The 212,329-nt window shown below is 36.4% G+C and carries 166 protein-coding genes, 2 tRNA genes and 11 pseudogenes (2 of these 179 only partly in view); 74 read left to right on the top strand and 105 right to left on the bottom strand.

The window, feature by feature from the left end; all coding sequences use genetic code 11:
• The 9 genes from rpoB to LEP1GSC049_RS212335 form a co-directional block, all read right to left on the bottom strand.
• Positions 1-1,089 carry the beginning of a DNA-directed RNA polymerase subunit beta gene (rpoB, locus tag LEP1GSC049_RS212295; RefSeq protein WP_004753398.1) on the bottom strand. Its footprint begins 2,592 nt before the window's first position, so 1,089 of the gene's 3,681 nt are visible here — the first part of the coding sequence; it begins with the start codon at positions 1,087-1,089; its stop codon lies beyond the left edge, outside the window.
• A 226-nt stretch (positions 1,090-1,315) separates the two neighbouring features.
• The gene (rplL, locus tag LEP1GSC049_RS212300) at positions 1,316-1,699 is read right to left on the bottom strand and encodes a 50S ribosomal protein L7/L12 (protein WP_004753282.1); all 384 of its coding nucleotides are present in this window, start codon (positions 1,697-1,699) and stop codon (positions 1,316-1,318) included.
• Positions 1,700-1,747: 48 nt separating this feature from the next.
• Complete coding sequence (rplJ, locus tag LEP1GSC049_RS212305) at positions 1,748-2,281, bottom strand: 50S ribosomal protein L10 (protein ID WP_004753165.1); 534 nt, start codon at positions 2,279-2,281, stop codon at positions 1,748-1,750.
• Positions 2,282-2,308: 27 nt separating this feature from the next.
• Positions 2,309-3,001, bottom strand: coding sequence for a 50S ribosomal protein L1 (rplA, locus tag LEP1GSC049_RS212310; RefSeq protein WP_004752945.1), 693 nt, complete (start codon positions 2,999-3,001; stop codon positions 2,309-2,311).
• Positions 3,002-3,007: 6 nt separating this feature from the next.
• Complete coding sequence (rplK, locus tag LEP1GSC049_RS212315; protein ID WP_002626022.1) at positions 3,008-3,436, bottom strand: 50S ribosomal protein L11; 429 nt, start codon at positions 3,434-3,436, stop codon at positions 3,008-3,010.
• Between the two features lie 26 nt (positions 3,437-3,462).
• Complete coding sequence (nusG, locus tag LEP1GSC049_RS212320; RefSeq protein WP_004752833.1) at positions 3,463-4,008, bottom strand: transcription termination/antitermination protein NusG; 546 nt, start codon at positions 4,006-4,008, stop codon at positions 3,463-3,465.
• 27 nt (positions 4,009-4,035) lie between these two features.
• Positions 4,036-4,224 (bottom strand): preprotein translocase subunit SecE, encoded by a 189-nt coding sequence (secE, locus tag LEP1GSC049_RS212325; protein ID WP_004756946.1) that lies wholly within the window; start codon positions 4,222-4,224, stop codon positions 4,036-4,038.
• A 52-nt stretch (positions 4,225-4,276) separates the two neighbouring features.
• A tRNA-Trp gene (locus LEP1GSC049_RS212330) sits at positions 4,277-4,347 on the bottom strand.
• An 11-nt stretch (positions 4,348-4,358) separates the two neighbouring features.
• A tRNA-Thr gene (locus tag LEP1GSC049_RS212335) sits at positions 4,359-4,430 on the bottom strand.
• A gap of 273 nt (positions 4,431-4,703) precedes the next feature.
• Between LEP1GSC049_RS212335 and LEP1GSC049_RS2000000228840 the strand changes: the two genes are divergently transcribed.
• The 3 genes and pseudogenes from LEP1GSC049_RS2000000228840 to LEP1GSC049_RS2000000226645 all read left to right on the top strand — a co-directional run bounded on the left by LEP1GSC049_RS2000000228840 (position 4,704) and on the right by LEP1GSC049_RS2000000226645 (position 6,012).
• On the top strand, positions 4,704-4,910 hold the full coding sequence (locus LEP1GSC049_RS2000000228840) for a hypothetical protein (RefSeq protein WP_004753051.1): 207 nt from the start codon (positions 4,704-4,706) through the stop codon (positions 4,908-4,910).
• Between the two features lie 531 nt (positions 4,911-5,441).
• A complete protein-coding gene (locus LEP1GSC049_RS2000000229135) occupies positions 5,442-5,642 on the top strand; it encodes a hypothetical protein (protein WP_004781597.1) in 201 nt (66 codons plus the stop codon).
• Positions 5,615-6,012: pseudogene (locus LEP1GSC049_RS2000000226645) on the top strand (RNA-binding protein). The gene LEP1GSC049_RS2000000229135 and the pseudogene LEP1GSC049_RS2000000226645 overlap by 28 nt, the downstream one beginning before the upstream one ends.
• A gap of 109 nt (positions 6,013-6,121) precedes the next feature.
• On the opposite strand, the gene LEP1GSC049_RS212345 reads toward LEP1GSC049_RS2000000226645, so the two are convergent.
• The 5 genes from LEP1GSC049_RS212345 to LEP1GSC049_RS212365 are packed head-to-tail and all read right to left on the bottom strand — an operon-like array spanning position 6,122 to position 11,992.
• Positions 6,122-7,717, bottom strand: a complete 1,596-nt coding sequence (locus LEP1GSC049_RS212345; protein ID WP_025186072.1) for a hypothetical protein — start codon at positions 7,715-7,717, stop codon at positions 6,122-6,124.
• Positions 7,718-7,760: 43 nt separating this feature from the next.
• A complete protein-coding gene (locus LEP1GSC049_RS212350) occupies positions 7,761-8,546 on the bottom strand; it encodes an LIC_10740 family protein (RefSeq protein WP_004768163.1) in 786 nt (261 codons plus the stop codon).
• Positions 8,527-9,618, bottom strand: a complete 1,092-nt coding sequence (locus LEP1GSC049_RS212355; RefSeq protein WP_004752866.1) for an N-acetylmuramoyl-L-alanine amidase family protein — start codon at positions 9,616-9,618, stop codon at positions 8,527-8,529. The genes LEP1GSC049_RS212350 and LEP1GSC049_RS212355 overlap by 20 nt, the downstream gene beginning before the upstream one ends.
• On the bottom strand, positions 9,585-11,192 hold the full coding sequence (locus LEP1GSC049_RS212360) for a DEAD/DEAH box helicase (protein WP_004753089.1): 1,608 nt from the start codon (positions 11,190-11,192) through the stop codon (positions 9,585-9,587). Before LEP1GSC049_RS212360 ends, LEP1GSC049_RS212355 begins: the two co-directional genes overlap by 34 nt.
• Positions 11,189-11,992 (bottom strand): class I SAM-dependent methyltransferase, encoded by an 804-nt coding sequence (locus LEP1GSC049_RS212365; protein WP_016560920.1) that lies wholly within the window; start codon positions 11,990-11,992, stop codon positions 11,189-11,191. Before LEP1GSC049_RS212365 ends, LEP1GSC049_RS212360 begins: the two co-directional genes overlap by 4 nt.
• Before the next feature lie 118 nt (positions 11,993-12,110).
• On the opposite strand from LEP1GSC049_RS212365, the gene LEP1GSC049_RS212370 reads away from it, so the two are divergent.
• Both LEP1GSC049_RS212370 and LEP1GSC049_RS212375 read left to right on the top strand, forming a co-directional pair.
• Positions 12,111-12,578: a RidA family protein gene (locus tag LEP1GSC049_RS212370; protein WP_004752984.1), complete on the top strand. Its 468-nt coding sequence runs from the start codon at positions 12,111-12,113 to the stop codon at positions 12,576-12,578.
• Entirely contained in the window at positions 12,568-13,074 is a 507-nt protein-coding gene (locus tag LEP1GSC049_RS212375; protein WP_004757070.1) for a hypothetical protein, read from the top strand. Before LEP1GSC049_RS212370 ends, LEP1GSC049_RS212375 begins: the two co-directional genes overlap by 11 nt.
• 731 nt (positions 13,075-13,805) lie before the next feature.
• Here the strand turns inward: LEP1GSC049_RS212375 and LEP1GSC049_RS212380 are convergent.
• From LEP1GSC049_RS212380 to LEP1GSC049_RS212395, 5 genes and pseudogenes are all read right to left on the bottom strand, one after another.
• The gene (locus LEP1GSC049_RS212380; protein WP_025175880.1) at positions 13,806-14,624 is read right to left on the bottom strand and encodes a DUF4846 domain-containing protein; all 819 of its coding nucleotides are present in this window, start codon (positions 14,622-14,624) and stop codon (positions 13,806-13,808) included.
• Between the two features lie 492 nt (positions 14,625-15,116).
• A complete protein-coding gene (locus tag LEP1GSC049_RS212385) occupies positions 15,117-16,604 on the bottom strand; it encodes a leucyl aminopeptidase family protein (RefSeq protein WP_004756898.1) in 1,488 nt (495 codons plus the stop codon).
• Positions 16,601-17,080 carry a thioredoxin-dependent thiol peroxidase gene (gene bcp, locus LEP1GSC049_RS212390; protein ID WP_004753241.1) on the bottom strand — a complete coding sequence of 160 codons (480 nt, stop codon included), beginning with the start codon at positions 17,078-17,080 and terminating at the stop codon, positions 16,601-16,603. Before bcp ends, LEP1GSC049_RS212385 begins: the two co-directional genes overlap by 4 nt.
• A gap of 357 nt (positions 17,081-17,437) precedes the next feature.
• Positions 17,438-17,625: pseudogene (locus LEP1GSC049_RS2000000229290) on the bottom strand (hypothetical protein).
• 766 nt (positions 17,626-18,391) lie between these two features.
• A complete protein-coding gene (locus LEP1GSC049_RS212395) occupies positions 18,392-19,603 on the bottom strand; it encodes a serine hydrolase domain-containing protein (protein WP_004753050.1) in 1,212 nt (403 codons plus the stop codon).
• A gap of 185 nt (positions 19,604-19,788) precedes the next feature.
• Here LEP1GSC049_RS212395 and LEP1GSC049_RS212400 point away from each other — a divergent pair, with 185 nt between their 5' ends.
• Entirely contained in the window at positions 19,789-20,268 is a 480-nt protein-coding gene (locus LEP1GSC049_RS212400) for an LIC_10730 family protein (protein WP_016560976.1), read from the top strand.
• Between the two features lie 53 nt (positions 20,269-20,321).
• On the opposite strand, the gene LEP1GSC049_RS212405 is transcribed toward LEP1GSC049_RS212400, so the two are convergent.
• Positions 20,322-20,948, bottom strand: a complete 627-nt coding sequence (locus tag LEP1GSC049_RS212405) for an LIC10729 family protein (protein WP_004753054.1) — start codon at positions 20,946-20,948, stop codon at positions 20,322-20,324.
• Between the two features lie 31 nt (positions 20,949-20,979).
• Between LEP1GSC049_RS212405 and LEP1GSC049_RS212410 the strand changes: the two genes are divergently transcribed.
• From LEP1GSC049_RS212410 to LEP1GSC049_RS2000000228830, 4 genes and pseudogenes are all read left to right on the top strand, one after another.
• On the top strand, positions 20,980-21,936 hold the full coding sequence (locus LEP1GSC049_RS212410) for a bifunctional riboflavin kinase/FAD synthetase (RefSeq protein WP_004753252.1): 957 nt from the start codon (positions 20,980-20,982) through the stop codon (positions 21,934-21,936).
• Positions 21,937-22,030: 94 nt separating this feature from the next.
• Positions 22,031-23,818, top strand: coding sequence for a SpoIIE family protein phosphatase (locus tag LEP1GSC049_RS212415; protein ID WP_004761234.1), 1,788 nt, complete (start codon positions 22,031-22,033; stop codon positions 23,816-23,818).
• 3 nt (positions 23,819-23,821) lie between these two features.
• Entirely contained in the window at positions 23,822-25,597 is a 1,776-nt protein-coding gene (locus tag LEP1GSC049_RS212420) for a SpoIIE family protein phosphatase (protein ID WP_004753187.1), read from the top strand.
• A 304-nt stretch (positions 25,598-25,901) separates the two neighbouring features.
• Positions 25,902-26,112, top strand: a pseudogene (locus LEP1GSC049_RS2000000228830) (hypothetical protein).
• Positions 26,113-26,378: 266 nt separating this feature from the next.
• Here the strand turns inward: LEP1GSC049_RS2000000228830 and LEP1GSC049_RS212425 are convergent.
• Positions 26,379-27,335 (bottom strand): hypothetical protein, encoded by a 957-nt coding sequence (locus LEP1GSC049_RS212425; protein ID WP_004753065.1) that lies wholly within the window; start codon positions 27,333-27,335, stop codon positions 26,379-26,381.
• A gap of 17 nt (positions 27,336-27,352) precedes the next feature.
• Complete coding sequence (gene fliD, locus LEP1GSC049_RS212430) at positions 27,353-29,272, bottom strand: flagellar filament capping protein FliD (protein ID WP_004752876.1); 1,920 nt, start codon at positions 29,270-29,272, stop codon at positions 27,353-27,355.
• Positions 29,273-29,840: 568 nt separating this feature from the next.
• Here fliD and LEP1GSC049_RS212435 point away from each other — a divergent pair.
• The 7 genes from LEP1GSC049_RS212435 (at position 29,841) to LEP1GSC049_RS2000000226625 (ending at position 40,042) form a co-directional block, all read left to right on the top strand.
• Positions 29,841-30,557 carry an MIP/aquaporin family protein gene (locus LEP1GSC049_RS212435; RefSeq protein ID WP_004752902.1) on the top strand — a complete coding sequence of 239 codons (717 nt, stop codon included), beginning with the start codon at positions 29,841-29,843 and terminating at the stop codon, positions 30,555-30,557.
• Positions 30,558-31,457: 900 nt separating this feature from the next.
• The gene (locus tag LEP1GSC049_RS212440; protein WP_004762389.1) at positions 31,458-32,657 is read left to right on the top strand and encodes a M23 family metallopeptidase; all 1,200 of its coding nucleotides are present in this window, start codon (positions 31,458-31,460) and stop codon (positions 32,655-32,657) included.
• Positions 32,658-33,633: 976 nt separating this feature from the next.
• Positions 33,634-35,772, top strand: coding sequence for a polyphosphate kinase 1 (gene ppk1, locus LEP1GSC049_RS212445; RefSeq protein WP_004770285.1), 2,139 nt, complete (start codon positions 33,634-33,636; stop codon positions 35,770-35,772).
• 10 nt (positions 35,773-35,782) lie between these two features.
• Positions 35,783-37,207: an FAD-binding oxidoreductase gene (locus LEP1GSC049_RS212450; protein WP_016560958.1), complete on the top strand. Its 1,425-nt coding sequence runs from the start codon at positions 35,783-35,785 to the stop codon at positions 37,205-37,207.
• Complete coding sequence (locus tag LEP1GSC049_RS212455) at positions 37,207-38,790, top strand: bifunctional GNAT family N-acetyltransferase/carbon-nitrogen hydrolase family protein (RefSeq protein WP_004753446.1); 1,584 nt, start codon at positions 37,207-37,209, stop codon at positions 38,788-38,790. Before LEP1GSC049_RS212450 ends, LEP1GSC049_RS212455 begins: the two co-directional genes overlap by 1 nt.
• Positions 38,772-39,119, top strand: a complete 348-nt coding sequence (locus LEP1GSC049_RS212460) for a transmembrane 220 family protein (RefSeq protein ID WP_016748473.1) — start codon at positions 38,772-38,774, stop codon at positions 39,117-39,119. Before LEP1GSC049_RS212455 ends, LEP1GSC049_RS212460 begins: the two co-directional genes overlap by 19 nt.
• Before the next feature lie 743 nt (positions 39,120-39,862).
• A complete protein-coding gene (locus LEP1GSC049_RS2000000226625; RefSeq protein ID WP_078131565.1) occupies positions 39,863-40,042 on the top strand; it encodes a hypothetical protein in 180 nt (59 codons plus the stop codon).
• A gap of 466 nt (positions 40,043-40,508) precedes the next feature.
• Here the strand turns inward: LEP1GSC049_RS2000000226625 and LEP1GSC049_RS212465 are convergent, their stop codons facing one another.
• Positions 40,509-42,914, bottom strand: a complete 2,406-nt coding sequence (locus LEP1GSC049_RS212465) for a M4 family metalopeptidase thermolysin (protein ID WP_016560915.1) — start codon at positions 42,912-42,914, stop codon at positions 40,509-40,511.
• A 1,872-nt stretch (positions 42,915-44,786) separates the two neighbouring features.
• Between LEP1GSC049_RS212465 and LEP1GSC049_RS212470 the strand changes: the two genes are divergently transcribed.
• The 4 genes from LEP1GSC049_RS212470 (at position 44,787) to LEP1GSC049_RS212485 (ending at position 51,767) form a co-directional block, all read left to right on the top strand.
• A complete protein-coding gene (locus LEP1GSC049_RS212470) occupies positions 44,787-47,252 on the top strand; it encodes a TonB-dependent receptor family protein (RefSeq protein WP_025183236.1) in 2,466 nt (821 codons plus the stop codon).
• Positions 47,253-47,688: 436 nt separating this feature from the next.
• A complete protein-coding gene (lruB, locus tag LEP1GSC049_RS212475; protein ID WP_016560999.1) occupies positions 47,689-49,008 on the top strand; it encodes an imelysin LruB in 1,320 nt (439 codons plus the stop codon).
• 60 nt (positions 49,009-49,068) lie between these two features.
• Entirely contained in the window at positions 49,069-50,553 is a 1,485-nt protein-coding gene (locus LEP1GSC049_RS212480) for a di-heme oxidoreductase family protein (protein WP_230848369.1), read from the top strand.
• Entirely contained in the window at positions 50,550-51,767 is a 1,218-nt protein-coding gene (locus LEP1GSC049_RS212485) for an imelysin family protein (protein WP_004752957.1), read from the top strand. The genes LEP1GSC049_RS212480 and LEP1GSC049_RS212485 overlap by 4 nt, the downstream gene beginning before the upstream one ends.
• 909 nt (positions 51,768-52,676) lie before the next feature.
• On the opposite strand, the gene LEP1GSC049_RS212490 is transcribed toward LEP1GSC049_RS212485, so the two are convergent.
• From LEP1GSC049_RS212490 to LEP1GSC049_RS212555, 14 genes are all read right to left on the bottom strand, one after another.
• The gene (locus LEP1GSC049_RS212490) at positions 52,677-53,039 is read right to left on the bottom strand and encodes a Zn-ribbon domain-containing OB-fold protein (protein WP_004753002.1); all 363 of its coding nucleotides are present in this window, start codon (positions 53,037-53,039) and stop codon (positions 52,677-52,679) included.
• A gap of 565 nt (positions 53,040-53,604) precedes the next feature.
• A complete protein-coding gene (locus tag LEP1GSC049_RS212495) occupies positions 53,605-54,237 on the bottom strand; it encodes a hypothetical protein (RefSeq protein ID WP_016560951.1) in 633 nt (210 codons plus the stop codon).
• Positions 54,237-54,962, bottom strand: a complete 726-nt coding sequence (locus tag LEP1GSC049_RS212500; protein ID WP_016748470.1) for an LA_1694 family PerA/PerB upregulated protein — start codon at positions 54,960-54,962, stop codon at positions 54,237-54,239. Before LEP1GSC049_RS212500 ends, LEP1GSC049_RS212495 begins: the two co-directional genes overlap by 1 nt.
• Positions 54,953-56,344 (bottom strand): LIC10707 family hydrolase, encoded by a 1,392-nt coding sequence (locus LEP1GSC049_RS212505; protein WP_016560933.1) that lies wholly within the window; start codon positions 56,342-56,344, stop codon positions 54,953-54,955. Before LEP1GSC049_RS212505 ends, LEP1GSC049_RS212500 begins: the two co-directional genes overlap by 10 nt.
• A gap of 50 nt (positions 56,345-56,394) precedes the next feature.
• On the bottom strand, positions 56,395-56,934 hold the full coding sequence (locus tag LEP1GSC049_RS212510) for an LIC_10705 family lipoprotein (protein WP_004753171.1): 540 nt from the start codon (positions 56,932-56,934) through the stop codon (positions 56,395-56,397).
• A gap of 16 nt (positions 56,935-56,950) precedes the next feature.
• On the bottom strand, positions 56,951-57,490 hold the full coding sequence (locus LEP1GSC049_RS212515; RefSeq protein WP_004756939.1) for an LIC_10705 family lipoprotein: 540 nt from the start codon (positions 57,488-57,490) through the stop codon (positions 56,951-56,953).
• Positions 57,491-57,545: 55 nt separating this feature from the next.
• Positions 57,546-58,214 carry a hypothetical protein gene (locus tag LEP1GSC049_RS212520; RefSeq protein ID WP_004752894.1) on the bottom strand — a complete coding sequence of 223 codons (669 nt, stop codon included), beginning with the start codon at positions 58,212-58,214 and terminating at the stop codon, positions 57,546-57,548.
• 11 nt (positions 58,215-58,225) lie between these two features.
• Positions 58,226-58,951, bottom strand: a complete 726-nt coding sequence (locus LEP1GSC049_RS212525; RefSeq protein ID WP_004762364.1) for a hypothetical protein — start codon at positions 58,949-58,951, stop codon at positions 58,226-58,228.
• On the bottom strand, positions 58,942-59,268 hold the full coding sequence (locus tag LEP1GSC049_RS212530; protein ID WP_004753421.1) for a hypothetical protein: 327 nt from the start codon (positions 59,266-59,268) through the stop codon (positions 58,942-58,944). The genes LEP1GSC049_RS212525 and LEP1GSC049_RS212530 overlap by 10 nt, the downstream gene beginning before the upstream one ends.
• Before the next feature lie 799 nt (positions 59,269-60,067).
• A complete protein-coding gene (locus LEP1GSC049_RS212535) occupies positions 60,068-60,877 on the bottom strand; it encodes a prohibitin family protein (RefSeq protein WP_004753011.1) in 810 nt (269 codons plus the stop codon).
• Positions 60,878-61,761: 884 nt separating this feature from the next.
• Positions 61,762-62,175, bottom strand: a complete 414-nt coding sequence (locus tag LEP1GSC049_RS212540) for an FxLYD domain-containing protein (protein ID WP_016748467.1) — start codon at positions 62,173-62,175, stop codon at positions 61,762-61,764.
• A gap of 658 nt (positions 62,176-62,833) precedes the next feature.
• Entirely contained in the window at positions 62,834-64,753 is a 1,920-nt protein-coding gene (locus LEP1GSC049_RS212545) for a DUF1561 domain-containing protein (RefSeq protein ID WP_025178513.1), read from the bottom strand.
• A gap of 861 nt (positions 64,754-65,614) precedes the next feature.
• Positions 65,615-66,289, bottom strand: a complete 675-nt coding sequence (locus LEP1GSC049_RS212550) for a hypothetical protein (protein ID WP_004752970.1) — start codon at positions 66,287-66,289, stop codon at positions 65,615-65,617.
• A complete protein-coding gene (locus LEP1GSC049_RS212555) occupies positions 66,286-66,993 on the bottom strand; it encodes an alpha/beta hydrolase (RefSeq protein WP_004753107.1) in 708 nt (235 codons plus the stop codon). Before LEP1GSC049_RS212555 ends, LEP1GSC049_RS212550 begins: the two co-directional genes overlap by 4 nt.
• 162 nt (positions 66,994-67,155) lie before the next feature.
• On the opposite strand from LEP1GSC049_RS212555, the gene LEP1GSC049_RS212560 reads away from it, so the two are divergent.
• The gene (locus tag LEP1GSC049_RS212560; RefSeq protein WP_004753174.1) at positions 67,156-67,923 is read left to right on the top strand and encodes a beta-ketoacyl-ACP reductase; all 768 of its coding nucleotides are present in this window, start codon (positions 67,156-67,158) and stop codon (positions 67,921-67,923) included.
• 659 nt (positions 67,924-68,582) lie between these two features.
• On the opposite strand, the gene LEP1GSC049_RS212565 is transcribed toward LEP1GSC049_RS212560, so the two are convergent.
• From LEP1GSC049_RS212565 to LEP1GSC049_RS212580, 4 genes are all read right to left on the bottom strand, one after another.
• Complete coding sequence (locus LEP1GSC049_RS212565) at positions 68,583-69,074, bottom strand: hypothetical protein (RefSeq protein ID WP_016560996.1); 492 nt, start codon at positions 69,072-69,074, stop codon at positions 68,583-68,585.
• Between the two features lie 773 nt (positions 69,075-69,847).
• Positions 69,848-72,070 (bottom strand): WGR domain-containing protein, encoded by a 2,223-nt coding sequence (locus LEP1GSC049_RS212570; RefSeq protein ID WP_004757097.1) that lies wholly within the window; start codon positions 72,068-72,070, stop codon positions 69,848-69,850.
• 141 nt (positions 72,071-72,211) lie between these two features.
• A complete protein-coding gene (locus LEP1GSC049_RS212575; RefSeq protein WP_004761290.1) occupies positions 72,212-72,928 on the bottom strand; it encodes a phosphate signaling complex PhoU family protein in 717 nt (238 codons plus the stop codon).
• 190 nt (positions 72,929-73,118) lie between these two features.
• Positions 73,119-73,541: an MAPEG family protein gene (locus LEP1GSC049_RS212580; RefSeq protein ID WP_004753269.1), complete on the bottom strand. Its 423-nt coding sequence runs from the start codon at positions 73,539-73,541 to the stop codon at positions 73,119-73,121.
• 628 nt (positions 73,542-74,169) lie between these two features.
• On the opposite strand from LEP1GSC049_RS212580, the gene LEP1GSC049_RS212585 reads away from it, so the two are divergent.
• Positions 74,170-75,255: a WD40/YVTN/BNR-like repeat-containing protein gene (locus LEP1GSC049_RS212585; protein WP_004763801.1), complete on the top strand. Its 1,086-nt coding sequence runs from the start codon at positions 74,170-74,172 to the stop codon at positions 75,253-75,255.
• Between the two features lie 647 nt (positions 75,256-75,902).
• Here LEP1GSC049_RS212585 and LEP1GSC049_RS212590 read toward each other — a convergent pair.
• The 11 genes from LEP1GSC049_RS212590 to LEP1GSC049_RS212640 all read right to left on the bottom strand — a co-directional run bounded on the left by LEP1GSC049_RS212590 (position 75,903) and on the right by LEP1GSC049_RS212640 (position 85,229).
• Complete coding sequence (locus LEP1GSC049_RS212590) at positions 75,903-77,615, bottom strand: methyl-accepting chemotaxis protein (RefSeq protein WP_016748465.1); 1,713 nt, start codon at positions 77,613-77,615, stop codon at positions 75,903-75,905.
• A 31-nt stretch (positions 77,616-77,646) separates the two neighbouring features.
• Positions 77,647-78,006, bottom strand: coding sequence for a c-type cytochrome (locus tag LEP1GSC049_RS212595; protein WP_000666509.1), 360 nt, complete (start codon positions 78,004-78,006; stop codon positions 77,647-77,649).
• Positions 78,006-78,323, bottom strand: coding sequence for a methylamine utilization protein (locus LEP1GSC049_RS212600; RefSeq protein WP_004757054.1), 318 nt, complete (start codon positions 78,321-78,323; stop codon positions 78,006-78,008). Before LEP1GSC049_RS212600 ends, LEP1GSC049_RS212595 begins: the two co-directional genes overlap by 1 nt.
• A gap of 32 nt (positions 78,324-78,355) precedes the next feature.
• A complete protein-coding gene (locus LEP1GSC049_RS212605) occupies positions 78,356-79,375 on the bottom strand; it encodes a cytochrome-c peroxidase (protein ID WP_004752904.1) in 1,020 nt (339 codons plus the stop codon).
• A 958-nt stretch (positions 79,376-80,333) separates the two neighbouring features.
• Positions 80,334-80,993: a phosphoribosylformylglycinamidine synthase subunit PurQ gene (gene purQ, locus LEP1GSC049_RS212610; protein WP_004753198.1), complete on the bottom strand. Its 660-nt coding sequence runs from the start codon at positions 80,991-80,993 to the stop codon at positions 80,334-80,336.
• The gene (gene purS / locus LEP1GSC049_RS212615; protein WP_004753302.1) at positions 80,990-81,238 is read right to left on the bottom strand and encodes a phosphoribosylformylglycinamidine synthase subunit PurS; all 249 of its coding nucleotides are present in this window, start codon (positions 81,236-81,238) and stop codon (positions 80,990-80,992) included. Before purS ends, purQ begins: the two co-directional genes overlap by 4 nt.
• Positions 81,214-82,071 carry a phosphoribosylaminoimidazolesuccinocarboxamide synthase gene (locus tag LEP1GSC049_RS212620; RefSeq protein ID WP_004753180.1) on the bottom strand — a complete coding sequence of 286 codons (858 nt, stop codon included), beginning with the start codon at positions 82,069-82,071 and terminating at the stop codon, positions 81,214-81,216. Before LEP1GSC049_RS212620 ends, purS begins: the two co-directional genes overlap by 25 nt.
• Complete coding sequence (locus tag LEP1GSC049_RS212625) at positions 82,068-83,201, bottom strand: PP2C family protein-serine/threonine phosphatase (protein ID WP_004753058.1); 1,134 nt, start codon at positions 83,199-83,201, stop codon at positions 82,068-82,070. Before LEP1GSC049_RS212625 ends, LEP1GSC049_RS212620 begins: the two co-directional genes overlap by 4 nt.
• A 6-nt stretch (positions 83,202-83,207) precedes the next feature.
• The gene (gene ccsA, locus LEP1GSC049_RS212630) at positions 83,208-83,900 is read right to left on the bottom strand and encodes a cytochrome c biogenesis protein CcsA (RefSeq protein ID WP_004753017.1); all 693 of its coding nucleotides are present in this window, start codon (positions 83,898-83,900) and stop codon (positions 83,208-83,210) included.
• 56 nt (positions 83,901-83,956) lie between these two features.
• Positions 83,957-84,628, bottom strand: coding sequence for a heme exporter protein CcmB (locus LEP1GSC049_RS212635; RefSeq protein WP_004761265.1), 672 nt, complete (start codon positions 84,626-84,628; stop codon positions 83,957-83,959).
• Positions 84,600-85,229 (bottom strand): ABC transporter ATP-binding protein, encoded by a 630-nt coding sequence (locus LEP1GSC049_RS212640; RefSeq protein ID WP_004752935.1) that lies wholly within the window; start codon positions 85,227-85,229, stop codon positions 84,600-84,602. Before LEP1GSC049_RS212640 ends, LEP1GSC049_RS212635 begins: the two co-directional genes overlap by 29 nt.
• Before the next feature lie 300 nt (positions 85,230-85,529).
• On the opposite strand from LEP1GSC049_RS212640, the gene LEP1GSC049_RS212645 reads away from it, so the two are divergent.
• Together LEP1GSC049_RS212645 and LEP1GSC049_RS212650 are read left to right on the top strand one after the other, a co-directional pair.
• Entirely contained in the window at positions 85,530-86,654 is a 1,125-nt protein-coding gene (locus LEP1GSC049_RS212645) for a tetratricopeptide repeat protein (protein WP_004752990.1), read from the top strand.
• A complete protein-coding gene (locus LEP1GSC049_RS212650) occupies positions 86,651-87,340 on the top strand; it encodes a hypothetical protein (protein WP_004753176.1) in 690 nt (229 codons plus the stop codon). Before LEP1GSC049_RS212645 ends, LEP1GSC049_RS212650 begins: the two co-directional genes overlap by 4 nt.
• Here the strand turns inward: LEP1GSC049_RS212650 and LEP1GSC049_RS212655 are convergent, their stop codons facing one another.
• Positions 87,341-88,105, bottom strand: coding sequence for an ABC transporter ATP-binding protein (locus tag LEP1GSC049_RS212655; protein WP_004753339.1), 765 nt, complete (start codon positions 88,103-88,105; stop codon positions 87,341-87,343).
• A gap of 197 nt (positions 88,106-88,302) precedes the next feature.
• Positions 88,303-89,115 carry a class I SAM-dependent methyltransferase gene (locus LEP1GSC049_RS212660; RefSeq protein WP_004763803.1) on the bottom strand — a complete coding sequence of 271 codons (813 nt, stop codon included), beginning with the start codon at positions 89,113-89,115 and terminating at the stop codon, positions 88,303-88,305.
• A 914-nt stretch (positions 89,116-90,029) separates the two neighbouring features.
• Between LEP1GSC049_RS212660 and LEP1GSC049_RS212665 the strand changes: the two genes are divergently transcribed.
• Complete coding sequence (locus LEP1GSC049_RS212665) at positions 90,030-90,605, top strand: DUF4256 domain-containing protein (protein ID WP_004756887.1); 576 nt, start codon at positions 90,030-90,032, stop codon at positions 90,603-90,605.
• A gap of 590 nt (positions 90,606-91,195) precedes the next feature.
• Here LEP1GSC049_RS212665 and LEP1GSC049_RS2000000229285 read toward each other — a convergent pair.
• The 3 genes and pseudogenes from LEP1GSC049_RS2000000229285 to LEP1GSC049_RS212675 form a co-directional block, all read right to left on the bottom strand.
• A pseudogene (locus LEP1GSC049_RS2000000229285) lies at positions 91,196-91,530 on the bottom strand (hypothetical protein); the annotation flags it as partial.
• 65 nt (positions 91,531-91,595) lie between these two features.
• A complete protein-coding gene (locus LEP1GSC049_RS212670; protein ID WP_016748462.1) occupies positions 91,596-92,501 on the bottom strand; it encodes a restriction endonuclease in 906 nt (301 codons plus the stop codon).
• Between the two features lie 124 nt (positions 92,502-92,625).
• Positions 92,626-93,042, bottom strand: a complete 417-nt coding sequence (locus LEP1GSC049_RS212675) for an acyl-CoA thioesterase (protein WP_004752980.1) — start codon at positions 93,040-93,042, stop codon at positions 92,626-92,628.
• Between the two features lie 1,167 nt (positions 93,043-94,209).
• Here LEP1GSC049_RS212675 and LEP1GSC049_RS212680 point away from each other — a divergent pair.
• The 9 genes and pseudogenes from LEP1GSC049_RS212680 to LEP1GSC049_RS212710 all read left to right on the top strand — a co-directional run bounded on the left by LEP1GSC049_RS212680 (position 94,210) and on the right by LEP1GSC049_RS212710 (position 100,258).
• Positions 94,210-94,581, top strand: coding sequence for an ArsR/SmtB family transcription factor (locus tag LEP1GSC049_RS212680; RefSeq protein ID WP_004753367.1), 372 nt, complete (start codon positions 94,210-94,212; stop codon positions 94,579-94,581).
• A complete protein-coding gene (locus LEP1GSC049_RS212685) occupies positions 94,578-94,970 on the top strand; it encodes a DoxX family protein (RefSeq protein WP_004753063.1) in 393 nt (130 codons plus the stop codon). Before LEP1GSC049_RS212680 ends, LEP1GSC049_RS212685 begins: the two co-directional genes overlap by 4 nt.
• Positions 94,971-95,061: 91 nt before the next feature.
• A complete protein-coding gene (locus LEP1GSC049_RS212690; protein WP_016560937.1) occupies positions 95,062-95,550 on the top strand; it encodes an SRPBCC family protein in 489 nt (162 codons plus the stop codon).
• A gap of 287 nt (positions 95,551-95,837) precedes the next feature.
• The gene (locus LEP1GSC049_RS212695) at positions 95,838-96,314 is read left to right on the top strand and encodes an SRPBCC family protein (RefSeq protein ID WP_004753104.1); all 477 of its coding nucleotides are present in this window, start codon (positions 95,838-95,840) and stop codon (positions 96,312-96,314) included.
• A gap of 21 nt (positions 96,315-96,335) precedes the next feature.
• Positions 96,336-96,884 carry an SRPBCC family protein gene (locus LEP1GSC049_RS212700; RefSeq protein WP_016560931.1) on the top strand — a complete coding sequence of 183 codons (549 nt, stop codon included), beginning with the start codon at positions 96,336-96,338 and terminating at the stop codon, positions 96,882-96,884.
• Between the two features lie 263 nt (positions 96,885-97,147).
• A complete protein-coding gene (locus LEP1GSC049_RS212705) occupies positions 97,148-97,612 on the top strand; it encodes an SRPBCC family protein (RefSeq protein WP_016748459.1) in 465 nt (154 codons plus the stop codon).
• Positions 97,613-98,212: 600 nt separating this feature from the next.
• Positions 98,213-98,414 (top strand): annotated as a pseudogene (locus tag LEP1GSC049_RS2000000228825) (hypothetical protein).
• Positions 98,383-98,720: pseudogene (locus LEP1GSC049_RS2000000229130) on the top strand (dihydrofolate reductase family protein); the annotation flags it as partial. The pseudogenes LEP1GSC049_RS2000000228825 and LEP1GSC049_RS2000000229130, both read left to right, overlap by 32 nt.
• Before the next feature lie 11 nt (positions 98,721-98,731).
• Complete coding sequence (locus tag LEP1GSC049_RS212710) at positions 98,732-100,258, top strand: MFS transporter (protein ID WP_016560993.1); 1,527 nt, start codon at positions 98,732-98,734, stop codon at positions 100,256-100,258.
• 354 nt (positions 100,259-100,612) lie between these two features.
• Here the strand turns inward: LEP1GSC049_RS212710 and sph are convergent, their stop codons facing one another.
• The 8 genes from sph to LEP1GSC049_RS212750 all read right to left on the bottom strand — a co-directional run bounded on the left by sph (position 100,613) and on the right by LEP1GSC049_RS212750 (position 110,979).
• A complete protein-coding gene (sph, locus tag LEP1GSC049_RS212715) occupies positions 100,613-102,277 on the bottom strand; it encodes a sphingomyelin phosphodiesterase (RefSeq protein WP_016560957.1) in 1,665 nt (554 codons plus the stop codon).
• A 1,175-nt stretch (positions 102,278-103,452) separates the two neighbouring features.
• Positions 103,453-103,902, bottom strand: coding sequence for a hypothetical protein (locus tag LEP1GSC049_RS212720; protein WP_004753391.1), 450 nt, complete (start codon positions 103,900-103,902; stop codon positions 103,453-103,455).
• Positions 103,903-104,184: 282 nt separating this feature from the next.
• Positions 104,185-104,571: a phage holin family protein gene (locus LEP1GSC049_RS212725; RefSeq protein WP_004753370.1), complete on the bottom strand. Its 387-nt coding sequence runs from the start codon at positions 104,569-104,571 to the stop codon at positions 104,185-104,187.
• A 6-nt stretch (positions 104,572-104,577) separates the two neighbouring features.
• A complete protein-coding gene (locus tag LEP1GSC049_RS212730) occupies positions 104,578-104,766 on the bottom strand; it encodes a hypothetical protein (protein ID WP_000121146.1) in 189 nt (62 codons plus the stop codon).
• 438 nt (positions 104,767-105,204) lie between these two features.
• Positions 105,205-105,897, bottom strand: coding sequence for a class I SAM-dependent methyltransferase (locus LEP1GSC049_RS212735; protein ID WP_004753144.1), 693 nt, complete (start codon positions 105,895-105,897; stop codon positions 105,205-105,207).
• 284 nt (positions 105,898-106,181) lie between these two features.
• Positions 106,182-107,162 (bottom strand): hypothetical protein, encoded by a 981-nt coding sequence (locus LEP1GSC049_RS212740; protein WP_016560916.1) that lies wholly within the window; start codon positions 107,160-107,162, stop codon positions 106,182-106,184.
• An 866-nt stretch (positions 107,163-108,028) separates the two neighbouring features.
• On the bottom strand, positions 108,029-109,972 hold the full coding sequence (mnmC1, locus tag LEP1GSC049_RS212745) for an FAD-dependent 5-carboxymethylaminomethyl-2-thiouridine(34) oxidoreductase MnmC1 (RefSeq protein ID WP_004753062.1): 1,944 nt from the start codon (positions 109,970-109,972) through the stop codon (positions 108,029-108,031).
• On the bottom strand, positions 109,972-110,979 hold the full coding sequence (locus LEP1GSC049_RS212750) for an LIC10647 family lipoprotein (protein ID WP_016748455.1): 1,008 nt from the start codon (positions 110,977-110,979) through the stop codon (positions 109,972-109,974). Before LEP1GSC049_RS212750 ends, mnmC1 begins: the two co-directional genes overlap by 1 nt.
• A 174-nt stretch (positions 110,980-111,153) precedes the next feature.
• On the opposite strand from LEP1GSC049_RS212750, the gene dusA reads away from it, so the two are divergent.
• The 6 genes from dusA to LEP1GSC049_RS212775 all read left to right on the top strand — a co-directional run bounded on the left by dusA (position 111,154) and on the right by LEP1GSC049_RS212775 (position 118,002).
• On the top strand, positions 111,154-112,197 hold the full coding sequence (gene dusA / locus LEP1GSC049_RS212755) for a tRNA dihydrouridine(20/20a) synthase DusA (protein ID WP_004753413.1): 1,044 nt from the start codon (positions 111,154-111,156) through the stop codon (positions 112,195-112,197).
• A 1,438-nt stretch (positions 112,198-113,635) separates the two neighbouring features.
• Entirely contained in the window at positions 113,636-114,922 is a 1,287-nt protein-coding gene (gene srpA / locus LEP1GSC049_RS212760) for a sigma factor sigX-regulated lipoprotein SrpA (protein ID WP_004763795.1), read from the top strand.
• Positions 114,923-114,948: 26 nt separating this feature from the next.
• Positions 114,949-115,134 carry a hypothetical protein gene (locus tag LEP1GSC049_RS2000000229125; protein WP_004753304.1) on the top strand — a complete coding sequence of 62 codons (186 nt, stop codon included), beginning with the start codon at positions 114,949-114,951 and terminating at the stop codon, positions 115,132-115,134.
• A 72-nt stretch (positions 115,135-115,206) separates the two neighbouring features.
• Positions 115,207-115,731, top strand: coding sequence for an RNA polymerase sigma factor (locus LEP1GSC049_RS212765; protein WP_004756927.1), 525 nt, complete (start codon positions 115,207-115,209; stop codon positions 115,729-115,731).
• A 2-nt stretch (positions 115,732-115,733) separates the two neighbouring features.
• Positions 115,734-117,035, top strand: a complete 1,302-nt coding sequence (locus LEP1GSC049_RS212770) for a FecR domain-containing protein (protein ID WP_004763785.1) — start codon at positions 115,734-115,736, stop codon at positions 117,033-117,035.
• A gap of 10 nt (positions 117,036-117,045) precedes the next feature.
• The gene (locus LEP1GSC049_RS212775) at positions 117,046-118,002 is read left to right on the top strand and encodes a hypothetical protein (protein ID WP_016560981.1); all 957 of its coding nucleotides are present in this window, start codon (positions 117,046-117,048) and stop codon (positions 118,000-118,002) included.
• A 676-nt stretch (positions 118,003-118,678) separates the two neighbouring features.
• Here the strand turns inward: LEP1GSC049_RS212775 and LEP1GSC049_RS212780 are convergent.
• Entirely contained in the window at positions 118,679-119,956 is a 1,278-nt protein-coding gene (locus LEP1GSC049_RS212780) for an EAL domain-containing protein (protein WP_016748453.1), read from the bottom strand.
• A gap of 155 nt (positions 119,957-120,111) precedes the next feature.
• On the opposite strand from LEP1GSC049_RS212780, the gene LEP1GSC049_RS212785 reads away from it, so the two are divergent.
• The 4 genes from LEP1GSC049_RS212785 to LEP1GSC049_RS212800 all read left to right on the top strand — a co-directional run bounded on the left by LEP1GSC049_RS212785 (position 120,112) and on the right by LEP1GSC049_RS212800 (position 126,201).
• The gene (locus LEP1GSC049_RS212785; protein ID WP_004753342.1) at positions 120,112-121,074 is read left to right on the top strand and encodes a hypothetical protein; all 963 of its coding nucleotides are present in this window, start codon (positions 120,112-120,114) and stop codon (positions 121,072-121,074) included.
• Between the two features lie 589 nt (positions 121,075-121,663).
• Positions 121,664-122,128 carry a hypothetical protein gene (locus LEP1GSC049_RS2000000228820; protein WP_244266182.1) on the top strand — a complete coding sequence of 155 codons (465 nt, stop codon included), beginning with the start codon at positions 121,664-121,666 and terminating at the stop codon, positions 122,126-122,128.
• Between the two features lie 237 nt (positions 122,129-122,365).
• On the top strand, positions 122,366-124,210 hold the full coding sequence (locus tag LEP1GSC049_RS212795; RefSeq protein ID WP_230848368.1) for a DUF1561 domain-containing protein: 1,845 nt from the start codon (positions 122,366-122,368) through the stop codon (positions 124,208-124,210).
• 1,445 nt (positions 124,211-125,655) lie between these two features.
• Complete coding sequence (locus tag LEP1GSC049_RS212800) at positions 125,656-126,201, top strand: DUF1697 domain-containing protein (RefSeq protein ID WP_004763814.1); 546 nt, start codon at positions 125,656-125,658, stop codon at positions 126,199-126,201.
• 441 nt (positions 126,202-126,642) lie between these two features.
• Here LEP1GSC049_RS212800 and LEP1GSC049_RS2000000228815 read toward each other — a convergent pair.
• The 7 genes and pseudogenes from LEP1GSC049_RS2000000228815 to sufC all read right to left on the bottom strand — a co-directional run.
• A pseudogene (locus tag LEP1GSC049_RS2000000228815) lies at positions 126,643-127,188 on the bottom strand (GNAT family N-acetyltransferase); the annotation flags it as partial.
• A gap of 17 nt (positions 127,189-127,205) precedes the next feature.
• On the bottom strand, positions 127,206-127,529 hold the full coding sequence (locus LEP1GSC049_RS212805) for a metal-sulfur cluster assembly factor (RefSeq protein WP_004753101.1): 324 nt from the start codon (positions 127,527-127,529) through the stop codon (positions 127,206-127,208).
• 320 nt (positions 127,530-127,849) lie between these two features.
• Positions 127,850-128,293: a Fe-S cluster assembly sulfur transfer protein SufU gene (gene sufU, locus LEP1GSC049_RS212810; RefSeq protein WP_016560917.1), complete on the bottom strand. Its 444-nt coding sequence runs from the start codon at positions 128,291-128,293 to the stop codon at positions 127,850-127,852.
• The gene (locus LEP1GSC049_RS212815) at positions 128,277-129,518 is read right to left on the bottom strand and encodes a cysteine desulfurase (RefSeq protein ID WP_004753140.1); all 1,242 of its coding nucleotides are present in this window, start codon (positions 129,516-129,518) and stop codon (positions 128,277-128,279) included. The genes sufU and LEP1GSC049_RS212815 overlap by 17 nt, the downstream gene beginning before the upstream one ends.
• A gap of 5 nt (positions 129,519-129,523) precedes the next feature.
• Positions 129,524-129,835: a non-heme iron oxygenase ferredoxin subunit gene (locus LEP1GSC049_RS212820; protein ID WP_004753307.1), complete on the bottom strand. Its 312-nt coding sequence runs from the start codon at positions 129,833-129,835 to the stop codon at positions 129,524-129,526.
• The gene (gene sufD, locus LEP1GSC049_RS212825) at positions 129,822-131,066 is read right to left on the bottom strand and encodes a Fe-S cluster assembly protein SufD (protein WP_004759127.1); all 1,245 of its coding nucleotides are present in this window, start codon (positions 131,064-131,066) and stop codon (positions 129,822-129,824) included. Before sufD ends, LEP1GSC049_RS212820 begins: the two co-directional genes overlap by 14 nt.
• Entirely contained in the window at positions 131,035-131,802 is a 768-nt protein-coding gene (gene sufC / locus LEP1GSC049_RS212830) for a Fe-S cluster assembly ATPase SufC (protein WP_004759182.1), read from the bottom strand. Before sufC ends, sufD begins: the two co-directional genes overlap by 32 nt.
• 691 nt (positions 131,803-132,493) lie before the next feature.
• Here sufC and LEP1GSC049_RS2000000226585 point away from each other — a divergent pair.
• From LEP1GSC049_RS2000000226585 to LEP1GSC049_RS212845, 5 genes and pseudogenes are all read left to right on the top strand, one after another.
• A pseudogene (locus tag LEP1GSC049_RS2000000226585) lies at positions 132,494-132,926 on the top strand (host attachment protein).
• Positions 132,927-133,298: 372 nt separating this feature from the next.
• Positions 133,299-134,846, top strand: a complete 1,548-nt coding sequence (locus LEP1GSC049_RS212835) for a glycerol kinase 5 (RefSeq protein WP_004759149.1) — start codon at positions 133,299-133,301, stop codon at positions 134,844-134,846.
• Positions 134,847-135,685: 839 nt separating this feature from the next.
• A complete protein-coding gene (locus tag LEP1GSC049_RS212840; RefSeq protein ID WP_004753086.1) occupies positions 135,686-136,105 on the top strand; it encodes a c-type cytochrome in 420 nt (139 codons plus the stop codon).
• Between the two features lie 90 nt (positions 136,106-136,195).
• Positions 136,196-136,411: a hypothetical protein gene (locus LEP1GSC049_RS0206525; protein WP_016748447.1), complete on the top strand. Its 216-nt coding sequence runs from the start codon at positions 136,196-136,198 to the stop codon at positions 136,409-136,411.
• Positions 136,412-136,459: 48 nt separating this feature from the next.
• On the top strand, positions 136,460-136,798 hold the full coding sequence (locus LEP1GSC049_RS212845) for an STAS domain-containing protein (RefSeq protein WP_004752850.1): 339 nt from the start codon (positions 136,460-136,462) through the stop codon (positions 136,796-136,798).
• 222 nt (positions 136,799-137,020) lie between these two features.
• On the opposite strand, the gene kdsB is transcribed toward LEP1GSC049_RS212845, so the two are convergent.
• Genes kdsB through LEP1GSC049_RS212875 form a run of 6 tightly spaced genes read right to left on the bottom strand, consistent with a single transcriptional unit; the run spans position 137,021 to position 141,289 of the window.
• Positions 137,021-137,764 carry a 3-deoxy-manno-octulosonate cytidylyltransferase gene (gene kdsB, locus LEP1GSC049_RS212850; protein ID WP_004753115.1) on the bottom strand — a complete coding sequence of 248 codons (744 nt, stop codon included), beginning with the start codon at positions 137,762-137,764 and terminating at the stop codon, positions 137,021-137,023.
• Positions 137,764-138,288, bottom strand: a complete 525-nt coding sequence (locus LEP1GSC049_RS212855; protein WP_004753412.1) for a flagellar basal body-associated FliL family protein — start codon at positions 138,286-138,288, stop codon at positions 137,764-137,766. The genes kdsB and LEP1GSC049_RS212855 overlap by 1 nt, the downstream gene beginning before the upstream one ends.
• 40 nt (positions 138,289-138,328) lie before the next feature.
• The gene (motB, locus tag LEP1GSC049_RS212860; RefSeq protein ID WP_001129912.1) at positions 138,329-139,156 is read right to left on the bottom strand and encodes a flagellar motor protein MotB; all 828 of its coding nucleotides are present in this window, start codon (positions 139,154-139,156) and stop codon (positions 138,329-138,331) included.
• Positions 139,157-139,171: 15 nt separating this feature from the next.
• Entirely contained in the window at positions 139,172-139,954 is a 783-nt protein-coding gene (locus tag LEP1GSC049_RS212865; protein WP_004753080.1) for a motility protein A, read from the bottom strand.
• 5 nt (positions 139,955-139,959) lie between these two features.
• The gene (locus LEP1GSC049_RS212870) at positions 139,960-140,184 is read right to left on the bottom strand and encodes a flagellar FlbD family protein (protein WP_000601827.1); all 225 of its coding nucleotides are present in this window, start codon (positions 140,182-140,184) and stop codon (positions 139,960-139,962) included.
• Positions 140,153-141,289 carry a glycosyltransferase gene (locus tag LEP1GSC049_RS212875; protein ID WP_004759132.1) on the bottom strand — a complete coding sequence of 379 codons (1,137 nt, stop codon included), beginning with the start codon at positions 141,287-141,289 and terminating at the stop codon, positions 140,153-140,155. Before LEP1GSC049_RS212875 ends, LEP1GSC049_RS212870 begins: the two co-directional genes overlap by 32 nt.
• A 1,381-nt stretch (positions 141,290-142,670) precedes the next feature.
• Between LEP1GSC049_RS212875 and ygiD the strand changes: the two genes are divergently transcribed.
• Complete coding sequence (ygiD, locus tag LEP1GSC049_RS212880; protein ID WP_004753163.1) at positions 142,671-143,444, top strand: 4,5-DOPA-extradiol-dioxygenase; 774 nt, start codon at positions 142,671-142,673, stop codon at positions 143,442-143,444.
• 206 nt (positions 143,445-143,650) lie between these two features.
• On the opposite strand, the gene LEP1GSC049_RS212885 is transcribed toward ygiD, so the two are convergent.
• The 4 genes from LEP1GSC049_RS212885 to LEP1GSC049_RS212900 form a co-directional block, all read right to left on the bottom strand.
• Positions 143,651-145,162, bottom strand: coding sequence for an HTTM domain-containing protein (locus tag LEP1GSC049_RS212885; protein ID WP_004753263.1), 1,512 nt, complete (start codon positions 145,160-145,162; stop codon positions 143,651-143,653).
• Positions 145,119-146,102, bottom strand: a complete 984-nt coding sequence (dprA, locus tag LEP1GSC049_RS212890) for a DNA-processing protein DprA (protein WP_004763838.1) — start codon at positions 146,100-146,102, stop codon at positions 145,119-145,121. Before dprA ends, LEP1GSC049_RS212885 begins: the two co-directional genes overlap by 44 nt.
• Positions 146,099-147,016 (bottom strand): tetratricopeptide repeat protein, encoded by a 918-nt coding sequence (locus LEP1GSC049_RS212895; RefSeq protein WP_004767269.1) that lies wholly within the window; start codon positions 147,014-147,016, stop codon positions 146,099-146,101. Before LEP1GSC049_RS212895 ends, dprA begins: the two co-directional genes overlap by 4 nt.
• A gap of 442 nt (positions 147,017-147,458) precedes the next feature.
• A complete protein-coding gene (locus LEP1GSC049_RS212900; protein ID WP_000719490.1) occupies positions 147,459-147,806 on the bottom strand; it encodes a DoxX family protein in 348 nt (115 codons plus the stop codon).
• Positions 147,807-147,943: 137 nt separating this feature from the next.
• Between LEP1GSC049_RS212900 and LEP1GSC049_RS212905 the strand changes: the two genes are divergently transcribed.
• Entirely contained in the window at positions 147,944-148,393 is a 450-nt protein-coding gene (locus tag LEP1GSC049_RS212905) for a GNAT family N-acetyltransferase (protein ID WP_004753202.1), read from the top strand.
• Positions 148,394-148,623: 230 nt separating this feature from the next.
• On the opposite strand, the gene ispF is transcribed toward LEP1GSC049_RS212905, so the two are convergent.
• Complete coding sequence (gene ispF / locus LEP1GSC049_RS212910) at positions 148,624-149,109, bottom strand: 2-C-methyl-D-erythritol 2,4-cyclodiphosphate synthase (RefSeq protein ID WP_004753405.1); 486 nt, start codon at positions 149,107-149,109, stop codon at positions 148,624-148,626.
• A 392-nt stretch (positions 149,110-149,501) separates the two neighbouring features.
• A complete protein-coding gene (locus LEP1GSC049_RS212915; protein ID WP_016560948.1) occupies positions 149,502-150,608 on the bottom strand; it encodes a tetratricopeptide repeat protein in 1,107 nt (368 codons plus the stop codon).
• Positions 150,609-151,064: 456 nt separating this feature from the next.
• Here LEP1GSC049_RS212915 and lon point away from each other — a divergent pair.
• The 3 genes and pseudogenes from lon to LEP1GSC049_RS212930 all read left to right on the top strand — a co-directional run bounded on the left by lon (position 151,065) and on the right by LEP1GSC049_RS212930 (position 155,744).
• A pseudogene (lon, locus tag LEP1GSC049_RS212920) lies at positions 151,065-153,583 on the top strand (endopeptidase La).
• 44 nt (positions 153,584-153,627) lie between these two features.
• Positions 153,628-154,752, top strand: coding sequence for a DegT/DnrJ/EryC1/StrS aminotransferase family protein (locus LEP1GSC049_RS212925; RefSeq protein ID WP_004752829.1), 1,125 nt, complete (start codon positions 153,628-153,630; stop codon positions 154,750-154,752).
• Positions 154,753-155,261: 509 nt separating this feature from the next.
• Positions 155,262-155,744: a Dps family protein gene (locus LEP1GSC049_RS212930; protein ID WP_002180236.1), complete on the top strand. Its 483-nt coding sequence runs from the start codon at positions 155,262-155,264 to the stop codon at positions 155,742-155,744.
• Positions 155,745-156,125: 381 nt separating this feature from the next.
• On the opposite strand, the gene LEP1GSC049_RS212935 is transcribed toward LEP1GSC049_RS212930, so the two are convergent.
• From LEP1GSC049_RS212935 to LEP1GSC049_RS212950, 5 genes are all read right to left on the bottom strand, one after another.
• Entirely contained in the window at positions 156,126-156,524 is a 399-nt protein-coding gene (locus tag LEP1GSC049_RS212935; RefSeq protein WP_004759124.1) for a DUF3052 family protein, read from the bottom strand.
• Positions 156,525-157,052: 528 nt separating this feature from the next.
• Positions 157,053-157,565 carry an LIC10604 family protein gene (locus LEP1GSC049_RS212940; RefSeq protein ID WP_004753261.1) on the bottom strand — a complete coding sequence of 171 codons (513 nt, stop codon included), beginning with the start codon at positions 157,563-157,565 and terminating at the stop codon, positions 157,053-157,055.
• 72 nt (positions 157,566-157,637) lie between these two features.
• Positions 157,638-157,862 (bottom strand): hypothetical protein, encoded by a 225-nt coding sequence (locus LEP1GSC049_RS0206505; RefSeq protein WP_016751769.1) that lies wholly within the window; start codon positions 157,860-157,862, stop codon positions 157,638-157,640.
• Between the two features lie 52 nt (positions 157,863-157,914).
• A complete protein-coding gene (locus LEP1GSC049_RS212945; protein WP_016560897.1) occupies positions 157,915-159,852 on the bottom strand; it encodes a DUF1561 domain-containing protein in 1,938 nt (645 codons plus the stop codon).
• Between the two features lie 983 nt (positions 159,853-160,835).
• Entirely contained in the window at positions 160,836-163,241 is a 2,406-nt protein-coding gene (locus LEP1GSC049_RS212950) for a sulfatase (RefSeq protein ID WP_208855965.1), read from the bottom strand.
• Between the two features lie 135 nt (positions 163,242-163,376).
• Between LEP1GSC049_RS212950 and LEP1GSC049_RS212955 the strand changes: the two genes are divergently transcribed.
• The 3 genes from LEP1GSC049_RS212955 (at position 163,377) to LEP1GSC049_RS212965 (ending at position 165,230) form a co-directional block, all read left to right on the top strand.
• Positions 163,377-164,243, top strand: a complete 867-nt coding sequence (locus LEP1GSC049_RS212955) for an alpha/beta hydrolase (RefSeq protein ID WP_004753383.1) — start codon at positions 163,377-163,379, stop codon at positions 164,241-164,243.
• 116 nt (positions 164,244-164,359) lie between these two features.
• On the top strand, positions 164,360-164,812 hold the full coding sequence (locus LEP1GSC049_RS212960) for an FAS1-like dehydratase domain-containing protein (RefSeq protein ID WP_016560954.1): 453 nt from the start codon (positions 164,360-164,362) through the stop codon (positions 164,810-164,812).
• Position 164,813: 1 nt separating this feature from the next.
• A complete protein-coding gene (locus LEP1GSC049_RS212965; RefSeq protein ID WP_004753114.1) occupies positions 164,814-165,230 on the top strand; it encodes a MaoC family dehydratase in 417 nt (138 codons plus the stop codon).
• A 156-nt stretch (positions 165,231-165,386) separates the two neighbouring features.
• On the opposite strand, the gene LEP1GSC049_RS212970 is transcribed toward LEP1GSC049_RS212965, so the two are convergent.
• Positions 165,387-167,486, bottom strand: a complete 2,100-nt coding sequence (locus LEP1GSC049_RS212970; RefSeq protein WP_016560938.1) for a SpoIIE family protein phosphatase — start codon at positions 167,484-167,486, stop codon at positions 165,387-165,389.
• On the opposite strand from LEP1GSC049_RS212970, the gene LEP1GSC049_RS2000000228810 reads away from it, so the two are divergent.
• Positions 167,441-167,635 (top strand): hypothetical protein, encoded by a 195-nt coding sequence (locus tag LEP1GSC049_RS2000000228810; RefSeq protein WP_004763775.1) that lies wholly within the window; start codon positions 167,441-167,443, stop codon positions 167,633-167,635. The two genes, LEP1GSC049_RS212970 and LEP1GSC049_RS2000000228810, sit on opposite strands and share 46 nt — an antisense overlap.
• 730 nt (positions 167,636-168,365) lie before the next feature.
• Positions 168,366-169,175, top strand: coding sequence for a tetratricopeptide repeat protein (locus LEP1GSC049_RS212975; protein WP_016560913.1), 810 nt, complete (start codon positions 168,366-168,368; stop codon positions 169,173-169,175).
• Between the two features lie 387 nt (positions 169,176-169,562).
• On the opposite strand, the gene LEP1GSC049_RS212980 is transcribed toward LEP1GSC049_RS212975, so the two are convergent.
• The 3 genes from LEP1GSC049_RS212980 to LEP1GSC049_RS212990 form a co-directional block, all read right to left on the bottom strand.
• Entirely contained in the window at positions 169,563-170,609 is a 1,047-nt protein-coding gene (locus LEP1GSC049_RS212980; RefSeq protein ID WP_004753070.1) for a 2-dehydropantoate 2-reductase, read from the bottom strand.
• A gap of 106 nt (positions 170,610-170,715) precedes the next feature.
• The gene (locus LEP1GSC049_RS212985) at positions 170,716-173,313 is read right to left on the bottom strand and encodes a SpoIIE family protein phosphatase (RefSeq protein WP_004771209.1); all 2,598 of its coding nucleotides are present in this window, start codon (positions 173,311-173,313) and stop codon (positions 170,716-170,718) included.
• Positions 173,314-173,520: 207 nt separating this feature from the next.
• Positions 173,521-174,894 carry an OmpA family protein gene (locus tag LEP1GSC049_RS212990; RefSeq protein WP_004753151.1) on the bottom strand — a complete coding sequence of 458 codons (1,374 nt, stop codon included), beginning with the start codon at positions 174,892-174,894 and terminating at the stop codon, positions 173,521-173,523.
• Between the two features lie 123 nt (positions 174,895-175,017).
• Here LEP1GSC049_RS212990 and cutA point away from each other — a divergent pair, with 123 nt between their 5' ends.
• Positions 175,018-175,338, top strand: coding sequence for a divalent-cation tolerance protein CutA (gene cutA, locus LEP1GSC049_RS212995; protein WP_004753326.1), 321 nt, complete (start codon positions 175,018-175,020; stop codon positions 175,336-175,338).
• A 24-nt stretch (positions 175,339-175,362) separates the two neighbouring features.
• On the top strand, positions 175,363-176,196 hold the full coding sequence (locus LEP1GSC049_RS213000) for a patatin-like phospholipase family protein (RefSeq protein ID WP_016560901.1): 834 nt from the start codon (positions 175,363-175,365) through the stop codon (positions 176,194-176,196).
• A gap of 1,032 nt (positions 176,197-177,228) precedes the next feature.
• Here LEP1GSC049_RS213000 and amt read toward each other — a convergent pair.
• Entirely contained in the window at positions 177,229-179,574 is a 2,346-nt protein-coding gene (gene amt / locus LEP1GSC049_RS213005; RefSeq protein ID WP_016560895.1) for an ammonium transporter, read from the bottom strand.
• A gap of 554 nt (positions 179,575-180,128) precedes the next feature.
• Positions 180,129-180,905, bottom strand: coding sequence for a class II glutamine amidotransferase (locus tag LEP1GSC049_RS213010; RefSeq protein WP_004753160.1), 777 nt, complete (start codon positions 180,903-180,905; stop codon positions 180,129-180,131).
• Positions 180,906-181,736: 831 nt separating this feature from the next.
• Here LEP1GSC049_RS213010 and LEP1GSC049_RS213015 point away from each other — a divergent pair.
• The 7 genes from LEP1GSC049_RS213015 to LEP1GSC049_RS213045 all read left to right on the top strand — a co-directional run bounded on the left by LEP1GSC049_RS213015 (position 181,737) and on the right by LEP1GSC049_RS213045 (position 192,401).
• Entirely contained in the window at positions 181,737-182,843 is a 1,107-nt protein-coding gene (locus LEP1GSC049_RS213015) for a glycosyltransferase (protein ID WP_004759148.1), read from the top strand.
• Positions 182,840-185,593: a DNA polymerase I gene (polA, locus tag LEP1GSC049_RS213020; RefSeq protein ID WP_004759136.1), complete on the top strand. Its 2,754-nt coding sequence runs from the start codon at positions 182,840-182,842 to the stop codon at positions 185,591-185,593. The genes LEP1GSC049_RS213015 and polA overlap by 4 nt, the downstream gene beginning before the upstream one ends.
• A gap of 1,253 nt (positions 185,594-186,846) precedes the next feature.
• Positions 186,847-188,010, top strand: coding sequence for an acyl-CoA dehydrogenase family protein (locus tag LEP1GSC049_RS213025; RefSeq protein WP_004752996.1), 1,164 nt, complete (start codon positions 186,847-186,849; stop codon positions 188,008-188,010).
• Between the two features lie 86 nt (positions 188,011-188,096).
• Positions 188,097-189,518 carry an anthranilate synthase component I gene (gene trpE / locus LEP1GSC049_RS213030; protein ID WP_025177965.1) on the top strand — a complete coding sequence of 474 codons (1,422 nt, stop codon included), beginning with the start codon at positions 188,097-188,099 and terminating at the stop codon, positions 189,516-189,518.
• Complete coding sequence (locus tag LEP1GSC049_RS213035) at positions 189,518-190,096, top strand: anthranilate synthase component II (protein WP_004752880.1); 579 nt, start codon at positions 189,518-189,520, stop codon at positions 190,094-190,096. The genes trpE and LEP1GSC049_RS213035 overlap by 1 nt, the downstream gene beginning before the upstream one ends.
• Complete coding sequence (locus LEP1GSC049_RS213040) at positions 190,093-191,991, top strand: ABC transporter ATP-binding protein (protein ID WP_004752998.1); 1,899 nt, start codon at positions 190,093-190,095, stop codon at positions 191,989-191,991. Before LEP1GSC049_RS213035 ends, LEP1GSC049_RS213040 begins: the two co-directional genes overlap by 4 nt.
• Entirely contained in the window at positions 191,988-192,401 is a 414-nt protein-coding gene (locus LEP1GSC049_RS213045; RefSeq protein WP_004753334.1) for a response regulator, read from the top strand. The genes LEP1GSC049_RS213040 and LEP1GSC049_RS213045 overlap by 4 nt, the downstream gene beginning before the upstream one ends.
• Here the strand turns inward: LEP1GSC049_RS213045 and LEP1GSC049_RS213050 are convergent.
• Positions 192,390-193,838: a HEAT repeat domain-containing protein gene (locus LEP1GSC049_RS213050; protein WP_004753048.1), complete on the bottom strand. Its 1,449-nt coding sequence runs from the start codon at positions 193,836-193,838 to the stop codon at positions 192,390-192,392. The two genes, LEP1GSC049_RS213045 and LEP1GSC049_RS213050, sit on opposite strands and share 12 nt — an antisense overlap.
• Positions 193,839-194,051: 213 nt before the next feature.
• Here LEP1GSC049_RS213050 and hflX point away from each other — a divergent pair, with 213 nt between their 5' ends.
• Entirely contained in the window at positions 194,052-195,761 is a 1,710-nt protein-coding gene (gene hflX / locus LEP1GSC049_RS213055; RefSeq protein ID WP_478219555.1) for a GTPase HflX, read from the top strand.
• Between the two features lie 295 nt (positions 195,762-196,056).
• Here hflX and LEP1GSC049_RS213060 read toward each other — a convergent pair whose 3' ends face one another.
• Positions 196,057-197,331, bottom strand: coding sequence for an amidohydrolase family protein (locus LEP1GSC049_RS213060; protein ID WP_004759140.1), 1,275 nt, complete (start codon positions 197,329-197,331; stop codon positions 196,057-196,059).
• Between the two features lie 1,478 nt (positions 197,332-198,809).
• Positions 198,810-199,421, bottom strand: coding sequence for an LIC_10572 family protein (locus LEP1GSC049_RS213065; RefSeq protein WP_004753428.1), 612 nt, complete (start codon positions 199,419-199,421; stop codon positions 198,810-198,812).
• A gap of 141 nt (positions 199,422-199,562) precedes the next feature.
• On the opposite strand from LEP1GSC049_RS213065, the gene LEP1GSC049_RS213070 reads away from it, so the two are divergent.
• The 3 genes from LEP1GSC049_RS213070 (at position 199,563) to LEP1GSC049_RS213080 (ending at position 202,623) form a co-directional block, all read left to right on the top strand.
• Positions 199,563-200,852 (top strand): homoserine dehydrogenase, encoded by a 1,290-nt coding sequence (locus LEP1GSC049_RS213070; RefSeq protein ID WP_004753359.1) that lies wholly within the window; start codon positions 199,563-199,565, stop codon positions 200,850-200,852.
• A 97-nt stretch (positions 200,853-200,949) separates the two neighbouring features.
• Complete coding sequence (locus tag LEP1GSC049_RS213075; RefSeq protein ID WP_000124812.1) at positions 200,950-201,324, top strand: STAS domain-containing protein; 375 nt, start codon at positions 200,950-200,952, stop codon at positions 201,322-201,324.
• 759 nt (positions 201,325-202,083) lie between these two features.
• Positions 202,084-202,623, top strand: coding sequence for a DUF1564 domain-containing protein (locus tag LEP1GSC049_RS213080; RefSeq protein ID WP_004752849.1), 540 nt, complete (start codon positions 202,084-202,086; stop codon positions 202,621-202,623).
• A 72-nt stretch (positions 202,624-202,695) separates the two neighbouring features.
• Here LEP1GSC049_RS213080 and LEP1GSC049_RS213085 read toward each other — a convergent pair.
• The 4 genes and pseudogenes from LEP1GSC049_RS213085 to LEP1GSC049_RS213100 all read right to left on the bottom strand — a co-directional run bounded on the left by LEP1GSC049_RS213085 (position 202,696) and on the right by LEP1GSC049_RS213100 (position 208,927).
• Positions 202,696-203,438, bottom strand: a pseudogene (locus LEP1GSC049_RS213085) (GNAT family protein).
• Positions 203,439-204,010: 572 nt separating this feature from the next.
• A complete protein-coding gene (locus tag LEP1GSC049_RS213090) occupies positions 204,011-207,127 on the bottom strand; it encodes an efflux RND transporter permease subunit (RefSeq protein WP_004753406.1) in 3,117 nt (1,038 codons plus the stop codon).
• Positions 207,093-208,463 carry a TolC family protein gene (locus LEP1GSC049_RS213095; protein WP_004763829.1) on the bottom strand — a complete coding sequence of 457 codons (1,371 nt, stop codon included), beginning with the start codon at positions 208,461-208,463 and terminating at the stop codon, positions 207,093-207,095. Before LEP1GSC049_RS213095 ends, LEP1GSC049_RS213090 begins: the two co-directional genes overlap by 35 nt.
• A 125-nt stretch (positions 208,464-208,588) precedes the next feature.
• Positions 208,589-208,927, bottom strand: coding sequence for a hypothetical protein (locus tag LEP1GSC049_RS213100; RefSeq protein WP_004753021.1), 339 nt, complete (start codon positions 208,925-208,927; stop codon positions 208,589-208,591).
• 443 nt (positions 208,928-209,370) lie between these two features.
• Between LEP1GSC049_RS213100 and LEP1GSC049_RS2000000226565 the strand changes: the two are divergent.
• Positions 209,371-209,635: pseudogene (locus LEP1GSC049_RS2000000226565) on the top strand (DUF1561 family protein); the annotation flags it as partial.
• Between the two features lie 291 nt (positions 209,636-209,926).
• Here LEP1GSC049_RS2000000226565 and LEP1GSC049_RS213105 read toward each other — a convergent pair.
• The gene (locus LEP1GSC049_RS213105) at positions 209,927-212,152 is read right to left on the bottom strand and encodes a carbonic anhydrase (protein ID WP_004752874.1); all 2,226 of its coding nucleotides are present in this window, start codon (positions 212,150-212,152) and stop codon (positions 209,927-209,929) included.
• Between the two features lie 41 nt (positions 212,153-212,193).
• Positions 212,194-212,329 carry the final stretch of a hypothetical protein gene (locus LEP1GSC049_RS213110; RefSeq protein WP_004753147.1) on the bottom strand. The gene runs 233 nt beyond the window's last position, so the window shows 136 of its 369 coding nt (coding positions 234-369); its start codon lies off the right edge, out of view — the gene reads right to left on this strand; its stop codon occupies positions 212,194-212,196.

Below are 212,329 nucleotides of genomic sequence, written 5' to 3'. Positions count from 1 at the left end.
GGATTTTTCACCGGAGAATTCTTTCGGGTTGTTGAACTCGAATTTAGAATTGATTTTATAACGACCCACTTCTCCGAGATCGAATGTTTTCGGAGAGAAGAAAAGACGGTTCAGTTCCACGGTCGCATTTTCGATCGTGGAAGGTTCGCCTTGACGCATGAGAGAATGGAATTTGAGAATCGCGTCTTCGTAGTCGTTCACTCCGTCTTTTTCAAGAGCATTGATGAGAATCGGATTGTCTTTACCTTTCGGGAATTCGATCAACTCTACTTCTTTCACCTTCATCTCTTTTAAGATGGAGATGTTGTCTTCGTTGACCTTGGAACCGGCTTCGAGCATAACCTCTCCGGTTTCCATGTTGATGATGTCGTTGATGGTTCTTCTTCCGAGGATTTTTTTAAGATCCTTGGAAGTAGCACCCGCGATTTTTTCCTTTTTAGAACTATAAAACAGTCGAAGAACTTCTTCATTGGTTCCATGTCCTAAGGATTTAACCAGAAGGGTGGCGGGAAATTTTTTCTTTCTATCTATCTTTGCGATTAGAATTCCCTTGTTGTCCATCTCAAATTCCAACCAAGAACCTCTGTAAGGAATTACTCTGGCGGAGAAGACGTCTCTTTCCATATCATAAGAAAAGAATATACCCGGAGAACGGTGAAGCTGAGAAACGACTACACGTTCTGCTCCGTTGATGATGAACGTTCCCTGCTCGGTCATTACGGGAAGATCTCCCATATAAACCGTTTGTTCGCGGATTTCTCCGGTTTCTTTGATGATCAATCGGATCACCGCTTTGAGCGGCATCGCAAAGGTAGCGTCCGTGTCTTTACATTCTTGAGGAGAACGTTTTGGTTCGCCTAGAATGTAATGACTGTATTCCATGATCATGTCGTTATTCGGGCTTTCAATGGGAAAGGTTTCCCGAAATACGGCTTCTAACCCTTGATGTCTTCTTTTGGTTTCGTCTTTGACATCGGCTTGAAGAAACCAGTCAAAAGAACGTTTTTGAATTTGAATCAAGTTGGGAAGGTAATCTAGATTCGTAATTTTTCCGAAGTTTACCCGTTTTCTCTCTACTTGACCGTACATTCTGTGCTCCCTATCGATAAATGAAAAACAATGACCTGTATGAAACGGTTAATATTCGATTTTGTCGAACGTTAAAACCGACACACTCCCAGCCTTTGGAAATGATACCAAATTTTTGAAAGGCTGTAAATACAATAGAGCAAGGGGGCCGCCAACCGGACTGCCACCTTGCTTTGAGTGAAAGGATTTTTTGAAAGCTAGCGCTAACAGAGTTCTAACGAAACAATCAACTCGCTTTGAGTTCGATCTGTGCGCCGGCACCCTCGAATTTCTTTTTGAGGTCATCAGCTTCCGCTTTAGAAACTCCTTCTTTAACGGCTTTTCCGCCAGCTTCAACGAGACTTTTTGCATCTCCTAATCCCAAACCTGTGATTTCTCTTACGAGTTTGATCACTTCGATCTTCTTAGCACTGTCAAATCCCTTTAGAATGACGTTAAAAGTAGAAGCTTCTTCAGCGGCTCCAGCACCAGCAGGCGCTGCTCCAACGGCTGCTACTGCAACCGGAGCTGCGGCAGAAATACCGAATTTATCTTCCATTTTTTTCACGAGGTCTGCAGCCTCAACCAGTGTAAGCTTTCCGATTTGCTCTAATAGCGCTTCAGTAGACATTATATGCTCCTTTGATTCCGTTTAGTCTTTTACTATATTAAAAATACATTATGCGTTATTCTTCTCTGCGGTCGCCTGGATCGCTCTGGCAAGAGACGCGATGATCTGATTGATACCAGATGCAATCGATCTTGCAGGACCGTTGATTCCACCCGCGATTTGAGCGAGAAGTTGCTCCCTGCTTGGAAGACCCGCGATTGCGTCCACTCCATTTGCATCGAGAACGGAACCGTCCATATAACCCGCTTTTACGATCAGGTTTTTGTTGTTCTTCGCGAAATCTTTGCAGACTTTTGCAACGGTCGGAAGGTTATCTTTTGCAAAGATCGCCGCGAGAGGTCCTTGGTATTCTGGACCGAAAGAAATATTCTTATCTTTGTGAGCACCAGATTCTTTCAAAGCTCTCAAGAAAAGATTGTTTTTGAGAACTTTCATCTCAGAACCTTCTTTTCTTAACTGAGCACGAAGACCTGTGATTTCTTCCACAGTCAAACCCGAATAACAAGCAAGAATGAAGTTGTTCTTCGTTTCCAGTTTACCTTTGAGTAAAGCGACTGCTTCTATTTTTTCCTGATTCGCCATTTTCTAATACTCCAAATCTTGTCCAGGTCAGATGGAAGTGTTGACCAGTTCTTTTACGTCTACTTTTACACCTACTCCCATCGTAGGAGAAATAGAGAAAGTTTTTAGATATTCGCCCTTTGCGTCGGAAGGTTTATCCCGCATCAGAGTTTGAACTACGGTGCGGATATTTTCTACAAGCTTTGCGCTGTCGAAAGAAACCTTTCCGACTCCAAGATGAACCACTCCACCTTTATCAGGGCGGTATTCAATTCGTCCTGCTTTGAGTTCGTTCACTGCTTTTGTAACGTCTGTGGTTACGGTTCCAGCCTTTGGTTTTGGCATAAGACCTTTTCTACCGAGAATCGGCCCCAACTTACCGACATCTTTCATCATATCGGGAGTAGCCACACAAGCGTCAAAATCGGTCCAACCACCCGCTACCTTTTCGATGAGATCCATATCTCCTACGAAATCGGCTCCGGCAGCTTTTGCATCGTTTTGTTTGTCCCCTTTGCAGAAGACAAGAACACGAATTTTTTTACCGGTTCCGTGTGGAAGTGAAATCGTTCCACGGATGTTTTGAAGAGATTTATAATTTACTTTTGTAGCAATTTCAAGAGTCCCATCAAATTTCGTATAAGAAGTGGACTTTGCCAATTCCACAGCCTTGTCGATAGAAAAGAATTTAGTACTATCTACTTTCTCTTTGAGAGCTCTGTATTTTTTTCCACGTTGCATTGAATTCTAAGCCTCTACAGTGACGCCCATGGAGCGACAGGTTCCCGCGATAATATTCACAGCGGCGTCTATGTCATTTGCATTGAGATCTTCCATTTTAGTTTTAGCGATCTCTTCCAGTTGTTTACGAGTGATCTTTCCCACCTTATGAGTGTGAGGAGTCGGAGATCCGGTTTCCAATCCGATTGCTTTCTTAACCAGAAGAGCAGCCGGAGGTGATTTAGTAATGAATGTAAAACTACGATCTGAAAAAACAGTGATCACTACCGGAAGTTTCAGTCCGATTTGTGCTTTGGATCTTTCATTGAATTGTTTACAGAACTCCATAATGTTCAGACCGGCCTGACCCAGAGCCGGCCCAACGGGAGGTGCCGGGTTTGCTTTTCCCGCTTCTACCTGAAGTTTGATCTGTTTTACTACTTTTTTTGCTGCCATGGATAGAACGTCCTTTGTTCTTTCTCTTAATTTTCAGTTTTTACCTGAAGATAATCCAGTTCCACAGGAGTTGATCTCCCGAAGATTTCTACTTTTACACGAAGTCTTCCTTTATCCGGAAAGATTTCGTCCACGAGCCCAGTGAAATTTGCAAAAGGCCCATCGATGATTTTTAAAGAATCCCCTACTTTAAAGAGAATCTTAGGTGCGACCGGTTCCTCGGATGCAACATCGCCAGATTCGGAGAATAAGTTTTTTACTTCTTCCAAAGACAAAGGCTCGGGGCCTCCATCTTTAGATCCTACAAATGTAGAAACGGAAGGAAGAGACTGAATCAAAAACCGAGTGTCATCATCCATTTCCATTTCAATCAGAACGTAACCAGGCATTAACTTTCGCTTGGTTACTTTCTTTTTACCGTTTTTCATTTCGGCAACGTCCATGGTTGGTATCTTTACTTGAAAAATTTTCTCTTCCAACTTCTTTTGTTGAACGAGTTTTTCTATATTCTTCTGAACCTTATTCTCATGTCCCGAGTAGGTCTGAAGAGCGTACCATTTTTTTGTTCCCATGGAGATAACTTTAAGATTCCTTTTGATCTAGCTAGCCAATTCCCAAAACCAGGTCAGCAGCTTTACAAATGCCGAATCCGCAAAAAACAGGAAAATGGAAAAGAAGAATACAGTAACTAATACTACTATTGTCGAATAGACAACTTCTTCGCGAGTAGGCCATTGGACCTTTTCCAATTCTGCCTTACATTCCTGTATAAAAGTAGTTACTTTCACGATTTCCTGCCAGATATTTTGTAAGCCGACGCAGAGAGAGAGAAGTATCTTTCAGGCCCGGAGAGAATCGAACTCCCACCAAGGACTTTGGAGATCCTAGTTCTACCACTAAACTACAGGCCTGTTCATTTTCTAGCCCTCTACCAGGCTTGAACTGGTGACCCCTTCCTTACCATGGAAGTGCTCTACCGCTGAGCTAAGAGGGCAATATTCCTTCCGGCTCTCTGCTAAAGATGCCTAGGAATTCACAGTATTTTTAAGGCAGGCTAGACGTCAATCAAATCCGGCACGGAAATTGCTAATTACCGTTTTTCGATCTGATTTAGAATAAAAACTCAGTTCGGATTTCAATAATTCTTAGTATTCAAATTCTTCAAAACTGCGCTGTCTAAGTTGAAAGTTTTTTTGGGAATCTTCTTTCTGAAAGTCAATTTTTCCGTAAAAAATAAAATGTAGGAACTCACACCATCATCGTTTGATTGAGAAATCTCATTTCTCACAACGCCTTCAGATTTCTTTCTGTAGGAACTACTACTCTATTTGAAAACCCCGGTTCTGGGAGCGAAAGCAGAGAGCAAAAATTTCACGGAGTTTGCAATGAAACCCCCAGTTCCGGGGCCGGTGGCCTTCACCTAAACCAAGGATGCCTGAGAGAAAATTTAGTACAAGGAAAATCTTGTTTTTGAAACTTAGATTTTGTATTTTTATAGAAACTTTTCAAACCAAAACCTTCGGTTTTTTAAATAACGAAAGTTCGATATAAGGAATCCGTCTTAATCCCGTCGAGCGAGCATAGAAGCAAGACGTTTTAGAAAGGTTCATTTTTAAACTGCGCATAAATTCCAAGATTTGAAGAACCAAATAAGTAATTTGAACATTGAAAACAAACTTACATTAATGTGAGTTCAACGTAAAAAAATTGGGGCGAATAATAAACTCAATGCTTTCGCATTTGTTATATCGAACTCACGTTACATTATTAACTAAAATTGAAAAACCTGTAAGAATTACTCCAATCATACAAATATAAATGCCTGATCTTTATAAAATTGAACGTCTTTAATTTTTATCGCAAAACTCTACCCTATAACAAAATATTATTATTCTGTTATATAGCTATGAATCAGAAAATAAATGTATAATAGAATTATTGAAAAATTTCATTGTGGAGTTTAGCAAGACTGCCTAAATTGCCCATTTCAATATAACGGAAACAGCTGGAGAATTCATTTTTTAGAACCCTATTATTTAAATATTTTCTAATATTAAAGAATTCGATTATAAAAACGAAATTTGCAAAAAATGCTTATAAAAATGATGAACTTTTTAAAATGGGAATTGTTAAAGGATCAATTCAATCGATCCAAAAAATCAGACAGGAACAATTATCGTGGCTAATTCAAAGAATCACAGAGTAGTTTTTTTTTACCAATTAAACCTGAATTCGCTCATAAAATTATCAATGGTGAAAAAAATATAGAATTTAGAAAAAAATTCTCCAACCAAAATGTAGAAACTATTGTAATTTATTCGTCTAGCTCAGAGCAAAAAATCATTGGCTTCGCTAAAATTGATTCCATAGTAATTGATACTCCAGATTCTCTTTGGAATCAATTTTCTCACCAAGGAGGAATTGATAAAAATCGCTTTTACACTTATTTTTATGGAAAAGTAATTAAAGAATTGATCCGTAATGCTAAGATCTCAACTTTTTTCAGAATCTGGTTCCCTACCGTTAAACTATTGATTGGGTTCTTTTATTACGTAGTTCCGAATATAATAATTTGATAAATTACTACGAACCAAATTTCATCCTTACATTTGCAAACTTTCTAGTAGTCCTTCCCCATTAAATATCTTCGTAATTTTCAGGTTTTGGGACAGGCTTTCTTTAGTATTACTGCGGAATTTTAGGTCCGAGTTCGATCACTAATTGTTCTTCTGGAACCGTAAGATCGATCTTATCCACTTTTTCTGGAACTCTACCGGATGAAACATCTTCGGTCAAATTTTTAATCTTAGTAAGTATAGTTTCGTCCGTACAATTAGAAATGGAAATTACGTTTGGAAGATTTCTTCCCCAAGAAAAACGAACTCCCGGACTATCCACAAAAAAAGATTCCGTAACTCCATCTCCTTCCTTATCGATCATCGTAAAAACCGTGGAATCTCCCGCAACTACTACGATTTTTTTTCCTTTTTTCCACTTATCCACTCTGACCCGGGTATTTGTCATTTCTCGATTCCAAAGATAATAGTATAATTTTCTAATTTGAGAATCGATCAACTTATCCCTTGCGAATTTATACAACTCTCCATATTTTTTTCCGACTTCTTCTTCTCCTTTCATCTGAGCGTCCAGCTCTCTGGGTGTAGTAGAATGTAGATAAAAATCAGGGACACCGTTGATGGTATTCGTATAAAAAGCCTGGTCTTTTCTATCACCCGGATATGGATTGGTGGAAGCTCCCGGATTTTTCAGAAAATTAATTAGTACGTTTCTTCTTTCGTTTACTTTTTTTCTGAGTTCTTCCACCCTAAAGCGGATTGTAGTCGTTTTTGGAGAATCTTTTCCGTAAAAACGTTCAGACCTTTCAAGTTCCCCGCTTATGGCTCTTTCGGAAGCATAGTTTTTCAATAGCTCTTCATCGTATTTTAAAAGAAGATCTAACTCCTTTGTCTTTTTTAAAGGTTCGCTGGAAACTGGAGCCGCCTCACTTGCGTTAGTCGATGAAGTTTGAACGTTTGTACTCGTTGATGAACTTAAACCCGACGTAGTATCAGGAGTTTTATTTACGGAAGTGGAAACTACGTCTTGAGATCGATTTGAATTTACGGTTCTTTCCGATTCGGGAAGCTTATAATATTCCGATTCTAACTCTCTCAGTCTTACATAATTGGAAATTTTGACCAGATATTCCTTTTCCTTTTCTCGAATTTGATTTGGATCGTCGTAACCATCCTTGAGTAACGTTAGTTGTCCTTTATAGATAATCAGCAGCGTCGCTTCGGAAGAATCCCGATTTGGATTAGTTTCGGACAAGGTTTTTCCTTCCTTATCCACAAGTTGAATAAAATGAAACGCTAAACGGTCTGTTCTAAAATCGGTGATATTTTGTATATCCGGTGATATTTGTAGATCGGAAGAAGGTGATAGACTCTCTCCTAGGATAAAAAAACAAATCAAAAACGATTTTTTTAAATTCCAGTTTTTTAATAAGAATCGAAACAGAGCCCGTCGAACGAAGAGGCTTTGAGTTTTGAAAGCGCCAATAGAAGCGAGAAATTGAATTATCCAATTGAATCTTTTTGATAAAGTAAAAAGAGACTCAAGTGTATCTCTATTTATGAATCGTTCGACAAATTTTTGAACACGCCGTAAGTTAATTCGTAATTTGACGCCGGATATTCTATATGCGATATTTATTATATTCTTGCAAAAATTCTTAAATTTACCGATCGATAACAAACGATCCAGAAATTTGGATTTCATCTTGTTTTTAGTATCGGCCAAAAAAATGGAAGAGAAAAGTGAATCAATTCCTTTTATGTGATAAATCGAGAGAATATTCCATTCCGGAGATATTTTCGGATAATCCGTCTAACCTATATTCCACACTCTGAACATCCTGAAAATTCTCGAAAACGGTTTTTTCTAAAGCTAAAAAAGTAGAATCCAAAAGTGCCATTTTTTTCCGAATGATTTCCTTTTGTTTTTCGTTGTCGTTCATCCTTTTAGCATAAGTATAATCGATTCTAAATTTCATCGCAGAAAGAATTTCCTGAAGAGTGGACTTTCTAAAATCTAAAATCAACGTTCCTCCGTTTTTCCAAATCGCTTTTACCGCGTATTGGATTTCGGGAAGACGCTTTAGGTTTTTATAATGTTCTCCTTTTCCTCCCTCTAAAGTTTTATCGAAATAAGAAGACTCGCTGATTTCTCCGATGAGCGTCATCGTTTTATGACGGAATTCTTCGTCCTCCAAAAGAACCTTTCTACGAACCGGAAACACCTGACGTTCTCCATCAGAAACGTAAATTGTTATTTCGGTCCTATGATCCCGATTACCTAACTCGTAAAGTGAAAATGGAACCAGAGTAATAAAAGGACTATTACCCGAAAGTATAAACGAAGTAAAAAATAAAACGACCCCGATCCAAGAATATGTGAGAAATAAGGTTTTACGAGAGACTCCGTCCTCACTCGCCGTACGGAAAAGCCAAAGGTATCCTTGATTGATTTTTTCTACCGCTTTTAAGACCGCTTCCCAAATTGTATTTTTAATCGTACTTGCAGATTCTTTAATGTTTTGCCAATTCATATCCACGGATTCCTTCTACGATACTTTTCGCTATTTTTACTTGTAAACTCTTGCTCTGCAAAAGTTTGGATTCTTTTTCATGAGAAAGATACCCCATCTCTACGAGAATCGCGGGCATCAAACTTCCTCTTAGGACCGAAAAATCCGCCTTTTTCACTCCCCTGGACAGGATTTGAGATTGGAGCTTTTTTTTCATCTCCGATTCCAAGGACCTCGCCAAGATTCTACTCCTTCTTTGAATCAAAGAAGACATCATTCCTGCTTGAATTTTTTTAACCACCGAACTTCCCTTCGCTTTGAGAATTCTGTTTTCCAGAAGTGCGGTTTCTCTTGCCGACTCGGTAGAAGGAGTTTGTGAAAGATAATAGATCTCGAACCCGTTCACTTCTTCGTTGATGGACGAATTACAATGAAGACTGATAAATAAAGCGCTTCCGTTTTTTTTAAGTTCCCGATTTGCAATTTCGGACCTACGTTCCAATTCTATAAAAGTGTCGTCGCTCCTCGTCAATACTACGTTGATAGTAGGATATACTTTTTCAAAAAATTTTTGTAGAATCTTTGCCACTTGTAAAGCGACCGTTTTTTCGTTGGTTCCGTCGTTCGATACGGTTCCTGGGTCCTTTCCTCCGTGCCCCGCATCTATAAGAATTGTCTTAACTTCCAATTTTTCGGCGCTGGGTAATACTTCCAACTCCAACACGTTTTCCTTATATTCATAGCGGACGTCCTCCGGCATGAGTTGCACAAAAAGGGCTTCTACAATTTCGGGGGGAATCAGAAAATCTTTTTCTTTATAAAGAACCGGAACGGAAATTTTTTCTATGGTCTGATTGAAAGTATAAAAGGAAGAACCAACTCTAAAACGAACCTCTCCGGAAGGATGTTGGATAGATCCTACAAAAGTTGCCGGATTAAACGTGGATTTAAGAGAAGGAAATTCTCTTTGAACATCCTCAAAGCGCACATAACGTTTAGAAGACTGTGTAGGAATGGAAACTTTGGCTTCCAAATTCCTTAGACTTAGTAAAAATAAAATCAGCCCCCAAAGATAGATTTGATTTTTTGCCAAATCGAAACCTTTTTCTTTTTAGTATCTTCTTTTACCGTATCGTTTATATCGAATAGATTCCGTTTGTTTTTATCGTATTGTTTACCGGACTGTTGATTTTTATTCTGATTTCGACTATTCTGCGCACCTCGTCCCGTTCGGCTCTGTTTGTCTTTACTCTGAAATCTATGTTGGTCTTTTCCGGATTTTTTTCCTTTGGGTTCTGAAGATAAAACGGAATCCGCCTTTTGTAAAAACCGTTCCGCTTCTTGAATTGCAGCCGCCGGTTTTTTCTTGTGGGAATCTTTAGGAGTATGCCGTTTGTCCTTTTTGTGATCTCGGTCGTGTTTGTGAGGGGCGCGATCGTTTCTGTCGTGAGGACGTCTTCCAGTTTGTTTAAAATGGGTTTCTTTTTCCCGATCGTAGGAATCCCCTCCGATAAAAGACTGAAAATCACCTGCAGGAAATTGAATATATTCTTCGTTGACTTCTAAAATTTCGATTTTTTGTTTTAGATATTTTTCTATCTTTTCCAGTTCCACGTAATCGGATTCGGAACAAAAACCGATCGCTTTTCCTTTTCTTCCCGCCCTTGCAGTTCTACCGATTCTATGTACGTAATTTTCGGTATCCTGAGGAAGGTCGTAGTTATAGACAATATCTATATTTTCTACGTCGATCCCTCTGGAAGCGACGTCGGTTGCGACCATATATCTGTACTTTCCGGATTTAAAATCCCGGAGAAGTCTAAGTCTTTTTTTCTGATCCAACTCGGAAGATATTCCGGTTACGGGAACCCCGTATTTACGGAGAGTATATACAATTTTTGGAATGTTTGCTTTATAATTTGTGAATATAATTCCCTGACCTTCTTCTTTTGAATTTACGATTAGGTTAGTCATGTAGGGAATCTTTTCTTCTCTTCCTAAATGTACGATTTTCTGGTCAATTCTTTCGGTGATGATCTTTTCAGGATTGATCTGAATTTCTACGGGTTCGTTTAAGAAACGATAGGCGAGCCTCATTACTTCCACGGACAAAGTTGCTGAATACAACAAAGTCTGCTTTCGATTCTTACACTTATGTAGAAGCCAACGGATGTCTTGGATAAATCCCATATCCAACATTCGATCCGCTTCATCGAGTACGAAAAATTCTACGTTCGATATATCGATAGAACCGGACTTAATCATATCGATCAATCTTCCGGGAGTAGCGACGATAATTCCGTTTAATCCTTCTAAATCCTTGTTCTGGGATTTGTAATCGGTTCCTCCTATAATCGGGACTGATCGGATTCCTTCGGAATGTTTGAGTAATTTTTTTGCCTCTTCCGCGATCTGCATCGTAAGTTCTCTTGTGGGAGCTAATACGAGCGCTGCAACTCCTTGTATTCCTTTGGTAAGAATGTTATGAATGACAGGAATTAAAAACGCGACGGTTTTTCCGGTTCCGGTTTGTGCAAGTCCGGTAATGTCCTTTCCTTCCAATCCATGTGGAATCGATTTCTCTTGGATCGGCGTAAGTTCCGTATATCCGATTTCTTGAATGGCAGCCAGTAATTTTGGATGAATAGATAGTTCTTCGAATTTCATGTGTGACGCTTCTGAGCGATTAAGTGGAATGTATCACCATAACAGGCGAGGTCTGAAAGACATGTAAAAAGACGATGATTCAGTGTTTTTCCTCTCCAACCCTTATCTCGGGACGGGTGGTAGGACATTGGTTTTCTATACTCAGTCTTAAAACCGTATCCTTTCAACATTTTTTTCAGAGACCCTGGGCTGTAATCCCAAAAATGGTCTGATGGGTGTGTGCGAAACCATTCTTCCGGATTCGTTTGAAACGTTGGGCCATAAAGTGAAGGCAAACCTAAGAATAAAAATCCTCCCGGTTTGATTAGATTTGTTAACTTTTTAAATACTAAGTCCGCATCCGGAAAGTGTTCTATTACAAAGAAAGCGGCTACTACGTCGAAGATACGACCTTGTAACACATTCTCCTCTAAAAAAGAAGCGCAGAAGACTTCTAATCCCAAAGTCTTTTGAGAATATTGAACCTCGGCAGGTGAAATTTCAAGACCAGCTACTTGATAACCTTCTTTTCGAGCTTCGTCTAAAAAAAATCCAGCGGCAGATCCAAGTTCGAACAAAGTCGCTCCCATCGGATTTTGAAACTTTCGTATAATTTTGAGCCGTCTTTGTGCCAATAAACGAAGAGAAGTTTCGTCCTCGTAATAGGTTTTTTGGTATTGGTTTTTATATTCTTCTAAAAAATAAGAATCTTTGTATTCCCTAGGTTTGGCAAGTTTATAGTAACAAACTCCTGTTCTTTTACAGATCTGATATTGTTCTGGATATTGTGGATGGGGAATAAGTTCGAGTTTTGGATACATTCTCTGGATCTAGAGAAATCGAATGGGAAAAGAAAGAAAATTCCTTTTTTCGAAACTGCTTGAAAAATCGAGGGATACTATCTTTCTGGAAGGATCTCCTACGATTCTTTAGAAATTAATGAATATCTCAAATAAAATCGAATCCCTTGGTTATAAACTTCCACCTCCTCCTCAAGCAATCGCTGCGTATATTCCAGCAAACCGATCTGGAAATTTAGTCTTCACTTCCGGTCAACTCCCTCTTAAGGAAGGACAGCTGATTCTTTCCGGTAAATTGGGTGAAGGTCTTTTCATTGAAGACGTAAAAGAAGCCACCATCCAAGCCAGCTTAAACGCAATTGCAGCCGCTTCGGCAGTTTGTGGTGGTCCGGATAAAATCGTAAAGGTGATAAAAGTCGGAGTTTTTGTAGCTTCTAGTCCGAATTTTTCGGAACACCATTTAGTTGCCAATCACAGCAGTAACTTTTTTCTTTCGGTGTTTGGAGAAATGGGACGTCATGCACGCTTTGCGGTAGGTGTTTCTTCTCTTCCTTTGAATGCCCCCGTAGAAGTGGAAGTGACCTTTCAGGTTGAAGATGTTTCGTAGTCTTTGGAAAGACATTCAATGGAGTTTTCGTTCGGTTCCTCTGATTTTGAAAGAATGGCTTACATTTTATCTTTCTTTTTCCGGAAGGTTTCAAGAATTCTGGAAGGAAAAATCCGTTTCTGAAAAAGGTCTTTTCATTGCGCTTACTTTTCAACTTTTATTCAGTCTTTCGACTTGGATCGAATATACGATCCATTTAGGCGGCGAAGAAACAGAAGGACTTAGGGTTTCGTCTAACTTTTATTTTATTTTCCTTTCCGCGGGCGTTTTTTTCTTCGGTTCGTTTTGGCGTTCTCATTGGTTGGATGTATTTCTTTTGAGCGTTCAATTTCTTCTCGGCTTAGGTGCGTTAGCCGGTATTTTTTTTCCGGAATCTTTTTTTGTGAACTTTCTAAACGCAGAAGACTACGTATTCAGTTGGAAATTTTACGCCTTCTTGGGCGCGTGGGGTTTTACTACTTTATTTTCTTTAAAACTTGTTTTTGAAAAAGATTGAATTTGTATCGACCTAGAAGTTCATTACGTTTTTTGAAAGTTTATCAGCATTCATGAAAACTTTTAGAAATTTAAAATAACGTGAGTTCTACGTAAAAAACTCATAATTTTGAAAGTTGGAATCTGAACTCTACAAATCGATTTTTTAAATATGGGAACTACCACAAAACTTAGATTTATCTGTAAAATGATGTGGGAACTCTTACAAATTACGATTTTAGGAATAAATTCTAAAATTGTAGAGACTCATACTTTTAGAAAATTTCCTTACGCCAAACTCACGTTAAAATAGGGATAAACCGCACACATTTTACTAAAAGCTTGTCCCAAAAGCATAATCCTTTAGAAGTTTCTAATAAAATGCTGGAGTTCCCACATTTCAAAACCTCAACGTAAAATTCTAAATTTGCAGTAGTTCCCACAGATTTAGTCTCATTGCGCTTTTTGAAAAACTTTCTGCATTTCAATCGTGGTGGTAGTTCCCACATTTCAGAGACGACGAACTTGTTATACTCGTTTTAAACAATAAAGTTGTTTAAAAATTCCAGAGCGAATATTAGCAATCGCCCATTTCAATACAACGGAAACAGATGAGGAATCAATTTTTTGACAACTCCGATCTACTGATAGTTATAAACAGAGCGTGCAACCTATACCTCAAAATGTATTTTTACTATATTAATAAATTATAATATTAAAAATACACATTCAATAAAAATACAAACTACATATTTAAAATCTTCTTAAAACAGAATTTCCATATGGATACGATTCTTTCAGATGAGAAAGAAAACCGGAATAGGTAAACCAACCTCGAGAACCAAATTTTTCAGGCGCTCTTTCAATATGCATTTCCTGAGCCGGCATAAAACTGAATCCAATCAAAAAAAATCTTTCTCCTTTTCGATTTTCCGTTAAATCTAAAATCATAGAAACATGCCCGATTCCCCCAGTCTCATTTTGAACAAAAAGATCTCCCGGTTTTAAATCCTTCTCCGAAATAATTTTCCCACCTTTTTTAAGAGAATACGAGTTGGAAGACGCAAACATTTTCCTCAAAAAAGAAGAATAAGAAAGTCCGCTTTTGGAAAAAAACTTTTGTTTTCCGTTATAATCAAAAAGATACAACTGGTTTAAACGATTCTTTTGTTTATGATATTCCGCCCATATACGCATTGTATAATCCGCGCATTGTTCTAAATCACTCTGAAACAAAAGCGGAAGGTCTAAAACCGCAATTGTATCATAACGTAGAATGATATTCTGTTTTTTATACGTCCAAAGAGTCCGATCCGATTTTAACGGAAGATTTTGTATAAAATCTGGAAAAGAATTTTTTTCAAACCGAATCCGTGTAGTTTCCAATGGAAGTACAATTTCATTCACTTTAGAAGGTATCGTATCTGCATCCACACAACTGAAAACAGGAATAAAAAAGCCAAATACAACCAAAACGATCGAAGCTAATTTTAGAATAAAAGATCTTAAAAATTGAATCGATGTCAAAATTCGTTTTTGGAATTGATTGACAAAAGTTAAAATAGATTTCATTACGATTCCTTTTTTAAAAAGGATAAAAACGATCAAGTGTTAAACCTATTCTTTTTCTCTATAAAAGTATGAGTTCCTACAATTTTAGGAATTATTTGTAAAATCGTGGTTTGCGGAAGTTCCCACATCTTTTTACAGACAAACTTAAGTTCTGTGGTAGTTCTCACAGTATCAAATGATTTATAGTTTTTTAACATTCTTTTGTTATTATAATCTCCGTATGAGTTCCCACATTTTTGTGGGACTCAACCTTACGGGTCGTTTGATAAGTTTTGAGACAGACCCTGAGTAACACATGAAAGATTTATAATGTTCTATTGACTTCCAGAGCCAACAATCGAAACGACGAATGATCAAAGGTTTATATTCCCTGATATGATCCAGACTTTTGGGTTTTACAAAAGAAGGCGTTTGATTTGTAAGTTAAAACTTTATGATCCTGCGGAATCGTTTGACAAAAGAAACATATAAATCTAATATACGAGCGGCCTTCTATTTCTTTTTACCGATCTTCTCAACAAGATCTACTAAAAGTCGAACTCCGTATCCGGTCGGTCCGTTACCAATCTGAGTTCCAGAAGTTTTCTTTCTCCAAGCAGTTCCTGCGATGTCAATATGTGCCCAAGCAATTCCCGGTTCCACAAATCTTTCCAAAAACTTTGCCGCCGACAAAGAACCCCCGGCTCTTCCAGCCACGTTTCGAATGTCTGCAATGTCACTTTTTAAGTCTTCTGAATATTCTTCCCAAAGAGGCATTTCCCAAATTCTTTCATCCGAAGAAACAGATGCTTCTTTTAATAGACTTGTAAGAACCTCAGAATTACTCATCACTCCGGCGGCCTCGTGCCCCAAAGAAATGATAATCGCTCCGGTTAAAGTCGCAAGATCCAACATATAATCCGGTTTGAATTTTTTTCCTACATAAGAAAGTACGTCTCCCAAAACTAAACGACCTTCCGCGTCCGTATTTTGAACTTCCACAGTGATTCCGTTATGTGCAGTATATACGTCTCCCGGTTTGATCGCTCCAGCGTCAGGCATGTTTTCCGCAACTCCAATTGCAGCGATTACAGAAACACCTAATCCTAGTTCGGCGATCGCTCCGATTGCATGAATTGCCGTAGCCGCTCCACACATATCGTATTTCATTTCGTGCATATCCTGAGCCGGTTTAATGCTGATTCCACCCGAATCAAAAGTGAGTCCTTTTCCGATGATCGCAAGTTTTTTCTTCGTAACCGGTTTTACAGGAGTATATTCTAAAAGAATCATCTTCGCTTTTTTATCCGAACCTTCACAAACAGAAAGAATTCCCCCCATTTTTTCTTTTTTTAATTGAGGTTCGTCAAAGACTGTGATTTTAAGTCCGTTGTCTTTTGCAATTTCTTTTGATCTGGAAACAAATTCTTCCGGAGTAAAATGGTTTGCTGGAAGATGAGCGATATGACGAACTTCGTTGATATAACGACTTACAATCTTTCCTCGTTTGAGTCCTTTTTCTGCTTCTTTCAACTTTGCTGCGTCTTGAAGTATAAAAGAAACGTTCCCCATTTTTTTGGAATTTTCTTTGTATTCTTTTGCCAAAACGTTGATCGCGTAAGCTCCTTGTTCCAAAGAGTTTACAATTTGATAAACTACTAAGTCCGCTGGAAGTGTGTTAGTTAAAATCTTTGGAAGATGAATTTCTAAACCCACACTTTCCCATTTTTTAAGTTTCTCTCCAAATTGAAAGAAGTGTTGCGCAACTCCTCTGGTTTTTACTTTGGAAGTTTCGCCTAACCCTAAATAGATGATTTTTTCGACTTCATCTGTAAAAATTTGTCCGTTTTCTCCCGTAAAAATTCCAGAAGTAGTTTGAAAAGAAAATTTCGTCTTTAAATTTTCCGGAAAATGATCTTTTAAAAGAAGTTGTAATTTATAAAACGTCTTAGAAGGATTTTTTCCGATCGAGATTTGGATTTTATTTTTATCCAGTTTCATTTTTTCTCCAATGTTTTGATGTCAGAAAGAATTTCATCTACATGTCCTTTCACGCTGACTTTAGGATATACTTTCAGAATTTTTCCGTCCACTCCGATCAGGAATGTTGTTCTTACGATTCCCATAAATTCCCTTCCCATGAACTTTTTCATTTGCCAAACTCCGTAGTCCTCGCAAATTTTTCCATCCTCGTCCGAGATGAGCGTGAAGTTTAGTTCCTGCTTTTCAATAAATTTCTGATGCGATTTCACGCTGTCTTTTGATACCCCTACCACGTTAAATCCTGTTTTTTTGATCCTTGAAAAGTTATCCCTAAAATCGCAGGCCTCGGTCGTACAACCTGGAGTTTGATCCTTTGGATAAAAATAAAGTACAGTTCCTTTTGGTCCGGACAAATCGGAAAGTTGAACCTTTTCACCTTTTTCGTTAAGCGCAGAAAAACCAGGCGCTTTGGCCCCCGTCTTGAGTTCACTCATGAAAATACCTCTTTAAATTATCTTAGAATTCTTTTTTTAGCGGTTAGTCTTGCAAGATAGTTCTAAAAAAATTCTCATTTTTCAAAGCGGTCGTAACTCTGACCTTACTAGCAAAATCCATTCTCGAGAAGTTGTTCCCAATCTCAAAAAAGTCACAATCCTAACGTGAGCAGGGCGTAAAAAATCCATGATTCATTTTTCTAAAAAAGTTGGAATCTGAACTTTTCAGATCAACTTCTAAAATGTGGGAACTCCTCCAATTTTGGAATTTTTTTACTTCCAATCGGTATGATCGCAGTAGTTCCCATAGAAATTGCTTAGTTCCGACTTTTGGTCGTCCAATTTCAGAGATTAGTCCTATTTTGAAATTAAGAATTGTTGCTTATTTAATGAGCTTGGATTCGATTTAAGGAATTGCTTATGAAGGTTCATTTTACCGTAAAATAACGTGAGTTCGACATAAGAAAACCAGGGCGAATCCGGCTTGCCATAGGCAGCCGGCCGGGCTCTTTAGCTCTGGTCAATAAATTGCATACAGGAAACATAATACAACAATCGTCTTTAGATTCAATTTAAAACGCGATCTGTCGAGCGCAAATAGAAGCGAGACGCTTTAGTTTGAGAGAGCGTTTTGCTTTAGTTACTTCGAACGCATCGATCCCTTTCGCGTTACGCCCTGCTCACGTTAAAATATAGATTTGTGAGAGTTCCCACAGATTAAGTCGCATTACAAATTTTCAAACATTCATTTTTTGTGATTTGAGTCTGGTAAGTTCCGATCTATTTCGCGTCATACAGAATTCACGTTTTTTAGGAGACTCTAGCAGACTTCCAAATGTGCGATTTTTGTAGGAACTCCAGCAATTTACTGATCCCTATAAAAATAAGTACCGTTAATTCTATCACAAAATGCTGATTCTATGTAAAATATTAGGTACTTTATTATATAGTTATGAGTAGTATGCAGAGTTACACAAATAGAATACTCCAAAATTCCACCTAACAATGATTTGTCTATAACGGGATTGTCAGAAGTCATAGAATCTCTAATGTTTTGTTTCGAGATAGTATTTTGGGATCAAAATTTAGTATTCGTAAAATTCTATTTGTTTGTTATCTTTCAAAATATTGGGAAAAATTCTTTATAAAAGTCGTTTATATTTTTCTTCAAAAACACAATAAAAGCAAACTTAATAGAGTTATTAAAAAATGAATTCTCCATCGGTTTCCGTTGTACGGAAACGATCGATTGAAACGTTTTGTTAAATTTTCACTATGGAATTTTTCAAAAACTCTAATATATTATAATATTTAATTTTTATGATGAACTAAATGGGGTTCATCTAAATCCTTCCAAAGAGCGGAGTTCCCGATCGTGAGAGACGCTTCGTGTATTTCCTCTAAAAACTGAGTTTCTTTTTCAGGAATTTTTTTCTTATCTTTTGAATCCAAAGACTCCTTTACATTCTCGAGAACTTTATCCAAAAGAAAATTGATGGGTTGATCCCAAATCGCGGAAGTGACTACAATTACCATTCTTCTATGAGGAATCACATACACGAACTGACTTCCCTTTCCATTGGCCATAAAAGTTTTTTTACCTTCAAACTGATGCGTCCAAAGTTGATAACCGTAATTTTGGGAAGCACCTGGTTTGATCGCTTGTCTGATCCAGTCCGGTTTGAGAATTTTTTTGCCTTTATAATTTCCGTTGTTCAGATATAAAATTCCTAGTTTCAACATATCCACAGGTCTTAATCTCAAACCAAAACCAGCGGTCTGTCTTCCCGAAGGAGAGGTATACCATTCGTAATCTTTAAAATCCAACCAAGAGAATAAGGTTTTTTCTGCAAATTGAAGTAGTGTAGATCCAGACTTATTTTCCAAAACCGCAGCTGCCAGTTGCGAATCTCCATTACTGTAATCAAACTTTGTTCCTGGTTTATCTTTCACTTCGGGTAACAAAGCAATTACGAGCGGATCTTCCGCCGTTCTTATATCTTCTCGTTCTGGAAATTCGGACCAACGCATTCCGGAAGCCATATGTAGAACATCTTTCAAACGAAGAGATTCTTTTCCTTCCAGTAAAGGAAAAGGTAAATTTCCCAAGGAACGAAGTGAGTCCATCACCGGTTCGTCTACGTTTTTTAGAACTCCTTCAAAATTCAAAATCCCAAGTAAAGTGGAAGTAACCGTTTTTGTGACCGAATAAACGCTATGATTGTGATTTCTAGTGACACCTCCCGCATAACGTTCCATGATCAACTTTCCATCTTTTAAAATCAAAAGAGAACGAACCTCTAATCCTTCTTCTCGAATGGATTTTGATAAGCGAAGTAAAGGAGCGGAATCTAAACCGACGTCTTCCGGTAAGGCGACCGAAAAACCTTCAAATGGAGTTCTGTTGAGTTGTTTCGGAGCAAAAGAACGAGAAACGGTTTTAAGCGCCACTTCCCCATCTCGCCCAGCGCTGGTGCAGGAAAGAAACCATCCCGCCCAGATCAGAAAAAACAAAATTCTCATATTAACACTCACCCTTTTTTATAAAAGATTGAAATCGATTCTTTTTCATTTGTATTCCGATTTTTGAAATTTATTTCCCATCGTTTTTTTAAACCGACGGACCTTTAAACAACTTTCAAACCAGGATTTAAGTAGATTTTTTTTAATCTTTTGCAAAGATTTATTCATTGAGATTGTAGTTTACGATGGATTCAAAATTCGTTGTTCGTTTTTTTCTGATCTGCTTTTTTGGCGCCTCCATTGTAATCACGGATTGTTTTGTCCGAGTCGACTGGGATTCCCCCAATCCTAAAAAAGGAAAAAATGCACCATCACAGGACGCCTTTCCCACCGCAGAAGAAGCCAATCTTACACAAGTGGAACGTGCAAAACTGATCCAAGAAAAAAAACGAATCGGACTTTCTCCGGAAGGTTTTACACTGGTTGGTCAAGAATCTAAATTCTCATACGAAAACGCCTGCACTCAGCTTCTCTCTAAATGTCAAGCAAACTGCATGGAAGAATGGTATCCTTTTACTTCTATTTTCTTACCAATTATAGGTTATAGAAGCGCAAAACAAAGACAATGTATGGATCGATGTAATCAATTCTGCAAACTACCTAGTAGAATTTTATCCGGAGAAACTAGTACGACTCCTTCTACTCCAGTTCCATTTCCTCAATAAGATCTTTTCAATAAACGTTGATTAGGCGATTATTGTTTTGCAACAAACATCGATTACTCCCCGCTATCTCCACGCTTACTATGGGCGCGAGATGTAAATAAAACATCCCAGATTCCCCAGAAACGACCAATTTCTCCCGCATTCGGAATCAATTTAAATTCCATTCTTCCTTGAATTAACTCTCCTGGGTCCACACGAAACCTCACAGGAAATTGAGAAGAATACATATCATTCCCCGGAAATCGAATCGTCTTCTTTAAAACTCCGTTCATATATACTTTCAATTCTCTAGGCTTAACTCCCTTCGGTCTTTCAGTATATGTAAACTGCGTTAGATCCATTTGAACATAAATCGGATCGTTACTGAATGGATCTGCGGTCAAATAAAAACTAAGTCCTTCTTCCGGAATCATTCTACAAAGTCCATCTTGAAGTATACCCGTTCCCGCACCGGGAGCCAAGTCAGGACGATCCCTTTCCAATTGCATTCCGTTATGAATCGCCCAAGTGGAAAGTTCGGAGTAAGTCCTAAAATCTTCCGTTCGAAGCGGCTCCCCATCCTCTCCTTGATGATCAAAGTTGATGAATTTTTTAAATTTCGGATTTTCTTTCGATTGTAAAAACCACGTATTGGTAAAAGTAAAACAGAATAAAACGAGTATGAATCGGTGCCAAACCATCTACTCTAGTATCGACAGGATCGGGAAGAATTTGATCACATTCCATACAATCGAACAAGCCGGAAAAACGATTCATTCCCCCTGTGTAGTCACTTTGGGAAATTTTGATGGAATCCATCTGGGGCACCAAGCGCTTTTAGATCAGGTTTTAAAAGTTTCCCAAACAACAGGGCTCTCCTCCTGCGTAGTTACCTACGATCCAAATCCAGCGATTGTTCTCGGGAAAAAGGCCGGAATGAAAATTCTGATGTCCCTTGAAGATAAAGAAGAATGGATCCGTCAAAAAGGAATTGATTTTTTAGTCGTTCTTCCATTTAACACCGAATTGGCGGAAATGAATGCGGAATCGTTTTTAGAGGAGATTTTACTTAAACAATTAAAAGCTAAAAATATCATCATCGGCTTTAACCATTGTTTTGGAAAACAGAGGAGAGGTAATTACGAACTTTTAAAAGAATATTCAGAAAAACTAAAATACTCGGTAGCAAAAGTGGATCCGGTATATTTAAATGATACTAAACTCTCCAGTTCGTATGTAAGAAGATTGATAACGGAAGGTAACGTAAAAGAAGCCTCCCATTGTTTAAATCGTAGTTATTCCTTATCCGGAATTGTAGTGGGCGGACACAAACGAGGGAGGGAAATCGGATTCCCAACTGCAAATGTTAAACCGAACACGGATATTTTACTTCCAGGTATTGGTGTCTACGCGGGCCTTACTCAGGTAGAAGGAATTGAATATCCTTCAATGATCAACATAGGTCGTAATCCTACATTTGGTATAAATTCGTTGACCTTAGAATCTCATATATTCGACTTTCAAAAAAACATCTACGACCAAACCGTGAGAATCTATTTTAAAGAAAAAGTCAGAGATGAAATTAAATTTTCAAGTGTTGAAACATTGATCTCTCAACTCAAACAAGACGAAATCATAGCAAGAGACATTCTAAAATCCACAATTGAAAAAAACTCGCCCCATTTTTAAGTGTAGTTTAAGTAGCTAGTAAATATTATAGTTTTAAATTTATAATCGCACCTTATATTGAAGCGAGTAAAAATTTTCAGATTCATTTTTTTGCATGAACTATTATCTTTTCCTTCCAATGGCTTCTTTTGTTGCGAACGCTATGTTTATAGCTTTCGTATATGCAAGACGTACCAAAAATCCTGTCATTCGTTCTTATTTACTTTATACGATCATTGTAGAAACCTGGTTGTTTACTCATATATTCTATTGGGCCTCTCCTTTTGAACCTTGGACGACTTGGGCTTTTAGGATTCTTTCTATCACTTGGCTTCCAGCCGGTTTGTTTTATTTGGAATTTGTTTGTATCTTTTCTCAAAATTTAAATCCAAAAAGTCGTTCTTCATTAGGATCTGATTTTAATTCTTCTCCCTTAGGAATTCTTCTTTGGCTCTTCAGAATCGGAATTCCAATCTTATATTTGATCACACTTTCCACAGACTGGATCATCCATGGAAGTATACACTATCACTGGGGAAATGAAAACGAACCCAGTCCTACGTATTATCTTGTAATTCTCATTTTTATATTACTTCCATCTTTTATAGGTTTGGGAATTTTAATTAAATCTTTTTTGGTTTCGGAAGGTGAACAGAAAAAACAAATTGGTCTAGTAGTATTCGGTTCCACATTTTCAATTTTAGTGAGTTTATACTACGAAGTCATACAAATAGACGACCAGGGTAGATTGTTATCTCCACCTCTCACTTCGATCGGAATTTTAGTTCAATCCTTTCTGATTTTTATCGCGATTACAAGATACGGTTTTTTAAAAATCAACGTAGAAGGATTGGCGACAGAATTATTTCGAGACATTCATGACGGAATGATTTTGATAGAGCAAGATCGATCCCTTTTTTTTATAAACGAATCGGCAATAAAAATATTAGGAATTTCTAATTTTCTTCCATCTCACTTTTTTCCTTCCGATTTTTTAGAGGACTATCAGGAAAACCTGGATCATTTTTCTAAAGAATACAAACCGGTTTTTAACGCCGATTGTAGAGGGATCGAACTTACTCGATCGAACATACTGCTAACCGGAAAAGGAAACGGTCATCTTTTTATTTTAAGAGACATCAGCGAAAAAATAGAATCCAGAGAAAAAATAGAAAGTATCTATTCTACATTTAATAAAGATTTAGAAATTGCGAAAATAGCTCAAACCTCAGCGATTTCTACCAAGTTTCCGGAAAGTCCTAAATTTAAATTTTACTCTCACTTTCAACCTTTCGAACTTGTAGGCGGAGATTTTTTGAAAGTCCTACAACGTTCCGACGGTAAGTTAGACGTCTTTTTTGCGGACGTTTCCGGTCACGGAATTTCTTCGGCTATGGTTACCGGAATGCTTTCTATTTCCTTTCAGTTGGCAGTGGAAACAAATCCAACCCCAAAGGAAGCGTTGGAAAAAATACAATCTTTACTTTTAAACGTAGTATTAAATCACCACGTTTCCGCGGTATATTTTTCTTTCGATCCGAACACAAAAATATTAGAATATTCTTATGCAGGACATCATCCGATTTTAGTTTTCAGAGAAGGCAAAATTATTCCCTTAGAAGGCGAGGGAAGAATTCTTTTGATTACATCAGAAACTGAATTAAACAATTATACCTTCCAGTTTAAAAAAGGAGATATTGTATTTCTCTATTCGGATTGTCTTTTCGAAGTTAGAAACGCATCGGGTGAAATATTCGGGTACGAAAACTTCATACAAAAAATGAACGAAATGCCGATTTATAGTCCATCCAGAATTCTCAAAACCGCAATCGATCTTGCCCTCAACTTTAATAACGGAAAACTTACGGACGACTTAACAATTTTGATTTTGGAGATTCTTTAAAAGATGAACCCGTATATTCTGATTCCTTTTTCAGCATTAATCATCAACGGGTCATTGTTCGCCTATGTAAGCGCACTCAAAGGAAAATCTGAGACGGTTACTCTCTACCAAAGATTTTCTTTTATACTTTTTATCTGGCACATTTCTCTCATTCTTTATTGGTCTTTCTTACCAGGTGATTGGCCTATAATCATTTTCAAAGTGTCTTCTTTTTCTTGGATTTTTATAGGTTGTCTATTCTTTGAATTTGCGGTTCGATTTTCAAATTCTTCATTTCGATTTTTAATATATCTATTTAGAGGTTTTTGTTTAGTTTCATTTCTCATAACGATTAGCACCGATTTGGTTATTAAAGGAACCATTCGCGCTTATTGGGGAGATATGCTTCAAGCCGGTCCTTTATATCTTTCCATTAGTATTTTAGTAACTGGAATTCCCATGTTAGCCGGTTCCTTGATTTTAATTTTTAACGGACTACACTCCCACAATTCACTTTTAAATAAACAATTTAGACTGGTCGCCTACGGAACGATTTTTTCGTATCTAATTAGTTTTGTTACGACACTCCTTCCTAGATATTGGAACTCTTCACTCACATTTCCCCCGTTAAGCGGAAGTTCGGCTCTCATCCAGTCGATCTGTATTTTTATAGCGATCAGTAAATACGGTTTTATGGATCTCAAATTGGAACATATCGCATTACAACTTTATGCAGAGATCAGAGAAGGAGTGATCCTTCTTTCCTCCAAAGGAAATCTTATCTTTAGTAATTTATCCGCAAAAAAAATGCTAGGAATTTCGGATAACGTATCGACAGGATCACATTTTGATCTAAACAATTATCTGGAAGGATTTCCTTCCGACTCCTTTTTTGAAAGAAAAGAATTTGTCAATCTCACCGTAAAAATCGAAAACCATTCGTCCGAGATTGTAGAAAATAAATATCTTGAAGTTTCTTCTTCTCCTATTCCTCTTTCTGGAAAAAACGACGGAAAGGTATATATACTCAGAGACATCACCGAAAAAAAAGATTCCCTCGAAAAAATTAGAAAGTTATTATATAGGTTGGAATTAGATCTGGATCTTGCAAGAGATATCCAACAAATGATTACCACTCGAAACTTTCCGGATTCTTCGGATTATAAAATTTATTCCCACTTTCAACCTTACGTAAAAGTAGGTGGAGATATTTTAAACGTAATCAAAGAAAAAGACGAAAGTCTTCACATACTTTTTGGAGACGTTTCCGGACACGGAATCTCTGCGGCCATGGTAGCCGCTATGACCTCGATTGCTTTTGGTGCGACGACCAAAAGAAGCGATTCCACAGACAAAAACCTCCTTTTTATACACGAACTTTTAAAAGATACGGTTACACTTCATTCTTTTTCCTCTGTATACATCAGATATATCCCATTCGAAAGAAAATTAGAATATACTTATGGAGGACATCATTGTGCGTTATTGATTCGTAATAAAACTTGTATTCCAATAGAAGGTTCGGGAGAAATTCTATTTACAACTCACGCTCCCGATCTCCGAAAATACGAACTCTATCTAAAAAAGGGAGACAGAATTCTTTTATATTCGGACGGTTTGTTCCAGATTAAAAACAGAGAAGGAAATCACCTAAGTCAAAATCAATTCCTCGAAGCAATCAGATCCTTGGTCGGAGAGGACACAAATTCTATGATCCGTTCGATTCTTTCATATTCCAGTTCCTACGGGAATGAAGAAATTTCAGACGACGTTACAATTTTTTGTTTAGAAGTTTTTTAATAAATATCATAATAATATTATATATTATTATTTCTTAATTCTCCAAGTCGTTTAATCAAAAAAACATTCCTCAATCCTTGAAAAGAACAGGACCTACGATTTTTCTTTTTCATAAAAAAATCCTCTCCAGTAATTCAGAAAGAAAGAACTCTATGTTGACCGTAAAACTTAGGCGACTTTTGAACTCAATCGACTTTTTTGTAGATTAATGTGAGTTAGGCTTAAGAAAGAATTTTCTAAAAGTAGAGTCCCTACAATTTTAAAACTTGTTCGTAAAATCGTAATTTGTGAGAGTTCCCACATCATTTTACAGACAAATCTAAGTCTTGCGGTAGTTCCCGCAGATTACGTCTCTTTTATCTTTTTTGCGATTTTAAATCATACTTTCCGAACGAAATTTTGCAGTAGTTCCCACATTTAAGAAATCGATCTATAAAGTTCAGGTCCCAACTTTTTTCAGAATCATGAGGTTCTTACGCCTGACTCACGTAAGATTAACATTCATTATTCATTAAACAAAAATGGTTAGCTTTTCTTTTAAATCTGAGCAGGTTTCAAGATTTTATAAATTTTTCTCCGGAAATTTGTTTAAACATTTTTCCGGAATGTTCCGCATCATAAAATCAAGTCAAAGAGTTATTAAAAAAATGGCCTCTATGATTATAAAAATGGAATATACTTTGGCTTTATAGATGCCTATAAGATTGAATACCGTGAGTAAATCATTACTACAAAATATTACTCAAAGCTGCATAATAAAGAACCCAATCCAATAAATGTTTTAAGAAATTTTTTCTCGGATCAATTTTAAAAACGGAAGTATTTCGTCTAACGTTCCAGGAAGTTCATACTCGATTGAATCTCCTGCGCGGATAATATCTTTCTCTTCCAGAGCAACCGCGATCGAAGCCAAAATCTCATTTAATTCTCCGGTTTTTTCTTCGAAACCGATTCCGTCAATTTCAATCTCTGAAAAATCCAGATCCGGCTTTTTCAATTTCAAAGTAATAAACGAAGTCAATAACACATTAATTTGCGAAATGGATTGAGTCAATAGTTCGATTGCTACTTCGTCCTTGCCGGATTGATAAGATTCGTTTACTTTTACAAAAGCCTCTTTGAGTCCCCCTATGTTCTCTATAAACGTATTCAAAATTTCTTTTAGAGTTGGCAGATCTAGATCTAGAACTTGAGTTCGAGCAATCAGATCCATGATAAAAAGTTTCAGGTCTCTTAGATGTTCTAAAAAGTTTTCTATAGTTTCCGTGTTATCTAAACTACCACAGTTAGACGAAATTTCGTTTAGGATTTGTGATACCGTATTTCCGGTTCCCATCGGTTTGATCTGATCTAGTTTGAGGTGTAATAAGTTAGAAGCAGAATCTAAAACGCTACCGATCCATTTGATTCCGTCCGATAATTCTCCGGATTCTTTTTCGGTCAAAGAATCTCTTCCAAATAAAGTAGAACCGACCTTATCCACGTATAAATCCAATTCGGTTAATGTGGAAACTAGAAAATCCATTTCTTCTCCCACAAAAAATTCCATCTTGGCGACCGATTCTATTTCTTGATCGTTCATGATAGAAGTTTGAAACTCTACTCCGTCTACGGTGCAGCTTAGAAGATATTTACCTTTTGATTCGACCCATTTGTTGACTTCACCAAAAACTTCGCCTAACTTCTTTTCGTTTTCAAGAGAACTATCTATGAGATGTTCGTTGATATAAATTTCCATTTCATTCTCCTACTCTATCACTCGTTTTTAGCACCTTTTAAATTGTTGTTTAAATAAGCGCCTACAGCCTTGTTCTTACCGACTCCTTGTTCCATATAAAGAAACTTGGATTTCAATTTTTTCTCGTAACTTACAAGATGATTTTCAAATTCCTTAATCTTTTTGTTGTTATCAGCGACCTGTTCTTCGAGCATTTTCACTTTTCCAGAAACAAGTCCTCCCGCATACTGGGTGTAAGGTTTAATATGTTCTAATAAATCCACTCCGACTCCGGTATCCATCCTCGCATCCGAATTTGTATCGATCGCAAAAAGATTTCTGACGGAATCAGGATTTTCTGCAAGTTTAGAACGTAATTTGTCTTCGTCCAAGATCAAAAAACCGTCTTGTATATCGGCCCATTTACTTCCCACCTTACCGGTGTTAATCCCTATGTCGCTTAACATTCTGACAGAATTTTCTCCGCTTACCGGATAGGACGAACTTGCAATCGTTTTCATTCCGGCGATCAATCGAATTACTGTATGTTCTCCGGATAAAAGTCCCGTTTTTGTTTTTCCTTCCCAAAAACTTTGTCCAATTTCTCCACCCTCTTCCTTTCCGTCCTGAACGGTAGCATTCTTATCCACGGCGGTAGATTCTTTAGAAAATTTTAATACAGTGTTATAAGCGGCTACGAACTCCTTAATCATCTCGATACCCTTATCGGAATCCGTTTTTATATCTATGTTTACGGGTCCTTCTGTTTTTTTATGAAGATTGAGCGAAACCCCATCTAAAACGTCTGTAAGTCCTTCGTTTTTAGGACGATTGACTTCGATCCCATCTACTAAAAAAACCGCGTCCTTGGCCTCGGCGATTTCTTTGGAAGGTTTAGCTCCTCTAAATTCTCCTGGAATTATTATATGAAAAGAATCTAATGTAATCGTTTTACCGCTTGAATTCGCTAAAAGTATTTTATGAACCTTTTGGCCCGAGGGAAAGTTTTTCAAATTGAGAATCACTTTTCCGTTTTCTTTGGAAGCGGTTTCAAAGATCATTTTTTCTTTATCGTTTTCTTTATAAAGAATTCCTAATTCTAATTTCTCTTCCGGTGCAAATTCGGTAGAAGTAGCAAGTTCAATTTTTGTATTCTTTTTAAACTCGGTAGTAGGAATTCCAAATTGAAATGAAGCAACGCTCGCAATTTCCATCCACCTCTTACCGTTTTCCTCTTTAAAAACGGGTTTAGAATCGGAAGGGATTCCGTATTTTTCAGGTTGAAAAACTTGGATCTGATCCGCCTCGGGAAGAAGATTCAGTTCTTTAGGAGGATCTGCGGGTTCGGTCGCGCCTACAAGATTGGCTGCTTGTAAAACTCCATTTGAATCTTCGAACTTCAGTTTACGATCTTTTCCGGAAAAAGTCGCCGTTAGAGTAAGAACGTAATTATCTCCGTCTACTTTGACAAGTCCGGTGTTTACAAGTCCTGCTGCAGAAACTTTGATCGAGGAAGCAAGATCTCGGATTGTTCCTCCTGAAAATTCTATTTCTTTTTCGGAATCTCCGGAAAAGATTTTAAATTTTCCGGCGGGAATCTGTTTATTTACGTCCGTCTTTTCTCCTGAGATTTGGTGGGAGGTTGCAAGTTCTTTAATTTCAATTCTACGTTTACCGGAACTTGCAGAACGAGAAGCGTCTCCACTAATAATTCCTTCTGGTTCGGAAACGATACTTTTCATCGCAAATGGAGCCGTAAAAGAAATGAGTGCTCTCGTTTTTTCTTGTAGATCAGTTGTTACTGTTTTGAGGTCGCTCCACGCTTTCGACTGAGCTTTGTTAAACGAATTTTGTTGTTCAAGTCTGCGGATTGGTTTTGCTTCCAATTCCACTAATTTTTTTACAATTAAATTCGTATCTTGTCCGGAGCTGAGTCCTGGAATTGTAAACGCGGGCATCTTGTCCTCCTACATTCTTAATCGGTCGATTCAGAAAAAAGATAAGGGAAATTGAAAAAATTCAATGTAGGAACTCGAGTACAATACTGCAAATTTTCGGATCGTTTATCAAAAGTTTGTCCCAATACTTCGAAAGGTATTTTTTAGAAGTTTCTAATAAAATGCAATAGTTCCCACATTTCAAAATTTCAACGTAAAATTTCAAATTTGCAGTAGTTCCCACGGATTTAGTCTCAACCATACTTTTTGAACAACTTTCTGTAGCAGGGAGTTCCCACAAAAACTGTTACATTCTGTGATTTACCGTTTTGAGCCGTTTTTTCATTGGTAAATTTTCGTATGAGTTCCTACAAATTATGTCTCTTTTTTAAGCAATTTTTGTTTTAGAAAAGCTTATTCGCGATGTATCAGTTCCTACATTGAAAGTTTTGAAGCAAAGTTCTCGGTCTCTCCAACCTCTTATAAAATCTTTTAGGTAGTCCATTTGGGTATTTTTGTTGAGTAAAAATAGAATTTCAGAACCTTGTCTGTGGTTTTAGTTTCGATAATTATGGTTTACGGAGGAATGATGGGATCGCCTATTTTAGGAGAATTTTTAGGAACTTTCGTATTGATCCTTTTAGGAAACGGAGTTGTGGCCGGGGTTTTACTTGAAAGAAGTAAATCCAAAGATGGAGGCTGGATCGTAATTACAGCAGGTTGGGCCTTTGCGGTGATGATCGGAGTTTTCGTTTCCAACGCATTTGGAAGTTTAGACGCACATCTCAATCCCGCCGTGACGCTTGCGTTTGCGATCCAATCCGGAGATTACACTAAATTGATATATTATATCCCTGCACAAATTGCGGGAGCGTTTTTAGGAGCCGTCTTCAATTATCTGCATTATCTACCACATTGGAAAGAGACCAAAGATCCAGGAAAAATACTAGCTGTATTCTCCACCGAACCAGCAATTTCGCATAACGTTTACAATTTTTTCAGCGAATTTTTAGGAACCTTCATACTCATCTTAGGAATCGTCTCCATTTTCTCCCCAAAAATACAAGGTTTAAGCGCTCACTTTGGAACTTTCTTAGTAGGGATTCTTGTTTGGAGTATCGGACTTTCTATGGGAGGAACGACCGGTTATGCTATCAATCCGGCAAGAGATTTAGGACCAAGACTTGCACATTTTATTTTACCCATAGTAGGGAAAGGAACTTCTAATTGGAAATATGCTTGGTTGCCAGTAATCGCTCCCTTAAGCGGGGCAGCTTTCGCGGGTATATTAATTCGATTTTTATAATATAATAAAGAATAATATTTTAATGTTTAGATACGGTTCCAAAACAATCTTTTTTGAAAACGAATATAATTTTTTCAGAATTATTAGATTTTTTCAACAACTCTAATTAACGTGAGCAGGCGTAAGGTGTTTATAAAAACCTGATTTTTCCATAAAAAATGAATGTTTAAAAATTTATTATGTGACTTAATCTGTGGGAACTATCACAAATCCATATTTTACAGTAAAACTTTGAGATGCGGGAATTACCACAAAACTTAGGTTTGTCTGTAAAATGATGTAGGAACTACTGCAAATCACGATTTTACAAACAAATTCTAAAATTGTAGGAGCTATTACTTTTAGAAAAATTTTCTTATGTTAATGAATGTCTTTCCTATTTATTAATAATTCCTAATATAGTTGTTGAAAAATGAATTCTCCATCTGTTTCTATTTCATGGAAACGAGCAATTGAAATAGTTTTGTTAAACGCCACTATGGAATTTTTCAACAACTCTATTATATAATTCTGAGTAATAGAAAATTATAGAATTTTCAATAACTCTAATGAAGAATAAAATCTTACAAATGCAAAAGTTGACTACTCAGACACATGAAAATGTGTATCCGAAACGAACCGTCAAATTCTACAAAAATACGGAAATTCTCAAAAATTGGGTCTAATTTGAAAATGTTGGCCGTTTTTAAAGTAGGTTGAATATTCTAACTTTTGAAACAAGCTCATGATAGAATTATTTTTATGCACCCGAATGGTAAAAATCAAATGAACTATGAATAGTAGTAAAAAACTTATTTTTTAATTTACAGCGCATCCCAAAATCTAATTCTCTTTATCAGAAAGATCAAGTTGCAGGTTTTGGGACAGGTTCTTATGTTTTTTAGAAAAAGATGAAACGAGATGCAAAACATCATTTTCATTTCTATTTTTATTTCATTCACTTCTTATAATCTATTTGCGGATATTCCGGATTTAAAAGGAGAATGCAAACCCAAAGAATGGATCTGTATTCTTACACGAAATGAAAATAATAAAATAGAATTCTACGTTCAAAACCGGACTCCTTCCGGAGAATATCCATTCTCAGTGAACTTCTACTTTACTAGTTTAGAAAATTTTGAATCCGACGTTACTCTTCCTTATCGTTTTATTTCCAGAGGTAGTTCGGAACCGAAAAAGATTCTTACGATTAGTCCAATCGACATTTATAAATCAAGTTCTTACAGTTCTCAAATTTACGTAAGAGCAGGAGACAACAACACCTCTAAAGAAAATATTGTTCCTTATCGTTTACCTTTCGAATCCACTTCCAGAGTCGGACAAGGTTACAAAGGGAAGTTTACCCATGCCGGAACAATTCCCTACGCACTCGATTTTGTTCTTCCGGAGGGAAGTTCTGTTCTAGCAGCAAGGGGTGGTCTTGTAATCGCCAAAGAAGATAAATATCAATCCGGCGGAATTCATCCATCCTTCAAAGATAAAGCGAACTTCATCCAAGTTCTTCATAAAGACGGAAGTATAGCAGAATATGCTCACTTAAAATATAAAGGTGTATTTGTTCAGATCGGACAAATCATTCAGACCGGGGACAAAATTGCTCTTTCCGGAAACACAGGTTTTAGCAGCGCCCCTCACTTGCACTTTCACGTTTTAAGGCCATCGATTGACTTTCAAACCTTAGAATCTTTTCCTACTTCCTTTGAGACCGACGAAGGAGTGTTAGGCGAACTAAAAACCGGAACCGTTTATTGGAATCCCTCTAAAGTTCTACCTGCTGGAAAAATTTTCTTTGAAGAAGATCTAAAGATTTGTTCTGATCTCGTTCAAAAAAAACTCTTGGACTGCGAAGAAAAGTTTAATCCTCAAAAACGACCGATTCTCGCGCTCGAAGTGAAAAAACCAGGAAAATATGATTTAAAGGTGGAAGTATGTAATCCGAATTTTGTTTGTAAAAGAATCGATTGGATTCTTCAACCCGAATGGAAATCTTCGATATTTTACCTCGACTGGAATTTATTCCCAGAACAGATGACCGGTAATTATAGAATTCAAGTGATCAACGATATTGAAATTCTTAAAACCTGGTTCGTTGAAAGATAACAAACAAGTAGAATTTTACGAATACTAAATTTTGATCCCAAAATACTATCGCGAAACAAAACATTAGAGATTCTATGACTTCTGACAATCCCGTAGAAACAAATTCTTGTTAGGTGGAATTTTGGAGTATTCTATTTGTGTAACTCTGCATACTACTCATAACTATATAATAAAGTACCTAATATTTTACATAGAATCAGCATTTTGTGATAGAATTAACGGTACTTATTTTTATAGGGATCAGTAAATTGCTGGAGTTCCTACAAAAATCGCACATTTGGAAGTCTGCTAGAGTCTCCTAAAAAACGTGAATTCTGTATGACGCGAAATAGATCGGAACTTACCAGACTCAAATCACAAAAAATGAATGTTTGAAAATTTGTAATGCGACTTAATCTGTGGGAACTCTCACAAATCTATATTTTAACGTGAGCAGGGCGTAACGCGAAAGGGATCGATGCGTTCGAAGTAACTAAAGCAAAACGCTCTCTCAAACTAAAGCGTCTCGCTTCTATTTGCGCTCGACAGATCGCGTTTTAAATTGAATCTAAAGACGATTGTTGTATTATGTTTCCTGTATGCAATTTATTGACCAGAGCTAAAGAGCCCGGCCGGCTGCCTATGGCAAGCCGGATTCGCCCTGGTTTTCTTATGTCGAACTCACGTTATTTTACGGTAAAATGAACCTTCATAAGCAATTCCTTAAATCGAATCCAAGCTCATGAAATAAGCAACTATTCTTAATTTCAAAATAGGACTAATCTCTGAAATTGGACGACCAAAAGTCGGAACTAAGCAATTTCTGTGGGAACTACCACAAATCCTAAATTCTATGTCTCTTTCCGTCTAATATAAAAGGAAGTTTATCGAAATGATTCTTAGTATTGACTCCCGATCAAGCGGGTTTAAACAGGAATAGAAATCTCCCGACAAAACTTGAAAAACTCCGGGATTTTTGAAAATTTTCAGGTATCGAATGTCAAAACCCAAAGCACAAGGTCAAACTCCGACAACAACAAATCAAAACGAATCCTCCAACGGGAACCAACCGGAAATTCATTTAAATAATCCGAATATATTTTTTGACCGGGAGCTTTCTTGGATCGATTTCAATCGGCGAGTATTGGAAGAAGCCCAGGATTCCGAAAATCCGCTTTTGGAAAGACTGAAATTCTTAAGTATAACCGAAACCAATTTAGACGAATTTTATATGGTTCGAGTCGCCGGACTTCGTAATCTAGTCAAGGAAGGAAACGACGAAAGAAGTTTAAACGGAGACAGCGCTTCTGAAATTTTATCCGACTTATCAGATAAAGTCAGAGCCTTCGTAAGGGAAGAATACGAAACCTTTTCTAAAACATTAGAAGAATTGAAAGTAGCAGGGATTCATCTAATACTCAATCCAGAAGAACTAACAATAGAAGAAATTAAACAAATTCAAAACTATTATCAGGAAGACGTATCTCCGATCCTTACTCCTCTTGCAATCGATACGGCCCACCCTTTCCCGCACATACTTAACAAATCCTTAAATCTCGCGATGGTATTAAGCACGGACGACGAAAAAACCGGAGGAAAAAAAGATTTATTCGCGGTAGTACAAGTGCCTTCCGTACTTCCTAGATTTTTGCAACTCAAAGGAAAAGGGGAGGAAAGAAGATTTTTTCCATTGGAAGAAATCATCAAACTGCACGTAGATGATCTTTTTTACGGAATGACCGTAAGAGAAATTTATCCGTTTAGAATCATAAGAGACGCAGACATATCCATCGACGAAGAAAAATCTGTCAAAGACCTACTCATTACAATGAAAGACGAACTTAGAAACCGAATCTGGGGAGACGCGGTTCGAATGGATATACACCAAGGCACCTCCCCTTTTATCAAAAACACCCTAAGAGAACTTTTAGAATTACAAGATAACGAAGTATTCGACGTTGCCTCCATCTTGAATATAAACGATGCAATGTTTTTTTACGGATTGGATCATACGTCCAAACTCAAATATCCATTTTTCCAACAAAAGACCACTCTCAAGTTCGAAACCCCAGAAAAAATTTTCGAAGCGATCAAAAAGAAAGATAGACTACTCCATCATCCATACCAATCCTTTTCTGCCATTGAAGATTTACTTCGAATCTCTTCCGAAGATCCTAAAGTTTTAGGAATCAAGATGACACTCTATCGTACAAGCGGGGATTCTCCTATCATACAATATTTAGGAGAAGCTGCTGAAAACGGAAAACAAGTAACCGTTCTTGTAGAACTCAAAGCTCGTTTTGATGAAGAAAGAAATATCAAGTGGGCTCAAAAACTCGAAGCGAGAGGAGTTCACGTGGTTTATGGAGTAGTCGGATTAAAAATTCATTGTAAAATGCTTATGATCGTTCGAAAGGAAGACGATCATCTTGTGCGTTATGTGCATCTTGGAACAGGCAATTATAATTCTACCACATCCAAATATTACACCGACCTCAGTTTTTTTACGGTAAATAAACAGATCACGGAAGACGTAGCCACAATTTTTAACACGATCACTAGTTACGCTAAGATGCCAACTCTGAACCTTTTATCTGCTTCTCCGCACAATCTAAAATCTACCTTCCTTTCTCTCATCGATAAAGAAAAAGAAAACGCACTTTCAGGAAAACCGGCAAGGATCATTTTTAAAATGAATTCACTCGTAGATCCACATATTATACTTTCCTTATATAAGGCAAGCCAAGCCGGAGTCAAAGTGGACCTGATCATCCGGGGAATCTGTTGTCTTAAACCGGGACTAAAAGGGATTTCTGAAAACATTACCGTGTTATCGATTGTCGGAAGATTTTTGGAACATACCAGGATTTATTATTTTCATTCCGGAGGTTTTGAATCTATTTTTCTTGCGTCCGCGGATTGTATGCCTAGAAATTTCGAAAGAAGAATCGAAGTTCTTTTTCCAATCGTAGAAAGTAAAAATAAGGAACGAATCAAAAAAATTTTAGACGTACAGTTACGAGACAACGTAAAGGCTAGATTTTTGCGTCCGGACGGACATTACATAAAGAAAATATTAGAAAAAGATGAAAAACCCGTGGATTCTCAAATCGAAAGAATGACATTTGCGGAATAAAACTTTAAAAATGAATATGACTACAAATTTTACAATTAACAAATCCGAACTTAAATCCCTTATCGGGCCCGGAAAAATATTCTTCAGAAACGACCCAGAATTTGACGAAACCGCCTTTCTTTCTTTTGGAACAGATAGAACCAAGGTTTATCAACCAGATTTCGACATTTTAGCCTTTCCTACAACAACGGAAGAAGTTGCAAAAATTATAAAGTACGCATACGAAAACGAAATTTCGATCGTTCCTTCAGGGGGAAGAACCGGATACGCAGGTGGAGCAATTGCCAAAAATAAGGAACTGGTACTTTCTCTTTCCAAAATGGACAAGGTTTTGGACTTCGATCCTTTTTTTGGAAGTATAAAAGTACAAGCGGGAATGATCACTAAAAATCTTCACAAAGAAGCGGAAGAAAGAAATTTCTATTTTCCGGTAGACTTTGCGTCTACCGGCTCTTCTCAAATCGGAGGAAACATAGCGACTAACGCAGGTGGTGTTAGGGTCGTTCACTACGGATTGATTCGTCAATGGGTTTTAGGGCTTACGGTAGTTACCGGAACCGGAGAAATTTTAGAATTTAACGGAGAAGTCCTTAAAAACAATACAGGATACGATCTCAAACAACTATTTATTGGCTCGGAGGGAACGTTAGGCGTAATTACAGAAGCTACTCTTAAATTGACCACAAAACCTTTGGATAGTCGAGTTTTACTCGTTGCAGTTTCTGATTTTGTATCCATTCTTTCCTTGTTTCAAGAAACCCATCTTGTCAAAATTCCACTACTCGCTTTTGAATTTTTTACGGAATACTGTCTCGGGAAAGTTAAGTCTCATCTTGGAGTTCCAGATCCATTTCAGTCCACAAGCCCATATTATGTTTTGATGGAATTTGAAATTGCGGATGAATCCGACGACGAAAAACTATTCGGCTTTTTGGAAACGATTACGGAAAAAGGACTGATCGTGGACGGAAGTTTAGCGCAGAATTCAAGACAATCCGAAACTTTTTGGAAATACAGAGAAGGAATCAGCGAAAGTATTTCTATCGAATATACCGTTCATAAAAACGACATCTCTCTTCCTTTGAGAAACATGGAGCCGTTTCTCATAGACATGAAATCGTTGTTAAACGGAAAGTATCCTGGATTCGAAATTGCTCTTTTCGGTCACGTGGGAGACGGAAATCTTCATCTAAACATCGTAAAACCAAAAGATCTTTCCAACGAAGATTTTTTAAAAAAATGTAAAGAAGTGGATCCGGATATGTTTCGTTTATTACAAAAATATCATGGATCGATCAGCGCCGAACACGGAATCGGTCTTTTAAAAAAAGACTTTCTTCATTTTTCGAGAACACAAGCCGAAATCATTTTGATGAAAGAAATCAAAAAGTCAATGGACCCTAAAAACATCATGAACCCAGGCAAAGTATTCTAATGATTTCCACTAACGGTTCCAGCGGCAAAAAACCGAGTAAACGAAAAAAAAAGATACAATCCGAACACAGAATTGTTATGCGAAGTCTCACTCTAGACGACTACGCAGATATAAAAGAAATCATGGATATCGTCTTTCCTGAGTTTGATGGTGCCTGGAAAAAAAATCAGTTCGTTTCTCAGATCACAAAGTTTCCCGAAGGACAAATTTGTATCGAAGACAACGGCAAAGTAGTAGGCGCAGCGATTAGTCAAATCGTCAAGTGGTCCGATTACGGAGACAATCACACTTACGAAGAAATTGTAGGCAAGGGAGATCTTAAAAACCACAACGAAAACGGAGATTCTCTTTACGGAGTAGATATATTCGTTCATCCGGAATACAGAGGTTTACGTCTCGGTAGAAGATTATACGACGCAAGAAAAGAACTCTGCGAAAAATTGAACTTAGAAAGAATCGTAGTCGGAGCGTGGATGCCCGGATACGAAAACTATGAAGATTCCATGACTCCAGCCCAATATATCGAAAAGGTAAGAGACAAAGAGATCTACGATCCGGTTCTTTCTTTTCAATTAGCAAACGGTTTCCACGTTCGCAAACTGAAACGGGGATATTTCGGAAATACAAAAGGATATAGTTCTTACGCGGTTCTATTAGAATGGTTGAATATATATTACGAAAAAGAAGAAACCGCTCTGATTGGGGGACAAAAAACCGTCGTTCGAGTGGGAGTGGTTCAAATGCAGATGCGTCCAGTTGCGGGGATCGAAGAGCTGATGCATCAGGTAGAATTTTTTGTAGATACCGTTGCCGGATATAACGTAGACTTCGTATTATTTCCTGAATTTTTTAATGCGTCTTTGCTTGCAAGATACAACGACAGAAGTCCCTCGGATGCAATGCGAGCTCTTTCCAGCCATACCGAAAACATCATCGAAAAAATGGTAGAGCTTGCAGTTTCATACAACGTGAATATCATTTCCGGTAGTATGCCTGAATACAGAGACAATACACTTCATAATGTTTCCTATCTCTGCAGAAGGGACGGTACCTACGAAGAACAATATAAACTTCATATTACACCGGACGAGGATTTTTATTGGGGAGTTAAAGGTGGATACAATCTCTCCGTGTTCAATACGGACGCTTGTAAAATAGGGATTCTCATCTGCTTTGACGTAGAGTTTCCGGAACTTCCTAGATTTTTAGCGGATCAAGGAATGGATATTCTTTTCGTTCCGTTTTATACGGATACTAAAAACGGCTACAATCGAGTCAGACATTGTGCAATGGCAAGAGCGATCGAAAACGAATGTTATGTGGTCATTTCCGGTTCAGTTGGTGGTCTTCCTCACGTAGAGAATATGGACATTCAGTATGCTCAGTCTGCAGTATTTACTCCTTCCGATTTTGCCTTTCCTCACGACTGTGTTGCCGCCGAATCCGTTCCCAACACAGAGATGACTTTAATCGCCGATTTAGATCTGGACCTTTTAAAAGAACTTCGTAAAAAAGGTTCCGTTCGCAATCTTTCCAATCGAAGAAAAGATCTTTACGAACTAAAATGGATTTACGAATCATGAAAGTTTTTTCAATCCTAACAATTTTAATCTGGCTTGTGTTTGCAGGACTTCAATATAACGATCCTGATCCTTGGCTTTGGATTCCGATTTATATGAGTATTGTTATTTTATATGCAGGTTTTATAATATATCCGACAAAAACGAAATTGTGGTTCCATCTTTCTTGGATTCTTTTTGTATTTTTTGGGGCGGGAGCTGTGTTTACCACAACGTTAATCCAAAATTTCTCTTTTGACGACGAAGTCACAAGAGAAACCGGAGGCCTAATTTTATCCGCGATTTGGTCCGGAATTTTAGGTTATCGGATTCGTAAAAAAAATTCAGGTTAGGCGCAATTTTTGAGAACTTCTACACCTTTGTAAGATTGATATTGATTTTTAGAACTATTTCTGTATGACCAAATAGCAAAACTAACGGTATGAATTAGAGTTGTTGAAAAATTCCATAATAGAAGTTTAATAAAACGGTTTCAGTTGCTCGTTTTTAATACAACGAAAACAATTAATTTTTAAACATATTTAATGTGGGAACTCTCACAAATCCATATTTTACGATAAAACTTTGTAACGCGGGGACTACCACCAGCAGTTATAATGATAAAGCAGCAATTTAAAAAAATAAATGCGAAACTTCCCGACTCAAATCACAAAAAGTGAATATTTAAAAATTTATTATACGAATTAATCTGTGGGAACTCTCACAATCATGGATTTACCAGTTAAGCTTTGAAATTTGTGGGAACTACTATAAAATACAAAAAAATCATCGTCCATTCGATTCCTGCGCAAAACCTCTGTTTTGTGGCCATCATCAAAATTTAAATCTTATTTTTACTCGGATGCATGAAAGGTGCCCGAAATGAATCATCTATTTTTACAAAAATGAGGAGGGAGTCCTCAAAAACTCGGAATTGTTGGCTGTTTTTTAAAAGAGGTTGTATATTCTAACTTTTGAAACAAGCTTTGGTAATATTGTTCGAGTAGTAACGTGAGTTCCTACAATTTTAGAATTTGTTCGTAAAATCGTGATTTGTAATAGTTCCCACATCATTTTACAGACAAACTTAAGTTTTGTGGTAGTTCCTACAGATTACGTCTCTTTTTATCTTTTTTGCGATTTTAAATCATACTTTTCTAAACGAAATTTTGTAATAGTTCCCACATTTAAAGAATCAATCTGTAAAGTTCATTTCAGAATCATGAATTCCTTACGCCAAACTCACGTTAAAAATAGGGATCAAACATTTTTATAAAATGAACGTTACTCATAACTATATAATAGAATTGTTGAAAAATTAATTCTTGATCTGTTTGTATTTGATTGAAATGGATAATTGAAACAATTTTACGAATCTTCACTATGGAATTTTTCAACAACTCTAATAAAGTACCTAATATTTTACATAGAATCAGTGTTTTATGATAGAATTAACGATACTCAATTTTATAGAGATCAGTAGGAACTTTTGATTTTAGAAAAGCTCTCCCACTTCGAACTCAAATTAATTTAAAATATTATAAAATAATTAAATATTAGAAAGCAATATAAAATGATTCAGAAAAGTAAAGCTACATTCAAAAACAAAATAAAAAAATCGGACCGATCGATAACTAATTTTGATTCGATCGGCCCTTCATAAAACTTATTGAAAACGATCTTTCTTCCAATTGAAATTAGATTACAAAGTATCTTTTCTAATCTGAGTACACAACCTATTCCTAAAGAGCAAACGAGCGAATCGTAACCGTATAGTCTTCTACTTCTCCTTGGATAAATTTTTCATCCGGACGAGGATACGTCTCACCACCGGTCGCTGCCTTCATCGAAACGCGCATTTTAGTATTTCCAGTCAAAGCATCCGCAGGAATTGTGAAAGTCTTTTGAATCACTCCCCCGTCGTAAGAAGAAATAGTTCCCTCAGCAATCAGCTCAGGGGAATTAATATAATTGTTAAAAACTCCGTCCCGATTGAAATCAATCCATACTCTCCACTTATGTGTTCTAGATGGCATATTGATAACCGAATCTCCCTGACTAGACAATCGAATCGTATATGTAAAACCCTTATATACAGTTTGATTTAGATAAGTACTGTCTTTATATCCACAGTCATTTCCGGAATTTCTTTCCATCTCCGACAGTTTTACCGAAGTAATATAATGATCCGGCTTCATTCCAGTACCTCCGCGTGAACTCGTATTTGCAGGCACTCCCACTGCATCCCAAGCGTCGATTGTACTTTTTACTTCTTGAGAAAACGATCCGTATAAATATTTCGATGCGAGGATACTCGCAGATCTCACATCAAAATACTCAGCAGTAGGCCAAAGATACATAGCAGCTGAATAGGCGATTTTTTCGGCCTTCTCAATACTGATACCGGAAGTATCGTATTCACACCAGATATCATTGATTCCTTGTTTTCCATTCGAAAGTATATAAAACCAATGACTCAAAACGTTACTGTTTCTGTGAACATCTATTTCACTAAAATCCCACAAACCACCTTTATAGGTATTCGGTCCCGGATATTTAACCGTGGTTGATTTTGGATTTGAAGCGGAACGTAAACCACCTGAGGGCCTAGTTTCATCACCAAACAACCAAATATTTTTATTCAACCCGTTAGTCTTGTTTACGAAATGATTTACACCTATATTCCAAATATCTGAAAATCCTTCGTTCAAAGCTCCCGGTTCATAACTATATTCTAATTCGGAAGTATATGCATTTACCCCATGTCCGAATTCGTGAGATACAAAATCAAGAGAAGTAAAATCGTCGTATTGCGGATCTATATCTCTAGGACTTGTATAAATTGTCGCACAAAAACTTTCCGGAGGACAATAATAATAATAAATCTCCTCGGTTATAGGATCCCAATGAGCATTATTAAACCCGAAACCAGAAAGAGTATGAACGTTATTAATTACTTTTGCACCGTCTCTATCATATCCGGAACGATTATGAACCGTCTTAAAATAGTCGTAGGTTTTTTCCGAGCCCCAGTGTGCATCCAATACTGCATCGTGATTATAATCGTCATGGTATTCGGCTGCAGACCAATAATTATCGGAATCGATCATAGGTATTTTCTGAAGTTGAACACCTAAAATACCTAAATCTACAAACTCCCAAGAATAAGTGAGAATTCCCTTACCTCTTGAATAATCCTTGAGCTCGTAATGATTTTCTTGTCCTGCCGTCCAGGTTGTGATTGTCTTGTATCCACTAAATCGAGTTTTAGCCGTTCCATTTTTGATACAAGGTGTTCTATCTGGAAAACAAATCCCCAAATCCGTGGGCAGTGGTGACGGCGTAGTACCTCCTCCACCATCACCAGGTTGAGATTCAAATCGTCTGGCATCTCTACTCGCAAGAATCTCTCCGGAACGGGCATCCACATAAACATATTTTGAACTCGGCGGCTCTAAAGAAGAAATTCCAAACTTATACGTTAAACGATATTCATTTTTAAGATTCGATTCAGCTCGATTGTATACGATCAATTCTCCTTTAGGAAAATAAGTCGCTTTCGGATCTACTTTGATAGAACGAAGTCTCTCCTCCCTTTCAGGAGATTCCCATAGATACTTCTTCGCACCAAAATGTATCAACGCTTTTGATAAGGCATCTTCTTTAGATAAGTTTGGGGTTACGTTTAAGTCTTGCTCGATCCCAGCAAAATCTCCACCCATAAACTCGATTCTATTATCCTTAGAGACTACGGTGTAAATTTTATTTTCGACCTTTAGACCTTTATAATATTGTTGAAAACGATCCAAAATATGTCCGTTAGATTCGTTTGAACGTGCAAGTTTAGGTGTATATTCTGCAGGAATTTGCAGATACGTTTTTAAAACTTCCGAAGCTTGACCTCTACTGTATGGCACAAGGTCCGAATTGAACCGAACAAAAGTGATAGCGCCGTTCGAAGAATAACCTCTTTCGGCCACGGCTTTTGGATCCATCTGAACCAAATTTAACATTCCCAGCCAATATTCTACACCAAACGTTTTCCCATCGTCCTCTTTACAACCTTGTAGAAAAAAATTTAAAAAAATCCCTAAATAAAGGAAAAAGATTTTCACTTTCCCAAATCTAAACTTTTGTTTATATCCCATTTGATACCCCTTCTGTGTTTTTAGAATTGGATTGACTCAGTTTTTACCCGGTTACAATACCATTCTAGAATATTTAAAATTAATAAATTATAACACTTTTATGTTTTTAATTTTGACTCAGTTTTTAGATCGAGAATAAAAATTTTTGAATTTGAAATTTTAAGGGCCTAACTTTCGGTTTTAAACCTATTTAGGATCCTTTTATGCGAATAGAATCCTTTGATTATTAAACTCATAATCTTGTCAGAATTGGTTCTATTACTTGATCCCTATAAATTTAAGTACCGTAAATTTTTACTGCAAAACCCTGTTTCAGTGCAAATATTCGTATTTTGCTATATAGTTTTGAATCATCTTTACTACTCGGACGTATGAAAATGGTACCGAAAATTAACGGGTAATTTTTTAAGATATAGAAGTCCTAGTGAAATTGCACAAAACCTAGAATTATTGGCTTTTTTAAAAGGATCTCAGTTTTGAAGAATCTTTAAATAATACTGATCTCTATAAAATTAAGTACCGTTAATTCTATTACAAAACGCTGATTCTATGTAAAGTATTAGGTACTTAATTATATAGTTATGAGTGAAACCTTAGATTTCAAACTAAATCCCTGAATTTAGACACTCTATTTTATAGTCTACGTAAAACTTAAAATATAGGAACCACTTTATAATAATTTACTGATATTTAAAGAAATTTTAACGTGAGTTTCAATACAAAATTTTTCTAAACAGAGACTCACATTTATATTACTTAAAACCATATAATAAAAAACCCAATACAATCGTTTACACTTCGATAATAGAGTGGTTGAAAAATGAATTCTCCATCTGTCTTTGTTTCATAGAAACGGTCGATTGAAGCAGTTTTGTCAATCGCTACTTTCAACAATTCGAATGTGAATTCAACGAAAGAAAATCAGGCGCTGCCAGACTGCAGGTTCCATTGCATGAAAGAAACGGAATACGATATTTCGTGTTTAACTACAATTTATTATAAAACGCGACCTGTCGAACGACCCATGGGGAGTCATAACCTTACCCACAAGTTGAATAGGATTTTAGAATCATAAGGCTCAAAAACGCACATTTTTCAAGTGTTCCGACAAGAATGAGTCTTTTTACTTGCAAAAAGCATGTTTTTCTGATAGAGAAAAGTCTTCCGAATTTCTCCACCTCCGCCCCCACCCAAAAATAAGGGTGGGAACTCAGTTTTACAGAGGATTTGTCGTAATTCCCACAGATTTAATATTGAAATCTAAATACTTGTGGGTAAGGTTATGATGGGGAGTGAGACGCTGAGTTACTTCGAACGACCTAAAACGCTTTCGTAAAAAGCGTTTTGCTGAGTTAACGCGATTCATAGAGCGTTCTGCTTTAGTTCCCTACGCTTCAATCGCTTTCGCATCGAACTTATTTGAAACTGCACTTTGGGGATAAAGTATCTAGATACTCAATTTTATAGAGAAAAATAGAAAAAGTTTTTATTAGAATGATCATCACAAAACGGCGATTTCATGTAGCAATTTAATTGTACAACCAAAGATCCCTTGAGTTCCTACTTTTCAGAACTGGTCTATAAAATCGCGACTTGTAATAGTTCCCACATTTTTACAGGAAATAAAACTCTATATTCAATATGCCGGATTAAAATGCAGTAGTTCCCACATCCAAATTTATTTTGCAGAAAAACAAACCTTCGCAAAATCAATCTGATTCGGCTCACATGAACAGAAAAGATCTACTTCTTTTCTCTAAATCCGATTTTTTAAAATTTTTCTCCCAAAAAGAAACGATTTTAGATCATTCTCCCTTGACTCTAAAGACCATCAACAAATATTGAGAATCATTTTTAAAATTGAAACTCAAAATGAAACATAGATCCTCTTTGCCTCTTTGTATTTTTCTATTTCTTCTTTTTTCGTGGGAAACTCCAGCACAACCAGAAGAAACCAATAAACCAATCCTTTCAGAATCTTCTTCTAACGGAGAAGAAATCGAAAAAGAAAAATGGAATCAAGGAACCATTTCAGTGATAGGAAAACGAAAGACAGATCTTAAAAGAATTCCAGGGTCTGCCACGGTCATTGAAAAGGAATTTTTGGAACAGACCAAACCTGTAGATTCAATGGAAGTTTTAAGAAGAATTCCAGGTGCCTCGATCCGTTACCAAGATACCGGTTTGATTTTAAACCTTGGGTTTAGAGGAGTGAATAACGACCTCGGAAGAAAAGTGCTCATTTTAGAAGACGGAGTTTTCACTTCCCTGAATCCATACTCCGCACCGGAACAATACTATACACCTAACATAGATCGTATGGAAAGAATCGAAGTAGTCAAAGGTTCAGGAGCAATTCTTTTCGGACCTTCCACAATCGGAGGAGTGGTAAATTTCATCACAAAACGTCCTCCCAAAGATCCTATACTTTCCATTTCTGCTCAAGGAGGATCTTACGGTTTTTTTTCTTCTCAAGTTTCTTACGGTGGAACTTTCGGAAATACCGGAATCGATATTTCAATTCTTAGAAAACAAGGAGACGGATTTAGAGAACATCAAAGTTTTCGAATTCACGAATTTTCATTTAAGTCAGTCACCGATCTAAACGAAAAACATACTCTTACTTCTAAATTTCTTGCAACCGCACAAGACGCAAATATGACTTATTTAGGTCTTACAACGGCTCAATTTTGGAACCACTCTTCTTCTAACTTTGCGGAACAGGATAACCGAAAACTAGAAAGATACTCGGGTGATATAGGTCACGAATGGAAACTCGCGGATCATTCTAAACTTGTAACCAAAGTTTACTCTGCTTATACAGAAAGAAACTGGGCAAGACAAAATTACCTTAGAAATACAGGCTCCAACTTCAGCACAATTCCGTCTAACGTAATCAAATCGTACGATACGGAACCTTTCGTAAATCGTCCGGGTGATACGGTTTATATGTTAGATAGTGTTGGTCATAGAAATCGTTCCTACCGTTTTGTAGGAGTGGAATCCCGCTATCAACAAGACTATCAATTTTTAGGGATTAAAAACCAATTAGACGCTGGTCTTCGTTATCACTACGAAACCGCAGACATCAAATATCTGGACGGGCCACCTACTCCCGATTATGCGATCTTTGGCAACGGTTTTAACAATTCACCTACGGGAATTGCTTCTTCCGAATATTCTCTTGCCAAGTCGGGAAACGTAAGAGACCACGAAGTCAATAACACCAAGTCTCTCGCAGGTTTTACTCAAAACAGTTTTAAATTCCAGAACGGATTTTCGGTAATTCCGGGAATTCGTTACGAAATGTTTACTCAAAATAGGACGATCCTCCGTCAACAAACCATCGATCCAGTGACCAATCAACCTGATCCAAATTCCCCCTCTCAAGAAGTGGACAAAGGAAGTAAACATACCTATCACGTAGTAATTCCAGGACTTGGCCTTACATACGATATTCGTAAAAACGCAAATTGGTTCAAAGACCTGACTTGGTTTGCGGGCGCTCACAAAGGTTTTTCTCCACCTAGATACCAAGACGCTTTGAATAATTCGGGAATCGTAAATCGGATCGACCCGGAATATTCCTATAATTACGAAACTGGTTTTAGAGGAGATATTACAAAATACTTAAATGCTCAGATTACCTACTTTAACCTAAACTATATAAATCAGATCATCATCACTTCTTCTACTTCCGGCAACGATTCCGCTTCTTCGGCTAAAAACGGTGGTAGAACTTATAGCAGAGGTGTGGAAACTAACGTTACTTTCGATCCGGCACAATTGTTCGACGCTTCTTTTAAACTTCCGATCGATCTGATTTATACAAGAGCGGACGCGAGAATGAACCAGTATTCCATAGACACTTCTAAAATTACAGCGGATCAATCTCTTCTCGATTTTGTAGTTACCCAAAAAGATAAAAACGGAAATTACGTTCCGTATGTTTCTAGAGATACTGCAACTTTAGCGATCGGTTTTATTCATTCAAAAGGTTTTTATGCAAGAATGGAATACCAATATTTTTCCTCCCAGTATCATGACGACTCAAATACCAGAACCGTTTATTGGGCGGATTCCATCACTGATCCTCTTGGTAAAAAAGTATTACAATATTTGAATATTACTTCCAATAGTTCCGGCGAAACCGGTGTAATCCCTGCATACGAACTGATCAATTGTTCCTTTGGATACAAGGATCCGATCAAACGCTGGAGCCTTTTTATCACGGGTAAGAACTTAGCGGACGTTCGTTACATTTCAGGCCGTCTTCCGGAAGGAATTCAAGTCGGCCCATTCCGTCAAATCAACGTAGGTGCTTCGTTTGAACTTTGATCTTTATTTAAATAGATCCGATCTTTTAAAATTTAGAAAATCAAACGGTTGACTCCATTTAACTTTTTATGCCTCAAATACGTTATGCGTCTTTTGATGATTTTAAACACGATTTTATAGTAAACGTTTCTGATAAAAGTTTTTTACTTTTGTTCTAGAGAACCTATATAAAAATGAATTTTAAATTTGAGGTGACCGCAAAACAACAATTTGATGCAGATTTTTTTTGTGAAAATCTGTAAGGAACTTATTCTGACTATAAAAAATTTTTGTATAAGTTCCCACAAATTCACACTGATGAATTATTTTAAGTTGACAAGAAATCTGATATTGAGAATTAGTATCAATATCATAACAACCAGTTCATCGAAAATTCCCCGGTTGCGGGCAACGGCCCTCTGCCGGGATCTTTTTTGAAAACTTTCAGGAAATTTGAATGAATCTAAAAAAAATCATCACACACTATTTTCTACTTTGGATCGTTATATCGTTTCTTTTTTCAAACTGTAAATCAGAGACAAATAACGATTCAGAGCGTTTAGGCTTATTGTTGACCTTATTCCAACCCACTGCGACAAGAACCCAAGTAGTTGATCGTTATCTTAAATTAGGCTACGAATCCTATGATCAGAGTTATAAAGACGCTGTCGCTTTTCAAACCGCAGTTACAGCCTTTGCCGCTAATAACAACCCGACCGCGACGGATCATACGAATCTTAAAAATTTATACATCATCGCAAGAGCTTCTTATTTAACTACGGAAGCATTTCGTTTTTCATCCGGACCGATAGACAACGTTGACATTTTAGGTTGTGGAAGTAATGCAGACGGTTCCGGTGATGAAGAATGCGAAGGGCTGATCAATGGATGGCCGTTAGACGAAAGCGCGATTGATAATTATTTAGCAAATGCAGGAAATGCAACAACCTACGCAGCCATCTTAGCTGCAAACGGAGATGCAAATGCAAATAACGCAGTTGATCAAGATGATGAAACTGCACTTACGGTCGGTTGGCACGCAATTGAATATATACTCTGGGGTCAGGATCTATTTAACGGAGGAGTCAATCAAATTTCAGGACAACGCACTGCGAACGATCTCTCGGGCGCCGCTGGCACAGCCGGAGGTAGAAGAAGAACCTATATGAAAGCGGTTACAGACGGACTCGTCCTTCAGTTAAAATTGATTCGAGATCAATTTGAAGACGGTGCTAGATATTCGGATGGACTTAAATCCAATCCTGACGCAGCGGTCACTTATATCTTTCAAGGGCTTGGTAAATTCATCGCTGGAGAATGGGGAGGAGAAAGACTTACCGGAACTTTTGGCGGACAACAAGAAGAAGAACATTCTTGTTTTAGCGATACTACCAAAGCCGACTTCTACTATAACGCACAAAGTGTGTTGAACATTTGGAACGGATCTTACGAGTTGAAAAAAGGAACCGTAACTTCCACAGGCCCCGGTCTAAAAAATCTTTTTGGCACTTTAAACGTTCCTGGGATCGGTTTTCAAGCTACTGCGGCCAGAGACGCATTTTGTATCAATCTTTCGGAACAAACCGCAGATCCAAATTATACCACCTCTTGTCCAGCCGGATCTCTAACCGGGAGATACGATCAAATTATCAGAAACACGGATAACGAATATCAAATTCTTTTCGACATACAAAAATTTATCGGAGACAAGATGAAAAAGACAATTACGGACGCCGCAAAGACTATCGGAATTTCCATCACGGACTTTTCAATTTAAGTTAAAAATAAAATATGAATATGAGGAAAAATGAAAATTAGAAGATCTTCAACGCGGGGGATGGCTTTCATTCCCCGCAAAATTTCAATATATTCTAAAATTCGAATAGGATTTCTAATCGGGATCCTATTCTGTTTATTCACTCAGTGTAACCTCAAAATTTTCGACCATAAAAAAGACAACAACCAAGAACTGACAATTATGTTGTTATTACTCGCCTATATGGATCCGGGAGAACAATACTCCGGAGGTTACACTACGACCTTTGATACTACGGTAAACGCTTTCGACCTCGCGGCTTCAAATCTGAGAGAAGGTGGAAACATAGAATTTCAAGGTGGAAATTCATTTTTCAATCGCACTTGGGTTCAAGGAGGCAATTCCGCTTCCGACGGGCTGGGGCCGGTTTTTAACAGCACTGCCTGCAACGGTTGTCACGTAAAAGACGGAAGAGGAACTCCTCCACCGGATGGAAGTAACGTTTTTTCTACCATGCTGATCCGAGTCAGCAAAGATGGAAAAGATCCGACTACGGGTGGACCGATTGGGCTCGACAATTACGGACTTCAGATCAATAACCGAGGCATCCCGGGAGTTCAAGCCGAGGCGACTACTACTGTAAACTTTGCAGAAGAACCTGGAAGTTTTCCGGATGGAGAAACTTATTCTTTAAGAAGACCTACATTCACAATTTCGAATTGGAACTTCGGAGCGCCTGCGCTTGTACATCAATCTCCCCGAACGTCTCCCATGATTCCGGGACTCGGGCTTTTAGAAGCGATTCCAGAATCTACGATCCTTTCTTTTGCCGATGAAAACGATTCAGACGGAGATGGAATATCAGGAAAACCGAATTTAGTTTGGGACGCAAAACTGCAAAAGAAAGTTTTAGGTAGATTTGGTTGGAAGGCAAACGAACCCACTCTATTCCAGCAAAACCAAGGTGCGTTTTTAGGAGATATAGGAATTACAAGTCCTCTGTTTCCTAATCAAAACTGTGTCGGTGCACAAGCCGCCTGTTTTGCTGCTCCCGCTGGTAATAACGGAAATCCGGAAGGAACCGAAATTTCCAATAGAACAGCTGAGTTAGTGACTTTTTACACCAAACTGTTAGGCGTTCCAGGTAGAAGAAACTGGACTCAACCAGACGTAGTTAGAGGGAAAGAAATTTTTTCCCAAATCGGTTGTAACTCTTGTCACAAACCTCATATTTTTACCGGATATTCGGAAGGGTTTCCCGAAATTTCGTTTCAACATATCAAACCGTATACAGATCTTCTACTACACGATATGGGACCTGACCTTGCAGACAATCGAGAAGATTTTGAAGCTTCGGGAACGGAATGGAGAACTCCTCCTCTCTGGGGAACGGGCCTTATACAAAAGGTCAACGGTCACAATCATCTTCTTCACGATGGACGCGCGCGAGGTCATAAAGAAGCGATTCTTTGGCACGGAGGCGAGGCTTTGACGTCCAGAAATAAATTCGTAAATCTTCCAAAAGAAGATAGAGATAAGTTGATTCTATTTCTGGAATCTTTATGAGAATTTTAGAATTTACGAATATGTCTTCCAACAAATTCAGGCTGCTCGCCAAGAGGATTACGTTTTTTTTCCTGAGTCTTACGGTTCTTCTACCGGGAATCCGTTGTCAAGACTTGGGAAAAATTACCGGATCCGAAATTTTACTGGTCGCATTATTTGCAAATGCAAGTACGGGAGAATTTTTGAATTACACCGCCAATCAAGTCGCGGTTCCTCAATTTAAACGTCTTCTAACTGCAACAGACGAATTAAAAACGAGCGCCTCTGCCTATCAAGCCAATCAGAATGATACCACTCTTGCGGATCTTCAATCCAAATGGTTGGTTGCTAGAAAACTTTTTAAACAATCAGAAATTTTTTATATCAACCGATCTTATTTTCCTTCCAATTACTTTCACCGATTGGACGGTTATATTTTAAATGAGAACAGTCGTCCTGTACCAAATGATTTAACCGTAGCCGCGGCCACAAATCCAAACACAAATACCGTGGATTCTTATCCTCTGACAAGAAAAGGTTTTGCCGCTTTGGAATATTTCATTTTCGACGACGGGAACGGAGTACATACGTTAGCCGCAATCAATGTGGCAAATGGAAACGCTGGAAGAAGGGCTTATATAGTTTCACTTGCAAACGTAATTCAGTTGGACGCACAAAGACTTTTAAATTCCTGGAGCCCTTCTTCCGGAAATTTTGCAGAAGAATTAGCCTTTGGCCAAGGTTCTTTCGGCGGCGTCAAGGATGCGGTCGATTCGTTTATCAACGGTTTGGTTCAATTGGAATATACAAATCAAGACGTTCGAGTAGGAGTTCCGGCAGGCCTCACGGTTTCAGGAACAACCCAATATCCTACTAAATTGGAATCCGTTTATAGCGATACGGCGTATCAAGATTTGTTATCTTCTTTGGAAGGTTTGGAGCTCGTTTATTTTGGCAATCCTGGAGATCGTGAAGCAAAATCACTCAGCTATTTAGTTCAGTTTCAAAATAACGCGTTAGACGCTCGTGTAAGAACTAAAATTTCCACTCTAAAATCACTCATTCAAGGAAGAATCGACGCGTCGGCAACTCTCAAATCCGATCTCGTTGCAAACCTTAGTTTTGTAAATACGGAAATTTATTCAAGATTTAGAGAACTTAGAATCATCTTTGCTACCGAAATCATCGGCATCTTAGGCGCCAATGCTCTTCCTTCCAATTCGGATGGTGATTAAAAGATCACATTTTAAAATCGTCCGAATTTTTATCGTTAGGTTATAGTTTTCTTAATACTCGGAAATAGATTTGGTTTAAAAGCTTTAGTGTTGTAATGTAAGGACTCACTTTTAAAAGTAAGAGCTCCTACATTTTAGTTTTTATGAAAAATTCGGTTTTTTATATCAAACTTATAACTGCAAGAAACCTCTATAAATGAATTTTAAATTTACTGCTCGGATGCATGAAAATAGTATCAAGTTATTAATGGCCGAATTTGCGAAAAAAATAACGGTATTTAAAAATAATGCAATTCGGGATCTACGGTATTTTAGAGCAGGATCCAAACATTCAAATTTTTGAAACAATCTAACCCTATTTATGCGTCCGAGTAATAAGAATAGATATAACGCGAGAGGGACTAAAGCAAAACGCTTTCCTAAAACTCAGCATCTCACTCCTCATCATAACCTTACCCACAAGTATTTGGATCTCAATATTAAATCTGTGGGAATTACGACAAATCCTCTGTAAAACTGAGTTCCCACCCTTATTTTTGGGTGGGGGCGGAGGTGGAGAAGTTCAGAAGACTTTTCTTTATCAGAAAAACATACTTTTTGCAAGTAAAAAGACTCATTCTTGTCGGAACACTTGAAAAATGTGCGTTTTTGAGCCTTCTGATTCTAAAATCCTATTCAACTTGTGGGTAAGGTTATGACTCTCCATGGGTCGCTCTGGAAACTCAGCGTCTCACTCTTCATGGGTCGTTCGACAGGTCGCGTTAACTCAGCAAAACGCTTTCCTAAGGGTCGCGTTTTATATTAAAACTTAAGACGAAATATCACATTATGTTTCCTGCATGTAACTTATTGACCAGAGGGGAGAAGTCCGGTCGGCTGGCCGTGACAGCCGGATTCGTCCTGATTTTCTTACACCCTGCTCACGTTAAATATAAATCCGGTTCCTGGTTCATCTCTTTGAAATCTCACTGGAAGATCAATTTTTACGGATTCAGTTACCGGAATTCCGGAAACTTCTCCTTCTAAAATTCCAATCGTTTTGATTCCCTCTTCCAATTCTATAACCGCTAAAACATAAGGCACCCTTTTAGATAGATGTCCAAAACCTACATAAACGACGGTGTAAGTGTAAATTTTTCCTTTTCCCGAAAATTGGATTTCAATGGTTTTAGAACTTCCGCAACGTGTGCAAGCTATGGTAGTTTCCACGGTTTGGAATCCACAGGAATCGCATTTTTTTCCTTTCAAAATTTCTAATATACTTTCGGACATGTTGAATCCCTTACAGGTGTTTTATGAGAAGGAATTTATATAAAATTCCAAAAAATAATTATTCAATCAAACTTTTTCATAAAATCATATTTTGCGACCATCATAAAAATTAAAAATCTATTTTATAAATTTTTTTTTACCAAGACGGGTGTAAAACTATTCCGCCATTTCCCTAAAAACATTAATCTTTTATATTTCTATTTTTCGCAATCGTAAAACGATCTTCGTATTTCCCAACTTGGTTTTTAGCGTTTTAAAACCGATACGAACAAAATCAAAAATACATTTGATTTTGAAGTCCGATTTAAATTTAAAAATAATATTTTAATTATCTAATTTATAAAATATTTTATTATGCGATAAATAGAGTTGTTAAAAATGAATCGCCACCAAGCCCCTGTTTTATGAAAACGGTAGACTGAAGCAGTTTTTATTGATCGTCACTATGGAATTTTTCAAAAACTCTTGTATATTAAAATACTAGAAGTATCTTTTTTGAATTTTTAATAAAGTACAGCACCCGAGATAACACGATCAACTTCTCAATGTGAGAACTACCACAAAATCAAAGACAATCAGAATAACGAACGCCGTTATTTCTAGCGTTCATTTCCACGGAAATAGACTTAGACTTTGCAATTTCGAGCAAGCCGGGAATTGTATTTTTTTCACAAATCCAAATCGCCGAACTACCTTGTATATTCAGATTTCCGCAACCTCCAATGAAATCCAAATTACGCCATACAAGAACGTCTAAATTTCGAAACGGAATTTCACGCGCGGCCCCGCCAATGGAAACGATACCGATCTTCAATAAACTCTCGCCTTTAAAAAGATAAGACCACTCGTATTCCGGTTCAATAACTTCCGAATTTTCATTAAGCGTGATTTTATTCGGAATACTTCCTAAAACTAACTCGAATACAACGTTAGTCGCGTTATCTTGTACGTTTCCAGAAATCAAATCCAGATAATCCAATCCCTCTCCTGGTTTGTTTAAAAGACCTGCGTTGACATCTCCTCGGGGATCCGTAAAATTCCAAGGATTTGTATAACTTTGAGAAGAACACGGAAAACTCGCTGTCGTTAAAAATAAATATCGAATATAATAATTTTCGCCGGATTCTTCGATCTTATCTCCAGAACAATACGACAAACAAAAAAGAAATAAAAATAAAATTAGATTTTTTGAATGCACTAAGGACTCCAAGGACAAATCGGAAAACCGGAACCACTCTGATATGCACAGGAAATTCCTTTTAGTAAAATTCCGCTTTTGATATTCTGTGTCAAAAAAATTAAGTCGGCGCTAAAGTTCAAATCGTTCATACAAGCCGCGTTAGTCGCGGGGATCAAAGCAAGCTCCGCCTCAACACCGTTCAATTGAGATAATTCCGTAGAATTTAGTAAACGGGAAAATCCTACCGTTACAAACGGAGCCGTCTCCAATTTTAAATCCTTACAACTGCTCTGATTGGTAAACTGAAATTGAGATTCCAAGTTAGCTCCATCGAACCCGAAAGAATCTTTCCATACCATAGAAGCTGGAGTTTGCAAGTTTGAATATTTTAGGAACAATGGTGCGGTTCCGGACGCGCAGTTCGGAAAGTTAATGCTAATAAACGTTAAATCATCCCTTCTGTTTTGCAAAATTGCTGGCGTTTTAATATTATTAAAAAAATCTAAATTACAAAATTCTCTTTCGATTTCGTAACAAGTAGTAATCATTCTACCCAAAACCAAAGTATTAACAAGGCAAGCCTTGATTTCCGGAATTTCGTATTTCGGCACAACCTGCATCTGAGACTGAACGAGCGCCAATTGTAGGCTAGGATTAGATTCATTTTCTTGAATGCAATAAATAAATAATATACTAAAGATACAAAAGTATAAAACCCTTATTTTTTGGAGAATTACCAACATTTTCCGGTAAAAATACAGACTAATATCCAGAAATCAATCGGCCATTCCTCCACTTCTACGTTTTGAGGTGGTTGTTCTTCCGGCAGAGCAACAACCACAGTATCATCTCCAGGAATGGAAACCGCTCCGTCGTAATGAGGAGGACCGTTTCTTAAAGAATTATGCCAATCTAGTTCGATCACCTTTGCGGACAAAGCCCCCGCCCACACTGTATATCCAATGTAATTTAAATGTCCTATCTGATCCTGGTACAACCAAGGATTTGCTACCCAACACTGACCAAACTCAAAACAATCTCTTTGGCGTATAAAAAGATGATACAAAGGTAGAAATTGCACTTTGCCGTATTTACCATTGACTTCTTGCGCCGCTTGTTCGATGGCCCCTTGAGAAAAATACATTCCTAAACTAGTTACCATGCTGGGATTGTTTTTCACTCTGTGCAACCAGAGCCAGTACCAATCGTCTTGCATGGTGGGCGAAGTACCCGCATTTTTGATCTGTGTGCGAAGCATATCCAATTCTTCAATTCCAGTTTGAATTTCTAGGTTTACTATAACTCGGTTGTAAGCCTCTTTGATATAAAGGATCGATTCTACAAACTCAGTATGCAAATGATCCAAATCGATCGGCATATAAAGTAAGGTGATCCATCCTGTCGGAGGTAATAAAGTTAAAATAGAGGCTTCTTCTTCCTCACGCATTGCGTTTTTTTGTTCTGACTGTAGCTGGCTCATATTATAACTAAAACCGCTATCCGGTTGGGTAGCCATCGGAGAAAAATATTGATTCATATTTCCTAATGTAGGACTGTAAGATAGATTTGGAAAATTTCCCATGACCAGAATGTCTTTATTCCGTCTTGGATTTCTCAATTGATACAAAATGGATTTAGTATTGAAAGCCACACGACCTACTACGGAACTAAACTTCCAAGGCATATAGGTCAAAAGAAGTGCATTGTGCCAAAAATCGTTTCCTCCGATTTCAAATGCTACGTTAGGCGCCGTTTTAAAATTGATACGCCTTTCATATCTATCTGCACAAGCTGCAATTAATTCATGTAAATTTTTTGTTGTATATCCTCCTATGGCTAGGTTCTGCACATTCCATTCTACACTAAAGTTCATCAAAGTTAGATATTGATCCCAACCAAAATATCCATAGGCAGGTTCATCTATAAAATCTCCCAAACTATCCCCATACATTGTAAGAAACGTTTTATTAGGTTCAAAAGATTCTGGATCATTATTGTTGAACTGTGTATTACAGTTGGTTTGAATAACGAAATGGTTATACGTGTGATTCGCATCCGGAAACCAAAACTTAAAACTATTTTTGTCTGCAAAAAGTTTTAGGTTTGTTGTTAGAAAAAGTAGCATAAATAAATAAAATTCAGTAATGTTAAATGTTCTCATAGTGATCCTCGTGATTAAAGCGGTGGATTGGCGATTGACGGTGTTGTAAAAGTAATAGTTCCTGAACCAGAAACGGCGGTTAATTTTGTAAAAAATAAAGATCTTTTTGTATCACTATAAGGTGGAATTCTTAAAAAGATATAAACTGACTCAATTTGTCCTGATAATCCGGAATCATTATAAGAACGACTTTCCAAAGGATCATTACCACAAACTGGACTTGTAAGTTTCACTTGTTGATTCACTGATTCTTGAAATGTGAAATTAAAACTTCTTTCAGAATCAGAGGTCCCTGGAACACCATTCAACCTAGCTCTATTATCAAAAATATACGTATCTCCCTCCGACATATATCTTGTATAAGTTCCGGGTTCCAAGATTGGAATTTCCTCTGTGGGCGGACAATATTGATTGAGATCAAGATTGGGAAGTATAAAGAAAATAGAATATTCTAACATAAACTCGTTATAAAAGTTGCCGTGCGAACTTTCTCGAGTCAGGCTACAATCAAAACTAAAGTAAGAAATAAAAATTAAACATAAGATTTTTTTCATTTTAAATTCCTTATTTTTATCTTGGTGGGTCTTGCACAGTGGGTGTGGTAAATGTAATAGTTCCTGAACCAGATACGGCTTTTAGTTTCGTGAAATATCCGTATCGATTCTGAGGTTTAGATTCAGGTATTCTTAAACTAATATATAATGTTTCTAAATGTCCAAAAGTTCCAGAATCCCCTTTAGCAGAATAGAAATCTGGACTTGTTCCGCACACTGGACTAATTAACTTAATCTCTTGCTCTGCATTCTCTTGAATGATAAAAGTAAAGTATTCTGAAGCATGTCCTTGATAAGGTGCATTCAACCTAGCTCTATTATCAAAAATATATGTATCCCCTTCCGACATATATCTTGTATAAGTTCCGGGTTCCAATATTGGAATTTCCTCTGTGGGTGGGCAATATTGATTGAGATCAAGATTGGGAAGAATAAAGAAAATAGAATATTCTAACATAAACTCGTTATGATAATCACTCGTTGAAGTCCCCTGCGAGTAATCGCAGTTAAGATTTAAGTAAGAGATAAAAACTAAATATAAGATTCGCTTTAACATAGGATTCTTTCCTGGAATATTCATTTTCTAAAATATGTTGAAATGATGCGGCCAATCATAAGGATTTAACGTCGCGTTTGATGAGTTCTAAGTTTACTTTTTGGCGGATTGCCACTGCCTTCTCACGGGCCATAATTAAAAAAGAAGTAGGAATTCCGTTAGGAGTATTTCCATAATCGATCATAAACCGAATCATAACTAAACTCAAGGTAAAGTTTTCTCGGACTTTGATCAGCTGAGGAACCGTCATATTGGGAAGATCAGCTTCCACCCTTCCGTAAAAAACGTCCGCGGCCTGACTTTCTTGAAGAAGAATTTGTTGTTCAGTGCCATATGTAGGAGTCGGATAAGATTCACCTTTCAATTCCGCTTCTACTTTTGCCTCTAATTCGGTATCGGATAACGGACGGTTAAAAAGCAATTCTCTGGAAGCCATAGAGGATTCTTTTACGAACTTCTGATCCAGTTGGCCGTTTTCGTTCATCAAACGAAACGCCTCTTCGATAGATTCTCGCTCCTTGTCTGAAATAGCGGGTAACGTCGATAAAGGGGAACCCGCCGCCGGAGTTTCTATGCCCAAATCGGCAGGAGTATATGGAGTGACGGAAGACAAGAACAAGGGTGGAAATTTACCGGAACCAGGCTTGATACATCCCACAATTCCTATCAAAATAATAATTGAATATTCTAAAATTTTAAAATATATAGAACAAATCTGTTTCATAATTCTTTTCCTCAAAAGTATAACGTAAATGCAAATTGAATATTTGGAGCACCTAATAGAGAAGTTTTAGGATCCGAGGTTTCACCAAATGACCTTAATTCTCTCCCTTGAATTTGTAGATCTTTGTAGTGATCATTTTTACCAAAACGGACGTAAGCTTTAACGGTGGTAAAAGTGAAAAAACCGATCGTAACTCCGCCTAAAATTTGGTATCGTGTATAAGAATTTTGGAATGCGTGTTTTTCCTTATCGTTAAAACCGGAATATGCATTTTTTAAAGAATGATTTTTTTCATCGGCATCAACATAAGCCGCCGCGGTCAATAGAAGCAGACTGATTTTAATCCAGAGGATAAAAAAGTCTTCCAACCTTCCATCGTTAGTAAAATTGTCCTGAGGAAATCCCCTCCATTGTTTGTCTGCGGAAGCGTTAAAAAAAACAAGAGACCCAAAGGCGCTTTTTAAAGCTGATGAATATATTATTTTATTATAATATTCTTCTGAAATAAAATCGACTACTTGATCTTTTGAAATTTTTTTACCAATTTTAGAGTTGCGGATAAAATAAAAATCCTGGAACTCTCCTACTTCTCCGGATAAAGCAGGTCCATTATTTAAAAGTAAAATACCTTTGCGATACTGGGTTTCACCAGAAGTCTGTTTTTCTGAAAACAAACTCGTTGTCGTAACACCTACGAGAAATAGTAAAAAGATTCGAACGAGTTTTTTCAAAACCATCGAACCGCTTCCGCATCAACTTTGGTTTCTTTTTGGCTATTTCCGATCTTCTCTTGAAAAAGGATCCATTTCCTGCCCTTTTCTTTTCGAGTAGTATAAGAAAGAAATCGGAGGCTTTTACCTTCTAAAAAGTCGGGGGGATGGGGAAGAATTCGAACGACTGAGAAGAATTCTTTCTTATTTTCCACTTCTTTGGGGCAGTCGGACTTTGCTGTAATCGATACTGGTTCCGGAGATTTTTTGAAAACAGGATAAACAAATAGTAAGTTACAGAAAGTGGAAATTCCAAATAAAACCAAAATGATTCGTTTTTGCATAATTAAGTCTAAAATATAAAATTTTAACACATTTTATTATATATGACCCATTATCAACAAATTAAGGACTAAATTATATTTATAAATAATTATCTGTGTTTTTTAAATTATATTAGCATTAAAATACATTATTATGGCGTTTTTTATGGATTTTTTAACCAATGAAAGGGAATAGAAAGATCATTTCTAAAACGTAATGCTTGAAAATTCTCTTGGGAAATTGTGGTAGTTCCCACAGTCTATTTTGTGCGGACAGATTCCGTTTTTTTAAATGGATCTCTGGACTTCATTCTCTGAAACGGAAAAGATCTAAAGTTTTGCGAGAGTTCCCGCAATTTTAGGAAATTGGAATATTTTGCATATCAAACTAATGTAGGAACTACTGCAAATTTGAAATTCTACTGTAGAACTTTTAAAATGTGGGAACTACCACGTTGAGTTGAGCATAACGCGAAAGGGATCGCGCCAACTCAAGCAGAACGCTTTTTACGAAAGAGTTTTAAACTGAAACTAAAGACGATATATCGTATTAAGTTTCTTTCATACACTTTATTGATTGGAGCTAAAGAGCACGGCCCGTAACAGCTGGATTCGCCCAAATTTTCTTACGCAGGATTCATAGAATTGATATGTAAACAATTAGAGTTGTTGAAGATGAATTCTTCAACTGTTTTTGTTTTCTGGAAACGGTCGATTGAAGTAGTTTTGTAAATCGTCACTTTCAATAACTCTATTGGATTGGGTATTTTATACTATAGATCCGAGTAGCTTGTCGAACAAGCCCGCATAACGCTGACACTTACTCTTTCGGATTTACAACGATCGGAAGATTATCTTTACCTTGTGGAACAAAGATCAGTTTAGAATTTGGACTTTCAAACGATTTATACTGAAGATACTTAGTGGTCAACTTATCGTTGATAATCGATTGAGACTTCGCTTGTGCCTCGGCTCGGATCAACTGAGCTTCCGCATCTGCCTTCGCTTTCTTTTTGGCGATTTCTATATTTTTTTCCGCGATTTCCAGTTCGTATTTTTGCTGTTCCAGTTCTTGTTGTTTCGTCAACTTCGCTTCGATTGCGTGCAACATATTGGGAGAATATTCCACGTCGTCCAATATTACATCGAACACTTCGATATGTTTTCCCTTCGTTCTTTCTATAACTGCGGACTTAATGTCCTTCGCTAAGACTGCGCTATTTTTAGAAATTTGGATCATCTGATGATGGGAAACTACGTTTCTAATAGAAGCCCTAAATTCCGGTTGTACAATACTTCTATAATATTCCGGACCAACTTCTATGTGAAGCTGATATACTTCATCTCGAATCGGTCTCATGATGACTACTGCTTGAACGTCTATTTTCAGATCGTCATTGGTAAGTACATCCACCTTTTCCTTATATGCGTTCCATTGTGTGGAATAAGTATAAATATCGTTCCAAGGATATAACCAATAGAATCCACTCAACACTGGTTCTTTGTGCAAACCTATATCAGAAAATCCGAAAGGTTTCCAAAAGAGACCTATTTCTCCGGCTTTTACGGTAGAACCACAATACAAAGTAGGCAACAATGTTAAAACGAACCAAATTTTTTTTCCATTCATGGTTTTTCCTTAGCCGTTTAGGCGAGCGAATTTATTGTGTTTCGATCGTTTTAAATGTACGGTTTTTATCAACCCACATTTAAAACCTAAAAATTATATTTTATCTAAAATCTGACTCTCTATTTTAAAACTTTCTTATATCAAATCATCATAAAAATTTTTCTATTTCGTTTTTTAGACTTTCTTATATTGATTCGTTTCTATTTTAACGTAAGTCAGTATCACCAATACAAAAACAGTTATGTTTTACTTGAGTTGGCGCGACCTGTCGAACAATCCGACACTGAATTTGAAAAAGCTATTTTACTGGATTCAAAAAAGCAACATAAAGTTAAGTTCCGAGGAAATTGGGACATTGAGTTTTTTTATTCTCCCAAGTTTTTTTACATCGAATTCACTTTATTTTAACGTGAGTTCGACATAAGAAAGCTGGGGCGAATCCGGCTTGCCACAGGCAGCCGGTCGGGCTCTCAGCTCTGGTCAATAAATTGCATACAGGAAACATAATACAGCAATCGTCTTTAGATTCAATTTATTGACCCCGCATCGATCCCTTTCGCGTTATGCTGAATTCGCTTTATTTTAGCATAAATCTCCTAATAAAAACATTCAATTTTTATAATTTTATTTTGAAATCATTTCTTAGAATTGACTACATAAAAGTTTCTGAAATTTATCTAGTTTAAAAATAGAGTTGTTGAAAAATGGATTCTCCATCTGTTTCTATTTCATGGAAATAGATCAATTGAAGCAGTTTTGTGAATTGAACTATGCGACTTTTCAACAACTCTGATCATCTAAAAAATTCAGAAAGTGTATTATAAAATTCTAAATGATTCGCGTTCAAACTCATCTAATCATTTCTTTAGAAACTTGTGAACAAATTAATTTTCTCCGTCAAATTCTATCGTAAAACGTTTGATCTGTTTTGGATCTACGTATTTCATACTCGCATAAAAATCCCTCTTGTGTCCCGATGGAAATCCTTGCACAGCAAATCGGCAGGTTTCCAAAAGAATATCTTCTTTATCATAAAAGTTCATCGTAAAAAAAGCTTCTACATGATCTTTTCCGGACAAATTTTCGATTTGTCCGTTAATTTCAAGATAGGTGAACTGATCCTGTAGTCCTACGTTATAATATTTATAATTTCCATCGACTGTTATCATTCCGTTCGATTTGCTCCAATTTGAAATCGGAATCAAAAGAAAGAAAAATAAAATAATCAAACGAAACTTAGAATACTGGAATTGTTTTAGGTTTAGACAAGAAAGTATCGCAAGAAAATTCAAGATCATAACTCCTTACGGGAGTCGAGGCAAGAACAGAGTCTGTCGAACGATCCTAGAAGGGAGAGGCTGAATGATTCAGTTTGATCTTTTTGATAAAAAACAATTCGGTTTTGGAATGTGCCGTAAGTTTTTTTGCCTTTGCAAAATAGGTTTTTAGATTTGTCAGTCATATTAGATTTAGAAGTGTATCATTGTATTCAAAAAACGGAAACCTTTTTCTTACTACTTAGATGAGTGAAAGTAGTATTAAAAATGAATGGTCGATTCTGCAAATATACAATAGTTCTCAAAAAATTTCATCTAATCTGGAATGATTGGCTTTTCGCTCAGAACTATATAATAAAGTATCTAGTTTTTTGCACTAAAACAGGGCAATTTACAGTATTTACTACTCGTTAATGTTGTAATCAAGCATCGATTAACGTGAACTTTGTATAATTCAATGCGAAAGCGATTAAGGCGTAGAGAAACTCAGCAGAACACTCTCTATGATCGCGTTCTATAATTAAATTGAAACTAAAAAAGAAATATTGTATTCAGTTTCTTGCATGCAATTTATTGACTGGAGCCGAAAGTGCGGTCCGGCAACGCCGGATTTGCCTAATCTTTATTACTCAAAATTTCACAGAATTGATGTGTAAACGATCGGATTATGATCACTGATTTAAAATGGTAATGCACATCTACCGCTTGGACACTGATTTACGGATGCACTTGTTGGATATTCTCCAGAACCTCTTCTGTCTTCCCCCTCTCCAGTACAATTTCTGTTAGAGACCATGGAATCAAACATATTTGTTGTGAGCATTCCCAGTGATTGTATGGTTGTAAATCTTGTCAGTGTATTTGATCCTTCCAGATTCGCGATGACTTGGGACGGATCTGTGGTGGGTGCTAAAAATCTTCTGAATGTTTCTAATGTCCACAAACGCACGTTAGTTGGAATTACCACTAATCCCTGAGAGATCCTAAGAATTGGAACTGCGTGTCCCCTTGTAGTTCCATCAGGATGTTGTCTCTCCATAACTCCGAACCAAATACTTCCAGCAGGGGAACTAATAAGTGAACTTATGTGGGAAAGAATCTCATCCCGATTAGTAAATTCGGTAGAAGCAGACCAAAAATACTGAGGCAGCATTGTATCAATGGATGCAAATGACAGAAAACTTTGTGTAGAATAGTGAGGATAAGGTGCATACTTTTTAGGTACATCTTCTAACAGTCTTTCCAAATGCGGATAACGTTGACTAAACGATATAAAAGGATCTGTATTAGGAGCTGTATCAAAAAAGTAACCACCACTCTGAAGAGGTTCTTGAGAATGACGGTCCTGAAGTTCCGCCAACATCTGAAAACTATGAAGAGCACAAGGACCACAGAATCCACTGACTCGAGTCTCGGATTCAGCGGAAACCGAAGTCGCTATATCATAAAGTCTTTGAATCCATTCCTCGGTTAATTGGAAGTTAGGTGGTAAATCTCTTTTGACTCTTTTATGTAGAATACTTTCGTGATTACCAGCCGGACAATATTGTCCTGTTTTACCAAGATTGCTCGCTGTATAACGTGTCCAATTCAGTAAATTTTTATCAACAATAAACAAAGAAGTTGGACTATTAGTAGTATCCTTTTCTAAATAAGAAGGTTTAGCTGCATAGGCAACTCCCCAATTGGATCCGTATCTAGTAACTCTCAGTGCATTCCCCTTATAATCCGTAATGATTCCTCCTTGATCAGTTTCAAAAGAGACGTTCCAAAAAGCCGGATTCATCTTACTAATCGCTGCGTCACTACACGATGCCCAAGTCACCCAATTCCAATTCGATTTACCCACGTTAGAATACATACAATAGAGAGAACTACTAACCGGATCATACTGAGCGAGATGTCCACTTTCAGGATTGTAGTAAAGAGGAGTTGTATTTTTATCTGAACCTCCCCGGCGAATAAAATAACGTTCATTTCCCTCGGTAGTTTGCAAATCCCAAGCGATAGAAGTTTGAACACTGATGTTTCCAGGAGTGGCTATGGTTTGAATCCATTCATCCATGGAAGAATCTAATGTATGGTTGTATCTATCTTTAGAATTTCTTGATATATAGCCGTACCAATTTGTATCCTTCAATCGATAACGTCCATCTGCAGTCCAAAACGAGTTGTCTTTTACAATCCATCTTTGATAAGGATCGTTGATTGTACAAGGCCTGAGATGTACATAGTCCCAGTTTTCTTCCCCTCTAATTACTTTTTCCGGTGCAGTGATGCATAACCACGTATTATTGACGTTATACGAAATTCTTTGGAACACATCGTATCTTGCATTCATAACGTGCATTTGCCAACACTGTTCAATTATGATATAACTTTCACCACCGCTAAAAGTAGGACCATAACAAAACTTTCCTCCATCATGAACAATGACCTTAATCGGTTTGTCTTTTGGTGGATCGGTAGGTTTTTGAACGATCGAGCTGGTGGCCTTTGAAGCAGCAGCATGTACAAATGTATGATCCATTTCATACGCCAAATAAATCATGATAGAGACTAACAAAACCACTATAAAAATTTTCTTCCAATTATACATTTTCAATTTACCTTCTTTTTCATAAAATTGAATTGCAGAACGATATTTTATATAAATAGTAATCAATTATATTCTAATACTTTAAATTATTTTCAGAAGACACCTTGAGTTGATTTCTAATAAATTGATTTAATATTAGAGTTGTTGAAAAATTAATTCTCCATCTGTTTTTGTTGCATTACTCATAACTATATAATAAAGCACATAATATTTTGCATAGGATCAGTGTTTTGTGATAAAATTAACAGCACTCAATTTTATAGAGATTAGTAAAATGGACAATTGAAGTAGTTTTGCAAATTTTTACTGTGGAATTTTTCAACAACTCTATTCTATAGTTTTAATATAAAAATATATTCTTCTATTATTTCTCCGGGATTAAGCTACTGTTGATCTTATATAAAAGTATCATGATTTTTTAGATAGATCCGTGTTCAGAAACAGAATTTTAGCGTTCTAATAATGGTTTTGAGTAGTAAACTCAACGTAAGACATTCTAATAAATCAAAATGATAATTTGTTTATTTTAGGCTTAAATTTGAATTATAATTAATGTGAATTCGTATTTTTTTAAGTTTTTCTACTCTAATTGTGAACTTTGAGATACATGTGGGAACTACTACGAAAATTTAACAACATTAGAACTGCTTGAAAGTTCGCAAATTGCCAAATACAACCTAATTTGTAGGAACTACTGCATTTTATTAAAAATTTCTAAAGAATTATTGTCTAAAATTCTTTGAGCTTTTGAGACAAACTCTAAATTGTGGGAACTACCTCAAACGATGATTTTGCGAACAAATTCTAAAATTGTAGAAACTATACAAAATCAATTTCGCCTAACGCAATTTTGCGAATCGATCAGTTATTTTCCGGAACCTCGTCCAGATAACTTTTTAATTCTTCCTTAAGTCCGGGCGGAAGTTGAAGTCCGGAACTTTCAATTCTTTCATTATATTTACTGAATGAAAATCTATGTCTGGAAGTTTTTAAATAATCTTCTAGAGCCTCTGAACCCCAGTCTAAAATTTCTTGGATGAATTCCTCATTCTCTTCTAATTTTTCGCAGTAAGGAATAAATAAAGGTCTGTTTACCGGTCTTCCGATGGTTCTATAAAACATAAGTCGTTTGAGAAGATCGCTGTCTTTCAAATTCTCTTTTTGTTCCATAGCTTTTTCTACCATTCTTAAATTGATACAATCCAAAAATTCCACTTGTAGATTTTCGTCGTTTAAACGTTTACGAAGAGAAGTTTTAATTTCTTCGGTTTCAAAAAGAAAATTGGGGCAGTATTCTGGACATTCTACATCTTTATGAAGATCGCAAAAATGAAGTAAAATACAATCTATGTCGGAAGCGGTTTCTACAATTCCAAAATTGATCGAACCTAAGATTTCTACTCCTGTATGAAATCCTTTTTCACCTAACTCCTTTAAGACGATTCGAAAGGCCTGCATCCTTTTCAGAGCTTCTTTGGTATCGTAGTTCCGATATTTGTTTTTTAAAGCGATGTATTTCTCTATGAGTTTTGTCATCCGGTAATGTCCCTGAGATACAGGTTCATTCCCTTAAGTACCACATCCGGAATTTCATGTCCACCCTGAAAAGCGATCATTTCTCCTTTCCATCCGGCTCCGATTAAAAGTTGTTCTAATTTTTTAGAAGCCGGATAACCTAACACCGGATCCATTCTCCCGTGACTTTGAAAAAAACGATAATCCTTCTTTTTTTCAGCGAGTCTCTTCCAATCCGTTTCACTGATCAGGGTTCCGGATAAAATCATAAGACCTGCTGGAGCTATTTCGGAATGAAGAGTAATATCGGTCGCAAGCATCGCGCCTTGACTAAAACCTCCCAAGATGATTTTGTTCATAGGAACTCCTAAAGTTCGAATCATCTCCATTGCCTTCTCTCTTGCGCTTTCCAAACCCGCTGGATAACGATCCGAAAAATCCCGATAACCTCCTGTCACCATCGCTCTTTGTAAAGCTTCCATGTCGATCGGAAACCAAGCTCTTCCGTTATAACCGGGCATTACCGGAACTTCTAAAATTCCATTTGGAAACAACCAATTGGTTCCATCTGGAAGATCTAAATACGCGCTGAGAGGAGAAAGATCATATGCGTTTGCTCCGTAACCGTGAAATAAAATTACAGTATATGTTTCTGGATTTCCAGGGATATAAACCGCTTCGATCGGTCCGATACTTTCCAAAGGTCGATTGTAAGAAGACTGCATGTTTTAATTCTCCAAAAACAAAATGAATGAATATTCATAGAAACGAATCTATATTTTCAATTTCAAAAGGTAAATGAAATTCAAAAGAAAGTTTTTAACTTGGCAATTCTATTTCTCTTACGGAAATGGAAAGCCAATTAGAATCTCGATTTGAGGGAAATCATGTCTAAACAGTTCGAAGGAAAAGTAGCACTCGTTACCGGAGCGGCGTCTCCTCGCGGTCTCGGAAGAGCGATCGCAAATACAATCGCTAAAGAAGGAGGCGACATAGTACTAGTCGACCTCAACAAAGAACAGATAGAACAAGCGGCGGCTGATGTAGCCAAAGAATTTGGAGTAAAAACTTTAGGACTTTCTTGTAACGTCACTAAACCGGAAGATTGTGATTCTGTCATCGCTGGAGTAAAAGAAAAATTTGGAAAACTAGACTTCCTAGTTAACAACGCCGGAGTTCTCAAGGATAATCTTTTTATACGTATGTCCGAACAAGAATTTGATTTTGTTTTAGACGTAAACTTAAAAGGCGTTTTTTTGATGACTAAGTATGCTTCTAAACTTCTTCTCAAAGCAGAGTCTGGAAGGATTGTAAACATCTCTTCCGTTTCTGGTCTTACTGGACAGCCGGGACAAGCGAATTATTCTTCTTCAAAAGCGGGAGTGATCGCATTGACAAAAGTAGCTGCAAGAGAATTTGCAGGAAGAAACGTTCTGGTCAACGCGGTTTGTCCAGGTTACGTTCAAACCGACATGACCGCGTCTTTGCCGGAAGAAGTTCAAAAGAAACTGACAGATCCTTCTTTCATTCCTCTTAGAAGACCAGGCACACAACAAGAGATTGCAAACGCAGTGAAGTTTTTCTTAAGTGATCAATCCAATTATATTACGGGAACTTATTTAAGAGTCGATGGCGGTGCCGCAATCGGTATGTAATTTAGAAAACGATTGTGGAGATGATAGAAAAAGATTCAAGTCTCCTCAATCATTCGAGTTGTTATTTTTAATTGTTTCTTTTATAATTTTAGAAAATCATTATATATTAAATTTATATATATGTTTGAGCCGTCAAGCGGCGATTTACTTAGAAGTTTATCAGGTTCGGCGATTACTCGGAACTATAGAATGAAATGTCCAGTGTTTTGTAATAAAATTAATGGCATTCAATTTTATAGAGATCATTAAAAACGATTAGAAAATTCTCAAATATGAAATTTCGGTAGGAACTTCAGCATTGCTACTCAGATCTATAGTAGAGTTATTGAAAGTGACGATTTACAAAACTACTTCAATCGACCGTTTCCAGAAAACAAAAACAGTTGAAGAATTCATCTTCAACAACTCTAATTGTTTACATATCAATTCTATGAATCCTGCGTAAGAAAGTTTGGGCGAATCCAGCTATTACGAGCCGTGCTCTTTAACTCCAGTCAATAAATTGTATGAAAGAAATGTAATACGATATATCGTCTTTAGTTTCAGTTTAAAACGCTTTCGTAAAAAGCGTTCTGTTTAAGTTTTATCGTATCAATCCCTTTCGCGTTATGCTCAGCCCAACGTGGTAGTTCCCACATTTTAAAATTAAAAAATTGAAATCAATATCTTTTGTTCAACTTGACACCCAACTTAAACAAAGACAAAATCCGTTTTTTAAAAACAAAACGGAAAGGTCTTTTTAAAATAGCAGAAAGAGAAAAATCCCAAATAGGTTTAGAATGAATTACTAAATGCCAAGTTTCGTTCGGCTTAAAAAAACTGAGTTGGATTATTTGTGAATTTATAATATGCGTCTTTTCCATATATAAAAATGAAACATAAGGGTCAAATATCATGTCCTTAACTTCTAAATCGTTATTTAGAAAATAATACCAATAATCCGTACCATCGTAATAATCATAAGAAGTAATCAACAAAAACCCATCGAAACATTTAAACTGAGCTTCTATTTGTTCTCCTTCTAATATTACACAGGTTTTACCACTCTCAAAAATCAGAGTTATAGTTTCATTAGAATATATTATTTTTTTAATATTTTTAATAAAAGAAAAATTAGATATACTTTCCAAAGTAAACCAACCGAAACACATTTATATTTGGTTTTAAATCATTAGAATTGTTGAAAAATTTCATAGTGAAAGATCAACAAAATTGCTTCAATTGTCTATTTCAATACAGCGGAAACAGATCAAGAATTAATTTTTCAAAACTCTATTTAAGTTTAAATTTATAGGTAATTTCAGCAAATAACTAAGTAGTTCCCACAAATCAAAATTTTATAGATAAATTCTGAAAATGTAGGGACTCATACCTTTAAAAATCCTTTATTTACTTTAAAGGCCGTTTTACAAACCGATAAACTTTTCAAAGAGACGTAATCTGTGGGAACTACCACATTTTATAACTGATCTATCAATTACCATGAGCTTTAAAACAAATCCAATAAGAAGCAAAACTCTATACATCCTTATTATTCTCTCTAAGTAGAAGCTAATTTATTCAGAGTTATAAAATAGAATACATAATATTTTGTCTAAAAATAGGGGTTGGTAATAAAAGCTTAAGATAACGTGAGTCGATTATATAGAAAAACTAGAAAAATTTTTCTTAAAATAAGAGTTCCTACATTCATCTATGGAAATAATTGATTTTAGTTTTTAAAAACTAAAACAGATGAGTTCCCAAATATTAAGGTTTTACCGTAAAAAATAAATTTGCGAGAGTTCCTACAAATCACGTCATAATGGTGGCTTATGGGCTTTCGAACGGTCTTCATTATTCTTAAACATTCCTAAGAATTTGAGATAGGCCTTTTATAAGTTTCATCTATAAAACAAAGACTCACACCAAAAACTTCTAAGTTTTAATGTAACGCAACCAAAGAATGAAATTCAGGATCATCTTTAAAGTTATCAAAGTCGCTGTCTTCAAAGTCTTTTTTAGGTTTTCCTAAACTCAGTGCCAATTTCGTATAACGCAGCAAGTTCGGTTTATTTTTTTCCAAAGAATTTAGACAAGCAAGATTGAACGCAAGTCTTGCATCTTGAATGTCGGCAGGCAAAAGATCTTCAAGTAAGTTCAGATATTGACTTCCACCGTATTTAGCTATAAATACGATAATGTCACCTGCAAAATATTCAGCGGTGTTATACGAATTTCCAGTTTCATTTCCCTTAAGAGTAGAATTTCGACTGATTCCCAAAGAACGATAAATGTCTTTATAACAATGAAGAACCCATTCTGCAACGTCTGGTTTATTTTCCCTTAAAAATCGATTGAGTGCCGCAGAACTCATTTGCATTCCAAGATTGACTAAAGTTGTTTTTTCTTCCTCTCCAACTTTGTCTTTGTATTCTAGAATTTTGTTAAATTCTCTTTGATAACGTTCTTTGTTTTCTTGAAAATTATCCGCAATACGATCGATACTTTTTTCGATCGTACTTTTCCAAACCCAAGGATAATCGTCCATTACGTCGCCTACAATATCATCAACGACTTCTTGTTCCTTTTCAGAAATTTCCTTTTCCTTCTTGGCGGCTTCATCTTTCGGAAAGTAATTTTTAAAAAATTCTTTTTTAATTCCTTGCGAAGAATGAAAGGCGACTTCGGCTTCTTCATCGTGATAGTGAGAGTATGCGATATAAATCCCCTCCTCATCTAAAGGAAGTTTCTTAAAATCCTCTCCATTTGCTACTGAGATAAAATTTTCAATCGAAAGATAAGCGAGAATATCACGAGTGATCGAGTAATCATCTTCTAAGATTTCCATAACTTCATCACCGCTCAATTCTTCTTCTCGATCTTTTCCCAACACCAATTTGTAAAACGAAGTAAAATTTAGAATGTATTCGATTTCGTTTGCTCCATCAGAAATAGCGTCTTCGTAATCGATCCCGGAATGCCAATCGAATCCTAAAAATATAATTTCACCAGCGTCATCCCAATACGAATCGAACACTAAAATGTTTTCTTTAACCAAACCTTTCTTCGAAATAGAGCGAACCCAATTTAGAATTTTCTTATGGATATAACGAGCTAAAGAACCCCAATTATACTCTAACAAACGTTTGGCGACTTCCGGTTGATTCTCCGAAATTTCAACTGCCTTTTTAGCCATAAATTCTTGAAAAGCTCTGGTAACAACGGGAGAACCGTCTAACGGAAGTTCATCGTCCGTATCCGAATGAATATCTCGGACCCAATTACAGATTTCTCGAAGTAAAACTCCTCCGAGCCCGTAACGAACTGTAGGAGATTCCAATTCACAACTTCCATGATCCACATTAGAAATTGCAGGTTCTCCGTATTTGTTCTTTATAAATGGATGATATACGAACCAATTTTGACATCCATCATAAGAGCCCAAAGATTGAACGTCTTCTAAACTTTTTTCCACAAGTTCCAAAGGTGTAATCCACCAACTGTCCCCTTCTTCTAAAATCCCATCTTCCCAACCATAATCATCTTCAACGTGTGCCGGTTTATCTGAATCCTCAGAACGTACACCTTGGATAACAAATGTAGGCATGTCGTCATCATGAAAGATTTCTATCCCATTAAAGATAGAAACAAAACGGGCCATAGAGCCAGGAACGGAAGAATGAATTTTACCTAGATAAGGAGGATTCCAACAAAGATGAACCGGAGTTTCGTCGTCATACGACCAAGGAAGTGTAATTACAAATCTATTTTCTTCATCTATTTTGACTTCCGTAATCTGATCTAAGATTTGCTCCCAAAGAGATTTACATTCTTCCGTTTCGATCAAAAATCGAAATTGGTCTCTCAATGCTTGTTTTTGATCGGAAGATTCTATGATTTTTTTCCACGTTTCTTTATAATCCGGGTTTCCAGTTAAAGGTTTTAGTAAAGGAACATAATCGGATTCTTGAAAACCTAACTTTAATCTTTCATTTACTAATTTTTGAAATTCCTTAAAACATTGTTCTCTATTTTCAAAATTGAGAATTTTACGTTTTCCAGAGAAGCCAGTTTTTCCAAAGGAAAGAATTAAAGAATAACCGGAGAGTTCGATTTGCCAAAAGGTTTCGGAACCGTTTTCCGAAAGAATGAAGTGTTTTTTCATACTTGAACCAAATTCTTTTTTGATGAGAGTGAGTTAAACAGCATAATTAATTTCGCTTTTGTTTGCCTATCAGTTTATATTTTGAATTGGATTAAATTATGTTTCCCGAATATTCTAAAAATTGAGATTGATACGAATAAATCAACTTGCAGTTTTTGCAATCGCCTGAACCGGATCAGAAACGTGTCTAATGTCCATTCCAGTATTTAAACGAACCAATTCTTCCGCAATGTTCACGGCATAGTCGGCGGTCCTTTCCAAACAAAGAATCAATCTGTATACATCCGCAAATTGGTTTTTATCCAGTCTAGAATCCATAACAAACTTTAAAAAAGCGGATTGACATAAATTATTGATCTCTTCTTCCACCGTATGAACACTTCCGTAAAATCTATTTTTCTCCTCTACCAAAGATTCAACGGCCATACCTACAATCGTGATCACCCTGGACAATAATCGATTAAGAATTTCTTCGTCACAGAAAAATCTTTTCGGAATTAGACCTCTTCGAAAACATTTTGCGCAGTTTACGATCTGATCTCCCATTCTTTCTAAGTTTCTAGTGATTCGAATCGCGGAGAGCGCAAATCGAAGAGGATCTCTTTTTAAAACCACTTCTCCGTCTACCAAATCCATTCCCATAGAATTACGATTGGCTACGGCTTCTAAAATAGCGTTCTGAGAAAGATTGTCGTTTTGTTTTTCGAGATTATCGATCAGGTCATCCCGGTCAATTAGCTTTCTTGCAAGTTCTCCGTCGTCCTGTTCCAAAGCATCGTCTAACAGAAGCACTTGTTCAAGACATAGTTCAGCCATGCTATATAAATTTTTACGAAGGAAGTCGAATTTGAAAAACATAAAGGATCAGACGGACAAAGGCTCGGGTAAATAAAGAATCCTTTTGAAAAAATGCGTTCGGTCAAGTAGATTTTCTTTTCAACCAACTTACCAACAAATCTAAAGAAGATTATCCTAAAGTCATCCTTTGAATCTTTGTTTCAAAAGAAAGAATCGGACAACTTCTGTCTCTTGAAACAACTTTCGATTCTTAGATGATTTGAGTACTATGCAGAATATGCCAAAGAAGATATAGAAAACATCCGTATTGAATCATAAAACCTGTAAAACGTGCATTCACCGCAAGCACGGAACCAGAACTTAGATGCGAAAGAGTCTGAAAAATTCTCGCTCCTAAAATGATCTGAGTCGCGAGTTCAAAACGATCGTCTAAAACTCCTGCAAAAACTCCGATCAAAACTAAAATTCCGAAAATGGGAAGATTCTCGATACAATTGATATGAGCCCGGTTGAGCCTCCAATAAAATTCGCTTCCGTGTTTAATTCCAGCGGGAAACTCGTTCGATTTGTTTGAACCGGTAAGCACCTTAAATGATCGAATACTTACCACACACAATCCGAGAAAAAGAGTCCAAAATATAAAACCTAATAACGCTACAATTGCAGGATTCATTCCGCCTCCGTAATTCTTTTTCGGAGAATAAAATCGACTACGATTCTGAAATCAAGTCCGATTTAAAAGATGTATAATATTTGAAATCAGATTTAAAAATAATTTACTGGGCGCCTTACTTCGTTTCGGTCACAAGTGACCGCGTCGCGAGCAACTCAACGAAACACTTTTCCAGCATTCTACTGAGTTCCTTAGCATCGATCCTTTCACGTTAAATTTAACAAACAAACAAACACAAATAACGTGTATAGTTAAAAACGACTTTATACTTAAATATATAAACTAAAATGAAGATAATAGAGTTGTTGAAAAATTCCATAGTTCAGTTTAACAAAACTATTTCAATTGCTCGTTTCCATGGAATAGAAACAGATGGAGAATTCATTTTTCAACAACTCTAATTAAGACAAACTATTGTAACAAAAAACATTGATGATTTAAAAATTGATCCTGTTTAAAATTTAATAAGCGAAATTTCAAATGTATCATTTTATAATGACTTTAAAGAAGAAAAGGATCTAACTTCGCAAATCGAATGAAATTTAAATACATTATCCCCCCTATTCTATTCATTCTATTTTTCTTTAGTTGCGAAAAAGAAAATAAAATAAGTTCAACGGATTACTTTATGATGGCTTGGTGTATGTCGCCAGCGGATGCTCCACCTAACCTAATCACTGCGAACGAAATAAAAATTTTTCCTTCTGGTTCTATTATAGCCATCTATCAAAGTCAGGAATTTTATGAATCGAGTTCTAAATCGGACGTAACTCTTGTATGGAGCGAAGACGGAAGAAGTTTTTCGAATCGAACTCCCACTTACGTCGTTTCTGGCCAATATAACTTCCATTATTTTATAAAATCGGAATCGGAAATTTATGCAGTAAATCATAATAGAGTAAATTATAAAACTTTAAACGGAGGACAAAATTGGACTCCGATGAAATACGAGTCAACTGCTCTTGGAATTTTTGATTTAGGGCCTCAGAATACAGGTAATTATCATTGGATTCGTTTTTTAAATAGTCAAAACGGAATTAGAATCGGCACAAAGGAAGATACAAACTTTAAAAATATTCCTTTTTTAGATCGTACTATAAACGGAGGAGAATCTTGGGAACGTTCTGCACTACCTCAAGACGTTAAAATTCTGGATTTGTTATATAACTCCATGCAAGAAATTTTATATATGAATTATGGACCAATTTATTCCAATTCAGTTATTTATTATTCCAACGATACGGGAAATTCTTTTCATTCTACCGGTCCTTCAGTTAGTTACAATAGTAGATTCCATTTTTTAGATTCACTCAACGGTTGGATAAATTCAAGTTCTCTTGTGCACACCGTAGACGGTGGAAACGTTTGGACTACCATTCCCAATAATTTAATTGGAGGAGCTTTTCAAAAGATAAAATTTTTAAATCCAACACTCGGATACGCGTTTTACGGACCTACCCAATCTTACAAACTTTATAAAACCGTGGACGGAGGAACCAATTGGGTTTTAGTTCCTTTGTCTTTTGCACCTGAAGGGATGGACGGGACTTTCGACGCTGGCGCAGGTAAGATCGTAATCGCCTATCAACAAAAGTTATATGAATCCACGGACGAATTTGTTACCTTCCACGTTATGGATCCGGGTCTTAAAAAAACAACAACTTCCTATTCGAACGCAGTCGGTAATCCTGCTTGTATATTGTATTCTTTTTAAAAATTTTTATTCAACCTTTCATTTTGTTCAAAGGTGAATTGCAACTAATGTTAGTTCAGCAGAACGCTCTCTCGAACTCAGCGTCTCGCTTCTATTGGCGCTCGACGGATCGCGTTCTAAATTGAATCTAAAGACGATTGTTGTATTATGTTTCCTGCATGCAATTTATTGACCAGAGCTAAAGAGCCCTACCGGCTGCCTATGGCATCGCCCCGGTTTTCTAACGCCCTGCTCACGTTAGTTAGGTAAAAAAATAGATAAGAATTTTCTAAAAGAATGAATTCCTACAATTTTAGGACTGATTCGTAAAACCGTGATTTGCGGTAGTTCCCACATCATTTTACAGACAAACCTAAGTTTTATAATAGTTCTCACACTTGAATACAATAGATTCAATTGTTATAAATTTCTATTTTTTAAATTGTGGTAGTTCCCACATTTAAGGAGATGGCTATAAAATTCAGATTCCAATTTTTTTCAGAATCATGAGTTCCTACACGAACTTACATTAGAGTTGTTGAGAAATTTCATAGTTCAATTAACAAAACCGATTCAATCGACCGTTTTCCATGAAATAGAAATAGATGGAGAATTTATTTTTCAACAATTCTATTAAAGAAATAAAAACATTTTATTAAAAACAAATTTTAAATCGAAAATTTCTCCATCAGACGTTTTACTTTACCGGATTGTTCATCGATCCGTTTTGCGCCAGAACTGATTTCTTGAGAACCGGAAGAAATTAAATTTGCTCCCTGAGAAAGATCCTGAATCGACTGTTTGATAGAACTGTATGCGCTTTTATTTTCTAAAGAAGAATGTTCCAAATCCGTAATATTCGAAGCGATTTCGTACATCTTACGAGAACAAACATTTAAACCAGCTTCTTGAGTCCTCATATCTTCCAATAAACGCATACTAAAACGGGCCATATTAGACGCGTTTTCTTGGATAATCGTAAAAAAATCGGAGAACTGATTCATTTCTCCGTCTCCGGATTCGATACTAGATCTTGTAAATTCGATCAGATCCGTAATCTCTCTAGTATTTTTCATTGTATGCTCAGCCAGTTGTGAAATTTCATCCGCAACAACCGAAAAACCTCTTCCATGATCTCCAGCTCTTGCCGCCTCGATCGCGGCGTTGAGAGCAAGCATATTTGTACGAGTGGAAATATCTCCAATCTTAACAAGAGATTCGTTGATCTTTTGAACGGTTCTTTTGACTTCCAAAAAAGATTTTTGAATCCCATCCACTTTCTCTTGTCCTTTTAACGCAGTATCGGAAGATTCCCTCGCTTGCAAAGCCAAAGAGTTCAAAGATTCCGTAACGTTGATCAACGAAGAAAGATTTTTTTGAATTTCCTTTTCCAAATTTCTAAGGTGTTCCGCAGAAGTAAGAATAACGGAAGTATTCGCTTCTACTAAAGTACTCAAATGATCTATATGATCGGCCACTTTTTGAGAATCATTTGCCTGAGTTTCCGAAGTGGAAATAAATTCTTTCGAAACTTTATAAAATTCTTTACTAGCTTTTTCAGAGTTTTCGACAGAAATCCTCGCTTCTACAATGATTTCACGAAGTGAAACTTCCATTTTCTTTAAGAATTCCAAAAGTTCTCCCATCTCATCCAAACGATCAATCTGAATCCGATTGTTCAAATTTCCATTTTGTATTTCGGACGCGAAATGAATCGCCTTTCTTAAAGGAAACATTACAGATCGTATGATGGATCTGGAAAATAAAATACCCGCCACCAAAGAAAGAAGGGAAAGAACGCATATCATATACAAAGAAAAGGTAAGTTGAGATTCTGCCGCGTCTTCGTTTTTACGGGAATTAGACGCTTCAAACTCGATTAAGGTTTTGACCGTCTTACGAAGAGAAGCACTCAGTGGATTCACTCCACGAACGTAAAGAATCTGAGCTTCTTGTCGTCTATTATCTTTACCTAATATATGAATCGTTTCCGCGTATTGAGCAAAATTTTTGATACCGTCTTCGAGAATTTTTAGATTTTCAAGCTCGTTCTCTTCCAAAGGAAATTCCCGAAATGTAACGTTACTCTTTTTTATCTCTTCTAAAAGAGTTTTAATCTTTTCGTATTCCTCTTCGGAAAGAAGAGAGTCAATCGTGGATACTTTGGACGAAATCGTCAATTCAGCAAGAATCAACTTTTCCAAAGTCAAATTCATTAGTTGGAACTTAGGTTGAGAATTTTCTATCATTGATCGAATCGTTTTACGATACACAAAAGTATTGTAGACGATCAGAGCCGAAGAAAGAATAAACACTCCTATAATAGCGCCGAAACTGAGACGTAATCTTGTTTTAATCCTGATATTAGCGAGTAAATTCACTGTCTAAAAATTGCGGAAACTTTTTTTCCGATCATTTCGATTTCGAAAGGAAATTGATATAGGAAATCACGTCCTTAATTTGTTCTTCTGACAATTCATCCTTCCAAGGAGGCATAAACGGAGAACGATTTACTCCACCCCCACCTTTTTTGATGATTTCCTCTTTTTGTGCGTCAGTCAATTTAGTAATCGTAAGATTTGCAGGAGGAGGAACTTTTCCAGTCGCAAGTCGTCCTTTTCCGTCAGCGGCCTCTCCGTGACAAAGAACACAATAAGTTCTAAACACGATACTTCCCCGAACCGCCGATTTTTCCATTGTATCCAGAGCCGTCAAAGAAAACAAAGACGCCGAAACAAGAAAAAGAATTATAAATTTAGAATATTCTTTCATTATTGTACGTCTATAGTCATTTTCATTTCTGGATGTATCGCACATTGCACCGTGATCTTACCCGATTTTTCGAACTTTACCTTTTGTGTTTTCCCTTGAGAATAGGAACCTAAATCAAAAATTTTCGCGGGCGACAAAGAATATACGTTATGATAGAAAGTATCGTAATTTGGAAAACTTACCACGTCTCCAACTTTGATCTTTAAAGATTCTACAGTAAAACCTTTATTCTTTTGACCAACTTCGTGTTCTGCAGCCGAAACATTTCCGCCCCAAAAAACCAAAGAAATAAAAACCGCTAAAAACCGAATAAACATTCAATACTCCTAATTTATAAATAAATAATATACTATCTTGGAAACACAGGAACCGCAATCAAAGCCCTTTTACCATTTAAGGATTTCATAAACTCTACAAGATCCGTTTTTTCTTGATCCGTAAGTTTAAGCGCGAGCATATTCGGATCCAAATTATTTTTTTCATCTCCACCTCGATCGTAATGTTCGATCACTTCCTCCAGTGTTGTATAACTTCCGTCGTGCATATACGGCCCCGTTAAGGCAACGTCTCGCAAGCCGGGAGTTTTAAAAGCGCCTTTCATGGATTTTACCGGCACGATTTTAAATCTTCCGACTTCTTTAACTGCATTTTTTAAACCTATGTTATGAAATCCATTATCTGAAAATTGTTCTCCTTGATGACAAGAAGAACAATTTGCTTTTCCGTTAAATAGGGTAAAACCTCTTTGTGCGGATTCTGAAATCGCGGTTTTATTTCCTTTTTTCCAACGATCAAAAGCCGACTCCGTAGCAAGGATCGTTCTTTCAAAACTGGCAATCGCCTTTCCAATCGTCGCCGCGCTAATTTCTTCGTTTGGATACGCCTTGGAAAATAGATTTTTATATTCTGGAATATTCTTTAATTCTAATATAAGTTCTTCCATATTCTGGTTCATTTCATCCGGAGAAGTGATCGGTCCCAAAGCCTGTTCTTCCAAACTATCCGCCCTTCCATCCCAGAACATTTTATTTCCATATGCGCCGTTAAGAATCGTAGGAGTATTTTTTCCTAAAACCTTCATATTATGTCCGACCGCCGTTTTAAGTCCGTCCGTCCAAGCAAGTCCGGGATTATGACAAGAGGCGCAACTGATCCAATTAGAGCCAGATACGATCGGATCGAAAAACAGCGTTTTTCCGAGTAGAATTCTCTCCGGAGTCGGAGAATTATCTGGAGGAAAAGGATAGGAGGCCGTTTCTACTTTTTTTATTGGATCTTCTTTACGAACGACTTCTTTTTTTTCGTCTTTGCAAGATAAAATCAAAAGTGAGCTGAGAATTAAAAACGTGACCAGAAAAATTCGATTCAAATTAACACCCTTTATAACGTTTCCGCTTTTTATCTTTTTAGAATATTTTAATAAGTCCTACCTATCCACTTAGTTTATAACTTAGAATATCGATTATTATAATCCCGAGAAACTTATCTCAAAATCTTAAAAAAGAATCAATCAACTCAAAGTTCAGTTTCAGAAGATTGGAAAGAATTTTCTTAAAGTATGAGTTCCCACAATTTAGAATTTGTTCGTAAAATCGTGATTTGTGTTAGTTCCCACATTTTAGAAATTAATCTGCAAAAGTTTAAATCCCTACTTTCTTCATAAAAATGAATCGTGACCGAACTTACGTTAGAATAGGGTCTTTTTGAAAATGTAGGAACTACTGTAAAATTTTAGTTTTAAAAATATGATTCAAAATCGTAAAACGAACCAAAAGAGACTTAATTTGTGGGAACTCACACAACGATCAATCAAGCCTAACTTGAAACTTAAGGTCGAAAATTGTGGGAACTACCTCATTTTTTATACATGGTCAAACACGTTATTCCAAAAGACAAAATCTGTAGGACTACCACTTCCCATTGTAAACTTATAATAGAATTGTAATCGATTTATTTTTGAGATTCTGGTCATGAGTTCCGACTCGGAGCCTGTTCTAAATCTTGTCGAAGACGGATATGTTTTAGTTTCACAATCATGTGGGAACTAACACAATTCTAGATTTTACAGCAAAACTTTGAAATGTGGGAACTACCGCAGAAATTTAAAGATGAAACGGTTTAAAAAAACAGAAACTTATAATAATCATGCGAGAACTAACACAATTCTATTGAGAATTCACAGATAATGATTCTAAGTTTTTGGGTAGACTTTTAGTAAATCTTCACCAAGCTACGTGAACGTCGTAATTCTTACTATCAAAGTTAACTTTCGAAAAAAAATCAGATCCATAAAAAGCTCAAGTAAAGAGTCTTTTCTAAAAACGACTTCAAGCCCCCAAGATCAAATCCAGAACTATTTTACCGTCCATTTCACCGGTAATTGGATTCATCGCTCTTTCCGGGTGAGGCATCATCCCTATAATTTTGAAATTTTTAGAAGTAATCCCAGCAATCGAATCCAGAGAACCGTTTGGATTCTCCCCAGAATAACGGAATAAAATTCTATCCTCATCCTCAAGCTGCTTAAGAACGTCTGAAGTAGCGTAATAACAACCATCCGCGTGAGCAATCGGAATTTTCAATTCCTTACGAACATCCATAGAAGCCGTCACAGAATTTCCGGCGGAACCTTTTTTTAAAATCACCGTTTTACAGATATATTTGAGAGTTTTATTTCTTATCAGTGCGCCCGGAAGATATTCCGCTTCGGTTAAAATCTGAAACCCGTTACAGATCCCGAAAAGTTTTCCGCCCTTATCCACGTGTTCCTTAACGGATTTCATCACCGGAGAAAAACCAGCCATCGCACCGGAACGAAGATAATCCCCGTAAGAAAAACCGCCAGGCAATATTACAAGTTCGTACTTTTTGTCGAGCCCATCTCTATGCCAAATCCGATCCACTTCGGCGTTATATTGATCTTTTAAAACTCGATAAATATCCGAATCACAATTAGAACCCGGAAAAGTGATTACCGCTACTTTCATATTTTTTGAATATTCGCAGAATATGTTTCTATAATATGATTGACTAAAATCTTATCACAAAGTCTTTCTACGTCCTTTCTAGCGGCTTCTTCGCTCGGAGCGTCTATTTTGAGTTCAATGTATTTACCAACTCTCACGTCCTGAACCGATTTTTCTCCGACTTCAGAAAGAACTTTTTTAACCGTACTTCCTTGCGGATCTAAAACGGATTCTTTGAGAACTACTTGGATTTTTGCGATGTACATGAAAGAACGAGGTCCTCTATCTTCTGGTATTTTTCTCTCAACTCTTGGATAAGTTCCGCCGGGAGATTAGGCGCGGGAGGCATCTTGTTCCAGCTCGTAGTTTCCAGATAATTTCTAAGAATCTGTTTATCCAAACTAGGAGGAGAAATTCCAACGGAATATGTATCCGTAGACCAATATCGGGAAGAATCCGGAGTCAAAAGCTCGTCGATCAGAATCACCCGACCGTCCAAAATTCCAAACTCAAATTTGGTATCACAAAGAATGATTCCCGCCTTATCTACCACTTCAGAAGCGCGTAAGAAAATGGAAATCGATTTTTCTTTCAGTATATCGAACAGTTCTTTACCGATTCGATTCTCCATCTCTTTTTCCGAAATATTCTCGTCGTGTCCCTGATCATTTTTAACTGCAGGAGTAAAAACAGGTTCTGGAAGTTTTTGAGATTCTTTAAGACCGGACGGAAGTTTGATTCCAGCAAGAGTTCCGGCATTTTTATATTCTTTCCAACCAGAACCCGCAATATAACCACGCACAACGCACTCGTAGTCGATTCGTTTACACTTCTTTACAAGAACCGATCTGTCTTCTAAATCAGGATGATTTTGAAACGGAATCGGAAAATATTTCACGTCCGTTTCTAAAATATGATTAGGAACGTCTTTAAAAAATTCAAACCAAGAAACAGAAATCCGGTTTAAAACTTTTCCTTTGTCCGGAACCAGTTGCGGAAACACAACGTCAAACGCTGAAATACGATCCGAAGAAGAAAGAATCAATTTATCTCCTAGATCGTAAATATCCCTGACCTTCCCTCTGTAAGAAGGATTCATAATTTCAACACCATCATAGCAATATCGTCGTCGTTTGTACCTCTGTCCGAATGTGCAAGAATCGATTCCATCATAGAAACCAAAATATCTCCACCCGTAGAAACGGATTCTTGAAATATTTTCTTTAGTTTATCTTCTCCGAGAATGTTCATACTCTTATCGCTAATTTCAGTCGCACCGTCCGTGTAAAGAAGCATATAAGAGCCTTTCTCAAGTTGAACGAATTTAAATTCTTCCTTAACGTTGATTTCAATCGGAATGATCAAAGGACCCATTCCGGGAAGAATCGAAACCTCTCCGTTTTGGTAGAGCATAGGAGAAGGATGACCACCGTTCGAATATTCGAAACTCAAATCTTTATGTAAAATTCCATAAAAGAACGTAATTGAAAATTCATCCGGAAGAATTTTTTCTAAATTATGACGAAGAGTCCGAACCTTTTCTTGCAAACTTTGATCCGGAGAAAGACTAGAAACCTGCATCTTAAGCATCGCAGCAAGTAAGGCCGCAGAAGGACCATGGCCGGAACAATCCGCAATAAAAATATGAAGAGAATCATCTTCGATCCAAGCGTCCGTATAATCTCCACCGATCTGCATCAAAGGTTGAAAGATCGTACTCAAACTAACTCCGTTCCATTCCAGTTCTTTTTCAGGAAGAAGTTCCTGTTGAACCTTTCTGGCCATGATCAATTCTCTTTCGTAATTTTTTTTCTGTTCTAAAAGTTCGTCCTGAAGAATTTTAATCCGAATAAAAGCCCGTATCTTTGCGATCAATTCTTTAGGTTGAAACGGTTTCTGAATGAAATCGTCACCTCCGTGAGAAATCGCTTCGTCAAAACCAACTTCGCGATTAATTCCTGTAATAAACAGAATAGGAAGAAGTTTAAATCTTTCTATTTCTCTCAGTTCTCTACAAAACGAAAAACCGTCTTGATCAGGCATACTTACGTCCAACAAAAGAACGTCTACACGATTGGTAAGAAGAACGTTACGCGCGTCTGCAGCGGACTCCGCGGTAAAAATCTGAAAACCAAAAGGTTGGAGTGTATGAACGATCAACTTCAAATTGATTTCGGAATCGTCCACCGCTAAGACCGTATGACTACTGTAATTCGGAGTTGAGGACAAGATTTTTTACGCTTCCCTTTCCGGCAGATTTTCTCTCAGATCTTCGATCTTACACAAACGATAAACAAAACGAAATAAAACTAAAAACAGAACGTGATAGGCAAGAACCCCCAGCCAAAAACTCAGACGAATGTCGGAATCCATTCCACCCTTGCCCATAATCGATTCTGGATGATTTCCAGGATTGTCTATCCAACGAATCGCCCCCCAGGTAATTACCGCGTTCACCGCGCATAAAATACTTAAAAAAGCCGAAAAAACCTTTTTTTTGGAAGCGTCCGTGATTAATATTCTAAAAACAAAATATGCAATTAAACTAATAAATAAAACCGTAAAGGACTGAAGACGAGCGTCCGTTTTGTCCCAAGGAACTCCCCAGGCACTTGCGGCCCAAATCCTACCCGAAAAAATAACTCCTACGGCAAATAAAAGAGCGATTTGGTTTGCAGAAAGAGAAAGTAGATCCCATTTAGATTCCTTACGAATCAGATAAAGAACCGCAAAAATCAGTGAAAAGATAGGACCATAAAGAGCGACCCATGCGACCGGAACGTGAAAGTAAAAGATCCGGTGAGCGGTTCCTTGTTGTAAAATCACATTCGGATAATTCAGCGAGAATAAAACTACGATCGGAAAACCGATTAAAAAAACTCCGGATAAAACCCAATCCCAAAAAGGATGGGCGATTCTGATTTTCATACGAAATAAAGTATTTGTAGGAATGTCGGTGGAATCAAGAAAGATTCTTGGATCGTTCAGGATTCGTCTCCGGAAAGTTCCAAAAGTAGAATTCCGATTCCTGCGTAAAAAACACAAAACGAAAGTAAGATGGAAAGGCCTGGAACCGGATCAAAAACAGGAAGTCTTTCTAATTTTCTTTCCGCTTCCATTCCAAAAAGTAAAATCGGAATCGTAAATGGAATCATCAAAAGAGGAAGTAGAATTTCCTTCAATCGGGAAGAATCACTGATATGACTGAGTGCAACTCCCAAAAAAGAAATACAGAGAGTTCCAGGTAATAAAAAAATCAAGTTTACACATAAATCTTTCCAATCTAGGGGGAAGGCCTGAAAAAAAACGGATAATAAAATCATTAAGTAGATCGCCGCAATGGAAAGCCCGACAAATACAACCAGAGACTTAGAAAGAAAACGCATCCAAACGGGAAGAAAAAGAGAACTGATTCTACCTCCTCCACTTTCTCTTTCCTCCCAAGCAGATTGACCAATAAAGACGTATGATGTAAGAAACAAAACCGACCATTTGATTCCGATCAAGGTTTGGCGGTCCAATCTGCCAGTCTGTTCCAACGCATAATTAAAAATGAATACGATTGAAGTGATCAAAACTAAGACGGAAAGAATTCCGTTGATCGCTTTTCCTAATAACAGAAATTCCTTATGAAGAAGAGAGAATAGAAGTTTCAAGATTTCCCTCCTTTAAAGTGAAAGAAATAGTACGTCGTCCGAAAGAAATTCCGGGGTCATGAGTTACCATAAGAACCGCGGAATTTTGAGAATATTCGTTTAAAAGACGAATCGCGGTTTCTAATCCGGATCGATCCAGAGCTGTAAAAGGTTCATCCAAAAGAATTAAATCTCCTCCGGTTAAAAGTGTACGAACTAAAGCCGCTTTTTGTTTCATTCCTCTTGAGAAAGTAAAAATCGGATCCAATCTTCTCGTCCAAAGTTGAAAGGCTCTCAGAAGTATTTCTACTTTTTCTTTCGAATATTGGATTTTAGCAATGGAAAGAAAATAACGAAGATTCTCCTCAAGGTTAAGGGAAGTATAAAGCCCAAGTTCATGTCCTAGATAAGAGATTTTAGAATTTAGATCGGAAAATAGAATACAATCTTTATGACGATCATGATTGAGAATTGCTCGAAGAAGAGTGGTTTTACCAACTCCATTATCCCCTCTCAGAAGAACGATTTCTCCACGGAAAATAGAAAATGATACCTGTTTGAGAATTCTTTTTTTTCCGATAGAATAAGATAGATCTTTGCAAACAAAAAGCGCGGGAGGCATCTGAATGATGTCAAGGTCTCTTTGGAATTGGAATTTACAAATCGTTTTTTAGTGTGTGAATTCTCCGAATCGTTTTGAAAGGAAACTTTGAATTACATTTTACGATCTTAAAAATTGAATTTTGTGGTAGTTCCCACAATAAAAAGGAGAAATTTTCTCTAAGAGCGGAACCGTCCACATTCCCCGATCCTTTTATGGGAGTTCCCACATTTTAGAATGATCTTAAAATTACATGAGAGTTCTCAAGTTTTACAAAACCGAAAGTCCAGAAAGTTTTGGCTTAAAGTTACGAACCATTTTTTGTATTTGAACCCAGTTCGTTTACGATTCTATAAACTGAGTTGTTCAAACCTGATTCTAAATTGCATTTTAAACGATTTAAAAAAAATCAATTTTTCTTTCTTTCAATTTGTTTTTCATTCCTACTTTCAGAAGATCCTTTTTTATTTCTTATTCGTTTTTGCTTTTACTGATCAGACAATCGAAGCACAAATACAAATCGGGGGACAATACTACTCAGGATTACTCTGGGGAGAAAACGAAATACTTTCACCCGAGTATTACAACGACGGTTCCTTTTTAAGAACGGAACAGGATTTTATACTCACCGCGGGAAGAAATTGGAAAGGAGATCCACCTCCTTCTCAAGGAAGTTTTCAATTTGAAGGAAAGGAAATTCTAAACTCAGGTCTTTTTAACAACGAAGCGGTATTATTATTAGAAAAAGGAAAAACCGAAGATAGACTCAAAGCAATCACTATGTTTGAAGAAGGAATTCGATTCGATCCAAAATTTTTTCCGTTTCGATACAATTTAGGAAGGGCATATCATTTGGAAAAAAAATATCAGAAATCCATTATCCAATTTGAATATGCAAGCGCTGAGATTCCTGAATATTACAGAACCTTTATTCATTTAGGAACGTTATATGAAATCGTAAGAGAACCGATCAACGCGACCATTTTATGGAAAAAGGCGGTCAGTTTGAACAAATTTCATACCGAAGCACTATTACTATTGGCGGATCACTACATTCGAACCGATCTCAGAAATCGTGCATTGATCTATATTAAAGAAGCTGCAAAAATAGACGAACAAAGCCCAGACGCAAGATTGGGAAGAGCCAGAATCGAACTACTTTCCTCTAAAGATTTATACGCCTACAGAATATTTAAGAATACCGAACTTGTAGACGATTTAGGACAAAAAAAACAGTATAATAAAAAGTTTCATTTCTACTACGCCGAAACCGCCAGCAAAGTAGGAGATTATGTCACGGCTGCAGATCAATATGAGCAACTTTTGAAATATCCGAACGATCCATTCTTTTCCGAATTTTCATATAAGGTGATCGAAAGAAGAAGAGATCTCGCACAACGTTTCGCCGAAATCAAATCCTTGGAAGAAGAAAACAAAAACGAATGAAAAAGGTTTGCTTTTTTCAATTTTCTTCCTTTATCTTGAGCCTGGAGGAATTTATGAAAAAAATCACCTGGCTCACAATCTTGTTTATCCTCCTTAACGTTCCTGCATTTGCGCAGAATAAAGAGAAAGGACAAGCAGACCTGAGTCGTGCCGATGTATTTTCTGAACAAGGAAGTTCTTACACGAAATCCCTTCAGAAAATAGTCAGAGATCTGGAAGCCACGATCAACGAAAGGCTTACGGATTTGGAGAAGAAACATTCTCTTCTCGTAATTCTGAGACCGGAACTGGAAAAGGTGCAAACAATCGTCACGGAAGACATTCCTTTTACTTTCGACGAAGGTTACGAGAGTAACTTACTCAAGTATGTTCGTTTCAAGTTTGAGGCCGGCAAAATCAAGGAAGTTGAACTTGCCTCGGAGAAAAAAAGAATTCAATACGAATTCGCTTTTGAAAACAAAAGACTGATTTTCTCTCCTCCGGATGTATTGGCATCTCAGGTCAGACTCGAAAGATTCGACAAAATAGAGAACACAAAAGTGGCTGATATTTCTTTGGAAAATCAGATCAAAGCGCTTAGGCTTTTAGAGTCCAGCCTCAGATCTTCGATCTACCGAATCGATATTATGATCGCACTTTACAAAGACAAAAAAGACAGAAAAAATCTCTATCAGATCGACATCTGATCAAACGCGGAGGGAACTCAAATCGATCGCACGAATGAGTTCCCCCGTAAAAGAACTTTTATAATTCGTAAAAACTTCTTCCGTTGCCCCAAAATCCAGTAATTTACCTTTTTCTAATATTCCAATTTGATTGCAAAATTTTTGAGCCGTTCTCAAACTATGAGTAATTAATAAAATCGTAATTTTCCTTTCTCCAGAAATTCTTTTTAAAAATTGTAACACCTCGTTCAAAAGGATTGGATCCAAGGCGCCTAACGCTTCGTCCAAAAAAAGAATTTTAGGTTCCGTGAGAAGCGCACGAAGAATCGCCGCCCTTTGTAGTTCACCTCCGGAAAAAGAAAGAACATTTCGATTGAGATCTTTATTTGCCAACCGAAAAGATTCGAGTAAATACGGAAAAAAAGCCTCTCCCCTATTTGCGACTTCTCCTCCTAAAATTCGGAGTGGTTCTTTCAAAGCTTTTTCCAAAGACCAGGTAGGATTGAAACTTCCGACAGGATCTTGAAAAACTGGTTGTAAGTGATGGATCGGAATTTCCTTTCGGTCCTTCCCGAAAAAATAAATCGATCCGCTTTGTTCTAGATTGGTAGTTGTAGGAACTCCTAAAATCGCTCGGAAAAGAGAAGTTTTACCCGAACCGGAGCGTCCTAAAATTCCGAGTATCGTTCCAGAATTCACTTCGAACGAAATCGTATCTAAGATCGTCCTCTGACCCAACCGGAGATTTAATTTTTGAATTTCTATGGCTTTATCGGAACTAGGCATTTCTTACAAAGTAGAATGCTCCTCTTTTTTAAACAAGAATTCTTAAAAATGTGGGAACTATTACATCGTAAAAGATATTCGCTCTGATGTTTGTAGGAACTATTACGTTACGAAAAAAGTTTTTTTGAAAAAGTAAAACGATTCTGTTGTAGTTCCTGGTTGAATCTGAAATAGATAGAACTAAAAATAAAAGGATACTAAGATTTTTTAGCGATCGTAATGAACGCTTCCGAAGAAAGTGAAATTGGAAGTAGAGCAAGTTGTTCCGAAAGATAATCAAACATAATTTTTTCTTTTTCTTTCCAAACGGATTCTTCCAGTTTACTTTTCATCAGTTGTATAGGTGCACTTCCTTCAATCATCATATTCAAAAATCCTTGAATATTTTCGACTTTGATCGAATTAGAAAAAGAAACGATTTCGATTTCTTTAAAACCAGAAGAACAAAAATGATCCCGAATAAAATCCGGATTTTCAAAACTTTCTACGTTTGTTTGGGGAGAGGGTATTTCAGGATTTGCTTTTCGAAGAGCACCAAAAAGACATTGCATTAAAGTAGAATTAGAAATCGGAGCCCAACTAGAAACCGCAATCTTACCTTTTGGTTTTAATACTCTATGAATTTCTTTTAGACCCAACAACTTATCAGGAAAAAACATTAGACCGAACATGGAAAAAGCTGCATCAAAACGATCACTCTCAAATTCCAACTTCTGCCCATCCATAACGTAAGTGAAAACGTTTTGAACATTTGCTTCCTTTATTCCATTTTTTAGTTGTTCGAGCATAGGAATCGAAAAATCGATCGCATAAACTTCCTTTACGTTTTTTGCAAGTGGAATAGAAAGGGTCCCCGGACCTGCTGCTACGTCTAAAACTACACAGTCCGATTTCAAGCCCATCAACTCTATCGCTTTTAAGGCATAACCTTCTAAGAATTGTTTGGTGGATTTAGTATATCCTTCTGCAACTAGAGACCAAGGTTCTACGGAAGATAATGGATTAAACATGATTCAAAATTTTAGTGGCCCTTCTATATTTACCAGCAAAAATACGGGAATACAATACATATCCGACAACACCATCATAAAACACAATCCTGGTTATACTCAATTTTTGAGAACTTTTGAATATTCGAGTCTCATAATTCAGATTAACAAAACTGCTCATTGTCTATTTTAAACAACGAAAAACAGATGGAGAATTCATTCTTCAAAAACTCTATTCTTAAAATCGACTGTTCATTTCCGATCCCATTTTCACACGTTTGAGCAGAAGCCATCTCAAAAATATCTTAGAATCGACATTTTAACCAAAGATAAAGTGTTTTTGATAAATTCTAGTAATTTCCAATTACATACCGTTTAAAAGTAAAATTGAATCAAGAACTTTAATTTCCAAAATCTTTGCTTTTACTGATCTCTATAAAATTAAGTACCGTTAATTCTATCGCAAAAAGCTGATTCTATGTAAAATATTAGGTACTTTATTATATAGTTATGAGTAATTGTAATCACAACACAAACAAAATCATTGATTTAAATTAACGTGAGTTCGACCTAAAAAAATCAGGTGAATTCAACTGTCACCAGCAAGCCTCTTCGCTCTGATCAATCAATTGCATGCAGAAAATATGATACAACAATCGTCTTTAGTTTCAGTTTAGAAAGCGTTTGCTGAGTTTCCAGAACAATGCATTGAGTTCAAGAAGCAAGACGACTTTAGTTTAAAAGTATGTTCTGCTGATTTCCCCGCATCGATCCCTTTCGAGTTACTCAAGTTAAATTATGATTCAAATTTGATTTCGATACAAACATTCAGTTTCACTTGAAAGCAGTGGTAAAGTATCAGTTAGTAAACTTTTGAAATAAAGTTATATTGGGATACGCTTGACACATCGATTCGACAGAAATCATATAAAAGTATGAGCAAAGTAAATAGGAATAAGAAGGAGTTAGTATCAGAACAACGCGAAAAACTACTCATCATACTAAAAGACCGTTTTACAAAAAACATGAATCGTCACAAGGATCTTGAATGGACTAAAATAAAAGCAAGGCTGGAAGCCAACTCTGAAAAACTGTGGTCTCTCAATGAAATGGAAAAAACTGGCGGTGAACCGGATGTTATAGCTTATGATCAAAAAACGGGCGAATACATTTTTTATGATTGTTCAGCAGAAAGCCCTAAAGACCGCAGAAGTGTTTGTTACGATCGAGAAGCATTAGAATCAAGAAAAGAACATAAGCCAAAAGATAACGCTCTTGATATGGCTACTTCCATGGGTATTGAAATTTTAGCAGAAGAACAATATCGAGAGTTACAGAAATTCGGAAAGTTCGATACAAAAACATCAAGTTGGATAAAAACACCTTCTGATATTAGAAAACTAGGTGGAGCCATCTTTGCTGATTTCCGTTACGGACATGTTTTTGTATATCATAATGGTGCAGAATCTTATTATGCCGTCAGAGGATTCCGAGGTTCGCTAAGAGTCTAAATTTTCTACAGTCCTACAATGAATTATTTCGACTAATGACAATTAATCGGATAACTTTGTGCAACTCGAGTATTTGTGCGGAAAAAGTTGGGGTTAAATTTAAACGAGCATCTCCATAAAATCGAGTTACCAAACAAAATAGTGTTAATTTTCTTCTATTTTTTGTTAAAACGAATAGATCCAATCGTTTGTATATATGGATTTTTTCAAAAACTCTAATGTATAAAAACTTGAGTGAACAAGAACAAAATCCAAAGTCCTGGAATAAAACAGAAGATCGAAGTGATCACCTTACATTATTTTAATGTAAGTTCGGTATAACGCGAAAGGGATCGATGCGGGGTCAATAAATTGAATCTAAAGACGATATGTAGTATTACGTTTCTTTCATGCAATTTATTGACCAGAGCAAAGAGTCCGGTCCGGCTGCCTATGGCAAGCCGGATTCGCCAAGATTTTCTTAAACCGAATTCACATTATTTTAAATCAGTATTTAGAGAATCGACATATTTTGGATCGTAAACTTGAGTTTTATAAACTCCCGCGAAATTCGGGTCTAAACGAGTCAGAGTATCGTAAATAAGATTGTAAAAACGAATTAGTTCTAAATAATTTACTTGCTCTTCTCCTATATTTACATTACTCAATTCAAGAAAACCAGATAGTAAAGTAGCAGTATGATTCAAACCAGGAATATTTTCAATAGAGTTGTTGAAAAATGAATTCTTCATCTGTTTTTGTTGTATTGAAATGGATAATTGAAGCAATTTTACGAATCTTCACTATGGAATTTTTCAACAACTCTAATAGACTTCTGTTTAGAATGAGTAGAAACGAAACAATTACATTCCTTTTCAAAATAAAGAGCTTCAAGGTTTTGGAAAGTGAAAACTTTTATTTGACCAACTTTTTTGAACCCATTCATGTCATCTCTCACAGAGACAATACCGTCCTCCGCAATATGCAATAAATCAAAGTTAGGCGATATTATTAATCCTCATTAAAATATTCTAAATCTACTTTTTTAATTTCATATGTTTGTTTTGTTGATACACCAACATTATACTCAATCATCAAATCAGTAAGTTCAGCGCCATCAATTAACACAATTTTTGAATCCATTTTAGAAACATACTCACGAGCATTTGTAGTAAACATAGAAGTTGTAATAAAAACCCCTTTTTTAGCTCTTTGAACTTGTAAGGCTCCAGCAAATTTTTGAATTTCAGTACCACTAACTGGATTTTCCCACTTCTTTGCTTGAACATAAATTAAATCAAGCCCGAGCTTATCTTCTTTAATAATTCCGTCTATTCCTTCATCATTTGATTTCTTTGTTACTTTTTTATTCTTTTCATCAGATCCCCCATATCCAAGTTTAATCAACAAATCTAATACTATAGATTCAAAGAAATACGGATTACAAGATTTGATTTTATTGAGTAATTCTTCTGCTAAATCTTTTCTTATTTTACTATACCCAGTTTCCATCATTTCATCAGGAGTTTGGATATATTCATTTACTCCTAAACTATCTCCTTGAAGCGCACTTGCTTTGAATCTTTTCTCTTGAAAGGATTCAAATTGTTGTAAAACATTATTATCAATTCGTTCAGGGTTAGTTTTTAGAAATTGACTTCCTTCATTTGTAATTGAATAAAACGATCTCTTAGGTGATTGAATAAGACCAGCCATTTTAAGATAAGTGATTGACCATGCTACTCTATTGTCAAAAATTCTAGTTTTTCCAGAAGGTAATAATTCACGTCTTTCTTGTTCAGTTGTTTTAAAAACAATTGCAACTCCGTCACGTATCGTAGAAGTACTCGACTCTCTTTTCTCATTCAGTATCTTTAATATAGGTAACATAGCACTTTGAAAATCTGGAATACTCATATTTCACTCTCTAACATTTTTAATAAAATCCCGCCTAACTGCATTTTTACGACAACCATCGTTTTGTTTAAACCATCATAACAAAAATGATCTTACTTATTGAAATCCAAAAAGATCTTATAGTTCACTTAGCACCAAAAGCGACGAGCAAAGAATCAGGATATTTCCAAGGTCTTTTTTTAGAAAAATCGAATAAGATACAATCCGAGACGGATTCACAAGCGATTTTGCCGTCCGATTTTCGAATGAGTTTTTGAAAAATTTTACAACGAGAACCTTTTAATTCTCCGAAACTTGTGACTACAATCACCCCCTCCGGATAACGGATTTCGGCTTTGTAATCAGTTTCCGATCGCAGAATCATCGGGCCGATATTTTCTTCTCTCATTTTTTCATAACTATAACCTGCTTCTTCTAAAGCGACCATTCTACCTTCATGAAGAAACACCTGAAAATTTCCAACATTCAAATGTCCGTTAGGATCACATTGACTCCAAAGAACTGGAATCTCGTAAGTAAATTCCTTTAATTGTGAATTCATAACTGCCTCAATTGTAAATAAATCATTAAACTTAAATCCATCAAAAATCAATTCCAAAGTGGTTTTGTATTTTTTTAAATAAATTCATTTTCTATTCTAATTTTTTCTACTGAGAAACCAGTGCAACTGGAATATTAGAAAAATCTGATTTTCCTGTAAAGTCTGAATCGCTTCTACTACTCAGAACCGTTAAATAGAACTTTTCGAATCCTATTATAATGTGGGTTCGGTATAAAATGCGAAAGCGATTATTATGCTGCAAAAGCAGCTCTGAGTTTTTTATTCGCCCAGATTTTCTTACGTCAAACTCACGTTATTATAAGATTCTGTAAATTGTGGGAACTACCTCATTTTTTATACAAGACCAAACGCGCTATAATGATAGGAAAACGTATATCCATCACAAGAATCCCTTTTATGAATTCATTCTTCCATAGAAATTAAATAACTTGAGTTCAGCATAAGAAAATAAAAAAGAATTTTCTAAATATGAGTTCCTACAATTTTAGAATTGGTTCGTAAAATCGTGATTTGCAGTAGTTCCCACACTTAAGGTGGTACAACCTGTAAAGTTTCAAATTCCAACTTTTTCAGAAAAATAAATCATAAATGAACTCACGTTAAAAAGCGTAAGTTCATTCAAAAATTTCTGAACTAAAAGAAAAATGAAACGTAATCCGTGGGAACTATTACAAAAAAGTATATTCACAATGTGACGTAATTTGTGGGAACTACTTCCATAGACCCAGGTTTGACAGTTAAATTCTGGAAATGTAGGAACTACCACTGTCAAAAATTCGCAATGCGGTTCTATCTGTGGGAACTCATATAAAATCCAATAAACTTGCATCCAAATCAAGTCGGAACCACTGTATATTAGAAATCTTTAAATTTTGAATCGTAATCCCACATTTTTTACAAAATATCAATCGTTAGAGATCAAACGAACAACACAGGTCGGATCTCGAACAGAAATCCCACGTCCATAGTTTGACACCAAATTACTATTTTGGATCAAAACCAAGGATTCGGGTTGGACGTTTCTTTTTTTTCAGATATAGTCTTTGAACTCTCTCCTTTTTGACACATTTTAAGAATTCTTCGGAATGAAAGAGATTGACAAGAATTTGAGAATGATTTAATTTAACCAATAGGTTAATTAACCATATGGTTCAACAAGAAGTAGAAACAGATCAATTGAGCCTCACTTTTGCAGCCTTAGCGGACCCAACCCGTCGTAAAATTCTGGCAACTCTTCGTTATGGAGAGGTCACCGTAAAACAACTTGCGGAACCTTTTGCGATCAGTTTGCCTGCGATCACAAAACACCTCAAAGTGTTGGAAAAAGCAGGGCTTATTTCCAGAAGCCGTGAAGCTCAATGGAGACCCTCCCGTTTAGAAGCGGGACCTTTGAAAGAAGCAGCAGACTGGATTGACGAATATCGTCAGATGTGGGAAGCAAGACTCGATCGTCTGGACGAATACTTACGAGAACTACAGCAAAAAGAATCACAACAAAAAAAGGAAAACAAATTATGAATCAGGAAAAAATTAAAACCATCATCTATTGGATTGTAACCACTCTGATCGCGGCTAACTACGCGTTTGCTAGTTACGCCTATTTCAATCGCGGACCGGAAGTAGTTACCGGAATGACTCAACTCGGTTATCCAATGTATTTTATAACCATTCTTGGAGTTTGGAAATTGCTGGGTGCAATCGCCATCACGATTCCACGTTTTCCTCTTCTGAAAGAATGGGCTTATGCAGGAATGTTTTTTAATCTTACCTCGGCTTCGATTTCCAATGCGGCAGCCGGAATGGAAACCATACATGTCATACTTCCCATGGTCGCTTTAGTTCTAGTAGCCTTGTCTTGGGCCTTACGCCCTGCATCCAGAAGACTGGAAGGAATCTGGCATTTATAATAAAATTATACTTTAAGAATATTCCATTTTATTAATTTATCATTAAACTCTATGTTAAATAATAAATGCAAAAAAGTGCAAGGAGAACGATATGAAAGATACAACAAACCAAACTAAAGACGAATTGGTGATTACTCGGATTTTCAACGCGCCCAGAGAAACCGTTTTTGATGCCTGGACGATCCCGGAGCAATTGACTCGATGGTGGGGGCCCAAAGGTTTTACATCTCCGGTATGTAAGATCGATTTTAAAGTGGGAGGTAAATATCTTTTCTGTATGCGTTCTTCCGAAGGACAAGATTTTTGGTCCACCGGAGTTTATAAAGAAATCGTCAGACCCGAAAAAATCGTCCAAACGGATAATTTTGCGGACAAAAATGGCAATGTCGTTCCCGCTTCCGCTTATGGAATCCAAGGAGATTGGTCCGAGTCTATTTTAGTCACCCTTATCTTTGAAGATCATCAAGGAAAAACAAAACTGACCCTACATCATACGGGTATTCCAGCCGGAGAAATAAGAGAGATGACCAATGCGAGCTGGAACGAATCTCTAGACAAACTAGAATCGACTCTTAAATGATCGATTCGAATACAACCAAAGTTTGTCTTACCGATTCCGGATTGTTGGGTATTTTTGATTTTGGTGAGAACCGGCTTCTTAAATATAAATTAACCGCATCCTGTCATATCAGTATTCAGTAAACTTTAAAAAGTGAAGAACCAAATTCTACTATATAAAGTCAGATAAATCTTAGGATAAACTTTAAATACAAAAAATTGAATATTCTAAAAATGAAATTATTGATTCAAATCATTCTTTCGTTTTTAAATCTGAAATAAATTTAGTATTTACTAAAAGGAGCCATGATGAACGCAACTAACACTTCAACTTCGGATAGAGAAATTCGCGCAACCCGAACCTTTGACGCACCTAGAGACCTCGTTTTTAAAATGTGGACGGACCCGGAACACGTCATTCATTGGTGGGGACCGAAAGGTTTTACAAATACGTTCGAAACCATGGACGTCAGACCTGGCGGTATTTGGAAGTTCATAATGCACGGTCCAGACGGTACGGATTATCCAAATCTGATTGTTTTTTTAGAAGTAGTTCGTCCAGAAAAACTAGTCTATAAACACGGCTCCGATATGAAAGATCATCCCGGAGATTTTCACGTTACTGTTCTTTTTTCGGAACAAGGCGGAAAAACCATCTTGGATATGACTATGCTTTTCAACACGGCCCAACAACGGAACGAAACTGTTGAGAAATACGGCGCTATCGAAGGTCTCAATCAAACTATGGATCGTTTGGTGGAATACCTGGCAAAACAGAAAGGTTAAAAACTATATTAGGAGAATTTTATGTCAAAGTCAAAAATGATCGTTTTATCAGTGTTAGCTGTATTTGCAGCTTTAGTTATAGTACTTGTCGCAGTTGCTTCCACGAAACCGGCAGATTTCCGTTTCGAAAGAACACTAAACATAAAGGCACAACCCGAAAAAATTTTTACTTTCGTTAATGATTATCATAATTGGCCTTCTTGGTCTCCTTGGGAAAAACTAGATCCAGAAATGAAACGGTCTTACAGCGGCGCGTCTATCGGTTTAGGTTCCGTTTACGAATGGGAAGGAAATAGCGAAGTAAGAAAAGGACGTATGGAAATTATAGAATCAAATTCACCTTCCAACATCAAAATGAAATTAGACTTTATTTCTCCTTTTGAAGCGCATAATACCGCCGAATTTACGTTTGTAGCCAAAGACGGTAAAACTAACGTCACCTGGGCGATGTATGGACCGAACGCCTTTATTTCCAAATTGATGGGACTATTTTGGGATATGGATCAGATGATCGGAAAAGATTTTGAAACCGGTTTAAATAATATCAAAACGATCGTAGAAGAAAAATAAGTACGACCGATTTTAAAATTTTGTATATCAAGAATTTTTAATGTTTCTACTTTCACTAAAGAAAATGTAATGCAATTCTTAAAGTTGTAGGTGAATGGATCAAAACAACCTTTGCAGAAATTAAAACTTTTAGAGAAAGTTTCAGAGGGATTTACCGAAACTTTGGATTCACTAAAAAATGTTTATCTAAAGTTTCAAATTTCTATCAACACGATCTTAGAAAAATCTAACATTTACAACTTAGGAGAATTAAAATTAGGAGAATGAATATGTCCAACCAAACGATAGTCGCTTCGGATCGTGAAATTGTCAGTATTCGTGTTGTCAACGCCTCTCGAGAAATTGTTTTCAAAGCCTGGACCGATCCACAACATCTACGGTTGTGGTGGGGACCAAATGGTTTTACAAATACGTTTCACGAATTCGACTTAAAACCAGGAGGCCACTGGCGTTTTACAATGTATGGTCCAGACGGCACGAATTATCCAAATCACAGCGTTTTTGTAGAAATTATAAAACCGGAAAAGCTCGTATTCGATCACATTTCTGGACACGTTTTTAGAGTTACTACAACTTTTGAAGAAGAATCACCTAATAATACAAAGGTGACATTTCGTATGCTGTTTGAATCTCTTCAAGAATTTGAAAAGGCTAAAAAATACGTAATTGAAGGGAACGAACAAAACTTTGACAGATTAGAAGCAGAACTTAAGAGAATGATTAATTAGTATTTCAAAAACTTCTAATTAATCTAAAACGATGAGTGGACTGAAAGGTTATACGATTGTTCCCCACAAAATTGAGCATCTGCAAATGTTGCGACAAAATATCGGTTAACGCGTTTTTTGGTATAATCCAATGCGAAAGCAATTGATGGCGGGAACTCAGCAAAATACTTTCCTGAACTCAATGTATCGCGGATCGTGTTTTAGGGCAATCGAAGTAACTAAAACCGTCCACTCTCTATGGATCGTTCGACAGATCGAGTTCTATAACAAATTGAATTTAGGAAAAGATTTTGTTCCTTCGATTTGTTGATCGTACCTGAAAGCGCGATTCGGTAATCGCCGAATTTGTACTGATTTTCTTTCGACAAATTTACTTTATTGAAGTGTAAACGATTGATACCTTATATATTAGTTTTAAGTAAAACTTTAAATGTGGGAACTCTCCAATTGCAAAAAGCCTATAAAATGGTCAAGAGACGTAATCTGTGGGAACTACCACGTTTGATTTAGGTTTGAAAAGTAATTGATCTTAAGATTTTAGAAACAAATTCCAAAATCGTTTTTGAAACGAATTCTGGTTTAATACAAGGATACACGAAAATGCTATCAAAAATAAACAGTAAGATTTTACTAAAATGTAAAACTTCTTACAGATTACGACTATTCCAAACAGAATTAATAACTTCTTTAAAGGAAATCCTACATTCTAGTTTTTTGAATAAACTTATAGTATTATTTTTAAGAGTCTCTATAGTAAAAACCGTTTCAAAAACAATTCGATTATAGCAACAAAGATGAATAAAATTACCAAAATTGTTTTTTCAAAAACTTTAGAAAAGGTAAAATTGAAAATTATATATTAGTTTATAATAATTTTATAAAATAAGTAATTAAGTTTAAAAACAAAAAGGTAAAGATTATGGCGATTTTCGGAAGTTTCAGTTTAGCCTCTATACCCATTGAACAAAAACTTACAGATGAAGTTAGAATTTTGATAAATTCTATCGTGTTTAAAACTCTGTTCTAAGAAATTCAAAATCGAATGAATTTGATTCAAACAAAAATATTCCGATCTGGCAACGTACTACTCTATTATCAACCTCTATAAGAAGAATCAAAATGAACCCCACAAACACAAATCTGGCCAGTAAAAAAGAATGGATCGGTCTTGCTGTAATTGCACTTCCTTGTCTGCTTTACGCTATGGATCTAACCGTACTTTACTTAGCCGTACCTCACCTTACCGAAGATCTAAAACCTACCGGTTCCCAACTTTTATGGATCGTAGACATCTACGGCTTTTTAGTAGCCGGTTTTTTAGTCACCATGGGCACGTTAGGCGATCGTATCGGAAGAAGAAAACTTCTCATGATAGGCGCGGCATCGTTTGGGATCGCTTCCGTTCTGGCGGCGTTCTCCAAAAGTGCGGAAATGTTAATCGCAACCAGAGCCTTATTAGGTATTACAGCAGCAACCTTGGCTCCATCTACTCTATCACTAATTCGTAATATGTTTTTAGACACAAATCAAAGAACGGTCGCAATCGGAATCTGGGGAACTAGTTTTTCTATCGGTGGAGCAATTGGTCCTTTAATCGGGGGATTACTTTTAGAACATTTTTGGTGGGGCTCCGTTTTTCTACTGAGTGTTCCAGTTATGATTCTTCTTTTAATCGTAGGCCCTAAACTTCTTCCCGAATTCAAAGATCCAAACGCAGGAAGTTTAGACATTCCTAGCGTGATACTCTCTTTGAGTTCAGTTTTGAGTATCATATACGGATTTAAACGAATCGCTGAAAACGGCTGGGAAATTCTTTCATTCCTTCTTATCTTTAGCGGTCTTCTGATCGGAACATTTTTTATCCGAAGACAACAAAACCTCAAAGATCCTTTAATCGATCTTAGGTTGTTTAAAGTTCCCGCCTTCAGCGCCGCTCTGATCGCCAACTCATTGACCATTTTTGTCGGGTTGGGTAGTTTTTTGTTTCTAGCCCAATACCTACAATTGGTTCTCGGCTTATCGCCGTTAGTTGCAGGATTTTGGACTCTCCCTTCGGCCGCCGGAAACGTAATTGGTTCTCTTGCGGTTCCTATGTTAGTTAGAAAAATTCGCCCAATCATTGTAGTATCTGGAGGTCTCGTTCTCAATATCATCGGACTCGCCTTCTACGCGTTAATCGAAGCTGATTCGGGTCTTACTTATGTGGTAATCGGTTCCGTTATCATATCTTTGGGAATTTGTTCTGTGGTCATTTTAGGTACGGATCTAATCGTAGGCTCCGCGCCTCCAGAAAGAGCAGGAGCCGCAGCCTCTATTTCGGAAACCAGCGTCGAATTCGGCGGAGTTTTAGGAATCGCCGTTTTAGGAAGTATCGGGACTGCGGTTTATAAAAATCGTATGAACGGCTTGACTTTTAATGGAATTTCCCCGGAGTCGATGGAATCCGCCAAAGGTACATTAGGCGCTGCGGTCGCAGTCGCTAAAGAATTACCAGAAGATATTGCACTCTCTCTATTGTATTCCGCCAAACATGCATTTACCGATTCGTTTCAATTGGTTTCGATCATTTGTGCGGTGATTTCCTTCGTATTGGCAGTTACCATTTTTATGATGCGTAAAAGTTTAGAAAAAGAAGAAGGATTATAAACGTAGTTGAAAGAAATCTATTAAATTAATTAGAATATATTAATATAACTACTGATAGCTATATAATAGACTACCTAGTCTTTTGCGTCGAAATAAGACTTTGCGATAGAAATTCACGGTATTCAATTTTACGGAAATCAATAAGTTGTAAGTCATCTCAAAAATAGTTTAGTGTCTTAGTGCAAACATTAATATAATATTTTTGAGATGATGTTCGGAAAAACTTTATAAAATTAATTTTTAATTCTGATCACAGTCATCAAACAGCGGTTTTTTGCAGAGATTCGACTTTAAGATCATTATCTTTAGATTTTATAAAAAGTTCGCTTTTAAAAAAACAACAAGAGTAGAAAATTAACGATAAATTAGATCGTCTTTCCAATCTCTTTCAGGTTTTGTATTCAATCTTACTTTGAAAGTTTCCCTTAAGTTGTAAGTTTTATTCCAAAGATATAAATATCCATTCCAATTGCCACCATCCCAAATTGTAAGATAATAGTAATCCAACGTATTTCCATCATAATCTTTGAATACAATCCTACTTCCGTCTTTTATACACTCTTCTTCATCTATAACATGAATCTGTAAATTATTGGAAGCATCGTTAAATTTAGGATAGTAAGCATAGTTGCCCCCACCTCCTCCGAGCCACCAATTCCAATAATAATTTAGATAATAAGAAGGTTCAATCCGAGTATATCCGCTTTTAAGACAATCGGTATTGGATTTAGGATCGTCTTCCTGCAACAAATTAAACTTTGTAAATTCAGTTTCATCCGATGCGTTTACTTGTAACCATCCATTTGCTTGTTCAGGATCGGCTTGAATTTTTTTTCCAGTTGCTACCGATTCAAAAGATACTTGGTCGTATTTTCTTCTATGTGCAGATTGAGTTGGAGTATTAGAATCTGCATAAGTAAAACCGTAAACAGGATAACGATCAGAAAACTCATAACCCGTATATCCTACAACGTTCCAAGTAGTCGGGGTGATGGGATCATACGCCAAATTTTGCCAAACTTGAGGTTTGAAATGAGTTCCTACAACAAATATATATTCCAAATAGCTGGATACCTGTGGTGCACCACTGGTGTAAGAGGCAATTGCGTTTTTTTTAGGATCCCAAGTAAAAGAAATTCCTGCGTAATGAGGTTCATCTACACCTAATATCATTAGAATATCTTGATATTCTGTACTACCTCTATTTACGTTAAAACTCCCCGCCAAAAATATAGTTTCATTTTTTGGCACTTGTTTTAAATTGATAAAATTTTTAATCTCAACGAATTGATGTTTTCTTGCATTTTGACCCAAATCAGAACAAGAAGTATTTTGAACATCAGTTCCAATGATATGATATTTGCGACCGTGTTTGTTAATTTTTACGTAAACAAATCCTTTGTTATAATAGTAGTCGTTTCCACATCCGTGATTTTCAAAAACGTATTGTATCTTTTCTTCGATAGGCCATTTGCTTAAGACAATCACTCCTCCATTATAATCGTTATCGAGCGGAAAAGCTCTAAAATCACCTAGAGTTTGATCCCAACCGTGTGTAGCCCTTCCGATGACATCGATTTGATTTGGATATTGAGAGCGAAGTCCATTCATAAGTATATTTTTCGATTTTGTATCAAAAACTCCTTCCAATACGAGCACATCCTGATCTTTAACATATTTTGAATATGCAAATAATTGCGCCCTTTTCTCTTGACCCCAGTTTCCGGAATTAAAAAGTCCTTTATGATACATAAAAAGATTGTAACTTAGAATTTTTATCTCCTCTTCCGAAGATGCTTGAACTTCAGTTCTCGCTCTTTCCGCACTTATATTCGTAAATTGAATATTCGATTCTTTTGAAATAAGCAAAAAATACATTAGTAAATTTGCATGTACATTTTGTCTATCCGGTAGACAATTCAAAAAGAACAAAAAGAGACAATAAAAACCTATTAAAGATTTAGATTTTTTGTATGTATTTTGCATTCCATCACTTTTTTTTCGAAAAATATTCCGCATTTTTTAAACCTCGTTAATAATTGATTTCCTAGATTTTGAGACGCAATATCAAAAAAGATAGACTTTTTTACGAAAAAATTTCAAAAGCGAAAAGCAAATCTATTACTCAAGCAGTACTTGGTGCATAATTTATTTTTAATTCCAATTAAATAAATATTCTTTTATATTCAAAATTATTAATATTTTATTAATATAAAAACCAATTCTTATAAAAAGTGATTATCGTAAATTTTCATTACAAAGTGATATTTCAACACAAAACACTGGGATTTTATTTTATAACTTGTCTCGGAACCTAAAAACTACAAGGATTTGATAAATAGGGAATTACTACTTATAACTAATAAAGTACCTAATATTTTAACGTGAGTTCGACGTAAGAAAATTGGGCGAATAATAAGCTCAGGTGCAACGCCTCTCTACGAATCGCAGCATAATAATCGCTTTCGCATTTGTTACGCCCTGCTCACGTTATTTTACATAGAATCAGCGTTTTGTGATAGAATAACGGTACTCAATTTTATAGAGATCAGTAAAAGTTCTCAAACGACCAAATAAGACGTAATCAATTGGAATTTCAGTATTTTATTAGAATTTTCTAAAGTACCTCTTTATATAATAGTTTTTGAGTAATTTTATAGGGATCAGTTATAAAATCATGGTAGTTCCCACATTTTAGGAATCGATCTGTAAAGTTCAGATTCTAACTTTTTTCAGAAAAGTGAATGATGACCGAACACACGTTAGTTACTATAGAAATTTGATAAACAAAATATTCTGATTTTCTAAAATGCGAAAACCCATACTTTTTTATAGAATATTTTTGTTTTCAATGAAATTTTTTCACTTCAGAAACCGAAGCAACCTTATCGAAAACAAACTATAAAAATAGTTTCATTGAATTTTAAGAGCAAAATTCAACTCATTCGCGACTCAAAGAACCAAAGTGATGGTATTCACCGAAAAGCTCGATTGAATTAACAACAGAACTCTACCTTTAATCGCAGTTTGAAGGCAGGACAATAATCAAAAAAAATACTTTATATTTTTAGAACATAATAAAATGAACAAGTTTAAATTTAGAAAACGTCTATGAAAGAATTTTTAACCCTTGTAATATTTGTAAAATAACAATTTCATACAAAAGTTTTTAAGTACTAAATTTTACTTAACGTTCACTCGTTGATATTATCAAGGTAAATTAATTTCCAACCGGTCTTAGTATATGTAAATCCGTAAACGACAGGTTCCTCATCTGGTGCCCCGTTTCTCATTTTACAACTAACAATATATTCTTTCGTTCTTTCCGGATCTGCAACCGGCTGTTTTTCTTTTTGAAAACATTCTTTTGCATCGGCTTGCCGAGAAAAAATTTCATCATAACGTTTTAAAAACTCTTTCTTATTCTTAATTTGAGCATATCCATACGGCATTTTAATCGGGAACCGAGACAAACTCGCCAACTTCTCTGGATCATTTTTGAGAACCGCATCTTTAAATTCCTTCCAGAAAGCAGAAATAGAAACGCCACTTTGGGATTTTATAATTTTAGGACTTATAAAAAAAACACCTAACAATATAAAAATGAAAAACCATTCATTTTTTGTTTTTCTATTTTGATTCATATATCCTTCTTTATGATTACATAGGTAAATCATTTTCATCATTAACGTCAAGATTTTTGTCTTCCAGTTTTATTGTTACTATTCGAACAATATTAGAATTGTTGAAAAATTAATTCTTGATCTGTTTCCGCTGTATTGAAATGGACAATGGAAGCAGTTTTGTTGATCCCATTTTTCAAAAACTTTATTATAAATTTGTACAAAAAATTAGAATATAAGATATACTTCAAATACGCAAAGAAATAAAAACAATTATAACAAACGGTTTGAAAGTGGATTGTGTTACGAATCCAGCTTTTCTTTTTTTCTTTCTTTGGACTCCGTTTTTCCCACGTAATTGGCTAACACCAAAAGTATTCCCCCTAAAAACGCTGACCAAAACCCAGGCACGGATAAGGTTTCCGGAAACCAATCCCCTATGATTAAGATCACCCAAGCGTTGATGATCAATCCGATCAGACCTAAACTTAGATAATAGAATACGATTCCGATTCCAAGAGTCATAACGATTAGTATGAACCTTAGAATTGCATTGAGAATTACAAAGGCAACTACTACGATTAGAGAATTGAGCCAGCCGCCAACTACGTGAAAATCGGGATGAATGAGCGGAAATACAAACTCCACTACGAGTGACATTAAAATCAGAGAAAATAAAAAATGAATCATAAAAGTTTAAATATATAAATCTATATTGTTGCCGATTGAAGAAGGTGGAGACCCTGGAGAAACCACCGAAACGTCCGGGCTTTTTGTTTGATTGTCCTGTGTAGCCACAATCTCCCTCGGAGAAGAGCCGGTTGTCGCAGGTGCAATCGAATCCGAAAAAAGAATCTGTCTTGATCCCACTGCCATGTATGACATCGTATTTACTCCTTCTAGGATATTATAGAAAAGTTCTAGAAGTCTTTAAAGGAAAATTAGAAAATTCTCGCAAAAAATTTACCCGTTTATTTGGGTTCATAAGTTTAATTGCGTCCACATTTGTAGCCTACAGAAATTCAAGCAATACGTTCAATTCGTTTTTTACGTAATATCTATAACTATCCTGAATCATATAATAAAGTGTTCAATCCAATAGTTTATACTTCAATAATATGAACTCTACGTAATAAAATCCAGGCAATCCACGTTAAACGGCACGTTTGCAATAAACATTTGGTGTTCAATTTTATAGGAACTCATAATGTGAATTTAATTTCAAATTTGTAATTCTTATAACTTTAAGAAATTAGAATATTTTGTATGTACAGTTAACCAAGAAAGTACCAAAAAATATTTTAGAATCCGTGAGAAATACCGTCAAAATTTTTGTCCGAAAACACCGGTCACAATTCCACCATACCAGCTAAACAAATTCACTTTGGAAAAAAAAGAACGAAAGTAAGGTTCATCCGAAAGAATATTACCAAAAGTAGAAATTGAATTTGCCAGATATTTATTTTTCACAAACGGATAAGAAAATAATCTTCCGATCAGAGGAAGTAAATATACGAAATAAAATTTCCAGAAAATATAAATGAAACCCACTGGTTCGGATAATTCTACAAAAACGAAAGTACCGGAAGGTTTTAAAATTCTATACACTTCCGAAATTAAAAGATTCCTTTGTTCAGGTAAAAGGCTTTTTAATCCGAAAGTACAACAAACCGCGTCACAATAATTAGAAGGAACAGAACAAGCCAAAACGTTTTCTGTAATATAAAGAATATTCTCATTTCCAAAACGATCTCGCGCACGTCCAATCATACGACTAGAAACGTCCAAACCTATGATTTTTTTACAACGGAAATATTTTCTTAAAATTCCAATATTTTGCCCGTTCCCACACATTAAATCACAAATAACATCATCCCCTAAAAGATTCAAAATGCCAAGAGAACGTTTTCGAATCCGATTCGCAAGGCCCAGAGAGAGTAATTCTATAAAACCGTAACTTTCTGAAAAAAGGTCAAAAAATCTCTTTTGATTTATAACTTTACTTAATAATATCATATTTTACTTATGCATTTAATTTTTTAATGCAATTTTTTTTAAATTTCAATTATCTCTCAATCTTAATCGGCTTTAGAATTCATTCAAAAATATACAATAGAGTTGTTGAAAAATTTTTTAGTTTAAATTAACAAAACTGCTTCAATCGACCGTTTTTATGAAACAGAAGAAAATAGAGAATTAATTTTTCAAAAACTCCAATAGAATTATCTAAAATTTCGCCTAAAACGAAAAATACTTTCAAAATTTATGGTATTCTAATATATAGAATCAATAAAATAATCTCATTTTTGTTCGATTTTATTTTTAATCTTAGTCAATACATGATGATGAATTTCGTTTATTAAATAATCTTCCCATAATTTCCAATAAAATTTCGGACCTAGGCTATTCACGTATTCCGTCTTAGCAATTACTTTAGTTTTGTTTTCAGAGACTTCTATCAGACGAAATTCTCCGAATACTGCCCAAACTTTACCTCGAATATGTTTCGGTTCCACTTCTCCGTACAAAGAAGTTTCTTTCATGGTGACCTGTGGTTCAGGAAATGAGAATGAAAACCTTTCCAGATTTTCAAAAGAATCCACGTTAGCCGATGTTGTCCCATTTGTGTAATTGCAAAATAGAAAAAGTTTTCCATTTTGTTCCACGATTCTCATAGAAGCCGGATAAGAGATTCCGTTACGAAGGAAAAAATTTTCCGCCTCTCCAAATTCAAACGGAGAAATAATATGCTTCCAAACTTCTTTTTTAGAAGCGTTGATTTCGATTGATGTTTGAACTTTTTGTTTCTCTAAATTTCGATCATTCCGATCGTAAATATACGCGGACACGTTGAAACATAGTACTATTAAAATTACTAAATACTTGGACAAATTTTTCATGTAGATATAGGAACCAATCAAAGCTCCGATAAAAATTAGAAGAAAAGCAATTGGAAACGCCATTAAAATACAGATCAAACCTTCTTTTCCGAAAATTAGAAACACGAAAATGGAAAAACCAGCAGATAAGATCGTAACAATCCCTACATATATAAGTTCCTTTTTTGTTGTAAGAGTTTTTGCGAAAATAAAAAGCAAATGAAACTCCATCAAAAGTCCTATCGAAAATGGAAATGCGATAAAAAGAACTGTTCCATATTCTCCGTTCAAAGCCCAGAAAGGAGCAGTAAGTAAAAACAACAAAGACATTGTCCCAAATATGCAAAAAGTGACGACGGCTTTGGTCATATTTTTTGTTTTAGAAATTGGGTCCGACTCCATAAAGTTCTCCTAAATCCAAATTTTTAGAAAAATACGTTTTCTACCGATCTTTTTTGAAAAACTCGGATGTAATCTATTTCTAAATTACACTTTTTTTAAAAAGTATAAATCGATTTCTTTTTTAAAGATTTTTGAATTTGAAATCTTATTAATATTTTGTCTACATTATTTTTGAACACGTTCAAAAATAATTTCAAACTGATTATTTTAAATATGAGTTTGGCTGAGAATAACTAAGAAAATTTTTCTAAAAGTAAAAGCCCTACAACTTTAGAATTTGATCTGTGAAATTGCGATTTGTGGTAACTCCCACATTTCAAAATTTTACCGTAAAATATAGATTTATAGTAGCTCCCACAGATTAAGTTACATAATAAATTTTTAAACATTCATTTTTTATGATTCAAGTTAGGAGTTCCAAATTTATTTTTATGGAAAAATCAGATTTTTATAAAACGAATCCTTACACCGAATTCACGTTATTTTAAACATAAATTCGTCTGAGAAAAATTTTCTAAAAGTATGAATTCCTACAACTTTAGAATTTGATCTGTGAAATTGCGATTTGTGAGAGTTCCTACATTTTAGGAATTGGTCTGTAAAATCGTGATTTGTGAGAGTTCCTACATTTTAGATTCTTGAAATAAGTTCTAAGATCTTGTCCCAAAACCTCATAATGTGGGAACTACTACGAAAATTGAACGAGATTAGAACTGCTTGAAAGTTCGCAAATTGCCAAATGTGACCTAATTGTAGGAACTACTACATTTTATTAAAAATTTCTAAAAAATGATCTCATAAAATTCTTTAAGGTTTTGAAATAAGTTCTAAAGAAAAAACTAATATTCTTTTTTCATAAATCAAGTTTACTTACGAATCTTTCGATATAGAAATCTCGCCGGATGTAAATATTCCAAAATGGAAGATTCAATAGGGATCGGTTCTCCCAGAATTAAAGAAGTGAGTATTTCCGCCCCTAAAAAAGAACTTACAATTCCCCTTGAGCCTAAACCTCCAAACACGTATAACCCTCGAATCGTTTTTAGATTTGGAAATATTTTGTTTCTATTTTTAGGCAAATCGATTTCTTTATAAATTTTTCTAAATTCTCTTGGATCAAAAATTGGACCTAAAATTGGAAGACGGTCCGGAGTTTGAGCCCGCAATCCTACTTTTTCTGCAAACACACAACTCGAATCAAAATTTAAACTTGGATATTTGTTTTGAACAAATTCTAAAAGCTGGTCCGTATCTTTTTTCCGGGGAAGAGGATTTAAATCAAATTCGTCGAAGGTCGAACCTAAAATATGTTCTCCTAAAACGGAAGGAGTCAAATAATGTTCCGCGCATAAAATGTTCGAGATACGAGACGATTTCTCCGTTTCTTTTAAAGATATAAGTTGTCCTCTAACTTTTCGAATTGGAAACGGTTCTTCTCCTTCGAATAAGGAAGCGACCAACGTTCCAATCGAATGAGAATTACAGAATATAATAGAATCTGCAACTACTTCCTGTCCTGATTCTTGGATTACTATTTTCCAAAAAGTTCCTTTTTGTTCTATATGATCTGCGGTTCCCTTTATAAATTCGATTCCAGGTTGTTCGGCACATTTTTTTGCTATAGATCCAGGACGGGTCCAAAATCCATTTCGGAAAAAAACTCCCGGTTTGTTCTCTAAAAGATTTTCGTTCTGAAATTCGGAAACGATCGGTTTCCAAAATACAATCTCTTCGGAAAGTTTATGATTTTCTATACTCTTTTGAAGTCTTTCCGAACCCATCTCTTGTGTCACACCGTGAAACAATCCTGTTTTTCCAAAAAAGTTTTGATCCACAAACAAAGTAAGAAAGGAAAGAGCGTATCTAAAAGCGCGTAACGTGAATAGACTAATAGGTCCGGGAATTTTAGTAAGATGCGGATGTGAAATTGCCATCGGAATTCCTGAAGTTTCCTTTGCAATTCCCAAAGGATCGATCAGCAACACTTGTATTCCCCGTTTTGATAAGGAATAAGCAAGTGTAGAACCCGCGATCCCCGCTCCTACGATCGCAGCAGTTTTGATTTGTAACTCCGGATAAACGCGTCTACACCAAGGTTTTTCTTTCAGATTTGATTCTAAAAAAGAATCGGAATAACTTCCGATCAACATTTCTCTTTTTCTTCCAAAACCAGGACGTTTTTCCAACTTAAACCCGGCAGAAGATAACGAATCCCGAACCGTTCTTGCAACCGTAAAGGTGGATAACGTGGTTCCTTTTTTAGAAACGTATTTTAAGTTTTCTAAAACGGATTTATCCCACATCTCAGGATTTTTAGAAGGGGCAAAACCATCCAAAAAAATGGCATCCACTTTTCCTGATATTTCGCACAACGCATTAGAAACGTCGTCCAAAAAAAGTGAGAGATGGATTCTACCTCCTAAAAATTGAAAATAGTTCATTCCAGGAATTAAATCTTGATATGAAGATAAAAATTCTTTTTTAATTTCCGCAAGTTCCGAAAACGTGGAAAGCGCTTTGGAAATTTCTTCCCGATTGAGTGGGAACTTTTCGATGGATATAAAATGTAACCTAAACCGATCTTTGTATTCCAAGTATTCTTTCCAGGCGGTTAAAAAATTAAGCCCTGTGCCAAAACCCAATTCCAAAATACAAAACGAATTCTGAATATTCAAATTTTTCCATCTATTGTAAAGATCATTCCCTTCGATAAAAACGTGTTTGGTTTCTTCCAATCCGTTTTCCGGAGAAAAATAAATATCATCAAATCGTTCAGATACGGGAGTAAGATTATTTTTCCAAGTGAGCATTAAATTTTCGGAGGCGGGGGTTCGGTAGATTTTGGAGGTGAAGATTCCTTTCCAGGACCACTTTCTTTGCGAAGTAAATCTTCGGAATTGGAGCTGGATAATTGAATTTCCTTTCGGACTCCAATTCGCAAAGTATTCATGGTTAGATAAAGATCGTGATGACTTTCTCCGTTGGTACTAGGTATTGTTTGAGTAATCGGTGTTTTAGAAAAGTTACCAAAACTGAATAAATCCCTGCTGTCGTTATTCCCAATACTTGATACTTCTAAGTATAGATATAAATTATAAAAAATGGTATCTTGTAAAAAACGACCTATATTATATTCATATAATATTTTAAATCCTGCAATTGCTCTTTTCTGATTTCTTGTAGAGGAAACCCTAAAACCATTCTCCAAAACGTCGAAGTCATAAATACTGTAACCCAGATTAACCCCAACTCCTAAATTCCAATTTTGGAGTTCCCAAAATCCTAAATAAAGAGTTGTATAAGCTTGATAGTCTATATATAAGTATTCCATTTTTCTTGCAAAAGGTTCAGTAAGGGGATATACACCATACAAAGTTTGTTCCGTTAGATTAGAATAAACTCTTCCGTCATCCGGAAAATTGAGAAGGTTTCCTCGAAAAGTTCTAGGGGAAGTTAACGTAAAACTATAAGCGAAGTAATTTAAAAATTTAAAATAACCCTTAAATGGGAAACCGGGTAATCTTCTAGGAATGGATCCGATCGTATAAAAGGCTACCGATTTCACAGAATCATCATTGACCATACGGTCGCTTTTGTCCGAAATTTTAGAACCTCCATTCGTTCTGACGAAATTTTCAAGAGAATTGTATTTCGTAAAAAAATTTAACTGAGTGTTATCCACTCCTCCAGTAAGAATTACACTTTCAAAAAAGGATTCTAAAGTTTTACAGGAAGTCATACAACTGATCCATATCGATAGAACTACGATCTTTTTCGATACAAATGTTTTCTGTTTTTGATCTTCGAAAAGGTTCATATTTTACTGATATTCTTTTACGATTCATCATTCTAGAATTCTTACCAAAACCTGTCTGCTTTTATTGTTTTTAAATTTGTTTTTTATTTCTTTAAAGTTTTTAAGTTCTAATTATCATTGAGAGGGTTCTTGACCGAAGAGTTCGAAACAATATTCTGGTAATCCAATTCGTTTATGTTAGAGAAATACGATAAAATTCCAAAACGATACCCAGTTTCACTCGCTCCTATGATGGATTGGACCGATCGACATTTTAGATATTTTTTAAGACTGATTTCTAAACATACGTTTTTATATACGGAAATGATTCATACTGGAGCCGTACTTCACGGGGATCGTAGTCGACTTTTATCTTACAGTCCTGAAGAATTACCTCTGGCAATTCAGCTAGGAGGAAACGATCCAAAAGCACTTGCGGAATGTTCCAAGATCGGAGAAGACTATGGATACACCGAAATTAATTTGAATGTAGGTTGTCCAAGTGATCGTGTAAAAGAAGGAAACTTCGGCGCCTGTTTGATGGAAACTCCGGAAAAGGTCGCTGAATTGACGTTTGCAATGGACACTTCCGTTTCAATTCCTATAACCGTAAAATGTAGAATTGGAATTCCAGGTAAGGATACTTTTGAAGACCTATGTAAATTTATAGAATGTGTTCGCCAAACAGGCGTTCGGCGATTTATCGTCCACGCAAGAATCGCGATTTTAGGTGGGTTTACTCCCGCACAGAATCGTCAAGTTCCTCCTTTACGTTATACGTACGTTGAATCTTTAAAGAAGGAATTTCCGGATCTTTTGATAGAGATCAACGGAGGAGTCCGAACTCTTACTTCGATTCGGGAAAGACTAGAAAAAAATGACGGAGTGATGATCGGAAGGGCCGCGTACGAAACTCCTTATCTTTTTTCGGAAGTAGATTCTTTGTTTTTTGGGGAAAACCTGCCTCCTTTAAGTAGGAGAGAAGTTTTACTTAGAATGAAGGACTATATAGAAGAAGTAATCTTAAAAGAGAAAAACGGAAAACCGCATCACGCACTTAGACATATATTAGGTTTATTTTATGGAGAAAAGGGAGCCCGCAGTTTTAGAAGAATTCTTACGGAAGGAATGTACTCCGGTTACTCGAATGATCTTTTATTCAGAGCCATTCAAGAGATTTCCAATGATTCTTTAGATTATGTTTCGTCTAACGCGTGTCTGTATAAATCCGGTCCGTAAAACGGCTACTCTCCAAAGTTATCTTCAGAATAGTATAAAATTGCTCAACTTTTTTGAATTCTTCCTCATACCTATCGGGGCTTTCGTTAAATGAAGGATCGTTTTCTAAAAAAGGAGGCATGAATGGCTTTCCAGAACCGAAGAACTTTCAAAAAAAGTAATGAATCTAAAATGAGACAAAATCTGTAGGAACTATTACAAATCCAAGATTTTACAAACAACTTCTAAAATTGTAGGAACTCATACTTTTAGAAAATCTTTTCTCATTCTCTTAGCTCACGTTAAAAACCTTTGGATTTTGTATGAGTTCCCACATTTTCAAAATCTAACTGCAAAACCTGGATTTGTAATAGTTCCCACAATTGAGATGCTCAAAGTAAAAGTGAAAAAAATAATAGTTAACGGATATTAAACGCCAGGAAAATAGGAAGAAAAGGAGGGACGTACATGACAGTTAATACAAGCGGAAAGTGGTGGATAGGCTCAGAACCAACCGACATCGCCGAATTCCTCTCTGCTTACTCACAAGATGGATATCCTATTTCAGAATTTCGCCTGAGTAAGTGCGAATGCGGATCTGTCACTTTCGGGTTAGAGGCAGACGACAATGAAGGAGTTGCACGTAGACTGTGCACTTAATGTGGCACTGCCCATTTCATTTGCGATAGCGCGGAGCACTGGCCTGACGCGGAACCCGAACAATGGAAATGCATCGAATGTGATTCTCTTCACACCAATGTGGGCGTGGGCTTTGCCATGCACAAAGATCCGCCCTCTGAAATTCACTGGCTTTACGTTGGATGCCATTGTACTCAATGTGGTGTGCTCGGTTGCTTTGCAGAGTGGAAAGTTGGATATTCATCTTCCTCCCATTTATTAGATACGGTTTAAGATCTGGGCGAAACTTTACATATCTCCTTCGGTAGGCGAAATCTATATTCAAAAATTAATTTATAGGAAAGAATAATGTTCAAAGAAATAAGTGATTTTGCTTACCAACGTAATTGGGAAGGAACTGTCGTTTTCTACATTGTAGGGAATCGTTGCATTGAGTTTTTTATTCGTCCAAATTTTCTTACGTCGAACTCATGTTAATTATTAAGAGCTTGTCCCAAAACCTGTCGAGCGCCAATAGAAGCGAGATGCTGAGTTCAGGAGGTGTTTGCTTTAGTTTCATAAAATGTGGGAACTATTACAAAATTGAACTAGATTAATACTGCTTGAAAATTGCCAAATACGACAAAATCTGTGGGAACTACTGCAGTTTATTAAAAATTTCTAAAAAACTATCGCATAACATTCTTTGAAATTTTGGGACAAGTTCAAAATTTATTGAAACATCTCACTTAAAAAAATCCAATTTTTTTCGGTGAGTCTGTCTCACTCGTATCGAATCCTTTCTATGTTTCTTTTGTGATTTCATTGGAGGTTCAATACGATGAAACAAAATAAAAATAAATTTCAAAGAGGAATGTTGAAGATCGCGATTTTCGCAACTACGGCATTGTTTCTAATTACAAATTGCAAAAAAGATAAGGACGACAATACCTTAGAATTGTTGTTAGCATTGAGTTTGATGGGAGGAGGCAGCAGTGCAGAATTTCAGCTTTCCACAACAAGTGCCTTAGTTGCCGCACGTACCGCAAACGCGAACTCACGACAATTCAGAATGTTGCCGCACTCCACTCTGCTTACGGATCTTGCAGGAGATAATCCTGAAAATTACGGCGATGGAATCGCGGACGGTTTCAATGACCGATTCATAACTCCGGAAGCCGTTTCCATGGAACTTTGCCAACTGCTTGCCTACAAATCCGTTGCAAAAGGGGGACCAGCGGTCGGAAGTGAAACTTTGGATAATGCAAGTTTTATCGCATTTAAATTTCCAAGCAATCTACCTCCGGGAGTTGATTTTGGACCTTGTTCCGGCGGAGCAGCGATCATCGCCTTGAAAGGTAAGGAAAAAGGCAGGGTTCTTATCAATCCGATACCAGCAGCTGAGATTCAGGATTACGATCGAATTGGGTTTGTAATGGAATCTTTCTCTTATTACTTTAATCCGAATGATGTTCCTGAAAACGCATACCGTTATGTAGACTTAGCTCTCAATCCTTTGGCTGGAGATCATCTGGATACGGACATCGTAAGAGGAGATGTAATTACGAAAATATGGAAAAACGGTTGCCCTGCTTCATTCGCAAACTCAGCAAGTGCGTTCTTCCCTCAAATGGTTTTGGAAAAGGGAGAATCTCTTCCGATGGGAACCACGTGTTCTATTGGGGAGGCGCTCATTCATGCCGGTTCAGGAGCTTTCTTTACTCCCAATGTCAATTACAAAGCTCAGTTCACAACGGATCCCGACTCTTTTTTAAATCCTCCATCGGCTCCCGGAGTATTTTACAATGCAGCCCAAAAACTCAAGTTTAAAGTGCCTGCTTCAGTCAGTAACTTGAGCGCCACAACCCCATACATCTTGATTACAAACATAAACACAGCAAAAGGTGAAAAGAATTCGGGAGAGTCACCAAGGGAAATGAATCTCTCATTCGATATTTCCGCAGACAATACTCTTTTCTGGGATTCCAACGATGGAAACAACGTATTCTCTCCACAATTGGATATAGCAGATAGACCAAACGCAACCAGCGGAGAAGACAATTTGACAAACACTGCAAGAAAAAATATGATCTTTCATTTACCAACTATCATTAGCTCGTTAAAATGAATAAGAATCTATTCAATCTTATATAGGTGATTAAAAAAATACGAGAAAGAATTCAAACGGATTTTTTCTCGTATCGATTTTATAAGGGAGTTTATATACAAATGACTTTGTATATACAATTCAATTTGAAAAAAGATTTTTATGAAGTTTATAGCCTGATCATTTGTATCTTGAAAATTTTCTATTCGAGAAAAAGCGTTCAAATTCAATAGGCGAAACCGAATCAAACTTTTTAAGAACAACTTCTTGAATATGTTTGAATCCTTATATACAGAGCATAGATAATGAAATTAAGTCAGGATCACGATTTCTCAGTATTTTATAAAAACTATAAAGATTCCATCTATAAGGTGATCCGATTTCTTTCCAGCGATCCTGAAGAAATAGAAGACGTAGCTCAAGAAGTTTTTTTAAATCTATATAAATCCCTTCCCAATTTCTCACCGGAAAAAGGTAGTTTTTATACCTGGGCGGCAACGATCGCAAAGAATACTTTTTATACATATAGAAAAAAACAGAAGAAAGATATGATCGTAGAAGGAAACGCAGTTTTTATAGAATCTCTCCAAGTAGAAGATGATTTTATTCAGAACATAGAAACAAAAATTGTAGAGGAAGAATTGAGGGAAATCATCTCCACTTTACCCGAACCAGAAAAGAGTATTATTTTGTTAAAAGAAATCAATAATTATACATTAGAAAAAACTTCACAAGCGTTAAACATATCTTCCAGAACCGTTAGTAGAAAACTATTAAAAGCGTTGGATCTACTTAGAGAAGAATTAGAAAGAAGAAAAGTGGTTTTATAATTATGGAAAAAAAAGATCTACAAGAAGAATTTGAAGAACTGATGTCTCTGTTCCTTTTCGGAGAAACAAAATCAGAAGAAGAAAAAAAATTAAACGAAATCATATCCCTTCATCCAGAATTTAAAAAAAGATATGATAACTATGTAAAGATACAAACCGGTCTAAAACAACATAAGACGGGACTTGAGAAAATCCTAACTGAGTCTTCAAAACCTTCTTCTAAAATCAGCTTATTTCCTGTAAAATTTAAAAATCAATTACTGGCGATCGCTGCGATCATTTCTTTAATTATTTCTTTGTCCGTAATTTTTCAATTAGGAATATTCAAAAAATATGAACAACTTCCCTTAGTAGCCACCGGAGCGTGTGGTATAGAAACACTAAGGAAAGATTGGATTCGACCGGATCAAAATTCTTTTTGCGACGTAAAGATAGAAGGTCGGCTTCACTTCAGAATTTTTCCAAATTCGGAAGTTCGAATATTAAAATTACCTAAATCCGTTGAAGAAACAAAAACAAACGGTTTATCTATATTCGTACAGAAAGGAAATTTATTGTTAAACGAAACTCCAACAGACAATAAAAAACAAACTAAGATTTATCTGAACGGAACCGAGATCCAATTGACCGGAACCAAAGTATGGATCGAAAATTCGGAAGAACGTTATAAAATCAATGTTTGGGACGGATCAGCGGAAGTCCGGTCCGGAGTTCGCTATTTACTTCCGTTCTTATTGGACAAACAAATGGAAAAGTCCGTAAAACATACGTTAGATGAGCATCCAGAACAAAAAACAAAATATGAAAGCATCTGGAACGATATTTCTTTGGAAAAACTTTCCAATTCTTCTTTGGAAACGAAATCCTTATTCTTTCAAAAAGATTCCGTTCAAAATCCACTCCTTGTTCTAAATGAAAAACAAACGAATCCAAATGAAATGTTCCTTCTTTTGGAAAAAATGCAAAAGACGATCGTAGAAACAGCCTCATACAAAAAAACAACTGTATTGCAAAAGAGAGACATCCAAGAACTAGAAACGTTTGCGAGTGGTTTTGAAAATCCCAAATCGATCGAATTAGAAAATGAAAAAATAGAACCGAATATATTACCAGTTCCTAAAGTAGAAAAAAAGATAGAACCTAAAAAAGAAGAACCTGTTCGTTTAGGAAACAAAACGATCAAACTAAAGGACGGCTCCGAATTAAAGGGAAATCTGATCCAATATGAAGACAGATATATTATCGAAGTCGAAGGTAAAAAAAGAGTAATTTTGTCCAAAGACGTAGAATCGATTTCATTTTAAATCGTTAGTTATGCCTCTTAGAAATACACAAAAAATTGGGGTTTTTCTAGTAGTTCTTTGTTTTCACGTTTTACCAAATTTGGGAAAAATCTCTGCGGATACAATCATCTTAAAAGACGGGCAAACGTTCGAAAACGTCAAAACATCACTACGACAAGATCACGTATTGGTCCAAGACGAAAAAGGCAAAATCGAAAAAATCGACTTAACCCTAGTTGAAAAAATTCTAATTTCCGAAATCAAAAAACCCGAAGTCACCCAAGAAGAAAAAAAAGAATATAAGAATATTAAAAAATTCTATTTTTCTCTTAATGGTTCCTCGTGGAATTCCAAGGTTTCGGAAGGGATTAATTTTAATCGTGGATATAGTTTAACGGATGTTAGAACGAACGTGGTCAATATCGATCCGTATTTCGAAAGGAGATATACCGTAAACGTTCGAACCCTTTCTTTAAACGGAGAATATCGCCCCAAATCGAACTTTGGTTTTTTTCTTGGACTGGAACAAAACTCTTATTCTTTTCCGGATCAACGTATTTCTCCTTTGATCGGAATTAATACGTTCATTGCTCTAAATACAACTCAGGAATATCAAACTCTTTCTTCCGTTTCCTTAAGTTCGTTTCTGGTCAATCAATTGGACGGAAAATTTACTCAGAGTAGCGGCAAATTTTCCATAGAAACAATTTCGCTTTCGCCCGGAGTAAAATATTATATTCCAATTTCAGAATCTTTTTTTTGGTTTGTTCAAGGTGGGTTCGGGTTCGGGAAAAGTTACGAAAACGGAATTTACTCTAAACCACTGACTCAAACGGTTATTTTAGTAGGAATCGGAATTCAATGGGAATCGGATCTTTATTTTTTCAACGCAGCCTTACAGTTTCGAAAAACGGATTTAATTGGGTCCGTAAATTCTTATCATTTTCAAGAACCGATCTTTATGGTTGGAACCGGACTTAAGTTGTAACGTCCTCCGCGAACTTCATTTCGCTCGTTCAGGTAGAAGACTTGCATTCAAACCCTTTACATACATTCGCAATTTAGAATATAACCTAACGTGAATTTGATGGTTGAAAATCTGGTGAATCAATCGCTAACTCAATATTTCTCTCTGCCAAATGATCCATAGAAAATAAGGTACGTATTTCAATTGATCATTTCCTGAACTCAGCAGAACGGCTCTCTACGGATCACCGTTTCGAGTCAAAATAGAATGCTTTAGCCAATAAAGTGCATTAAATAAACTCAATATAATAGATCATCTTAAATTTCAATTTAGAACTTATCTCAAAACCTCAAAGAATTTTAGGCAATCATTCTTTATAAATTTTTAATAAAATGTATGAGTTCCTACAAATTAGATCTCATTTGGTAGTTTGCGAACTTTCAAGTAGTTTTAATCTCATTAAATTTTCGTAATAGTTCCCACATTGGACGGTTTTAGGACAAGCCTTATTATAAAAGCGAGACACTGAGCGTTCTGCTGAGTTCCTCCATATCAATCACTTTCACATTGATTATACAAAACCAATATTAGTTTTAGGAATCAGAGTTAGAATCTATAATTCAATAGTAAATTATGAAACATACTGAGAAATATTTCCCCTACTACGTTTTCCGAAGAAAATCCAACGGCCCCCCGCTTATTGTCTTCTATCCTCAGTCTTCAGTCCCCTGCCTTCCGTTTCCCAATCCATCTTAATTACTAAAATGTAATTATCTCTGAGGGTATAAGTAAAGATTACAACTTGTTTATGAAGATCCATATCGTACATAGGTTCGGTCACAGTCCATTTTGCAGCATTCTGAACTACCTTTGCTTTATGACGGATGAAAAAAGGTCTCCAGGCATAATTGTTTCCAATTTCCGTGAGATCGGAATCCCACTCTTCTCCGGGATGAACTCGGAAATAAGTAGGAGTAATTTGATAACCGAAAATATCACAGGCAAATACGGAAAGAATTTCCGTAGGAAGTTCCGAGAGCATCAGATGAAGAACCAGAGGAAGATCTTCCTTTCCATTATGTCGAAGGGCTTCTAATTTCTCCCCCAAGGAATCTATAACCGACTGACCTTTTTGAAATTCCTCTAAGAGTTCCATAAATCGAAGTCCAGAGAATTTTTCCAAAGTGTCTCTGAGAGTTCTATTAAATTGTTTTTTATCCTGAAACTCTACTTGAGGTCTTGAAAAATAAAATCCCTGAAGAAGATTTGCCCCCATAGAAAGAGCGAGATGTAATTCTTCCTCCGTTTCAATTCCTTCAAACAAAAGATCAGAACCCAGTTTTTGAGACATGTCTGCGATCGCACTCAGTACGTTTTTAAAAGATCTTCGGTTTAAACTTTCCCGCATGATCTTGATGTCCACCTTCATTATATCTGGATGAATATAACCGATTCTTTCCAGATTGGAAAATCCGACTCCTAAATCATCCACCGCAATCTTAAATCCGTAGTCTTTGAACACGTTTACGATCGATAAAAGTTTTTCTATATTACCGTCAAACTTATCTTCCGTGATTTCTAAAACCACTTCAGAAGGAGGAATATCGTATTTTTCAATCAGATTGAGAACGTGGATTCTTTTGAGATCCAATACGTCTCCTGTATGGATCATAGATAGAAAATTAGGCATCATGTTGAGGAAAAGTTTCGTTCGTAAACCGGAGTCTTTGAGATGTCGGATGGCTTTTTCTCGGATCAATCGATCGATTTGGATCAGTCGGATTGCATCTAGTTCCGGATTGTGAAATTGATAACCCAAAGAACGGTATTCATTCTTTTCGGGAAAATAAAATCTTCCTAAAACTTCATATCCTATAATGTTACAATTGGTTACTTCCAGAATCGGCTGGTAATGAGGTTGATAATTGTTTTCTCCATAGGAGAGTAAATTGCTTGTGTCCTGGCTATACAACATGTACTTATTTAAAAATCCTTTACTGAAATCCTCGGAACCGGGCTCCGCAAGCAAAATTCCAGATAAAAAAGCGCCTAATTCAGGATTAGGAAAGACTACATTCTTCTTTTTTTTTGAAACCTCTTAAAAAAACTGACAATCTTAAAGGTATTTACATGAAAGAGGCGATCGGCCATCTTCTCAACCCCTCTACATTAGAACCAAATCTAGGTCTTTATTCCGGAACTCTTGGGATCGATAATTCCAGAGAGTATAAAACCTCTTTTTTGTCTTCCTTGAAAAAGATAGACTCCGTTTTAGTCGATTTGATTACAGAAGATTTTCTACTTGGACTTCGAATTTTTAGAGGACCAGGAGCCTGCAAAGCACTTCTTAATCTCTGGTTTTTCGAGTCTGAAAATTTTAGAGACTTTGAATGGGCGGGAAGTGCAGGTAAAGATTTTTTATCCAGAGGTACGTTTCGAAACGGTTATTGGAGTTTTACAAAAGGGGATCAAAGATTCAATTTTCGTTTAGACGACACGATTCAACAAGGTTATACCCATTCTTCCATCTTAAGCCCCAATCTCAATCTACAATTGGACGCACTTGTCAGTACTGTGGAAAAAACAAACAAACCCGTTTCTTCTTTGGAAACTTCCGGAAAAGATTGGCTGTTTAGACTAATTTCTCCGGATCTTTCAGTTAGAGGCCAACTCGCAATCGATGACAAAACCTGGAATTTAGAATCTTCGGAAAAATTATCTTATAGCATTACAAGTGGTTTTGAAAACCGATCTTTTTTGTCGGAATCTAGGATTTATGGTTTTGGATCCGGAAAAAATTCGTTTCGTTTGAACTACAATCCAAACACTGGATTCCTTCTTTGGAAAAATGGAATTCCTACATTTTTGGAAACTGCAAGTTTGAAAAAAGAATCCCTATCCTATGTACTTCATGACCCTTCGGACCAGATTGAACTTACAGTTACTCCGGTTCGAAAAACCCAACATATCGTTTCTGGTTTTTTCGGAAAAAAAATTCCAATGGAAAAAATAGAAGGAAGGGTTTCCGGTAAAGTTCGCATCGGAAGTAAAAAAGAGACGATCAAAAAAGGTTTTGCAATTTTAGAAATCTAAACTACTACACAACAAAACTCCTCGTGTTAGTTCCCACAAATTACGTCTCTTAAAGGAGTCGTAACATTCTGCTTTGATCCATCGAGAACAGTTTGAGTTTTTTATTTACCTAGATTTTCTTACGTCGAACTCACATTCCATAGTCAATTTCGGAATTTAGAGTTGTTGAAAAATTCATTCTCCATCTATTTCCGTTACATTGAAATAGACAGTTAAAGCAGTTTTGTTAATCTCCACTATAGAACTTTTCAACAACTCTTTTAAAAAAATATGGATTAGAATTAATATATAATTCAAATTTAAGTTTAGAATAAACAGATTATCATTTCCTTTTATTAGAATATCCTATCAAACAATTAAAGACATAGACGGAGAAAACTCAGTGCCACAGTTCTCCAACTTGTCTCATTTTCTCGTTTCTAGGCAGTACATGCAGAGTTATCAATAATTCATTTCAGGAGGAATTATAAAAAACATATTTTTATAATAAAATAAAATTCTAAAATATAAAAAGCAATTTATCAGAAATCCATTTAACCATACTCCAAAAAGGATTGCACATAAATTTGGTAGAACGCGAAAGGGATCGATGAATGAACTAAAACACAACGCTTTCCTTAAACTCAATGCATCGCTCCCTGAATGCCGATCCTTAGAGAGGCATTCGCTGAGTTTTCTGGGTCGCTCTGGAAACTCAGCAAAACGCTTTTTACGAAAGCGTTGGAAACTCAGCAAAACGCTTTTTACGAAAGCGTTGGAAACTCAACAAAACGCTTTTTACGAAAGCGTTGGAAACTCAACAAAACGCTTTTTACGAAAGCGTTGGAAACTCAACAAAACGCTTTTTACGAAAACGTTGGAAACTCAACAAAACGCTTTTTACGAAAACGTTGGAAACTCAACAAAACGCTTTTTACGAAAGCGTTGGAAACTCAACAAAACGCTTTTTACGAAAGCGTTGGAAACTCAACAAAACGCTTTTTACGAAAGCGTTTTAGGATCAAGTTATTGGTATTTTATGAAAATTGAATCTGTTTCTGTAGTTTCACAATAACTTGACCGGAGCCAAGAGTCCGGTCCGGCTGCTTATGGCAAGCCGGATTCGCCCCGGTTTTCTTACTTGGAACTCACGTTAATTTAGAGTATTAAGATATAATTGTTTACTATCTACAGAAAGTATTGTTCTACAATTCAATCTTATGAAAAAGAAGGTAAATTGAAAATGTATAATTGGAAGAAAATTCTCATAGTGATTTTGTTAACCTCCATCATGGTTTACTTGGAGTATGAAATGGATCATACACTTGTACATGCTGCTGCTTCAAAGGCCACCGGCTCGATCGTTCAAAAACCTACCGATCCACCAAAAGACAAACCGATCAAAGTCAATGTAAGTGGCGGAGGAACATTCTGTTACGGTCCTACCTTTAGCGGCGGTGAAAGTTACATCGTAATTGAACAGTGTTGGCAAATGCACGTTATGAATGCAAGATACGACGTGTTTCAAAGAATTTCGTATAACGTCAATAATACGTGGTTATGTATTACTGCTCCGGAAAAAGTAGTTAGAGGGGAAGAAAGTTGGGACTATGTTCATCTCAGACCTTGTACTATCAATGATCCTCTGCAGAGATGGATTGTAAAAGAGAATTCATTTTGGACTGCAGATGGGTTTTATCGTTTGAAGGATACAAAATGGTACGGTTATATTTCTAGAAATTCTGGTGATAGATACAACCATACTTTAGATTCTTCCATGAACGATTGGATAAATACTGTGGCCACTCCCGGAAACATCAGCATTCAAACTTCGATCGCCTGGGATTTAAACAGTAGCTGGGGAAATGAACGTTACTTTGTTCGTTGGGGAGGTTCGGATAAAAATACAACTCCTCTCTACTACAATCCTGAAAGTGGGCATATTGCTCAGTATGATCCAATCAGTGGTTCACTCTATTGTATGTATTCTAACGTGGGTAAATCGAATTGGAATTGGGTGACTTGGGCGTTGTGTAGCGATGCGCCTATCAGTAAAAATAATCCTGCTTTTTGGAACGTCTCTTTTGAAACGGAAGAAGGAGGAATGATCACGGATTATGAGGGAAACGCACTGAGAGTTACCAGATATGGAACTAATTGGGGAGTTGCCTACGCCGCCAAACTTTCCTATTTAGAAAAAGACACTACCAATAATCCCACTTCTTTGTTTGTAGTTGATAAAAATTTACTGGATTGGACGCGTTATACAGCTTCTAATCTTGGTAAGACGGAACAGTATTGTCCGGCTCCTGGTAATCAGGCAAGTAGCACACATAAAAGAGTCTTAAGAACCTTACCACCCAGCTTTCAATTAACCGAGCAGTGGATTCAGAGGCTTTATGAAATAACACGTTCGACTTCAGGTTCGGATATCTCAAGTGGAGTATGTGGCGTTTGTTTACTTCATGGTTTTCAAATGATAGCAGAGCTACAAGAGTATCATTCTCGAGGACCTCTTCAGAGTGGAGGTTATTTCTTCGATACAAATCCTAATACAGATCCATTTATCTCGTTTGGTCAACGTTTTCCGAATTTGAACACGTCTCTCAGAGATATAGTTAGCACGTATGGTCCCACAGTTCGCTCAAGTAGGAGATTGACACTTATATCCGCTAGAACTATGTTGCCCCAATATGAATGGAGTCTCTCTTCTGAATCCTCCACTCTTTCCGACATGTTATCCCACATTCAATCACTCATAGATTCTCCCCCCGGAAGCATTTGGTTAGTGCTCATGAGACGGTGGCGTCCCGATGGAACTGCGGGAAAACATTCCGTTCCAATTCTTAGGACCTCTCAAGGATTAGTGGTAATTCCAACGGCCACGACGAATTTGACGTTTGAAAACTTCAGGCAAGCGTTAACACCCACCGTGGATCCACAACAGGTAATTAGAAACTTGGAAGCGCGGCCAGATAGAGATCTAGCAAGATTTTCAACTATACAGTTAGGATCGTTTCACCACAATCCTTTTGACTCTATGGTCTCTAACAGGAATTGCACTGGAGAAGGAGAAGACAGAAGAGGTTCAGGAGAATTTCCCACCAGTGCATCTATAAATCAGTGTGTAAGCGGCAGATGCTCACTATCGCAATAAACCACTGATTCAAAAGTTTCATTTACTCAGAACTATATAACAAAATACTCAATCTAATAGTTTACACTTCAATAATATGAATCTAGAATAAGAAAATCTTGGCGAATCCGGCCTGCCATAGGCAGCCGGACCGCGCTTTCTGCTCCAGTCAATAAATTGTATGAAAGAAACGTAATACTACATATCGTTTTGAATTATAATTTAGAACGCGATTCATAGTGAGCGTTCTGCTGAGTTTCAAACGCGATCCGTAGAAAGCCATAACCAACCACACAAGTTGAAGAAGATTTTAGAATCAAAATAACTCAACACAACGCTTTCCTCAAACTCAATGCATCGCTTCCTAAGGGTCGCTCTGGAAACTCAGCGTCTCACTCCCCATGGGTCGTTCGACAGGTCGCGTTAAAGAACTCAGCAAAACGCACATTATTCAAGTGTTCCGACAAGAATGAGGCTTTTTACTTGCAAAAAGTATGTTTTTCTGATAGAGAAAAGTCTTCCGAATTTCTCCACCTCCGCCCCCACCCAAAAATAAGGGTGGGAACTCAGTTTTACAGAGGATTTGTCGTAATTCCCACAGATTTAATATTGAAATCTAAATACTTGTGGGGATAAAGAGTTCTTCTACGCTTCAATCGCTTTCGCATTGAATTCTATCGAATTTACGTGAAACGGCACTTGTGATAAATATTAGAGTTGTTTAAAGATGAATACTCCATCTGTTTCCGCTGCATTAAAATTGACAATTAAAGCAGTTTTGCCAAACTCTACTGTAGAATTTTTCAATAACTCTATTTAACGTGAGTTCGACGTAAGTAATTCATAATTTTGAAAAAAGTTGAAATCTGAGCTTTATAGATCGATCCCTTGATGTGGGAACTACTGCAAATCACGATTTTACGAACAAATTCTAAAATTGTAGGAACTCATACTTAGAAAATTCTTTCTCAGCTGAACTCAAGTAAAGACGAATTTAAATTTTGATGATGGTCGTAAAACAGGGCTTTATGCAAAAACCGGATGGATGATGATTCTTTTTGTATTTTATAGTAGGTCCCACATTTATTTTTTTACGAAAAAATTAACCTAAGATAAAACGGATTGCTTACACGCAACTTACCTAAATTAAAAAAGCAACAAATGATTTTTACTATTTGGACGTATAAAAATAATACCAAAGTTAACAATTGATTTTACCAAAGATGTGAAAGTTTTCAAAAAAGCATTTAACCCGAATTTGTTGGTTTTTTGAAGAAGATCCTACATTTTAAGTTTTAAAACAAGTTTAGCATAAATATTATTTTGATGCGTCCGAGTAGTAATGCTGAACCTATCCCAAAATTTAAAGATTATTACTGGAAAGTTTATAAATATCTAGACGAGACGATTTCTTAAAAAACATTTTTAAATCGACCAATTTGTAAACCCAAATACAATTTACGACAATGAAAACCTATATCGCGTTATTAAGAGGAATCAACGTAAGCGGTCAGAAAAAAATTCTTATGAAGGATCTTTCTTCTATTTTTGAATCTTTGGGATTTATGAATGTCAAAACGTACATCCAAAGTGGAAATGTTCTGTTCCAAGATAAAAGTAAAAATGTAAAAGAACTCATCGCCTTAATCGAAAAAAAAATCAGAGAGGTTTTTGGATTCGAAGTGATAGTATTTATCAGATCCAAAGAAGAATTCAAAGCAATCATTCAATCCAACCCTTTTTCTAAAAAAGACTCGAATAGAATCTACGTTTCCTTTTTAAACGAATCCAAAAAAAATCTAGATCTTACCGAAATCGAAACAGTGAAAATAAAAGGCGAAGAATTGGTCATTCAAAACAAAGAAATTTATTTCTTTTCACCGAAGGGTTATGGCGTTTCAAAATTATCAAATAACTTTTTAGAGAAAAAATTGAATGTATCAGCCACGACTAGAAACTGGAAAACTGTAATTACGTTATCTGAATTGACAAATAATTTAGACCGCGGATAAAAACTCTTCAGAATTTCATTATAAAATAATATTTTATAAAATTATAATATTTTGATTTTCAAAAAGAATTTGTGCGAAATTTAAACTATCTATCATCTAGAAATCAATCTGTGGAATTTACTACGAACTCAAATTCGACTTAGAACCGATACGGAAAATTCGTTTTATAAAACCAGATTTTTCAGTAAAAATAATTTGTGTGAGCAGGGCGTAACGCGAAAGGGATCGATGAATGAACTAAAGCAAAACGCTCTCCTGAAACTCAATGCATCACTCCCTAAGGGTCGCTCTGCAGGGTCGCGTTTTAGGGTCAATAAATTGAATCTAAAGACGATTGTTGTATTATGTTTCCTGTATGCAATTTATTGACCAGAGCTGAGAGCCCGGCCGGCTGCCTGTGGCAAGCCGGATTCGCCCCGGTTTTCTTATGTCGAACTCACGTTATCTATGTTTAAGAATTGGACTAGTCAACTCAGAAAGTCGAATTTTTTGGTTTCCATTTTCATCGAAAGCTTAACCAACTCAAAAAAGCACGTTGAGCCTCAGGCCATTCAGAGTCTATGATTGCAAACCAGGCAGTATCCCGGTTACAACCTTTTAAAACATTTGCTTGTCTAAAAATTCCTTCAAAGGATAAACCTAACCTCTGCGCGGCAGCACAGGAAGGTGCGTTCAATGCGTTACATCTCCATTGATACCTTCTATAACCAAGTTTGAATGCATTCTCCATCATAAGATACATAACTTCTGTAGAAATTTTGGTTTTCTGCATCAAGGGAGAATACGCCAAATGACCAACTTCGATAGAGCCGGCAGTTGGTTGAATTTCCGCATAACTAGCGATTGATTTATTGATAAGTCAACGATCGTGAAAAAAAATGGATCTTCCTTTTGACACGTATTTTTTATCCATTCTTGATATTCTGAAAAAGTTTCAAAAGGACCATAAGGAAGATAAGTCCACATTCTTCCTTCTCTATCGTGTAATTTATAATATTCTAATTTTAGTCAAAAATTCCTAAATCCATTTTGGCTTCTTCCGTCGCCATTTCTCTCGGATCCCATTTAGGTACCCAAACGACTTCCACATCTGCCTCGGTAATTCCCTCCACTCGAAGCGCGTAATCTTTGACCTGTTGTTTCATTTGAGGTCCCGCGGGACAAGCCATAGAAGTATAAGTCATATCAATCTTTGCCTTGCCATTTTGGACCTTAATTCTGTAAATAAGTCCGAGTTCGGCGATGGAAATTCCAATTTCAGGATCTTCCACTTTTTTTACTTCTTCGTAGATTTGTTCTTCTAACGTATTTGTAGGAGCTTCTAACATCTGATTTCTCCCCTTTCCTTTTTTTGATTAAACTCCATTGTAACGCGAGTTCAATTTAAGAAAATTAGAAAAGATCTTCTTAAATGTGGCACTCAAACCTGAACAAGAATTGTGGTAGTTTCTACAAATTAAATCTCTTTGTAAATTGATCAGTTTTGTTACCTATTTTTTTACGAGGCTGATATAGACCTTTATAAAACTAAGGCTTTGGGCCTTAAACTGTCGAGGAACCATGAAGCAGTTCATGAAATGCAACACTTTAGTTTCCAAAATGTGGGAACTATTACAAACCAGGATTTCACTGTAAACACTTGTGGGAACTACCACGATCGTTTCGCCAATCGCAAAAAAGCCCGCTCCAATGTGTTCCAGGGAAGAACGGCACATTTAATTCTCGCAGGAATTTTTTTAACCGACTCCATCGATTCCAGATCTTCTAACTCCTCGTCAAATTTAGGATCTCGGTCCTCTAAAATCATATTCTTAAAACGTAATATTATATCCTTGGCTTCGGCTATAGTTTTTCCGTAAATCGATTCCGCCATCATAGAACCGGACGCCTGTGAAATAGAACAACCCTTTCCAGTCACACGAATTTCCGTAATTCGATCTCCGTCCAAATTGATCGTCAGTTCCAGTTCATCTCCACAAAGTGGATTGATTCCGTGTTCGTACAGATCGGCTGGTTCTAGTTTTCCCCGAAATCTAGGATTTTGATAATGATCTAAAATTACTTCTTTATATAAACTATCGCTTAAGGACACGGGAGAAAATCTCCTTTACCTTAATTAGACCTTGGATCAATCGATCGATGTCGTCTTTTGTATTGTAAAGATAAAGACTCGCACGGCAAGTTCCGGGAATATTTTGAAACGCCATAAAAGGTTGCGCGCAGTGATGTCCGACTCGGATTGCAATTCCTTCTTCGTCTAAAATTGTTCCTACGTCGTGAGGATGTACACCTGGAAAGTTAAAAGAAATCACCCCTCCTCTTTTGGATAAATCCCTAGTCCCATAAAGTTCCAAACCACCAAAATCATCCAATCGATTTAAAGCATACGAGAGTAATTCTACTTCGTGATTTCTGATTTCCTGCATCCCTATATTTTCGAGATATTCGATCGCGGATCCAAAGCCAATCACACCCGCAATGTTCGGAGTTCCAGCTTCTAGTTTGGACGGAAGTTCCGCATAAGTAGATCTTTCCTTATATACCTGAGCAATCATATCTCCTCCACCCATCCAAGGAGGCATCTCTTCTAAAATTTCTTCCTTTGCATACAGAACTCCTACTCCGGTCGGGCCCAACATCTTATGCGCTGAAAATACATAAAAATCATATTCCATTTCTTTCATATTTACGGGGAGATGACAAACTCCCTGAGCACCGTCTACTAACAGTTTGGCGCCTACTTCTTTGGCGCGTTTTTGTATAGGAAGAATATCGTGAATCGTCCCGGTCACGTTGGACATCTGAGAAATGGCGACTAACTTGGTTTTGGTCGTGATAATCTCTGTTAAATTAGAAAGATCTAAAGTACTGTCTTCGTTTAAAGGAATGAATTTTAAGATCGCTTTTTTTTCCTGAGCCAACATCTGCCAAGGTACGATATTAGAATGATGTTCCAATTCATTGAGTACGATCTCGTCTCCTTCTTTAATTTGAGTTCTTCCCCAAGTTTGGGCGACTAAATTGATCGATTCCGTCGCGTTTCTCGTAAAAATACAAACCTTCGCGCACTGTGCCCCGATAAATCTGGAAAGACGGATTCTACTCAATTCATATTTTTCAGTAGCTTTTTGAGAAAGATAATAAATTCCACGATGAATGTTTGCATTCTCTTCTCGATAATACTTTTCGATCGTATCTATGACAGTAAACGGTTTCTGAGAACTAGCGGCGCTGTCTAAAAAGACGAGTGGTTTCCCATTCATCTTCGTTCCCAAAATCGGGAAGTCGGTTCTGATTCTTTCGGCAGAGAAACTCATATGTGTCAATCCTCCAAATCTACCTCGACGGAGTCATCTACGATTCTCACCGGATAGACCGGTAGATCTTCCACGGCAGGCATACAAAGCGCCTTTCCGGTTTTGATGGAAAACTGCGCCTCGTGTCTCGGACAAGTAATTACATCCTCGCATAATTCTCCTTCCGAAATGGCTTCTCCGTCGTGTGTGCATACGTCTTCAAACGCGTAAACATTCCCGTCCAAACTCGTGATCCCGATTCTATTATATCTGGTTTCAATTACTTTGACTTTCCCATTTTCTATTTCGGACAGTTTTGCGAGTTTACGAAAGCTCATAAGCCCCCTCCACTTTTTTAGCGATCAACTGAAAGAGTTCTTCTTGTATGGAATTCGATTCGATTTCGCCGATCACTTGGCCCAAAAATCCGTCCACAATCATCCTTCTAGCCTCATCTTCGTCAATTCCTCTGGAAGCGAGATAAAAAAGTTGTTCTTCGTCAATCTCTCCGACAGTGGCCCCGTGCTCACACTTTACATTTTCTGCATATACTTCCAGTTTAGGAATCGATTCCGCTCTTGAAGTTCTATTGAGTAGTAGATTATTGTTAATCTGAATCGCGTTTACATCCTTGCAAGAATTAGGAATCTGTAAATTTCCCGTAAAAATATGATGTGCCTTATTTTTCAAAGCACTTCGATAAAGAATCGAACTTTCCGTATGACTTTCATTGTGAACGATTTTTACTTCTGAATCCTGAAATTCCCTCGCGGCCATTGGAGCGAGTCCGATCACTCTTGCTTTTGCACCTTTTCCGGAAAGATTAACGTTGAGTAAATTTTTTCCTTTGTAACCGCCTGGAGTAACTTTTGCAATTTTTACGTCCGAGTTTTCTTTTTGGTCAGAGAATAGATTCTGAAAATGGAATATAGAAGATCCAAAAGACTCGATTCCTACATAAGATACTTTGGAACCGGCTCCGATTTGTAAAACGGAAAGTCCCTGGAAAAACTTTAACTCTTGTTCTTCGGCGCATTCGTATCGTTCAACGATCAGTATCTTGTTATGATTTCCGATTTTAGCTACGATCAAAGGTAGAATTTTGTTCTCTTTTTCAAGACGGAATTTGATTTCAATTTCTTCCTGGAATATAAAATCGTTTCCTATTTCGAGATAAAGTCCGTGGGTAAAATTGGCAAGACTATAGAGGGTAAACCATTCTTCATTCTGTTTTTGGAATATACCTTCCAGAATGTTTAAAAAGTTTTCTAATTCTTTTCCGGAAAGTGTTTCCGATCTTTGTAGTTTAACGGAATCTGGAATTTTCCAAGATACGGCGGCAGAATCTGGAACTTCGGTAAATTCTTCCGGATGAAAATTAGAAAGAGGTATTTTTCTCCAGGATTCGTTTTCTGAGCCGGGAATTTTCAGAGTTTGAAATTTGGCAAAAACCTTCTTACGAAAATCTTTCAGAGCCTGAGATTCCTTACTTTGAGAAACGAATTTCTCAAACAGGTTTTCCAAAGACAGTTTTGTTTCAGTCTTTTGATTCTGCAAGGACCCAGTCATATCCTTTTTCTTCCAATTCAAGCGCGAGTTTTTTCGTTCCTGTTTTTAAGATTTTTCCTTTTGCAAATACGTGAACAAAATCGGGTGTGATATAGTTTAACATTCTTTGATAGTGTGTGATGAGTAGTATAGAACGTTCCGGAGTTTTATTCCGATTGATTCCTTCGCTTACAATTCGGAGCGCGTCTATATCAAGTCCGGAATCGGTTTCATCCAATACGGAAAGTTTTGGTTTGAGTAAACTCATCTGTAATATTTCGTTTCTTTTTTTTTCTCCTCCGGAAAAACCGTCGTTCACATAACGCGCAATAAACGATTCCGGCATATCAAGAGCCGTCATTGATTCTTTGAGTTCCTTTCTAAATTCTTTAACGGGTAGTTCTTTTCCTCTTACAGATTTTATAATGGTTTTTAAAAAATTCCCAATTGTAACTCCCGGAATGCTAGTCGGATATTGAAAACAAAGAAAAATTCCAAGTCTGGCTCTTTCGTCTGTTGGAAGATTTAAAATGGATTTTCCTTCAAATAGAATATCTCCCGACAAAACTTGGTATTTAGGATGCCCCATGATTACGTTGGAAAGTGTACTTTTTCCGGAACCATTCGGTCCCATAATGGCATGGACCTCTCCGGGTCGAATCGTTAGATCGACTCCTTTTACGATTTCTTTGATTTCTCCGGAATCCCCAGTTTGAATTCCCGCTCTGAGGTTCTGGATTTTTAAAATCTCGGTCACAGAAACACCTTTCTTTGCGAATATTCGAGACTGCGATCCTTTTCCAAACTACACAGGTTTTGTTTTCTATTTGTAGTTTTCAAAGTTTTCGACGAGAAAACCATCCCAGATTCTTTCTTAATCCCGATTCTACCAATGTTTTTTCTCATTAGGAGAGATCAATAGGAAAGAATTCAGATACCACATTCGTTCGTTATCCAAAATCATCCTGAAAATGTGGGAACTATTACAATTTTCAATTCGATCATTTATAAAACTGAATTTCTAAAAAACCCAAAATGGGGAAACAATTACACAGACTCAAAATTCTCTAACAAATCGTAGGAACTACATTTAGATTTTAGTTGAATATTCTTTGTTTGACTCCTCTTTTCTTTTCTCCTACAATATTGATCGAACGAAAAAACCGTTCTCAAAACCTAAAACACTATTTTGTGTAAATAGGCCAAAATATTGATTCAAATTTGAGAAGGAAGCCTAATTGAATAAATCGATAATTTACATGAATTGATAGTTCTCCGCGTAAATCTATCTTCACTGCTCTTATCGTCTTCCTTTGGGTGAGTTCAATGCGTTCATTTTCGTTCTAAATGATGTGAGTAACAGTTTTTGAGCCATTGTTAGAAAACGAAGGCTTTAAACATCAACTCACATAAAAATTGTTCGGTAGATCTTAGTGAGGAAAGGAAAGATGAAAAATAAATGGGTAGTAGTAGCTAACAGATCCGAGGCGAAAATTTTTGAATACAAAGGATCTAAAAAAGGTTTAGAACTTTTGGAAAGTATTGAAAATCCAAAAGGAAGAATGAAAAATTCTGAATTGATCCCAAATTCTTTAGGCGGAAAAAGAGCAAAGAATCGCCTTTGATTCGGATTCCGTTCAAGAACCGAAACGAAAAGTTGCAGAATCGTTTGCCAGTCAAATTTCGGATGTAATTTCCCAAGGAAGAAAGTCGAATCGTTTTTTAAGCCTTGTCCTAGTCTCAGAACCCAGATTTCTCGGAATGCTCTTAGATAAGATGGATCGAAGATCCCAGTCTATGATCTTTCATAAGATGGGAAAAGATATTACAATGACGAACAATCAGGAAATTCTTTCTCATCTTAGAGAAATTCTTTTTTAATTTGCAGTAGTTCCCACAAGTTAAGTCTCTTTACCAATTGATTATTTGTTATAAGAGTTTTCGTTGAAAATGATGTGGGAACTACTGCAAATCACAATTTTACGAACAGATTCTAAAATTGTGGGAACTCATACTTTTAGAAAAGTCTTTCTCATTTTCTTACGCAAAATTTACGTTATTATAATTTCTGTACAAGTTTTGAGACAGATTTAAAATAGAGTCTCATTTGTGTGATGACCTACTTTTATACAAAAATTAAATTTCAATCCAGTTGAAAACATCATTCGGAAAGAAATAGACAGAAACCCGCTACTTCTATTACTTAACCTTTTAATTTCTCATTCCATTATTGAAAAAACTTCGGAGATTCGAATGGCTAATTCACAGGGCAAATACGTCCTTTCCATCGACAGCGGGGGAAGCGGAATTCGTGCGTTTTTATTAGATCAAAAAGGTAATATAGTCGAAAGGCAATATGAAAAAACTCCTCCCAATATTCCAGAAGCAGGGGCTTTAGAACACGATCCAGAAATCTTATGGACGGCCCTTCTTTCTCTTTTAAAAAAGATCCAAAAAAATCAACAAATTGTAAAAGAAATTATCGCATTAGGAATTTGTAATCAACGCGGTTCTTTTCTTCTCTGGGAAAAATCCACAGGGAAACCATTAATTCCTTTGATCAGTTGGGCTGACGTTCGTTCTCATAAAACCGCCGAAGCAATGAATCAAAACCTGATCTGGACAATCATCCGTGTTGTATCTACGTTTGTAGGAAGATTGACAAACCATCCGATGATGATCGCCACTTCCATGTTACGATTTACGACAGATCATGCAACTTGTAGGTTAAAATGGATTTTAGACAAAAATCCGGATCTAAAACAAAGATGCAAAAAAGGTGAAGTTCTTTTTGGTACGTTAGATACTTGGTTCATTTATAAACTTACTGGTCAAAAACAACATCTTACAGATTCGTCTAACGCGGTTGCTACGGGAATGTTTAATCCTTTTCAATTGATCTGGAACCAACCAATTCTTTCCATTTTCGGAATTCCTTCTAATTTATTTCCGGAAGTAAAAGATAGCAACGGAGACTTCGGTCATACTTCGCCAGAATATTTAGGAGGACATTCAATTCCAATCCGAGCTTCGATCGGAGATCAGATGGCGGCTCTATTTGGTCATTGTTGTTTTGAAAGGGGTGAAGTAAAAATTTCCCAAGGTTCCGGTGCATTTGTGGATATTAACATAGGACCCAAGGCAAAACTTTCTAGACGCGGTCTTTTTCCAATGATCGCTTGGAGAATCGACGGCGAAACCACGTATATGTTAGAAGGTTATGTTGCAACCGCTGGAACTCTCATAGATTGGTTAGGACAAGGAATCGGACTTTCCGACACTCCTAAAGTTTTGAACGAACTTGCAGCCCAATCAGAAGATACGGAAGGAGTCGTTTTTATTCCAACTCCTACGGGAGCCCGTTTTCCTTATTTCAATCCTCGCGCCAAGGCATCCGTGATTGGGCTTTCTCTAGCATCTCATAGAAGACACGTTGCAAGAGCCGTTCTAGAAGGAATTTCTCTCAGTCTCTATGAAATTTTAGAAGGAATTCAACAAGATACAAAGGTTGAGATCAAAGACATTAAAGTAGACGGTGGTGTATCTCAGTCCGATATTCTTCTTCAATGTCTTTCAGATTTTTCGAACGTAAGAGTAGATCGTTCTCCTGAACCAGATATGACCGCTACAGGAACTGCATATCTTGCCGGTTTGGCTGTTGGTTTTTGGAAAAGTTTAGATGAATTGAAAAATTTACAAAAAGGTTATAAATCTTTCGAACCAAAGATGGACTCAACTAAAAGAGTTCAAAAAATTCAACGTTGGAAAAAAGCCGTTTCTGCAACTCTTTCCATCGAATGATTACGGTTTTGATATTTATAGAAGTTATCTCAAAAATATATTAGAATAAATTAATATGTTTATTTTAAACAAAGATAAAGTATTTCCAAGATAAGTTCTAAACAAAAACCTATCTCAAAAACTTTGTCTGCTTTTATGAAACTTACTGGACAATATTCTGAACTTGTTTCAAAAGTTAGAATGTAGAATCTACTTCAAAAAACCAACAATCCCGAGTTAAATGCAATTTTTGAGGACTTCTGTATTTTTGTAAAATCGACGGTTCATTTAGGGTATCATTTTCATACGTTGGAATAGTAAGTTTTCTCTACGCAGTTTCTGACTTTTTAAGAATTTTCCGCTCTTAAAAATTGTAATAGTTCCCACATTTTCAAAGACTATTTATTGTGAATTCAACGTAATAAAACCATGATTCTGAAAAAAGTTGAAAATCTGAACTTCATAGATCGATTCTTTAAATGTGGGAACTATTATAAATCATGATTTTACAAATAATTCCTAAAAATGTGGGAACTACCACAATTTAAAAAATAGAAATTTATAACAATTGAATCTGTTATATTCAAGTGTGGGAAATTATATTACAAAACAGATGGAGAATTTATTTTTCAACTATTCTATGATTGAAATGCAAACTATTTATTGGTCTGGTACTTTATTATATAGTTCTGAGTAAGAATGATTTCCAGAGATTTTAAAGTGTCAGACAAATTTAAAAGTAAACAATACAATTATAATCTTCGATAAAAATCGAATCTGTGACAAATATCTGACAAAAAATTCTATCTTGAATTTTCCTACCAAGATATTCTGGCTTGCACAAATAGAGGTGATTTTCGATGAACTCCAAAAATATGACTCTTTCCATCTTGATCGCTCTGATCTCTTTGGTTCTTTTTTTGAACTGCGGAGATAAGTCCGAAAAACCGGTTGAAACAACTTCCGCTCCTATTGCAACGGAAACTGCTTCAACTCTCAGCCCCGAACTTCAAAAAGGACAGGAAATCTTTTTGCAAAACTGTTCTTCCTGTCATGGCGAAAAAGGAGCGGGAGATGGAGCCGCTGCTGCAAGCCTCAATCCGAAACCTCGTAACTATAAGGCACCTGCCTCGCAGTGGAAAAACGGAAATACAGAGGCGGGAATTTTGAAAACCCTCAACAAAGGAATTCCAAACAGCCCGATGGTCGCTTACAAATTCTTAGGTGATGAAAATCTGAAACTACTTGCGAAGTACGTAGTTCATCTTTCTCAAAACTAAGATTTTCTTGGATCGGAGAACTTGTGTTTTCCGATCCATTTTTTATTTTTCGACTGGCCTTTTTGGACCCCGAAGAGTATCTTATTCTTGATGAATTCAAACAATTCACTTCCACCCTGCGGTGAAGATTGCGGAATCAGTAGAACCTCTCCGAATACTCGAGAAGAAAAAACGTATACAAAGCTAGGTATCTTTTTGATTCTATTTGGAATCTCATCCAAACCCCAAGCGGTTAAATTTTATTGCAAAAAATGCGGAAGACAATTTGATCAATTGTCTCCTACCGAACTTGGAAATTACGCGTAATTCGATTGACTTTCATAGAATTGAAAGGTTTTTTGTTTTAAGATTTTTATGTCCGAAGACTTTAAAATTTTTGTAGATTTAGCCGTCTCTGTTCCGATCATCCATATCGAAGGAGAAATTACTTCGGAAGCAGACGAAACAATTCTAGAAAAATACGAATCCATTCCTGAAGGGAAACGGGATCGTGTAATTCTAAACTTCCAAGGTACGTCCTACATCAATTCAGCAGGTATTGCTACTCTCATCAGTTTAATTACAAAAGCTTCCGAAGCAAAAAGAAAAATCGAATTTGCAGGTCTAAACGAACATTTCAGAAAAGTGATGGACATCGTAGGATTGGCTGACTTCGTTCTAATTCACAACTCTCTCCAAGAAGCACTTAAATAAAACAAGAATTCTACTTAATGGATTTCTTATAGAGTTCAACTTTTATCGTTTTCTCATCGTTAAATTAAACATACATTTCTTACGTTTAGATTCAAAAAATTTGTATATACTAGAACGCTTATACATAAATTCGATATAAGGAATTTGTTTTGTAAAACTTGGTTTTTTCGTAAAAATAAAGCGGAAACTTTATTACAATTTTGAGTAAGACAAATCCTATTCTTATTCAGAAATCCATTTTCGTTTTTTAAAATCTTCAATCACAATTTCCAAATCAACAGGCGTATCCACGGACAATCCAGCTTCCTTGGACAAATAAACTCCAATTCCATAACCCGCTTCGATCGCTCTGAGTTGTTCCAAAGATTCCGATTCTTCTAAATTACTTTTAGGAAGAGAATTGTATTGCAAAAGAAAATCTCGATCGTATCCATAAATTCCTAAATGACGATATAAAGGAACCGTAGTCTTAAATTGACTCGGAATTAAAGATCTGGAAAAATAGATCGCCTTTCCGTTTCGATCTATAATTACCTTAACTCGATTGGGGTCGGCCGCATGAGAAAATTCTAATAAAGGAACCGCCGCCGTACTCATAGCCCACTCCGGATGAGAGGCTTTTAAACTTGCGACTCCGTCAATTAATTCCGGTTCAATTCCGGGTTCGTCTCCTTGTATATTTATAATTACTGAATATTCAGAAAATTGATTGGCAACTTCAATAATTCGATCAGTTCCGGAAGCATGATCCGGACTAGTCATCACACATCTACCGCCAAATTTTTGAACGACTTCACAAATCCTAATATCATCGGTTGCAACAACTAACTCCGATAAGGTAGACGACCGAGAAGCATTCCGATACGTCCATTCTATCATGGTCTTATCGCCTATTTTTGCGAGAGGTTTTCCCGGAAAACGAGAACTCGCATAACGCGCAGGAATTACTCCTAAAATTTTTTTCATCAATTAACTATAAATTCAGTAAAATACACTTCCTGTATCTTTCCTTCGGTAAGAATGTGATTTACTTGCGCCTTAATTTCTTCTCTCAGATCCAATTGATCTTCAATATTGATAAGTTCGTCTTTGGACTTTCTTCCCACAATCAAATTGATCAAATCCCTCATTTGTGCATTTCTTTCTGCAAGTTCCGCCGATAAGGTTTGATCTTCCTTGGCAATTCCAAATGCTAATTTCATTTTTACAAAGTGAGCCTCTCCTTTGTCGGAAGTGTTAATTCTAAATTCTTCCGTAAAGTTATAGTTCGCTAAAGGTGGAGGGGGTTTTACCAAAGCCACATTCTTCATTTGTGTAAATGTATTTGTGGCCGTTTCTTTTGCTACGATCATTGCAATGACCGCTACAATGATAATTCCAAAAATGGCCCCCGCCACATATAACAACCATTTGATGATGGGGGACGTTCCACCACCGCCCTCGGCGGCGGGGAGCCCACCTTCTTCCTCGTCTATTTCCGCGTCACCCATAGGTTTGCCTCCTGAATTTTAACGTTAGTCGTTCTTCCGATTACTCTTTGCCAGGTACACTCGACTCTGAGCCGGGAATTTTAGTATTTGGAAGTCCATAATTAGTTTCGTATGGACTTCTTTTTGTGGATTTCTCCGTCATAATTACTATATCAATTCTTCGATTATAGGCTTTAGCTTCGGGTGTTCCGGCATACTCCACCACCAAAGGTCGAAAGGCTCCGAAACTCACAGCTTGAAACCAAGATGGATCCAGTTTTTCCACGTTAATGATATAATCAGTAGAGTTGATCGCCCTTGCTCCCGCTAAATCCCAATTGTTGATATAAGCCCTTTCTTCTTTTCCAGGCGCTACTCCTGGATTGACAGCGTTCGCATCACAATGTCCTTCCACTCTCACAAAACGATTTAAATCCTTGATCAACGAACTCGCTTTTCTAAGAGCAATTTTAATTGAATCCGTTAAAATTGCAGAACCAGGATTGAAATAATCCGCACTTACAAGTGAAATGATAAGACCTCTTTCATCTTCCGTAATCTTTACTTTTCCGGCTTCCACTTCCGGCTTAAAAAGTTCAGTTGCAAGTTGTTTTGATTTAGAAAGCGCTTTCCCGGTCGTTTGCGAAGGAAGACTTTCTATATTCATTCCCATCTCTTCCAATCTTCCTTTGGAAAGAGTCTGACCTCCGTCAAAAAATCCGGTCGTCGTTTTAAACGCGGAAAGGATGATCTGCATTTCGATCGCATTCGTTTTTCCAGTAGTATAAAGCATGATAAAAAAACAGAGTAACAAAGTTACCATGTCTCCATAAGTAAGCATATACTCTGGAATATTCTGAATACATTCCGGACATTTCGATTTTGCCATTGTAAGACCCGAACTTTATTCGCCTTCGTCTTTGAGTACGTCTCTTTCCGAAGGAGGAAGAAACGAAGACAATTTATCTTTTACGATTCTAGGATTATCTCCGGATTGTATGGATAAAGTTCCTTCGATCATAATCTGTTTGATTGTAAGTTCGTCTTCAGACTTACGTATAAGTTTTTTCATGACAGGAATCGCAAACATGTTCGCACCCATAGATCCGTACAAAGTTGTGATCAAAGCGGCTGCCATCCCAGTTCCGATCGCGGAAGGGTCACCAGAACCTAGGTTCTTCAACATCTGTACAAGTCCAATCAAGGTTCCAATCATTCCGAATGCAGGAGCCAAGGCTCCCCAGTTTTCCCACCAAGCCTTTCCATTATTGTGACGTGATGCGATATTACCCATTTCGGTTTCCATAATATTTCTGACGAGTTCGGGATCGGTTCCATCCACTACAAGTGTAATTCCTTTCCGTAGAAATTCATCCGGTAACTCGTTTACGTCGTCTTCAAGTGCAAGAAGTCCTTCTCTCCTCGCCTTCTCTGAAAAGGAGACTAACGTTTTAATCAATTCTATGAGATCGTGTTTTTCCGTTTTAAAAACTTTTTGAGTTATCTTACCGACCGCGAGAGTGGATTCCCAAGGTACGGCCATAATTGTACCGGCGGTCGCACCTCCAAAGGTAATGATGACCGAAGGAATATCAAAAATATCTAATGGACTTAACCCCGCTGAAATGATCCCGAAAATCATCAGGACACACGCTGCACCAAAACCAACTACTGTTCCAAAATCCATGATATTTATTCCAACCTTTTGAACTGATCCGGAGAAGATCCCAGAGGAAACACGAGAATACGTTTTTTATATTCTAAAATTTTTTCGATTACTTCGGAGACCGACTCTTTTACCACATACTTTCTGTCATTGGAAAGTGTGATCGTCGTATCTGGATTCGCCTCAAGACATTCTATATGAGATGCGTTTAGAACGAACTCATTCCCTTTCAGCCTGTGAAGTAGAATCAAACGAATATCCCTTTTTCCTTGGAGTTCCGATTCTATTTTCGACCTGCTTTTTGATTTCGATAATGAATTTTTCCTCGGTAAAACGATTTACATTCTTCTGAAACTCAGAAGTTTTCCAGGAAATCCGGTCAGATCGATCAATCGCAGCCTGTAAAGACTCCACAGTTTGTTCTGGAAAAAAAACTCCCGTTTTATCTGAAACCACCGTTTCCAAAGCTCCACCTTTACCAAAGGCAATCACAGGAGTACAATGAGCCTGCGCTTCTACGGGAGCGATTCCGAAATCTTCCATCCCAGGAAAGAGAAAAGCTTTTGCTTTTTTATAATATTCCAAAACTTCTTCCCGTTTGAGTTGAGGAAGTACTTCTATGTTTTTCGGAAGTTTAGAAGTGAGTTTTTTAAATTCCTGTCCTCCCCCGATGAGTACGAGGCGTTTACCATTTTTACGAAACGTTTCGATCGCAAGATCAATTCTTTTGTAAGGAGCAAACGCGGAGACGACGAGATAAAAATCGTCTTTTGTTGCGGAGACCACTTTCCATTTTTCTGGCAGACAAGGAGGAAAAATTACTTTGGCTTCTCTGCGATAGAATTTTCGGATTCTTCGAGCTACAAATTCTGAATTGGACCAAAATTTATCTACTCTCGAAGAGGAAGCGACATCCCAGGTTCTAAGATAATTTGAAATCATTTCGAAGGTGAAGAACTTAAAACCTTTTCGAGAAGGAAAATAGTCGTAATACAAATCCCAAACATAACGCATAGGAGAATGTACATAACTAAAATGAATCGAATCCGGATCCGTTATGACACCTTTGGCCACACAATGAGACGAAGAAACGACAAGATCATATCCTTTTAGATCCAAGGACTCGATTGCAATCGGGAACAATGGAAGATACCATCTATATTTAGATTCCTTAAACGGAAGACGATCAGTAAAAGCAGTAGTGATTTTTCTTTGTTCGATCCGAGGATTTAATTTTCCAGGTGTATAAAATAATGTGAATAGATCGGCGTTAGGATATATTTTAAGCAGAGAATCTAGAACCAATTCTCCTCCTCTCATCCCATTCAACCAGTCGTGTATGACGGCAACTTTCATATTATTCTCATCGGCAGATTTGAGAGTTTTCCTCAGATGACTACGAATGTTTCTTGAAACAGTCGATTGTTATTGGACTTACACAGGAGTTCCTAAATTTTTCTTATGAAACAATTCAGTTTTATAAAAATCGAAATTCTAAAGCGGATTTACGTTCTTTAAAAGGATCATTATCGTTTTGTTAATAAGAGAATATGGATTGGAAAATTTTAGGTAGGATATATAATTTCTTCCATTTTTTTTAGAATCTTAATGAAATGACTTCATGTTCTTTTAAGATTTTTTTGGAAACTTAGGAAAAATATCAGAACTTATTTTAGGATTTGAATTTTATATATTTATAATAAACTGTAATAGTTTCCACATTTCAAGATTTTACTGTAAAACTACGATTTGCAGTAGTTCCCACAGATTAAGTCACATTACGGACTTTTAAAGATTCATTTTCTGGAATAATTTAAATTTGTAATAGTTCCTACATTTCAAGATTTTACTGTAAAACTACGATTTGCAGTAGTTCCCACAGATTAAGTCACATTACGGACTTTTAAAGATTCATTTTCTGGAATAATTTAAATTTGTAATAGTTCCTACATTTCAAGATTTTACTGTAAAACTACGATTTGCAGTAGTTCCCACAGATTAAGTCACATTACGGACTTTTAAAGATTCATTTTCTGGAATAATTTAAATTTGTAATAGTTCCTACATTTCAAGATTTTACTGTAAAACTACGATTTGCAGTAGTTCCCACAGATTAATTTTCACGGAAAAATCAAATTCCATAAAATAAACCTTTTACATCAAACTTAAGAATCCAAAAAATTTTATCGAAAATCTTGTTCGAATGAGTACATTATAACTATCTTATATATATGAGTAGTAGTTCAAAATCAAAACGTTGGTTTCTTTCAAATTTTTTGGATAAGCTTTCAATTCGTTTTTAAAAAATCAGTTACTACTTCATACATAAAAATAGTGCCAAAATTTAATGGTCGATTTTGCAAAAATGCAGAAGCTCCTTTGAATTTATCCCGATATTAAAAAACAATCCCAAAAACTTTTTCTTTGAAAGGATCGTTGTTTCGACCCGTTTCAAAATAGTTTACTAATCTTTCAATTTGAGACTAACAAGATCCCCTTCTTTCCAGACAACTCGTTTCATTCTGAATTAAAAAACTAGGATTCCTTTAATTGTACAAAACTATAAAATTGAGTCCCCAGTATTTTGCGCTGAAACAAAACCTAATAATAAAAATTTGCAGCACTCAATTTGACAGAGATCAGTATTATAATCATAATTCCGATTTGCAAAAATGTTTTCGATAGATAAGAAAGGTCTAAAATAGAAATATGAAATACAACAAGGAAATTTACCTTTATGACAAACCCTGTTTTATTTTTTGGACACGGTTCTCCAATGAATCTCATCACTACTTCCGACTTTACTCGAAACGTAGAAGAATTCGGCTCTACACTTTCAGAAGTTAAGAATATACTCGTAATTTCCGCACACTGGAAAACGAAAGGAACCTATGTGACGATTGCCGATCCACCGGAACAGATCTATGATTTTTACGGATTCCCACAAGAACTATACGAAGTAAAATACAGACCATCCGGATCTACAGAACTCGCACAACGAATCCAAAAATTAGTAAAAACCGTAGACGTATGGGCCACAAAAGATTGGGGATTGGACCACGGAAGTTGGGGAGTGTTGTATTTTCTATTTCGGAAAGCAAACTTTCCAGTCATTCAATTGAGCATAGACGCAAACTTAAATCCAGAAAAACAATACGAAATCGGAAAAGAATTACGACCTCTTCGCGATGAAGGAACCCTAATATTAGGAAGTGGTAATATTGTTCACAATCTTCATAAGGCTGACTTTTACAACCTAAACGCAACCCCCTCGGATTGGGCAATCGAGTTCGACGAATATATAAGACAAGCTTTGGAGTCTAGAAACGACAAAACAATTTTAGATTTTCAAAATAAAGGAGAAATCGCAAAACTTGCTGCACCCAGCACGGAACATTTAGAGCCTATCTTTTATATTTTAGGAGCGATGAAACCGGAAGAAAAAGTGAAATTTATCCATCATAGTTTTCAGAATCGAACCGTATCGATGCGATCTTTCACTTCGGTTTAAAAAACGCGAGTTCGACGTGACAATCCCGGCTGCACGGGCTCTAACTCAGTTTTTCTCCCTGTCGAATGATCTATAGAGAATGAGGCATGTATTTCAATTGATCATTTCTCCAACTCGTCAGAACGACTTCTCTATAATCGCCGTTCTAAGTCGAAATACCAATATATCGATCTTTTTCGCGTTAGTTACATCGAATTCGTTCAAAATCATTCTTCGTCTCCAGACAAAACCCATTCCTTATTGGTAAGAGAATTAGAGACTTTCATAAGGTCTCTTTCCGGATCGATCAAAACCTGACTTTTTCTACCGTTTAAAGAAACCATAACGTCTGCATAAACCGAAACTTCTTGACCTGTTTTTTCCTTTTCGTTTTTACCGATCCAATGCGCAAATTGAAGGATTAAATCCGGCTGATAACTCATCATAATTCTTTGAATTTCGTTGAGATGAGATTCCGGAAGTACTACATTTGTTTCTCCTGTTTGCTGATTCACTACTCTAAAAGAAGCGATTCCGTTTTTTTGAACCAACATGATCTGCCAGGAAAATCTAAAACCTTGTTCCGTCCAAAGATGATTTCCAGGATATAAAAAATGTCTGAGAGGGAATAAGGATTGAAAAAGAACGTAAAAAAACCAGAAGTAACGAAGAACACGATCGGAGAAAAGTAAACCGAATTTATCTCTAAATGTTTTTATTTTAGAGAAAAGAAAATTTTCCGATGTTTGAGACTTCAATTCTAAAAATTTCAAAAAGGATTCAATAAAGGAAAAAACCGATCTCTTAAAATGGATCGGAAATCGAGTCCATAAAAAATGAAAAATATTCTCTTGATCCGGAAACATTCTTCTGGATTTTAGAAATCGAAATAGATCCACAGGCCAAGTAGGAGTAAAAAACAAAGTAGAATTCAAAATCATAATCCAAGGGAACATACCAATCGGGAACAATTTCCAAGTCAAAAAATGAAAGATTAGAACTAAAGAATATCCAAATACTCTCATGTTTCGATTTAATAACAAAAAAGGAATCGTAAGATCAAAGATCAAACCCGCATAACTAAAAAAATATCCGGTAACAGGCATAGAGAATATCGGGCCAAAAATAGGAATATCCGAGTTACGAAGAAGCCAGATTCGAACCGGCTGCGCGTTCAAAAGCCAGTCCGGAACCAACTTACCAATTCCACCGAAAAAATAAACCACACCAATCTGAAACCTAAGAACATAAAGATTCCAAGCAGGAACTGAGGCCGTCTCTAAAATCGATTTATTTTTGAATATTCTAAAAATATGAAATACGTTCAAAGCCTTATCGGCAGGTATCCAGATCAAAAGAAAAAGAAGCAAACAAACGAGATAATAATGATTTAGATAAACCGCAACTTCTAAAAGATTGATATAACTAAAGATCAGAAAAAAACAAAAGACGGAAATTCTGTAAAAAATTCCCAAAGAAATAAACACCGCAAAAAAAAGAAGAGAAACAAAAAGAGAATATAAGATCCAATCTGGAAAAACTCCGATCCAGGAAAGACCGTAAAATTTAAAATGAAAACTCGGATCTAAAAAGTATTTGGAGATCCATCCGTTTGAAAAATAACGAAATGCTAATATAAAAAGAAGAATACCGAATACAATCCGATAAAATCCCAGGGACCAAGCCGGAATAGGATTAGAAATCCGGGAGAATAGGTTGGAAATAAATTTTTCTCGCATAGTAACCAGCGCCGATTGGTTTCCACTCGCCAGAAAAGCGTTTCTTAGAAAGTTCTGCAAGCATTCCCGGAATTTTCGACTGGGAATCCGGCAAAAGATCGTTAATATGAAACACTTCTTTCATTCCCAAAGAGATATCTTTTAAATTTAAGATTTCCGCTCCTTCTCGGATTAGAATTTCCCCACCGAAATTTTTTGTCTGACGAGAATCCGAAAAAATAAAAACATTTCTATTTTGTTCTATTGCGTTATAAGCGGATGAAATTGCTCCCGATTTTTCAGGAGCTTCTACGATAAAAACGGAACTACAAAGCCCGGTGATAATTCTATTTCGTTTTGGAAACGTGTACTTTAAAATTTTTTGACCGGGAGGATATTCCGTCAAAATTAAAGTCCGGTTGGAAGAATTTATTCTTTGGTATAACATTTTATTTTCGTAAGGATATTCTTTTTCCGGACCGGTTCCCATCACTCCTATGACCGCCAAGTCTTCGTCGAGAGCGGAGTTCATACTTACAGCGTCAATCCCTTTGGCAAGACCAGAAACGATTCCGGAAAAACCCTTGTTCTTTAAATAAGAAGGGAACAACTCCGAGGCAAAAACCGAAATCGGAGAAGGGTTCCTGGTACCGACCACGGCTGCATATGATAAATTTAAAATATTCAAATTTCCTTTATAAAATAAAATCAGAGGTGGATCATAAATTTCCTTCAAAAGAGGCGGATATTTCGGATCGTAAATGGATAAAATCCTAAATCCGGTCAAGTCCAGTTCCTTAGAAATTTTTTCAGAATTAAACAAGGATCTATCCAGAATGGAAGCGGGAAGTTGGTCTTTCAAATATTGTTCCAGACTTTCCCAAGAATTCAATTTTCTGAATATTTGATTTCTAAAACAGAATTTAGAAACCTGGTAATCGGCTAGAACGAGTAAATTCATTCCGATTTTGAGGAAGCCTCTTCTATTTTTTTCAGATTTTGAAGTACGTTTTGATACGAATCGTTTTTTTCAAGTCCACCTCGAACCAGCCCCGCATCGTTTAAATCTTCGATCGTTTTTTTTACTTTTAAATATTCTTCTTTGGAATCGTCCACCTTGCCGAGCCTATATAAGAAATTCGCTTTTGCGAAACGAGCGGGAACGTTTCTAGTTTCTTTTTTTATAATATCATCTAAAATTCTAAATGCTTTATCTTGGTCGTGAAAACCTGCGGATACACCTTCCCAAGAAGAATCCGCCATAGAAGAATCGAAATAGATGAGAGCGAGTTGAAACGGAAATCTAGAATCTCTAGAATCTTGAATAGATAGATGAGTAAAAAGATCGATAGCTATTTGTCTTCTTGTAGTTTCCCAACCTCTATCTTTGGAAGCGTTTGCATAGGCAAGAGCGGTTTCAAATAGAAGTTGTTGATCAACCGGTTTTAGTAGAAGCGCCTTTTCAAAATAAGGGATTGCCGGTTCAAAAAAATGAAGTTCCGCTCCTACGATTTCTATTTTTTTTCCTTCGTTATTTTCTTTCAAAGCGCGGTTATAGAATTTGACCCCCATATCGTAGTCTCCTATTTTCATATAACCCTGAGCGATTTTCCAACTGAGCGCTCCTGCAGATCTTGTTTTTTGCGCCATCGAAGAAATCTTCTTTTCTAATTCGATGATCTCTGCTTCTTCCATCGCAAGTCTTTCTTTCCAGGCTTCTAAATCCTCCACGGTAGGTGGTCTATCTACTCGATTTTGAAATCCGAATTTTTCGGACCTTTTGCAAGAGATAAAAACAAATAAACAAAAAGATAAAATTAAGATCGCAGTTTTTTGAATCATAATATTTCCTCGGAAAGTATCTGCCCTTTTCATAATATCGGCTTATAAAAAAAATTCCTTCTACTCTAATGAATACGGTTTTTGATTCGTTTGCCACAGATCGGATTTTTTGAAAAAATAGAAACGATGAGCATTTTTTTCGCTTTTTATTGCTACGATAAAACTCGAAATCGCGTTTTTTTAAAAAGCGGGAGTTCCTAGATTGATTTTACTGACAAACTGCAATTTAGTGAGAGTTCCCACAAATTAAGAACCATGGATTTCAAACTTCAGTTTTTTTAAAAAGCAGGAGTTCCTAGATTAATTTTACCGACAAACTACAATTTTGCGGGAGTCCTATCAATTGGAACAAAAAGATTCACAATTCATAGACTTCAGTTTTTTAAAAACCAGCTCCCGCAAATTGAAACGATGGATTCAAATTTTGTAGTAGTTCCCACACTTTACTCAACTCGTTTATTTTTTGTAATATAAATCAATCTTTTACAGTTCCTGCAATTAGAAGAGAAGCTCCTAAAAGAGAAACATCCTTCAGAAGAGCCATAGTAGAAGCCTGATTGCCTGCAGCCGCGCCTGGAAGATGTACCAAAACGACAAAAATTCCTAAAAGAACCGCTAGAAGCACGGTAGCCAAATGTGTTTTGATTCCTGTAATGATAGAAACCGAAGCCGCAATCAACGCCAATCCGGTTATATAAACCCAAATAATCGGAAAAGGAATGTAAGAAGGAACGATTCCTGTCATCGCGGGCCCCGAAATAAAATGAAATAACCCGAAAATCGCAAATGGAACCGCGTATATAATTTTACCAATTTTTTTCATAGCAACTCCTTGATCATTTCTTTCAGATTTGAATTTCCAAAATCGGTCATTTTATCCGAAAGTTAAGCTTTGAATCTTGATTGAATATTTAAGTTCTGCAACTATAATTTGATAAAAAATATAAATGAGTTTCCACCTTGAACATAAAAATTCTCAATAAAACCGACTTAGATTGGCTTTTCAACTTAGAAGAAAATTGTTTTGGCAGCCGGGCCTGGACAAAAGAAATGTTATATTCCCATCTTGAGGAATTTTCCGGTATCGGTTCGACTGACCTTTGTTATATCCTCTACAAGATGATAGGCGAAGAAATCGAAATCTTCCGGATCGCGGTTTCTTACCGTAAAAGAAGACAAGGGATCGGAAAAGAACTTTTAGAATTTCTTTTAAATTCTGAAAAAGAAAAAACGTTTTTTCTTGAAGTTGATTCTACAAATTATCCTGCAATCGCTTTGTATGATTCTTGTGGGTTCCAAAGAATTCATATAAGAAAACATTATTACGAAGACGGTTCAGACGCTTTAATTTATAAAAAAGCTCCGATTGACGTTTTTGAAAGTTTTAGTTTTGAAGTTCCCGAGTCTTGATAAAAGCCGTTTCAAGAATTTTTTATTTTATCTTCAAACATAACTACTCAAGAATTACATAGTAAAACGTAAATTCAGCATAAAGGAACCCACGACTCTGAAAAAAGTTGAAATCTGAACTTTATAGATCGATTTCTTAAATGTGGGAACTACCACATTGGATTGAAGATTCAAAAATGATTCATTTTAAGGTTTTGGATCGATATCATTTTTATAACTCCGAGTAAATTTCAAAACCGCTTTTCTAAAAGGACCGAACAAAAAGTTCCGATCCCTTCTTGTCTGCCCAAGGCGCCCATTTTTTCGGTGGTTGTGGCTTTTACAGAAACACAATCCAAAGGGAGATTTAACAAACTACTTAAAGATTTTATAATTTTCTCTTTGAGCGGAGCGATCTTAGGTTTTTCTCCGATCACGGTACAATCTACGTTGACAAGATCAAAACCTTTTTGCTTCATCAGCTCGAGGCATTTGGCAAGAATCATCTTACTGTCCATATTTTTCAGACTTGGATCCGTATCCGGAAAATACTGACCAATATCGCCTAATGCACTCGCTCCTAAAATTGCATCCGAAATCGCGTGTAAAATGATGTCGGCATCCGAATGTCCGACAAGCGCAAATTCTGATTCACATTCCAATCCACCCAACATCAAAGGCCGACTTGGATTGATTTCCAATTTATGAAAGTCAATTCCGTTTCCAATTCTATACATTCAATATTCCTAAATTAAATTATTTCATTTTTCTAATCTTTTATAAAAAGGCCATCTCGCCCGATGATAGATTTATTTTTAAAAAATCATCATAGAGTTGTTGAAAAATTTCATAGTGAAGATTCGTAAAATTGCTTCAATTGTCCATTCAATCCAATACAAACAGATCAAGAATTAATTTTTCAAAAACTCTATTCTCCATCCGCTCTCGTTGTATTACTCATAATTATATGATAAAGCACCTAATATTTTGCATGAAATCAGTGTTTTGTGATAAAATTAACGGTACTCAATTTTATAAGAATCAGTAGCATCTACACTCAAATAGACTTTTATTCACACAACTTCATTCTATAACTCCGAAGTAAGAAGAAATTTCATTCAAAAAACAATTATAATTTTTTATCAATTCGATCTAAAAAAACATCTACAATCCTCGCCTTCCATCTTAACTCTTTTCTCAAATAATCTTCTCTAGAAAGATTGAAGTTGAGTTCAATTGATCTTTTTTTATTCTCTTTTGCGATATCCCATTCCGAAAGATGATAATTGCAGATAGATAAACCCGCAAATGTCTCTCCCAATAAAAATGGTTCCAACGGCTTTAATTCAATTGAACGTAGAAAATATTTTTTTGCATCCGAAAAATCGTCTTTTTGTATATAAATAAAACCTAAATTATTAACCGGATATGCAAACGTAGGATTGAGTTGGATCGCTTTCTCAAAGTGTGAGATTGAATTTTCTATTTGCCCATCGTTATAATAGCTGATTCCAAGATTGTTCCAAACATCCGGATAATCAGGATCTATCTTCAACGCGGATTTGTAATACCGAATCGCAGATTTAAAATTCCCACTCGAATCATATAAATAACCTAAGGACAAGTACGAAAGAGAATATTCAGGATCACTTTTAATTGCATTTTTAAAAAGATGAATCGCCTCCGCAGACTTACCTAGATAAAAATAAATCCATCCGGTAGATATATCTGCACTTGCAAATGAGACTACTAAAAAAATATCCGGAAAATTCTCTCGAGTCGATTCCAGCTTTTCCAAATTTTTTACAGAGATTGCATTCTGAAGTAGAATATAATTTTTTTCCGCAATCTTATAATTCGGATTTTCCGTTTTGGAAAGATTAAAATAATGAAGTGAATTTTTGTAATCGCCTATATAAAAATAACAAGCTCCAATATTGTTGTAAATTTCATACTTGTAAGGTACATCCGGCAGAAGTTTTAAAAACTCTTCCAAAGCATTTTTATATTCTCTTAATTGAAAGTAAGAGTGGGCACGAGTGTAATTGAAAGCTAACTTTTGCGAATCGGTCAATTTCCCGACTCGGTTCATCAACTTGAGAGTTTCACTAAAATTCTTTAACTTATACTGAGTCAAGATTTCGCTCAGAGAAATTTCTCGATCGGAATAAGGTGGAGCATAAAGAACTCTTCCAAAACAAAAAAGAAGAACGAAAAGTTTTTGTTTATAGTTCATTGAATTCAATTACTAAATTACTATAAAACAAAGTACATAATATTTTGCACTCAAACGGACTTTTACAATAAAAATCAGTGTACCTCTATTGTATAATTTTGAGTAAGAAAATCAAAAACGGGCCATTACTTTTAAGAATATTCGACCGTAAAGAGTTTAAAGTTTCTAAAAACGATCTTCTATAAAACCAATTTCTAATTTGTTAGAAATCCCTAAAGCGACATCTCACAGGGAATCGGATCCTTATTTTTAAATTTTACAGGAAAGCCTTTTATAATAAAGGCGCAAAAGTCAATCAGTTTACGTCGATCCGACTGCTTCAAAATTAAAAAATAAATTCTACTTGATCCTTCAAAAAGCCGACCTTTGGAAATTTTTTCGATCAGAATAGGATAGGATTTGATTTGAGAATCTCTTCCACTGTAAGAACCTGGACAAATTAAGAGATGTTTTCAGTTGGAAGGAGGTCCTTTGGAACCTTTAGAGGATTTATCTGGAATTGAAGAAAATTCGATCATTCCATTGGATTCAATTTTACCACCGGAATTGTTTTTAGTTCCGATTAAGTCTAGACCAGTATTTCCGGGTATTATTACTCCTTTGATCGTCCCTAGCGGCAAGTTTGCAAAAGCCGTAGAAGAATCCGTCAAAGGAAATTCCTTTTTGGGTCTTGTTCTTTTAAAAGACGAAGAAAACGAAAAAGAAACTTCCGAAAATATCTATCAGTTTGGAGTTGTCGCTAAAATATTAAAAAAAGTGAATTTACCAGACAACGCCGTCAATATACTCGTCAATACAATCCGCCGTTTTAAAATAGACTCTTTTGTAAATAAAGATCCTTTAGTCGCAAAAGTTTCGTATCCGGAGGAAGAACCAGGAGCTCCGAAAAACATCACTAAGGCGATGATGAGAACCTTACTCGTCATGACCAGAGAACTCGCGCAAAACAATCCTCTGTTTACGGAAGAAATGAAACTTACCATGCTCAACGTAAACGAGCCCGGCAAGATGGCGGACTTTGTATGTTCTATTCTCAATTTAGAAAAAGAAGAATACCAATCCGTAATCGAGTCTAATATTCTTAAAACTAGAATCGAAAAGGTGCTTCTTTTTCTAAAAAAAGAGATCGAGCTAGTGTCTATTCAAAGAGAAATTTCGGACCAAATCCAAGACAAGATAGACAAACAACAAAGACAATTTTTCTTAAGAGAACAACTCAAAGCGATTCAAAACGAACTAGGTATCAAAGACGATAAGTTCGAAAAAAAATACGAAAAATTTTTAGAACGACTTAAAAACCTAAACGCAGATCCGGAAGTAATCGAAGAAGTGACCAGAGAACTGGATAAGTTTTCTTATGCGGATCCTAATACAGGAGATTATAACGTTATCCGAAATTACTTGGATATTTTAGAATCTCTTCCTTGGGAACCGGCACCAGTTCGCGAAATCGATTTAGAAAAAGCTAAAAAGACTTTAGACAAAGATCACTATAAACTCGAAGACGTTAAAGATAGAATTCTAGAATTTCTAGCGGTTAAAAAACTTAAAAATGACGAAAAAGGCACTATACTACTGTTAGTCGGACCTCCTGGTGTGGGAAAAACTTCAATTGCGAGATCGATCGCCGAAGCGATGGGAAGAAAGTTCTTTCGATTTTCAGTCGGAGGTATGAGGGACGAAGCCGAGATCAAAGGACATAGAAGAACCTACATCGGCTCGATGCCAGGTAAGATCATTTCAGCACTTCGTATAACGAAAGAAAGAGACTGCGTCATTTTGTTAGACGAAATCGATAAACTTTCGATAGGTATTCAAGGTGATCCAGCTTCCGCTCTTTTAGAGGTTTTAGACCCGGAACAAAATAAAAACTTCAGAGACCATTATCTGGATCTTCCATTCGACATTTCGAATGTGTTTTTTATTGCCACCGCCAATACGTTAGATTCCATTTCTAGAATTCTTTTAGACAGAATGGAAATTATCAATCTTTCCGGTTATATCACGGATGAAAAGGTTCAAATTTTTCAAAAATATCTTTGGAAAAAAGTCCTCTATAAAAACGGTATTACTCCCTACGGTATCGAGTTTGATAAAAAAGCGATCGTAGCTCTGATCGATTCTTACTCGAGAGAATCCGGTGTCAGAGGTTTGGAAAAAGTGACCGATAAATTGGTCCGTAAAATCGCGATCAAAATCGTTCGAAAGGAGTCGTTTCCTAAAATCATCCTAGAAAAAGATCTAGAAACTTTTTTAGGCGTTCCCAAATTTACGAACGAAAGAATGGTTCGTACTTCCGTTCCTGGTACCGCTCTCGGTTTGGCCTGGACTTCGGTAGGAGGTGCTACACTTCTTATAGAAGCGCTTTTTGTCAAAGGAAAAGGTGGAATCCTTCTCACTGGGATGATCGGTAAAACGATGGAAGAATCTTCCAATATTGCCTTGAGTTATATTAAAAATTTATTATATAAAGAAGATTTGTTCAACAATCGAATGATTCATTTACACGTTCCGGACGGAGCGACTCCCAAGGACGGTCCTTCGGCCGGAATTACGATGGCTTCCGCTATCCTCTCTCTCGCTCTGAATACAAAAGTAAAATCTGGTTTTGGAATGACCGGAGAACTTACTCTTACTGGAGAAGTACTTGCGATCGGTGGTTTACGCGAAAAAATCGTAGCCGCCAAAAGAGTGGGGATTCATAAGATCATCTATCCGAAAGATAACCTTCAACATTTGGAAGAGATCCCGGATTACGTTAAAAAGGGAATGTATTTTTTTCCGGTGAGTCGTTACGAGGAAGTCGCTTTATTATTATTTGATGAAAAAGTTATTTCCAAGATAAATCCATCTTTTCGGGAAAATTTGAAATCGATTGTAGACCCAATCAAAAAACCTTCGCCTAAAAAAAGACGACCAAAAAACAAAAAACGTCTCTTTCTAAACAAAAGGGAAACGATCGCAAAAAGAAGTAGTATTTTAGAATATTCTTAAATATAAATTAACTCAGGAGAGCCGAATGGGCGTCCCGTTTATAGACATTAAAAGATTTGAACCCGGTTTACTGGAAGAATGGATTGAAAAAGTAAAAATTCTCAGTAAAAACGCTAGTTTTATCGGCGGCGAAGAAGTTTCTACTTTAGAAAAGAATCTAACTTCCTACACGGAAACTAAATTTTCTATCGCTTGTGCAAACGGCACAGACGCCCTTCAACTCGCCTTACGTGCATTAGGTGTTGGCAAAGGAGACTCCGTCATTATCCCGGACTCGACTTTTTGGGCTACCTTCGAATCCGTAGTAAATGTTGGCGCTGATCCTTATACAGTTGATACCGACCCTAACGATCTTCAAATGGATTTTGTTGAATTTGAAAAAGCTCTGGATAAGGTCAAACCCAAGGCAGCGGTTATTGTTCATCTTTACGGCTGGGGCTCGTCCCGTCTTGAAGATTTTCGCAAACTCTGTAAATCGAAAGGAATTCCTTTATTGGAAGACGGAGCTCAATGTTTCGGTGTAAAATTCAAAGGCGCATCTATCTATAAGGATGCACTTATTTCCACTACTTCTTTTTATCCTGCGAAGGTGTTAGGTGGTGCGGGAGACGGTGGTGCAGTTTTTACAAACGACGAAACCCTCGCCAATAAAGTCAAAATGCTCGCCAATCACGGTAGAATTTCCCATTACGCCTACGGAGACGTAGGTTGGAATTCTAGACTGGATACCCTACAAGCCGCATTTTTAAACCTCAATCTAAAACATCTGGAGGTTAGAATTGCTTCTCGCCTTAAAGCTGTTCAAAAATATTATGATATACTCCCAAACCTAGGTATTCAAGTGATCCACCCTCCTAAGGATTACGAAGAAAACGGCTATTGCAACGTCACACTTTCCACTCCGGAAGAACGTCCTTTGATTCAGGAAGTCCTGAAAGAAAAAGAAATCGGTTTTGGTAATATTTATCCAGGTGCTATGAGTGATCAACCCGGTGCCAAACCTTATATCAAAGGAAAATTCGGCGATAAACATACAACCGGTAGAATCTGTTCCTCCGTTCTCAATTATCCTTTGTTTCCTTATATGAAGGAAGAAGAATTGGAAGAAGTTTTTTCCGCGATTAGGACATTTAATTCTAGGAAAAAATAAAAATCCGAATCTGTTCTGAAAAACACAAGCGCCAAGCTCGCTCGAACACACAAGATATGAGACGCTGAATTGTCAGTTTTATCTCTGGTTAAAGTTTCGGGACAGGTTCTCAATTTCCACTTTTTCTATAATATCCCTGCGCAAAGGATCGAAGCATGGTCAATAAATTTATGACTCGTATGTTTTTGATCTTTCAAAAGATTTGAAATTTATTGACCACTGTATTTCAACCCGTGGGGAGAAATGCTGAGTTTCTGAGAGCCTGGTGGTCGGGCGGTTTTGAAATCTTTTTTTGTAGTTCTATAAAACAGGACCCGACCATGCGCCCCGATTTTTATAATGTATTACTTTCTTGTTGTACTTTTTATTTGGTAAAAAACTTTTTTTGACTGGCAACTTTAAAATATGACAGCGAACAGTCGATCGTTTGAAATATGTTTTTGGACAAGTAATAAGTTTTTTCTTGTTCTTTTATGTTTTCAGTCTATTATGAACAGGGGGATTTGTATATGAAAGAAATAGATATAGGAATATCCGAAAAAAATAGGGAAGCAATCAACTCTGGATTGCAAAAACTTTTAGCTGATACTTACATTTTATACTTTAAAACGCATAGTTATCACTGGAACGTTACCGGTCCACAATTTAACACTCTTCACCAGATGTTTCAAACTCAATACAACGAACTCTGGCTTTCCATCGATTTGATCGCTGAAAGAATTCGCGCCCTCGGTTTTTACGCGCCTAGCTCTTCTCATCAATTAGGAAAGTTGACTTCGATTCATGAAGAAGGTGGAGTTCCTCACGCAGATGATATGATTCGTCATTTGGTTAGCGGTCATGAAACCGTGATTAGAACCGCACGTTCTTTACTTCCTGCCGCCGACGAAGGAGGTGACGAAGTGACCCTAGATCTTTTGACCCAAAGATTAGAAGTACATGAAAAAACGGCTTGGATGCTTCGTAGTCTTTTATTCGTTGATAACGCTTAAAAATTGTAACGAAAATTTTTCGATTTTAATGGCGGTTGTATCTACTCAATTAGTTGCTGAAATTCTTTTATTTCGTGGAAAGATATTGCAGATTTGAAACGTTGTAATATTTTTCCACTACGATTAATTTTCGTATAACACAGATTAATTTTGCTCCCCGAACTGCCGTTTCTAGAAAAACATCCGTTGAGTTTTTGCGATCGTTTTAGAAATCCAATTAGTTTAGTCTAAATAGAAATTTATTTTATTTAAATATATAGATTTCTATTTTTAAAAACTTCAATATTTCAATTGTAAATTCAAAAAGATATTCTTTTAATTTTCCAACCCGATTTTTCAGAATAAATGAGAGAACAATTATAACTTTCAATATATGGAATATTATTTTTTCCTTCTATAAAATTTTAAGCCGGACCATATTTCAGAAACCGCGCAGACCTTTACATCCACGATCCCTAATTCTAATCCTATTTCACGAACGATATTTTCGTTTAAATCGGTCGGAACTTTTGACGATCCTTTGGGCCAGGAAATCCAAATCATTCCTTTTTCCGCCAAGTTTTCCACCAATTTCGGAAATTGTTTTTTTAATTCTTTGATTTCCTTTTCAAATACATGCAAATAATCGAATGATCCTTTTAAGATGTTTTTGTTTTCCACCTCTTTGAGTTGATCTCTAAGTTCTTTTTGAATGTCTTCTGGAAGGTTCTTGAAATATACCTTCATCCCCGCTTTGAGTCCTAACTTATCACCTAAAGATTTTACTGAATATCCCGCCATGATTTTCCTTATCTATTTTTTTAATTCCTATAACGCACCTGTTTTAATTTTAACGTGAATTCAACGTAAGAAAACCGGGGCGCCGGACCAGGCTTTAGCTCCGTTCAATAAATTGCATGCAGAAAACGTTATACAATATATCGTTTTCTGTTTTAAACGCAATCGGGAAAACTAAAGCGAATGCCTCTCTAAAGATCGACATTCAGGTAAGCGTTCTGCTTTAGTTTCCCTGCATCGATCCCTTTCGCGTTAATTATAAAATGCAGTAGTTCCCACATTTTATTTTTACGAACCAAGGTTCATTCAAGAAACAAAATTTCTGAGTTTTTGCAAGTTTTACTGTGAAATCTAATCTTGTGTTAGTTCCCACAGATTTTGTCACATTGCGAATATAAAGATTTTTAAATACTTTTTCGCAACTCAATTTCCGTGTTAGTTCCCACACTAAGTTTTGAAACAAATTCTGATTCAAAAGCAAAAAAAATCTTCCGAGTTTGTAAGATTTTTCTCCATTCAGAATTTATATTCTTATCTCGCTTTTTGAGTTTCCCAAATTTTTTGATCTATAAAATCCAGATACTCTTTTATCATCGCGGAATGACCAAAAACAAATTTAGAAAAAAAACGAAAAACCGGAGAATACACTTTTCCGTTTTCTGTGATTTTTAATTTTGTTCCTTCGGAAACCGAACTCAATTCATAAGTCCAAGAGCCGCCGAAAGGTTTATCTTCATCCATAATTTTAGATTCGAGAAGCATATTTTTACGATCTTGGATGAATGAAAAAATTATCACATCCTCGTGAATATCCGTTTCTTTCCAAGAAGTAGAAGAAATTTCCTCTACTTTTTTTACGTTCCTTCTCCAAAACGGATATTGTTTAAAATCGCGGATTAATGAATAAACGTTTTCAGGAGGAACTTTGTAAATACGTTCCATAAAAACTGAATGTTCGACTGGCAGACTTGCACCAACCCCATAAATCGTCAAAATCAAAAGAACTAAAAAAACCATTATGTATATTAGAATTCTATAAACCATTTTAAAATCTCCTAATTCAAAAAATGTAAATTGTATTTACTAAGCCCTATAAAAATTAAGTATCTTATACTTTTACTGCAAAACATAGTTTGAATACAAAATATCGGGTAATCTATTATACAACCCGGAGTCAAATCCCCAAATTTTAAAATCAACCATTTTTGAATCTTCAATAAAATAGAGTTGTTGAAAAATTAATCCTTCATCAGCTTCTGCTTGATAGATACGGTTGATTAAAACAGTTCTATTGATCTGAACTACAAAATTTTTCAACAACTCTAATATGTTAGCTCCCACAGATTAAGTTGTATAATGAATATACAGATTTCTAAATACTTTCTTCACTGACTTACAGTAGAATACACCTGCCCCCCTTACACTGGTTTACGGACGCGCTGTTTGGGTATTGTCCCGAACCTCTTCGGTCTTCTCCTTCTCCAGTGCAATTCCTACTAGAAACCGTGAGACTAAAAGGGTTTTCATAAGTTCCTACCGGCCGTATGGTTACAAGCTCTGTCATAGTCCTTCCTTCTTCCATCTGAGCAAGAACCTCGTTTGGATCCGTAGTAGGCGCTACAGATTGGATAAAAGAACTCAACGATATCGTAGGCATATTCGTTGGAATTACTACTAACCCTTGAGAAGTTCTCAGTATGGGAACGGCATGCCCCGAAATAAATCCGTCTGCACGTTGCCTTCTCATTAATCCCAACCAAATACTTCCAGGAGCAGAATTGATGAGCGAACTAATATAAGATACTATATCAGACCGAGTAGTAAACCGAGAAGAAGACTCCCATTCATACTGAGGTAACATAATCCCAGTTGATGCGAATGCGAGCACTCTACCTCTGTTAGCGTAATCGACAGGTACATTTGTTAACAATCTGTCCAATTCCGGATAACGTTGGCTAAACGAAAGAAAAGGATCCCTATTAGAAGTCGTATCGAAAAAATATCCTCCACTCGTAAGAGGATCTCTAGAATGATACTCCATTAGTTCTGCTATCATTTGAAAACTATGAAGCATACAAACACCACATGATCCATGTCTCTGCGGAATCGCACCAGGGTTCGCAGATTCAAATGTAGCTGATCTTGCTATATCATAAAGTCTTTGAACCCAAGCTACACTCAATTGAAAATCAGACGGTAAGTTTCTTTTTACTCTTTTATATATATGACTTTCTTTATTACCAGCTGGACAATATTGATCCGTTTTTCCAAGATTACTAGTAGTATAACGTATCCATTTCAGTAAATCTACATCGACAGCAAACAAAGAATTGGGCTTATTGGTAGTATCCTTTTCTAAATAAGAAGGTTTAACAGCATAGGCAACGCCCCAATTGGATCCCTCCTTGGTAACCCTTAAAACATTTCCTTTATAATCTGTAATTATCCCTCCTGCATTCGCTACAAAATAGACGTTCCAATAAGCTGGATTCTCTTTTTTAATAGGCGCGTCACTACACAATGTCCACTTCACCCAATTCCAATCATATTTATCTGTCATTTTAGAATACATACAATAGAGAGAACCACTTACTATATCATACTGAGCAAAATGCCCGCTTTCAGGATTGTAGTAGAGAGATGTAATACTTTTATTTGAACCTGTGGAATGAAGATAGTAGGCACTAGGCGCCATATCTATATTCCAAATCCCATTCCCCCAAGAACTCCAAACAATGGAAGTCTTGATACTGATGTTTCCAGGAGTGGCTATCGTTTTAACCCAATCACCCATGGAAGTATCTAATGTATGATTGTATCTATCTTTAGAATTTCTTGATATATAACCATACCAATTTGTATCTTTTAAACGATAAAGTCCATCTGCAGTCCAAAAGGAATTCTCTTTTACGATCCATCTCTGTAAAGGATCATTGATAGCACAAGGTCTAAGATTCACATAATCCCACTTTGCATTTCCTTTAACTACCGTCGCTGGTGCAGTAATACATAACCAGGTATTATTGACGTTATACGAAATCCTTTGAAACACGTCGTATCTTGCATTCTTAACGTGCCGTTCCCAACACTGTTCAATTATAACGTAACTTTCACCTCCGCTAAAAATAGGACCGTAACAAAATTTCCCTCCGTTGCTCATGGCTACTTGGATCGGCCTATCTTTTGGTGGATCTGTAGGTTTTTGAACAACCGAATCATTAACCTGCAATGATGAAGCAGCGTGGACGCGAGTATAACTTTTACTATACTCGAAACCAACTCCAATCGAGACCAACAGAACTACTATGAACATTTTCTTCCAATTACGCATCTTTTTTACCTTCTTTTTTCAATTCAACAAAGCAACTTCTTATAAAATTCAAATCTAACGATCTTCGAATCTTTGTACGAAATCGCAAATTTAAAGTTATCATCAATATTAAGAATTTATTTTATAAAGAATTTTCTAATAAGTCATACAATCCTATTATAAATAGTAACCCATTGCCTAAAATGACTCTTCTCAAAACGAGAATTTTCATTAAGTGAGAAATAATAATCTTATCTTATTCTAAATCACTCTTAGAAGAAACGTCAAACAGCACAAAACAAATCGTATAGAAAGTTCAACTTGAATAAATCCAGATGACTTTGGAAACCCAAACAAAATATTAAAGCCGCAAAAGCCCCTTAATCAAAATTTAAAATCTCAAGTAAAACCTTAAGATTCCCAATCAAAAGAAAATAACTTAAATTGTTATAAATATTTTATATTTTCTTAAAATGCAGATCCCGATTATTTTAAGATATTTTTGAAATGCATTCTAATTAATGAAAATTTAAGATATTTACTAATTAGTACATATTAATTAAATGAAATAATAATTAACTTATTTTAAGTATATATTTGAATTATATTTGAGTTTAAATCATAATAATTGAATCAATTGAACTTATCATTTGGACAATTGAATATAATAGAGTTGTTGAAAAATTCCATAGTGAAAATTCGTAAAATTGCTTCAATTGTCCATTCAATCCAATACAAACAGATCAAGAATTAATTTTTCAACAACTCTAATAGTTTAAATAGGCTTGAAATTCCTCTACAAAACCAACGTTTCCTAGTTAAACGCAATTTTGAGAGCTTCTATATCTTTGCAAAATCAAGCATTAATTCTCTGGGCTGTTTTTATAGATACAAATGTTGAATTTGTATGAGAATTTACAAAATAAGAGATCAAAAATTCGCGTAGAACGATTGATAGAGTCAACAGGGTCACTGACAAAAAATTTTAAGAATATATAAATCAATTACTGATGGATATAACCCCAACTTTCCAGGATTTTACGTACTTCTTGTCCCATGGCTGCCTCTTCTTCTGTTTCTTGACCTCCAGAAAAACCGGTATGATAGTATAAAAATGGAATCTTGGAAGAAGAGTATCGATACGGAGGTTTATCAAGAGCAACGTAATCCGGTTCATCCTTTAAAATTTCCCAAGAAACATCAGATCGAATTCCCCATTTACCTACACGATAATTTTCTAATATTCCATTTTTTAGGATTTCAAGCTTAAAAATAGGAGAAGGATCCACTGTTTTTACTTCAAGCACTTGATCGAAAGTATTAGACGTATTTAAAATTTTTAAAACAATATTTTTAGAATTCTCTTGAAGGACTTTCAAATCACCCGTAAAATCGTAACGATAGATCCCCCCCTTAGAAAAAAATCGAACCTCACGTTCACAAACGTTTTCACATTTAGGCAATCTTAAAAAAAACGAATTTTTAGAAAGTTGATTTTCTTTTAAAATAGATCTAGCTTCACCTAACAATGTAAAGTTGGAATTAACAAGATTTTCCAATTCCATCGGATCTTTAATTAAATCGTACAGTTCTTCGGGCATTTTATGAGAAATACCTTCACGCGTCCTTCGAACTGAATCATAACCGGGATACCTACGTATATATTTAAAATCGGGCGTAAGAATGGATTCGGAAAATCTCCCTTCCGTATAAATAACCGGTTCCGATTCTGGACCTTCTTCTCCAAAAATCACCTTGGAATAGTCGTTCCCTTTCAATTTATCTTTCGGATACGAAATTCGGTTCAAACCCAACAATGTAGGCATCAACGAAAGAAGAGAAACTTGATCACTAAATTCACTTTTTTGAATCTGATTTAAAAACGACTTAGGAGGATGAATGATCCAAGGAACTCGAATTTCCTTTTCATAGTGAGTTTCTCCGTGCGCATAAACCTTCTCGGCGATAAAATGATGATGATAATAATGAGAAATCTCTAACAACTCGCCATGATCGCTCGTAATTACGATCCAGGAATTTTCAAAAAGACCTTGTTTTTTTAATTCATCAAAAATTTTTCCTAAAAGAAAATCCGTATAACGAACCTCTCCAAAATATTTTTGCTGATATTCGTCCAGTTGATTCCACAACAATGGATCGGATTTTTTCTTCAACTCCTGAAGAAATTGAGAAGGAGGCCTATAACCCCAATGAGGAGTATTTAGATTGAGATGTAAAAAGAACAAGTCTTCTTTGTGTTCGCGAAAGAAAGTTTCCGCCCTCGAGACCAATTCTTCCGTATCTAAGTTGTCCTTCCCCACCTGTTGAATTTTATGAAATCCTAAATCCACTCCTACAGAAGTATAATCCATTAGAAAAACATTATTCATGATGCTTTCCGTAAAATAACCTTCTTTTCGAAAAGCGTTTGGCAACGTAAAAGGTTTTTTAGAATAAAAAATTTTTCTTTGTTGAGCGTTTGTATAAAACCAAGCGTTTCCAAGACCAAGATTAGAGGCAATCTCCGAAGTAAAAAATGAAAGCATAGAAGGTTTTGTCCAATTCCCATTTGCAATCGTTTTTTTGAATACAATCGAATCCTTGGAAAAAGAATCCAAAACGGGAGTTGTAGGAAATGGAGAACCACCGGAAGACAGAGAATCCTGCCTCAGAGCGTCGATCACGATTAAGATCACATTCTTTTTTTCTATATTTTGTTTTTTTAATATATAAGGAGAACCTAAAAATAAACCCGCGCCGGTTTTAGAATCCCATCGAATCTTAAGAAAAACGTCCGAATTACAATTTTTTTCTTTTTTCTGTTCTGTTCGATTCCAAACTTTCGGACTCTCTAAATCTGCTTTTACAATCGTTTTTAAATTTTCGACGTTTTTAAATTCCAAAGGAAGGGTATAAGGATTCCATTTTAACTTTTGCGATTTTAAGTTCTGTTCAAAAATTTGTTCATCATCCAAAAAAATCCGCAACTCACCTTCACCCGAAAGCCCGTTGGTTCCTTTAGAAAGACTCGTCGCGTAAAACCGAAAAACGTCTCCACAAAACTCCTCTTCCAACTTCAGAATACATTCCCCACCCGCAGGAACAAATAAAGAATCCTGTGATTCGTTGATAAAAAGAGATTCGTCCGTATAAAGAGTCAATTGAACGTTCTTCCAACGATCCTTAGGATTGAGGTCGGAATATCTTCCTGGATTTTTTTTCCAATAATGTCGAAACGTTTCTATTTCTTGATTTGTATCACCCGTACATTCTAACTCTTTGTTTTTCAAAATACGAGTTAGATCTTTTTTAACTACGTTCTTATCCGAACTCGAAATCCGATTACATCCTTTTAAAACCGGAATCAAAAGTAACAAAATCAAAAACATCCAGCAACGGATAAACAACATGAATCCAGAAAAATCGTTTTGTATTTTGAGACAACAGAAAAGAACCATTTCTTAGGATGAATTTTTCCCAAATGAAATTTTTTTCTCTTTTCAAAAGGATCGTTCGCATTTATAACACGTTTCGCTATGTCATGGATGAATTCTTACAATTTAAAAGATGATACCTTTGCGGGAAGCGGAGGATCTAAAATTTTCTATCGAACCTACCAACCCAAAGAAGGTAGGAAAGGAAACCGAGTTATCGTAGTACAACACGGAATCGGAGAACACAGCGGTCGTTATGAATTTCTAGTGGAAGCACTTTCCGGAACCGGAACGGCGTTCTATCTCATCGATTCCCAAGGACACGGACGCTCTGAAGGAAAAAGAGGAGCGATAGATTCGTTTTCTGATTTCCTTTTCGATTTAGATCAATTGATTTCGATCGCAAAAGAAAAAGAAAACGTGCCCAAGATAACACTGCTTGGTCATTCTATGGGAGCTGCAATTTCTACATTCTACGCAGAAGAAGGCACCAATCAAGGAAATCTGAATGCTCTTATGATCTCCGCACTTCCGATCCGAGTAAAGACGGATCTAGTTATGAAGGTTAAAAAGGGAATCGCCCCTTTGATGTCCGATCTTTTACCGAATCTGACTCTTCCCACAGGACTCAACATTCACTTTTTAAGTCATGATAAATCGGTAGTAGAAGCTTACAGAAAAGATCCACTGGTTCATGGAATGGCTTCTGCTTATTTAGGAAACATGCTCTTAAACAGCGAAGAACCAATTCTTGCAAATGCAGGAAAAATCAAAATTCCGATTTATATCTTTCATGGAAAAGAAGATCAGATCGCGGACTATACTGGAAGTGAAACCTTCTTCGAAGTTGTAGGTTCCTCAGATAAGTCCATAAAAATTTACGAAGGTCTTTATCACGAAACGATGAACGAACGTATAGAAGATAGAACCAAGGTTCTAACCGATTTAAAGAAATGGTTTGAATCTCACTCAAATTGACAGACAGAACGTTTGTTCTGTTTTTCGTTAAAAAAATCATCGACCGGATTCTTCCACTTTGGTAAAATTGAATCTGGTCGAAAGCCATTTTTAAAAACAAACCTCAGGAACTTTATATGTCAGCAAAAGGAATATCCAAAGACCTGATCGGAACCAAACTGGATCACTACGAATTCGACGTAGAAAGAGGAAAAATCCGAGAGTTCTGTCAGGCAATCGGAGAAACCAATCCGATCTATTTCGATATAGAAGCGGCTAAAAAGGCAGGTTACGAAGACACGCCCGCACCTCCTACGTATCCAACCGTGATTCAATTTTGGGGTTATCCTAAAATTTGGCAGGATATGGAAAACATGGGAGTAGACACTTCCAGAATTCTTCACTTAAAAGAAAAATACACGTATCTAAAACCTATCTATCCCGGAAGAGTTTCTTCCCAAGGAGAATGTATCAACGTCACCGTCGGCAAAATGGACACTATGACGTTTAAAACTACTATCAAAAACGCAAAAGGTGAAACGGTCGTAGAACAAGAAATGTCCATTTTCATCAGAAAACCGGAGGCATAATATGAGTAAAATTGAATATGATAAAATGGAAGTAGGACAAGAACTTCCTACTTTAAAAACGGAAGTAATCACTCACGCAAATCTAGTGCGTTATGCGGGAGCTTCTGGGGATTTTAATCCGATTCATAACGACCCAGACTTCGCTCGCAAAACCGGATTGGATGGAACGATTGCACACGGTATGTATGTAATGGCCCAGCTCGGAAGACTTTGCACTTCTTGGGCGGATCAAAAACAAATCAAAGAATTTGGAGTTACGTTTAAGAATATGACCAAACCTGGCCAAAAACTTACATGTACCGGAAAAATAAAACGCAAAAAAGAAGAGAACGGAGAGAAGTTAATTACGGTTGCGTTAGAAGCTTCCGACGAATCTGGAGAGGTAAAATGTTCCGGTGAAATGGTAGTAGTCGGTTAGGTATTATCTCGAATACAAGGCGATCAAATGGCTTTTTATTTGAGAATGATACAAAGACAAATCCGAGCGGGAGAGAGTATTCCGGCAAAACAGGATTGGATGTTGTTCGAATGGAATCTTTAATCATTACGGGCAAATTTGAGCGCAACATTTCGCCTAACTTCTTTTAACGGAATAAAATTCCACGGCTATGACCGTAATATCGTCGTAGCGTGGGTTTTCTCCTCTTGTTAATTCTTCTATTTTAATAATTTCTTGGATTAAATTTTTTAACTCGCTTTCTCTTCCTTCATGAAGTGTTTTTGTAATCAGTTCCATATTGTGTTGTTTCGTATTTAAGGAATCTTTCATACGATTTTCGATCAGACCATCCGAAAACAATAAAAGCCTAGAACCCGCGGGGAATATAATCGTTTTGGAAACTACCTCGAGAGATTCAAACAAACCTAATATAGGTCCTGTCTTTTGAAGTAAGGAAGGAAATTCTCCGGGTAACTGTAAAATCTGATCTGGATGTCCTGCGGATGCGTACGTAAATTCTTCTTTTTCCGTATCAATATCTCCGACCATACAAGGAAATATACTTTCCAAAGAATCGAACTTCTTTAAAAATCTAAAATTCAATTCCTTGAGAACCTGAGCCGGACTCTCCAGATTTTTCAATTCTTCATATTCCGTTTTTAAAGCCATGGTCATCAAAGAAGCTTGTACTCCGTGCCCTACGGCGTCCGCGATCAATACTCTCGTTTTTCCGGAAGAAATTTCGGAAATATCCAAAAAATCTCCCCCTACTTTTTCAAGAGGTTTGTATTCATAATAAAACCGTATTCCCGGAATACTTCGATCCAAAGGAGTCAAAATTTTCCTTTGAACGTTTTGTGCGATCTCCAGTTCTCGGTTGATCTGAATAATATTATCATTCAAAACTCTGGTTCTATCTTCGATCTTCTGAACCAATTGTTCCTTCATTTCGAAAAGTTCCAAGTTGGAACTCCTAAGATTGAGTGCCAATTCCCTAGTTTCTGCAAACTTTCTAGATCTTTCGGAAGCAAGCAAAAGGGATTGTAGAAAAACGAAAAATACAAGAGCGTAATGTGAGGTTTGAATACTTCCGGTTTTTAAAATTCTCGCGTAAAAAAGATCCACGAGCACTGCGATAAAAAGAATTCCGGAACCGTAAAGTATATAAGTGTAATTCCTTTCCTTATCAAAATCGATCTTTAAAATTGTATAAAATAAATAGCATATAACTATGATAATAAAATAATGATAAATGGAAATGGTCTGATTATTAAACTTCATATCCCCGAACAAAGTGACAACGGAAAACAAAATCGAAAATACGACTCCCACGTTGATAAATTTCCGACTTACATAAGGAGCAAATATAGAACTGAAAAACAAAAGAAAAAATGGAACTCCTACGGACAAAGTCAGGTGATTGATTTTATGAACCCAGCTCCAAGGAATTTGCGGGAAAAATAACATTAGTATTTTAGAATTTATTAAAGAAGTTCTCAGACAAATAACCAGACTATACATTCCAAAATAAAGAGGAGAAACGCTGCTCCTTAAATAAAGATATTGGAATATATGATAAATTCCCATAATCAGAAGACTACTAAAAGAGAATATGTCAAAAAATAATGGAATCGCTTTCGAAACACTAGCGGAATCAGAAGGCCCAATAGAAATCGGAAGTAAAATTCCAGGCATCGTAGAAGTGTAATTAGAAACAAAAATTTCGATCTGAATTTCGTCTTCGTCCGCAAAAAATAAAAAATCTTTTGGCTCGATTCTAGAAACTACCGAGTTGGAATCAACACCCGGAGTGCCACATTCACCGATCATTTGTCCGTTGATTCTAATTCGATACGCGGATGCGATCGCTCCTAAAGACATGGAAAGAATTTTTTTCTTCCATATCTCTGGAAGAAAAACTTTTAATCTGTAAGTCCCATAACCGAATTTAGAATAGGTTTGATTGCTTTTGGATTCGTTGGTCCAAGAACCGGGAACTCCTATAAATTCCACGGAGTGATTTTCAATTCCTTTCTCGGATCCTTGAAGCCAACTAAACTCCCATTCTCCGTTGAGTTTAGTCATTCCAAAGTCTGGATCTTGAATTCCTCTGAGATCGATTTTACCTTGATAGGCTCTGAGTCCGTCCCCCGCTTGCCAGGGAGAAGAAATCATAACAAGTATGATCAATGCAAACGGACCGATTAAGAAAAAAAATATTTTTGAAAATTGCATCTCGAATTCAAATCCGTTCCGAATTAAAATTGAAATTCAGTTCAGTGCCGTCAATTGCATATAGGAACAGACGCAAGATTAAACTTAAAAAATCTACAGGATTTGTTTTTTTAGAGAATCTTACGAAAAAAGAAGGTGCGATTTTTTAAAAAGATAAAATTCATTTCTAATTAAAATCAAATACGACTAATTTAAGACTTTTTTGTGAAATTAGTTTAATTAGAATGAAACAATTAAGAATCAGTAAATGATTATTACATTTCAATAATAGAAATCAACTTCTATGTTATCACTTTTATAATTCAGGAATTCCCATATTCTAAAAATCAATAAGCAAATTTTAGATGTTGAAAAGGTTGATACTACAAATATAAGATCCTCTTACTAAAAATCGAATGAAGATTACTAAAAACATAGAAAACAAATCTAGTAAACTCATCTCTACAATGTAACGTTCTCTATGATTCAGAATTATAGAATAGAGTTCCCTACATTTTTGTATTCAAACAGGATTTTATGATTAAAATTCACAGTATTTAATTTTATAGGAATCAATAAAAAACATATCTTAAATTTGATCATGAACCTTTGGTTTCTTGTAGATGAATAAAAACAATATTATGGTGAACTTGTTTTAAAAGTTAGAATGGGGAAACCAACAATTCCGAGTTAGGTGTAATTTTTTGAAAACTTCTATATCTTTGGTAAAATTCCCCGTTATTTTTCGGTACCATTTTTATGTGTTCGAGTAACAAGATAAGATTTTTTATAAATGAGAAAGCTCTCCATAGATAGAATCAAATACATTCACAAATATCGAAACGACAATTGGATTGCAAGTGCAGGTCTTGGAAAATCAATTCTGACTCTTTTTCCGGATTGCGTTCTAAACAATCCGAGTTAGATTCAAAACAATTTATGAATCTACTTCAATCTAAACTCATTTTCATTGTGATCCTTTTAGTTTTTTCGATCGTCTACTGCAATAAAAAAGAACCTATTTCCATTTTGGAAATTAGAGATCTCATCGAAAAAGAAAATCTTGTAGAAGAACTCCGAAAAGCGGAAGAAGATCTTAGACTGAAAGGCGACAACGCTGCATTACTTTATGTTCGAGGTTGGATTCGTTATTTACAAAAAAATCAAGACGCCGCTATGAGCGATTTTAAAAAATGTTTGGGACTTGATCCTAAATCCTTGGATTGCAAAAGAGGACTCGGTCTCGTATACGAATCCAATAAGGAATATAAAGAAGCCGAATTGGTTTATAAAGAAGCTCTTTCTTTTGCAAAAGAAAAAGGGCCAGACTCAGAAGCTATCATTCATGAGAATATTGGAATACTTTATCTCAGACAAAATCTTAGAAAGGAAAGTTTAGAAGAATTTCAAAACGCAATTTCACTTTCCGATAAAGGGGATGCTTATTACGGTTTTAGTTTGTGTATGATTATGGAAGGTAATTCGGAAGGTGCGATCTCTTCCTTAGAAAAAGGTATTTCTAAACCGTTTCGTTCCAAAGCATTCCAATCGGAATCCCACTTTTTATTATCTAAATTCTACTTTGAAAAAAGAAAAGACATCTCTAAAGCCGAATCAGAAATCAAAAAGGCTATCGGAATTTTTCCTCTTCATAAGGAATATCTAGACGCGTTACAAATTTATATGAAAGAAAGAATTAAAAATTTATAAAGAACTTACAATAAAAATTAAAACATGATATAATTTTATATTTAACATAAAAAAACGAACAAATTACTCATAACTATATAATAAAATACCTAACATTTTACATGGAATCAACGTTTTGTAATAGAATAACGGTACTCAATTTTATAGGGATCAACAATACACCTAAAAATCAAATAATCATACTTTTAGAATATTCTAAAAGTATGATTCCCATATTTCAAGGTTTTACCGTAAAATCGTGATTCGCGATAGTTCCACAGATCAAGTCGCATTTTAAATTTTTAAACATTCATTTTTTGTAATTCATGCCTACGTTTAAAGAATCAATCTGTAAAGTTCAGATTCCAACCTTTTTTAGAATCATGGGTTCCTTACATCGAATTCAAGTTAATTTAGATTCATCTTTAATTTTCCGGCAAGTTCTTCTGGACTTAGATTTAAAATTTGAGGATTTAACTCCGCCTCTTTGATTAATCGTACGATTTCTCTGTTAAAAGGAGCGGGATGGCCCATCACGTCGGCGAGTTTGACAATTTCTCCGTTGAGAAAATCGATTTCAGTCGGTCTTTTTTTGATCAAATCCTCCCACATTGAAGATCTGGCTTGAGGATCAATCTTAACCATTCCAGAAGCAATTCTGAAAAATAAAAAATCCGGAAGATTCAAAATAGTAGGAGCTAAACTAGGAATCATCTTTCCGGAACGGATCGGTCTGATTTCCGCAAGTCTTAAGATTTCAAGTGATTCTTTCATAAGTTTAGAAAGAATTTTTCGATAACCTCGCTTTGATATTTCTGCTTTTAACGTAAGTCCAGAAAGTGCGTTTAGAGAATTATTCAGATTAAAAATCAATTTTCCCCAAAGAATTCCAAGGATGTTTTTATGTGTGTTGATAGAAAGCCCGGCCCGTTTGAAAATCGGAACTAACGTCTGAGAAGATTGAGAATCTTCGATCACTAAATTCCCACTTGTACCTTTATGAAAATGACCGCTGCCTTTAGATACTACGTTAAAAGGAACCATTCCTGCGAGAACTTCAACGGGAAGATCCCTCAATTCTTCTTTTAAAATTTCGGCGTTTCGAACTCCGTTTTGGAAACTGACTACGATCGGGACGGTTTGAGATTTGTTTTGTCTTTTTTCAAGAATCCCACTGAGTTCTTTGGCAAGATCTTTTGTGTCCCTGGATTTTACCGTAACTAAAAAAACATCCGCACCTGAAATATCAGTAAAAGAAGTAGTAAAAGAAATTGTGTTGGGAGAAAGAAGAATTTCTTGATTTGTATAATCGGTGATTTTTGCGCCAAAAGTTTTCAACTCGTTCTGAATCCTTGCTCGACCATAGAACGTAACCGTATTTCCAGTCGCCAAAAGTTTACAACCGATGTATGTTCCGATACTTCCGGAACCTAAAATTGCAATTGAAAGATTCATTTGTTACGCATCTAATTGGAATTTAAGTTTTAATTCTACAACTATTGTTTGTTAGTCGGGAAAAATATATAAAAAACTCCACATTTAAGATAAATTCCAATTCTTTTCAAGGATTCTTATAGAGCTCTAACTGTTCCAATTGTATTCTAATCTTTTGAGAATACAAATGTTCCGAATCTAAAGATTCAATTTTTTCCAACAAAACAAGGGCCATTTTCCTTTCATAAATTAAAATATAAGATTCCGCAAGATTTACGATGTTGTTTAGAAAATCGGGTTCTCTTAATAAAACCCTTTCTCCTAATTCGATCGACTCGTAATACCGTTTGAGTTTTTTGTAAATCAAAGAAGCATTAAATATAACTTCTATATCTTCTGGAAATTCCGAAATCAGCTCTTCAAATAAAAAAAGTGCCTCTTCATACTTTCCAACTTTATAATATACTTTAGCTAATTCTTTTTTAAAAACTGGGGGCAAAAACTCTTCGGACATCTTACTCTTGAGATTTTCTAGATGATAAATTGTGTTTTCCCAATTTTCGTCCTGTAGACATTTTAAATAAATTTCATCTGGAAATGGAAAGGACGCCAAGTTTGCAACTGACTCTAAACGAACGGGGTCTTTAAGATAAGTCAGTTTTACTATGCTTAGATCGTCGGTCAATTCACCGTAACTTTCAAGACCTTGAACTAACAATTCCAGATCCCCTCCCGACTCCTCCACTCTTCTTAAAAATTGACATTCGTCTTCGTTGATCAGCGGTGTTCCATCTTGATCCACTCCTAGGAATATGTCGTCCCTTCCGTCAGAACCTACAATGATAGTATCTCCTTTTTCTAACAAAAAAGTTTTTACCTTCATCTTACTTTCCAAACCAGTAATTCCTATTTTACGAAGTTCTAATTTACTTTCTATAAAAGTTGCAACGCCATTTCTGTAAAGAACCGTAGGAGGGTGTTCGGCGTTCAAAAAGAACAAAATTCCGGATTCCAAATCCACCAATCCCAAAACGACAGATGCCAACATAGAACCGTCAAAGGATTCAAAAATATTTTGAAGTTCTAAAAAACATTCTTTGAGCCATAACTCAGGCGGTTTGGAATGATAAGAAGAGACCGTTTTTGTCCTAGCTATAAAAGAACGGAATACAACTCCTAAAACTAAGGCTCCACTCGCCCCTTGAATGGATTTTCCCATCGCATCCCCGTTTACAAAAACGAGATATTCCCTATTTTTTAAACAAATCTCATCTGCGATAATGATGTCTCCGCCGATTTCCTTTTTCCACTGCTTGAACTGAAATCTTTTTTTCTGTCTACTAAGCCCTTCCATAATTATAAAATCATTTTCTACCTGATTCCGATTTAAAGGATCCAAAATTAAAGAGGTTAAAAAATAATCCCCGTCTTGTTGAATTTTAAGTTCTCGGACTTGATCTAACGTATTTTCCAATTGTCTCGTTCTTTCTTTTACTTTTCGATCCAAGTCTAAATTTAATTCTTCCGCCTCTTTGTGTGCCCTCAAAAACCGGTTTGCCAATATAAAGACCATTCCGACTTCAAACACAAAAAAACCATATTTTAGAATTCCATAATTTTCTAAATCATTAATCAACCCCATGGATCCTACCAGATCCGCGACGCCAGAAATCATCAGAACCAAAAAACCGAAGACCATACGTATGGCATCTGGATCTTTCTGAACCAGAGTTTTATACATTATAAAAAAAGAATATATTATAAATATAAATATAGAAAACTGCCAGATTTGTAATATAAATAGACAAACGGATTTGTTTGAAAAAGGGATCAACAAAGTAAGTGCAAGTGTAAAAGTTTGATATAATTTAGAAACAAAACTCACTTTACGCCGGAAAAACGCATCCAAAAATAAAAGAAAAAGCGAGGTTATGTTAAAGATCACCATGTATTCCAGCTTCATTTGGAGAAGCGGATCTAAATCGAGTTCATAGACTACGTTACTTCTAAGATAAATATAAACGGAAAAAAACGTGGAAAAAAGTCCAAAGAACAGATTGTATTTTTCTTGAGGACGTTTGAAGTACAATAAGAAGTGATAAAATCCGACAAATAGATATAAGAATGCAAGCATCCATCTGGAACGTTCGGACAATATCAAAACGTTCCTGGACTGTAGATCTACTACGAGAGGTGCAGAATCAAAACTGGCATATACATTTAATCCTTCCCCGGCGTTAGATGATAAAATCAATCTGATTTCATTCTTTCCGATTTGAACCTTGTTCTCCGGAATCGGAAGGATCACGTGTCTTTTAAATCCGTTTTTTATGATCTTTCCGTTTAAAACAATTCCTCCACTTCCAATTTTTTCTCCGTTGAAATAAACTTCATAGACGTTCGTCAAAAAAGGAAAGTGGATTGAAAGTCCATCTAAGTTGAGTTTTTGAAAGTCATTTACAGACACTTCAAAAGTTTTCAATAATGTTAAAGTATATATATCTTCAGAAAAAGAGATGGAATCTTCAGGAATCGGTAGAGATCTTATTTCTTTCCAGGAAACGTCCTCGATAGAAACATTTAGATTTTTTCCGGAAACTAGTTTCCAATCTTTTGTGAGATCAATTGGAAATGCAAAAACCGGAGTAGATATAAAAAATATAAAAATCCAAACGAACTTATTGTAAAATAATTTCCGATCGAATTTTATAACGTCATTTATCATTCTGGCCGTCAAAAAACCCTAAACAAAGTAACAGAAATTTTTGATTTTGCAAGAATTAATAACTACCTTCTGACTAAAATGAAAATCCACAGTTTTAGTTTAGAAATCAGTTTTATAAAAATGCGTTACTTAACGTTAGTCGATTTTTTAATGCGACAATATATTTGATGAAACAACTTTTTTCTAACAATATTCCATTTTTTTAACTTATTCCATTACGATAGTAATGTCTACCCTGCGATTTTTTTGCCTACCTTGAATCGTAGAATTATCCGCAATCGGTTTCGACTTCCCATATCCCTCGTAAGACATCCTTTTTTCTTCCAAACCTTGTTCATCTCTGAGTTCCTTTAAAACGGAAAGCGCTCTTTCTCTGGAAAGTTTTCGGTTGTATTCTTCTCCACCCGAATTGTCAGTATGTCCACTGATTCTAATTTCCCTATCTCCGTATTTTTTTAATACGGATGCGATTCTTTTTAATTCTAGTTTTGCTTCTTCTTTGAGTTCTGAGCTGTTATGATCAAACAACACTGAATTTAAAGAAATTGCGATTCCTTCTTCCGTCCTTCTAATTTCTACCGGAGGAGAACCGTTTGGTTCAGTTCGATTATCCTCTTCTTCCGGCCATGAAATGGTTTCTCTTTTCGGTTTTTTTAAATTCTTTTTTGGATCGGAGTCTGGTTCAATTCCAGTTGGAAGTTCTCCTCCTAAAATTTTACGGATCTCTTCTGCAAACTTGTCCTTGTCTTGATCCGTAAGCTTTACATTTTTATTATATACTCCATGAATGTCAAACGACATCTCTTGCGCCATTCCGTTTTCATAGACAAAAGTATAAGACAGCTGAACCCTTTTATACTGCGGAATTCCCAATTCACGATCAAAAAATACCATTCCGCGCGCAAATCCGTAGATTTTAAACGGAACTCCGGTTCGGTTCATTTGAGAATCATAATATAAGTTATAATTGTATTCGATACGATCCCCTTTACCGGATAACTTTTGATATTCCCATTGGTCTACGCCGTGATACTTATATTTCGCAAAAACCGTAATCATAACTCTTCCACCTGGAAATTGAAAACTTTCCGTAGCGGGTTGTGTCCATTCTTCTCCGATAGAAACAGGTTTTTCGGAAAAACTAGGAAGAGACCTGAGGTTAGGCATACTGTATTCCTGCGGCACTTTATATTGACCTAAATCTGTTATTTGAAATCTGCTCTTAAACGTTTTATCTTTACGAAACGCTGGATCAACCTCGGGAAAACGAGTGTAAGTATCAAAAAATCCTTCTAACATACATTCCTTATTTTCACAGGAAAGGGTTTGTAATAGGATTCGATTTTTATCTTCTCTTCTAATTTTCTTTCCCGTACTTACTAATTGTACTCGATGATATTCATTTAATTCTACGTTCTCTCCCGGTTTTAATTTCCAACGAAAGAGAATCTTGTCCGACTCTTCCGGAAAAACAGAAGTAAAACTTATCGATGCGGAAATGATAAAAACGTATAACACAATTTTCCGTAAACTTTCGTTTATGGTTTTGGATTTTGAAGGTTGATTTGAAAATTTCCCCATAGTTTTAGTTTCGTAATATTCCTTTAAAACATAAGGAAAGTGTAAAAAACTTTCTAAAAAATACGGATTTAGGACGAAATTTAAAACTGAAATTCCGATTTATTTACGTTAAGGAGAATCCCAATGGAAGCGAGACTTGTCTACGTTACAACTAACAACGAAAAGGAGGCACTTAAAATCGGCAAAACTCTCGTGGAAGAAAGACTGGCCGCCTGTGCAAACATTATCCCTAAAATGAAATCGATCTATCATTGGGACGATGAGTTGATAGAAGAAGACGAAGCTATTTTAATTCTGAAATCGAAAAGTGAATTGATGACGGAAGTGATCTTAAGAGTCAAATCCTTACATAGTTACTCCGTTCCTTGTGTAGTAAGTCTACCTTTATTGGAAGGGAATAAGGATTACTTCTCATGGATCTACAGCGAAGTGATCGCGGATTAAAGTACATTCAAAAAAGGTTATATTTTGCAATTTCACGTTAAGAAAAAATTTACGGCTCTTACATTTAACTCGGCCTTTTTCGGCTTTTATGCACACGCAGGTTTTGCCAAAGGACTTTCCGAGATCGGCTTTCGTCCGTCTAAGATCACCGGTTGTAGTTCCGGTGCGTTGATCGGTTCTCTTGTTGCCGCGGGGATTCCTATCGATACCATGATCGATTTAATTCTGAATTTGAAAAAAAAGGATTTTTGGGAAGGAAATCTAGTTACGAACTTTGTAAAACCGATTCGAAAAGGTCTTAAAAATTATTCGGGAATTCTTTCCGGTAAAAATGTTAAGGAATTACTCAGACCTCATTTAGGTCATCAGAAGATCGAAGAACTTTCCATTCCCATGGGAATTTCCGTTTCAAACATCACAAAACAAATTCGAGAACTCAAAACAAAAGGAGATTTGATTGATCAGATTATAGCTTCTATGACGTTTCCTTTTCTTTTTGAAATTCAAAAGTTAGGAGAAGAAGAATTTATCGATGGAGGAGTCGCCGATCAAGAACCGATCAAAGAATTAATTTTAGATAAATCTATTCGTAAAATCGTGATCCATAGCATTCGCACTAAAAAAGGTCATTCTGAAAAGGCCATGATCCGCGCATTTCATTCTTCGGTGCAAATTATAGAAAATGAAACCAGAGAATTAAAAGAACTTCTCGCAAAACATTACAAAAAGAGAATATTGAGAGTGGAAACTTTGACTCCTTATATAGACGCGAACCAACTCAGACACGGTAAAGAGGCAATGGAAGAAGGTAGAAAAAGCGCCCATCACTGGAAGAAAAAAATTTTATCCGATGTTTGATTGATCTATACAAAATTGAGCATCTTAAATCTTTATCTGAACGCTTGAAAACAGTTTCAAAAATGAATGGTCTATTTCTCAAAATTACGTCTAATTTAGCTTTTTTGAAAGAGGTCCCACATTTTAAGTTTTTTAAACAAGTTCATCATAATATCATTTTCATACATCGGGTTAAAAACTTTATTAGAATTGTTGAAAATTCCATAATGGAGATTTAACAAAACTGCTCATTGTTCATTTTAAACAACGAAAAACAAATGGAGAATTCATTCTTCAAAAACTCTATTCTTTAATAAAATATCGGGTATTCTGTCATATAGTTATTGAATCAAATTCCTTAGATGTGGGAACTACTGCAAATCACGATTTTACGAACAAATTTTAAAATTGTAGGAACTCATACTTAGAAAATTCTTTCTCAGCTGAACTCAAGTTAAAACGAATTTAAATTTTGATGATGGTCGCAAAACAGCGGTTTTATGCAAAAACCGGATGGATGATAATTCTTTTTGTATTAGAGTTGTTGAAAAATTCCATAGTTCAGTTTAACAAAACTATTTCAATTGCTCGTTTCCATGAAATAGAAACAGATGGAGAATTCATTTTTCAACAACTCTATTTTATAGTAGGTCCCACAATTTTCAAAGTTTAACTGGTAAAACTACGATTTGTGAGAGTTCCCACAGATTAAGTCGCATTACAAATTTTTAAACATCTATTTATGGAAAAATCAGGTTTTTATAAAACGAATCTCTTACGTTCCTGCTCACGTTAAAATAGCAAAACGACTGTTTCTGTGGGAACTAACACGTTTTATCAAAAAGTTTTTTTGTAAAACAATCGGGGAACTACCACAAATTACATTTTTTAAATTCCGCAATTATTACCTTTTTATAATAGAGTTGTTAAAAAAATCCATAGTAAAGATTCGCAAAATTGCTTCAATTGTCCACTTCAAACAACTAAAACAGATCAAGAATTAATTTTTCAACAATTCTAATTATTAAAATCAAAAAGTTTTTCGAAATCACTTTATCCAGGAATTAATTCTTGAGAGGAGTTTTGTTCTACTCTAAAATTTCGAACGAGTGAATTTAGAATTCCAGCGAGTTGTTTTAAAAATTCACCGGTTGCGTTCAGTTCTTCCGATTGTGCAGAAATTTCATGAAAGGCACCATTGATCAGATCCACTGATTCATAAAGGTTACCAATTTCAGAAAAACGTTTGTCGATATCCGTCATGATGATTTCGCTCTGATTTGTAATAGAAACATTCAAACGATTTAAGTTTGCAATTAGATTAGAATAATGAGAACTACTTTCTCGAATCGTTATGTAAGTTTCCGCCAAAAATCTAAATTCTTCCGTTAAATTTTTAAAAAATTCTACAGACGTTTGAACCGTATTTTTTCCGCGCGAAACCGTGGATTGAATTTCACCTAAAATTTCCGAAGCCTTTTTTGTACTTTCTTGTGTGCTCGAAGCAAGTTTACTGATTTCTTCCGCGACCACTCCGAAACCTTTTCCTGCCGTTCCGGAACGCGCAGCTTCGATAGAAGCGTTGATAGATAACATTCCCAACTTAGCAGATATATCGCCTAATAGTTTTACTAGGCCTTCTACTTTTTTAGCGGAAGATCCTATATCGTTAATATCGGTTTCTAAATGATTGAGTTCTTTTCTGCTCAGACCAATCGTTTTGACGGATTCTTCCGATTTTTCGGAACTATTTTTCAAATCGGAATCGAACTTTTGAAATCCAAATACAAGTTCGTTTAACAATTTACTAGCGCTTGTCTCCATTTCCTTTTGTTGAGCCGCTGAAGAAGAAATTCTTTGAAAAGATTCTCTAAAAGAATCGAATATAGAAGTAACTTCTCCTAAATTTGCGGCTTGTTTTTGAATACCTTGACTCATTTTTCCCCAAGCAGTTGAAATCTCGGAGGAGGAATATTCTAATTCGATAGACTTTTCTTTAATCGTATAAATCATCTGTCCTAAATTTGCGAGATAACGATTCATCAAAAACGCAATTGCTCCCGCTTCCGTTCCCGAATCCACGTGAATCTTTTGCGTTAAATCACCTCCTCCTTTGGCAAGATCCTTAAGAGAATGTATAAGATCAATCCAACTGGAACCTGCCCCGTGTTCCGTGACATTCAATCCTTTTTCTTCAAACTCTTCGTTCACCCTGATTCCAATTGAAATCTTCAATAGTAAAAATAGAATCATCCCCAAGCCGAAAGCCCAGAAAGAACATGTTAAAACCCCAATCAATTGAGGATATATTCGAATATCTTGATTTTCTGATAGAATCGGTAATAAAAGTGTTCCTATAATTCCACAGACTCCGTGAACCGGAAACGCTCCTACCACATCGTCCAACTTTAGGATTTTTTCTAATACCCAAGAAGTGACCACAACAGAAATTCCAGCGACACCACCTACTATCAAAGATGCGTAGGGCTGAAAAGCGTGACAACCGGCGGTTATTGCTACTAAACCGCCTAACACTCCATTCATACAATCTTCTACCGATGCTACTCTATAAAAAATCCAAGAAAAAGTAATAGCAAAAATTCCTCCGACGCTTCCGGCAAGACTTGTATTCAAAATGATCAAAGGGACTTCGTCCGTAAAAGAAAGCGCACTTCCTCCGTTAAACCCGAACCAACCAAACCAAAGTATAAAAACGCCTAACACCGAAAAGGTTAGATTATGCCCGTGAATTTTTCTTGGAGTTCCGTCTTCCTTAAACTTGTCCTTTCTAGGTCCCAATACGATCACTCCGGCCAAAGCGATCCAACCACCTAATGAATGTACAACGGTAGAACCAGCAAAATCCACAAAACCGATCTTTGCTATCCACCCTCCTCCCCATGTCCAGTGTCCGAAAACCGGATAGATAAATAAGGAAACCACAACCGATACGATTAAATATGCAGAAAATTTAATGCGTTCGGCTACCGCTCCCGAAACGATCGTAGCCGCGGTTCCCATAAACGCGACTTGAAATAAAAAAAAGGAAAAATCTTTACCCGTTTTTAAACCGTTTAAAAAGAAATGATTGGTTCCTATCCAACCTTCATAAGAAAGTCCGAACATCAAAGCAAAACCTACGGAGAAAAACGCGATCGTTCCTACGATATAATCCATAAGATTTTTTACGGCCACGTTGATTGTGTTTTTTAGTCTGGAAAGTCCGGTTTCCAACATCAAAAATCCGGCCTGCATAAAAAACACCAACGCAGCGCAGAGGATGAGCCAGATCGGATCCACGGTCTTAGATAATTCCAAGGCTGGAGATTCGGAAAATAACGGAAGATCGATTCCTAAAAAAAGTATCAAAACGATTCTGTTTGTAATGCGGTTTTTCATAATGTTTCCAAATGATTCATTCTTTCGAAGTTTTATAGAAAACGTCTTCTTAGGATTCCGTTTCTTCGAGTTCCTGATTGTAGGGTAATTCCAAAATAAATTCTTTCCAACTACGAAAAAGTAAAAGATTTCTATTTTACGATTTAGATTCTATTTTTTCGAAAACCTTTTCCATGGAGAGAATCCAGATCGTTCTTGGAATCAACGATTTATTCTTTGTATAGAATTTTTTTATTATTAATTTGTGAGAGTTCCCACAAATTAAGTCACTTTACCGATTTCTTGAAACATTCATTTTTCGTGATTAAGTTCGTGGTAGTTCAGAATTTATCTGTAAAATCCCGATTTGTGAGAGTTCCCACAAATTTAGCTTTTACTGAAAGTTATAGAATAAGAATGTTCAAAATTCTGCCCCAAAATAAAGATTTATTTGAAAATTCACGACACTCTAATCAGTAAATTCTTGAACAAATCGTAAATGATTCAAAACTATTAGACAAAATCAAAACTGTCTTTTTGATCTGCGATCAAAATAGAAAATCATAATTCTAATTTCATTGATTAGAAAATACGATTTTACCTTTTCTCCAAACGAAAAAATCACCCGGTTTGCAAATAGTCCATTCTTCATTGGATGTAAGTGGGCATGTTGCGATTACCGTGACCTGATCTCCTGGTGTAGTTACTTTTCGAAAATCCACGCTTAAATCTGCGTCTACAAGCCTGGCTTTTCCAAATGGGGATTTTCTTGTGATCCAAGAAAGTTTTGTGGAACAAAACGCGTATAAATTTTTAGAATCGCTTAATAGAATATTAGAAACTCCTTTTTGATGGAGTTCCCACAATAAAGATTCAATGATTTTGAATAGTTCTGTTTCCTTTTTAGGATAAGTTTTGAACTTTCGTTTTAACTTTCCCAACAGCCAACAAAAGGCATGTTCCGAATCTGTACTTCCGACCGGATAAAAATCACCTAAAGGTTCTTGTTTAATTTTTTTAAATTGCCCGTTATGAGCAAAGGTCCAATAAGAACCCCAAAATTCTCGAATAAAAGGATGGGTGTTTTTTAATTCCACTTTTCCATGATTTGCTTTACGAATATGACTGATCACCGTTTCACTTTTAATAGGAAGTTTTTGAACAAAGGCTGCAATTTTAGATTCTACCCCCGGTTCAGGATCGTGAAATACTCTCAGACCTTTCCCTTCATAAAATGCGATTCCCCAACCATCTCTATGAGGTCCTGTTTTTCCACCTCTTTGTACAAGTCCGGTCAGACTAAAACAAATATCTGTCGGAACATTTGCACTCATTCCCAGAAGTTCACACATTTTGTTTTTCCATAAGAGTTTGTTCCAAATTTTAATCCATTCCTTTTAAATTCTTAATACAACCTGAGTTCAGTATAAAAAAATTTGAGAAAATCATTCGCAAATTTCACGGTTCAATGACTCATAAACCGCATCAAACTCAATGCGTTGCTTTGGATAAATCGCAACATTCACATAACATGAGTTTGGCGTAAGAAAACCGGGGCGAATCCGACTTGCCTATGGCAAGCCGGACCGGGCTCTTTGCTCTGGTCAATAAATTGCATGCAAGAAACATAATGTAATATATCGTCTTTAGTCCCAATTTATTAACCCCGCATCGATCCCTTTCGCGTTTAAGTAGTGCATCAATTCCTTCGAAATTTAACTCGAGTATTTCTTTTTCTAAATTTAGCACATCTCTCCGATATGATTTCTCACTCAGCAAAACTTTTTATAGATCACGCTTCAGATCGTTCGAGTAACTTTAGCATAAGAACCGCTTTTGCATTGGTTGTTCTATGTTAATAAAACGTGGTGGTTCCCACATTTTTTGATAAACTTAAACTTTGTGAGAGTTCCCACGGGTTCAGAATTTTTATCGTAAAATCTCGGTCCTGCAGTAGTTCCCACAGATTTTGTCTCATTCTGTGACTTATCGTCTTTTACGAACTTTTTCTTTCTATCACACAATTCGTATGAGTTCCCACACACTAAGATTTTACTAAAAGGTTCTACAAACTCAAATTACCATCCAATATATTAGAATAATATTCACAAAAACAGAAGATTCTGTCCAGTGATTTTTCAAGGATTCCTTGCAGAAATGACAGCCAACTGGAAACTGAGCCGGTGATTTTACATATAGATACGGAAATTGGCTGGAGAGGCGGAGAAAGACAGCTCTTACTCTTAGCAGAAGGGCTCAAAAAAAGAAAAATTCCACAACTCATTTTAGGCCGACCCGGCTCCGCTCTGGAAAGTAGATGTTCCGACCAAGGACTTCCCTTTCAAGCCGTGGACATGAAAGGAGAATGGGATATTACATCCATCCAAACAATCCGTGCCGTCGTTCTGGAAAAAAAAATCAAACTCATACATACTCATACTGCAAAGGCACATACACTCGCCTTGTTCGCAAAATCAAAACTTCCAAATACAAAACTAATAGTCTCTCGACGAGTGGATTTCAGCATTAGAAAAAACTTATTTTCGATTTGGAAATATAAATCTAAACGGAACGATCTTTTTTTGACCGTATCCGATAAGATCCGAGAAATTCTACTCAGAGACGGAGTTGATCCTGCAAAAACCGTAACCGTTCATAGTGGAATCGATTTTGCCTTCGTCAAAAAACTTCCGAATCCTACACTCTATAAAAAAGAGTTTTCCCTAAAAAAAGATACGATCGTAATCGGAAACGTCGCGGCCCTTGTAGACCACAAAGATCAGAAAACTCTTTTAAAAGCGGTTTCTAAAATTGATCCGTCTAAAAACTTTAAAGTGTTTATTGTAGGCGAAGGAGAACTCAGAAAAGAATTGGAAGACCTTGCAAATACATTAGAAATTTCTGATAAATTAATTTTTACCGGCTATAGAACTGACGTTCCAGATATTTTTTCTTTATTTGACATTTTTACTCTGACTTCCAAGGAAGAAGGGCTTGGAACTTCCATTTTGGATGCGATGGCAGCGGGACTCCCAATCGTAGCAACCAAAGGCGGTGGAATCGGAGAAATGCTCACCCACGAAAAAGGAGCGTTTCTTGCGGAAGTAGGAGATTCAGAATCTCTAGCAAAATATTATGAAATTCTTATGGACGATTTAAAACTCCGCAAAACGTTTGGAAATTTTAACAAAGAATCCGTAAAAAGATTCTCCATAAAAAACACAATCCGTAAAACAGAACTTGCCTATTACTCCTTTTTAGGAGAAGATCTTTTTGGAGAAAAAATATGAAACGCCTCCTTATTATAGACGGACACGCATTTGTATTCCGCGCCTACTACGCATTTGGCGCTTCTAATCTAACCAATTCCAAAACCGGAAAACCGAGCGGAGCTACATTCGGTTTTTTTAAAATGCTTTTTAAACTGATCCAGGATTATACTCCTTCTCACATTGCAATGACTTTCGATCCGGGTGGTCCTCTGGAAAGAGGAAAAATATTTCAAGATTACAAAGCCAATCGAAAACCGATGCCGGAAGACCTTCGTCCTCAGATTCAAGAAGTGATGGATACGCTGGATAAAATCGGCTTCAAAATATTAAAAGTAGAAGGTCAAGAAGCGGATGACGTAATCGGAACCCTCTGCGAAACGTATCGATCTACCGCAAAAGAGATTCTTATTTTTTCGGGAGACAAGGATCTATATCAACTATTAGAAAAAAAGAATATAAAAATGCTCCGTGGTAAAAAAGGTGTTACTGAGTTTGTAGAAATCGATTCCGCTTGGGTCAAAGAAGAGTTAGGCGTAGACGTTAAACAAATTCCGGACTACATGGGGATTGTAGGTGATACTTCCGATAACATTCCAGGTGTAAAAGGAATCGGTGATAAAGGAGCTTCTAAACTTCTTCAAGAATATAAATCCTTAGACGGGGTTTATAAAAATCTGGATAAGATTAAAAACCCCGGATTAAAAACCAAACTTTCCGAACAAAAAGAAAACGCATATCTTTCTAAACAACTCGCTACCATTCGAAGAGATCTTCAATTAGGAATCACCGAAAAAGACATAGAAATTCCGGATTACAAATCGGACCAAGCAATTCTTTATTTTAAATCCCAAGGTTATAACGCTCTTTCCAAAGACCTTGCAAAATCAGCCGGAAAAGAAGTTCCTAAAGATCCGGAACCAGCCGCAGATTCTTCTGAAAACGTAACAATTCCTACCGCAGAAAAAGGTTCTTACAAGTTGATCACTTCCGCGGATGAACTTTCTAAAATTTGCAGAGGTCTTTTAAAATCCAGGGTACTTTCTGTAGATACGGAAACCACTTCGCCTAATCCCGCTATGGCGGAACTTGTGGGAATTTCGTTTTCTAATCAGGAAAAAACAGGCTTTTATGTTTCTGTAAAAAACAACGCTTCTCTATTTCAGGACAAATCTTTAAATTTAGACGAGGTTCGGGAACATCTGGGACCGGTGTTATCTAGTCAAGTTCCCAAAGTAGGACAAAACATAAAGTATGATCTAATTGTATTAGAAAATCATGGTTTTCTGTTAAATAATATTCAATTCGACACGATGCTCGCTTCTTACGTACTTAGACCGGAAGGAAGACGTCATAATATGGACGATCTTGCCAAGGAATTTTTGAACTATAATACGATCACTTACGACGATCTTGTGGGCACCGGAAAGAAAAAGAAAGAACTGACCGACATAGATCCGGAACAGGTAGCAGAATACGCGGCCGAAGATGCGGACGTCACTTTCAGGCTTTATCAAATTTTTAGAAAGTCTATTAAAGATTCCGGTGTAGAACCAATTCTACGCGAAATGGAAATGCCTTTGATTTCCGTTCTCGCAAAAATGGAAAAAACTGGAATCGCACTCGATGTGCCTTATTTTGAAGAATTGGCTCGGGACTTCGATCGTGAAATCCGTCATCTGGAATCAGAAATCCACAAACAAGCCGGTGGACCGTTTAACATCGCTTCTACGAAAGAACTTCAAAAAATCCTATTCGATAATCTTAAATTACGAATCGTTAAAAAAACCCAAACCGGCTTTTCCACCGATCACGAAGTCTTAGAGGAATTAGCAGGAGAACATCCTATCATTGAAAAACTTCTGGATTATAGAAAATATACTAAACTCAAATCTACTTACGTGGATGCTCTTCCAAAAATGGTAAATCCTAAAACCGGGAGAATTCATACGAGTTATAATCAAACGATCGCGGCAACCGGTAGATTGTCTTCTACAGATCCGAACTTACAAAACATTCCGATTCGAGATCGGGAAGGTAGGCTTCTTAGAAAAGGTTTTACCGTAGACTCAAACGACTACGAAATCTTAAGTCTGGATTATTCTCAAATCGAACTTAGAATCATGGCTCATATCTCCAAGGACCCTGCTATGTTAGAAGCATACAATCACGGTTTGGATATTCATAAAAGAACTGCTGCTGCTTTGTACGGAGTTCCTGAAATAGACGTTACTCACGAGATGAGAGACAAGGCCAAGGTAGTCAACTTTTCAGTAATCTACGGTGTAACTCCTTACGGACTTAGTCGTAATCTTAGAATTCCAAGAGACGAAGCAAAGTCGTTCATAGAACGTTATATGACACAGTATCCGGGTGTAAAAAGTTATATGGATTCGATGGTGGAATTTGCAGAAAAGAACGGTTACGTTCAGACTTTGACGGGTCGTCGCCGCCCCGTGACGGATATCAACAGTACTCATAAGTCGGCAAAAGAGGCCGCAAAAAGAATCGCGATCAACAGTCCGATCCAAGGAACCAGCGCGGACATGATCAAAATCGCAATGATTAAGATTCACGAAGATATAGAAAAAAAACATTATAAATCCAGAATGCTTTTACAAGTTCACGACGAGTTGGTCTTTGAAGTTCACAAAAAGGAAAAAGATGATTTCAAAGCCTCCATGAAAAAACATATGGAAACTGCTATGTCCTTGGATCTTCCAATCGTTGTAGAAGGAAAGTTCGGAGTCAATTGGGACGAAGCTCACTAAGTGGTAGTTCCCACATTTTTAATTAACTTAAATTCGATGTAAAAAAACCGGGGCGAATCCGGCGGCAAGCCGGACCAGGCTCTTTAGTTCTGGTCAAATTATTGTGTGTTATGGTTATACATTCAATTTCTTTAATTTCCATAACTTGACCCCACAACGCGATTCATAGAGAGCGTTGTGCTGAGTTTCCAACGCGATTCATAGAGAGCGTTGTGCTTTAGTTCATTCATCGATCCCTTTCGCGTTAAAATAACGTGAGTTCGGCGTAAGATTCATTTTATAAAAACCTGATCCTTCCATAAAAAATAAAATGAGGAACTACCCGACTCGAGTCACAAAAAATGAATGTTTAAAAAACTGTAATGCGACTTAATCTGCGGGAACTCTCATAAATCACAATTTTACAAATAAATTCTTAAATTGTAGGAACTCATACTTTTAGAAAATTCTTTCCCATTTTCTTATACCGAATTTACGATAGAATAAGAACGTTTATTTTATAAATTATAAAAAAACGATCGAAAACTTATACTGACGTGCCCCGATTTTAGAACCGTTAACAAGTGTGAAAATTTTAAGATGTGGGAACTCATACGAGAAAACTAAATTGCAAAAAAGTCGATATCAACTGCCAATCAAAAAAGACGGTTTTTGTGGGAACTACCACATCTTACAAAGAGATTAAAAACGATTTTTATTCAGGTTTCAGACAAATCCTAAATTCTTTAGGTTAAAACAAAACCGTCCACATTTTCATAGACGTCCGAATAACAAACTCGAAACGGAAATCTTACGAAAAATAGATAGAATGGTAGTTCCCACAGATTTTTAAAAGAGAATTATGAATTCACCCAAAAAGTAAAACCGCAGTAGTTCCCACATTTTTCCAGAAAGATCACGAAAAATACAAAGTGGTAGTTCCCACGAAAAAAAGAATCAAAATCTCTTTTGAATGAAAACGATTGGATTTTTAAAAAAAACGAGATAACTTTCAAAGTTGGATTGAAAAAGGAAAAGAGTTCCAGTTTGAATCGGATCCATTCGGCAACAAAACGGAAAGAAGTACTACTTTACAGAGCACAACATTTCACATTCGTACCTTCTTGACGGTAGAAGATTCTATTCGAATCCTGCATACAGAGCTTTGTCCCAAAACCGATTTCGAGGCCGAACCGGAAAACCAAATCCAGTCATCGGCGATCCAGGCGGGATTATCTGGGACCGTTCAATTTCGACCAAGGTGTACTATAAAAATGGAATTCGCTCTTTCCAGTGAACAGAAAGAATTACGTGATCTCGCCAGAAAATTTGCCAAAGAGGAAATTCGCCCAAAAGCGGAACATCACGATCACACGGGAGAATACCCGCTCGCAGTCTTAAAAAAAGCTTGGGAAATCGGGCTGATGAATATTCATATCGAACCCAGATTTAACGGCGCAGGAATGCAGGAACTAGACGACGTAATCATAGGAGAAGAACTCTTCTGGGGATGTTCCGCTATGGCAACCGCTATTCTTGCCAATAATCTAGCACTAGCACCCGTTCTTTTAGGAGCAAACGATCGAATCAAAAAAGAATTCGTTCAACCGATGACCGAAGAATTTAAACTCGCGGCGTATGCAGTGACCGAACCAGGCGCAGGATCAGACGTAGCCGCCATTCGTACTTCCGCAAAAAAAGTCGGGGACGAATATATCATCAACGGATCTAAAATGTGGATCACTAACGCCGGTTATGCGGATTGGTTTTTCGTACTTACTAAAACAGATCCATCAGCAGGCCATAAAGGAATCACCGGATTTATCGTAGATTCAAAAACTCCCGGAATTATCATGGGAAAAAAAGAAATCAATATGGGACAGAAATGTTCCGACACGCGCGGAATCACATTCGAAGACGTGAAAGTTCCTGCTTGGCAGATGATTGGACGAGAAGGAGAAGGTTTTAAAATCGCCATGGGCGCCTTCGATCATACCCGTCCAGGAGTTGCAATCGGAGCCGTAGGAGTTGCACGTGCCGCGATGGAACATTCCATTCAATATGCAAATACGCGTAATACTTTCGGTCGCCCGATTATGGAAAATCAGGGAATCTCTTTTATGATCGCTGAAATGGCCAGAGATATAGAAGCAGGAAGACTTCTTTGTTATCAAGCCGCTTGGATGATTGATAATGGATTTAGAAATACATACCAAGCCTCGATCGCCAAAATGTTTTGTGCGGATATGTGTATGAGAATTTGTACAGATGCGGTTCAAGTTTTAGGAGGATATGGATTTAACACCGAATATCCGGTTGAAAAATTAATGAGAGACGCGAAAATTTTCCAAATTTACGAAGGCACTTCTCAAATACAAAGAATGATCGTTTCCCGTTTCCTCGCAGATGGAAAGGGAATCGAGGGACCGAACTTCTGAAAGAATTTTCACTCACATTCGAAGAATTTTCCGTTCAAGCAGAACGCGGAAATTTGATTCCTATCTTCAAACAGATTTTTTTAGATATGGAAACTCCGGTTTCCCTGTTTGCAAAATGGGGATGTGAATCTTCTCAAAATTCTTTCCTACTCGAATCTGTAGAAGGTGGAGAAAAACTGGGAAGAAATTCTTTTTTAGGCAAAACCCCTTCTCGTCTTCTTCAAGGTAAGGACGGTCTTTTTTATATCACCGTAGGAAACGAACCTCCTACAGAAGTAATCACCTATGATCCTTTAGTTCTTTTGGAAAATCTTTTGGGAAATGACGTATACGTTCAAGATTATCGTCTTCCTCCTTTTGCGGGTGGGGCAGTAGGTTTTTTATCCTTTGCAGCGGTTCGTTATTACGAAAACATTCCGAATACAAAACCAGAAGATGAAAACGCCCCCGATTGTTATTTTGGAATTTATGATGAACTTCTAATAGTCGATCATATTGATCACGTGTTAAGAATTGTTGTCAACGCAAGAGTAGGAGAACATTCTTCTTTAAAAGAATGTTATGATTTTGTAATCAACAAAATCGATTCCATAGAAAACGAGATTCGAAATGGAATTATTCCGGAAGAAATTAAAAATCCGAAAGTAGCAACTGGAAGTTTAGAACTAAACCCGAATATTCCAGATGAAGAATATAAGAAAAACGTAGAAAAGGCCAAAGAATATATCCACGCAGGAGATATTTTTCAGGTAGTTCCTTCTCGCAAATTGAAATTCAAACCGGATGTTCCTCCGTTTCAAGTCTACCGAGGTTTAAGAACCGTAAATCCAAGTCCTTACATGTATTATCTTAAGTTAGGCGAAATTACCGTCGTCGGAAGTTCTCCCGAAATTATGGTAAAATACGCGGGAAATCAGACTTATCTCCGTCCGATCGCGGGAACCCGTCCACGAGGCAAAAATCCAAATGAAGATAAGTTCTTAGAAGAGAACCTTCTTTCCGATCCCAAAGAAATTTCAGAACATATCATGTTAGTCGATTTAGGGCGTAACGATTTAGGAAGGGTTTGTAAACCTGGAAGTGTTCACGTAAACGATTTCAAAGTAATTGAAAAATATTCTCACGTTATGCACATTGTAAGTCAGTGTTCCGGCGAATTGGACGAAGAAAAAACCATATATGATTTGATTCGTGCCACACTTCCTGCAGGAACCGTTTCCGGAGCACCTAAGATCCGTGCGATGGAGATTATAGACGAACTAGAAACGACTCAAAGAGCGATCTACTCCGGAGCTTTAGGTTATATATCTTTTTCAGGTGAAAGTGACCTTGCAATCATCATTCGTACAATCGTGTTCTACGGAGATACAGCATTTTTACAGGCGGGTGGCGGAGTTGTATACGACTCGATTCCAGAGTCAGAATTAGAAGAAACAAAAAATAAAATGGCAGCACTGTTAAAGGCAGTCGAATTTGCGAGAAACGGACTTAGAGGAGAATGGAAATAATGTTTCTCCTGATTGATAATTACGATTCTTTTACATACAACCTTTATCAATATTTTTCTCAGATAGGAAACGAAATCGAAGTTTATCGTAACGATAAAATTACGTTAGGCGAAATCAATCATCTCTCGCCAAAAGCCATCATTTTATCCCCCGGTCCTGGCCGCCCGGAAGATTCTAAGGTTTGTTTGGATGTAATCCGTGAATTAGGAGGCAAACTTCCTATCTTAGGAGTTTGCCTCGGACATCAGGCGATCGGTCTTGTTCACGGGGGTAAAATCGTATCGGCTCCTTCCATCATGCACGGGAAAATTTCTCTTGTAGAACATGACGGAAAAGACATTTATAAAGGAATCTCCTCTCCTTTTGTGGCGACTCGTTACCATTCTCTCGTAATCCAACCGGAGAGTCTACCTAAGGAACTCGAAATTGCTTCTAAAACTCCCGATGGAGTCATTATGGGAGTTCGTCATAAAACTAAAAAACATCTTTATGGAGTTCAATTTCATCCAGAGTCCATCATGACCGGTGCCGGTTTGGATTTAATTAGAAACTTTTCATCCATTGTTCAGGAGTTATGAAGTTTTTTTTCAGGCTCTTATCATACTCTGTACATTATAAATATCGTTTTACGTTAGGAATCGTATTTGCGCTGTTAACCGCAATTTTAAACGCGGTTTCACTTACGGCGCTCATTCCGTTATTCGATTCTCTGGGAAATGACAAACAAACTCGATTTCAACTACAAATGACACTGCCAGAACAGAGGATTCTTCTCAAACAAAAAGTGTTCGGGAAAGATTCTTTGGATGGATTAGAAAGAACCAAACTTCTGTTAATCGAAGTTAAAGAATGGATCAATGGAAGAACAAAAGGACTCGAACCTAAAGAAGTAGTTTGGTCCATCTGTATCATTGTAATGCCACTATATCTTTTGAAGTTAATTACGTATCTATTGTCCGTGTTTTGTATCGCCACCGCGGGTTACAAGGCTGTGCGGGACATTCGACAGGAACTTTTCGAAAAAAACCAACTTCTCCCTTTAACTTACTTTTTTAAGGAAAAAACCGGTTTGATGATGAGTAGGATCATCAACGACGTGGAAGTAATCGCAGCTGTGATCTCCAGTAATTTCAGAGACGCTACGATCAATTTCTTTTACGTGATCACACACTTAATGGTATTATTATATTTGAATACTGAATTATTGCTAGTCGCGTGTCTTACGGTTCCGGTCATCATCCTTCCGGTCACTTTGTTTACTAGAAAAATCACCAAATCTACCGCAAAATCTCAAGAGAAAATGGCAGATCTAAACGCGAACATTCAGGAAATGATTTCCGGAATAAAGGTGATCCGAGTTTTTAACTCCGAAAGATACGAACAGGAAAAATTCGGCAAGATCAATCAAAACGTTTATCGTAGAAATTTTAAAGGTCAGTTTTATCTCCAGATCGCACCTTCTCTTGTAGAATTGACTTCTTCAGTCGTGGTACTTGGTTTTTTTGCCGCGGGTGCAAGTCTAATTTACAACGGAAGATTCACACAAGGAGAGTTTATGGCTTTCCTTTTGACTCTTTTATTTCTACTCAGACCCTTAACTCAATTGTCTCAAATGGTAGGAAAGGTGACTCAGTCCATCGCTTCCGGAAAAAGAATTTTTGAGATCATCGATTTAGAAACGGAAGATCATAGCGAAGAAAGTAAGATAACCGCTTTTCCACTATCGCAAAATATAGAATTTAAAAATTTATTCTTCTCTTATCCAGGAACCGGTTCCGCCATTTTAAAAGATATTAATCTCAAAGTCAAAAAGGGAGAAACGATCGCACTTATAGGCGCAAGTGGTTGCGGAAAATCCACTTTGATGGACTTGATCCCTAGATTTTTTGATCCTACTTCCGGATCGATAGAGTTTGACGGAGTCGACATTCGGGATTTAAGTCTAGGAGATCTTCGTAAAAAGATAGGTATCGTAACCCAGGACATATTTTTATTTCATGGTTCCGTTGCGGATAACATCGCCTATGGAAAACCGGGAGCGACTCGCAAAGACGTGATTCGAGCCGCAAGACTTGCACACGCACACGACTTTATCAAAAAGATGGACAACGGATACGACAGTATCTTAGGAGTTAGAGGTTTAAATCTTTCAGGCGGGCAAAGGCAAAGACTTGTAATCGCAAGAGCCCTTTTGAGAGACCCAGAAATTATGATTTTGGACGAGGCAACTTCCGCCCTTGACGTAGAATCGGAAAGATTAGTCAGCGACGCACTCCGCAGATTATATACAAATAGAACTACATTCGTAATTGCTCATAGACTTTCCACGATCAAGGATATTCCTAGAATTATAGTGATGGATAACGGAAAGATCGTGGAAGAAGGGGATCATAATTCCCTATATGAGAAAAACGGAATATATAGAAAATTATCAGACAATCAATTTGCCATCAACAACGGAGTATTACCATGAAGAAGAACGTTTTAATCGTGGACGACAACGACCGTTATGCAAATAACTTAAAGGTCTGGTTTGAACAAAAAGGTTTTGAAACCGTAAGAGCCGTAAACGCAGCCCAAGGCTGGGAAATTTATTCCAAGGATAAAAATCGTTTTCATACGATCGTAACCGACATCACTATGGAGACCCAAACTTCGGGACTTTGGATGATTCGAAAAATTCATAAGGACGGCTACGCTGGAAATAAAATCATTGCAACCACCGGTTTTGATTTTCCAGGGGTGATGTTTTTTTCTGCTTCTATACTACCTTGGTTTGCAGGAATCGGTTGGATGGTTCCCAAAGTTCCGTTAAAGGAAGGAAAGGTGGTATTTCTTTCCACCTCTCTAAAATCAAAAATAACTTTCGAATCAATTCTCTAAAGGAGGACCTTCTTCTTCGTTTTGATTGGAAGGAGGAGCCGGATCGGTTTCTTCCATTTCAGAAGCGGGAGTAAATTTATAGTTAGGCGGTCTTTTTTTCAAAAATTTCTTTACCTTTTTTTCTTTTGGCATTGTAGGCGGAGCAGTGATTGTTCTAATTTTCAGATACGGTCCAAAAACCCAAGACTGAATCGTTTCGTAATAACTTTCCGGATTTTTAGATTCCAATAAAAGAAGATAATAATGATCTTCCGCAAATTTATTTCCCACTTTTTGAATAAATCTACGATCGCTTTTTTTAAGAATTTTTCCCACCTCACCCGGAGAAAGCGGATGTAATTTACGAGATGCCGGATAAGGACTTTCCTGAGAATACGCTCCTTCTACATTTACGGTTCCGAACTGATAAAAAGCCTTTCTAAGATATAATTGTTGCATAACCCTTTGTGTAAGGTCTTCGGAAGTAGAATTTTCTAATATTCTAATAAAAGAATACGTTCCGTAGAGACTGGTATTTTGACCTATAGCTTCTATGATAATTTTAACGTATTGGGGTTTTATTTCTAAAGTTTGTTCTAGAATTCTTAAGGAAGCACGTGTTTTATGGATTCCCAGAGCTTCGATCGCGGTTTTTTGAAGTTCGAGATCGTCAGAATTCAAATACGTTTTGAAAAGTTTGAGATCCTCGTTTACCTGAAACGCCGCAAGCCCTAAGATGGAAGCTTTTACGATTTCTTTCCTGGAAGAACGGATTCCCTGACGAAGTAAAGCGTCTCTCGCAGAAGGATCTTGAGTTTTACCCATTCCCCTCCATGAGGAAAATTGAATATCCGGATCACTGGATTTAATTCCACTAAAAAAATAATTCAAAGAAGAAGGAGAACCTATATCAGCTAACGCTCTGTAGGCGGCCTGCCTAACAGCCTCTCCATCTTTTTCAATCACCTGATGAAGGGTTTTGATCCCACCTTTTCCTATTCTACCAATTGCTAAAACGGCAGCAGCTCTGACTCTTGGGATCGGATGAGTAAGAGCGATCCGATCCAGAGTCTTATAACGTTTTTCAGTTTCTGCCCTAAAAACCGTTAGAATTCCTTTTTTAACTGAAAGGTCGTAGTCAATTTCTTGTCTTTCTTTGAGAGTGAGGTCCTTTCTTTTCCTTCTTTCATAAGAAGAAACTCCGTCCCATTCTTCCGTTAAAGTTCTTGGATCGTCTATATTCAAACTTTCTGTTGAATCGGTTTCTTTTTCTTTTGGTGGAGTTTCTTCCGGATCTGGATTTTCGGTGTCTTCTTCCGTAGCATCCGTTTTTTGAAAAGAGTTTTGTTTTGGAAAAGGTTTACTGAACGATTCCGCCTCTAAACTTGAGAAAACATTTAAGAGAGAAATAAGAATAACATAAAGAGATAATTTTTGTAATTTGGAAAATGATAACATGGTGTGCCTTTGACAATTAAAATTTTTTCGCAGGAATTCTATTCATAAATTCGACTGATTTTTCAGATTTTTCCTATTTTTTTCCGTGACAAGCATGATTTCCAAAAATCGGAATGCTTGACGTATATGTTGAAAGCTGTTAAGTTTTAGTAAAAGGGAGAATATTTTATTAGTAAGCTCAGCGGCAATCTTAACGGCCTCAAATCCAATCAAATCCAAAGACTGAAAAAAATTTCCGAAAAAAGAATTCGGGAAGACGTAATCATCAATCAAGAACTGGCGCGCAATATCTGCGAATTATCCTTAGAAATTGGCAAACAAATCGGAGTTTTAATCGATCGGTCTGGTTACGTCACCCATGTATTGGTGGGTTCTGATAATTCGATCGAAATTCCATTTTTAGATAGACTCCGTACTTCCGAGGCAAGATTAAGAGGCCTCAGATTAGTTCATACTCATTTAAAGGGAGAATCCTTGAATCAAGAGGATTTAACCGACTTAGCTTTGTTGCGTTTAGATTATTTTACCGCTATCATTATGGATCATTCGGGAAATCCAAACGGATATTATTCCGCTCATCTCAATCCGGAATCGGAAGACGAGCTTTGGACCGTTCTTCCTAAACAATATCCCGGACAACTTAGGGAAGGAATTCTAGAAGAAATCTTAGAGATAGAATCCAGACTTTCTCGTTCCAAAAAAAATCTCAAGGACGCTCAAAAAGAAAACCGTGCTTTTTTAGTCGGTGTTTATCCGGAAAAAAACGCGGGTAGACATCCTTCTTTATCTATGGACGAATTAAAAGAACTCTGTAAAACCGCGGAGGTTCACGTTGTAGATACGTTTATACAAAGGAAAAATCGTCTCGATCCTTCTACGGTTTTAGGAAAAGGAAAACTAGAAGAAATCATCTTGAAGGCGATTCAAAAACACGTAGAACTTTTAGTATTCGATCTTGAACTGACTCCTTCTCAAGCAAAAAAGATTTCGGACATTGCAGACATCAAGGTAATTGATAGGACACAACTTATCTTAGATATTTTTGCGAGAAATGCAAAAAGTAGAGACGGTAAACTTCAGGTTGAATTAGCACAATTAAAATATCTCAAAGGGCGCCTAACGGAGTTAGACGATAACATGTCCAGGTTGACTGGTGGAATCGGAGGAAGAGGTCCCGGAGAAACAAAACTCGAAATCGGCAAACGTAGAGTCGAAGAAAGAATCACTAGACTCGAAGTGGAACTTAAGTCTTTGAAAAAACGAAGAGAAATCAATCGTAGACAGAGAAAGAAAAACGAATTACCTGCCGTCGGAATCGTTGGTTATACAAACGCAGGAAAATCCACTTTCTTAAATGCTCTGACAAACAGCGAAGTTCTTTCGGAAAATAAGTTATTCGCAACTCTGGATCCTACTACAAGAAGAATCCGTTTTCCAGAGGAAAGAGAAATTATAATTTCAGATACGGTAGGTTTTATACACGATCTTCCTCCCGAACTTTCCAACGCATTTAAGGCAACTTTGGAGGAATTAGGTGATTCGGATCTTTTAGTTCATGTTGTAGACGTTTCCAATCCGGATTACAAACTCCAGATGGAAGCGGTTGAAAAGATTTTAGAAGAATTAGAACTTTCTCATATACCTATGATCCAAGTCTTTAATAAAATTGATCGTCTTGAAAAATTTAGTATCTGGGCGATTGAAAACGATTCGAACGGTTATAAAAAATCTTCGGTAGATCACGGTCCGGGATTGGAAGCGATTGCCGATTTAAAAGAGGATTTAGGAATAGATTCTTTTTCCGATTCGGTTTTAGTTTCCGCGTTTCAAGGTTGGGGTTTAAAAACTTTTCTGGATCTTTTAGAAGATAGAATCTACAGTTTGTCTCGTTCTAATTATTCCAACACCAATTCGGTTTACTGATCTCGATTGTCATAAATTTTGATTGTAAAATCCTATTTCAATGCCAAATACCAGACACTTTTTAACGTAAATTCGGTATGAAAATTTTTTTAAAGTATGAGTTCCTACAATTTTAGAATTTGTTCTTAAAATTGTGATTCGCAGTAGTTCCCACAAATCTCGATTTTACAAGAAAATTTTTTGATAAAGCGCAGTAGTTCCCACAGATTAAGTCTCTTACAGGTGATTTACAAATTTCTAAACTGATATTTTGTTGTTAAACTCACACAGGGGAGTTCCCACAGACAACATCGATTCACTTCATCTGTTTTCCAAGAAAAAACACAGCTTCGATCGAACCTGGAAATTCGAAATTTTCAAAAGGAGACCAACCAGATTTACTTTTAATTTCTTCCTTTAAAAACTTCTTTGGCTTTTTTAAATTTAAGACCGTGAAATTGGCAGAATAACCTGGTTCGATTCTTCCAAAACCCTTTCCAAATTTCTCAGGAAGATATTCGTTCACAAAATCGCCTGGATTTTTTGCGCAGATTCTTGCGACCGTTTTTAATTCCACCCCTCCTTTCAAAATCAACCATGTTACAAAAAGTGAATATGTATCCAATTGAGAAATACCACTCGTACCTTTACGTTTTTCTTCGATACTATGAGGAGCATGATCCGTAGCAAGATAATCGATCCAACCTTGTTTGACTCCTTCCAACATTCTTTCTCTATCTTCCTTATTTCTTAGAGGAGGATTCATCTGGAACCAATGACGATTTTCCGGAGTCAACATAGACCTATCAAAAAACAAATGAGTAGGAGTAACCTCACACGTGACCTTTATTCCTTTTTGTTTTGCAAATTTGATCTTGTTCAGACCTTCTCCGGTAGAATAATGACAAAGTTTACCTCTGAGATTGTATTTTTCAATTAGATACAATGCAAAGTCAGTCGCCGTCGTTTCCGCTTCAGCCGGTCTTCTGTCTTCATGAAACGTTTCGTTCTGATGTTTTTCTAAAATTTCCGGATCTTCGCAGTGAAAACTTACATTTTCACCCACATAACTGGAAATTGTATCTTCCAAGGTTTGATTGTTATGAAAAAAAAGTTCTCCAATACTCGGTCCCATAAAAACCTTATAAGGCACTGATTTTTTCAGCGGTTTCGTATCCGGCCCGATTCCCGCATATAACGTTATGTGTATATTTGAAATATCAGCTAACTTGCGTTTTTTTGAATATGAATTTTCATCGATTGGGGGAATCGGATTATTCGGCATGTCTGCCACGTGAATCACTCCACCGTTCACGGCGGCGGCACTTGCAGAAACAAAATCCTCTTTGTAAGTGTGTTTACCACTTTCGTCTTCTCTCGCGTGAATATGAATGTCTCCGAATCCCGGAAAAATCACAGTCTCTAAAGAATCGAATTGAATTTCATTTTCCTGGCGTTGTGAATTCAAAATAGGAATAGATTCTTTTTGTTCTAAAACGGTTGAAATTAATCCTGTTTTAGAATCCCATTCCACAGTTCCTAAAAAATCTTTCTCATGAGTAACGATCCTACCGGATATTTTTTTAATCATCTAAAATCCTTTTTGAATAAACTTGAAAGATCGTAACAACTCAGAGTTTTTAGTTTTATCTCTTTTATCAATAAGTTCTTTTTATTAAATCTTCATTGAACGTGAATTCGGCGTAAAAAATTGGGAAAATTCTTCTGAAAAGTAAGAGTTCCTACATTTTTAGAATTTATTCGTACAATCGTGATTTGCAGTAGTTCCCACATTTTAGGAATTAATCTATAAAGTTCAGATCCTAATTTTTTTCAGAAAAATGAATCATGGATTCTTCACACTGAACTCACATTATCTATGGAGCAAAGTAATCCATACCAACAACGAGTATATCAACTTTTCTAAAGTGACAGTTTCTGTGGGAACTATTACATTTTCGGGGTTTATCCATAAAATTACAATTTGTATGAGTTCCCACACCCGGCTTTTTGACGGAAAAATTGACCACAGACCAAAGGATTAAAGACTTTTACGTAATTACTCCTTTGCTATTCGGACGAATAAAAATGATACTTATGCTGATGTAGGATCTCCTTCAAAGAGTCAACAAATCTGGATTAAACGCCATTTTTTTGAATGGCTTCCGCATTTTTAGTAAAATCGATTGCTAATTTTTGGTACTGCCTTTACGTCCGAGCAGTAAATAGACTGACATAGCACTATCCTCGAATAATAAGATTTATCCCCAAAACTCACCTTCTACGAGAATCACAATCACAACAAAACCCGTTGAACAACCTAAAACGCTTTCGTAAAAAGCGTTTTACTGAGTTTCAAACGCGACCCGTGGGAAAGCGTTTTGCTGAGTTTCAAACGCGACTCGTCGAACGCCCCATGAAAGTGAGACACTGAGTTACTTCGAGTGACCGTAGAAGCGAGACGCTGAGTTCAGGAAAGCGTTTTGCTGAGTTTTCCTCGCATCGCTCCCTTTCACGTTATCTTAATCTTTTTTAATAAAGTAGAATTGTGTTTTGGACACGCTGTAAATATTTTTACGAATAAATTCATCAAAGAGTCTAACTCGTTAAAGAAAAACTTTCTATGAAACCGCTGAAAAATCAGTGTCTTATTAAGAACCTCTATAAAATTAAAAGCAACAATCTAATCTTCGTTAAAGAATAAAGTTATTGAAAAATAAATTTCTTTTGCTTCTTTCTCGTTAAAGTGAAGAGATAATGCCGTTTTACTAATATTAGATATGAAATTTTCAATAATTCTAATAGAGTTGTTGAAAAATTCCATAACGGGAGTTAACAAAATTGCTTTAATTGTCCATTTCAATACAACGCAAACAGATCAAGAATTAATTTTTTAACAACTCTAATAATCATCTTAAATATCTTTACCAAATTAGAAATTTATTTTATCTAAGTTTCTTTTTCATAAAATCGTCGTTTGGTGGACGTTATCAAATTAAAAACTTATTTTATAAAAAATCCATTTCGCCAACTCATTCGCTCAATTGAAAAACATTTATAAAACGTAATTCACTTAACGCAGATCACGTTATATTTCATTGTTCCGGGACTACTCGTTTCAGAACCATCCTTGAAATTCACTGAAAAGTAATAACCCGTTTCTCCGTCTTGACTGGAAGACCAAAAGATTCCCGCATTCCGTAATTTCTGATCCGCTCTTTTACTGAAAGTTTTAAGTTGATCCTTTCCAGGTAAACGTTTGGATTTTTCTTCGCAGATCTCCTTTGACTGTGCCCAAGTTGCAGATCTATGAAAGGTATCATCCCAACCACGTTTACCATAAACGGGAGTTTTTGTATGATAGTTTTCGCAAATGAAATAACTAAAAATTCCTAAAAGTAGAGTGCTAAAGATAAGGATCGCTCTCGCTATAAGTTTCCCGCTTTCTTGAGACGTTCTTACTTTAGGAGAAGAATTTTTCTCCAAAGCGAGTTCTTTACTTTTACGCGGAAACTCTTGATTTCTTTGAAAATTTTTCCCTTGTTGTTGCTGACGTTGTTGATGAGATCTTACTCTCTGTTCATTTCCACTTCGGTTGGAATCCGCATTTTCTCGATTTCCTCCCGAACCTTTGTGATTGGAATGATGTTTCTTTCTAGGAGGCCTTCTTTTATTTGCCATTTGGACCTGTGTCTTTAAATTTAAGAACTTTTACTTGATTGGTACCAGAAAAATGAATCGTTGTAAATTAAAATTTCAATCCTTCGAAGAACATCACTTTTGCATTTGAATCTTACTCGCAAGTTATGAAAATGGTAAACCATGGAACGCCTTCGTATTGGATTGATCGGCGCCGGAACCGTCGGGTCAGGGGTCATCGAAATTTTAAAAAAAGAAAGTAGCAAGTATCTTGAAAAATTCGGAATAGAGTTGATTCTTTCCTCCGTTTGTACTCGAACTCCCGAAAAAATTAGAAAAGAACTTCAAAGTTTTCCTAACTGCAAATTAGAATCCGATTATCAAAAGCTTGTCACAGATCCTGAAATTGACATGATCTTAGAACTCGTGGGTGGAACAGACATAGCTTATTCAATCGTAAAAGATGCGTTAAAGTACGGTAAAACTGTAATTACTGCAAACAAAGCCTTACTTTCACAAAAAGGAGATGAGTTGTTTTCTTTTGCTCAAGAAAAGGGTTTGGAAATCGGAATGGAAGCTTCAGTTGCAGGTGCCATTCCAGTAATTCGTTCCATTCAGTCCGGTCTGGGTTCCGATTCATTTCTTTCTTTATACGGTATTCTCAACGGAACGACAAATTTTATTCTTTCCAAAATGGAATTGGAAAATTTGGATTATTCGGAGGCGCTTCGTATTGCTCAAGATTTGGGTTTTGCGGAAAAAGATCCTACCTTCGATGTGGAAGGTATTGATACGGCTCACAAAATCAGCATATTAGGAAGTTTAGCTTTCTCCGAAAAAATTCCTTTACAGAGCGTACAAATCGAAGGTATAACAAAGATTAGCGGATTGGATATTCGATTTGCGAGCGAACTTGGTTATAGAATTAAACTTCTTGGGTTAGTACGGAAGTTATCTCATAAAATCGAGGCCCGAGTTCAACCCGTGATGATTCCCATTAAACATCCGTTCGCAAATATTATGAACGAGATGAATGCAGTCTATTATCAAACCGTTTATGCGGGAGCAGGTATGCTTGTAGGCAAGGGAGCCGGGTCTTTACCAACGGCATCTTCGGTTGTCTCCGATATTCTTTATTATGGAGCGAGAAGAAACAAGGGTATTTCTCAGGAAAAAAATATTTTTCCGCAAGCTATGATTTCGGAAGCTAATATTTCTTTAGTACGCTATTATCTCAGATTTACTACCGTGGATTTACCTGGAGTTCTTTCTGAAATATCTAAAGTACTAGGGGACCACGGAATTTCAATCTCTTCGGTAAGGCAAAATGAGACAGAAAAAGAGCCGGTTGAAGTTGTAGTAATTACACATCCAGCAACGGAAGAAAATATTAAAAATTCATTGAAGATCATAGACGGTTTGTCTCTAATCCGACATACTTCGGTTGCAATTCGATTAGAGGATAAACTCTGAAAACCTCCCCCTCGAACGTGAATTTGAAAGATTCTTCGAAGTGTCAGTAATAGAATTTAAAAAAAAATGTTCTTATAAACATAGTTAAGGAATTTTCATGGCGAGAGTAGAATTTGATTCATTATACATCGAGACTTCAAGAACAAGTCTTCCCGATAAGGAAGTTCAACTCGTTGTCTTCAACGGGAAAGTGACTAATTCCAATTCTTTTGAAATTTCTCGGAAAATTCATTTTATCTTTGAAGAGGAAATTTATAATATCATTTTAGATCTTTCCAATTTGGAATATATCAACAGTGTAGGAGTCGCTACAATTCTTACCTTAATCAAAACAGTTGATCAACATTCCGGTAAGATTGTTATTGGAGGTCTCAATCATTTTTTAGAAAATGTAATTCGTTTAATGGAACTTCCAAAAAAAGTTCAAATCTATCATTCAATTGAGGAAGCTCAAAAAGCCTTTTCTTCTTAAAAAATATCCGTTACTCAATCAAATAACGCCTTCATAAAATTCTCTTAGGATTCGGCGAGTCAACGATTCGCTCTCTCAACTTTCTTATTGAATGTCTGACAAGAATTTTTCTGTAAGATGTTGTGCAGTAGTTCCCACATTTACAGAGGATTTTTAAGTTCCGTGAGAGTTCCCACAAATCACAATTTTACAGTAAAATTTTCAAATACTCAGGTAGATTTTTTAATTCGATTCAAAGTTAATGAAAAAGATTTATGAATCCTCAATTAACAACAAATAGTCGTTTATCCATTAAAATTTGTCTCTAAACAATTAGGGTTGTGGGAACTACTACTGTAAAATATAACAATAAAATATCCACCTGCCCTAAGTAAGGTGAATTCGGTATAACGCAAAAGGGATCGATGCGAGGTTAATAAATTGCAACTAAAGATGATTGTTGTATTATGTTTCCTATATACAATTTATTAACCAGAGCTGAGAGCCCGGTCCGGCTGCCACAGCAGCCGGATTCGCCCAATCTTCTTACACTGAACTCACGTTAAATAAGAAAGTATTTCAAAATTTATAGTGTTTTATTGTGTGGATCAGTAATCGAATTTCTACATGAAATCGTAATTTGGCGAAGACACTAGATTAAAAATTGATTCTATAATGGTTCCTTGAAATAAGAAATGTAGATTTAAAAATAAATCAATTTTCAACTTTTTTTATTCGAAAATTCACTCCATTCGATCCTCACCTGGAACTGTTATCGGTATGGGAACTTTATTATTAAACTCCAATTTTGAAATCAATTCTTCTCTTGGTAAAAACCGCTCTGAAACCGTTACTTTGTTGATTCCAGAAAAGACCTGGATTCATTTCTCTGAAAAGGATCGAAAACTTCTTTCCAAAAAAATTCCTGAACTTCTGAAAATCTACGGAAAATATCTTTCTACTACGAAACGACTTGGTAAAAACGCTGGAAGAACCTTATATCAGCCCAGTCCAGGAAAACATAAAATGAAACGTGTTAACGTTCGAGTCAATACCGCAAGTTGGACTCTATTCGGTGCTCTTGCACAAGCTCATGGTGTATCTCGTTGTTATCTTTTTAATTATCTCCTTTGGTTGGATTCTTTGGGTGTTGGAAATTCGATCGTGAATACGGTTAACGCTGGGGTTCCCATCTTCCATCGCTCTTACAGTTATATACTCCACCTGAACTTGACAGACAATCGAGTAATTCGCAAATTACAATATAAACCTAAATCCTATTTTGAAGCATTAGAAACCGGAAAATGGTCTATGCATTAGAAAACTATTAAGTATTTTAAAGAAGATCATTTTGAAAAAATACACTATATGTGGGATGTCCTCCAAATCGTATTACAATTTACCCCAATGACGAAGCAAAATAGAATTTTCAAAACCAAACTTTTCGTAAATTATTTTCCCTGCCTGTGTCGCATGTAAAATAATAAAACCGGAAAAAATCTCTCGTATTTCACTTAATATATGCTCAACAATATTGGAAGCATAACCCAAACCCCTATAATTGCGATCGGTTGTAATAGAATATAAACCGAAGGACTCACCATCGTAAAAGGTCATTCCAGTTGTAGTCATTCGTCCGTTTACAAAACCTCCATACAAACGAAAAGAATCTAGATTTAACAACTTGGAATATAAACTCAGTCGATCGTCAGATTCAAAAGAATCGTTTAAAATCTTTAGCCAAACTTTTAGATCCTTCTTAGATTCAATTTTTTGAATATTCAAATCTATATTTGATTTTTTGTTGAGTAAAATCATATCTCCTTTCAAAAACATTCCAATCTGTTCTTCGCAGGAATTATACCCGAGTTCATAAATCGAGATTTCATGAACTCTCGTATTCAAGAAATCCAGTATATATGGATCAAATCCCTTAACTCTTAGATCTTTGATTTCTAAAAACAAATCTTCAGATTGTAGATTTCCCTTTAATACAATCCTCGTGAACCAATTTGAATCCGGATTCGAATAAAAATCGAAGCTTTTATAATTAAAAATAGGAGTTCCCATCAAATTAGAAAGAGTCTAAGAAGATTAACGTAATTTTCAGTGATTTCTACGACTTTTGCCTGCATTAGAGATTCCTAGTTAAAGTAAATTCTATGTAAGAAAGATTAAGTGAATCCGACTTGCCACAGACAGCCGACGAGCGCTCAGCTCTTCTGGTCAATGAATTGCATACAGGAAGCATGATATAACTATCGTCTTTAATTTCAATTTAGAACGCGACCTAAAACGCGACCCTTAGGAAAGCGTTTTGCTGAGTTCAGGGAGAGATGCATTGAGTTTGAGGAAAGCGTTCTGCTTTAGTTCCTCTCGCATCAATCCCTTTCGCCCCGATAAAACTGAACTATTACTAACATGTTCGTTCTCACATTTTCTAAAATAAAACCGTAAAACCCTGATCCGTGAGAGTTCCCACATTTTTGTGGAAAAATTAAGATGGGAAATTTATATTAAAGTCCAAAAACAACGAAGTTTTTCTACGTAAAACAAGTGTTCGATAAGAGAGGCGTAATCTGTGGGAACTCTCACAACCCAAATACTACAAAAAAACTCAAAATTCTTCGAATAAAGCCCAAGCAGCAAAACCTTCATCAATAATTTTAAAAATCCACTCATAAAAATTTAATAATATTAAAATTTACTAATTTTTAGAATCATCCTCCAACCAAAAATAAAAAACTGGAAGTATTACCAAAGTAAGAATCGTAGACGACACAATTCCTCCGATCACTACGGTCGCCAACGGTTTCTGCACCTCCGATCCGAGACCGGATCCGAACGCCATCGGTATAAATCCAAAAGAAGCGACAAGTGCGGTCATAATTACAGGACGAATCCGGCTCGTAGCTCCTTTTAAAACCGCATCCCTTAAGGACATTTTTTCGTTCTCTCGTATTCTGTGAATCGTATCTAACTTAACGAGTCCGTTTAACACAGATATTCCGGATAACGCAATACATCCCACAAATGCGGAAACGCTCAAATCCATTCCTCTCAAAAAAAGAAACCAAATTCCTCCGGTCAACGCAAACGGAACACAAAAAAATACAAGTAGAGCCCTACGAACCGACCTCAACCCCAGATATAAAACCACGAAAATCATCAAAAATGTGGAAGGAAGAATCACGGATAATTTCTCCTTCGCTTTGGAAAGATTTTCGATTTGCCCACCCCAAAACACGGAATATCCGCGAGGAATGTTCATACTAGAAATCTTATCTTTTGCTTCGGAATAAAATCCTTCCAGATCTCTTCCCCGAAGATTTACAGAAACGGCCACAAATCTTCTAGACTTATTCCTAGATATTGTCATGATCTTATCTTTTTTTTCTATAGAAGCAAGAAGTTTGATCGGAATCATACCACCGTCTTCCGTCCCAACTCCTATATTCGATATTTCAGATTCACGGTTTCTAAATTCTTCTGAGAGCCAAATTTTAATCGGAAATCGAACTTCTTCCTCGTAATATCCCCCCAATTCAAATCCACTCATGGAAGCTTCGACAACGCTGTTAAACAAAGGAAGAGATATATTATAATATTTTAATTTAAATGGATCTGGAATTATATCGACCACAGAAGATTTTCTAAGCGCCATAATCGGATCCAATTCCACCTCTGCAGCTCCAGGAATATTATGCAAGTTTTCCTTTAAGGAATTTTGCAGATCCAAAAGAGTATTTAAATCTTTTCCCAGTATTCTTACGCTAATATCGGCCCTACTCCCTTCTAAAAGTTCGTTAAACCTAGCCTCTAAAGGTTGGCTGAGAGTTAATTCGGATTTTGGAAAACTTTCCTGTACTTTTTTATGAATTCGGTTTAAAAAATTCTCCCAATTTTTTTCCTTTAACAGATCGTTTAAAGATTCCTTTTTAAGAATGATAAAAGTATCCGCATTAAAAGTTCCCATCGGATCGTTTGCTACGGAACTGGTTCCGATTCTGGAAAACACACTCTGAATTTCCGGCATTTGCATCAAAAGTTTTTCCACTTCTTTTTGTTCTTTCAAACTTTCTTCTATACTAATATCTCCTTCCCTTACGATCACCAACATCAAGTCCCCTTCCATTAACTTGGGAAGAAAAACCGTTCCCATTCTGGAATAGACAAACAAAGTAAACAGGAAAAATAAAATGGAACCGATTATAATCGATTTAGGTTTATTTAAAAGAATGGGAAGATACGTTTCATACAACTTTACAATTCTACTTTTTTTAACATCCTGATTTACGAAGTGCTTAGGTGGAGTGATAAAAAAGAACAACAAAGGAGGAAGAAAAAAAACGGCTAAAATTAAACTAAATCCCAATGCAAAAAGAACTGTCTGAGCCATAGGACGAAACATCTTACCAGGTATTCCGTCTAACGTAAAAATCGGAACATATACGAGCATGATGACTACAATTCCAAAAGACACCGGTTTTAAGACTTCTAACGAAGCGTTCAAAATCGTACGGATTTTTTCTTCCCGATTGAAAATAGGATCTCTTTCAAATCGAGTTAACACGTTCTCCGTGATTACAATAGAAGCATCTACAAGAAGTCCGAAATCGATTGCTCCCAAACTCATTAAATTGGCGGAAATCCCGAAAACCTTCATAAGGATCGCGGTCAAAAGCATGGAACCCGGAATGATCGCCGCGACTATGATCGAAGCTTTTATGTTATAAAGGATAAAAAACAAGGTCAGAACAACTAAAACTGCACCTTCGGAAAGATTTTTGGTCACGGTTAAAATTGTAGAATGAATCAAAAAAGATCTTTCAAGTAGTATCCGAACCTCTACGTCTTCCGGAAGTTTTAAAAGCGACACGGCGCGATTTAGATCCGAGTTCACTTGATAACTGTTCTCTCCCCGTAACATCATCGCGGTTCCCAAAACTATTTCCTTACCTTCAGAACTCGCCCCACCTAATCGTTGTTTACCGTGTTCCTTTACTTCTGCAATATCGGAAACCCGGATAGGAGAGCCTGTAAGAGTACGGCGAACCGTAACTTCCGATAAGGAGTTTAAACTTTTTTTGATTCCATAAGCTCGAACGATGGCGAGTTTTCCGTCGTTTTCTATAAAACCACCTCCAAAACTTTCTCCGATCGTGGACAATTCTCCGATTAATTGATCGATAGTTATTCCCCAAAATTTCATTTTGTTAGGATTTAAATCGATATGGATTTCTTTTTCATATCCTCCGTTAGAATCCACCTCTACAATTCCGGGCACGAGCGCTTTGATCTGAGGACGAACCGTATAATCTTGAACAGTTCTCAAATAGAGTAAACGTTCCTTTTCAGGAAGAGAAGCGAGTCTACTTCCTTGTTTTGCTTCTACGGTATAAAAGAAAATTTCTCCAAGCCCAGTGGTATTCGGAACGATCGTAGGCGAGATTCCTTTCGGAAGTTTTTCCTTTGCGCTTGAAATTCTTTCCAGAACCATACTTCGGGCTTGGTATATGTCCGTTCCTTCTTTGAAGATCAAAGATATATTAGAAAGTCCGAATTTAGATACGGAACGAACGTCTATTAGATTGGGCATTCCCATCAGCTCCGTTTCCAACGGAAACGTAACTACCTTTTCCACCTGCTCGGGATCTAAAGATCCGGTTTTAGCGATCACGATCACCTGAGTATTCGTAATGTCGGGAACAGCGTCGATCGACACGTCTTTCAAAGTGAAAAAAGAATAGATGAATAAAAAAAATACGATTCCCGCCGATAGAATCGGATTACTTAAGCTGATATTCAAAAGTCTGGACAGCATGTTGCAAAGTTCCTATAATTTCTTTTTCGTTTGTGATATACAACAAATTGAGCAGAGCTTCCAAATGCGCAATCTGAGCGTCCAAGATCGCATGATGTGTTTCATGAAGTTGGTTTTCCAACTCCAGATAACTGATCATCAATATTCTTCCTTTTTTGAATTCCACGTCTGCATAAATTAGATCTTTTTCAATTTCGTCTAACTTAGAAAGATTAAAAAGTTTAAGATTGATTTTGGATTGTTCGTAATCTAAAAAAGCTTGTTTGAATGCGGTTTTCACAAGATTTTCTTGATGATGAAAAATTTCCTGTTTGGACTTCACATTGACCTCCGCAGCGGAAATCTTATTTTGAAACCGATCCCATACTGGAATTCTAAACTTAAAACCGAAATCATAAAATCGGTTGGCTACTCCTGATCTGTCTTCACCCACTTGACTGATGATAGAATAATCCGGATATTTTTCCAAACTGGCAAGATTCAATTCTGTTTTCGCCTTTTCAATTTCACCTTTAGCGGCCATCAGAGTCAGGTTTTGAGAAATCGCCTTATTTTGTAGTTCGTTGAAATCGAACTTCACTCCTTCCGTAAAAAATGGAATTCGAAACGAAGGAACGGTTTCAAACATAAGATACAAATTCATCGCTTCGTATTGTTTATTCGCGTCCAATTCTAGATCGTTGAAATGTTTTCTAAGAGCCAAAATTTTTCTTTGAATGATAAACAAATCGGTCTTTGACTGAGGAGTGATAAACGGTCTCGCACGGATGTAACTTTCTAATATGGATAATCTTTTGAGACGTTCTTTAACGTGATTTTTTTTTCCGGCAGAAACTAGATAACGATAAGCAAACTTAAGCGCGTTAAACCGAATCGAGTTATTCGCTTCTTGAAGCTGGATCTCTTTGATTTTGGAATTGTTATCCACCAAAAGTTGATGTAGTTCTTTTCTACCAGGAAAATACACGGGTTGTTCAAACTGAATGGCGTATTCGGAACCACTCTCGTTTGCAGCGCTTCTACGACCGTAGTCCAAAGTCAAAGAAGGATTCTGTGTTTTTCCCTGCTGTTTGCGTTGATAAAAAAGGGATTCCAAATCCGCATTTAAGGAAAGTAACAAAGAAGAATTTTTCTCGGCCCTGTCAAGAATGGTTCGAATGTCCAATAGAGAAGAATTTTCAGATCGAACGGGAGAAGCCAAAACTACTAAAAAAATTATCGAATTGAACAAAATAGGTAAGTTTAAAAAGTTATTTACAATGTTTTTCATTAAAATCAAAAACAGTTTCAAAAAATAGAATATACTTTTGTAAATTTCAGAAGTATGGTTCCGCATAGTCCGCCTCAACATTTAAATCGAAAAATTCTGTATCAGAACAAAACTCTTTCAAATTTTGAGATCAAAAGAAAGTATCATCGATTTCAAAACAGAAAGGATCAAAAATAGTGGAGACTATAAAATTAAATCAAAAGACGAACTGAGTCTAACGTTTGAATTTCGTTTGAGCCGGTTTTGAGAAAAACAGAAATGAATCGGGTTTCAAAATTGAAAGTAAAAAATGAAAAGTATACGTTTGAAGAATGAATTTGAGCTGGTATAAAAAATTTTAATAGTTTAAAAAAACTTGTGCCGATTTCCGAAAAAGTAATCGAGCCAAAATCCCAATCGCAACCTGGAGATTCATCCGAATTCGATTCTTGATGGCAAGAAGACTGAAGAGTTTCTATCGTTTTTTTTATTTTAGAATCGAATCCGCAGATGGGCCCACAATCTAAAGTCAAAATAAGAACGGCTAACAATGTACATCCGATCCATATTTTGAATATAACTTGACCCATATCTTATCAACATAATGTTCATCTGAACTTGTCAACGTAAAATAAGGGCGCCTACTGCGCAAAACACATCAAATAAGTATCAGGACTTCTTGAAAAAAACATAAAGTGAAGTTCGTCCGGAAAAACAGACATTGTTATACAAAATTTTTTTTCTCTGAACTCGACAGGGCTAATACAAAGTGCCTTCTCTATTTTCAAAGTTTTAAAGAACGATTTCAAAGAGGCCCCAAATTTTTTGATAGCTGGGTCATTGATTTCCTCGACTTATCACGAATTTGATCGTGCTCTTCTGAAAGTCTTCGTCATAGCGTGTTTTACGGGTATACTTTTTTATCCTTTTACTTTCAGAAGAATTCGGGACCACTGATTTTTACCCAACTGTCAGGTGAATACTATCACTACACATATCTAGTACTTGTTTTCTTCATAGTTTTCAGATGTTAGCTGAACTACAAGAATATCATTCTCAAGGACCTCTTCAGAGTGGAGGTTATTTTTTCGATACAGCTCCAGATACAAATCCTTTTATTTCGTTTAGACAACGTTATCCGGAATTGAACATACTTATAAGTGATACCTGAAATCTATGGTAGAATCACAAGTTCAACTAGAATTCATATATACGGATTTGCTAGGACTATAACCAATCCCACAAGTATTTGGATCTCAATATTAAATCTGTGGGAGTTGCGACAAATTCTCTGTAAAACTGAGTCCCACCCCACAACGCGACCCATAGGAAAGCGTTGTGTTGAGTTCTTTAACGCGACCTGTCGAACGACCCATGGGGAGTGAGACACTGAGTTTCCAGAGCGACCCAGAAAACTCAGCGAATGCCTCTCTAAGGATCGGCATTCAGGGAGCGATGCATTGAGTTTGAGGAAAGCGTTGTGCTTTAGTTCATTCATCGATCCGTTTCGCATTCGTTATATCGAACTCAGGTTATTTTAGAATAAAAACTCAATGAGTTTCAAACTGATAACGGAAAATATCATAATCCTTAAAATCTTTATCAATGTCTATGTTCAGATCTAAAATTTTACCTTGTTTTAAATCGTATACCCAACCGTGAAGTTGAAGATCGTTACCTCTACTCCAAGCGTTTTGAACGATAGTGGTCATACAAAGATTATAAACCTGTTCTCTAACGTTTAATTCTACAAGCCTTTCGTGTTTTTCATTTTCATCTAAGATACAAGAAAGTTCCTTTCGATTCATACGATATACTTGTTTGATATGACGTAACCAAGCGTCGATCAAACCGTGATATTTCCCGTCTATCGCAGTTTTTACTCCACCACAACCGTAGTGACCACAAACAACAATGTGTCTAACTTTCAAAACCTCAACGGAATATTGAAGAACCGACATTAGATTCATATCCGTATCGATCACTAGATTTGCGATATTTCTATGAACAAAAAGTTCTCCAGCGCTCGTTCCTGTCATTTCATTGACCGAAAGTCTACTATCGGAACAAGAGATCAAAAGATACTGAGGAGTTTGGCCTAATGCAAGATTTTTAAAATAATCCGGATCTTTGGAAAGTTTTTCCTCCACCCAAATCCGATTGTTTTCAAAAAGTTTTTGATAATCTTGTTGAAGTACCAAGTCCAAAGGACTGTTCTGAATCTTCTCGTAACTGGAAGTAACGTCTATAATTTCCAATTTGATATTACGCGATCTGGCTACGATTTTAAAGTCTTCTATAATTTCCAAAACGTCTGGATCAATGTATTTAGATCTAGAACCGTCTATAATTAAATGTGCGTTATCCGGAACCTTATCTAGTTTATATAACATACTAGACTTATTCAAAAAAGAAACATCTTCGGAAAGATCAATCTTTACTTCTACTCCGTAAGCCATTTCTTTTTTGTTAAATTGATAAGGATTGAGAATGTTTCTTCTCATAATAAAAAAAACGGAAAATAAACAACCAATACCAATTCCCACCAAAATATCCGTAAAAACGATTCCGACTAACGTAGATATAAAAGGAAGAAACTGATCCATTCCTTTTTTATATTGTGTCTGTAAAATTTTATAATCCGTAAGTTTGTAACCTACGACTAAAAGTACCGCAGCCAAAGAAGCCAAAGGAATTTTTGCGATCCAAACAGGGATCAAAATCACGGAAACCAAAATCAATAAACCGTGTAAGAAAGAAGAAAACCGGGTCCTTGCTCCTGCGTGTAAATTCGCGGAACTACGAATGATTACGGAAGTAATCGGTAATCCACCTAAAATCGCCGAACACAAATTTCCGGTTCCTTGAGCGATCAACTCCCTATTTTTAGATACAATTCTTCTTTGCGGATCTATCTTTTCAATCGCGTCTAAATTCAACAAGGTCTCCAGACTCATCACAAGGCATAACTTGATTGCAATAAAATAGATCGTCTGGTTCTTCCATTGGGAAAAATTCGGAGAATAATCATCCAGGAACAGATCCAGAGCCCCGTTCAACTGAATCGGTTGAATCAAATGTTCCCCGCTCACTACGATACCTAATTCAAAAACCCGAAACATTTCGTTTAACAAAACACCTGTCACAATCGCAACCAAAGATCCGTGAATTATAAATTTCTTATGTAGTTTGAACTTTTCCCAGATAAAAATCAAAACCAAGGCAACCGTAAACAAAATGATCGCGCCTGGTGTAAAACGGTAGAAAGCGGTTAAAATTTCCGAAAAAGTATTTTCCCGATCTTTCTGAAAAAATTCCATATCTCCTTCATAATCAATATCGTAACCTACCGCGTGAGGAATCTGTTTCAAAATTAAAACAACTCCGATCGCGGCTAACATTCCCTTGACCACTGCAGAAGGAAAAAAATTACTCAAGATTCCAGCTTTCAAAAAACCTAATATAATTTGAAAAATTCCGGCCAAACAAAGAGCCAAAAGAAAATCATTAAAATTTCCTAATGTTTTAATAGAATCAAAAACGATCACGGTCAAACCAGCCGCCGGTCCGCTTACTGATAAGGGAGATTTACTAATCAGAGAAATTACAATTCCGCCAACTATACCGCTAATTAAACCGGAAACTATGGGCGCTCCCGAAGCGAACCCAATTCCTATACAAAGAGGGAGAGAAATTAAAAAGACCACTAAACCGGCAGAAAAATCGTGTCTTAAATTGCTCCAAGAAACACGAGGAAAAGAATATAATATGTTCATAATATGCTCCTTCGGCTTTAAAGCCAAAAATTTCGAAAACGTTAAATCGAAAAGCGGAACATTTCCGGAGGTGGGTTTTCTATTTTCGAAACATATTGAACAAGAATTAACTCGACTAAATCCAAGTAGTTTGCAATTTCCAAATCATAACCGATCGTAAACTGCTCTTTTTGAGAT

It is taken from the genome of Leptospira kirschneri serovar Cynopteri str. 3522 CT (genome assembly GCF_000243695.2).
Lineage (GTDB): Bacteria > Spirochaetota > Leptospiria > Leptospirales > Leptospiraceae > Leptospira > Leptospira kirschneri.
The sequence above is the reverse complement of the archived record's forward strand: the minus strand, read 5'-3'. Positions and strand labels throughout refer to the sequence as shown.

Excerpts from the sequence above, each read along its gene's own strand:
- rplL (WP_004753282.1), bottom strand. The coding sequence starts at position 1,699 with ATGTCTACTGAAGCGCTATTAGAGCAAATCGGAAAGCTTACACTGGTT.
- rplJ (WP_004753165.1), bottom strand. The coding sequence starts at position 2,281 with ATGGCGAATCAGGAAAAAATAGAAGCAGTCGCTTTACTCAAAGGTAAA.
- rplA (WP_004752945.1), bottom strand. The coding sequence starts at position 3,001 with ATGCAACGTGGAAAAAAATACAGAGCTCTCAAAGAGAAAGTAGATAGT.
- rplK (WP_002626022.1), bottom strand. The coding sequence starts at position 3,436 with ATGGCAGCAAAAAAAGTAGTAAAACAGATCAAACTTCAGGTAGAAGCG.
- nusG (WP_004752833.1), bottom strand. The coding sequence starts at position 4,008 with ATGGGAACAAAAAAATGGTACGCTCTTCAGACCTACTCGGGACATGAG.
- LEP1GSC049_RS212345 (WP_025186072.1), bottom strand. The coding sequence starts at position 7,717 with ATGAAATCCAAATTTCTGGATCGTTTGTTATCGATCGGTAAATTTAAG.
- LEP1GSC049_RS212350 (WP_004768163.1), bottom strand. The coding sequence starts at position 8,546 with ATGAATTGGCAAAACATTAAAGAATCTGCAAGTACGATTAAAAATACA.
- LEP1GSC049_RS212360 (WP_004753089.1), bottom strand. The coding sequence starts at position 11,192 with ATGAAATTCGAAGAACTATCTATTCATCCAAAATTACTGGCTGCCATT.
- LEP1GSC049_RS212365 (WP_016560920.1), bottom strand. The coding sequence starts at position 11,992 with ATGTATCCAAAACTCGAACTTATTCCCCATCCACAATATCCAGAACAA.
- LEP1GSC049_RS212370 (WP_004752984.1), top strand. The coding sequence starts at position 12,111 with ATGAATATCTCAAATAAAATCGAATCCCTTGGTTATAAACTTCCACCT.
- LEP1GSC049_RS212375 (WP_004757070.1), top strand. The coding sequence starts at position 12,568 with ATGTTTCGTAGTCTTTGGAAAGACATTCAATGGAGTTTTCGTTCGGTT.
- LEP1GSC049_RS212380 (WP_025175880.1), bottom strand. The coding sequence starts at position 14,624 with ATGAAATCTATTTTAACTTTTGTCAATCAATTCCAAAAACGAATTTTG.
- LEP1GSC049_RS212385 (WP_004756898.1), bottom strand. The coding sequence starts at position 16,604 with ATGAAACTGGATAAAAATAAAATCCAAATCTCGATCGGAAAAAATCCT.
- bcp (WP_004753241.1), bottom strand. The coding sequence starts at position 17,080 with ATGAGTGAACTCAAGACGGGGGCCAAAGCGCCTGGTTTTTCTGCGCTT.
- LEP1GSC049_RS212395 (WP_004753050.1), bottom strand. The coding sequence starts at position 19,603 with ATGAGAATTTTGTTTTTTCTGATCTGGGCGGGATGGTTTCTTTCCTGC.
- LEP1GSC049_RS212400 (WP_016560976.1), top strand. The coding sequence starts at position 19,789 with ATGGATTCAAAATTCGTTGTTCGTTTTTTTCTGATCTGCTTTTTTGGC.
- LEP1GSC049_RS212405 (WP_004753054.1), bottom strand. The coding sequence starts at position 20,948 with ATGGTTTGGCACCGATTCATACTCGTTTTATTCTGTTTTACTTTTACC.
- LEP1GSC049_RS212415 (WP_004761234.1), top strand. The coding sequence starts at position 22,031 with ATGAACTATTATCTTTTCCTTCCAATGGCTTCTTTTGTTGCGAACGCT.
- LEP1GSC049_RS212420 (WP_004753187.1), top strand. The coding sequence starts at position 23,822 with ATGAACCCGTATATTCTGATTCCTTTTTCAGCATTAATCATCAACGGG.
- LEP1GSC049_RS212425 (WP_004753065.1), bottom strand. The coding sequence starts at position 27,335 with ATGGAAATTTATATCAACGAACATCTCATAGATAGTTCTCTTGAAAAC.
- fliD (WP_004752876.1), bottom strand. The coding sequence starts at position 29,272 with ATGCCCGCGTTTACAATTCCAGGACTCAGCTCCGGACAAGATACGAAT.
- LEP1GSC049_RS212435 (WP_004752902.1), top strand. The coding sequence starts at position 29,841 with ATGGGATCGCCTATTTTAGGAGAATTTTTAGGAACTTTCGTATTGATC.
- LEP1GSC049_RS212440 (WP_004762389.1), top strand. The coding sequence starts at position 31,458 with ATGCAAAACATCATTTTCATTTCTATTTTTATTTCATTCACTTCTTAT.
- ppk1 (WP_004770285.1), top strand. The coding sequence starts at position 33,634 with ATGTCAAAACCCAAAGCACAAGGTCAAACTCCGACAACAACAAATCAA.
- LEP1GSC049_RS212450 (WP_016560958.1), top strand. The coding sequence starts at position 35,783 with ATGAATATGACTACAAATTTTACAATTAACAAATCCGAACTTAAATCC.
- LEP1GSC049_RS212455 (WP_004753446.1), top strand. The coding sequence starts at position 37,207 with ATGATTTCCACTAACGGTTCCAGCGGCAAAAAACCGAGTAAACGAAAA.
- LEP1GSC049_RS212460 (WP_016748473.1), top strand. The coding sequence starts at position 38,772 with ATGGATTTACGAATCATGAAAGTTTTTTCAATCCTAACAATTTTAATC.
- LEP1GSC049_RS212465 (WP_016560915.1), bottom strand. The coding sequence starts at position 42,914 with ATGGGATATAAACAAAAGTTTAGATTTGGGAAAGTGAAAATCTTTTTC.
- LEP1GSC049_RS212470 (WP_025183236.1), top strand. The coding sequence starts at position 44,787 with ATGAAACATAGATCCTCTTTGCCTCTTTGTATTTTTCTATTTCTTCTT.
- lruB (WP_016560999.1), top strand. The coding sequence starts at position 47,689 with ATGAATCTAAAAAAAATCATCACACACTATTTTCTACTTTGGATCGTT.
- LEP1GSC049_RS212480 (WP_230848369.1), top strand. The coding sequence starts at position 49,069 with ATGGCTTTCATTCCCCGCAAAATTTCAATATATTCTAAAATTCGAATA.
- LEP1GSC049_RS212485 (WP_004752957.1), top strand. The coding sequence starts at position 50,550 with ATGAGAATTTTAGAATTTACGAATATGTCTTCCAACAAATTCAGGCTG.
- LEP1GSC049_RS212490 (WP_004753002.1), bottom strand. The coding sequence starts at position 53,039 with ATGTCCGAAAGTATATTAGAAATTTTGAAAGGAAAAAAATGCGATTCC.
- LEP1GSC049_RS212500 (WP_016748470.1), bottom strand. The coding sequence starts at position 54,962 with ATGTTGGTAATTCTCCAAAAAATAAGGGTTTTATACTTTTGTATCTTT.
- LEP1GSC049_RS212505 (WP_016560933.1), bottom strand. The coding sequence starts at position 56,344 with ATGCTACTTTTTCTAACAACAAACCTAAAACTTTTTGCAGACAAAAAT.
- LEP1GSC049_RS212510 (WP_004753171.1), bottom strand. The coding sequence starts at position 56,934 with ATGAAAAAAATCTTATGTTTAATTTTTATTTCTTACTTTAGTTTTGAT.
- LEP1GSC049_RS212515 (WP_004756939.1), bottom strand. The coding sequence starts at position 57,490 with ATGTTAAAGCGAATCTTATATTTAGTTTTTATCTCTTACTTAAATCTT.
- LEP1GSC049_RS212520 (WP_004752894.1), bottom strand. The coding sequence starts at position 58,214 with ATGAAACAGATTTGTTCTATATATTTTAAAATTTTAGAATATTCAATT.
- LEP1GSC049_RS212525 (WP_004762364.1), bottom strand. The coding sequence starts at position 58,951 with ATGGTTTTGAAAAAACTCGTTCGAATCTTTTTACTATTTCTCGTAGGT.
- LEP1GSC049_RS212530 (WP_004753421.1), bottom strand. The coding sequence starts at position 59,268 with ATGCAAAAACGAATCATTTTGGTTTTATTTGGAATTTCCACTTTCTGT.
- LEP1GSC049_RS212535 (WP_004753011.1), bottom strand. The coding sequence starts at position 60,877 with ATGAATGGAAAAAAAATTTGGTTCGTTTTAACATTGTTGCCTACTTTG.
- LEP1GSC049_RS212540 (WP_016748467.1), bottom strand. The coding sequence starts at position 62,175 with ATGATCTTGAATTTTCTTGCGATACTTTCTTGTCTAAACCTAAAACAA.
- LEP1GSC049_RS212545 (WP_025178513.1), bottom strand. The coding sequence starts at position 64,753 with ATGTATAATTGGAAGAAAATTTTTATAGTGGTTTTGTTAGTCTCTATC.
- LEP1GSC049_RS212550 (WP_004752970.1), bottom strand. The coding sequence starts at position 66,289 with ATGACAAAACTCATAGAGAAATACATCGCTTTAAAAAACAAATATCGG.
- LEP1GSC049_RS212555 (WP_004753107.1), bottom strand. The coding sequence starts at position 66,993 with ATGCAGTCTTCTTACAATCGACCTTTGGAAAGTATCGGACCGATCGAA.
- LEP1GSC049_RS212560 (WP_004753174.1), top strand. The coding sequence starts at position 67,156 with ATGTCTAAACAGTTCGAAGGAAAAGTAGCACTCGTTACCGGAGCGGCG.
- LEP1GSC049_RS212565 (WP_016560996.1), bottom strand. The coding sequence starts at position 69,074 with ATGTGTTTCGGTTGGTTTACTTTGGAAAGTATATCTAATTTTTCTTTT.
- LEP1GSC049_RS212570 (WP_004757097.1), bottom strand. The coding sequence starts at position 72,070 with ATGAAAAAACACTTCATTCTTTCGGAAAACGGTTCCGAAACCTTTTGG.
- LEP1GSC049_RS212575 (WP_004761290.1), bottom strand. The coding sequence starts at position 72,928 with ATGTTTTTCAAATTCGACTTCCTTCGTAAAAATTTATATAGCATGGCT.
- LEP1GSC049_RS212580 (WP_004753269.1), bottom strand. The coding sequence starts at position 73,541 with ATGAATCCTGCAATTGTAGCGTTATTAGGTTTTATATTTTGGACTCTT.
- LEP1GSC049_RS212585 (WP_004763801.1), top strand. The coding sequence starts at position 74,170 with ATGATGGCTTGGTGTATGTCGCCAGCGGATGCTCCACCTAACCTAATC.
- LEP1GSC049_RS212595 (WP_000666509.1), bottom strand. The coding sequence starts at position 78,006 with ATGAAAGAATATTCTAAATTTATAATTCTTTTTCTTGTTTCGGCGTCT.
- LEP1GSC049_RS212600 (WP_004757054.1), bottom strand. The coding sequence starts at position 78,323 with ATGTTTATTCGGTTTTTAGCGGTTTTTATTTCTTTGGTTTTTTGGGGC.
- purQ (WP_004753198.1), bottom strand. The coding sequence starts at position 80,993 with ATGAAAGTAGCGGTAATCACTTTTCCGGGTTCTAATTGTGATTCGGAT.
- purS (WP_004753302.1), bottom strand. The coding sequence starts at position 81,238 with ATGTACATCGCAAAAATCCAAGTAGTTCTCAAAGAATCCGTTTTAGAT.
- LEP1GSC049_RS212620 (WP_004753180.1), bottom strand. The coding sequence starts at position 82,071 with ATGAATCCTTCTTACAGAGGGAAGGTCAGGGATATTTACGATCTAGGA.
- ccsA (WP_004753017.1), bottom strand. The coding sequence starts at position 83,900 with ATGAAAATCAGAATCGCCCATCCTTTTTGGGATTGGGTTTTATCCGGA.
- LEP1GSC049_RS212640 (WP_004752935.1), bottom strand. The coding sequence starts at position 85,229 with ATGCCTCCCGCGCTTTTTGTTTGCAAAGATCTATCTTATTCTATCGGA.
- LEP1GSC049_RS212650 (WP_004753176.1), top strand. The coding sequence starts at position 86,651 with ATGAAAAAGGTTTGCTTTTTTCAATTTTCTTCCTTTATCTTGAGCCTG.
- LEP1GSC049_RS212655 (WP_004753339.1), bottom strand. The coding sequence starts at position 88,105 with ATGCCTAGTTCCGATAAAGCCATAGAAATTCAAAAATTAAATCTCCGG.
- LEP1GSC049_RS212660 (WP_004763803.1), bottom strand. The coding sequence starts at position 89,115 with ATGTTTAATCCATTATCTTCCGTAGAACCTTGGTCTCTAGTTGCAGAA.
- LEP1GSC049_RS212665 (WP_004756887.1), top strand. The coding sequence starts at position 90,030 with ATGAGCAAAGTAAATAGGAATAAGAAGGAGTTAGTATCAGAACAACGC.
- LEP1GSC049_RS212670 (WP_016748462.1), bottom strand. The coding sequence starts at position 92,501 with ATGAGTATTCCAGATTTTCAAAGTGCTATGTTACCTATATTAAAGATA.
- LEP1GSC049_RS212675 (WP_004752980.1), bottom strand. The coding sequence starts at position 93,042 with ATGAATTCACAATTAAAGGAATTTACTTACGAGATTCCAGTTCTTTGG.
- LEP1GSC049_RS212680 (WP_004753367.1), top strand. The coding sequence starts at position 94,210 with ATGGTTCAACAAGAAGTAGAAACAGATCAATTGAGCCTCACTTTTGCA.
- LEP1GSC049_RS212685 (WP_004753063.1), top strand. The coding sequence starts at position 94,578 with ATGAATCAGGAAAAAATTAAAACCATCATCTATTGGATTGTAACCACT.
- LEP1GSC049_RS212690 (WP_016560937.1), top strand. The coding sequence starts at position 95,062 with ATGAAAGATACAACAAACCAAACTAAAGACGAATTGGTGATTACTCGG.
- LEP1GSC049_RS212695 (WP_004753104.1), top strand. The coding sequence starts at position 95,838 with ATGAACGCAACTAACACTTCAACTTCGGATAGAGAAATTCGCGCAACC.
- LEP1GSC049_RS212700 (WP_016560931.1), top strand. The coding sequence starts at position 96,336 with ATGTCAAAGTCAAAAATGATCGTTTTATCAGTGTTAGCTGTATTTGCA.
- LEP1GSC049_RS212705 (WP_016748459.1), top strand. The coding sequence starts at position 97,148 with ATGAATATGTCCAACCAAACGATAGTCGCTTCGGATCGTGAAATTGTC.
- LEP1GSC049_RS212710 (WP_016560993.1), top strand. The coding sequence starts at position 98,732 with ATGAACCCCACAAACACAAATCTGGCCAGTAAAAAAGAATGGATCGGT.
- sph (WP_016560957.1), bottom strand. The coding sequence starts at position 102,277 with ATGCGGAATATTTTTCGAAAAAAAAGTGATGGAATGCAAAATACATAC.
- LEP1GSC049_RS212720 (WP_004753391.1), bottom strand. The coding sequence starts at position 103,902 with ATGAATCAAAATAGAAAAACAAAAAATGAATGGTTTTTCATTTTTATA.
- LEP1GSC049_RS212725 (WP_004753370.1), bottom strand. The coding sequence starts at position 104,571 with ATGATTCATTTTTTATTTTCTCTGATTTTAATGTCACTCGTAGTGGAG.
- LEP1GSC049_RS212730 (WP_000121146.1), bottom strand. The coding sequence starts at position 104,766 with ATGTCATACATGGCAGTGGGATCAAGACAGATTCTTTTTTCGGATTCG.
- LEP1GSC049_RS212735 (WP_004753144.1), bottom strand. The coding sequence starts at position 105,897 with ATGATATTATTAAGTAAAGTTATAAATCAAAAGAGATTTTTTGACCTT.
- LEP1GSC049_RS212740 (WP_016560916.1), bottom strand. The coding sequence starts at position 107,162 with ATGGAGTCGGACCCAATTTCTAAAACAAAAAATATGACCAAAGCCGTC.
- mnmC1 (WP_004753062.1), bottom strand. The coding sequence starts at position 109,972 with ATGCTCACTTGGAAAAATAATCTTACTCCCGTATCTGAACGATTTGAT.
- LEP1GSC049_RS212750 (WP_016748455.1), bottom strand. The coding sequence starts at position 110,979 with ATGAACCTTTTCGAAGATCAAAAACAGAAAACATTTGTATCGAAAAAG.
- dusA (WP_004753413.1), top strand. The coding sequence starts at position 111,154 with ATGTTAGAGAAATACGATAAAATTCCAAAACGATACCCAGTTTCACTC.
- srpA (WP_004763795.1), top strand. The coding sequence starts at position 113,636 with ATGAAACAAAATAAAAATAAATTTCAAAGAGGAATGTTGAAGATCGCG.
- LEP1GSC049_RS212765 (WP_004756927.1), top strand. The coding sequence starts at position 115,207 with ATGAAATTAAGTCAGGATCACGATTTCTCAGTATTTTATAAAAACTAT.
- LEP1GSC049_RS212770 (WP_004763785.1), top strand. The coding sequence starts at position 115,734 with ATGGAAAAAAAAGATCTACAAGAAGAATTTGAAGAACTGATGTCTCTG.
- LEP1GSC049_RS212775 (WP_016560981.1), top strand. The coding sequence starts at position 117,046 with ATGCCTCTTAGAAATACACAAAAAATTGGGGTTTTTCTAGTAGTTCTT.
- LEP1GSC049_RS212780 (WP_016748453.1), bottom strand. The coding sequence starts at position 119,956 with ATGTTGTATAGCCAGGACACAAGCAATTTACTCTCCTATGGAGAAAAC.
- LEP1GSC049_RS212785 (WP_004753342.1), top strand. The coding sequence starts at position 120,112 with ATGAAAGAGGCGATCGGCCATCTTCTCAACCCCTCTACATTAGAACCA.
- LEP1GSC049_RS2000000228820 (WP_244266182.1), top strand. The coding sequence starts at position 121,664 with ATGAATGAACTAAAACACAACGCTTTCCTTAAACTCAATGCATCGCTC.
- LEP1GSC049_RS212795 (WP_230848368.1), top strand. The coding sequence starts at position 122,366 with ATGGATCATACACTTGTACATGCTGCTGCTTCAAAGGCCACCGGCTCG.
- LEP1GSC049_RS212800 (WP_004763814.1), top strand. The coding sequence starts at position 125,656 with ATGAAAACCTATATCGCGTTATTAAGAGGAATCAACGTAAGCGGTCAG.
- LEP1GSC049_RS212805 (WP_004753101.1), bottom strand. The coding sequence starts at position 127,529 with ATGTTAGAAGCTCCTACAAATACGTTAGAAGAACAAATCTACGAAGAA.
- LEP1GSC049_RS212815 (WP_004753140.1), bottom strand. The coding sequence starts at position 129,518 with ATGAGTTTCTCTGCCGAAAGAATCAGAACCGACTTCCCGATTTTGGGA.
- LEP1GSC049_RS212820 (WP_004753307.1), bottom strand. The coding sequence starts at position 129,835 with ATGAGCTTTCGTAAACTCGCAAAACTGTCCGAAATAGAAAATGGGAAA.
- sufD (WP_004759127.1), bottom strand. The coding sequence starts at position 131,066 with ATGACTGGGTCCTTGCAGAATCAAAAGACTGAAACAAAACTGTCTTTG.
- LEP1GSC049_RS212835 (WP_004759149.1), top strand. The coding sequence starts at position 133,299 with ATGGCTAATTCACAGGGCAAATACGTCCTTTCCATCGACAGCGGGGGA.
- LEP1GSC049_RS212840 (WP_004753086.1), top strand. The coding sequence starts at position 135,686 with ATGAACTCCAAAAATATGACTCTTTCCATCTTGATCGCTCTGATCTCT.
- LEP1GSC049_RS0206525 (WP_016748447.1), top strand. The coding sequence starts at position 136,196 with ATGAATTCAAACAATTCACTTCCACCCTGCGGTGAAGATTGCGGAATC.
- LEP1GSC049_RS212845 (WP_004752850.1), top strand. The coding sequence starts at position 136,460 with ATGTCCGAAGACTTTAAAATTTTTGTAGATTTAGCCGTCTCTGTTCCG.
- kdsB (WP_004753115.1), bottom strand. The coding sequence starts at position 137,764 with ATGAAAAAAATTTTAGGAGTAATTCCTGCGCGTTATGCGAGTTCTCGT.
- LEP1GSC049_RS212855 (WP_004753412.1), bottom strand. The coding sequence starts at position 138,288 with ATGGGTGACGCGGAAATAGACGAGGAAGAAGGTGGGCTCCCCGCCGCC.
- motB (WP_001129912.1), bottom strand. The coding sequence starts at position 139,156 with ATGGCAAAATCGAAATGTCCGGAATGTATTCAGAATATTCCAGAGTAT.
- LEP1GSC049_RS212865 (WP_004753080.1), bottom strand. The coding sequence starts at position 139,954 with ATGGATTTTGGAACAGTAGTTGGTTTTGGTGCAGCGTGTGTCCTGATG.
- LEP1GSC049_RS212875 (WP_004759132.1), bottom strand. The coding sequence starts at position 141,289 with ATGAAAGTTGCCGTCATACACGACTGGTTGAATGGGATGAGAGGAGGA.
- ygiD (WP_004753163.1), top strand. The coding sequence starts at position 142,671 with ATGACAAACCCTGTTTTATTTTTTGGACACGGTTCTCCAATGAATCTC.
- LEP1GSC049_RS212885 (WP_004753263.1), bottom strand. The coding sequence starts at position 145,162 with ATGCGAGAAAAATTTATTTCCAACCTATTCTCCCGGATTTCTAATCCT.
- dprA (WP_004763838.1), bottom strand. The coding sequence starts at position 146,102 with ATGAATTTACTCGTTCTAGCCGATTACCAGGTTTCTAAATTCTGTTTT.
- LEP1GSC049_RS212895 (WP_004767269.1), bottom strand. The coding sequence starts at position 147,016 with ATGAAAAGGGCAGATACTTTCCGAGGAAATATTATGATTCAAAAAACT.
- LEP1GSC049_RS212900 (WP_000719490.1), bottom strand. The coding sequence starts at position 147,806 with ATGAAAAAAATTGGTAAAATTATATACGCGGTTCCATTTGCGATTTTC.
- ispF (WP_004753405.1), bottom strand. The coding sequence starts at position 149,109 with ATGTATAGAATTGGAAACGGAATTGACTTTCATAAATTGGAAATCAAT.
- LEP1GSC049_RS212915 (WP_016560948.1), bottom strand. The coding sequence starts at position 150,608 with ATGAACTATAAACAAAAACTTTTCGTTCTTCTTTTTTGTTTTGGAAGA.
- LEP1GSC049_RS212925 (WP_004752829.1), top strand. The coding sequence starts at position 153,628 with ATGGGCGTCCCGTTTATAGACATTAAAAGATTTGAACCCGGTTTACTG.
- LEP1GSC049_RS212930 (WP_002180236.1), top strand. The coding sequence starts at position 155,262 with ATGAAAGAAATAGATATAGGAATATCCGAAAAAAATAGGGAAGCAATC.
- LEP1GSC049_RS212935 (WP_004759124.1), bottom strand. The coding sequence starts at position 156,524 with ATGGCGGGATATTCAGTAAAATCTTTAGGTGATAAGTTAGGACTCAAA.
- LEP1GSC049_RS212940 (WP_004753261.1), bottom strand. The coding sequence starts at position 157,565 with ATGGTTTATAGAATTCTAATATACATAATGGTTTTTTTAGTTCTTTTG.
- LEP1GSC049_RS212945 (WP_016560897.1), bottom strand. The coding sequence starts at position 159,852 with ATGCGTAATTGGAAGAAAATGTTCATAGTAGTTCTGTTGGTCTCGATT.
- LEP1GSC049_RS212950 (WP_208855965.1), bottom strand. The coding sequence starts at position 163,241 with ATGTTGTTTATCCGTTGCTGGATGTTTTTGATTTTGTTACTTTTGATT.
- LEP1GSC049_RS212955 (WP_004753383.1), top strand. The coding sequence starts at position 163,377 with ATGAATTCTTACAATTTAAAAGATGATACCTTTGCGGGAAGCGGAGGA.
- LEP1GSC049_RS212960 (WP_016560954.1), top strand. The coding sequence starts at position 164,360 with ATGTCAGCAAAAGGAATATCCAAAGACCTGATCGGAACCAAACTGGAT.
- LEP1GSC049_RS212965 (WP_004753114.1), top strand. The coding sequence starts at position 164,814 with ATGAGTAAAATTGAATATGATAAAATGGAAGTAGGACAAGAACTTCCT.
- LEP1GSC049_RS2000000228810 (WP_004763775.1), top strand. The coding sequence starts at position 167,441 with ATGCAAACGGACCGATTAAGAAAAAAAATATTTTTGAAAATTGCATCT.
- LEP1GSC049_RS212970 (WP_016560938.1), bottom strand. The coding sequence starts at position 167,486 with ATGCAATTTTCAAAAATATTTTTTTTCTTAATCGGTCCGTTTGCATTG.
- LEP1GSC049_RS212980 (WP_004753070.1), bottom strand. The coding sequence starts at position 170,609 with ATGAATCTTTCAATTGCAATTTTAGGTTCCGGAAGTATCGGAACATAC.
- LEP1GSC049_RS212985 (WP_004771209.1), bottom strand. The coding sequence starts at position 173,313 with ATGATAAATGACGTTATAAAATTCGATCGGAAATTATTTTACAATAAG.
- LEP1GSC049_RS212990 (WP_004753151.1), bottom strand. The coding sequence starts at position 174,894 with ATGGGGAAATTTTCAAATCAACCTTCAAAATCCAAAACCATAAACGAA.
- cutA (WP_004753326.1), top strand. The coding sequence starts at position 175,018 with ATGGAAGCGAGACTTGTCTACGTTACAACTAACAACGAAAAGGAGGCA.
- amt (WP_016560895.1), bottom strand. The coding sequence starts at position 179,574 with ATGAAAAACCGCATTACAAACAGAATCGTTTTGATACTTTTTTTAGGA.
- LEP1GSC049_RS213010 (WP_004753160.1), bottom strand. The coding sequence starts at position 180,905 with ATGTGTGAACTTCTGGGAATGAGTGCAAATGTTCCGACAGATATTTGT.
- polA (WP_004759136.1), top strand. The coding sequence starts at position 182,840 with ATGAAACGCCTCCTTATTATAGACGGACACGCATTTGTATTCCGCGCC.
- LEP1GSC049_RS213025 (WP_004752996.1), top strand. The coding sequence starts at position 186,847 with ATGGAATTCGCTCTTTCCAGTGAACAGAAAGAATTACGTGATCTCGCC.
- trpE (WP_025177965.1), top strand. The coding sequence starts at position 188,097 with ATGGAAACTCCGGTTTCCCTGTTTGCAAAATGGGGATGTGAATCTTCT.
- LEP1GSC049_RS213035 (WP_004752880.1), top strand. The coding sequence starts at position 189,518 with ATGTTTCTCCTGATTGATAATTACGATTCTTTTACATACAACCTTTAT.
- LEP1GSC049_RS213040 (WP_004752998.1), top strand. The coding sequence starts at position 190,093 with ATGAAGTTTTTTTTCAGGCTCTTATCATACTCTGTACATTATAAATAT.
- LEP1GSC049_RS213045 (WP_004753334.1), top strand. The coding sequence starts at position 191,988 with ATGAAGAAGAACGTTTTAATCGTGGACGACAACGACCGTTATGCAAAT.
- LEP1GSC049_RS213050 (WP_004753048.1), bottom strand. The coding sequence starts at position 193,838 with ATGTTATCATTTTCCAAATTACAAAAATTATCTCTTTATGTTATTCTT.
- LEP1GSC049_RS213060 (WP_004759140.1), bottom strand. The coding sequence starts at position 197,331 with ATGATTAAAAAAATATCCGGTAGGATCGTTACTCATGAGAAAGATTTT.
- LEP1GSC049_RS213065 (WP_004753428.1), bottom strand. The coding sequence starts at position 199,421 with ATGGCAAATAAAAGAAGGCCTCCTAGAAAGAAACATCATTCCAATCAC.
- LEP1GSC049_RS213070 (WP_004753359.1), top strand. The coding sequence starts at position 199,563 with ATGGAACGCCTTCGTATTGGATTGATCGGCGCCGGAACCGTCGGGTCA.
- LEP1GSC049_RS213075 (WP_000124812.1), top strand. The coding sequence starts at position 200,950 with ATGGCGAGAGTAGAATTTGATTCATTATACATCGAGACTTCAAGAACA.
- LEP1GSC049_RS213080 (WP_004752849.1), top strand. The coding sequence starts at position 202,084 with ATGGGAACTTTATTATTAAACTCCAATTTTGAAATCAATTCTTCTCTT.
- LEP1GSC049_RS213090 (WP_004753406.1), bottom strand. The coding sequence starts at position 207,127 with ATGCTGTCCAGACTTTTGAATATCAGCTTAAGTAATCCGATTCTATCG.
- LEP1GSC049_RS213095 (WP_004763829.1), bottom strand. The coding sequence starts at position 208,463 with ATGCGGAACCATACTTCTGAAATTTACAAAAGTATATTCTATTTTTTG.
- LEP1GSC049_RS213105 (WP_004752874.1), bottom strand. The coding sequence starts at position 212,152 with ATGAACATATTATATTCTTTTCCTCGTGTTTCTTGGAGCAATTTAAGA.